General features: G+C 70.0%; 205 protein-coding genes and 15 pseudogenes (2 of these 220 only partly in view). 95 read left to right on the top strand and 125 right to left on the bottom strand.

Going from position 1 to position 228,049, the window contains the following annotated elements:
- Nucleotides 1-501 carry the 5' end (the start) of an IS66 family transposase gene (locus FRANCCI3_RS12670; RefSeq protein WP_011436484.1) on the bottom strand. Its footprint begins 1,140 nt before the window's first position, so 501 of the gene's 1,641 nt are visible here — the first part of the coding sequence; the start codon lies at nt 499-501; its stop codon lies off the left edge, out of view.
- Nucleotides 502-714: 213 nt separating this feature from the next.
- Here FRANCCI3_RS12670 and FRANCCI3_RS12675 point away from each other — a divergent pair, with 213 nt between their 5' ends.
- The gene (locus FRANCCI3_RS12675) at nt 715-1,821 is read left to right on the top strand and encodes a helix-turn-helix domain-containing protein (RefSeq protein WP_049760916.1); all 1,107 of its coding nucleotides are present in this window, start codon (nt 715-717) and stop codon (nt 1,819-1,821) included.
- A 106-nt stretch (nt 1,822-1,927) separates the two neighbouring features.
- Here FRANCCI3_RS12675 and FRANCCI3_RS23485 read toward each other — a convergent pair whose 3' ends face one another.
- The 5 genes from FRANCCI3_RS23485 to FRANCCI3_RS29080 all read right to left on the bottom strand — a co-directional run bounded on the left by FRANCCI3_RS23485 (nt 1,928) and on the right by FRANCCI3_RS29080 (nt 7,863).
- A complete protein-coding gene (locus FRANCCI3_RS23485) occupies nt 1,928-3,691 on the bottom strand; it encodes a diguanylate cyclase (protein ID WP_011436931.1) in 1,764 nt (587 codons plus the stop codon).
- 198 nt (nt 3,692-3,889) lie between these two features.
- Complete coding sequence (locus FRANCCI3_RS26970) at nt 3,890-4,054, bottom strand: hypothetical protein (RefSeq protein WP_157858592.1); 165 nt, start codon at nt 4,052-4,054, stop codon at nt 3,890-3,892.
- Between the two features lie 734 nt (nt 4,055-4,788).
- Nucleotides 4,789-5,142, bottom strand: coding sequence for a hypothetical protein (locus tag FRANCCI3_RS23490; protein WP_049760917.1), 354 nt, complete (start codon nt 5,140-5,142; stop codon nt 4,789-4,791).
- A gap of 1,201 nt (nt 5,143-6,343) precedes the next feature.
- Nucleotides 6,344-6,919, bottom strand: a complete 576-nt coding sequence (locus FRANCCI3_RS12700; protein ID WP_023842136.1) for an HhH-GPD-type base excision DNA repair protein — start codon at nt 6,917-6,919, stop codon at nt 6,344-6,346.
- Between the two features lie 761 nt (nt 6,920-7,680).
- Nucleotides 7,681-7,863: a MarR family transcriptional regulator gene (locus tag FRANCCI3_RS29080; RefSeq protein WP_373420617.1), complete on the bottom strand. Its 183-nt coding sequence runs from the start codon at nt 7,861-7,863 to the stop codon at nt 7,681-7,683.
- On the opposite strand from FRANCCI3_RS29080, the gene FRANCCI3_RS28105 reads away from it, so the two are divergent.
- The 3 genes from FRANCCI3_RS28105 (at nt 7,792) to sigJ (ending at nt 9,754) form a co-directional block, all read left to right on the top strand.
- Complete coding sequence (locus tag FRANCCI3_RS28105) at nt 7,792-7,959, top strand: hypothetical protein (protein ID WP_232235217.1); 168 nt, start codon at nt 7,792-7,794, stop codon at nt 7,957-7,959. The two genes, FRANCCI3_RS29080 and FRANCCI3_RS28105, sit on opposite strands and share 72 nt — an antisense overlap.
- 83 nt (nt 7,960-8,042) lie before the next feature.
- Nucleotides 8,043-8,918, top strand: coding sequence for an NAD-dependent epimerase/dehydratase family protein (locus FRANCCI3_RS12705; protein ID WP_035734135.1), 876 nt, complete (start codon nt 8,043-8,045; stop codon nt 8,916-8,918).
- Complete coding sequence (gene sigJ / locus FRANCCI3_RS12710; RefSeq protein WP_011436935.1) at nt 8,915-9,754, top strand: RNA polymerase sigma factor SigJ; 840 nt, start codon at nt 8,915-8,917, stop codon at nt 9,752-9,754. Before FRANCCI3_RS12705 ends, sigJ begins: the two co-directional genes overlap by 4 nt.
- 96 nt (nt 9,755-9,850) lie before the next feature.
- Here sigJ and FRANCCI3_RS29085 read toward each other — a convergent pair.
- The 3 genes and pseudogenes from FRANCCI3_RS29085 to FRANCCI3_RS12720 all read right to left on the bottom strand — a co-directional run.
- Nucleotides 9,851-9,943, bottom strand: a pseudogene (locus FRANCCI3_RS29085) (Fe-S cluster assembly protein HesB); the annotation flags it as partial.
- A 61-nt stretch (nt 9,944-10,004) separates the two neighbouring features.
- Nucleotides 10,005-11,510, bottom strand: coding sequence for a recombinase family protein (locus FRANCCI3_RS12715; RefSeq protein ID WP_011436936.1), 1,506 nt, complete (start codon nt 11,508-11,510; stop codon nt 10,005-10,007).
- Nucleotides 11,511-11,547: 37 nt separating this feature from the next.
- A complete protein-coding gene (locus FRANCCI3_RS12720; RefSeq protein WP_011435569.1) occupies nt 11,548-12,381 on the bottom strand; it encodes an IS5-like element ISFsp7 family transposase in 834 nt (277 codons plus the stop codon).
- A gap of 427 nt (nt 12,382-12,808) precedes the next feature.
- Between FRANCCI3_RS12720 and FRANCCI3_RS12725 the strand changes: the two genes are divergently transcribed.
- Nucleotides 12,809-13,582: an IS5/IS1182 family transposase gene (locus tag FRANCCI3_RS12725; protein WP_011434618.1), complete on the top strand. Its 774-nt coding sequence runs from the start codon at nt 12,809-12,811 to the stop codon at nt 13,580-13,582.
- Nucleotides 13,583-13,859: 277 nt separating this feature from the next.
- Here FRANCCI3_RS12725 and FRANCCI3_RS12730 read toward each other — a convergent pair whose 3' ends face one another.
- Complete coding sequence (locus FRANCCI3_RS12730) at nt 13,860-14,306, bottom strand: hypothetical protein (protein ID WP_011436937.1); 447 nt, start codon at nt 14,304-14,306, stop codon at nt 13,860-13,862.
- 235 nt (nt 14,307-14,541) lie between these two features.
- Between FRANCCI3_RS12730 and FRANCCI3_RS26225 the strand changes: the two genes are divergently transcribed.
- The gene (locus tag FRANCCI3_RS26225) at nt 14,542-15,171 is read left to right on the top strand and encodes a helix-turn-helix domain-containing protein (RefSeq protein ID WP_133057163.1); all 630 of its coding nucleotides are present in this window, start codon (nt 14,542-14,544) and stop codon (nt 15,169-15,171) included.
- Between the two features lie 81 nt (nt 15,172-15,252).
- Here the strand turns inward: FRANCCI3_RS26225 and FRANCCI3_RS12735 are convergent, their stop codons facing one another.
- Nucleotides 15,253-16,893, bottom strand: a complete 1,641-nt coding sequence (locus tag FRANCCI3_RS12735; protein ID WP_011436484.1) for an IS66 family transposase — start codon at nt 16,891-16,893, stop codon at nt 15,253-15,255.
- 411 nt (nt 16,894-17,304) lie between these two features.
- Nucleotides 17,305-18,618, bottom strand: coding sequence for an IS701 family transposase (locus FRANCCI3_RS12740; RefSeq protein WP_237704540.1), 1,314 nt, complete (start codon nt 18,616-18,618; stop codon nt 17,305-17,307).
- A gap of 664 nt (nt 18,619-19,282) precedes the next feature.
- Here FRANCCI3_RS12740 and FRANCCI3_RS28115 point away from each other — a divergent pair.
- The 3 genes from FRANCCI3_RS28115 to FRANCCI3_RS12755 all read left to right on the top strand — a co-directional run bounded on the left by FRANCCI3_RS28115 (nt 19,283) and on the right by FRANCCI3_RS12755 (nt 21,011).
- The gene (locus FRANCCI3_RS28115) at nt 19,283-19,507 is read left to right on the top strand and encodes a recombinase family protein (RefSeq protein ID WP_232235282.1); all 225 of its coding nucleotides are present in this window, start codon (nt 19,283-19,285) and stop codon (nt 19,505-19,507) included.
- Nucleotides 19,504-20,103, top strand: a complete 600-nt coding sequence (locus FRANCCI3_RS12750; RefSeq protein ID WP_011436938.1) for an ATP-binding protein — start codon at nt 19,504-19,506, stop codon at nt 20,101-20,103. The genes FRANCCI3_RS28115 and FRANCCI3_RS12750 overlap by 4 nt, the downstream gene beginning before the upstream one ends.
- A gap of 86 nt (nt 20,104-20,189) precedes the next feature.
- On the top strand, nt 20,190-21,011 hold the full coding sequence (locus FRANCCI3_RS12755) for an alpha/beta hydrolase (RefSeq protein WP_011436939.1): 822 nt from the start codon (nt 20,190-20,192) through the stop codon (nt 21,009-21,011).
- On the opposite strand, the gene FRANCCI3_RS12760 is transcribed toward FRANCCI3_RS12755, so the two are convergent.
- Genes FRANCCI3_RS12760 through FRANCCI3_RS12775 form a run of 4 tightly spaced genes read right to left on the bottom strand, consistent with a single transcriptional unit; the run spans nt 21,008 to nt 23,995 of the window.
- On the bottom strand, nt 21,008-22,312 hold the full coding sequence (locus tag FRANCCI3_RS12760; protein WP_011436940.1) for a helix-turn-helix domain-containing protein: 1,305 nt from the start codon (nt 22,310-22,312) through the stop codon (nt 21,008-21,010). The genes FRANCCI3_RS12755 and FRANCCI3_RS12760 overlap by 4 nt on opposite strands.
- A gap of 39 nt (nt 22,313-22,351) precedes the next feature.
- The gene (locus FRANCCI3_RS12765; protein WP_011436467.1) at nt 22,352-22,795 is read right to left on the bottom strand and encodes a hypothetical protein; all 444 of its coding nucleotides are present in this window, start codon (nt 22,793-22,795) and stop codon (nt 22,352-22,354) included.
- An 18-nt stretch (nt 22,796-22,813) separates the two neighbouring features.
- The gene (locus FRANCCI3_RS12770; protein ID WP_011435557.1) at nt 22,814-23,650 is read right to left on the bottom strand and encodes an IS5 family transposase; all 837 of its coding nucleotides are present in this window, start codon (nt 23,648-23,650) and stop codon (nt 22,814-22,816) included.
- 60 nt (nt 23,651-23,710) lie between these two features.
- The gene (locus tag FRANCCI3_RS12775) at nt 23,711-23,995 is read right to left on the bottom strand and encodes a hypothetical protein (protein ID WP_011436941.1); all 285 of its coding nucleotides are present in this window, start codon (nt 23,993-23,995) and stop codon (nt 23,711-23,713) included.
- A 185-nt stretch (nt 23,996-24,180) separates the two neighbouring features.
- Here FRANCCI3_RS12775 and FRANCCI3_RS26975 point away from each other — a divergent pair, with 185 nt between their 5' ends.
- Genes FRANCCI3_RS26975 through FRANCCI3_RS12790 form a run of 3 tightly spaced genes read left to right on the top strand, consistent with a single transcriptional unit; the run spans nt 24,181 to nt 26,655 of the window.
- Nucleotides 24,181-24,864, top strand: coding sequence for an AAA family ATPase (locus tag FRANCCI3_RS26975; protein WP_011436942.1), 684 nt, complete (start codon nt 24,181-24,183; stop codon nt 24,862-24,864).
- Entirely contained in the window at nt 24,861-26,000 is a 1,140-nt protein-coding gene (locus FRANCCI3_RS12785) for a radical SAM protein (RefSeq protein ID WP_011436943.1), read from the top strand. The genes FRANCCI3_RS26975 and FRANCCI3_RS12785 overlap by 4 nt, the downstream gene beginning before the upstream one ends.
- A 13-nt stretch (nt 26,001-26,013) precedes the next feature.
- Complete coding sequence (locus tag FRANCCI3_RS12790; RefSeq protein ID WP_011436944.1) at nt 26,014-26,655, top strand: hypothetical protein; 642 nt, start codon at nt 26,014-26,016, stop codon at nt 26,653-26,655.
- 176 nt (nt 26,656-26,831) lie between these two features.
- On the opposite strand, the gene FRANCCI3_RS12795 is transcribed toward FRANCCI3_RS12790, so the two are convergent.
- Nucleotides 26,832-27,632 carry a carbohydrate kinase family protein gene (locus FRANCCI3_RS12795; RefSeq protein WP_035734624.1) on the bottom strand — a complete coding sequence of 267 codons (801 nt, stop codon included), beginning with the start codon at nt 27,630-27,632 and terminating at the stop codon, nt 26,832-26,834.
- Nucleotides 27,633-27,851: 219 nt separating this feature from the next.
- Between FRANCCI3_RS12795 and FRANCCI3_RS12800 the strand changes: the two genes are divergently transcribed.
- Nucleotides 27,852-28,685 carry an IS5-like element ISFsp7 family transposase gene (locus tag FRANCCI3_RS12800; RefSeq protein ID WP_011435569.1) on the top strand — a complete coding sequence of 278 codons (834 nt, stop codon included), beginning with the start codon at nt 27,852-27,854 and terminating at the stop codon, nt 28,683-28,685.
- Nucleotides 28,686-28,819: 134 nt separating this feature from the next.
- Here the strand turns inward: FRANCCI3_RS12800 and FRANCCI3_RS12805 are convergent, their stop codons facing one another.
- On the bottom strand, nt 28,820-29,251 hold the full coding sequence (locus FRANCCI3_RS12805) for an NUDIX hydrolase (RefSeq protein WP_011436946.1): 432 nt from the start codon (nt 29,249-29,251) through the stop codon (nt 28,820-28,822).
- A gap of 302 nt (nt 29,252-29,553) precedes the next feature.
- Here FRANCCI3_RS12805 and FRANCCI3_RS12810 point away from each other — a divergent pair, with 302 nt between their 5' ends.
- The 5 genes from FRANCCI3_RS12810 to FRANCCI3_RS26240 all read left to right on the top strand — a co-directional run bounded on the left by FRANCCI3_RS12810 (nt 29,554) and on the right by FRANCCI3_RS26240 (nt 33,491).
- Entirely contained in the window at nt 29,554-29,919 is a 366-nt protein-coding gene (locus FRANCCI3_RS12810) for a hypothetical protein (RefSeq protein ID WP_011436947.1), read from the top strand.
- A complete protein-coding gene (locus tag FRANCCI3_RS12815; RefSeq protein ID WP_023842237.1) occupies nt 29,916-30,629 on the top strand; it encodes a hypothetical protein in 714 nt (237 codons plus the stop codon). Before FRANCCI3_RS12810 ends, FRANCCI3_RS12815 begins: the two co-directional genes overlap by 4 nt.
- A gap of 218 nt (nt 30,630-30,847) precedes the next feature.
- Complete coding sequence (locus FRANCCI3_RS12820; protein WP_023842236.1) at nt 30,848-31,171, top strand: hypothetical protein; 324 nt, start codon at nt 30,848-30,850, stop codon at nt 31,169-31,171.
- A 196-nt stretch (nt 31,172-31,367) separates the two neighbouring features.
- A complete protein-coding gene (locus FRANCCI3_RS26235; RefSeq protein ID WP_011436948.1) occupies nt 31,368-32,468 on the top strand; it encodes a hypothetical protein in 1,101 nt (366 codons plus the stop codon).
- Nucleotides 32,469-32,486: 18 nt separating this feature from the next.
- Nucleotides 32,487-33,491 (top strand): hypothetical protein, encoded by a 1,005-nt coding sequence (locus tag FRANCCI3_RS26240; RefSeq protein WP_023841607.1) that lies wholly within the window; start codon nt 32,487-32,489, stop codon nt 33,489-33,491.
- 228 nt (nt 33,492-33,719) lie between these two features.
- Here FRANCCI3_RS26240 and FRANCCI3_RS12835 read toward each other — a convergent pair whose 3' ends face one another.
- Both FRANCCI3_RS12835 and FRANCCI3_RS12840 read right to left on the bottom strand, forming a co-directional pair.
- Nucleotides 33,720-34,970, bottom strand: a complete 1,251-nt coding sequence (locus tag FRANCCI3_RS12835) for a recombinase family protein (RefSeq protein WP_236701554.1) — start codon at nt 34,968-34,970, stop codon at nt 33,720-33,722.
- 17 nt (nt 34,971-34,987) lie between these two features.
- Nucleotides 34,988-35,284 carry a transposase family protein gene (locus FRANCCI3_RS12840; RefSeq protein WP_011436951.1) on the bottom strand — a complete coding sequence of 99 codons (297 nt, stop codon included), beginning with the start codon at nt 35,282-35,284 and terminating at the stop codon, nt 34,988-34,990.
- A gap of 212 nt (nt 35,285-35,496) precedes the next feature.
- Here FRANCCI3_RS12840 and FRANCCI3_RS28125 point away from each other — a divergent pair.
- Nucleotides 35,497-35,766 (top strand): annotated as a pseudogene (locus FRANCCI3_RS28125) (transposase family protein); the annotation flags it as partial.
- Here the strand turns inward: FRANCCI3_RS28125 and FRANCCI3_RS28130 are convergent.
- Complete coding sequence (locus tag FRANCCI3_RS28130; RefSeq protein ID WP_237704595.1) at nt 35,664-35,969, bottom strand: hypothetical protein; 306 nt, start codon at nt 35,967-35,969, stop codon at nt 35,664-35,666. The pseudogene FRANCCI3_RS28125 and the gene FRANCCI3_RS28130 overlap by 103 nt on opposite strands.
- A 168-nt stretch (nt 35,970-36,137) precedes the next feature.
- On the opposite strand from FRANCCI3_RS28130, the gene FRANCCI3_RS12850 reads away from it, so the two are divergent.
- The 3 genes from FRANCCI3_RS12850 to FRANCCI3_RS12860 all read left to right on the top strand — a co-directional run bounded on the left by FRANCCI3_RS12850 (nt 36,138) and on the right by FRANCCI3_RS12860 (nt 37,674).
- Nucleotides 36,138-36,689: a group II intron maturase-specific domain-containing protein gene (locus FRANCCI3_RS12850; RefSeq protein ID WP_011436952.1), complete on the top strand. Its 552-nt coding sequence runs from the start codon at nt 36,138-36,140 to the stop codon at nt 36,687-36,689.
- A 470-nt stretch (nt 36,690-37,159) separates the two neighbouring features.
- Nucleotides 37,160-37,417, top strand: a complete 258-nt coding sequence (locus FRANCCI3_RS12855) for a type II toxin-antitoxin system Phd/YefM family antitoxin (protein ID WP_011436953.1) — start codon at nt 37,160-37,162, stop codon at nt 37,415-37,417.
- Nucleotides 37,414-37,674: a Txe/YoeB family addiction module toxin gene (locus FRANCCI3_RS12860; protein ID WP_011436954.1), complete on the top strand. Its 261-nt coding sequence runs from the start codon at nt 37,414-37,416 to the stop codon at nt 37,672-37,674. The genes FRANCCI3_RS12855 and FRANCCI3_RS12860 overlap by 4 nt, the downstream gene beginning before the upstream one ends.
- Before the next feature lie 177 nt (nt 37,675-37,851).
- Here the strand turns inward: FRANCCI3_RS12860 and FRANCCI3_RS26985 are convergent, their stop codons facing one another.
- Both FRANCCI3_RS26985 and FRANCCI3_RS28135 read right to left on the bottom strand, forming a co-directional pair.
- Nucleotides 37,852-37,995 carry a hypothetical protein gene (locus FRANCCI3_RS26985; RefSeq protein WP_023842114.1) on the bottom strand — a complete coding sequence of 48 codons (144 nt, stop codon included), beginning with the start codon at nt 37,993-37,995 and terminating at the stop codon, nt 37,852-37,854.
- 71 nt (nt 37,996-38,066) lie between these two features.
- A pseudogene (locus FRANCCI3_RS28135) lies at nt 38,067-38,165 on the bottom strand (Fe-S cluster assembly protein HesB); the annotation flags it as partial.
- 660 nt (nt 38,166-38,825) lie between these two features.
- Between FRANCCI3_RS28135 and FRANCCI3_RS28140 the strand changes: the two are divergent.
- From FRANCCI3_RS28140 to FRANCCI3_RS12875, 3 genes and pseudogenes are all read left to right on the top strand, one after another.
- A pseudogene (locus FRANCCI3_RS28140) lies at nt 38,826-39,801 on the top strand (GlxA family transcriptional regulator).
- A pseudogene (locus tag FRANCCI3_RS12870) lies at nt 39,801-40,441 on the top strand (DJ-1/PfpI family protein). The pseudogenes FRANCCI3_RS28140 and FRANCCI3_RS12870 overlap by 1 nt, the downstream one beginning before the upstream one ends.
- 172 nt (nt 40,442-40,613) lie before the next feature.
- Entirely contained in the window at nt 40,614-41,252 is a 639-nt protein-coding gene (locus FRANCCI3_RS12875) for a DUF2867 domain-containing protein (protein ID WP_011436957.1), read from the top strand.
- Nucleotides 41,253-41,287: 35 nt separating this feature from the next.
- On the opposite strand, the pseudogene FRANCCI3_RS29090 reads toward FRANCCI3_RS12875, so the two are convergent.
- A pseudogene (locus FRANCCI3_RS29090) lies at nt 41,288-41,374 on the bottom strand (Fe-S cluster assembly protein HesB); the annotation flags it as partial.
- Nucleotides 41,375-41,591: 217 nt separating this feature from the next.
- The gene (locus FRANCCI3_RS12880) at nt 41,592-42,371 is read right to left on the bottom strand and encodes an NAD(P)H-dependent oxidoreductase (protein ID WP_011436958.1); all 780 of its coding nucleotides are present in this window, start codon (nt 42,369-42,371) and stop codon (nt 41,592-41,594) included.
- Between the two features lie 67 nt (nt 42,372-42,438).
- Between FRANCCI3_RS12880 and FRANCCI3_RS28150 the strand changes: the two are divergent.
- Nucleotides 42,439-43,128 (top strand): annotated as a pseudogene (locus FRANCCI3_RS28150) (helix-turn-helix transcriptional regulator); the annotation flags it as partial.
- Nucleotides 43,129-43,485: 357 nt separating this feature from the next.
- Entirely contained in the window at nt 43,486-43,932 is a 447-nt protein-coding gene (locus FRANCCI3_RS12890) for a hypothetical protein (RefSeq protein ID WP_011436960.1), read from the top strand.
- 24 nt (nt 43,933-43,956) lie between these two features.
- Here the strand turns inward: FRANCCI3_RS12890 and FRANCCI3_RS12895 are convergent, their stop codons facing one another.
- Together FRANCCI3_RS12895 and FRANCCI3_RS12900 are read right to left on the bottom strand one after the other, a co-directional pair.
- Nucleotides 43,957-44,358, bottom strand: coding sequence for a type II toxin-antitoxin system VapC family toxin (locus FRANCCI3_RS12895; RefSeq protein ID WP_011436961.1), 402 nt, complete (start codon nt 44,356-44,358; stop codon nt 43,957-43,959).
- On the bottom strand, nt 44,355-44,591 hold the full coding sequence (locus FRANCCI3_RS12900; protein WP_035734508.1) for an AbrB/MazE/SpoVT family DNA-binding domain-containing protein: 237 nt from the start codon (nt 44,589-44,591) through the stop codon (nt 44,355-44,357). Before FRANCCI3_RS12900 ends, FRANCCI3_RS12895 begins: the two co-directional genes overlap by 4 nt.
- Nucleotides 44,592-44,760: 169 nt before the next feature.
- Between FRANCCI3_RS12900 and FRANCCI3_RS12905 the strand changes: the two genes are divergently transcribed.
- The 3 genes from FRANCCI3_RS12905 (at nt 44,761) to FRANCCI3_RS12915 (ending at nt 46,479) form a co-directional block, all read left to right on the top strand.
- A complete protein-coding gene (locus FRANCCI3_RS12905; RefSeq protein WP_035959169.1) occupies nt 44,761-45,561 on the top strand; it encodes a phytanoyl-CoA dioxygenase family protein in 801 nt (266 codons plus the stop codon).
- Between the two features lie 66 nt (nt 45,562-45,627).
- Nucleotides 45,628-46,134, top strand: coding sequence for an alpha/beta hydrolase fold domain-containing protein (locus FRANCCI3_RS12910; protein ID WP_011436964.1), 507 nt, complete (start codon nt 45,628-45,630; stop codon nt 46,132-46,134).
- A 102-nt stretch (nt 46,135-46,236) separates the two neighbouring features.
- Nucleotides 46,237-46,479 (top strand): hypothetical protein, encoded by a 243-nt coding sequence (locus FRANCCI3_RS12915; protein ID WP_023842121.1) that lies wholly within the window; start codon nt 46,237-46,239, stop codon nt 46,477-46,479.
- Here the strand turns inward: FRANCCI3_RS12915 and FRANCCI3_RS24600 are convergent.
- The 5 genes from FRANCCI3_RS24600 to FRANCCI3_RS12935 all read right to left on the bottom strand — a co-directional run bounded on the left by FRANCCI3_RS24600 (nt 46,418) and on the right by FRANCCI3_RS12935 (nt 49,496).
- Nucleotides 46,418-47,017: an NYN domain-containing protein gene (locus FRANCCI3_RS24600; protein WP_011436965.1), complete on the bottom strand. Its 600-nt coding sequence runs from the start codon at nt 47,015-47,017 to the stop codon at nt 46,418-46,420. The genes FRANCCI3_RS12915 and FRANCCI3_RS24600 overlap by 62 nt on opposite strands.
- 43 nt (nt 47,018-47,060) lie before the next feature.
- On the bottom strand, nt 47,061-47,273 hold the full coding sequence (locus FRANCCI3_RS12920; protein ID WP_049760921.1) for a GNAT family N-acetyltransferase: 213 nt from the start codon (nt 47,271-47,273) through the stop codon (nt 47,061-47,063).
- Between the two features lie 172 nt (nt 47,274-47,445).
- Nucleotides 47,446-47,928 carry a hypothetical protein gene (locus FRANCCI3_RS12925; protein ID WP_011436966.1) on the bottom strand — a complete coding sequence of 161 codons (483 nt, stop codon included), beginning with the start codon at nt 47,926-47,928 and terminating at the stop codon, nt 47,446-47,448.
- A complete protein-coding gene (locus tag FRANCCI3_RS12930) occupies nt 47,925-48,236 on the bottom strand; it encodes a hypothetical protein (RefSeq protein WP_011436967.1) in 312 nt (103 codons plus the stop codon). The genes FRANCCI3_RS12925 and FRANCCI3_RS12930 overlap by 4 nt, the downstream gene beginning before the upstream one ends.
- 291 nt (nt 48,237-48,527) lie before the next feature.
- Nucleotides 48,528-49,496: a recombinase family protein gene (locus FRANCCI3_RS12935; protein WP_083494858.1), complete on the bottom strand. Its 969-nt coding sequence runs from the start codon at nt 49,494-49,496 to the stop codon at nt 48,528-48,530.
- Nucleotides 49,497-49,610: 114 nt separating this feature from the next.
- Between FRANCCI3_RS12935 and FRANCCI3_RS24605 the strand changes: the two are divergent.
- Nucleotides 49,611-50,955, top strand: a pseudogene (locus FRANCCI3_RS24605) (IS66 family transposase); the annotation flags it as partial.
- On the opposite strand, the gene FRANCCI3_RS26245 reads toward FRANCCI3_RS24605, so the two are convergent.
- From FRANCCI3_RS26245 to FRANCCI3_RS25355, 4 genes are all read right to left on the bottom strand, one after another.
- A complete protein-coding gene (locus FRANCCI3_RS26245; protein WP_131728941.1) occupies nt 50,952-51,185 on the bottom strand; it encodes a Panacea domain-containing protein in 234 nt (77 codons plus the stop codon). The pseudogene FRANCCI3_RS24605 and the gene FRANCCI3_RS26245 sit on opposite strands and share 4 nt — an antisense overlap.
- Nucleotides 51,186-51,535: 350 nt before the next feature.
- Complete coding sequence (locus FRANCCI3_RS12950) at nt 51,536-53,581, bottom strand: hypothetical protein (protein WP_148214913.1); 2,046 nt, start codon at nt 53,579-53,581, stop codon at nt 51,536-51,538.
- Between the two features lie 569 nt (nt 53,582-54,150).
- Nucleotides 54,151-54,294, bottom strand: coding sequence for a hypothetical protein (locus FRANCCI3_RS26990; RefSeq protein WP_237704541.1), 144 nt, complete (start codon nt 54,292-54,294; stop codon nt 54,151-54,153).
- A 408-nt stretch (nt 54,295-54,702) separates the two neighbouring features.
- Entirely contained in the window at nt 54,703-55,737 is a 1,035-nt protein-coding gene (locus FRANCCI3_RS25355) for a hypothetical protein (RefSeq protein WP_011436971.1), read from the bottom strand.
- Between the two features lie 158 nt (nt 55,738-55,895).
- On the opposite strand from FRANCCI3_RS25355, the gene FRANCCI3_RS23500 reads away from it, so the two are divergent.
- Nucleotides 55,896-59,621, top strand: coding sequence for a CHAT domain-containing protein (locus tag FRANCCI3_RS23500; RefSeq protein ID WP_011436972.1), 3,726 nt, complete (start codon nt 55,896-55,898; stop codon nt 59,619-59,621).
- A 23-nt stretch (nt 59,622-59,644) separates the two neighbouring features.
- Here the strand turns inward: FRANCCI3_RS23500 and FRANCCI3_RS12975 are convergent, their stop codons facing one another.
- Complete coding sequence (locus FRANCCI3_RS12975) at nt 59,645-61,450, bottom strand: hypothetical protein (protein WP_041257912.1); 1,806 nt, start codon at nt 61,448-61,450, stop codon at nt 59,645-59,647.
- Between the two features lie 103 nt (nt 61,451-61,553).
- On the bottom strand, nt 61,554-62,588 hold the full coding sequence (locus FRANCCI3_RS12980; protein ID WP_011436974.1) for a hypothetical protein: 1,035 nt from the start codon (nt 62,586-62,588) through the stop codon (nt 61,554-61,556).
- Nucleotides 62,589-62,926: 338 nt separating this feature from the next.
- Between FRANCCI3_RS12980 and FRANCCI3_RS12990 the strand changes: the two genes are divergently transcribed.
- The 5 genes from FRANCCI3_RS12990 (at nt 62,927) to FRANCCI3_RS13010 (ending at nt 65,949) form a co-directional block, all read left to right on the top strand.
- Nucleotides 62,927-63,637: a hypothetical protein gene (locus FRANCCI3_RS12990; RefSeq protein WP_011436975.1), complete on the top strand. Its 711-nt coding sequence runs from the start codon at nt 62,927-62,929 to the stop codon at nt 63,635-63,637.
- A gap of 116 nt (nt 63,638-63,753) precedes the next feature.
- Nucleotides 63,754-64,074 carry a hypothetical protein gene (locus FRANCCI3_RS12995; protein ID WP_035912391.1) on the top strand — a complete coding sequence of 107 codons (321 nt, stop codon included), beginning with the start codon at nt 63,754-63,756 and terminating at the stop codon, nt 64,072-64,074.
- A gap of 97 nt (nt 64,075-64,171) precedes the next feature.
- Nucleotides 64,172-64,825, top strand: coding sequence for a hypothetical protein (locus FRANCCI3_RS13000; RefSeq protein ID WP_011436976.1), 654 nt, complete (start codon nt 64,172-64,174; stop codon nt 64,823-64,825).
- A gap of 164 nt (nt 64,826-64,989) precedes the next feature.
- Nucleotides 64,990-65,199, top strand: a complete 210-nt coding sequence (locus FRANCCI3_RS13005) for a YncE family protein (protein ID WP_011436977.1) — start codon at nt 64,990-64,992, stop codon at nt 65,197-65,199.
- A 390-nt stretch (nt 65,200-65,589) separates the two neighbouring features.
- Entirely contained in the window at nt 65,590-65,949 is a 360-nt protein-coding gene (locus FRANCCI3_RS13010) for a group I truncated hemoglobin (protein ID WP_011436978.1), read from the top strand.
- 124 nt (nt 65,950-66,073) lie between these two features.
- Here FRANCCI3_RS13010 and FRANCCI3_RS13015 read toward each other — a convergent pair whose 3' ends face one another.
- Nucleotides 66,074-66,472, bottom strand: a complete 399-nt coding sequence (locus tag FRANCCI3_RS13015) for a hypothetical protein (RefSeq protein ID WP_011436979.1) — start codon at nt 66,470-66,472, stop codon at nt 66,074-66,076.
- An 89-nt stretch (nt 66,473-66,561) separates the two neighbouring features.
- Between FRANCCI3_RS13015 and nhaA the strand changes: the two genes are divergently transcribed.
- From nhaA to FRANCCI3_RS13045, 6 genes are all read left to right on the top strand, one after another.
- Nucleotides 66,562-67,890, top strand: a complete 1,329-nt coding sequence (gene nhaA, locus FRANCCI3_RS13020) for a Na+/H+ antiporter NhaA (RefSeq protein WP_011436980.1) — start codon at nt 66,562-66,564, stop codon at nt 67,888-67,890.
- Between the two features lie 172 nt (nt 67,891-68,062).
- Nucleotides 68,063-68,344: a hypothetical protein gene (locus FRANCCI3_RS13025; protein WP_011436981.1), complete on the top strand. Its 282-nt coding sequence runs from the start codon at nt 68,063-68,065 to the stop codon at nt 68,342-68,344.
- Between the two features lies 1 nt (nt 68,345).
- Nucleotides 68,346-69,398: an FAD:protein FMN transferase gene (locus tag FRANCCI3_RS13030; RefSeq protein ID WP_011436982.1), complete on the top strand. Its 1,053-nt coding sequence runs from the start codon at nt 68,346-68,348 to the stop codon at nt 69,396-69,398.
- Nucleotides 69,395-70,006 (top strand): ferric reductase-like transmembrane domain-containing protein, encoded by a 612-nt coding sequence (locus tag FRANCCI3_RS13035; protein ID WP_011436983.1) that lies wholly within the window; start codon nt 69,395-69,397, stop codon nt 70,004-70,006. The genes FRANCCI3_RS13030 and FRANCCI3_RS13035 overlap by 4 nt, the downstream gene beginning before the upstream one ends.
- The gene (locus FRANCCI3_RS13040; protein ID WP_011436984.1) at nt 70,003-71,535 is read left to right on the top strand and encodes an NADH-ubiquinone oxidoreductase-F iron-sulfur binding region domain-containing protein; all 1,533 of its coding nucleotides are present in this window, start codon (nt 70,003-70,005) and stop codon (nt 71,533-71,535) included. The genes FRANCCI3_RS13035 and FRANCCI3_RS13040 overlap by 4 nt, the downstream gene beginning before the upstream one ends.
- Nucleotides 71,536-71,592: 57 nt before the next feature.
- Nucleotides 71,593-71,877 (top strand): ferredoxin, encoded by a 285-nt coding sequence (locus FRANCCI3_RS13045; RefSeq protein ID WP_011436985.1) that lies wholly within the window; start codon nt 71,593-71,595, stop codon nt 71,875-71,877.
- A gap of 79 nt (nt 71,878-71,956) precedes the next feature.
- Here the strand turns inward: FRANCCI3_RS13045 and FRANCCI3_RS13050 are convergent, their stop codons facing one another.
- The 6 genes from FRANCCI3_RS13050 to FRANCCI3_RS13070 all read right to left on the bottom strand — a co-directional run bounded on the left by FRANCCI3_RS13050 (nt 71,957) and on the right by FRANCCI3_RS13070 (nt 80,555).
- Complete coding sequence (locus tag FRANCCI3_RS13050; RefSeq protein ID WP_011436986.1) at nt 71,957-73,498, bottom strand: alpha/beta hydrolase domain-containing protein; 1,542 nt, start codon at nt 73,496-73,498, stop codon at nt 71,957-71,959.
- A gap of 399 nt (nt 73,499-73,897) precedes the next feature.
- A complete protein-coding gene (locus tag FRANCCI3_RS13055; RefSeq protein WP_035734298.1) occupies nt 73,898-75,598 on the bottom strand; it encodes a purple acid phosphatase family protein in 1,701 nt (566 codons plus the stop codon).
- 346 nt (nt 75,599-75,944) lie between these two features.
- Nucleotides 75,945-77,315, bottom strand: coding sequence for a Dyp-type peroxidase (locus tag FRANCCI3_RS13060; protein WP_011436988.1), 1,371 nt, complete (start codon nt 77,313-77,315; stop codon nt 75,945-75,947).
- Between the two features lie 591 nt (nt 77,316-77,906).
- Nucleotides 77,907-79,121 carry an FAD-dependent monooxygenase gene (locus FRANCCI3_RS13065; RefSeq protein WP_011436989.1) on the bottom strand — a complete coding sequence of 405 codons (1,215 nt, stop codon included), beginning with the start codon at nt 79,119-79,121 and terminating at the stop codon, nt 77,907-77,909.
- 271 nt (nt 79,122-79,392) lie between these two features.
- Nucleotides 79,393-79,575, bottom strand: a complete 183-nt coding sequence (locus FRANCCI3_RS24615; RefSeq protein WP_023841952.1) for a keywimysin-related RiPP — start codon at nt 79,573-79,575, stop codon at nt 79,393-79,395.
- A 314-nt stretch (nt 79,576-79,889) separates the two neighbouring features.
- On the bottom strand, nt 79,890-80,555 hold the full coding sequence (locus FRANCCI3_RS13070) for a TetR family transcriptional regulator (RefSeq protein WP_011436991.1): 666 nt from the start codon (nt 80,553-80,555) through the stop codon (nt 79,890-79,892).
- A gap of 474 nt (nt 80,556-81,029) precedes the next feature.
- Here FRANCCI3_RS13070 and hpnH point away from each other — a divergent pair, with 474 nt between their 5' ends.
- Together hpnH and FRANCCI3_RS13080 are read left to right on the top strand one after the other, a co-directional pair.
- On the top strand, nt 81,030-82,028 hold the full coding sequence (gene hpnH, locus FRANCCI3_RS13075; RefSeq protein ID WP_011436992.1) for an adenosyl-hopene transferase HpnH: 999 nt from the start codon (nt 81,030-81,032) through the stop codon (nt 82,026-82,028).
- 445 nt (nt 82,029-82,473) lie between these two features.
- A complete protein-coding gene (locus FRANCCI3_RS13080) occupies nt 82,474-83,688 on the top strand; it encodes a beta-ketoacyl-[acyl-carrier-protein] synthase family protein (protein ID WP_011436993.1) in 1,215 nt (404 codons plus the stop codon).
- On the opposite strand, the gene FRANCCI3_RS13085 is transcribed toward FRANCCI3_RS13080, so the two are convergent.
- From FRANCCI3_RS13085 to FRANCCI3_RS13165, 17 genes are all read right to left on the bottom strand, one after another.
- Entirely contained in the window at nt 83,675-85,528 is a 1,854-nt protein-coding gene (locus FRANCCI3_RS13085) for a SpoIIE family protein phosphatase (protein WP_237704542.1), read from the bottom strand. The genes FRANCCI3_RS13080 and FRANCCI3_RS13085 overlap by 14 nt on opposite strands.
- 168 nt (nt 85,529-85,696) lie before the next feature.
- Entirely contained in the window at nt 85,697-86,914 is a 1,218-nt protein-coding gene (locus FRANCCI3_RS13090; RefSeq protein WP_011436995.1) for a cation diffusion facilitator family transporter, read from the bottom strand.
- Nucleotides 86,911-87,366 (bottom strand): ArsR/SmtB family transcription factor, encoded by a 456-nt coding sequence (locus FRANCCI3_RS13095; RefSeq protein ID WP_011436996.1) that lies wholly within the window; start codon nt 87,364-87,366, stop codon nt 86,911-86,913. Before FRANCCI3_RS13095 ends, FRANCCI3_RS13090 begins: the two co-directional genes overlap by 4 nt.
- Before the next feature lie 266 nt (nt 87,367-87,632).
- The gene (locus FRANCCI3_RS13100; protein ID WP_011436997.1) at nt 87,633-88,574 is read right to left on the bottom strand and encodes a ribose-phosphate diphosphokinase; all 942 of its coding nucleotides are present in this window, start codon (nt 88,572-88,574) and stop codon (nt 87,633-87,635) included.
- 117 nt (nt 88,575-88,691) lie between these two features.
- Nucleotides 88,692-89,930, bottom strand: coding sequence for an ABC transporter permease (locus FRANCCI3_RS13105; protein ID WP_011436998.1), 1,239 nt, complete (start codon nt 89,928-89,930; stop codon nt 88,692-88,694).
- Entirely contained in the window at nt 89,927-90,871 is a 945-nt protein-coding gene (locus tag FRANCCI3_RS13110) for an ABC transporter ATP-binding protein (RefSeq protein ID WP_049761086.1), read from the bottom strand. The genes FRANCCI3_RS13105 and FRANCCI3_RS13110 overlap by 4 nt, the downstream gene beginning before the upstream one ends.
- Nucleotides 90,872-90,994: 123 nt before the next feature.
- Nucleotides 90,995-92,557, bottom strand: a complete 1,563-nt coding sequence (locus FRANCCI3_RS13115) for a cobyric acid synthase (protein WP_011437000.1) — start codon at nt 92,555-92,557, stop codon at nt 90,995-90,997.
- The gene (locus FRANCCI3_RS13120) at nt 92,554-93,654 is read right to left on the bottom strand and encodes a cobalamin biosynthesis protein (RefSeq protein ID WP_011437001.1); all 1,101 of its coding nucleotides are present in this window, start codon (nt 93,652-93,654) and stop codon (nt 92,554-92,556) included. Before FRANCCI3_RS13120 ends, FRANCCI3_RS13115 begins: the two co-directional genes overlap by 4 nt.
- Nucleotides 93,655-93,657: 3 nt before the next feature.
- A complete protein-coding gene (locus FRANCCI3_RS13125; protein WP_011437002.1) occupies nt 93,658-96,738 on the bottom strand; it encodes a DEAD/DEAH box helicase in 3,081 nt (1,026 codons plus the stop codon).
- 82 nt (nt 96,739-96,820) lie between these two features.
- Nucleotides 96,821-97,915 (bottom strand): twin-arginine translocase subunit TatC, encoded by a 1,095-nt coding sequence (gene tatC, locus FRANCCI3_RS13130; RefSeq protein WP_011437003.1) that lies wholly within the window; start codon nt 97,913-97,915, stop codon nt 96,821-96,823.
- 76 nt (nt 97,916-97,991) lie between these two features.
- Nucleotides 97,992-98,315: a Sec-independent protein translocase subunit TatA gene (gene tatA, locus FRANCCI3_RS13135; protein ID WP_011437004.1), complete on the bottom strand. Its 324-nt coding sequence runs from the start codon at nt 98,313-98,315 to the stop codon at nt 97,992-97,994.
- Nucleotides 98,316-98,652: 337 nt separating this feature from the next.
- Nucleotides 98,653-98,868 (bottom strand): hypothetical protein, encoded by a 216-nt coding sequence (locus tag FRANCCI3_RS13140; RefSeq protein WP_011437005.1) that lies wholly within the window; start codon nt 98,866-98,868, stop codon nt 98,653-98,655.
- 10 nt (nt 98,869-98,878) lie between these two features.
- Nucleotides 98,879-99,856 carry a helix-turn-helix transcriptional regulator gene (locus FRANCCI3_RS13145; RefSeq protein ID WP_011437006.1) on the bottom strand — a complete coding sequence of 326 codons (978 nt, stop codon included), beginning with the start codon at nt 99,854-99,856 and terminating at the stop codon, nt 98,879-98,881.
- A 55-nt stretch (nt 99,857-99,911) separates the two neighbouring features.
- Nucleotides 99,912-100,913 carry a helix-turn-helix transcriptional regulator gene (locus FRANCCI3_RS13150; RefSeq protein WP_235187017.1) on the bottom strand — a complete coding sequence of 334 codons (1,002 nt, stop codon included), beginning with the start codon at nt 100,911-100,913 and terminating at the stop codon, nt 99,912-99,914.
- A 169-nt stretch (nt 100,914-101,082) separates the two neighbouring features.
- Nucleotides 101,083-101,790: an FKBP-type peptidyl-prolyl cis-trans isomerase gene (locus FRANCCI3_RS13155; RefSeq protein WP_011437008.1), complete on the bottom strand. Its 708-nt coding sequence runs from the start codon at nt 101,788-101,790 to the stop codon at nt 101,083-101,085.
- A gap of 14 nt (nt 101,791-101,804) precedes the next feature.
- Nucleotides 101,805-103,169 carry a Pup--protein ligase gene (pafA, locus tag FRANCCI3_RS13160; RefSeq protein WP_011437009.1) on the bottom strand — a complete coding sequence of 455 codons (1,365 nt, stop codon included), beginning with the start codon at nt 103,167-103,169 and terminating at the stop codon, nt 101,805-101,807.
- Nucleotides 103,170-103,179: 10 nt separating this feature from the next.
- A complete protein-coding gene (locus FRANCCI3_RS13165) occupies nt 103,180-104,379 on the bottom strand; it encodes a hypothetical protein (RefSeq protein ID WP_011437010.1) in 1,200 nt (399 codons plus the stop codon).
- A 300-nt stretch (nt 104,380-104,679) separates the two neighbouring features.
- Between FRANCCI3_RS13165 and FRANCCI3_RS13170 the strand changes: the two genes are divergently transcribed.
- A complete protein-coding gene (locus FRANCCI3_RS13170) occupies nt 104,680-105,468 on the top strand; it encodes a dienelactone hydrolase family protein (protein ID WP_011437011.1) in 789 nt (262 codons plus the stop codon).
- A gap of 315 nt (nt 105,469-105,783) precedes the next feature.
- Nucleotides 105,784-108,483, top strand: a complete 2,700-nt coding sequence (locus tag FRANCCI3_RS13175) for a cation-translocating P-type ATPase (protein ID WP_049760923.1) — start codon at nt 105,784-105,786, stop codon at nt 108,481-108,483.
- Between the two features lie 102 nt (nt 108,484-108,585).
- Here the strand turns inward: FRANCCI3_RS13175 and FRANCCI3_RS13180 are convergent, their stop codons facing one another.
- Nucleotides 108,586-109,185, bottom strand: coding sequence for a TMEM165/GDT1 family protein (locus tag FRANCCI3_RS13180; protein WP_035732410.1), 600 nt, complete (start codon nt 109,183-109,185; stop codon nt 108,586-108,588).
- 953 nt (nt 109,186-110,138) lie between these two features.
- Between FRANCCI3_RS13180 and FRANCCI3_RS13185 the strand changes: the two genes are divergently transcribed.
- The 5 genes and pseudogenes from FRANCCI3_RS13185 (at nt 110,139) to FRANCCI3_RS13200 (ending at nt 111,956) form a co-directional block, all read left to right on the top strand.
- On the top strand, nt 110,139-110,336 hold the full coding sequence (locus tag FRANCCI3_RS13185; RefSeq protein WP_023841078.1) for a hypothetical protein: 198 nt from the start codon (nt 110,139-110,141) through the stop codon (nt 110,334-110,336).
- Nucleotides 110,337-110,345: 9 nt separating this feature from the next.
- Nucleotides 110,346-110,750 carry a type II toxin-antitoxin system VapC family toxin gene (locus FRANCCI3_RS13190; RefSeq protein ID WP_011437014.1) on the top strand — a complete coding sequence of 135 codons (405 nt, stop codon included), beginning with the start codon at nt 110,346-110,348 and terminating at the stop codon, nt 110,748-110,750.
- A 40-nt stretch (nt 110,751-110,790) separates the two neighbouring features.
- A pseudogene (locus FRANCCI3_RS29095) lies at nt 110,791-110,997 on the top strand (hypothetical protein); the annotation flags it as partial.
- Nucleotides 110,998-111,005: 8 nt separating this feature from the next.
- The gene (locus FRANCCI3_RS13195; protein ID WP_049760924.1) at nt 111,006-111,578 is read left to right on the top strand and encodes a GNAT family N-acetyltransferase; all 573 of its coding nucleotides are present in this window, start codon (nt 111,006-111,008) and stop codon (nt 111,576-111,578) included.
- 51 nt (nt 111,579-111,629) lie between these two features.
- Nucleotides 111,630-111,956: a hypothetical protein gene (locus tag FRANCCI3_RS13200; RefSeq protein WP_035732409.1), complete on the top strand. Its 327-nt coding sequence runs from the start codon at nt 111,630-111,632 to the stop codon at nt 111,954-111,956.
- Between the two features lie 93 nt (nt 111,957-112,049).
- On the opposite strand, the gene FRANCCI3_RS13205 is transcribed toward FRANCCI3_RS13200, so the two are convergent.
- The 4 genes from FRANCCI3_RS13205 to FRANCCI3_RS13220 form a co-directional block, all read right to left on the bottom strand.
- Nucleotides 112,050-113,489 carry an ATP-binding protein gene (locus tag FRANCCI3_RS13205; RefSeq protein WP_108913726.1) on the bottom strand — a complete coding sequence of 480 codons (1,440 nt, stop codon included), beginning with the start codon at nt 113,487-113,489 and terminating at the stop codon, nt 112,050-112,052.
- A 277-nt stretch (nt 113,490-113,766) separates the two neighbouring features.
- Nucleotides 113,767-116,223, bottom strand: a complete 2,457-nt coding sequence (locus tag FRANCCI3_RS13210) for an ATP-binding cassette domain-containing protein (RefSeq protein ID WP_083503407.1) — start codon at nt 116,221-116,223, stop codon at nt 113,767-113,769.
- A 109-nt stretch (nt 116,224-116,332) separates the two neighbouring features.
- Entirely contained in the window at nt 116,333-116,767 is a 435-nt protein-coding gene (locus FRANCCI3_RS13215; protein WP_011437019.1) for a helix-turn-helix domain-containing protein, read from the bottom strand.
- A gap of 128 nt (nt 116,768-116,895) precedes the next feature.
- Nucleotides 116,896-117,525: a TetR/AcrR family transcriptional regulator gene (locus FRANCCI3_RS13220; protein WP_011437020.1), complete on the bottom strand. Its 630-nt coding sequence runs from the start codon at nt 117,523-117,525 to the stop codon at nt 116,896-116,898.
- A gap of 57 nt (nt 117,526-117,582) precedes the next feature.
- Between FRANCCI3_RS13220 and FRANCCI3_RS13225 the strand changes: the two genes are divergently transcribed.
- Nucleotides 117,583-118,302 (top strand): SDR family oxidoreductase, encoded by a 720-nt coding sequence (locus FRANCCI3_RS13225; RefSeq protein ID WP_011437021.1) that lies wholly within the window; start codon nt 117,583-117,585, stop codon nt 118,300-118,302.
- A 90-nt stretch (nt 118,303-118,392) separates the two neighbouring features.
- On the opposite strand, the gene FRANCCI3_RS27000 is transcribed toward FRANCCI3_RS13225, so the two are convergent.
- From FRANCCI3_RS27000 to arc, 6 genes are all read right to left on the bottom strand, one after another.
- The gene (locus tag FRANCCI3_RS27000; protein ID WP_157493378.1) at nt 118,393-118,569 is read right to left on the bottom strand and encodes a hypothetical protein; all 177 of its coding nucleotides are present in this window, start codon (nt 118,567-118,569) and stop codon (nt 118,393-118,395) included.
- 200 nt (nt 118,570-118,769) lie between these two features.
- Entirely contained in the window at nt 118,770-119,492 is a 723-nt protein-coding gene (gene prcA, locus FRANCCI3_RS13230) for a proteasome subunit alpha (RefSeq protein WP_023841072.1), read from the bottom strand.
- Between the two features lies 1 nt (nt 119,493).
- Nucleotides 119,494-120,318, bottom strand: a complete 825-nt coding sequence (gene prcB, locus FRANCCI3_RS13235; RefSeq protein ID WP_023841071.1) for a proteasome subunit beta — start codon at nt 120,316-120,318, stop codon at nt 119,494-119,496.
- A 344-nt stretch (nt 120,319-120,662) separates the two neighbouring features.
- Nucleotides 120,663-120,881: a ubiquitin-like protein Pup gene (locus FRANCCI3_RS13240; protein WP_011437025.1), complete on the bottom strand. Its 219-nt coding sequence runs from the start codon at nt 120,879-120,881 to the stop codon at nt 120,663-120,665.
- Between the two features lie 182 nt (nt 120,882-121,063).
- Nucleotides 121,064-122,581, bottom strand: a complete 1,518-nt coding sequence (gene dop / locus FRANCCI3_RS13245; protein WP_011437026.1) for a depupylase/deamidase Dop — start codon at nt 122,579-122,581, stop codon at nt 121,064-121,066.
- Nucleotides 122,582-122,928: 347 nt separating this feature from the next.
- Entirely contained in the window at nt 122,929-124,737 is a 1,809-nt protein-coding gene (gene arc, locus FRANCCI3_RS13250) for a proteasome ATPase (RefSeq protein WP_011437027.1), read from the bottom strand.
- 119 nt (nt 124,738-124,856) lie between these two features.
- Between arc and FRANCCI3_RS13255 the strand changes: the two genes are divergently transcribed.
- The gene (locus FRANCCI3_RS13255) at nt 124,857-125,180 is read left to right on the top strand and encodes a ferredoxin (protein WP_011437028.1); all 324 of its coding nucleotides are present in this window, start codon (nt 124,857-124,859) and stop codon (nt 125,178-125,180) included.
- A 93-nt stretch (nt 125,181-125,273) separates the two neighbouring features.
- Here FRANCCI3_RS13255 and FRANCCI3_RS13260 read toward each other — a convergent pair whose 3' ends face one another.
- Nucleotides 125,274-126,260, bottom strand: a complete 987-nt coding sequence (locus FRANCCI3_RS13260; protein ID WP_049761090.1) for a tRNA (adenine-N1)-methyltransferase — start codon at nt 126,258-126,260, stop codon at nt 125,274-125,276.
- Nucleotides 126,261-126,304: 44 nt separating this feature from the next.
- Nucleotides 126,305-127,522: a site-2 protease family protein gene (locus tag FRANCCI3_RS13265; RefSeq protein ID WP_011437030.1), complete on the bottom strand. Its 1,218-nt coding sequence runs from the start codon at nt 127,520-127,522 to the stop codon at nt 126,305-126,307.
- A gap of 85 nt (nt 127,523-127,607) precedes the next feature.
- Here FRANCCI3_RS13265 and FRANCCI3_RS13270 point away from each other — a divergent pair, with 85 nt between their 5' ends.
- The 3 genes from FRANCCI3_RS13270 to FRANCCI3_RS13280 all read left to right on the top strand — a co-directional run bounded on the left by FRANCCI3_RS13270 (nt 127,608) and on the right by FRANCCI3_RS13280 (nt 132,742).
- A complete protein-coding gene (locus tag FRANCCI3_RS13270) occupies nt 127,608-128,519 on the top strand; it encodes a RecB family exonuclease (protein ID WP_011437031.1) in 912 nt (303 codons plus the stop codon).
- Nucleotides 128,520-128,868: 349 nt separating this feature from the next.
- Nucleotides 128,869-130,206: an ABC transporter ATP-binding protein gene (locus tag FRANCCI3_RS13275; protein WP_011437032.1), complete on the top strand. Its 1,338-nt coding sequence runs from the start codon at nt 128,869-128,871 to the stop codon at nt 130,204-130,206.
- 4 nt (nt 130,207-130,210) lie between these two features.
- Nucleotides 130,211-132,742 carry an ABC transporter permease gene (locus FRANCCI3_RS13280; protein ID WP_011437033.1) on the top strand — a complete coding sequence of 844 codons (2,532 nt, stop codon included), beginning with the start codon at nt 130,211-130,213 and terminating at the stop codon, nt 132,740-132,742.
- 41 nt (nt 132,743-132,783) lie between these two features.
- Here FRANCCI3_RS13280 and FRANCCI3_RS13285 read toward each other — a convergent pair whose 3' ends face one another.
- From FRANCCI3_RS13285 to FRANCCI3_RS13295, 3 genes are all read right to left on the bottom strand, one after another.
- Entirely contained in the window at nt 132,784-133,614 is an 831-nt protein-coding gene (locus FRANCCI3_RS13285; RefSeq protein WP_083503408.1) for an HAD family hydrolase, read from the bottom strand.
- A gap of 104 nt (nt 133,615-133,718) precedes the next feature.
- The gene (locus FRANCCI3_RS13290) at nt 133,719-133,922 is read right to left on the bottom strand and encodes a hypothetical protein (protein WP_011437035.1); all 204 of its coding nucleotides are present in this window, start codon (nt 133,920-133,922) and stop codon (nt 133,719-133,721) included.
- A gap of 126 nt (nt 133,923-134,048) precedes the next feature.
- Nucleotides 134,049-134,240, bottom strand: a complete 192-nt coding sequence (locus FRANCCI3_RS13295; protein ID WP_055726053.1) for a hypothetical protein — start codon at nt 134,238-134,240, stop codon at nt 134,049-134,051.
- A gap of 364 nt (nt 134,241-134,604) precedes the next feature.
- On the opposite strand from FRANCCI3_RS13295, the gene FRANCCI3_RS13300 reads away from it, so the two are divergent.
- Complete coding sequence (locus FRANCCI3_RS13300) at nt 134,605-135,447, top strand: PAC2 family protein (RefSeq protein ID WP_011437037.1); 843 nt, start codon at nt 134,605-134,607, stop codon at nt 135,445-135,447.
- A 130-nt stretch (nt 135,448-135,577) separates the two neighbouring features.
- On the opposite strand, the gene FRANCCI3_RS13305 is transcribed toward FRANCCI3_RS13300, so the two are convergent.
- The 6 genes from FRANCCI3_RS13305 to FRANCCI3_RS13330 all read right to left on the bottom strand — a co-directional run bounded on the left by FRANCCI3_RS13305 (nt 135,578) and on the right by FRANCCI3_RS13330 (nt 140,430).
- The gene (locus FRANCCI3_RS13305) at nt 135,578-136,474 is read right to left on the bottom strand and encodes a DivIVA domain-containing protein (RefSeq protein ID WP_011437038.1); all 897 of its coding nucleotides are present in this window, start codon (nt 136,472-136,474) and stop codon (nt 135,578-135,580) included.
- 2 nt (nt 136,475-136,476) lie between these two features.
- Nucleotides 136,477-137,799, bottom strand: a complete 1,323-nt coding sequence (mshC, locus tag FRANCCI3_RS13310) for a cysteine--1-D-myo-inosityl 2-amino-2-deoxy-alpha-D-glucopyranoside ligase (RefSeq protein WP_035941620.1) — start codon at nt 137,797-137,799, stop codon at nt 136,477-136,479.
- 200 nt (nt 137,800-137,999) lie between these two features.
- Entirely contained in the window at nt 138,000-138,779 is a 780-nt protein-coding gene (locus tag FRANCCI3_RS13315; protein ID WP_011437040.1) for an SCO1664 family protein, read from the bottom strand.
- Nucleotides 138,780-138,783: 4 nt separating this feature from the next.
- On the bottom strand, nt 138,784-139,005 hold the full coding sequence (locus FRANCCI3_RS27005; protein WP_035958421.1) for a hypothetical protein: 222 nt from the start codon (nt 139,003-139,005) through the stop codon (nt 138,784-138,786).
- Between the two features lie 48 nt (nt 139,006-139,053).
- Complete coding sequence (locus FRANCCI3_RS13325) at nt 139,054-139,596, bottom strand: DUF3090 domain-containing protein (RefSeq protein ID WP_011437041.1); 543 nt, start codon at nt 139,594-139,596, stop codon at nt 139,054-139,056.
- A 6-nt stretch (nt 139,597-139,602) separates the two neighbouring features.
- The gene (locus tag FRANCCI3_RS13330) at nt 139,603-140,430 is read right to left on the bottom strand and encodes a histidine phosphatase family protein (protein ID WP_011437042.1); all 828 of its coding nucleotides are present in this window, start codon (nt 140,428-140,430) and stop codon (nt 139,603-139,605) included.
- A 210-nt stretch (nt 140,431-140,640) separates the two neighbouring features.
- Between FRANCCI3_RS13330 and FRANCCI3_RS13335 the strand changes: the two genes are divergently transcribed.
- Entirely contained in the window at nt 140,641-143,007 is a 2,367-nt protein-coding gene (locus tag FRANCCI3_RS13335) for an ATP-dependent DNA helicase (protein WP_023841061.1), read from the top strand.
- 1,817 nt (nt 143,008-144,824) lie between these two features.
- On the opposite strand, the gene FRANCCI3_RS29100 is transcribed toward FRANCCI3_RS13335, so the two are convergent.
- A complete protein-coding gene (locus FRANCCI3_RS29100) occupies nt 144,825-146,381 on the bottom strand; it encodes a glycosyl transferase (RefSeq protein ID WP_011437045.1) in 1,557 nt (518 codons plus the stop codon).
- Nucleotides 146,382-146,721: 340 nt separating this feature from the next.
- Here FRANCCI3_RS29100 and FRANCCI3_RS13355 point away from each other — a divergent pair, with 340 nt between their 5' ends.
- The 4 genes from FRANCCI3_RS13355 (at nt 146,722) to FRANCCI3_RS13370 (ending at nt 152,027) form a co-directional block, all read left to right on the top strand.
- Nucleotides 146,722-148,218: an NAD(P)/FAD-dependent oxidoreductase gene (locus FRANCCI3_RS13355; protein ID WP_011437046.1), complete on the top strand. Its 1,497-nt coding sequence runs from the start codon at nt 146,722-146,724 to the stop codon at nt 148,216-148,218.
- 367 nt (nt 148,219-148,585) lie between these two features.
- Nucleotides 148,586-150,367, top strand: a complete 1,782-nt coding sequence (locus tag FRANCCI3_RS13360; protein WP_011437047.1) for a glycosyltransferase family 39 protein — start codon at nt 148,586-148,588, stop codon at nt 150,365-150,367.
- Entirely contained in the window at nt 150,364-151,614 is a 1,251-nt protein-coding gene (locus FRANCCI3_RS13365; protein ID WP_175443435.1) for a hypothetical protein, read from the top strand. Before FRANCCI3_RS13360 ends, FRANCCI3_RS13365 begins: the two co-directional genes overlap by 4 nt.
- Before the next feature lie 209 nt (nt 151,615-151,823).
- Complete coding sequence (locus tag FRANCCI3_RS13370) at nt 151,824-152,027, top strand: DUF5703 family protein (RefSeq protein ID WP_011437049.1); 204 nt, start codon at nt 151,824-151,826, stop codon at nt 152,025-152,027.
- On the opposite strand, the gene FRANCCI3_RS13375 is transcribed toward FRANCCI3_RS13370, so the two are convergent.
- The 8 genes from FRANCCI3_RS13375 to FRANCCI3_RS13410 all read right to left on the bottom strand — a co-directional run bounded on the left by FRANCCI3_RS13375 (nt 152,012) and on the right by FRANCCI3_RS13410 (nt 161,195).
- The gene (locus FRANCCI3_RS13375; protein ID WP_011437050.1) at nt 152,012-152,485 is read right to left on the bottom strand and encodes a hypothetical protein; all 474 of its coding nucleotides are present in this window, start codon (nt 152,483-152,485) and stop codon (nt 152,012-152,014) included. The genes FRANCCI3_RS13370 and FRANCCI3_RS13375 overlap by 16 nt on opposite strands.
- 137 nt (nt 152,486-152,622) lie before the next feature.
- Nucleotides 152,623-153,981: a M20/M25/M40 family metallo-hydrolase gene (locus FRANCCI3_RS13380; protein ID WP_011437051.1), complete on the bottom strand. Its 1,359-nt coding sequence runs from the start codon at nt 153,979-153,981 to the stop codon at nt 152,623-152,625.
- Between the two features lie 231 nt (nt 153,982-154,212).
- Entirely contained in the window at nt 154,213-155,091 is an 879-nt protein-coding gene (prpB, locus tag FRANCCI3_RS13385; protein WP_011437052.1) for a methylisocitrate lyase, read from the bottom strand.
- Nucleotides 155,088-156,674 (bottom strand): MmgE/PrpD family protein, encoded by a 1,587-nt coding sequence (locus tag FRANCCI3_RS13390; protein ID WP_011437053.1) that lies wholly within the window; start codon nt 156,672-156,674, stop codon nt 155,088-155,090. Before FRANCCI3_RS13390 ends, prpB begins: the two co-directional genes overlap by 4 nt.
- Nucleotides 156,675-156,704: 30 nt before the next feature.
- Nucleotides 156,705-157,475 (bottom strand): precorrin-6A synthase (deacetylating), encoded by a 771-nt coding sequence (gene cobF, locus FRANCCI3_RS13395; RefSeq protein ID WP_011437054.1) that lies wholly within the window; start codon nt 157,473-157,475, stop codon nt 156,705-156,707.
- Nucleotide 157,476: 1 nt separating this feature from the next.
- A complete protein-coding gene (locus FRANCCI3_RS13400; protein ID WP_011437055.1) occupies nt 157,477-159,231 on the bottom strand; it encodes an FAD-binding oxidoreductase in 1,755 nt (584 codons plus the stop codon).
- A gap of 77 nt (nt 159,232-159,308) precedes the next feature.
- Nucleotides 159,309-160,271, bottom strand: a complete 963-nt coding sequence (locus FRANCCI3_RS13405) for an LLM class F420-dependent oxidoreductase (RefSeq protein WP_023841053.1) — start codon at nt 160,269-160,271, stop codon at nt 159,309-159,311.
- Nucleotides 160,272-160,502: 231 nt separating this feature from the next.
- Entirely contained in the window at nt 160,503-161,195 is a 693-nt protein-coding gene (locus FRANCCI3_RS13410; RefSeq protein ID WP_011437057.1) for a peptide deformylase, read from the bottom strand.
- Between the two features lie 24 nt (nt 161,196-161,219).
- On the opposite strand from FRANCCI3_RS13410, the gene FRANCCI3_RS13415 reads away from it, so the two are divergent.
- The 5 genes and pseudogenes from FRANCCI3_RS13415 to FRANCCI3_RS24630 form a co-directional block, all read left to right on the top strand.
- Complete coding sequence (locus FRANCCI3_RS13415) at nt 161,220-161,741, top strand: Fur family transcriptional regulator (RefSeq protein ID WP_011437058.1); 522 nt, start codon at nt 161,220-161,222, stop codon at nt 161,739-161,741.
- 101 nt (nt 161,742-161,842) lie between these two features.
- Entirely contained in the window at nt 161,843-162,913 is a 1,071-nt protein-coding gene (tsaD, locus tag FRANCCI3_RS13420; RefSeq protein WP_011437059.1) for a tRNA (adenosine(37)-N6)-threonylcarbamoyltransferase complex transferase subunit TsaD, read from the top strand.
- A gap of 36 nt (nt 162,914-162,949) precedes the next feature.
- The gene (ureG, locus tag FRANCCI3_RS13425; RefSeq protein ID WP_011437060.1) at nt 162,950-163,699 is read left to right on the top strand and encodes an urease accessory protein UreG; all 750 of its coding nucleotides are present in this window, start codon (nt 162,950-162,952) and stop codon (nt 163,697-163,699) included.
- A 25-nt stretch (nt 163,700-163,724) separates the two neighbouring features.
- Nucleotides 163,725-165,050: a cytochrome P450 gene (locus FRANCCI3_RS13430; protein ID WP_011437061.1), complete on the top strand. Its 1,326-nt coding sequence runs from the start codon at nt 163,725-163,727 to the stop codon at nt 165,048-165,050.
- A 46-nt stretch (nt 165,051-165,096) separates the two neighbouring features.
- A pseudogene (locus FRANCCI3_RS24630) lies at nt 165,097-165,315 on the top strand (cytochrome P450); the annotation flags it as partial.
- A 187-nt stretch (nt 165,316-165,502) separates the two neighbouring features.
- Here the strand turns inward: FRANCCI3_RS24630 and FRANCCI3_RS13435 are convergent.
- From FRANCCI3_RS13435 to FRANCCI3_RS13445, 3 genes are all read right to left on the bottom strand, one after another.
- Nucleotides 165,503-167,839 (bottom strand): MMPL family transporter, encoded by a 2,337-nt coding sequence (locus FRANCCI3_RS13435; RefSeq protein ID WP_011437063.1) that lies wholly within the window; start codon nt 167,837-167,839, stop codon nt 165,503-165,505.
- A gap of 205 nt (nt 167,840-168,044) precedes the next feature.
- Nucleotides 168,045-168,911 (bottom strand): bifunctional methylenetetrahydrofolate dehydrogenase/methenyltetrahydrofolate cyclohydrolase FolD, encoded by an 867-nt coding sequence (gene folD / locus FRANCCI3_RS13440; RefSeq protein WP_011437064.1) that lies wholly within the window; start codon nt 168,909-168,911, stop codon nt 168,045-168,047.
- A 368-nt stretch (nt 168,912-169,279) separates the two neighbouring features.
- On the bottom strand, nt 169,280-169,921 hold the full coding sequence (locus FRANCCI3_RS13445) for an adenylate kinase (protein ID WP_236701457.1): 642 nt from the start codon (nt 169,919-169,921) through the stop codon (nt 169,280-169,282).
- Nucleotides 169,922-170,135: 214 nt separating this feature from the next.
- Here FRANCCI3_RS13445 and FRANCCI3_RS13450 point away from each other — a divergent pair, with 214 nt between their 5' ends.
- Entirely contained in the window at nt 170,136-171,314 is a 1,179-nt protein-coding gene (locus FRANCCI3_RS13450) for an HAF repeat-containing protein (RefSeq protein WP_011437066.1), read from the top strand.
- 16 nt (nt 171,315-171,330) lie between these two features.
- Here FRANCCI3_RS13450 and FRANCCI3_RS13455 read toward each other — a convergent pair whose 3' ends face one another.
- Nucleotides 171,331-173,046, bottom strand: a complete 1,716-nt coding sequence (locus FRANCCI3_RS13455; protein ID WP_035958428.1) for an ABC-F family ATP-binding cassette domain-containing protein — start codon at nt 173,044-173,046, stop codon at nt 171,331-171,333.
- 82 nt (nt 173,047-173,128) lie between these two features.
- Between FRANCCI3_RS13455 and FRANCCI3_RS13460 the strand changes: the two genes are divergently transcribed.
- The gene (locus FRANCCI3_RS13460; protein ID WP_023841047.1) at nt 173,129-173,575 is read left to right on the top strand and encodes a TIGR03668 family PPOX class F420-dependent oxidoreductase; all 447 of its coding nucleotides are present in this window, start codon (nt 173,129-173,131) and stop codon (nt 173,573-173,575) included.
- A 19-nt stretch (nt 173,576-173,594) separates the two neighbouring features.
- Here the strand turns inward: FRANCCI3_RS13460 and FRANCCI3_RS13465 are convergent, their stop codons facing one another.
- The 6 genes from FRANCCI3_RS13465 to FRANCCI3_RS28745 all read right to left on the bottom strand — a co-directional run bounded on the left by FRANCCI3_RS13465 (nt 173,595) and on the right by FRANCCI3_RS28745 (nt 185,114).
- Nucleotides 173,595-174,386 (bottom strand): DUF402 domain-containing protein, encoded by a 792-nt coding sequence (locus tag FRANCCI3_RS13465; RefSeq protein ID WP_198537567.1) that lies wholly within the window; start codon nt 174,384-174,386, stop codon nt 173,595-173,597.
- A 98-nt stretch (nt 174,387-174,484) separates the two neighbouring features.
- Nucleotides 174,485-176,020, bottom strand: coding sequence for a serine/threonine-protein kinase (locus FRANCCI3_RS13470; protein WP_035958441.1), 1,536 nt, complete (start codon nt 176,018-176,020; stop codon nt 174,485-174,487).
- A gap of 197 nt (nt 176,021-176,217) precedes the next feature.
- The gene (locus FRANCCI3_RS13475) at nt 176,218-178,443 is read right to left on the bottom strand and encodes an HsdM family class I SAM-dependent methyltransferase (RefSeq protein ID WP_108913543.1); all 2,226 of its coding nucleotides are present in this window, start codon (nt 178,441-178,443) and stop codon (nt 176,218-176,220) included.
- 11 nt (nt 178,444-178,454) lie between these two features.
- Nucleotides 178,455-180,383 carry a DUF1998 domain-containing protein gene (gene drmB / locus FRANCCI3_RS13480; RefSeq protein WP_011437072.1) on the bottom strand — a complete coding sequence of 643 codons (1,929 nt, stop codon included), beginning with the start codon at nt 180,381-180,383 and terminating at the stop codon, nt 178,455-178,457.
- Nucleotides 180,383-184,507 (bottom strand): DISARM system helicase DrmA, encoded by a 4,125-nt coding sequence (drmA, locus tag FRANCCI3_RS13485; RefSeq protein WP_011437073.1) that lies wholly within the window; start codon nt 184,505-184,507, stop codon nt 180,383-180,385. Before drmA ends, drmB begins: the two co-directional genes overlap by 1 nt.
- A 355-nt stretch (nt 184,508-184,862) precedes the next feature.
- Entirely contained in the window at nt 184,863-185,114 is a 252-nt protein-coding gene (locus FRANCCI3_RS28745) for a hypothetical protein (protein WP_011437074.1), read from the bottom strand.
- Between the two features lie 98 nt (nt 185,115-185,212).
- On the opposite strand from FRANCCI3_RS28745, the gene FRANCCI3_RS13495 reads away from it, so the two are divergent.
- Nucleotides 185,213-185,512 (top strand): type II toxin-antitoxin system Phd/YefM family antitoxin, encoded by a 300-nt coding sequence (locus tag FRANCCI3_RS13495; RefSeq protein ID WP_011437075.1) that lies wholly within the window; start codon nt 185,213-185,215, stop codon nt 185,510-185,512.
- Entirely contained in the window at nt 185,509-185,796 is a 288-nt protein-coding gene (locus tag FRANCCI3_RS13500) for a type II toxin-antitoxin system RelE family toxin (RefSeq protein ID WP_011437076.1), read from the top strand. Before FRANCCI3_RS13495 ends, FRANCCI3_RS13500 begins: the two co-directional genes overlap by 4 nt.
- A gap of 176 nt (nt 185,797-185,972) precedes the next feature.
- On the opposite strand, the gene FRANCCI3_RS13505 is transcribed toward FRANCCI3_RS13500, so the two are convergent.
- The 5 genes and pseudogenes from FRANCCI3_RS13505 to tnpA all read right to left on the bottom strand — a co-directional run.
- Nucleotides 185,973-186,662, bottom strand: a complete 690-nt coding sequence (locus tag FRANCCI3_RS13505) for an RNA-guided endonuclease InsQ/TnpB family protein (RefSeq protein WP_011437077.1) — start codon at nt 186,660-186,662, stop codon at nt 185,973-185,975.
- A 50-nt stretch (nt 186,663-186,712) separates the two neighbouring features.
- Nucleotides 186,713-188,038, bottom strand: a pseudogene (gene tnpB / locus FRANCCI3_RS13510) (IS607 family element RNA-guided endonuclease TnpB).
- Nucleotides 188,035-188,607: an IS607 family transposase gene (locus FRANCCI3_RS13515; RefSeq protein ID WP_011437080.1), complete on the bottom strand. Its 573-nt coding sequence runs from the start codon at nt 188,605-188,607 to the stop codon at nt 188,035-188,037. Before FRANCCI3_RS13515 ends, tnpB begins: the two are co-directional and overlap by 4 nt.
- Before the next feature lie 57 nt (nt 188,608-188,664).
- Nucleotides 188,665-189,163: pseudogene (locus FRANCCI3_RS24635) on the bottom strand (helix-turn-helix domain-containing protein); the annotation flags it as partial.
- A 22-nt stretch (nt 189,164-189,185) separates the two neighbouring features.
- Nucleotides 189,186-189,581 (bottom strand): annotated as a pseudogene (tnpA, locus tag FRANCCI3_RS13520) (IS200/IS605 family transposase); the annotation flags it as partial.
- Nucleotides 189,582-189,704: 123 nt separating this feature from the next.
- On the opposite strand from tnpA, the gene FRANCCI3_RS27335 reads away from it, so the two are divergent.
- Nucleotides 189,705-190,040: a hypothetical protein gene (locus tag FRANCCI3_RS27335; protein ID WP_193359370.1), complete on the top strand. Its 336-nt coding sequence runs from the start codon at nt 189,705-189,707 to the stop codon at nt 190,038-190,040.
- 276 nt (nt 190,041-190,316) lie between these two features.
- On the opposite strand, the gene FRANCCI3_RS23505 is transcribed toward FRANCCI3_RS27335, so the two are convergent.
- Nucleotides 190,317-190,571, bottom strand: a complete 255-nt coding sequence (locus FRANCCI3_RS23505) for an SAM-dependent methyltransferase (protein ID WP_049760925.1) — start codon at nt 190,569-190,571, stop codon at nt 190,317-190,319.
- Between the two features lie 18 nt (nt 190,572-190,589).
- Here FRANCCI3_RS23505 and FRANCCI3_RS13530 point away from each other — a divergent pair, with 18 nt between their 5' ends.
- The 10 genes from FRANCCI3_RS13530 to FRANCCI3_RS13575 all read left to right on the top strand — a co-directional run bounded on the left by FRANCCI3_RS13530 (nt 190,590) and on the right by FRANCCI3_RS13575 (nt 200,356).
- Nucleotides 190,590-190,919: a polyprenyl synthetase family protein gene (locus FRANCCI3_RS13530; protein ID WP_202795700.1), complete on the top strand. Its 330-nt coding sequence runs from the start codon at nt 190,590-190,592 to the stop codon at nt 190,917-190,919.
- Nucleotides 190,920-190,923: 4 nt separating this feature from the next.
- Nucleotides 190,924-192,054 (top strand): Rieske 2Fe-2S domain-containing protein, encoded by a 1,131-nt coding sequence (locus FRANCCI3_RS13535; protein ID WP_011437082.1) that lies wholly within the window; start codon nt 190,924-190,926, stop codon nt 192,052-192,054.
- A complete protein-coding gene (locus FRANCCI3_RS13540; protein WP_011437083.1) occupies nt 192,051-193,121 on the top strand; it encodes an aromatic ring-hydroxylating dioxygenase subunit alpha in 1,071 nt (356 codons plus the stop codon). The genes FRANCCI3_RS13535 and FRANCCI3_RS13540 overlap by 4 nt, the downstream gene beginning before the upstream one ends.
- Nucleotides 193,109-194,167 (top strand): aromatic ring-hydroxylating dioxygenase subunit alpha, encoded by a 1,059-nt coding sequence (locus FRANCCI3_RS13545; protein WP_011437084.1) that lies wholly within the window; start codon nt 193,109-193,111, stop codon nt 194,165-194,167. Before FRANCCI3_RS13540 ends, FRANCCI3_RS13545 begins: the two co-directional genes overlap by 13 nt.
- The gene (locus FRANCCI3_RS13550; RefSeq protein ID WP_011437085.1) at nt 194,160-196,775 is read left to right on the top strand and encodes a PEP/pyruvate-binding domain-containing protein; all 2,616 of its coding nucleotides are present in this window, start codon (nt 194,160-194,162) and stop codon (nt 196,773-196,775) included. The genes FRANCCI3_RS13545 and FRANCCI3_RS13550 overlap by 8 nt, the downstream gene beginning before the upstream one ends.
- The gene (locus tag FRANCCI3_RS13555) at nt 196,729-197,277 is read left to right on the top strand and encodes a hypothetical protein (RefSeq protein ID WP_011437086.1); all 549 of its coding nucleotides are present in this window, start codon (nt 196,729-196,731) and stop codon (nt 197,275-197,277) included. The genes FRANCCI3_RS13550 and FRANCCI3_RS13555 overlap by 47 nt, the downstream gene beginning before the upstream one ends.
- Nucleotides 197,278-197,332: 55 nt before the next feature.
- Nucleotides 197,333-198,340, top strand: coding sequence for a lysylphosphatidylglycerol synthase transmembrane domain-containing protein (locus tag FRANCCI3_RS13560; RefSeq protein ID WP_011437087.1), 1,008 nt, complete (start codon nt 197,333-197,335; stop codon nt 198,338-198,340).
- Between the two features lie 45 nt (nt 198,341-198,385).
- Nucleotides 198,386-198,706 carry a DMT family transporter gene (locus tag FRANCCI3_RS13565; protein WP_011437088.1) on the top strand — a complete coding sequence of 107 codons (321 nt, stop codon included), beginning with the start codon at nt 198,386-198,388 and terminating at the stop codon, nt 198,704-198,706.
- A gap of 128 nt (nt 198,707-198,834) precedes the next feature.
- Complete coding sequence (locus tag FRANCCI3_RS13570) at nt 198,835-199,632, top strand: hypothetical protein (protein WP_011437089.1); 798 nt, start codon at nt 198,835-198,837, stop codon at nt 199,630-199,632.
- A 4-nt stretch (nt 199,633-199,636) separates the two neighbouring features.
- Nucleotides 199,637-200,356, top strand: coding sequence for a hypothetical protein (locus tag FRANCCI3_RS13575; RefSeq protein WP_011437090.1), 720 nt, complete (start codon nt 199,637-199,639; stop codon nt 200,354-200,356).
- Between the two features lie 99 nt (nt 200,357-200,455).
- Here FRANCCI3_RS13575 and FRANCCI3_RS24645 read toward each other — a convergent pair whose 3' ends face one another.
- A complete protein-coding gene (locus FRANCCI3_RS24645) occupies nt 200,456-200,881 on the bottom strand; it encodes a protein-tyrosine phosphatase family protein (protein WP_076806164.1) in 426 nt (141 codons plus the stop codon).
- Between the two features lie 259 nt (nt 200,882-201,140).
- Here FRANCCI3_RS24645 and FRANCCI3_RS13580 point away from each other — a divergent pair.
- Nucleotides 201,141-201,596, top strand: a pseudogene (locus FRANCCI3_RS13580) (helix-turn-helix domain-containing protein); the annotation flags it as partial.
- Nucleotides 201,597-201,766: 170 nt separating this feature from the next.
- Nucleotides 201,767-201,934: a hypothetical protein gene (locus tag FRANCCI3_RS27010; protein WP_157493398.1), complete on the top strand. Its 168-nt coding sequence runs from the start codon at nt 201,767-201,769 to the stop codon at nt 201,932-201,934.
- 405 nt (nt 201,935-202,339) lie between these two features.
- Here FRANCCI3_RS27010 and FRANCCI3_RS25370 read toward each other — a convergent pair whose 3' ends face one another.
- From FRANCCI3_RS25370 to FRANCCI3_RS13595, 3 genes are all read right to left on the bottom strand, one after another.
- Nucleotides 202,340-203,875, bottom strand: a complete 1,536-nt coding sequence (locus FRANCCI3_RS25370; protein WP_023840970.1) for a hypothetical protein — start codon at nt 203,873-203,875, stop codon at nt 202,340-202,342.
- Between the two features lie 311 nt (nt 203,876-204,186).
- On the bottom strand, nt 204,187-204,714 hold the full coding sequence (locus FRANCCI3_RS13590) for a hypothetical protein (RefSeq protein WP_011437095.1): 528 nt from the start codon (nt 204,712-204,714) through the stop codon (nt 204,187-204,189).
- A 17-nt stretch (nt 204,715-204,731) separates the two neighbouring features.
- On the bottom strand, nt 204,732-205,355 hold the full coding sequence (locus FRANCCI3_RS13595) for an ATP-binding protein (protein ID WP_011437096.1): 624 nt from the start codon (nt 205,353-205,355) through the stop codon (nt 204,732-204,734).
- A gap of 487 nt (nt 205,356-205,842) precedes the next feature.
- Here FRANCCI3_RS13595 and FRANCCI3_RS13605 point away from each other — a divergent pair, with 487 nt between their 5' ends.
- From FRANCCI3_RS13605 to FRANCCI3_RS13610, 3 genes are all read left to right on the top strand, one after another.
- On the top strand, nt 205,843-206,691 hold the full coding sequence (locus FRANCCI3_RS13605; RefSeq protein WP_011437098.1) for a helix-turn-helix domain-containing protein: 849 nt from the start codon (nt 205,843-205,845) through the stop codon (nt 206,689-206,691).
- Nucleotides 206,688-206,891 (top strand): DUF397 domain-containing protein, encoded by a 204-nt coding sequence (locus tag FRANCCI3_RS24660; RefSeq protein ID WP_011437099.1) that lies wholly within the window; start codon nt 206,688-206,690, stop codon nt 206,889-206,891. Before FRANCCI3_RS13605 ends, FRANCCI3_RS24660 begins: the two co-directional genes overlap by 4 nt.
- Before the next feature lie 391 nt (nt 206,892-207,282).
- Nucleotides 207,283-208,566 carry an ISAs1 family transposase gene (locus FRANCCI3_RS13610; RefSeq protein WP_049760812.1) on the top strand — a complete coding sequence of 428 codons (1,284 nt, stop codon included), beginning with the start codon at nt 207,283-207,285 and terminating at the stop codon, nt 208,564-208,566.
- Between the two features lie 84 nt (nt 208,567-208,650).
- Here FRANCCI3_RS13610 and argS read toward each other — a convergent pair whose 3' ends face one another.
- The 8 genes from argS to FRANCCI3_RS13650 all read right to left on the bottom strand — a co-directional run bounded on the left by argS (nt 208,651) and on the right by FRANCCI3_RS13650 (nt 216,493).
- Nucleotides 208,651-210,447: an arginine--tRNA ligase gene (argS, locus tag FRANCCI3_RS13615; protein WP_011437100.1), complete on the bottom strand. Its 1,797-nt coding sequence runs from the start codon at nt 210,445-210,447 to the stop codon at nt 208,651-208,653.
- 112 nt (nt 210,448-210,559) lie between these two features.
- On the bottom strand, nt 210,560-211,003 hold the full coding sequence (locus tag FRANCCI3_RS13620; protein WP_011436467.1) for a hypothetical protein: 444 nt from the start codon (nt 211,001-211,003) through the stop codon (nt 210,560-210,562).
- 18 nt (nt 211,004-211,021) lie between these two features.
- A complete protein-coding gene (locus FRANCCI3_RS13625) occupies nt 211,022-211,858 on the bottom strand; it encodes an IS5 family transposase (protein WP_011435557.1) in 837 nt (278 codons plus the stop codon).
- 65 nt (nt 211,859-211,923) lie between these two features.
- Nucleotides 211,924-212,436: a hypothetical protein gene (locus FRANCCI3_RS13630; protein ID WP_041257917.1), complete on the bottom strand. Its 513-nt coding sequence runs from the start codon at nt 212,434-212,436 to the stop codon at nt 211,924-211,926.
- A gap of 58 nt (nt 212,437-212,494) precedes the next feature.
- Complete coding sequence (locus FRANCCI3_RS13635) at nt 212,495-213,685, bottom strand: ISAs1 family transposase (protein WP_011434597.1); 1,191 nt, start codon at nt 213,683-213,685, stop codon at nt 212,495-212,497.
- 230 nt (nt 213,686-213,915) lie between these two features.
- Entirely contained in the window at nt 213,916-214,218 is a 303-nt protein-coding gene (locus FRANCCI3_RS13640; protein WP_011437101.1) for a hypothetical protein, read from the bottom strand.
- A complete protein-coding gene (locus tag FRANCCI3_RS13645; RefSeq protein ID WP_011437102.1) occupies nt 214,215-215,165 on the bottom strand; it encodes a class I SAM-dependent DNA methyltransferase in 951 nt (316 codons plus the stop codon). The genes FRANCCI3_RS13640 and FRANCCI3_RS13645 overlap by 4 nt, the downstream gene beginning before the upstream one ends.
- Nucleotides 215,162-216,493 carry a pyridoxal phosphate-dependent decarboxylase family protein gene (locus FRANCCI3_RS13650; protein WP_011437103.1) on the bottom strand — a complete coding sequence of 444 codons (1,332 nt, stop codon included), beginning with the start codon at nt 216,491-216,493 and terminating at the stop codon, nt 215,162-215,164. The genes FRANCCI3_RS13645 and FRANCCI3_RS13650 overlap by 4 nt, the downstream gene beginning before the upstream one ends.
- Nucleotides 216,494-216,778: 285 nt before the next feature.
- Here FRANCCI3_RS13650 and FRANCCI3_RS13655 point away from each other — a divergent pair, with 285 nt between their 5' ends.
- Complete coding sequence (locus tag FRANCCI3_RS13655; RefSeq protein WP_011434597.1) at nt 216,779-217,969, top strand: ISAs1 family transposase; 1,191 nt, start codon at nt 216,779-216,781, stop codon at nt 217,967-217,969.
- A 45-nt stretch (nt 217,970-218,014) separates the two neighbouring features.
- On the opposite strand, the gene FRANCCI3_RS13660 is transcribed toward FRANCCI3_RS13655, so the two are convergent.
- Nucleotides 218,015-218,212 carry a hypothetical protein gene (locus FRANCCI3_RS13660; RefSeq protein ID WP_035958610.1) on the bottom strand — a complete coding sequence of 66 codons (198 nt, stop codon included), beginning with the start codon at nt 218,210-218,212 and terminating at the stop codon, nt 218,015-218,017.
- A gap of 226 nt (nt 218,213-218,438) precedes the next feature.
- On the opposite strand from FRANCCI3_RS13660, the gene FRANCCI3_RS13665 reads away from it, so the two are divergent.
- The 5 genes from FRANCCI3_RS13665 (at nt 218,439) to FRANCCI3_RS13690 (ending at nt 223,409) form a co-directional block, all read left to right on the top strand.
- Nucleotides 218,439-218,933, top strand: a complete 495-nt coding sequence (locus FRANCCI3_RS13665; protein ID WP_035941587.1) for a nucleoside deaminase — start codon at nt 218,439-218,441, stop codon at nt 218,931-218,933.
- A gap of 1,071 nt (nt 218,934-220,004) precedes the next feature.
- Nucleotides 220,005-221,042 (top strand): replication-relaxation family protein, encoded by a 1,038-nt coding sequence (locus tag FRANCCI3_RS13670; protein WP_011437106.1) that lies wholly within the window; start codon nt 220,005-220,007, stop codon nt 221,040-221,042.
- Between the two features lie 304 nt (nt 221,043-221,346).
- Nucleotides 221,347-221,862 carry a hypothetical protein gene (locus tag FRANCCI3_RS13680; protein ID WP_011437107.1) on the top strand — a complete coding sequence of 172 codons (516 nt, stop codon included), beginning with the start codon at nt 221,347-221,349 and terminating at the stop codon, nt 221,860-221,862.
- Between the two features lie 493 nt (nt 221,863-222,355).
- The gene (locus FRANCCI3_RS13685; protein ID WP_011437108.1) at nt 222,356-222,691 is read left to right on the top strand and encodes an ArsR/SmtB family transcription factor; all 336 of its coding nucleotides are present in this window, start codon (nt 222,356-222,358) and stop codon (nt 222,689-222,691) included.
- A gap of 1 nt (nt 222,692) precedes the next feature.
- Complete coding sequence (locus FRANCCI3_RS13690) at nt 222,693-223,409, top strand: cation transporter (RefSeq protein ID WP_011437109.1); 717 nt, start codon at nt 222,693-222,695, stop codon at nt 223,407-223,409.
- 31 nt (nt 223,410-223,440) lie between these two features.
- On the opposite strand, the pseudogene FRANCCI3_RS24665 reads toward FRANCCI3_RS13690, so the two are convergent.
- Nucleotides 223,441-223,673 (bottom strand): annotated as a pseudogene (locus FRANCCI3_RS24665) (ATP-binding protein); the annotation flags it as partial.
- Between the two features lie 866 nt (nt 223,674-224,539).
- Between FRANCCI3_RS24665 and FRANCCI3_RS13695 the strand changes: the two are divergent.
- Nucleotides 224,540-225,334 carry a hypothetical protein gene (locus FRANCCI3_RS13695; protein ID WP_011437110.1) on the top strand — a complete coding sequence of 265 codons (795 nt, stop codon included), beginning with the start codon at nt 224,540-224,542 and terminating at the stop codon, nt 225,332-225,334.
- Between the two features lie 875 nt (nt 225,335-226,209).
- On the opposite strand, the gene FRANCCI3_RS13700 is transcribed toward FRANCCI3_RS13695, so the two are convergent.
- Both FRANCCI3_RS13700 and FRANCCI3_RS13705 read right to left on the bottom strand, forming a co-directional pair.
- Nucleotides 226,210-227,712: a recombinase family protein gene (locus tag FRANCCI3_RS13700; protein ID WP_011437111.1), complete on the bottom strand. Its 1,503-nt coding sequence runs from the start codon at nt 227,710-227,712 to the stop codon at nt 226,210-226,212.
- Between the two features lie 62 nt (nt 227,713-227,774).
- On the bottom strand, nt 227,775-228,049 hold the final stretch of the coding sequence (locus FRANCCI3_RS13705) for a hypothetical protein (protein ID WP_035958605.1). It continues 310 nt past the right edge of the window; the window shows 275 of its 585 coding nt (coding positions 311-585); its start codon lies beyond the right edge, outside the window — the gene reads right to left on this strand; its stop codon occupies nt 227,775-227,777.

Below are 228,049 nucleotides of genomic sequence, written 5' to 3' on the forward strand. Positions count from 1 at the left end.
CGGCCCCGGACATGTGCAGCACCGCCGATACCGCCGCCGCCGATGCACGATCCGGGTGATCACGACCTGCCAGTCGACCTGTTCGCTGTCGTCGGTCCCCAACGGCGTGAACGCCACCCCACACCCGGGGCAGGCACGGTCGACCTCGGGCACATCATGGATCTCCTCGCGGGTCTGCAGATGCGAGTAGTCCCGCCGGCCATGCCCCCGGCTCCCCGGCCGCTGCCCGCGTTGACGCGCCGGCCGGCCGGCATCCCCACCGCCCGAATCCTGCCGATCTTCTGGTTTCTCATCCACAGCCGACGACGGGCCGGTCTTCTCCGAGGAACGACCGAACAGCATCCGGGACAGCACCGCGACCTGCTCGCTCAACTCCTCGACCCGCAGCTGCAGCTGCCCGACACGGGCCTCGGCTTTCTCCGCACACTCCTCGGCCCGCTCGGCACGCCCACGCCAGTACGCCACCTCGGTGACATCATCGGTGACAGACAGAACAGACACACCACCCAGGACACATCACCAGCGTCCTCGGTATCAGGAACTACACCCGACGTATCACGAAGAGCCCACAACCCCCCACCAGCATCCCGCGGACACTCCGCCCGACTCCCGCCACAGCCACGACACCGCCACACGGCGGAACCAGCCCCTCCACGCCATCGCCGAATACTTACGTTACGGGAGTATCTCAGGACATGCCAACGGATTTCCGGCGTGGTGCTCGGCCTCAACGACGACGTCGTCATGATGAACGAGCACGCGCGCCAACTACTCGACCCCCGCGACCAGTCGGTGCTGATCGGGCGCATCACCGATGTCGTCGCCAGACGCCGTGCCACCACCCTGATGATGGAACTGCCCAGCGGAACCTGGGCCCGCGTGCACTGCCGGACAGTGGCAACGGAGAGGGCCACCGACGGGGCGGTGGCCCATGTCCGTTTTGTCGAAGCGCCGCGCCCGCGGCATGCGGACACCGCTCTGACGCGGCTTCCGCTGCCCGGCATCGTCGGCTCCGGAACTCTATGGACCCGTGCCTGCCGGGAAGTGGACGCGGCTGCGCAAGCAGGTGAGTGGGTGATATTACGAGGAGAGCCCGGCGTGGGCAAAACAGCCCTGGCCCGGGCCGTGTGCCAGCGGCATGATCCGTCCGCGTGGTTCTCCGTTGTCGACGGCCACAACACTACTGTTCGGGAGTGGGGGACCCTTCTCCGCCACGAACTGAGCCGTAGCCGGGGCACGCTGGTGGTACGCCACGTCGATCGCATCGACCCCTATCGGCTGCATGTGCTGGCGTCCGCCTGCCAAGCAGCGGAGGCGGGCGGCCGCCGGGATCTGCCGTGGGTAGTCCTGACGCTCAGCGCCGACGACAAACCCCTCGGCCCCCTGATGCGCTACTTCCCGCGTTGCATCGAAGTGCCCCCGTTGCGGCACCATATCGATGATCTGCACCAAATCGTGCCGTTCCTGCTGGTAAAACTTACCCGTGGCGGCCAACTCGCCTGCTCCCCGCAGGCTATGCAAGCACTGTTGCGTACCAGTTGGCCAGGCAACATCGAGCAGGTGCGGCAGGTGCTGCGCAAAGTCATCCAGGTTCGCCCCGCAGGCACGATCATGGTCGGTGACCTGCCGCCGGAATGTCACACGGTCACCCGCCGGGTTCTCGGAGCCATGGAGGCGATCGAGCGGGACGCAATAGTGCAGAGCCTGCTCAGTGCGGACGGGAACAGGACCCTCGCGGCGCGGGCTCTCGGCATGTCGCGAGCGACGATCTACCGCAGAATCCGGCAGTACGGCATCGAGATCCCCGCTCCCAGCGTGTAGACGCAATCTTGCGTGGAGCCCACGGGAGCAGAGTGCGGGGAGCAGAGTGCGGGGAGCAGCAGCCCTACGACAGGCCGCAGTGGCGGTCCCTAACGTGGGAGGCCCATCATGGCTGCGCGGTCGCGACCCGGTCCCGGCCGGAGCGCTTTGCCTGGTAGAGGGCCACGTCGGCGCGGATGAGCAGGTCGCCAAGCCCGGAATCGTCCGGGTTCAGCATCGCCACCCCCACGCTGACGGTGACCGGGAGCGGACCGTCGGCGGTAGCCACCGGGCTGGCCCCGATCGCCTGCCGAAGCCGCTCGGCGAGAACACCCGCCGTCGCAGCCGGGCAGCCCAGCACGGCCGCGAACTCCTCGCCGCCGATACGGCCGACGATGTCCTGCGGGCCCAGCGTGCCCTGCACGCGCCGAGCGACCTCGGCGAGAACCGCGTCACCCACAGCATGACCGTGACCGTCGTTGACCTGCTTAAAATGATCAATATCGATCATGAAGGCAGCCAGCGACCGCGCCGCATGCAGATGCCCGCGGACCAGAGCATCGGCCTGCTCGAAGAAATGACGCCGGTTCGCCAGCCCCGTCAGCGGATCACTGTCCGCAAGCCGCTGCGTCTCCTCGAACAGGTAGGCGTTCTCACAGGCCGCCGCCGCCTGGCCCAGCACGGCATAAGCCAGACGAGCCTGCCTGGGATTGTAGCCACCAGCAGCCCGCGAGGCGATCAGAACGACGACGGTGGGGGCCGGCCGGCACAGCGCCGGCACGGCCAGCCAGCTGCCCACCGGGTAGCGCTGGCCGGGGAGCACCTCCGGCAGCCTCCGGTGCGGCCCGATCATCCCACCGCCGTGGAACGCCAGCAGCAGAGGGGAATCCGGAAGCGGGACGATCATCGCCCCGACCGCCCGGGTATCCACCTGGCCGTGGACCGCCACGACCCGCAACGTTCCGCACGGTTCCCGGGCCAGCGCCCACGCCGCCTCGCACGGAAGCTGCGCGGCAGCCGCCGTCATGACCCGCCCGAGGATCTCCGGCGGAGTCACCGCCCTGGTGGTCTCGACGACGACCCGGTGCATCGTCTCGGCCAGTTCCCGCTGCTGGCGCTCGGCCATCAGCAGCCTGCGCAACTCCGCCGCGTCGGCCTCGCGAAGCGAGATCAGTTCCCGGTCGTGCCCCGGCACGGCGAGAAGCAGGACATCCTGGATCTGGTTGGCGACCATGCCCGCCATGACCGCCAGCAGCGGCCCGGCATCCCGGCGCGGACAGGTGAGATCGAACAGGCCCAGCGTCTGCCCCGTCACCGGATCACGCAGGGGAACACCGGCGCAGGCGAACTCGCCGAGGGACTCCGCGTAGTGCTCCTGACCGAACACGTGCGCCGGCCTGTGCTCCTCAAGAGCGGTACCGATGCCGTTGGTGCCGACAAACCGCTCGGCATAACTAAATCCGGGCAGCAGCGATACGCGGTCCAGCCGGCGTTCGAATGCGGCGTCGCCGGTGCACCGCATGAGCACCAGACCGTTCGCGTCGGTGACGATCGCGCTGACGGCCTGCCTGGCCAGCCGATCGGCGAGCTGGCACAGGACCGGTTCGGCCGCGCGCGCGACAGGTACGTCAAGGTCCGACGCGGCGAGGAGGGGCTCGGGGCTGTCCGCGGCCACCGCCCACCGCCGCGACCGCATCCACGACTCGCGGATCGGATCCCGCACCCCACCGGACTCGCTGGTCTCAGCCGAGATCTCAGCCGAGATCTCAGCTGAGATCCCGGCGGTGAGGAACCGCTCGCGCAGCCGCTCGAGCGAGGCTCCTTCCCCACCGTTGAGGCGAAGCCCCGAGGCCCGTCCGGCTCGCCGAGACGGTCTTGACCGATCCGGCATGACGCACCTTCCCGCACCTTTAACCGTGTGACCTGGGGCAAGTATATGCCGCTTGGACCTGAGCTCAGAATCATAGTCCGCTTAGCCCGGCCTGCCAGGGGAGACAAAAATCGCGGAGAAAGTGATATCCAGTATTTTTCTTCCGAAAATCGGTCTTTCGGGCGGTTGGTAGGTTGACGCCTCCTGCCATCGGCGCCGTCAGCCGGTGAGCAGACCTCGCAGGAACAGCCGCACCCACCGTCGGGGGGCCGCCGGTGAGATCCCGTCACCGGGCATCAGGCTGAGCACCGGCACGAAGTCGTCCGCGGTGACGTCGGAGTGGAGGACGCCCTGACGATGCGCGATCTTCACTAGGTGACTCAACGCGACCTTCGTACCGCTGATGACGCCCGAAGCGCGGAGGGCCCCTCGGAGTTGCACGCCTGCGCGTACTTCGCCACCAGCCGCGGCGTTTTCTTCTCGCCGGAGCCGCCCACCATGGTCGACTGCAGAATCGTCGGCGGCCCCAAACCTAGGCGACCTCGACGGTCCGCATGCCGATCACACTGGATGCACGTCCTGACCGTCATCGGCCGCTCGCGACCTCGGTAAGTGTCAAGCGGCCTTTGGGCAGTTGCTTCAGGGCAGCCGCCCTCGGCCCGACCGGACCGGTCGCCAAGATTCGATCTTCGTGTGCGCCGTGGATGGGCTCATTGTGGGTGCGGATGTCCCGACACGGAGAGGCACCCACAGGCATGCTCCGGCACGGAAAACGCCGTGAGCTGGGAGAAGGCGGCATCACCAGGAACCTTGCGGCATGAGCCGGCACGCGCCCGTGCGACTTGCAATCGAGCGGCTACTGATTCGAGTCCCCTCACCAGCTCCAATGACAGGGCTTTCAGGATTGTACCGCGTTACCGGTCGCCATTCTATTAGGATATAAAAATTCGTCGGCGTGTCGGCCGCCAGTTGACCGACAGGCGAGAAAGTGTCGCTTTTTGTCGGAGGATGCAGGTGCGCCAAGTCGAAGTGAAGTACTCGGTGACCGACCCGGCTACGGTCACGGCAGCGCTTCGAGCGGCCGGTGTGGACCTCACCGATCCGGTGTTTCAGGATGATCAGGCATTCGCGCCGGTGGCTCGCACCGTGTGCAGGGTGTCGAACCACACGAACGCCCCGGTCAGGGCCAGGGGTGCCAGCAGCGCACGGAACTCGGCGTTCTCGTTGGTCTTCGCGTCGATCTCCCGCTGGCCGACCATCGCCCCGGCGCCGGGGGAAACGACCCCGAGCAGGTGAACCTGGCTGCCATCGGCACGTGTCGCCCCCCGGCCGGTCTCCCGTCCACCGCGTACGCCCGCACCGGGAACAGCCGCACCACTGTTCACGTCCACCGCCCCGGGCGGGGACGCCGCGGTACCAGCGACCACATCCGCGAGATCAGCCGGCATGTCGGCGAGCGGCGGGTCAAGCAACGCGACCGCAAGCGCCTGATCGTCGGCCCTGTCGAGGAACCGGCGGATCGTCGACTAATCCGGCAGCAGATGCCCGCTCCACGAATTCCACGGCAGCCGTAACCGGACCCGCTCCGCCCACGTCGTGGCCGCCAGCCATTCCGTCACCACCACGCTCGCCGGCACGTCGCCGTCCGATGCAGCTCCACCGTACGGCGCACCATCCGACGGCGCACCATCTGAGACACCGTCGGCTGCCGCCCGCCACCGGACGCGGCGTGGGTGAGGCGGAAGCGGTAGCTGGCGGCGGTCTGGCCGGTACCGAAACGGTTCGTAACGCAATGCGATGACCTCGGTGTCGCAGCCGCCGCAGCGCAGCACCTCGGCCATCTACACGGGAGTTATCGCCTCCGGATCGTCGACGATTAGCCGGGCGCCCCGCCACCGTTGCGTACAAGGTGGCCGGGGCCGTCTGGTCCGTCACGCGTCACTCTTCTCGGAGGCGGACGGGCGCGGCGCGAGCGGGAGCGAGTGTGGCGAGGGCCGCGGTGGGCACGTCCGGTGTGGGTGGGGTGAGCCCCCCGAGACTCACCCCACCCACGCCGAAGGCCAGTCATCGCTGGCATGCGGCGGTCACTGGCCGAGCCGTCGCCACCAGGCACTGATGGACGGCGGTCGGCTGCGCCGAGCCGCGACCTTGGCTGAGGCTGCGGCTCAGCCGTCGTCGTCATCGCCGTTGATGGTGGTTGGGTTCACGGCCGCTCCCTTCTGCCGGGATCGGGACTCGCGGTCACGGCGAACATCCGCCGGCCGGCCCGTCACCCGGAGGGCGACCGTCAGCGCACGGGCGCACGCTGAGCACGAAGCGAGAACGAAAGCCCGCTCCCAGCACCGCACCGCCAGGGGCTACAGACATCACCGCCGACACGAGCCATGGACGTCACCGACCGACGGCGTCACGAACGGCAGGCGTCACGAACGGCAGGCGTCACGAACGGCAGGCGTCACGAACGGCAGGCGTCACGAACGGCAGGCGTCACCAGCAGCCGCGGAGGTCACCGACGGCGGGCGTCACTGGTCCCAGTCAGTCTCGGAAAGAACGAGTGGGCGCCGGTTCCAGGAGTGCCGCGAACGCATGTTCGTGGGATCAAAGTCGAGCAGGACGCCTGGCCGACCCCGGCGGCACGGACCGCACCCGCCCGGCGGCGGGGACTGACCCTCGTCAGCCCGCCTGTGCCTTGGCGGCGGCCTTCATCGCCTTCTTGTACTCCCGGACCTGGTCACGGGTGGCAACGTCAGTGATGTCCGCGATGGAGCGGAACGTGCCCTCGTCCCCGAACGGCGCGGAGGCCTCCCGCCATCCCGGTGGGGTCACGCCAAGCTGTTTACCCAGCAGCGCCACAAAAATCTTGGCCTTCTGCTGACCGAACCCCGGCAGCGCCGCCACCCGCCTCAGCAGTTCCTTACCGTCGGCCGCGGTCGTCCACACGCGGGCCGCGTCGCCGTCGTAGGTGTCCACGATGAGCTGACACATGGCCTGTACCCGCTTGGCCATCGAGCCAGGGAACCGGTGCAGCGCCGGCACCTGCGAGAAGATCGCGCCCAGGGCGTCAGGGTCGTACTTCGCCAACTCCTCCGCATCCAGCGGCTGGCCGAGGCGTCGGGTCAGCTCATGGGGCGCGGCAAAGGCACGCTCAAGAGGAATTTGTTGATCCAGCACCATCCCGATCAGCAACGCCAACGGATCGCTCGTCAGCAACTCGTCCGCCTCGGCGATCTGGCTCAGATGCAATCCCACGCCAACACCGTAGCCGACCGCATCGCATCCGCCGCCCGGTCGTTGATCAGGTTGTGTAGTCGGTGTAGTCCCGACAGGCGGCGTAGTCGTCGGCATCCAGGTAGTGGCACCAGGGTGACTGTGAATCGGGGAAGCGAAGTCGACTGGTGCCCTTCCAACTCGCAACCTCGACGTGGCGACCAAGATCCCTCACGGTCCATGTCGGCCCGAGGTGCCCGAGGGCAAGAACGCGGTGCAAGCGGAGAGATGGACGTTCTGGTAGTCCAGGAAGACAGCGACTCGTGGGGTCATGACGTAGCCGACCTCGAAAAAGGCCCCGCCAGTCCCGGAGGACGGCGGGGAGTAAGTGGCTCTCTGGGCCGTCAAACGCCGGCACGGTCGCCCGCTGCCGACCTTCGCTCCAGCAGCCGCCAACCGGATCGTGACGCTACGCAGCCAGGCCGGCGCGGACCGTCTCGTTCCACTGAACCCGTCGAGCGCGGGCCACTTACCCAGGCACCGGCCCCGCCGAAATCGACGATCACCGTCGTGTGGTTCACCGCCGCGCGTCCGACGTCGTCCGCTCGTCTCATTCGATGAACCGCGGCCGAGCCAGAGACACCCCGGCACCATCCACCTCGGCGACCCCGTCCCCTCGGGCGGTCCCCGCAGCTGGGTAACCGGCGCGATGCGCCAGGCTCCCGCTCAGGGCTGGGCGAGGCGGGTGACGAAGTCGGCCACGATCGCCAGCTCGGCGTCGTCGTAGCGGCCGAGCGACTCCATCAGGCCGGCTCCCTTGGAACCGTAGAACGCGCCCAAGTCCGCGGCGATCCGCTCCCGGCGCGGGACAGGATGGCCTTCCTCCGGTTCTCGGCGGAGCGCTCCCGGCGGACGTGACCGACGCGCTCGAGGCGGTCGAGCGCTCCGGTGACAGTGCCGGTCCGCAGGCCGCTCAGATCGGCCAGCCGCCCTGGTGTCAGCGGTCCGCGCATCTCGCGCAGTGTCAGAACGGCGCGTCGCTCGTGCCGAGTTCGATCTCCTTCGCCCCCTCGTGGCTGTAGAGGACCGCTCCTGCGATCAACCGGACGACCGCGGCGAGGACGTCCGTATGTCACGATCAAGGGGGGTGCGTCGTCAGATCGGCATGAGTAGGATTGTGATCACCGGATCCACTGGCGTCATCGGGCGGCGCGCCATCCGGGAGCTGCACGCCACCGGCCACCACGTGAGGGGCGTAACCCGGTCCGCGCCCGGCCGCGAGCGGCTGGCCAGCCTTGGGGTCGATGCCGTCGACGCCGACGTCTTCGACGAGGCTTCGCTGAGCCGGGCCTTCGACGGGGCGGAGGTCGTCATCAACCTGTTGACCCACATCCCGAGCGCCGATCGTATGGCCGACCCGTCAGCCTGGGCCGAGAACGACCGACTGCGCACGAAGGCGTCGGCGGCGATCGCACGGGCGGCCCAGGCCGCCCGTGCGCGCCGGCTCGTCCAGGAGTCGATCGCGTTCGTCTATGCCGACGGCGGCGACGCGTGGCTCGACGAGGACGCACCGCTCGCGGGGGGCGGCGTGACAACGTCCGCGCTGACCGCCGAGGATCACGCGCGCGAGATGTTCGACGGCGACACCGTCGTGCTGCGCTTCGGGCTGTTCCTCGGACCGGACAGCGGCTCCACGCTGGCCACTGTGGAAGCCGCACGGCGGGGAACTTCGATCGCGGCCGGACCACCCGGCGCCTACCGGCCGACGCTCTGGCTGGAGGACGCGGCATCGGCCGTCGCCACTGCACTGAGCGTCCCCGCCGGGACCTACAACGTCGCTGACGCCGACCCACCTACAAACGCCGAGATCGATGCCGCGTTGGCCGCCGCCGTCGGGGTCACGGCACTGCGGCCGAGGACGCCAGGGGACGGGCCGATGAGCCGCTCCCAGCGGGTGTCGAGCCGACGGCTGCGCGAGGCGGGCGGCTGGGCGCCGCGCCTGCGCGCGGGTACGGAGATCTGGGGCCGGATCACCACATGACCATTCTGGAGCGCTTCACGCAGGCACGCCCTCGGCTGCTACGGCTCGCATACAGCGAGCTCGGTGACCTCGGCGAGGCCGAAGAAGTGGTCCAGGATGCCTGGCTGCGGCTCGCGCGCGCGGACCACGCGGCAATCGAGAACCTGGATGGCTGGCTGACCACGGTCGTCGCTAGGCTCGCCCTTGATCGCCTCCGGTCCGCTCGGGCGCGCCGCGAGATCTACGTCGGCCCGTGGCTCCCAGAGCCGCTCGGGTCGGGTGACCCGGCAGACCGTGTCACGCTCGACGAATCCGTCAGCTACGCCTTGCTAGCGGTGCTCGAGCAGCTCTCACCGGCGGAACGCACGGCGTTCGTGCTGCACGACGTGTTCGACATACCGTTCGGCGAGGTCGCCGAGGTGGTCGGCCGCACGCCCGAGGCAGTGCGGCAGCTCGCGGCGCGTGCCCGCCGCCACGTCAGGCGCGAGCACTCGCGTTTCGTGGCCTCGGGTGAGGAGCACGATCGCGCCGTACGGGCGTTCGCGCTGGCAGTGGCCGAGGGCGACCTCGGCGGTCTCCTCGCCGTTCTCGACCCGGATGTCGTCTGGAGGTCGGATGGCGGCGGTCACGCGGTAGCGGCACGCAGACCGCTGCACGGCGACATTCGGGTCGCGCGAGCATGGGTGGCGCTTAGCCGCAGGCTCGACCACCCGATCGAGACCACGCTCAACGGGCAACTCGGGCTGGTGATCCCGAGTCACGACGGCCACCGCGCAGCGCTTTCGTTCGCGGTGAGTGACAATCGGATCACGCGCATCGACGTGGTCCGCAATCCGGAGAAGCTGCGACGAATCTGAAAAGCATGGGGACGAGGCGCTGAGTCGCACCGAGCGCGACCACTCTCCCGCGCTCCACCCGAGAGATGTTCCAACGACGTTCCTTGTTTATCCGGCTTGCTGGTCTAGGACCATGCCCACCAGGAGCGCCAGGGGGTCCTCGGTGATGAAGGCGTCCGCCTCTGGATCGCCGGACAGGTGCAGGCCCATGCCCGTCAGGGTATCCACGACGAATACCCCGCCGGACTGGTGCGTCCGGCGGGGTGGGGCGTCAGGGACGCCAGACCACTTCCACCCGTTCGGGGTCGAAGCGGTTCGTTGGGCCGTCAGCCGCCTTCAGTACGACGGCCTCGATGACGGTACTAATGATCTCCCAGCGCTGCTCCAGCTCCAAAGAGGGCCAGCCCTCGGCCAGGTTCGTGACCTTGGGGCCGGTGTGGGCGCGTAGCCACTCGGCCTGCTCCGCCCTCAGGTGCAGGATGGATTGCTCCTGCTCGCGCACACGGGGGAAGACGTACGGGCCGGGCAGCTCGTCCCGGTCATAGGCACCCATGAGTTTCGCGATCTTGGCCTCCGCCTTGGCCAACTCGCCCGCCCTTGGCCACCTGCCCACCTCGGCCTCGACGTCGCGGCCTGCCAGGTAGGCCAGGACCAGCTCGGAGACAAGGTCATCAACATGGCGGCCTGTGACGCCGACCTTGCCGCACCCGCCCGCGGTGACGGCCTTGCAGGCGTAGTGGTGCTTGCCCCACCGCCGGTCGTAGCCGCCCATCAGGTGGCGGCCGCGGAACCCGCAGCAGATGATCCCGGACAGCAGATACTTCCGTCCGCCGATGTGGACGTGCTTGGAAACCCGGCTGGGGTCGCGGAGCTTCGCCACCACCGCCTCCCAGACATCCAGGTCCAGGATGGGCTGCTGCTGGCCCTTGACCGGCTGGCCGTCCGCGTCCACCACGTAGCGCTTCTCCAGCGGGACGGAGGTCGGGCCGTACACCCGGTAGCCGACGATGCGCGGGGACAGGTAGATGTTGCGCAGGACGGGTTTTTGCCACTTCTTGCCCATGGCGCTGGCGATGCCAAGATCGTTCCACTGGCGACAGATGGTGTGGAGGCCGACGCCGGCCAAGATCTGATCCGCCCCCGCGACCAGGAGCGCCGCCGCCGGTTCGTCCTTGGTTTCCTTGTCGGCCAGCCAGCCGAAGGCACGGTTGCCCCCGACGGTAATGCCGGCCTGGGCCATGGCGAGGTGCTTGCGCCGAACCCGCTTGGAGGTGTCCAGGGACTGCCGCGCCTTGAGGGTGACGACGATCCGGGCCACGTCCCGCCCGTTGTCGGTGAGCAGGTCCAGGCTGCCGGAGATGTCAATGATGGGCCGCCCGTACTGGGTGACGACCTCGATGGCGTCTTCCAGGTCGCGCTGGTCCCGGGTGAGGCGGTCCACGTCAGCCACGACGATGCCGTCCAGGCGCTCCCCGTTGCGGGCGACGCCCCGCCGCAGGTCCCGCAGCACTTCCTCGTACTTCGGCCGGACGACGCGGTAAATGATCGTCCCATCCGGTTGCCGGATGCGGCGCTTCTTCCAGGCGGAGGTGTCAGGCTCGTCATAGGGGGCGTCCAGGAGGACGCCGCCGCGGCTCTCCACGAACGTCCGGCAGTCTTTTAGTTGGGTCTGCCGGTTGTTGATGTCCAGGCCGGACAGGACGGCGCGTTTCCTCGCCTCCGGCATAGTCTCCAGGTCCTTGGGGTCAATGAGCCTTTCCCGGTAACGATTCGTCACGTGACGTGATCGCAATGGTGTGTTGGTGTGTTGGGTGTCAGGCGGTTCTGCGGTGCTCGGTGTGGAGGATGACGAGGGCGGCTTTCACGACAAGTCCGATCTTCCAGGGGTCGATCGTGATGTTGTGGAGGAGTCGGAAGGTGCCTTTGAGCAGGGCGTTCGCGCGTTCACCGACGGCGCGTAGCGCGTTGTGGATCCGGTTGTGCGCTTTCTGTTCGTCGGTGAGGGTGCCGCCCTTGGGCTTCTTGTACGCGGTCGCGAGCGGCCCGGCCGGGTTGCCCAGCCCTTCGTAGCCGAGGTCGAACAGCACCTCGTGCAGGTCGGCGGTCCACTCGGCGAGAACCGGCAGCGCCCCGGAGGCTTTCAGGGCGGTCGAGTCGTGCTCGCGGCCGGGCCGCACGTCGGAGACCCACAGTGGCCAGCCGTCGTCCGGGGCGGAGAGCACCTGGATGTTGCCACCGTGGTTGGAGATCGTGCCGGACCACCACAGGTCCACGCCTTCGGTCGGGCCGGGCATGCGTAGCCGGTCGGTCTCGATGACCGTGCCGTCAACGATGAGATGCTCGTAGCCGGCGACCCTGGCCCGCATCAGCGCTTCACGCAGGTCCGGGGCCTGCCAGGCGAGCACGGCGACTCCCTCGTGCAGGTAGCGGTAGCCCACCGACCGGGACACCCCATGATCGGAGAAGAGCCGCCTGGCCCTGGTGCCGTCACAGAACCAGCGCAGGACCATCACGGCCTGTTCCAACGCGGACAGCGTCCGGGTGCCCTTGCGGGTACCACGACGTTGACGCTCCGCCACGAGAAGACCCGCCAGACGGAAAACGGTGTGATCGCCGAACGGCAGCTCGGCGGTGTATGTGAAACTCATCGAGGCGTGGGGTTCCTTCGGAGTTGCTCTTTGGTCGGAACAACTTCCTACCGGAGCCCCGCGCCTTCATCGTCTCCACCCCCAGGGACGCTCACACCCAGCGACGCTCACGGAGCGTCACCAAACGTTGCAGGGAAAGGCTCAATCTCAAAGGACAACCGAAGCAGGGGCGCAAAGTTCAGGCCGGTGAGGTCGCCGAAATGCGCCCGCGTGAGCACACTGAGCCTTTTCAATCTCTGTTTGTCTGATTCTTTCGGCCGTTGAGGATCACCAATTGACGAATTGAACGGGCACTGGTTCCGGTCGTTCCGTCATCTGGCGGCGGCGATAGTTGTTCGGGCGGTGGCCGGAGGGGTGCCGTAAATAGAGAAGTCCCCGGTAGATCACAGGGTGTCTACCCCACTGTGCCCTTGACCGAGGACTTCCGTTGCTAACCTACCCTGGTGTCGTCGACCTGCCCGAGTCGACCCTGACCTTCCTCGCGGGGCTGCTGGCCGAGGACCGCGCCCAGCGTCGGACCTGGCGCAAGCTGCCCCCACCCGAGCAGGCACTCCTGGTGCTCGTCCACCTCCGCAAGGGTGAACGCTACGAGCAGCTCGCCGAGGGCTTCCAGGTCAGTGTCGGCACCGTCCACAACTACATCCGCGAAGCCGTCCGCCTGCTCGCCACTCACGGCCGGACCCTGCTCGCCGCGGTCTGGATCTTCGCGTGGACCCAGAGCAACTTCCTCATCCTCGACGGCACCGTCGTGCGTACCAACCGTGTCCGCGCGCACAACAAGCTGTACTACTCGGGCAAGCACAAGTACCACGGCATCAACCTGCAGGGCCTCACCGACCCCTACGGCCGGCTGATCTGGATCTCCGAAGGGCTTCCCGGCTCCGTCCATGACCTCACCGCGGCCCGGATGCACGACATTCTCGATCTGATCGACCGCTCGGAGCTCTACCTCTACGCGGACAAGGGCTACGTCGGCGGCGAGGGCGACCGCCTCCTCGTCCCGATCAAGAAACCCAAGAACAACGACCTCCCCGACCGTGACAAGGAGGCCAACCGGACCCACGCCACCACCCGCTCACAAGGCGAACGAGGATTCGCGGTCCTCAAGAACTGGCACATATTCGACCGTTTCCGTGGCTGCCCACGCCGCGTCGGCACCTTCGCCCAGGCCGCCCTCGTCCTCGCCACCGAGGGCCTTTAGGAAAACCAACTTTGAAATGGCTCACTGTCAAAGATCATAATCTTGTTATGAGCTTTCTCGGGGCCGATTTTAGGCTCCACAGAGCTAAACCACGACCGCGAACCTGGCAGAGTTTTAGGTGGTTCGCCTATTGACGCCCCGCACCCGGCCTACGTCCCGGACGGAACCGCCCGGATAACCCCGGCGATCTTGGCCCACTTGTCGGCGCTCAAGGTGGGGGCGCGCTGGAGCTGGAGGCGCACCCATTCGGCCGCTGTCACCACGTGCTCCGGCCGCTTTATTCGTAAGGGCGGTGGTCGGCTCCGTACTGCATTTCCAGCAGCTGTTGCGCGACGAGCCGCCTCAACCGCCCCTCCTGGCGAAATCGAAACTGACGCATCTCCACGCCGCTGACTTCTTGGGCGGCCTGCCGCGCGCCCGCCGGCGTGAGCCGCGCCGTCTTCGGATGCACCCGGAACAGCAGATGCACCTGGTTGTGCTCAGGCACCGCCTCATCCAGGCTGGCCGCCGCCTCCCGCACCACCGCCAGCACCGCCGTCGCCAACCCAAGGCTGGTGGCGGCATGCACCCGCCCGCGGACGATGCCGAGGCCGGTCAAGGCGGGAAGGTCCCGCAGTAGCGGCTCCAGGTCCAGGGGCGAGGCGGCCGACCGGACGGGGGCCAGCTCCTTCGTCAGCTGGTCCAGGGGGTCCGGGACAGCGCCCACCCGCGAGGCGTCAGCCATTGGCGCGCTCCAGTCTCAGCGATCTTGGTGCCGCCAGCCAGGGTGGCCGACGGCCTGATGCGATCGAGGCTGCAACACAAACCCCCTGGTTGTGGGCGTCAACCAACCACCAACCGTTTCAGAGCTGGTTGGCTCGCCTGCCAACCACCCGGCCAACCAACCACCTCACTCCCGTCAAGCAGCAGGCCGCGTCTCTCCGGGATACTGAGGTGCTGACATGGGGGAGGGTCGTCGGTTGCCACCAAGCGATGAGGAGGAGGCAGTCCCGTTCGCGGCTCCGCGCACGGGCGGCCTGGCCGTGCCTGCCGCCAATGAGCCGGGGCGGTCGCCCGTCCTCACACCGGCTCAGCGCGTCGGCGCCGCGATGCGACAGGCCCGCGAGGGGCGCGGTTTTTCATTGCGCTATATGGGGGACAAAATAGGGAGGCACCACAGCACGCTGTCGCCGAATGAACTCGGTAATACGATGGCGACCGATAAGACGCTTCAGCTCTACGAGGAAGCCCTGCATCTACCTTCAGGCTCCCTGGTGCAGGTAAAGAAGGAGTCTCTTTCGCGGGGGCAAGACATCACCGGGGAAAAAGTTGGGGAAGCGGCCGATAGCCAACCGCAAACCGGTGCCGAACAAAGCGAGCCTCTGCTGTCGCCAGCTGAAATTGCGTCTGATCGCACCTTGAAAGACTTCGGGCCGTCCAGGGTATATACCGTTCAAGGTGTGCTCCGCAGTTGGCAAGGGCGATTGTTCCTGGCCGCCGCCGCAACCGTCCTCGCATTCTGGGCCGTCGCTCGTTACGCGCCCACATTCTACCCATTGGCTAGCCCGGTTCCAGATGCGAGTGACGCCCAGGCACTTCATTGTTCGTAAGAGTTCGGTGATGGCGTGGGTGGGCGGGCCGAAGGCCCGGCCGGTGTTGCCGGTCGGGTGGTTTTCGGCTTGTGGGTGGGGTTAGGGCTCGGGCCCGTCGGGTGGGCCGTCCTGGGGTGGGTCGGTGCTGGGAGGGCTGCCGGTCTGGGTGGTGGTCTGCCAGGTGAGGAAGGGTTCGAGGGCGGGGCCGGCGGGTGCTTTCCCGCCGGCTGTGGCGCAGGCGTTCAGGTAGCCGGTCAGGAACGCGAGGGGTTCACGGCCGTTACGCTCCGCGGTGGCGACGATGGTCCAGACCCGGGCGGCGAGGTGCGCGGCCCACTCAGCGTGTGCGCCGTAGTAGTTCTTCCGCCCGACGACCGGGGTCCGTAGCGCTCTCTCGGCAGCATTGTTGTCAAGATCCAGGTCGGGGAAGTCCTGGTGGCGGGCCAGCCCGTCCCATTCCCGGTCCAGGGTCGCCAGGACCTTCTTCGCCGCCGGGTGCAGGCTGTGGATCGCCGCCTCCGCGCGCCGCGCCGTGTCGATCGCCCTCAGCGCGGCCTCGAACGCGCCGGCGGCCTCGCGGTAGCCGCCGGTTGTGGGCTGCTCGGCGGCGAGGGCGCGGTGAGCGAGGTAGAGCATCCCGATCCGGGCGACCCACTGGTCGGCCCAGTACCGCAGTTGGGGGTGGGCGTCCCCGGCCCGGATGAAGTACCGGCGGATGTGTGCCCAGCACCAGAGCGGGTCGACTCCGTCGACGCGGCCCAGGGACTGGTAGACGGTGTAGAAGTCCGACGAGACGACGAGGCGACATCCGTCGGACAGCGCCCCGGCGGCCCGGTCGATCCCGAAGTGCTTCTCGACCGGGGCAGCCGAGCGGGTCGGGTCCATCCGGAACACCACCGTGTCGGCGGCGACGAACACCCACAGCCACCAGCGGGTCCCGTCCTTGCCCTCGACCCGCTCGAACACCCGCCACGTCGTCTCGTCCGCGTGGACATGACCGGCGGCGGCGTTACGCGCCACGATCTGCTCATCGAGCCCGCCGAGCAGTCCATGCACGTCCTTCAACGCCCCACACAGAGTGCCCTCGGCAACACCGAGCCCGGCGGCGGCCAGCGCCCGAGCGATCCGGTGCAACGGCAGGCCCAGGACATACTTCTCGTAGAGAAGGCGGGCGAGGAACCCCGCGGTGAACCGGCCCTTGGGAATCGGTTTGGGTGGCACCGGCGCGGTCACTGTCCGCGGCCCCGGACATGTGCAGCACCGCCGATACCGCCGCCGCCGATGCACGATCCGGGTGATCACGACCTGCCAGTCGACCTGTTCGCTGTCGTCGGTCCCCAACGGCGTGAACGCCACCCCACACCCGGGGCAGGCACGGTCGACCTCGGGCACATCATGGATCTCCTCGCGGGTCTGCAGATGCGAGTAGTCCCGCCGGCCATGCCCCCGGCTCCCCGGCCGCTGCCCGCGTTGACGCGCCGGCCGGCCGGCATCCCCACCGCCCGAATCCTGCCGATCTTCTGGTTTCTCATCCACAGCCGACGACGGGCCGGTCTTCTCCGAGGAACGACCGAACAGCATCCGGGACAGCACCGCGACCTGCTCGCTCAACTCCTCGACCCGCAGCTGCAGCTGCCCGACACGGGCCTCGGCTTTCTCCGCACACTCCTCGGCCCGCTCGGCACGCCCACGCCAGTACGCCACCTCGGTGACATCATCGGTGACAGACAGAACAGACACACCACCCAGGACACATCACCAGCGTCCTCGGTATCAGGAACTACACCCGACGTATCACGAAGAGCCCACAACCCCCCACCAGCATCCCGCGGACACTCCGCCCGACTCCCGCCACAGCCACGACACCGCCACACGGCGGAACCAGCCCCTCCACGCCATCGCCGAATACTTACCATTGTTCCGACGATGCTCGGACAGCCGCAACCATCAATACCGAGTTTTCAGACGGCAGGTTTGCGCTCGACTTTCGCGGTTTTCTTGATCTCCAATTTTATGGTTGACGTCGCGTGAGACGTGTTCTGTGCGTGTTTGGTGTGCTGGTTCGTGGTGGGGTGTTTGAGCTGGTTTGCGGTCTCGGGTCGATGTCTGTTTTGTCTGGTTCCCGGGCTGTGGGGCCGGGATGGGGGCTGGTCAGGCCGCGAGGGCGCTGTCGGTGGTGGCCCAGGCGAGGCGGAGGGTGTGGATTTCCGCGTCGGTCGGGTTCGCGGGCCGTGTGGGCTGATATTGGGTGGTGATCAGGACGCGGCGGAGCTTGACGGCGAGGTCGGCGGTGCAGGGGCGGGTCTTGGTGGTGTACCAGGGGGTGCGGGCGCGGTGGTCGGCGGCGTCGCCGTGGTGGTGGCCGGTGGTGAGGTACCAGGCGAAGGCGAGGGTCTGGCAGGCCAGGCCGAACGGGACGGTGCGTTCGACGGCGGCGGTGAGTCGGTTGCGGGCCTGGCCGACCCCGAAGATCTGCTTCGCGTCCGCGATCGCGACCTCGATCGACCAGCGGGCCGCATAGCGGGCGACGAGCTCGGCGGGCCTGGTCAGGGTGTCGGTCGTGACGAGCGCGAGGTCGTAGGTCCCGGGCCGGTCGGTGTCGCGGACGAGGACGACGGTGACGGGGCGGGGGCCGAACACTCCGTACCACAGGCAGCGGATGACCGCCGTGTGCACGGTCCCGGCGCGGCCGTAGCGGGTCACGGCCGTCGGGCGGAACGTCGCGGCCGCGGCGAGCTGGGCGAGGGAGGGCAACCGGTCGCCCTTGAGTCGGGGCCGGCCACGTCTCCCGGTGCGGGGTGGGGCGGGGGCGAACAGGGCGGCGTCGCGGCGGAGCCGGGTCGTCCAGGTCACCGAGGCCGGCAGTCCCCTGAGCTCGTCGCCGGCGTAGGCGGCATCCGCGACGACGTGGACCCGGCGGGCGGGGAACGCCCCGGCCAGCTGTTCGACCGCGCGGGCGGCCAGCCAGAGCCGCGAGGCCGAGACGGTGTCCTTGCGGACCAGGCGGGCCAGGACCGGCAGGCAGACCGGCCGGCCGAGCAGCGGCGCCGGCACGACGAGGCCGACGATCACCCAGTTGTTGCCGAACCCGACCTGGTCTGGCCCCTTCGCGGATCCGTCGTGGAACCAGCCCACCGCCCACACCTTCTTCCCCGCCCGGTGGAACAGGGTGTCATCGACGACGACGTGCAGCGGCCCGGCCGGGACGAGGCGGTCGACGACGAGCCGGGCGAGCGCCAGGCCGACCTTCTCCGGCGACCAGACCGCCCGCGCGAAAAACCGGTGCGCCCGGTCGTGCGGCCACAGCGTGGACAGGCCCGCGCCGACGAGCATCCCGCACACCGTGCGCCGCCCGCCGGTGGCGAGCATCCCCACGACGAGCGCCCGGAACGTCCGGAACGACGGCGCGGTGAAACACGGCCGGAAACCCTCCAGCAGCACCGCCAGAGAAACCGGTATCGTCACGTCCGGGAGCATCGGCGTCCAACTTTCGGGTTGGTACAGGAAACGCTGATGCTCCCGCCACCAGCCCCTCGCGCTGGCCTTCCACCCCTCCGCCACGCACCGCGATACCACCGGCAGGCACCAGGGAATCATCCACCCGAAAGCAATCGGGAAAATTATCCAGCCGTTGCCAGACACTGATCTGGATCAAGAAAACTGCGAAACTCTAGCTGGAAGCGAAGCTACGCGGCTGGCTGGCCGGAGATTCAGCCGAGGCTCCCCTGGTGGCAGAAGTCCTATTGGAAGTTCTGAGCGAAGCGCGAACGCTCCTACACACCAATTACGTACTCAAAGTCGGCGCGGCAGATCAATCCTGAATTTAATTCGGCCCAGCGAGGTTAGGCGCCGATCTGGATTGGATATTGGACTATATGGATGGTCGCTATACCCGACATGCATGGCGCCCCCCATGATGTGCCGCTCACCGTTGCCGTAGGCGTCCCGGGCCGGGTTGAGGTCACTCCCCGGTCCGGGTCGTCACCACGGCCAGCGAGGGAGCGCGGATGCCCGGGACGGTGTACGGCTACATCAGGACGGAAGACGACGACGAAGCCGAGGTAGACCGCCTGCATGATCGGCTCGGTTCCCACGCCGCCGCCGGGGCCAGGCCCTCGCCGATGTGTTCGTGGACCGGAACATGCCGCCGGGCCAGCTCATCCGCCCCGGCCTCACGCTGCTACTGGATGCGGTCCGGCGCGCGGACGGTGCCATCGTCATCGTTCCCGACCTCTATCACCTCTCCTCGCTCATTGCTGCACGGCGCGCAATCGAAGCAGAAATCAGTGAGGCCGGTGCGCGGCTGATTGCGACCGCGGCCGCCGGCGACGACGTCGGGGCTCAGCCGTCGTGACGGCCCCGGCGACCTCGACGAGCGCACGCCCACGCCTGGCGCGCTCGTCCACGGTCCGGCAGTTCGAGGCCACGGCCAAGACGGTGAGCGCGGCCCGCCAGCACACCACGGCGACGTTGGCTGCCTGGGGATTGGCCGCAGTTGCGGATACGGCGGAACTGCTGGCCTCGGAGCTCGTGACCAACGCGTGCCGGGCGTCGGCAGGCCGGAGCGGCGTGATCGCCATGCGCCTGACCCGCACGGACGCCGATTTGGTCATTGAGGTCTGGGATGCCAACCAGACCGCGCCGGTGCGGCGAAAGCCTGGAGACGACGCCGAAGGTGGGCGCGGGCTTTTGCTGGTGGACGCCCTGAGCGCCCGGTGGGCGTACTACCGCCCCCGCTCCGGCGGCAAGGTGGTCTGGTGCAGCCTGCCTCTGGCGGCCCCGGCCCACGTCCTCCCCGAGGACGCCGAACCGCTACCCCACCGTCCGGCCTCATCCGGCCCCGCCCAGCCCGCCGAGGTCTTCACGGACCTGGTGGTGCTCCGGCGGGTGGCTGACGGCCTCCGCGCGCTGGACTGGGACCTCCCGCCGGGTGAAGACGCGCGGCCGTGACCGCACCCGGCCGCCGCCACCTCTGGTCTGGGTGCGCTCGGGGCCGGAGGATGGAGGGGACGGCAGCCGATCATCAAAGGAGTGCCATGCCCTCGCGCGACACCGCCGTTTCGCTCCGCACCTTCGACGGCCTGCACCTGGCCGGAACCCTCGTGACGCCGGAGGCGACGTACGAACGGGCCGCGGTTCTGGTCCACGGCGGCGGGGTAACCCGGGAAGAGGGCGGCTTCTTCACGCGCTTGGCCGCCGGGCTGGCGGAGGCGGGAGTGGCCTCGCTGCGCTTTGACCTCCGGGGCCACGGGGAGAGCGAAGGCCGCCAGGAGGAGACGACGCTGACGGCGCACCTCAACGACATCGCGGTGGCGCTGGCGCGGGTGCGGGAGGACACCGGGGCGCAGGTCATCCACCTGCTTGGCACCAGCTTCGGCGGCGGCTTGACCGCCTACTACGCAGCCAAGCGGCCGGAGGAGCTGGCCCGGCTGGTGCTCCTGAACCCTCAGCTGGATTACAAGAACCGGTACGTGGACCAGAAGCCGTACTGGCACGGCGACTTCTTGGACGACGAAGCCGCCGCCCGACTGACCAAGGACGGCTTCATCCACCACTCCCCGACGGTCCGGCACGGCCGGGCGATGCTCGCGGAGGTGTTCTGGATCAGGCCGATTCAGGTGGTTGCCGAAATCGCCGCGCCCACCCTGATCGTCCACGGCACCAAGGACACCTTCATTTCGGTGGACGCCTCCCGGGCGGCGGCACCCCGGTTCCAGGCGGAACACCAGCTCGTGGAGATCGAGGGCGCGCAACACGGCTTCGCCGTCCACGAGGACCCCACCTACGTCGACCCCCAAAGCCAGGAGTGGCAGGCCTTCGTCATCCGCACGGTGGCGGACTGGCTCACGGCGGGTTAGACCAGCAGGGCGGCGCGCAGCTGGCGGGGACCGGGCCGGGTCTGCCAGGGCGTCAATATCTGGGCGGCCCGCGTCAACTCCCGGGTGGTGCGGCTGGAGCCGGTGGCCGTCGCCAGCCGCAGGGCGGTCAGGCCTTCCTCGGCGGCGGCGTCAGGCTCGCCGCCTAACGCATGAGCGACAGCCCGGCGTGCCCGGTAGTAGCCCTCGTCCCGGCGGGACAGCGCGCCGGTTGCCAGGACTTCGCCGTAGAGGGCCGCGGCCCGGCCCGGCTTTCCCGCCTCGATGTAGCAGGTGGCCGACCGCAACAACCAGGTTCCTTCGTCGTACCCGGCCCCCAGGGAATCCGGGTCGTCGTCGGCCGCCCCCAGCAGCGCGCGAGCTTCGTCAAGCTTCTGCTCCACGACGCCGATGGGGTCGCCGGTCATCGCCAGACCGCGTGCCTCCTGCTGCGTGACCTCTGCCTGAACCCGGGGCGGCAGGTTCCACGGCCCGTAGCGCGCCGCCTGGGCGAGGGTAAGCACCCGCGTCGCGTCACGGTCCTCATAGGCGGACTGGGACTTACGAAGCAGGATGTAGCCCTGCATTGGCAGGTCCCCGGCCTCCTGCGCCCACTCCATCGCCCGGTCGTACCAGTAGGCCGCCGACGTAGCGTCGTGCAAGTCGCGGTAGAGCCAGCCCGCGAACTCTGCCCCGTCTGCCCCGACGCTGAGGAGAGCGCGCCGCACCTGGGGGCGGACATCCCGGGCGCGGGACTGGATGGCATCGAGGACGCCCAACACCAGGGGCAGCGCCCGGAGCGGCCCCATCTGGCCGTCGTTGGCCTTGCACCGGGTGAACTGCTGGCCGAAGTAGCCCACCACCGTCTCATCCAGGTAGCGGCCCGCGTCCTGCATCGCGGCGGCCAAGTGCTGCATTTCCTCTAGGCTCGCCAGTGGGACGACGTGGGCCGACCCGGGCGCGGCCCGCTCCCCCCGGGGCATCGGCACCTGGGGCGCGCCCGCCTCGCCAGAGTCCGAAGCCAGCTCCGCGACCAGATCAGTGAGGCCGTGGGAGTGCGCGGCGGCGCGGTCAATGGGAAGCGCCACCTGTTGCCCGCCGACGATGACCGGCACGGTGAGCGCCGGCGCCTGGCTCCCTCCGGTGGCCCGGGTGCGCGGCTCCCCGGGACGGTCGAACCAGAGCAGTTCCCCCGGGATGCCGAGGATTTGGCTGTAGCGAATCAGCTTGGTCAGCTCTTCGGGGGCGCGGCCGTTCTCTATCCGGCTGAGCTGCGCCTGTGTCAGGCCCAGCCACCCGCCCACCAGCTCCTGAGTGGGCGTTCTGCACGCTTTCGTCGGGCCTCAGCTTGAGTTGATCTCTGGGGTGGCCGGTGGGTCGGGCTGGGGCAGGACGAACAGGCCGGGATCGGGCTCGGTGAGAACACCCCGCTCTACCAGCCGTTTCAGCCGGGCCCGCATGCTCTCGACATGCCGGGGCTCGGTGCCGCCACCCAGCGCCCGGCACACGTCCTTGGCGTGCAGCCCGTTCCCGCCCCGGGTGAACACGGCCAGCACCTCCCGATACCCCGGCGGCAGCGGCTCGGCCGGTGCGGCGTCGTTCTCGGCGGCCAGGTCCAGCACCGTCTCCCGGGTGATCTCCAACCGTTCCAGGGCACGTTCAGCGGCGGCGAGCTGCCCGGTGAGCCGGGCGATCTCCTCCCGCAGCTTTTCGACGGCCCGCCCGGCGCGGGCCCGCCGAGCCTCGATCTGTTCCAGCACCTCCCGCACCGGCACTCCGCTCGTCATTCCCGACACTCCCGCCGGTCAGACCGGCGGGTCACGCCAGGTCGGGGTGGCCGCCCCGGTCAGCCGGCGGGCCATCACCTCCACCATCGACCAGTGGATCATCGCTACCGCGCTGGCCGGTTTCGCCTCGTAGTCCCGGGCCAGCCGCCGGTGCAGCATCAACGTGCCCAGGGTCTGCTCAACCCGCCACCGCTTCGGGAGCGGGGTGAACCCCCGCGCTCCCGGCTCGCGTCCGACGACCTCGACATCGATGCCCAGACCGGCGCCGTGCTCGACGACGGTGGTCTTGAACCCGGCGTCCACCCACGCCTTGCGCACCGGCGGGGCGGCGGCGGCGACCCGGTCCAGCAGGGCGGTGCCGATGGTGTTGTCGTGCACGCTGGCCGCGACCACGACCACGGCGATGAGCAGTCCCAACGTGTCGACGGCGATCCCGCGTTTACGGCCCGGGCTTTTCTTTCCCGGGTCCAGGCCGGTCGTGCCCTTCGGGGCGTTGGTGGAGGACCGGACGGTCTGGGAGTCCAGCACGACCGCGCTCGGGTCGGCTTTCCTGCGGTGGTGCTCACGGACCAGCCAGCGCAGCAGGTCGTGGATCGTCTCGGTGGTGCCGTCGTCGCGCCACTGGCCGAAGTAGTAGTACACCGCGGACGTCGGGGGCAGGTCGTGGGGCAGGTAGCGCCACTGGCAGCCGGTCCGGGCCTGGTAGAGGACCGCGTTCACGATCTCCCGCATGTCGTAGCCACCCTCGTGCCCGCTAGCCGAGGGATGCCGGGCCTTCCACGCGGTGAGGACCGGGCGGATCAGGTCCCACGCCTCATCGGACAGGTCACTGGGGTACGGCTTGCGTTCTGCCATGTCTTCCAGCAGAACGCGCCAGCCGGCGAACGCAAGACGATCAACTCCGCACCCCAGAGATCAACTCAAGCTGAGACCCGGCGAAAGCGTGCAGAACGCCCACTGAGAGATGGGTTGGGCATGGTGGGGATGGGTCCGGTAGGCAAAGATCACCCGGCCCATGTGCCACGTCGCCAGGGCGTCGCTCATCTGATCCAGCGCCCAGAACTCCGGGGGCACCTCGGGCGGGCGGACCCGGGCGTCGATGACGGCGCGCTGGCAGGTGCCGCACATGGGCTGCGGGTTGTCGGCGGCCAGGCGGCGTTTGCACCGGGCGCAGTGCCGTAGGTCAGGCGTGGTCGTCATGCCTGGCCATCCCCCGTTCCGTAACCGTTTGGGCACGATCCGGACCCGACCGTAACACCCTCCGGCGCAGTGTCTATGCGTCTCGCGTATGCCCGGCACGAACCACAGGCGTGGTCCTCCACGATCCCCGGCCGGACCCTGAGGACATCTCAATCCCCGTCCCCAGGGTGCGAAAGGGGGATGCCGTGACCCTCACGGTTGCCGTCCCGGTCTTCGGACCTCCGGCCGCTGGCAAGACCACGCTGACGGCGCGGCTCAGCAAGGCCCCGGCCACCGCCGTGTTCCGCCTGCGTGAGCACGTCCCCACCACGATCTTGGCGGCCACGGCCACCAGCGCGGAACGCCTGGGCTGGATTGACGACTTCACCGTGATTGCCACCCTCCGGGCCTACCTGGAGGACTTGGTCACGGCCGGGGGCACGGGGACAGTCATCTTCGACAACTTCCCCGGCAATGCCGCCCAGGTCCGGCACTTCTTGGCGGCGCTCCGGCAGACGGCCCCCGGCTGCGCCGTCGTCGCCGTGGAGCTGACGGTGAACGTCACCACGCTGTACCGGCGGGCCTATCACCGCCGGGTCTGCCACCGCTGCGAGCGCGACCCCATCCGTGACCCCCGCCTCCCCGCCGAGGCCCGCGCCGACGACCCCCAGCGCTGCGCGCGGTGCGGCGGCATCCTCCACCCCCGCCGCGGGGACGCGCCCCGGCTCCTCCGCGCCCGGCTACAGCGGTACCGCCAGACCGCTGACGGGATCAAGGAGGCGTTCGCGGGTGGCGGCGTCACCGTTCACGCGCTCGACAGCGGCACCACCCCCGAGGACACCGCCCAGGCCGTTACCGCCCTCCTCACCGCCAGGAGCAGCCCCGCATGACCACCTTCCTTGATCTTCCCCACCTGCGCCCGAGGGACGACTATGGCCACGCCCGGATGCCGCGCCGGGCTGACGCACCTGCCCCGGAACACATTGACCGGATCGCCTACGGCCGGTTCCGGAATGTGTACCTCTACATCACCGAGGCCTGTCAACTGCGCTGTGAACACTGCTACATGGGCGAACGACTGGAGCGCGCCTTGAAGATGCCGTTGCCCCAGATCACGGAGACGCTGCGGACCTGGCGACGGATGGGCGGCAGCAAGCTGACCATCCTGGGCGGGGAGCCGACGCTTCACCCCAACTACATCGAGGCCATCCGGCTCGGGCGGCAGCTGGGGTACGAGGACGTCATCACCACCACGAACGCCCAGAAGCCCGCGGCACGGAAGTTCCGCCAGCTGGAACCGGCGGACTTCGCCTACGTCCAGGTCAGCCTCGACGGCGGGAGCGCCGCCACCCACGACCAGGTACGCGGCGAGGGCACCTTTGACGTGGCTCTGGAGACGACGGCGGAGCTGGCCGGACGCGGCTTCGACACCCGGATCATCTGCACCGTCAACCGGGCCAACCGGGGCGACGCCCTGAAGCTGTTGGACCTGGCCGACGAGATCGGCGTGTCCCTCGTGAAGTTCCACGTCTTCTCCACCATCGGCACCGGCCACGGCAACGCCGACATGGCGATGGGTCCATCAGCCTGGGTGACGTACTGCGACGTCATCAACCAGGTGGCCCCGGCCTACAAAACCCGGGTCTGGTACCAGCCCACCTACGCCCGGCGAAACCAGATGAGCCGCTATGCGGCGGAGGGATACCAGGGGTGCATCGGCCGGACGCTGGACCGCATTTCGATCTTTCCCGACGGGCGCTGCTACGTCTGTTCGTACCTGTTCGACACGGACCTCAACTTCGCCCGGATGCAGGACGGGCAGGTGGTGTTGAACCGCGAGGCCAACGAGTTCGACCTGTTCACCCAACCGCTGATGACGAGCGCGTGCGGCGGGTGCAAGGCCTCCGCCTGCCAGGGCGGTTGCCCCGCCGAGGAAGTCGTCATGGGCGGCTCCTCCTGCGCCGCGGAGCCGGACATCGTGCCGGTGTGCCGGTTGTGGAAGTCGTCCGCCAAGCCCGAGGACTGAGGGAGACACCCTGATGAATGAGATCATCAAGCCCCTCCGGGGACTGGACTGGGACGACCTCGACGCCGTGGAGAGCGGCACCCGCAAGGCGCTGGCGCAGGTGGCGGAGGACCCGGAGGCGGTGAGGGAAGCCCTGCTCCGCCTGCCGACGCGGCCGGAACTGCTGGCCCTGTGCGAGCACTACGACATCCTGGACAAAATCGTGCTGTACCAGGATGACGCTGGTGTCCGGGTCCGGCTGCACGTCTTCCTCCCCGGCTACTTCGACCGGCCTCACAACCACCGCTGGAGTTACGCCAGCCTGGTGCTGCGCGGGGAGTACCGCCACCACCTCTTCGGCAATGTGGACGTGGACGACTCCCCGGCCCCGGACGCGCTGAAGGCGCTGGTGGTGCGGCCGGAACCGGTGGGCAGCAGCTACGCCCTGCATCACTCGATGGTGCGCGCCGTGGTGGCGGAGCCGTTCACGGTGTCGCTGGTGATCCGCGGCCCGGCCGTCAAAGATCGCTTCCTGGTCATGGACCGGAAGACTGGGGAGCGCTGGTGGCAGTTCGGCGCCGCCCAGGAAACGGCCGCCGAGGCCGCCCGCAAACGCCTGACGCGGGACCGCCTGGACGAGCTGACCACTTCACTCCGGGAGTGGGACCTGTTTTAGACCGCCCCGCCGCCCCATGCCTGGCCGCTGCCGGTGCCGAGGCGCGGCCGACGCCCCCGCATCCAAAGGAGGTGCCGCCCATCAGCGACTAATCACCCGCCGCCGTAGACCGACCAACCGCGTTCACCCCGAAGAGCCCGCCCCTCCAACGGCGTAGGGGCGGGCTTCTCGTTCGGTCAGCCAGCGGCCGGGGCAGCCAGACGAGCGCGGGAACTGATGAAGGCGCGCAGCTGGTCCAGGTCCGGAAGGGGTTCGTGGTGGGGACGCTCGCAGCGAAGGCTTCCGCTGGCCGCTGCCAGCTCCAGGGTTTCCCCCATCGGCCAGCCGAGACGCAGACCGTAGAGAAGGCCGCCGGAAAAGGCCGCGCCGGCGCAGTGGGTGTGCCGTACCACGATCTCGAAGGCGGGAACGGATACCCGGCTGGTGTCGCTGAGGGCGACCGCGCCGAAGGCTCCGGCCGTGACCACCACCCAGGAGGCCCGGGTCTGGCTCCGCAGGGAGGCCGCCGTCGCCAGGGCCTCCCCGTGCGCGGCGTCGTCCACGTTCGTCTGGATCACCAGCAGTTCCGGCCAATCCCGGAGCGCGGAAGCCACCTCCGGGCTGAGGCTGGAGCCGCCGAGGTTGAGCAGCAGCGGAACCCCTGCCCGGCGGGCGGCCTCGATGGCGCGGAGGCTTGCTGGTTCGATGAGCTGGTAGCAGTCCACATAGGCGAAGGATGCCGAGGCCAGCGGTGTGAGGTCCACGGCCATCAGCCCATCCAGTACCCCGGGCAGGTACGGAAACCAGGTTCGGGTGCCGTCATCGTCGGCCACGATCACAATGTGCGACGTTGACTGATCCGGCACCGGCCGGGCCGTGGAGGCCACCCGGTGCCGCTCTAACCAGGCCTGGATTTGGACCCCGCCCGGATCATCGCCGAAGTCGTTTGAGAGCACGAGCGCCGGGACCTCGAGGGCGGCCAGGACGGCGGCGGCCATAGGGCCATCCGCCGCGATGGACGGCTCCACCGTCCGGACCGCCGCGCCCTGGTTCGCCGAGGGGAAATGACCCACTGAGCCTTTCCCTGCAACGTTTGGTGACGCTCCGTGAGCGTCGCTGGGTGTGAGCGTCCCTGGGGGTGGAGACGATGAAGGCGCGGGGCTCCGGTAGGAAGTTGTTCCGACCAAAGAGCAACTCCGAAGGAACCCCACGCCTCGATGAGTTTCACATACACCGCCGAGCTGCCGTTCGGCGATCACACCGTTTTCCGTCTGGCGGGTCTTCTCGTGGCGGAGCGTCAACGTCGTGGTACCCGCAAGGGCACCCGGACGCTGTCCGCGTTGGAACAGGCCGTGATGGTCCTGCGCTGGTTCTGTGACGGCACCAGGGCCAGGCGGCTCTTCTCCGATCATGGGGTGTCCCGGTCGGTGGGCTACCGCTACCTGCACGAGGGAGTCGCCGTGCTCGCCTGGCAGGCCCCGGACCTGCGTGAAGCGCTGATGCGGGCCAGGGTCGCCGGCTACGAGCATCTCATCGTTGACGGCACGGTCATCGAGACCGACCGGCTACGCATGCCCGGCCCGACCGAAGGCGTGGACCTGTGGTGGTCCGGCACGATCTCCAACCACGGTGGCAACATCCAGGTGCTCTCCGCCCCGGACGACGGCTGGCCACTGTGGGTCTCCGACGTGCGGCCCGGCCGCGAGCACGACTCGACCGCCCTGAAAGCCTCCGGGGCGCTGCCGGTTCTCGCCGAGTGGACCGCCGACCTGCACGAGGTGCTGTTCGACCTCGGCTACGAAGGGCTGGGCAACCCGGCCGGGCCGCTCGCGACCGCGTACAAGAAGCCCAAGGGCGGCACCCTCACCGACGAACAGAAAGCGCACAACCGGATCCACAACGCGCTACGCGCCGTCGGTGAACGCGCGAACGCCCTGCTCAAAGGCACCTTCCGACTCCTCCACAACATCACGATCGACCCCTGGAAGATCGGACTTGTCGTGAAAGCCGCCCTCGTCATCCTCCACACCGAGCACCGCAGAACCGCCTGACACCCAACACACCAACACACCATTGCGATCACGTCACGTGACGAATCGTTACCGGGAAAGGCTCACTGTCCAGAGAGAGGCGGCGGCCAGGTAGCTGACGCAGACCACCGGCCCCGGGTGTGGCCCGGCCACGGCTACCAGCCGAAGACGGAGAAGGACCGGCCCGCGGCGATGTCTTCCAGCGCCGCCCGGCAGTAGGCGATCATGTGGTCCGGCAGGGCATCCAGTGGGAACCAGGCCAGTTCGCTGCACTTCTCCGGCTCCCGGTTCACCGGTTCGCCGTCCCACTCCCGGACGATGAAGAAGAAGGCGGCCCGGCCGCCGCCGGAAGAGTTGTGCATGATGTGCGCGAACTCCACCGCCTCCGGCTGGATCGTCACCCCGATTTCCTCTTTGGCCTCCCGAATGAGGGCCGTGACCACGGACTCTCCCGCCTCCAGGTGGCCGGAGGGCAGGTGGTACGCACCGTCCTCGTAGCCGGTGTTCTGGCGACGGCCGAACAGGGCTTCGTTGTTTCGGAGCAAGATTAGATGAACATCAGTAGTAACCTGATGGCGAGCAGGCATGGGCCGATCTCCTTTGATCTGGTGCGCTGCTGGGGCTGTTGTCTATTTTAGCGGGAAAGCCGCTCATTAGTAATCCGCGGCACCGGCGTTTTCCGTGGCGCTCCCTCAGGTGATCTCTGACGCACGCCCCTGCCCTACGCCCCTCCCGTGCTCCGGCTACACGCTTGAAAGAAGTACAGCGAAGTTGCACCACCCTGGCACCGCGCCCGTCCCGCTGGTGCGCCCGCCCTGAACAGTGTGCCACCGGCTGATTACACCTTGACAACCTGATATTGCTAGAGCCGGGCATGGAGGAACCAACCATGTCCGATGATCGAAATGCAACATGCGAAAACCGTATTGACGCCCAGCTTTTGAGCCTGGAGCGCTGGTACAGGAGAAGATACAAACGCCTGGAGAAGGCGCAACGGGCAAACGACGACGCCCGCGAGGAGGAGCTACACGAGGAACTGGAGCCGCTGGCGGTGTCGGCGCGGCGGCTCGTGCGGGTGGAGTTCTTTTGGGGTGGCCCCTCAGCGCATATGGATGCGGAGGTGGACAACGGCCAGGTAGTGGCCGCCACGTTCCACTTCCTGGACTGGTTCGACGGCGCGTCCCGCTCCATCGACGAGAATTCCAACCCCGCCCTATTGCGGCTGGCCGAGGAAATGGCGGAGGTGGCGCTATGAGCCACTTTCTGCTTGGCGTCATTCTCCCCGACCATATCGAAACCGAGGATGCGGAAAGCTACCTACACGAGGTCATGGAGCCGTACGACGAAGATATAGTGGTGGACGCCTACAACAGACCTTGCGGATGCGGAACCAGGCGGGCGGACAATATGGCTTCTGAGATCGCGACGGAGAAGACCGGCCTGACGTGGGAGATGTTACGCAACACATTCCACGAGCGTCCGCGCGAAGATCACTCCGAAGAAGCATGGCTCAAGCGCACCCAGCCCTTGAGGGAGGCAGAGAAACAGGCGCTCGCAGGGCTGACCATAAAGCCAGACCCCGATTGCGACAACTGCCAGGGTTCTGGAACGTACCCCAGCACCTACAACCCGAAAAGTAAATGGGACTGGTGGTGTATTGGTGGCCGCTGGGATGGGCTGATAACGGGATTGACCACCGAAAGCGAAGACGACGGCTTGAATTTCGAGCAAAGTCACGAGAGCATCGAAAACAACGTGACGGACGTAAAGAACCTGACGTCCGATACCATGCCGTTTGCGTTTATCCTGCCTGATGGTGAGTGGATTCAGCAGGGGCAGATGGGATGGTGGGGCATCGTCACGAGGGAAGATGTGCCGAGGGAGGAGTGGCGTACCAACCGCCTGGAGGACATCCAAACACGCTACGGCGGCCAGCGCGTCGTAGCAGTTGACTGCCACATATAAGCACGAAAAACGGCGACCCGTCTGCAAACGGAGCGCCGTTACGAACAAGAACAACTGAGAACTAACCTGGCTCTAGCGTATCGGGTATCAAAAGAAACGTCAATGAGCGCAATGCCATCCCTCCCCTTACAAGTCAAGGGGAGTACGCCCGCCGTGGGCAAGCGAGGCCGGATATTCTATCTTGAAGTGCGCAGTAAATAGAGGCATACTAGGAAACGATGAACGATGAAGCAATCCGGCAATTAACTAAGCATCTCGATAAGCGCTTTGATGAGTTGCAGGCTGATACGAACCGCCGCTTTGAGCATATGGCGAAGTCCATAGACGTGCTGACCGGCGATGTAGCACGTCTGGCCGGTGTTATCCAAGCGCGGGAAGACAAGTTTGGCGACCTCCTGGCGGCCATGGATGGCTACGTGTTGCGGGCTGAGCATACGGCGGCGGATGTGGCGGGGCTGGAACGCAGGACGGATGTGCTAGAGAAATGGGTGACGGCCATCGGTAGGAAAACCGGCGTAACGCTGAACGTGGTGGAGCCGTGAACATATTTGTTGTTCAGGCTGCGTCCGCCCGTCCGCGCCGGCGACCGGAGGGAGGCGGAGCGGGTCGCCGCGGAGCGGCGCTTGAGCGACGTAGACAAGGTTTGCACCCGTAGTACCCGCCTCACCTGGGGCGGCCTGCCGTATGCTGGTTCGACTACCGATGAAAAAGTCGGTGCAGGAGTAAGGAGTAGCCAGAATGAGCACCGACGAACACGACGAGGAAGATCCCGCACTTGAGATTGCGTCCAAAGATATGGATCGCCTCAGCGAAATCGTGTTGCGGGTGCCGCCCGGCGTCTACACGGGAATGAATGAGCAGCTTTCTCGAATGATGCGAGATGCCCTGGCGGTCAATAACTCCTCAATATCGAAAATTGCCGCACAGCTGGCTGGATCAACCGTGCCATATGAAGCAATCATCAAAGAACTTGGAGCCACCAGCTCCTTGGCAAAGATTGCCTCCATGGATCTGGCTGGCGCACGGCTTGCGGGAGTCCTGACCCAGAGCCTGAGTTCTTCGTATCTCTCGGAGACGATTGCCGCTGCCAATAAGCTGAGCGCCAGAAATCTACTGGGTCCGATGTTCACTGACCTTGAGAAGTCGCTCGTTAAGGCCGCCGAGCGTTCGCTGATTGCGGTTCCACCGCCTAATTTCTTGGCCTTCGCCAATCTCGCAGCCGACGGCTGGCGCCAAACCCTTGATGCGGCCATCGTCTCGCCGCCACCATCTCCAGGCCGACTTTCCTCTCTGGGCGCGACCACACTTCATGTAGTCGAGATCGGAAATGATCTCGGTGAGGCCGCCGAAGAAGCCAACCTTGAAGATGAACGGTGGCGGGAAGGTCGTGAACAGCTTACTGATCATCTCTCCTCCTGGCTAGGGCAAGCATGCCCTAAGGCGGTTCCGAAGCTGAGGGGAGCTTGGCACGCGCTGACCTCGAATGGGCCAGATGCGGCCTCTCAGGCGGCGAACTCGGGTGTGGAGGCACTTGACTGGACTTTGCGCACCATTGCGCCTGATGATGAGGTCCTCGCATGGCGGGAAAATGTTGGTCAATACGCAAAGGAAATTGACCCTAAGAACGGCAAACCGCATCGAGCGCTACGTGTTCGTTACGCAGTACGAGGCTTTGGCATGAAAAGCGACGGCGTCACGGTAATCATAATGATGATGACCCGGTGCCTTGATGAGTTGCAGGGCGTGAAACATGGTGTAGATGAGACGAAAACCATCGCGGCTGCACGTCGCGCTCTCCTTGCGCTCGAGAACACGTTGACAGCTTTGATGCCATATTAGTACCCCATGTGGAGCAACATGCCTGATCTTACTCTAGAAGGAATATTCAGACTACCGGCGCCGGTCGCGGTCAAGGTAGCCGTACTCGCCTCAGAGACGCCGGTTCGTATTGGCGGCATGGATATCAGCCTGGTCATGCCCTCACTTCAACTTCTGAATAATGGGCCTATCCTGACAGCCCCCGCGATGAAAACGGTGCGGAATGATATTGACTGGGACGAACGCTACCGTTCCGTGGGGAGTGCATGGGGTAACGTGTCCCACTTCAAGTCAAACGATCCGCTAGGAGCCAATGGTAACGCGCTTGTCCGCGCCTTCGTAGTTCGGCACACCATTGCCACCGCGGATCAGCCCGAAAGCGTCAGGCGAAAAGAACGCGGGCAGAACCTGTACCAGGATATTGACGCCTGGTGGAGGCTCGCGGCCGACTGGGTTGAGGTGGTAGCGCGACAAAACCTTGATCCCCACTACGATGGGGCAAGCCGCCCGGGAGATGACCTCGAACTCTGGTTTAAGTACGGTCCCGATGGAGAGAGGGTGAGAAACCCTGCTCCCATTTCCCTCACCATGTCACCGGTAAATGCCTTGGAAAGTGATCGCTGGAAGGCGATACTTAAGGCAGCGTCAGACGGTCGCCAGCCGCCCACCGAACATTTGTTGCTCCGGGACGCCATCGCGGCCAACCGCCGCGGGCAGCGTCGGAGGGCCGTACTGGATGCGGCGACGGCGGCGGAGATGGCTCTGACCTATTTGCTGGATCAGGAACTTGCTGGACTACGGTCAGACGTCGCGGGCTATGTGATAGAGAAGAGCCGCCAGATCGGCGGGCGCGTTCAGGCGCTGAAAAATCTGGGAGTGCAGCTACCCGGAGACGCGGGCAAGCGGATCATGAGCTTTTTGGCGGAGCCTCGGAACACGGCAATCCACGGAGGCCGGGAGCCAAGCGTGGATGAGACGCGGGAAGCGCTGAAGGTCGCGGACGAGATCATGGAAACTGCATCCCCGCGCTCGGCGCTGCTTTAGCGCGGGACGGTCATCAACCCCAGCCGAATGCCACAGAGGGTATCCAACCCGTGACGGAACGTCCGAATTCGTTCCTTACATGTCCGATTTGCTGGTCAAGAACCATACCCACCAGGAGCGCCAAGGCGTCGGACGTGATGAGGGCGTCGGCCTCGGGGTCGCCGGACAGGTGGAGGGCCATGCGGCCAACGGTAAGCCCCGCCAGAGTGATCCGGCGGGGCAGGTTGGTCAGGGACGCCAGATCACGGTGATGCGATCCGGGTCAAAACGGTTCTTCGGCCCATCGGCCTTGGACAGCACCACGGCCTCGATAACGGTGGCGATGATGTCACGGCGCTGCTCCACCTCCAGCCGAGGCCAGGACGAGGCCACGTTGGTCAGCTGGGGGCCGGAGTGGGCGCGCAGCCAGTCGTTGCGCTCCCCCCGGAGCTTCGCCACGTCCCCCTCCAGCTCCTCCACCATCTGGAGGGCGCGGGTGCCGCCGCGCTTCGTCTCCCGCCAGGCGGCCATGATCTCGGCGATCTCCGCCTCGGCCGCCTTGGGCCACGGGCCGCTTTCGGCTTCCACGTCCCGGTTTGCCAGATAGGCCAGCACCAAGTTCGTGACCAGTTCGTCAACGTGGTGGCCGGTCACGGCGACGCTGCCGCAGCCACCAGCGGTGACGGGACGGCAGGAGTAGTGATGCTTCTTCCACCCCTTGTCCCAGCCGCCGGTGAGCCGCGCGCCGCAGTAGGCGCAGCGGATGATTCCGGACAGCAGATACTTCCGGCCGCCTATGTGGATGTTCTGGTTGCCGGTCCGAGCGGGGTCGCGGAGCTTCGCCACCACCTTCTCCCAGACCTCGACGTCCAGGATGTGACCTTGAAGGCCCATGACGGGCTGGCCGTCTACGGTGCAGGCGTAGCGCTGCTCCAAGGGAACCGTGGTCGGGCCGTGTACCCGGTAGCCCGCGAGGCGGGGAGACAGATACATGTTCTTCATCACCTGGCGCTGCCACTGGTGGCCCCGGGTCGTGAGAATGCCCAGCTCATTCCAGCGGCGGCAGAGCGTGTGCGTGCCGACCCCGGCAAGGATTTCGTCAGCACCGACGACGATCATGTCGGCCTCGGCCTTGCGGATGGTGCGCTTGTCCGGCTCCCAGCCGAAGGGCCGGTAGCCGCCCACGGGGACACCCGCCTTGGCGAGCTCGCGGTGGGCCGTCCGCACCCGCCGGGAGGTGTCGGCGGACTGCTGGTTCTTCAGGGCCACGACGATCCGGGCCACGGAGCGCCCGTTGTCCGTGAGGAGGTCAAGGGTGCCGCTGATGTCAATGACGGGCCGCCCGTACTGGACCACCACGTCAATGGCGTCTTCCAGGTGGCGCGGGTCGCGGGTGAGCCGGTCCACGTCGGAGACGATGAGGCCGTCAAGGGGCTTGCCGGTTTTGGTGGCTCCCCGCTTCAAGTCCTCCAGGGCGCCCTCGTACACCGGCCGCACCACCCGGTACACCACGGAAGTTATTCAGAAACTCTCTTGATTCTCTCGAAGCTCAGTATTCGCTCGGATTGCTGTTCGTTGATTTTCTGGAGGCCGACGGCTGCCTGGATGTCGGCATCGATACGGCCGAGGTCGCTGCGGTAACGGCTGGTGAGGATTCGCCAGTTCTTCGCGTGAGCGACTCCCCATTCGGCGGCGACCCGGACGGACGCGAACTCGGCGTTGAGTTGTTTCTGCCAGCCGGTCAGGGATGTTCCGGGCTTCTTCTTCCGCGGGGTGTGGACGGCGGGTTCGCCTTCGTAACCGAGGTCGGTCATGCAGCCACCGGAACGTCGCGCCACCCGTGTCCAGCCAGGGCGACGTCAAAGTAGGTACGGCGTGGCGTCTTGAGTTTGTGGTCGGCTACTGCTGGGGGTTGGGCCGCGAAGGGCCCTGGAACGCGGCAGACGCGGCACCTACAGGAAGATCTGAGTTCTCACGCAAAGGTCTTCCAGAAGCAGGTGCCGCGTCCGTGTCTGTAGTGTCCCCCATGTTGTGGCTTGAGTGTCAGCAGGAGCAGGTTGAGGTCTCGACAGCCGCGCAGGTCGCGGGGCTGGTCGCGGTGTTGCGGCGGGTACCGGACTGGCGCGACCCGCGGGGTGTTCGCTACGAGCTCGCGCCGGTCCTGGCGTTGTGGGTCGCGGGCAACATCGCAGGTCACGACACCACCGTGGCGGTGTGGGAGTGGGCCTGCGCCCTCCCGGTCGGGGTGCTGGCCGGCCTCGGGTTCCCTCGTCGGGTGCCGTCGGAGCGCACGATCCGGCGGATCGTGGAGGAAGGCCCGCCCGGGCAGTTGGACCAGGCGCTGTCGGGCTGGACCGCCGCGGTCGCGCCCGGGCCCGCGGACCCGGGCGGCCTGGTGGCGGTGGCCTTTGACGGGAAGGTGATGAAGGGCGCCCGTTCCCGCCCGCCACAGGGGTCGGTGCGCCAGGAGGCGGTCGTCGAGGCCGTCCGCCACGACACCGGGACCGCGCTCGGGCATCAACGGGTCGTGGCCGGCGACGAGATCGCCTCGGTACGGAGGCTGGTCAACCGGGTGTGTGACCACAACACGCTGGTCACGACCGGCTGCCTGCACGCACACGAACCCTTGGCCCGGGCGTCCCGTTCGAGCGCTACGCCGACGACGCAGTGCTCCACTGCGCCAGCGAACGCCAGGCCCACCAGGTGCGCCAGGCGGTCGAGGACAGGATGGCCGAGGTCGGGCTGCGTCTGCACCCGACCAAGACCAGGATCGTGTACTGCAAGGACGCCAACCGGCGGCTCGGCCACGAGCACACCGCGTTCACGTTCCTCGGGTACACCTTCCGTGCCCGCGCGGCACGCGGCAGGAACGGCCGGCTCTTCGCCTCGTTCCAGCCCGCGATCAGCAGGCAGGCCCTGACCGCGCTCGGTAGGCAGGTCCGTCACTGGCGCCTACACCGCCGCAGCAACGTCACGCTCGCGGACCTCGCCCGGACGATCAACCCGATCGTCCGAGGTTGGATGGCGTACTACGGGGCGTTCTACCGCTCCGCGCTGTCCGTTCTCCTCACGCGCATCAACTCCTACCTGGTGCGTTGGATCCGCAAGAAGTACAAGCGGCTACGACCCATGAGAAAGGCGTCAGCCGCCTGGCAACGGGCAGTCACGGGCTCTCCGGGTCTGTTCGCGCACTGGCGGTGGGTTCCGACCTTCCGGTGACCAGGATGACAGGAGCCGTGTGACGGGAGACCGTCACGCACGGTTCTGCGAGAGCCGGGAGGTGAAACCCCTCCCGGCTACTCGACCCTGATAGCTCGCGTCCCCCGCCACGCAACGGATCAACCATGACGATGAGTATCTATGCGGGCACGTATAGTGAGATTCCACTCCATCTTTCCGATACCGGCTGGCCCAGAACCATAGCGATGAGGAGCGCCAGCGGATCCTTGGTCAGCAGCTCGTCGGCCTCGCCGATCTGGCTCAGGTGCAGTCCCACCACACCACCGTAGCCGACCGTGTTCGGGGACTGGCGACGCTGGTCAACTCGTCAGGCGGCTCCGTGTCCCTCACTACTGGACGCTACCGGTCCCTACGCGACGCCAGTTTGACCCCCCGCTGCACGGCCAGCTGACGAGCACCCAGGGATGGTACCGTATTTGGTACGACTGGACGCTCAGGGAGGTGCCGGCATGGTCGCGGCGATCAGTGCCAGCGAGGCGCGCAAGACACTGTTCCCACTTCTCGAACAGGTCAACGCCGATCACACACCGGTAGAGATCGTCTCGAAGAGGGGGAACGCGGTCCTGGTGAGCAAGGAGGACTGGGACGCGATCGTGGAGACCAACTACCTGCTGCGCACGCCTGCCAACGCCCGCCGGCTGATGGAGAGCGTCGAGCAGTGGCGTTCAGGCGGCGCGGTCGAGCGTTCCCCGGATCCTGACGGGTGAAGCTGACCTGGACCGACCATGCCTGGGACGACTACCTGTACTGGCAGAGCCAGGACCGCAAAACTCTCAAGCGCATCAACGCCCTGATCGCGGACATCAAACGCGATCCAGATGGGCAGGGCATCGGCAAACCGGAAGTGCTGCGCAACAACCTCGCCGGGCTGCGCTCCCGGCGAATCGACGACGAGCACCGCCTGATCTATGCGATTGAGCCCAGCCAGATCACAATCATCTCCTGCCGCTACCACTATCAGTAGTCGAGGCTGCCGTGAGCAGCTCTGAGCGACTGCGGCCGTAGTCCTGTTCGCTCCGGCAGCCGCAAGCCGGATCATAACCCCGGGTTCTCACTCTAACCGGCCTGCTCGCCCCGGTTCTCCCCCATCACGGGCCGGAACATCTGTCGCCTTGAACAGCGCGGCGAGGCGGTCTGGCGTCTACCGGTTCGGGATCGCATCGACCAGGTTGAAGACGATGCTCGGGTCGCGACCACCGAACAACAGCGAGATCACGACTGCCGCCATCGCCTCGAGGTGGTGAGCCTGCCGAAGATCGCCGACCGGGACAGGCTCGGTGCCCACGGGCACCGCCGTGACCAGTCAGAGCTCGGTTGCTCGGGTGACACGAGTCATTCCGCCGGGCTCGTTCTTTCCGGTGCCCGCTGCTCCAGCACCATCCCGATCAACAGCGCCAACGGATCGTTCGTCAGCAGCTCGTCCGCCTCGTCGATCTGGCTCAGGTGAAGTCCCACCCGAACACCGTAGCCGGCCTGGGAACGGCGGCCGTCGCACCGCCGGCCATATCGCCGTGTGGTTCGCGGTGTCCCGGCGCGCTTCGTAATCGCTGGCTGCGCTGTCAGCCAACACTGCACCAGCGGAGCTGGAGGCAGCGGTACGGGATGTACCGTGCCGCGCACGTCGTCCCCATACTCTGAATGCCGTCATCCAGCAGGCGGCGATGTCTCCGGAGGCGTGACGCTTGCCGCGGGCGGAGCCGCCGGGACGGGCGGGGCGGCTGGGCCCGTCGCCGCGGCAATGACGGCCTGCGGGTCCAGGATCACACCCTGAGCAGCCGCCTTGTAGCCGATCTAGAAAAAAGCCCCGCCAGTCCCGGAGGACGGCGGGGAGAAAGTGACTGACACGCTACCGACGCAGAGTCCTGGGCGTCAGTGGTCCCGGCAGGCCGCGTAGTCGGCCGGCAGCCTTGGTAGCCGAGAGGTACGGCAGGCCAGGTGGACGAGCTGGATCTCGTGGCCGTCTCGGCCGGGTAGGACCGAAGCCCGGCGCCGCGCGCCGCGGCCCTGCCCGCAATGGCGGGACGCGATGGCGGGACGCGATGGCGGGACGCGATGGCGGGAAAGGTGGGAACCGCGTCCTTGCCGCCATACTCGAGCCCTGCCAGCCTAATCCGCATGAGGCCGCGCAGCGTGGTCATCGTGCTTTACGACGACGTCCAGAGCCTGGATGTGACCGGCCCGCTGGAGGTGTTCGCCGGGGCGGACGCCGCCACGGAACGGCCAGGTGCGTACCGGATCATGACCGCCGGGCCTGGTGGCCACCCGGTGCGCACATGCAGTGGGTTGCGGCTGCTACCCGACGCCGACATCGACCACGTCGGACCAGCTCACACACTGCTGGTGCCCGGCGGGCCGGGTACGGCCGCCCCCGACCCGGAGCTGGTGCGCCGCATCGGCGAGTTGGCGGCCGAGGCCGATCGTGTGGTCTCCGTCTGCACCGGGGCCTTCCTGCTCGCCGAGGCCGGCCTGCTGGCCGGACGTCGCGCCACGACGCACTGGGCACATTGCGCTCGCTCGACGCTTCCCCGACATCCAGGTCGACGCCGAGCCGATCTACGTCCGAGACGGGAACATCGCCGCCTCGGCCGGCGTCACCGCAGGTATCGACCTGGCGTTGGCGCTGGTCGAAGAGGACCTCGGGCGGGACGTCGCGCTGCTGATAGCCCGGCACCTGGTGATGTTCCTGCGCAGGCCGGGTGGGCAGGCACAGCTCAGCGCGCAGCTCGCTGCTCAGGTCGCCGAACGGCCGCAGCTGCGCGAGGTCCAGCACTGGATCGACGAGCACCCCGAAGGCGATCTTTCCGTCGGTTCTCTCGCCCGCCGCGTGACGCTGTCACCCCGTCACTTCACCCGTGCCTTCGCCGCTGAGGTCGGAGTGACGCCGGGGCGGTACGTGGACGGGGTCCGGCTGGAGACGGCCCGCCGACGGCTGGAGGACACCGACGAGGGAATCGAGCAGATCGCCCGGTCGTGCGGATACGGCACCGCTGAGGCGATGCGGCGCGCCTTCGTTCGGGTCCTGGGTGTGCCGCCGATGGAATACCGCCGCCAGTTCCGACCTCATCCAAATCCAACCTCCGGAGGATACTGATGCAGATCGCGATCATGCTGTATGACCGTTTCACCGGCCTGGACGCCATCGGCCCGTACGAGATCCTCGCCCGCATTCCCGGGGCCGAGGTGATCTTCGCAGCCGCCCGGCCCGGCCCGGCCCGGTCCGGGCCGACACGGCCAGCCTGACCGTCGTCGCCGATGCCGCGCTCTCCGAGGTCACCGCCCCCGACGTGCTCCTGGTGCCAGGTGGTCCCGGAGCCGCCGACCTCCTGGCTGACCAGCCGACCCTCGACTGGCTGCGCGGCGTTGACGCGGCGGCCACCTGGACGGCCTCGGTCTGCTCCGGCTCGCTCCTGCTGGCCGCCGCGGGCCTGCTCACCGGTCGCCGCGCCACCTCACACTGGATCTGCCTTGATCATCTAACGACGTTCGGTGCCATCGCCACCGCCGAACGAGTCGTCATCGACGGGAAGTACGCCACCGCGGCCGGTGTCTCGGCCGGCATCGATCTCGCCCTGCACCTGACCGGACGCATGGTGGGCGACGACATCGCCGAATCCATCCAGCTCGTTGTCGAATACGATCCCCAACCGCCGTATGCGGCCGGCTCGATCGCCACCGCGCCCGCGGCTCGAGTCGCCGCCCTGCGCGCGAGCGGCCTCGCCGTCAGCGCCTGATCTGTACAGGTCGCTTCACTGACCACTGTTCACCGACACGGCCAACGTTCCACCTGCACGGCAGCGGACGTCCCGTCGGGCGCGAGGTGGAGGAGAAATACTGTTTCTCGCGGCCCGCGCCGTCGCGGGCGTGCTCGGGCTTCCCGCGCCCCCAAGGACCCGGAGGACGAGAATGACAAAGACGAGGACGAAAAGGAAGCTCCCGAAGACCGCGCACACATCCCGGCCCTGGCGAATTCACGACATCACGCCTGACTTCCGCATCGAGGACGTCTGGGCCCTGCCCACACCAGGCACCGCGCAGGACTTCCCGAGGCTGGTGCGGCTGATCGCCGAGGGCGACACGGGGGACAACCCGTCATGGGTCGCCCGGCTGCTGTTCAGGATCCGCTGGCGCCTCGGAGCCTGGCTCGGCTGGGACGATCCCGACTCGGGTATCGCCATCCGGGTGCCGACGCTGCGTGAACGCCTACCAGCCGACCTGCGCGACGCACCAGCCGGACCCGCGTTCGAGACCCTCCCGTTCCGGTCAGTCTTTCTGACGGACAACGAATGGGCCGCGGAGATAGTCAACCGCACGGTTCACGGAGTGCTGCACGTCGGCTGGATCCCGGACGACGACGCCGGCCGTCAGCCGGCTGGCCACCGAGGCCAGATGACCGTGCTGGTGAAACCGAACGGCCTGCTCGGACGGGTCTACATGGCGGCGATCACGCCGTTTCGCCTGCTGATCGTCTACCCGCCGCTGCTGCGAGGCATCGGAAAGGACTGGCACGAGAGCACCCCCCGCAACCCGCCCGCAGACGCCTGAAGGACGCTCTCCACTCCATCTTTCCGATACCCGCTGTCCAGCACCATCCCGATCAGCAGCGCCAACGGCTCGTTCGTCAGCAACTCGTCAGCTTCGTCGATCTGGCTCAGGTGCAGTCCCACAGGTCAACGGTAGCCGACCGCTTCACGGCGGCAACCGCGACGCCGGTCAGATCGCGGGGATGGCTGCGAGCTCACCGTCGAGTCGTCGCCCCTGACGATCCGCCGCTGTGATGGCCCATCCCACGCGACGGCAACCCGCCCCTCCCCGAGCAGCGGCGGAGGCCCCCGATCATGGTGAACGTCAACGATCTCGCGATCAGCAGCCCGCGCCCGGAGGTCAACTGCGCACGTGCAGCCCGAAACCCGTGCGGCCCGCGGGCTCCAGTCCCTTCTTCAGGTGCAGCGAGGGGATCTCGTAGTCACCGAAGTTCTGTGGTCGGAACGCGATCGGCTCGGTCGACTCCAGGGTGAGCAGGCGCTGCTCCCAGGCTTTGGCGACGTTCGGGTAGTCCTCGCCGGTCATCTGGTCGGTGCCGTACAGCACGAACGGCGGCAGTACCTCGATGCCCGGGTAGTAGAGGATGCCGTGGTGGATCGGGAACAGAAGATCGTCGATGGGGCCGTTGATCCCGCGCGCGGCGTAGTGCGCCTCGGGCCCGCCGGCGGTCACCGACAGCAGGGCCTTCCTTCCCGCGAGGGTGCCTTCGCCGAAGCGCTCGCCGTATTTGGTGTCGCTGTGCTCGCCGACGCCGTACGCGAAGTGGAAGGTGAACACCCGGTCCACCCAGCCTTTGAGGATCGCGGGCATCGTGTACCACCACAGCGGGAACTGGAAGATGATCGTGTCCGCCCACCACAGTTTCTCCTGCTCGGCGAGGACATCCGGAGTGAGCGTCCCGGCGTCGAAGGCCCGGCCCGAGTCCAGAGCGACCTTCAGCGGGCGTGAGGCGTCGGGACCGTAGTCCGCGGCGTCCACGACCGCCTTCCAGTTCATCGCGTACAGATCGCTCACCCGTACCTCGTGCCCGGCGGTCGCCAAGGTGGACACTGCGAGGTCCTTCAACGAGCCGTTGAGTGACTTCGGCTCCGGATGCGCGTAGACGATCAGCGTCTTCATGGGAACTCCTCGGATCGGGTGCCTCCGATCCTTGGTGCCGCGGCGTCCGGCGTTCAGGGGCGCCCATTCCAGCCGCCGAGTCGAGGGACTGCGCCGCGAAGAGGTCGCGCACCTGCCCGGAGTCAGCGTCGACTACTACGTACGCCTGGAGCAGGGCCGCGCGACCCAGCCCTCCGAGCAGGTCCTCGACGCGCTCGCCCGCGTCCTCGGCCTCGACGAGACCGAACGCGGGCACCTCTACCGACTCGCCCGGCAGCGCCGCCGGCGCGCCAAGGCGCCGGGCGGGCGGATCCGGCCGGAGCTGGCGCGCGTCCTCGACCTGGTCCCCGACACACCCGCACTGATCATGAACCACCAGCTGGACGTGCTCGCGGGGAATCGCCTCGCCGGGCTCCTCTACGGCCGGCCGATGCCCGGCCTGAACACCGCCCGGCACATCTTCCTTGAGGAGGCCGAGCGCGGCCTCTACGCGGACTGGGAGAACTGCACCCTCGACGTCGTCGGGCACCTGCGCCTGGCCGCCGGCAAGTACCCCGAGGACTCCCGCCTGGCCTCGCTCATCGGCGAGCTGGCGATGGGCAGTGAGCGCTTCCGCCGCCTCTGGGCGCGCGCGGACGTGCGCGCCCGCATGCATGGGCGCAAGGCGTACCGGCACCCGCTGGTGGGAACGCTGGAACTGCACCAGGAGAACGTCGCGCTACCGGACGAATCGGGCATGGAACTGCTGGTGCTGTCCGCGGTCCCTGGCTTCACCGCCGCCCGGCGTAAAGCCGGCACCACCGGTCGGGTGATCTGGTTCGGGCAGGTCAGCGCGCAGTCCATCACCGTCGACTTCTTCGACTGGATCGATGGGACCGTCGGCGCGCCGATCGAACAGTTCCACTACGCCGGGACGCCTGCCGAGGACGCCGCGGACCTGCGAACCCTGGTACGGCTCATCCGCCGGGGACACCTGCATCCCGAGATCGGCGTCGTCGAGCCCTGGACACGGACGCCGAATGTCATCGAGGACCTGCGGGCGCGGCGCATCCGACGAAACGCGGTCCTCACCGTCGCCTGACATCGCCCCAGCGCGCAACCCCGTCGCACCATCCCGTTCAAGGAGGCAGTGACCGTGTCCTGGTTTGTCGACGACGCCGACGTCGCCGCGATTGTTACGCTCTGTCGTTCCCGCGCGATCGGAGCGGGCGTCGACCCGCGGGTCCGCGCCGTCGCAACGGTCAGCGGCCCCTATCCAATGCCGACCTGGGAGACGCTGCCGCAGTTCGCCACCGACACGCTGACGATCCGCTGCGGCGGCGCGGACGAGGCACAGCGGGTCGCCGCCGCTCTCGCGTACCCGGATCTGCCGGCATCCGTCCACCAGCCCCTGCTCGTCGTAGCTGGCGGAGCGGACACGTTGCCGACGCCGGACCAGGCCCGCCATGTGGCGGCCACCGCGCCCAGGAGAGAACTGCTGCTCGTGGCAGGCGGCGACCACCTGCTCGGAAACAGACGATGGGCCTGGTTGAACCGCACCGCCGACTGGCTGGCCGACCAGGCAACACCCTCAGGCCGCTGACCGGTCAGCAAACGATAATGACCTTTACTCCGACCGCGTCATAGGTTCCACGTGCCACGTGCCACGTGCGCGTGCATCCCTCGTCGCGAGGGCCAGGTCATGTTCCTTGACGGCCAGAGCCACCAGCCCGTCGTACACGGCGCCCCCAGCGATGCCAAGGCGGCTCAACGTCGTGTGAACCTTCTGGGCGTGTGAGCCGCTCAGAGCACACGGTGCCGTAAACCGCGCGTCGAGCAGGCGCGCGGCATCCGGCCCCGACAGTCTTGCGTCGCCCGGCAGTCTGGTGAGCACCGAGTAGGTCTCCGCCAAAGCATGCCCACTCAGCGTGAGCTCCCGCCCGTCCCACCATCGCACCACGTCCACGTGATGCGTATGCGAGCGCACCACGAGGGGAACCGCGACACTCGTGTCGACCGCGGTAGTCATCTGCGACCCGCGTCGATGAGGCCGAACAGGATCTCGTCATCAACAACCGTGTCGCCGGCCGCCACGAGCACGCCGTTCTCCTCCACGAGGCGCGCGGTCCTGCCGGCTGGCACGACCTGCACACCAGCGCCGTACGGCGAGATGTCCACCTTCGTACCCGGGAGCAGGCCCAGCGCGTCGCGGATGAACTTGGGCAGCACGATCCGACCTGCTTGATCGACGACAGCTTCCATGGGAAGGCGATACCAGTTCGATCCCATCACCATGCCTCGCAAGCCGCCGGTCCGCTGGTCGGGCAACCGTGCGGTCGACGTCGTCCCGGCCCGTGGGCCTCCTCCGCCGCACCCCGCGAAAACCATTTGAGTGATCGTCCCAAGTCGACGACGATCTGAGGCCGAGGTGATGGCCGCGGTGTCGACGCTGACCGACGAAGAGGTCAAGACATTCATCGACGAGGGCTTCGTACACGTCCGACGGGCGTTCCCGAGGGCCCTGGCAGACGCATGCCGTTCGATCCTGTGGCGCATGACCGGACTCGATCCCGCCGACCCGGCGAGCTGGACCCGTCCCGTCATCCGGATCGACGGAAGCGGAGAGGAGCCCTTCCGGCAAGCCGCCAACACACCACGGCTGCGCGCCGCGCTCGATCAGCTGGTCGGACCCGGTCGGTGGCGGCCACGCACCGGTCTGGGCACGTTCCCCATCCGCTTCCCGCACCCCGACGACCCCGGTGACGCCGGCTGGCACATGGACGGCTCCTACCTGCCGGACGGCGAAACGTGGTTCTGGCTGAACATCAGATCCCGCGGCCGAGCTCTGCTGATGCTGTTCCTGTTCTCCGACGTCGGCCCCGACGACGCACCAACCCGCATCAAGGCCGGATCACACCTCGACGTGCCGCCGTTTCTGGCACCCGCGGGCGAACGCGGCCGCAACGGACTGGAGCTGTGCGGACAGCTGGACGAGGCAGGCAAGCTCGACAGCCCCGACCGCCCGTTGGTCCTCGCGACCGGGCAGGCCGGCGACGTCTACCTCTGCCACCCGTTCCTCATCCACGCCGCGCAACGACACCGCGGGTCCGTTCCACGCTTCCTCGCCCAGCCGCCGCTGGACCCGGAGGGCCCCCTCGACCTGAATCGCGCCGACGACTCCTACTCCCCGGTCGAACTCGCCGTCCGCCAAGGGCTGGGTGCTGCCGAATAGGGTCCCAGACACTCGGAGTCGCCCCTCGGGTAGGTCGTCCCAGGCCAGGCGACGCCACGCCGGCCGATGTCGTCATCGCGGGCGACTCCGCCGGGCGGAGGCCTCGTTCTCAGCCTGCTGCACCGGCTACGTGATCACGGTGACAAGCTACCAGCTGCGGGGGTGCTCATCTCTCCCCTACTCGATCTCACCGGGTCCGGCGCCTCGTTCCAGGAGCGGGCCGATCAGGATCCAATCTTCAGCCCCGACCTCATCCGCGGCGTCGCGGAGACCTATCTGGGCGGCGCCGACCCCCGCGATCCCGCGGCGTCGCCGCTCTTCGCCTCCCAAGCGTGCCTCCCGCCACTGCTCATACAGACCGGGGGCGCCGAGATACTCCTCAGCGACTCCGAGCGTCTCGCCGCCGCGACCGCGGCCGGTACCGATGTCGTCCTGGACGTCGCCGACGAACTGCCTCACGTGTACCACGGCGCCGTTGACACCCCCGAGTCCATTGCCGCCGTCAGGCAGATCGCCGAGTTCGTTCACCGCGCGGACGAGCATCGTGGGGGCAGACCGTCTTCCACGGCCTGATCGCCCGATCAGTCGGGTCGCGTCTCTTCCGGTGCTGACGACGCGCCGCAAGTCGCGCACCCATGGTCGATCGGGAGAGAGTCGAGGCCCGAAAACGAGTCGATGACAACGACATCGCTGAACATCCCACCCTTCCCGCACCGGCCCGGCATGCACCATCTCGACTTCCGGGTGAAGCTCGTCGGCCACGATCCACGATGGCGGCAGTTCCTGCGGGATCCATGGCTGGACTACGACGCAGTCCGAGATGCGCTGATACCAGCGTCGGCGTACCACGACACGACTACGGTGCCCGGTGCGGGCTCGGCAGTGGCCACCGCGGCCGGCGGTCAACTCGCCGTGTAGTCGGTGTAGTCCCGACAGGCTCCGTAGTCGTCGGCGTCGAGGTAGTGGCACCACGGAAGCTGCGAGTCGGGAAAGCGAAGTCGGCTCGTGCCTTCCAGCTCGCGACCTCCACATGAGCACCAAGATCGCGGACGGGCTCAAGCGCGGGCACGAGGTCCGTGTCGCGGCTGAACAGGACACCGACGTCGTACGCGCCCTCGCAGGCAAGGCGCACGAAATCCACGGCGAATGCGACGTCGATACCTTTTTCCTGCGCGGGCTCGGCCGGCCATGCCTTCGGGTAGCGGAGCTGCCGGCGGACAACGACCACCCGAGGATCACGGGTCCAGCGGTCGGCCTGCCGGTCACTGGCCCTCGCGGCCTCCGGCTGGTGATCGGGGCTGGGACGGCCGCGGTAGACACGGACTGCCGCGAGCTCACCGCCGAGCGGTCGACCATTGACGATCCGCCGCGCCACGCGCACGGAATCAACATGACCATGCTGGCCAGGTGTGCCGGAGGGCAGGAACCTGCTGCGGCAGCAACAACGCGCGGCCATCCGCCTCGGCTCGATGAGCCAACACCCGCGCGGCCTGGTCGAGTCAGGTCAGGTAGATCCGAAACCCGGCGGCGGAATGGGTGAAGCCGACCGCCGCGTAGAAGGCGTGGACTTCCGACCGGTCGTTGCGGGACAGAAGCTGAACCTTGTAGCAGTTGGCGGCGCGAGCGGTATCGAGAACGTGGGTAATAAGCGTCTCGCCGACGCCGCGGGGCGGGTCTGGGCGTCGACGACCATGTTTTCGACGATCGCCCACGGCCGGCTGCCGTGCGTCAGGTTAGCGATGATCACTAGATCGGCGGGCAGCGCGGGCCGGATGCAGAGGCTGCTCATGACACCGATCGTGCAGCCGGCTCGCCGCACCGATCAAGGCCGCTGCTCGGCCGCTCGCAACGACGGAACGTCAGCCCAGAATCGCGAGGAGCGTCTCAGATCGGTTCGACGACGATGTCAGCGCGGTCAAGTGTGGCGGTGTAGGCGCCTATGTCGTCTGGGTCGCTGGTGAGGATCTGGGCCGGACCGTGAAGAGCAGCCGCGATGACGACCAGGGCGTCGATGACGTCCGGCCGCTTCTTCGGGGGAAGACTGGCCTCGGCGAGCATGGCCCCCGCCCGTTTGTACGAGTCGAGGGTGAAGGTTCTCGCGCAGGCGACGCAGCCGGCGGTGCTCGACATGCCGCGCATAGGGGAAGCGCTCTCCCGAGTCTGGGGCACGGTGCAGTCCTTCAGGTACTGGCTGAAGGCATGTACCGTCTTCGGGTCCGGTCGCCACGCCTGGGCAAGGACCGGTCCGATGACGACCGGCCGGTGCGGAGCCGCGCGTAAGCCGTGGTGGAGCAGCCGCGCCGCCGAGCTGTCTCGCAGGAGCGCCACGAGCATCCCGGCGTCATAGACGACAGTACGCGCGATCATGCGACGCTCGCGGCGTCCGATCCAAGCGCGCTGTTCAGGACCCGGCGGACGAGCGCCTGCTCGTCCAGGGTCAGGGCGTCGAACGAAGGCAGGTCCGTCTCAGGGACGCCGCCAGCCTGCTCAAGGGCTGCCTGGTTGCGCGCGTCGAGTGCCGCGAAGGTCGCCGTAGCGGCATCGTCGCGCGCCATCTGCGCGACGGCCGCCGCGATCATGTAAGCGGACACATCCATGCCTGCCGCCTCGGCGTGCATCCTGACCGCGGCCTGGACGTCCGAGGACGTCGAGATCGTGAACCGAATGTTTGGCATGCCGGTATCGTAACACAGCGTATTACGCTGTCGTAGTGATCAGGCCACGGGCCGCGATCAGCCAACGACCGGCGCCCGGGCTGAAGCAGGCGGCCGGCTCTGGGCTCCGCCTACCGGTCGTTCCTTGTTTGTCCGATTTGCCGATCAAGGACCATCCCCACCAGGAGCGCCAACGCATCGGACGTGATGAGGGCGTCCGCCTCTGGATCGCCGGACAGGTGCAGGCCCATGCCCGTCAGGGTATCCACGACGAATACCCCGCCGGACTGGTGCGTCCGGCGGGGTGGGGCGTCAGGGACGCCAGACCACTTCCACCCGTTCGGGGTCGAAGCGGTTCGTTGGGCCGTCAGCCGCCTTCAGTACGACGGCCTCGATGACGGTACTAATGATCTCCCAGCGCTGCTCCAGCTCCAAAGAGGGCCAGCCCTCGGCCAGGTTCGTGACCTTGGGGCCGGTGTGGGCGCGTAGCCACTCGGCCTGCTCCGCCCTCAGGTGCAGGATGGATTGCTCCTGCTCGCGCACACGGGGGAAGACGTACGGGCCGGGCAGCTCGTCCCGGTCATAGGCACCCATGAGTTTCGCGATCTTGGCCTCCGCCTTGGCCAACTCGCCCGCCCTTGGCCACCTGCCCACCTCGGCCTCGACGTCGCGGCCTGCCAGGTAGGCCAGGACCAGCTCGGAGACAAGGTCATCAACATGGCGGCCTGTGACGCCGACCTTGCCGCACCCGCCCGCGGTGACGGCCTTGCAGGCGTAGTGGTGCTTGCCCCACCGCCGGTCGTAGCCGCCCATCAGGTGGCGGCCGCGGAACCCGCAGCAGATGATCCCGGACAGCAGATACTTCCGTCCGCCGATGTGGACGTGCTTGGAAACCCGGCTGGGGTCGCGGAGCTTCGCCACCACCGCCTCCCAGACATCCAGGTCCAGGATGGGCTGCTGCTGGCCCTTGACCGGCTGGCCGTCCGCGTCCACCACGTAGCGCTTCTCCAGCGGGACGGAGGTCGGGCCGTACACCCGGTAGCCGACGATGCGCGGGGACAGGTAGATGTTGCGCAGGACGGGTTTTTGCCACTTCTTGCCCATGGCGCTGGCGATGCCAAGATCGTTCCACTGGCGACAGATGGTGTGGAGGCCGACGCCGGCCAAGATCTGATCCGCCCCCGCGACCAGGAGCGCCGCCGCCGGTTCGTCCTTGGTTTCCTTGTCGGCCAGCCAGCCGAAGGCACGGTTGCCCCCGACGGTAATGCCGGCCTGGGCCATGGCGAGGTGCTTGCGCCGAACCCGCTTGGAGGTGTCCAGGGACTGCCGCGCCTTGAGGGTGACGACGATCCGGCAGGCGGGGACGGGGAGGCCGGGGGCCGGCAGGTCCGGCCGGCCTCGGAGCGGGTCCGTTCGAAGGACAGGAAGCCGGGCGGGCAGCCGGGTCACCCGGGTGCCGGGCTGCCCCGGGGACCCGGCCCCGGACCGCCGGTTACGGGCGGACGAGCCGACCGGGTGCTCGTCGTGCGAGGCGGGCCTGGCCGGTGGGCAGGTGCTGGCGGACATGTGGACGCAGGTACGCGACGTGCCCGAGCCGCGGGTCGAGACGACCGAGTGGGCGCTGCCGCGCAGGCGGTGTGGCTGCTGCGGGAAGATCACGGCGGCGAGGGTGCCGGACGTGCCGTGGGCGACGGCGGGCTCGGTGTGCTACGGGCCGCTGATCGGCGGCGCGGTGGTGCTGCTGGGCAACGAGGGCAACGTCCCGCTCGCGCGGACCGCGCTGGTCCTCAACGGGATGTACGGCACGGCGGTCTCGACCGGCTTCGTCGCGCGGACCCTGCAACGCGCCGCCGAGGCGCTCGCGGCCCGTGGCTACGACGAGAAGATGAAGGCGGCGCTGCGCGCCGAGCCGGTGCTGTGCGGTGACGAGTCCCTGGTCAACGTCCTGCGCAGGGACCTCGACGAGGCCACCGGCAGGCCGACCGAGGGCGCCCCGCACCTGCTGGCGCTGCGGACCCCGTGGCCCGGGCTGGTCTGATACGCGGCGATCCCCTCCCGCTCGTCGGAGGCGATCGACGCCACCGGGGTCCTCGACGGCTACACCGGCTACCTCACCCGCGACGACTACGCCGGCTGGCACCAGTACGACACCCAGGTCGCCGGCGTGCAGCTCCGTTGCCAGCACCTCATCCGAGCTCTGCGGGCGGTGCTGATGCTCGCGCCGAACATCCAGAAGTGGGCCGGCCAGCTCATCGAGCTGTTCCGCGAGGCGAACGGCCTGGTCGTCGCCGCCCGAGCTGCCGGGTGCACCCGCCTCGACCAGGACGTGATCGACGGGCTGCGGGCCCGGTTCGACCGGGACGTCGAGGTCGGCCGGCTGGCGAACATGTCCCGGCCCTGGAAGGACGGCAAGAACCATCCCGGCCTGGTCCTGGCCCGCCGGCTCGCCGCGAAGGCCGACCAGGTCTGGCTCTTCCTCACCGACTTCAAGATCCCTTGGACGAACAACGCCGCCGAGCAGTCGATCAGGCTTCCCAAACGGCACCAGGCCGTCTCGGGCTACTGGCACACCCCGACGACCCTCGCCGGGTACCTGCGCGTGCGCTCCTACCTGGTCTCCACCCGCGACCATGGCATCCGCCCGATCGACGCGATCAGGATGCTGCTCGCCAGCCGGCCCTGGCTACCCACCCCCCGGGCCGCTCTCGCCGAACCGGACGGCCTCGCGGTCGCTACCTAAATCAACATCAACACAGAGGTGCTGGGACCGTCACCTCTGAATGGACACTGCCAGGCGTACGCCTTGTCGTCAAACAGCGGGTTTCCGTTGTTAAACGCCAGATACCAGCCTTGCGCGTAATACAAAACTTTCTGCAGCTTCAGCGGAGTGATGACCCCGCGTTCGCCCTGATCTTGGCTGGCACGCTCAATAAAGGCGTTTGCGATATTCCGTGCTTCCATCTTTGCCATTGTTACTTATTGTAACAGCGAATTTTACCCCCCCATAGGAGTTATTGCAAACATAAGAGAAACGCCGACGCGGGCGAAGGGCTGAGCCAGAGGCGTTATTATTCCATTGGACCGGTCGCGCCCTTCCGCGACAATGAGTGACCACAGAGATGCGAGCCGTCTAAATTCATAACTTAGTTTGTCCGATTTGCCGATCCAGGACTTTGCCAACCAGGAACGCCAACAGGCCATACCGCCACTCTGCGTGATCAAGTGGGGCGGAACGTACCATCCCACTCGTTCTTTCCGAGATCGGCTGGTCGGCGAGTATTCCGGTGGACGGTGAGGTCACCCAGGTCGGTGCGGGAGGTTCAGGTGGTCGGGAGCTGCTCGCGGCGGGCGGCCAGCGCATCGATCTCGTCCTGGCGGGCGAACGGCCCGGGCAAGGAGGAGATCCACCGGCGGGCGGAGGAGAGCAGGCGGTCGACCGCGGCGAGATCGGCGGCCGTCCCGACGCCGTCGGGACTCACCTGCAGCTCAACAGCGAGCAGGAGTGCCGGCACGGCCTGCAGTGCGAGTCGGCATGCCGACTCGGTGGCCTCGTCTAGCATCGCGGCCGTACCGGGATCCGCGAGAGCGCGGTTAATCCAGAGGTGGCCGAGGGCCGCCCAGTTGCGGGCCTGTGCCGAGTGGCCGGCAGCCCGCGCCAGCCGCGCGAGGCCCGTCGTCGCTGCGGTAGCCATCTGGAGCGAGACGCGTAGCGGTTCGAAGACGGCCGTGCGGGCGACGTATCTTGCTCGGGCGGGCAGCACCACGTCCCGAAACAAGTCCACCGCCTGGGTGAGATCGCCGGACGAGTACGGGTGGCTGGCGAGGTAGGTCGCGTAGTTGTGCAAGTGGTGAGCCAGCAGGTCGGGGAGCGGACCGGTGGTCAGTACCGCCGGGTCGATTTCCACCATGCGTAGCCAGACCAGCCACCCGCGGCGCACATGGTCGTCAAGTATCCCGGCCGGTGGGGTACCGTCCGCAGGCGGCCCGCAGCTGGCCTCGGCCAGCCGGCGCAGGGTGTCCAGCTGCCGGTTGGCGGCCGAGAGAATCTCCGCGGCGGCGCCGCGGTCCAGGCTGCCCCGCTCGAACAGGTCGATGCAGTACTGGCTGGACGCCATCAGCGCCTCGACCAGCACCCGCTTGTCCCGCTCCGCGTCGTACCGGACGAGGTCGAGCCGGAGCACGTCGGCCCGGCAGCCGGCGACGGCCCGGACCGGATCGTCCGCCGGCAGGATACCGGCCAGCCAGCCGTGTGCCTGGCCCAGCCAGGTGAAGGCGTCGAGGCGTAGGCGCTCCCGGGCCTGTGCGTCGGTGAGTACCTGGCGCACGGCGCCGAACAGCGCGATGGCCGCGGTGCGCCGGGTGGCCAAGGGCCGCTGGGCGAGAGCCGCCGCATCGGGAAGGGCGGGCAGTCGCGCGTCGACCGGCCCGCCGTCGACTGGCGGCAGCGCCCGCAGCGCCTGGGCGACGAACTGGTCAATGATCGAGTCCGGGGTGAGTAGCGCCTCCAGCGCCAGCTGCCCGGGGCCCCGGGCGGAGATCCACAGGTGACTCGTGTCGCGCAGGGTTCCCACGTCGAGCAGGCGATGCAGGAGCTGCCCAGCGACCAGCTCGTGCGCGGCTTGCTGGCCGACGGGCCCCTCCGCCGCCGGCAGTGCCAGCCCCGGCAGGGTGGTGTCGACGAGGTCGAGGTCGCGTGGCAGGACCGGCGAGGCCGTCGTCCGCGGTGCGCTGATCTCACATCTGGTTAGCGATTCAGCTGCTGCGGAGGGGGCCAGCGGCACCTCCCAGGCGGTGGTCAACGGACGTTGCACCGCACGCGCGCGGATGCCCGCGGCGACCAGCGCCGGCTGGGAACGAAAAACCTCGACGACCACCGCGGCCCAGGCTGCAAGCCGCAGGTCGGGTATCAGCCTGCTGCCGTCCTGGTAGGCCAGCACGGGCAGGACCTCGGTGAGCGCCGCCCGGAGCGGATCGAGCAGGCGGTTGACCGCCACTAGGACGACCGCAGCCTTCGTATCGGGGCCGAATCGGTTGAGCGTGGCGTTGGCGATCTCATTCGGCAAGGTCGCCCCACTCGCGGTAGCGGCCATCCGATCGAGGATCACCCATCCACGGGTGCCGAGCTCGGCGGCGCCCGCGAGCTGCGCGGCCTGCGCACGGGTCGGCAGGGGGGCGCCGCGGGCGATCTCCGACAGCGTGACCCGGGTGAAGTCGGTGACCCAGGTGATCCGCCCGAGTGGGTTGGGCTCCAGAGTGTCCGGCCAGGGCACTCCGAACAGCGGCGCCACCTTCCGGGCCAGCCGGGCGGCTACCAGTTCAGCCCGCGTCTCCGGCACCGGCGGCACCACCGCCGGCAACAGGGTCACGACCGTCTCCTCCTTCATCCCCGCTCCAACGCCCGCCCCCGCAGCATCCCGATCGTAGTCGCCGAACCCTGCCTCCACTTGGCAGATTTTTTTCGCGAGTCACTAAAATCATAGACAGTTTTACCATTTTCCGCTAGAAAGCCGGCATGCTCACGGACTTTGCTGGTGGCGGCTCGACGACACTGGACGATCGAATGTCACCCCAAGCCGTCATTCAGACACCTGTAGTCACAATCTCCATGGAGATCGTCTGCACGCTTCTCGGCGAGACCGCCGGGTTCCGGCGCAAGCTGCACCGGATGACCCGGTCTGGGGTGTGCGACGTGGCGCCGGTCCAGGTCGGCGAGCAGGCCCTCGTCCGTGGCAGCTGCGTGTGTCAGGACCTGGTCGTCGACGTGCTTGTCGACATCAGCCGCTATCTGGCGCAACGACCCGCGCAACGGCCCGCCGCCGCCGCCCGCGCCCACTGGCGCACCAGGGCGAAGTTCGAGTGGATCCGGCGCCACCGCCTGGCTCAGGGTGCTCAGGCCCGTGTCGACCGGATCCGAGTCGGCGAGCTGGCCCGGGCGTTACCGGACGAGTACCACCGCGCCGTGCTGGAGTATCTGGTCGAGGAGGCGGGCCGGCCGGCGCCGCTGGAAGGCCAGTCGGCGCTTGAGTACCGGCTGGCCGAGCAGGCGGCCGCGGAGTTCGGGGGCTCGCCTGAGGAGCACCGCGACCGCGTCGCGGCGGCGTTGGGTGGCATCGAGCGGCACTGTCGCAGCGGGCGGCGCGTGCGCGACGGCGACGGCGAGCTGGTGACCTGGTGGGAGCGCTACATCGACCGCCCACTCGGCCGCCGGCCCCGGCAGGGCGACGTGCCGCTGGGGACGGCCGCAGCCGACAGCGCCCTCGCCCGACCGGCCGAGTCCGGCGCCGAGGATCTCGACGAGATCGTCCTGGCCGCGCTGCGCGACCGCCCGGCCGGAGCCGACCCGGCCGCCTGGCTGATCGACCGCGTGCTCCGGCTGGCGGCTGACGGTATGATCCCCGCGAGCGCGGTGGAGGCGTTCGGGACCGACCCGCAGCGCCTGGCCGCCGCGCTCGCGGCGCTGGCGGACCTCGACCGCGCCGAGCAGCGGCTAGGCGCGGTCGAGGGTGCCGTCCGCGCCGAAGAACCGGCGCAGCTCGCTCTCCCCGGGCCGCCCGCCCGACGCCAGCGCGGCGGTCAGCAGCAGCCGGTTCCCGCCGGTGAAGAACGGCTCGGCGAGCGTCCCGTCACCGCCGAACTCAGCAGACTGCCAGCCGTGCGCGCGCATCACCGTCAGCCCCAGCCGCGCCATCCGCAGCGCGTGCTGCGCGACGGTGACCCCGTCCGGCGGCGGGGTCCGCGCGGCGAACAGCACGTGATGCGTCGTGACGGCCAGGACCGGATCATCCAGCACCGCCCGGCCGTGAAGGTGGTGGCGCAGCAGCCGGGCCAGCATCATGCCGGCCCGCATCATCGTGGCGTAGTCGTCGTGGGCGTCGTAGAGCTGCACCCCGTGCTCCCAGGCGGCCACGTCCGCCTCAATGCCGGCCCGGTCCAGCGGCCACTCGGCGCGGACTACACTGACCTGCGACCAGTCCGGCGAGCCGGCGGGAGTACCGCCCGGTCCCGCACCCGGGAACGGTCCGTCGTGCCCACTGCCGGGCAGCCAGTCGACCTCGGTCCCGCCCCGCTCAGCCCATCGCTCCGTGTAGAAGCCGATGAGCCGCCCGAACGGCACCCGCGAGGCCCGCAGGAAGTCGATGCTGGCATCGAGAAGCTCCACGTAGGTGGGAATGGCCCGGCGGGTGGCCCCGTCGGCGAAGTTCCGCAGGAGGGACTCGGCGCCGACCAGCGCCCAGCCCCCCGCAGGGCCCACCTCGCGCGCGAGCGCCGCGGCGAAACCGGCCGCGTCCGCGGTTGCCGACGCCAGGAACGGCCGTTGCAGGTCGCCCCAGACATCGGGCTCGTCGCTGGCGGCCGGCGCGAACTCGTACCGCCCGAGCCGAGCCATCAGGCCGGCGACGTCGGCGGGCAGGGCGCCGGCAACGGGCTGCGCCGGCCCGCCGGTGCCCGCGGCCGGTCGGCCGGTGCCAGGAGGTGCCGCGCCGCCGCCGTCGTCCCGCCTACGCCTGTTCCACCTGGCCATGATCGTCTCCCGACTGTGCGGCGATGGGCTTCGTCGGGGTGGCCTGACGGACCGGCACACGGCACACGGCACATATACGCTGCGCCCGCAGCGACGGGTGGCCGCAGGGCGGCTCGTCGCCAGCACTGGACAGCTTGGTCGGCATCGGGGGATTCGCTGTGGACGGCCTGAATCTGGAGATCGACGCGCTGGTCGGCCCGGCGCTGGATCTACTGGCCACCGCGGAGCGCGACGGGGACCCGGTTGCCGCCCGGGCCGCCGTCGGCCTGCTGGCTCAGGCATATGACCTCGCGCCCGGCCACTCCGGCGCGCCGGGCCTGGCGATGCTCATCGCCGAGTGGGAGGGCGAGCTCGCCCAGGCGGATCTGGGCAGCTGGGACAGTGTGGTGCTGTGGTGGCGCCGGGGCTGGCCGGCGCCCCGGCCCGGCGGCCGCCCGTCCCTGAGCATTGCCGAACTCGATGCCATGGAAGGCGCGCTGCACGGCGAGCGCTACGTCAACGGTCGCGATCCCGCCGAGCGGGACGCCGCCATGCGCCTGCTCGCCCCGCTGGCCGACGCGGGCAAGCTCGGTCCGCAGGACCTACTCGGCTACGCAGCGCTCCTGATCGTCTGGTACGAGCAGGACGCGGTGCCGGCCGCCCGCGACACCGCGCTCGACCTGCTGGCGCCCATGGTCACCGCGGGCACCGCCGACCCGGGCATCGTGGCCGACTACGCAGAGCTCGTCTTCGACCGCGCCGAACAGAGCGGTACCACCCGGGATTGGGCCCAGGCCGTCCACTGGCTGCGCGAATCCCTCCGCATCGGCGGCGCCCAAAACGTCGCCGACACCTGGGACAGCCTCGGCCACGCCTACTGGGCGTGGAGCCGGCTCGATGACGACGACGCCCTGTTCGACGAGGCGGTCGACTGTTTCACCGCGGCGGTACGGCACGGTCAGCCCGCCGAGCTCCTCGCGCCGGCAGCGCTGGTGTTCGTCGCGGACCGGCTGCGCGAGCAGCGGCGCAGCGCGGGCGGCGTGGACGACGCGCTGCTGGCGGACATCCGCGCCGTGCTGGCACTCGCGGACCAGATCGTCGACCGGCCGGAACTGGATACCGAGATCCGCGCGACGGTGGCCATGGAGATTCTCACGCTGCAGTACCTCATCGTCGACGGGAACGAGATCACCCGCCGGCTGGTGCAGGAGGGCCTGGAGGCGTTCCCGCTGGCCGGGGACAGGTTTGACCGCCTGCTCGGCTACGCCGACGCGCACCCCGACCCGCCGCAGGGCTGGTCGAGCAGCCGGGCCGCGATGCGGGCGATGACCAGTCTGCTGCGCGCCATGTTCGGCACCGGGCCCCGGCCCGGCGCGGACTTCGGCCTGCAGCATGCCGCCGAGGCCATGCGCACGGCCGAGCACTCGGACGACGCCGCCGCGTTGTTCTCCCTCATCTCCGCTGTCGCCGGTGGCTTCTCCGGCGACCTGGGCCGGGTGAAGGCCGCCGAGCAGCTGGTCGGGACCTCCGCGGACCCGAGCGCCACGGCGATCTCCCTGTTCGCCCGACTGGGTCAGATGCTGCTGGTCGGCATGCCGGCCGACGGCGCCCGCACCGCCGTCGAGCTGCTGTCCGTCTTGGCCCGGTCGCTGGCACAGGTTCTGGGCGGTGGCCTTCGGGGCAGGCTGCAGCCACCTGCCGCCGACACGGGCAAGCCCGGTCACCTCATCGAGGTCAGCCAGTACCTCGACGTCAGCCGGCGCCTCGACGTCGGTCAGCTCCGGGAGATCGCCGACGTCTTCGCCGCGTTCCCGGGCTGCGACGCCCTTGTCGCGCAGGCAGCGGCCGCGGAAGTGATCGCCGGCATCATCGCGGCGACTTCAGCCGGCGCGCCCGCGGATCGCCTCGCCGAGTTGCGCGCCCGCCTCGCGGACGCCGACCAGGCCTGGGCCGACAGCAGTGCGCAGCTACCGCCACCCCCGCGGGCCATGGGCACGCAGCTGTTCGCCCACGGCTGGCAGCTGTTCGCGGGAGTCACCGGGGACCGGTCCGCCGCCCGGCTCGCCGTGGCACGCTCCCAGGCGGTCCTGGACTGGTTCGACGGTCCTGACCACCCGATGTGGCCGATGGTCGTCATGACCGCCGCCCGCGCCCGGCGACTGCGCGGCGAGCCCGGCGACCTGCCCGGAGGTCGCCGCCTGGCGCTGCGAGCCCTGCGCGGGCACGCCTGGCTCGTGCTGCTGCAGTCGGGCACCCGAGACGCGCTGGAGGTCGCCCGCGGGGCGGCGGCGGATGCCCGGGTGGTGCTGGAGTGGTGTGTCGAGGACCTGCGGGGCGGCGACGAGCAGGCCCGCGACGACCTGGTGACCGCCGTGGAGGCCGGCCGCGGCCTCGTCCTGCACGCGGCGGTGACCACCCGGTCGGCCGCGGAGCAGCTGCGTGAGCTTGGGCATGCCGACCTCGCGCAGGCCTGGGCAGCCGCAGGCCTCGAACCGGCCGAGGCCGACCCGGCTGCGCAAGGCCCCGGCTGGTTCGCCGACGGGGCCGAACGGTCCGCGCTGCGCCGGGCTGTGCTGGCGGCGCTGAGCGAGTCCGCCGCCGGACCCGACAGCCTGCTGCTTCCACCCAGCATCGGCGAGATCCGCGCAGCGGTGGGCACGCACGGCTCCGACGCACTCGTCTATCTGGTCCCCGGCGTCGACCGGCCCGGGCATATCATCATCATCCCGGCTGACGGGACCAGACCGGTGGAACATGTCGAGCACCCGGGGCTCGTCAGCGCCGACGACTCCCCCATGGGCCGGTACCTGGCGGCGTACGCGGGTTGGCGCCAGGCTGCAGGCGGTGAGGGTGCCAGGCAGGGTGTGGCCGAGCCAGCGGCCGCGTTCGCGGCGTCGCGCGCCGCGCTGGCGGCGTGGCGCGCTGCGCTGGCGGAGCTCACCGAGTGGGCGGGTCGCATCGCCGAGGTGCTGCTGGACCGGGTCTCGGCTGTCGCGGCCGACACCACCTGGCCGACCTTCGTAATCACCTCGGTGGGGGTGCTCGGCCTAGTGCCCTGGCACGCCGCCGTGCTGGACGTCGAGGCGCCCGGTCATCAAACCGGCGGCGGCACCCGGCTCGCCCAGCGGGCGACGGTGTCCTACATCCCCTCGGCCCGGCTGTTGTGCCGGACGGTCGCGATGCCCGCCGCTGCCGACGGCGACGTGCTGATCGTCGGCAATCCGGTGGGCGCGGCGTCCCACCCTGCCGGTGACGCCGCCTGGCATCTACCATCGGCCTTCTACCCCCGCGCCATGCTGCTGGGCGGGGGGCCGTCCCGGTCGGGCCGCGAACCGGCCACGGTGGCGGGCGCGGGGGCGTCCGGGGACGGGACGCCGGCCGAGGTGCTCGCCTGGCTGCGCCGGCCAGGCGCCCGCCGCCTAGTGCTCCACCTGGCGTGCCACGGCTTCGCCGTCCCCGCGGACCCGGCGGCGTCGCATCTGGAGCTCGCCGACGGACGGCCGCTGACCGCCCGCGAGCTGCTGGCCGAGCAGAGCGCCGCCACCCGCGTCGAGCGGGTGTTCCTCGCTGCCTGCTCGACCAACGTCACCGGTGCGGACTACGACGAGGCGTTCAGCATCGCGACCGCGTTCCTCGCCGCCGGCGCCCGCACCGTGTACGGCTCTCTGTGGGATCTGCCGGACAGGTACACGGCCACCATGATGTTCGTGTTGCACCACAACCTGGTCGTGGAGGACTGTTCACCGGCCGAGGCCATGCAGGCCGCCCAGGACTGGGCGCTGGACCCCTACCGGACGGCGCCGGCCACAATGCCCGGCCCGGTCGCCGCGGCCATGGTGGACGACGCGTGGCTCCCCTTCGTTGACCCGGCCGCCTGGGCCGGGCTCGTCCACCTTGGCGCCTGAGCGCGTACCCGGGCCTGGGCCGCTCAGGGCTGGTCGGCCTCGATCAGGGGAGCCCAGCGGTCCGGGTTCTCCCGATAACGGTTGAGGTAGCCGCGGACGGAGGCGACGCTCAGATTGAACAAATCACCAATCGTTGCCCGGCTGTCGACCCGGCCCGGTTCGCCCCAGGGCCGGGCGGGGCAGATCTCGGCGGGGTCCACCTCCAGCCGGCTGGCCCGGGTGCCGCATCGTGGTGCGGCGTCCAGGTTGGCAGGGTCGAACGTGATGCAGCGGCCGGTCGGGGCGTGCTGAGGCTCGATGGTGTCGCGCGTGATCTGGCCGGGGCCGCGCACGGCGCGGGCCGCGAGGATCTCCGGCGCCCGGCGCAGCGCCGACCGCGGGCCCGTCCAGTCCGCGCTGTTCCTGATCTGCGCCCGCAGCGCGCGGATCACCGGCTGCCGCGACGTCCACAGCGGCGGCAGTGCCGCCGCCACGAGTTCCTGCGGGTCGAGGCGACCCGCGTCGAGGGATATCGCCGCCGCGATCCGGCGGCGCAGCGCAGTTCTCATCGCCGCGACGTCCGCCGCGTCCGGTTCCAGCGGCCGCGCGGGGCTCGCCTGCGGGTCGGCGACGGCGAGCATCACCCGGCGCAGCCGGGAGAGTAGCAGGTACAGGTCGTCATCACCGCCGACCCGGAACTGGTCGACGGCCCGCGAGCCGCACACCCAGTTGGCCAGCACCGCACGGTCCGCCCGGTTGGTGCCGGCGGTCAGCACGCCCAGGACCCGGTCGGCCAACGCGTCCACCGCGATGATTCGGGTCAGCACCCGCGTGTCGTCCCCGGGCGCCAGCGCCGGCGGCAACGTCTCCAGCTGCACGGAGGCGATCTTCTTGTTCGCGGTAAGCCAGCCACGGCCCAGACCTCTGGTGAGCCGTCGGAAGACCACGTCGGCCTGCGGCTGCACCGCAGCTCCGGCACCAGCCGCGGGTGATCCACCGGGCCTGCCGACGCTCTCATCGCCATCGCGGTCGGCACTGCGGTCGATGATGTCTGCCGCGGCGGCGAAGTACATCGCCGCGTCGAAACCCTCGTTGCCGTCGAACCGGTGTCGACGGCGGCGGGACATCTCCCGTCGGGTCCACTGCGCGATCTCCTGCACGTACGCGGCGACCTCGGCCAACGGCTCGCCGCGCGCGCCGTCTTCGCGCAGTTCGCGCGCGGCGCAAGCATAGGCCGCGAGCTGCACCAGGAAGCGGCGGTCACCGACGACGGGCAGGGGAACGTCCGGCAGCGGCGTGTCGCCGGCCTCGTACGCGGCGGCGAGCTCCATCCCACGGTCGAGGATCTGCGCCGCCAGCTCAACCGTGGTGCGCTGCGGGCCGGCCGGGTCCGGCCGCTGGCAGGCCGCGACGGCGCTGACGAGAGTCAGGTGCAGCGGCCACTCCGCGCGCTCGGTGGCCAGGGCGGTTCCCGCCCGGTACGCCTGGTCGATCGCTCGGATGAGTGGCACCGGATCCTTCTCGGCCACGACGAACGCGGCGGGGACGGCGAGGCCGGGCACCTGCAGATAGGTCCGCAACCAGCTCGCCGCGCGCCCTGCGACGATGTGCACGCCCTCGTTGCCCCGGGTGCGGGTGAGCACGCAGAGCGCCAGCAGCTCGTGCTGGTCGGGCGGGATCGACTGCGGCCACAGAGCGCAGACCTCCTCCGCGCGCACCACCATCCGGTGCAGCAGGTCGTCGAGACCGTTGCCGCTCGCCAAGACGCGGTCCAGGTCGTAGGAGTCGAGCTGGGCGAGGACGGCGCGCGCGGCGCGTTCCAGCTGCGCACGGTCGGGCAGGTCAGTCATGGTCTCCGCGTTCCTTGCCGATGCGGCGTACGTACGTGTCGATGCCGGAGCGTGGCGCCGCCCGCGGCGGCCCGGTGCCCGCCGGCGGCCCCTGACGGGCAGGTCACGGCCCTGCGCCATCTGGATCGGTCACCCGGACCCGGACAGCGGGCAGCTGCGCCAGGACGACGGTGATCGTGAGCTGGGCCCGCAGCGTTCCGTCGGGGTGCGGCGCAAGCGGCGTCCAGATGCCGCTGCCGTTGTCGAACGAGACCTCGACCGTTCTCGGCCAGGCGGCGAAGTCCCCTTGGCCGCCGACGGCGCCGACGGAGGTTTCCGGGCGACGGCGGGCCACGACATGCACCTCCCCGGCGTGGATCTCCCAGTCCAGGGTGCGTTCGATGCCGGCGAGCCCGGCGAGGTCGCGTGGGATCTCCCAGCGGCCACGGGCCGCCTCCGCGCGGTGCGCCGACTGATCGGAGGCCCCGCCCGGCTCGGCCGGATCGTCCCCGCGCTGCTGGGGCCCGTCCGTGGCGTGCATCGGCCCGAGGCCGGAGTTGCCGCCCATCATTCCCAGGCTCGCGGCCCCGGGAAGGTCCACGTCGGCATCGCGTAGCTCGTCCACCGCGAGCAGCGCCCACAGCCCGCCGTCCCACGAGCCGGACCGCGGCCGCCGATCAGCTGCGTCGATCGGGAGGTCCGCATCCGGCTCTGTGGTCGCGGTCGATTCCTGGCCGGCGGCGGCCCTGTGCGAGGCCAGCACCTGTTCCCGGTAGGGCGCCCAGGCCAGGGCCAGCGCATCTAGGACCCGCAGATCCAGCCGGGCCCACCGGCTGCGCGGTGGCCCGGCGAGCACCTGTTCGGCGACGGACACGACACTCGCCCCCAGCAGCTCGCGCAGATCCCCAGGGATACGCCGTCCCATGGTCCGGACACCGATGAAGACCGGCGGCCCGTCCGGATCGTCGGCCACGAACGCGACCCGCAGCCCCGGGCGCACGTCCGCCTCCATCGTCTGCTCCACGGTCAGCAGGGTGAACTGTAGACGGCCGCGCCCGCGCCGGCCCGGGGTCTGGTCGACGTAATCCACGCGGGCAAACCCGTCCCAGGCGAGCGGACCCGTCTCCGTGCCGAGCCCAGGTCTCCGTGCGACGTCCATAGCTGCCGACCTCATCTCCCGACGTGAGGCGCCGTTACCAGTGCCGACCCTGACACAGGCACTGACGGACGGTGGAGGGCGGCACCGGGCCGGCCGCCCACCAGCGCGGGGAAAACGCCGGGGTTTTCGTCCGCCGCCGGTGCTCACGGTGCAGGCCGCCGCCGACGAGTGCCGTGTTCACAGGCAGCCGTCCGTCAATCCCAACCAGCGGCCCACGTTTCGCGGGCGCACCGCCTGGTGCCGACCGACCGGTCGACGCCCGGTCACCGAACGGCCGGACGGTCACCTGACCCGCCGCCCGTCGGGTCCGCCACGACGCGAGGAAAGGCATCCGGACCGTGGATCTCCTGCACCAGCTCCCCACACCAGACGATCTCGCCCTCACCTACCTGATAAAGATCTTCGGTCCGGCGGCGCTGATCGTCCTGCTGTTCCAGCTCTACCTCCTGGTGAACTCGTGGATCTCCACGGCGAACGCCGGGCGGCGAGGCCTGCGCCGGGTGAGTGGGCAGGTGCGGCGCCTGCTCCAGATCGGCTGGGCAGCCCGGGCGACCGCAGTCGGTGCGGTCCTCGGCGCTGCGGCGCTGCTGGTCGCCTGGGTGGCGCTGTCCTCCACGATGGGCTACGGGGCGAGCTACCTGATCTTCGCGAACATCCCCCTCAGTGGCCCCCGGCTGCATCCGTTCCTGTCCTGGAACCACAACGACTCGGTGCACGCCTACCACGTGTGGGGATCACTGACGGTCGCGGTCGTGGCAGTGACTGCCGGCCTGCGCCGGCGTTCGGCCGAGACCGCCGGAGTCATCTTCGCGCTGCCCTGGATTCTCTTCGGCGTCCTGATGGCTCTCTTCACGGTCGCTTACGGGCTGGTGGGCGCCTACAACTGGTCGAATCACCGGGGCTTCCAGGTCGACGTCTACGGCGTACAGGCAAGCCCGGTCACGCCGTTCGTCCTGACCGTTGTCTCCGCCGCCTACGTCCGGGCGGCCAGCGCCATCGGACGACTTCCCGTAACCGTGGTCGCCCTGGTCACCCGGCTGAGCGCCTAATGGGCGAGCCCACGCAGCGGGCCGGCCCAACTCCGCCGAGCCCCGTCCGTCCGGGCCAGGAGGACGGCACCCTCTCGCCTTTCAGATCATCCGGAAGAAGAAGCAGGAGATTCATCATGAGCGGCGCCATCGTTTTCCTTCTGTGGTTCGTGGGCGTTGTTGTCGGAGCCACCGTCGTCCGGGCCCGAGCCGGACTCCCGACCATGCGGAAGCTCGGGCCGTCCGAGCTGGAAGGAGGGTACGGATGGTTCGCGACACGCATGGTCCTGGTCTGCTTCTGGCCGGTCACCCTGGCCGTCTGGCTGGCGCGTCGGATGCCCCCGCCTACGGTCCGTTTCGAACGTGACCAGCGCGGCGGATTTCGCCGCGTTCCGGCGGACCAGCCCGCCGCCAGCCGCACCGTACCGCCGGTGGCGCCCTCCTCCGACGACCGCTGAACCAGGCGCAACCACCCGCCGGGACGCACCACCCGGTCAGCTCACATCGCTTTTCATCGGCAATTACCCGGTTCCCAGCGAGCGAGAGAGTTCACTCATGCGCACAGTTCCGCAAATACTGCGCTCGGCCGCGGCCGCGCTGGTCGGCATACTGACCTTCGCCGGTGTCGCGCTCGTCGCCCCGTCGGCCGCGTCCGCTTCCACGCCGGATCCGGAGGTCTGGGTCGGTGCCCCGGTGGCGGGAACCTGGACCTCCGACCCGGCCACCCACCACTTCCTGTTCCACGACCAGGACCAGGGCGACTGGTCCGGCGACATATCCGCCGCTCCCGGAGCTGCGGTGAAGGTGTTCGTGGCGCCCCAGGCCGGCGGCTACCCGGTGGCCACCCGGGTCGACCAGATCGGTGAGGCCTGCCGTTACGGCGGCGGCGGAAAGTTTGTGAACGTGGGAATCTACGTCAACGAGCGCCGGACAGGTTCCGTCACCTACGGACACCTCGTTCCCGCCGCGAACCTCGCCGTGGGCCAGTGGATCAATCGCTGGGACTCGACCGTCGGCGCGGTGGCCACCGGCCTTCCCCGCGATGCCGGCTGCTGGACCGGCGAGCACGTGCACATGCAGTCGTACAACGTCCACAACTACTCGTGCTTCAACCGCGGCTACCGCCTCGGTTCGCCGCTGAACCCCACGAACTTCGTGAGTTTCGTGGGGGGCAGCCGCGGCACCCGGCAGCGCCAGGCCTGCCCGTAGCCACCGCGCCGCGGAATACGGAATACGGAGCGTTCTCCATCTGGGTCTTTCCGATTCGAGATGGAGCAAGATCGGCTATCGACGATCGGCTGGTTTGATCAACCATTGCCGTTCCGGCTACTACGCTCGGTCGTGGTCCATCGACCGTCGGGATGCGGGCTGAGATGACCATCCACGCCTATGTGGCCAGCATCCGAACTGGGCAGGTGCTGGTGGTCGACCCGCTCGCGGGTGTCGTGAGCGCCGCCATCGGAGTCGGCGTGCTCCCCTTCGGAGTGGCGGTGGCTCCCGACGGCAGCCGTGTCTACGTCACCAACTTCGGTGGGAACGACGTGTCCGTCGTCGACACGGCCACCGGGGCCGTCACCGGCTGACGCCCCAGTCACCGGCTGACCGCCGCCGTGAGAGTGATCGTCGTGCCGATGGCCCCCGAACCCGGGGGGTTCACGGTAGTGCCACGACCTGTGTCCACAGGTCCTCGGTGTTGCGGATCTTCGCCAGGGCCTTCCTCGCGCCGGACGAGGAGGACAGCGCTCCTTCCTAGCCGTCCTTCAACAGGTAAAGCTTCTGCCCACACGCGAGCGGAAGGAGCCGGACGGCCCGCGTTCGCCTGCCATCTTTCTCTGCCGCGCGGACATTAGACTCTTTCAAGGAAATTGTGCCCGTGGTTCAGTGAACCTGGCGGACGGGTACCAGTGCAGCCACGGTAACAAACATGGTCAACGACCTCCGGTCGGTCCTCTCCTGCGAAAGCGAGACCTCTGATGAGTATCTACGACACTATCGGCGGCGCGACGGCCGTACAGGCCGCGGTCGACGATTTCTACGTCCGGGTGACGGCCGATCCCGTTCTTGCACCCCTCTTTGCCAACCGGGACCTGCCCCGTCTCAAGGAACACCAGCGAGCGTTCATCGCCGCGGTGATCGGTGGTCCCGAGGTCTACCGGGGTCGGGACATGGCCGCGGTACATGCCACGCTCGGCCTCACCGACGCCCACTTCGACGCGGTGGTGGACCATCTGCTCGCGGCGTTGACCGGCCTCGGTGTCCCGACGGAAACCACCGGCCAGATCGGAGCGGCCCTCGCCCCGCTGCGTTCCGACGTCGTCACGATATCGAAGTAGTAATACCTCACATCATACACGACCTTGCGCGGCCAGGCTAGTGAAGCCGCACCCGGCTCGAACGAGAGAAACCGGGCGGGGCACAGTTGCAAATGCGAACCGCCCGGGTTCGGTATGGACGCCATCATGTGAGAGATGGAGGTCGACGCCAATCGCCGTCGGCGACGGGGATGCTGTGGGCAAGGATGGCACGGACGTCGTTGGTGGTGAACGAGCCGTCCCGGCGGCTTCCTTTCTCGGCTAGCGGGTGCCGTCGGGTGCGGTCGAGCCAGCGGTAGCTGTCCGCGTCGACGAAGCAGCAAACCACGCGGACGGATTCGACGCCGGGACAGGTGCTGACCTTGTCCTCGACGAGGTCGCTGCTGGTCAGCCGTGCGAGGGGGAGGGCGTTCTTCGGCGTCGGGATCACCGCCTGCTCGGCGAGGCTGTAGCCGGCGTGGTGAGGCAGTGCTTCGGGGTGGGTGGGTCCCCTGCCGGCCCCGTGCCGGGTGTGCCTAGCCGTTTCGGCTGGTATGGGGGGCATGTTAACGCCGACTCGGCTACGGTGGGTTCGGTGCGCCGGGAAGTCTGGTCGGCAACGTGTGACCCGACCCCTTGGTGAGGAGCACCGCCGTGGGCCAAGTTCCGTCTCGCCGGTTCAGCCTGTTCGACCGCAGGTCGTGGCCCGAGGCTCGCCGGATCGCCGAGATCCTACGCAGGGAGGCCATCGGTGGCGGGCTGCTGCTCGCCGCGACGGTCCTGGCCTTGGGCTGGGCGAACTCGCCGTGGTCAGAGTCGTACCAGTCGATGCTGTCCTACCAGCTCGGCCCGTCCTGGGCGCACCTGGACCTCACCCTGGCTCAGTGGGCCGCCGACGGCCTGCTAGCGATCTTCTTCTTCGTTGCCGGGCTGGAACTCAAACGCGAGTTCATCGCCGGAGACCTCCGCGACCCTCGGCGGGCCGCTGTCCCGGTCCTGGCCGCCTGCGGGGGTGTCGCCGTTCCGGCCGTGCTGTACGCGCTGGTCAACGTCGGCGGTGACGCCTCAGCGGGCTGGGCGATCCCGACCGCCACCGACATCGCCTTCGCGCTGGCGGTGCTGGCGGTCATTGGCCGGCACCTGCCGTCCGGTCTGCGGACCTTCCTGCTCACCCTCGCGGTCGTCGATGACCTGCTCGCCATCGTCATCATCGCCGTCGTCTACACCCGCCACCTGTCGATCCTCCCGTTGCTGGGCGCGCTGGTGCCGCTGGCGTTGTTCACTCTGCTGGTCCAGCGCCGGGTGCGCTCGTGGTGGCTCCTCCTGCCCTTGGCCGCCGCGACCTGGACACTGGTCCACGCCTCCGGCGTGCACGCCACCGTGGCTGGCGTGCTGCTGGGGTTTGCCGTGCCGGTGCTCCGCGGTACCCGTGCCGGCGGCCCGGAGGCGGGACCGGGGCTGGCCGAGCACTTCGAGCACCGCTGGCGGCCCCTGTCGGCCGGGGTGGCGGTGCCGATCTTCGCGTTCTTCTCCGCCGGAGTCACCGTCGATGGCCTGAGCGGACTGAGCGCGGCGCTGAGCGACCGGGCGGCCCTCGGTGTCGTGCTCGGTCTCGTCGTCGGCAAGCCTCTGGGGATCATGGCCGCTACCTTCCTGGTAGCACGCTTCACTCGCGCCACCCTCGACGACGGGTTGACCTGGACCGACGTTCTCGGGCTCGCGGTCTTGGCCGGTATCGGATTCACCGTCTCCCTGCTCATCGGCGAACTGGCCTTCGGGAGCGGCAGCGCACGTGACGACCATGTCAAGATCGCTGTCCTGACGGGTTCTCTGCTCGCCGCCCTGCTCGCCGCCGTCGTGCTACGTCTGCGCAATCGCGTCTACCGCCGGCTCCAGGAAGCAGAGACCGCCGACCGCGACCACGACGGCATCCCCGACGTCTACCAAGACCTGCACCGGTCCTCCCCACGCCCGTGGGGGTGATCCGGTCCGGTCGGTCCGCTCGTGCAGCACCATCAAGTCCACCCCACGCCCGTGGGGTGTTCCGCCCTCGGCAATCGAACAGGTGACGCACAGGTAACACACAGGACCGACTCCCACCCTCATAGTCACGGGGCTCCTCCCGGAGCGCCGGCAGGGTAGGAGGACACCGGCCATGGCCACACGTGAGCAGGGAATCCGACGGGTAGGCCCCGTCACCGCCGGACTGGCAGCCGTCGCGGCCGCCGGAGCCATCGGCTTCGGCGTGCTGGCCCATGAGCATTCCGCATCCGCGGCCACCTGGTCCTCGACGACGGACGACAGCTCGGTGACCTCGGGTAACGGATCCACCTCATCGTCGACCTCCGACAGCGCGTCCTCGTCCGGCGGCTGGTCGGGCGGGACGACGGTGGGGAGCGCCGACGGTCCCACGCACGCGTCGACCGGTGGTTCCTGAGATGCCCGGCGCGGCAGCGGCGGTCGAGTGGTCGGTGTGGAGCACGACCGCCCGGCTCGTGGTGACCGAGCCCGGCGCACTGGCCGCCGCCCGGGAGATCGTCGTGGACCATCTCGCGGCCGTTGACGAGGTCGCCAGTCGTTTCCGGGCCGATGCGGAGATCAACCAGCTCGATCACGCCGATGGGACGCCGCAACGGATCAGCCCGCTACTGGCAGACCTCGTCGGTGCGGCGCTCCTCGCGGCCCGGCGCACCGACGGGGACGTAGACCCGACCGTCGGCGGACCGCTCGCCGCTCTCGGCTACGACCGGGACATCACGTTGCTGCCGTCGGACGGTCCGCGGCTGCGGGTGGTGCACCGGCCGGCGCCGGGCTGGCAGCGGATCCGGCTGACCGGGAACACACTGACGCTGCCGGACGACGCGCGGCTCGACCTCGGAGCGACGGCGAAGGCGCAGGCCGCCGACCGCTGCGCCGCTCTGGTCGCCGAACGGCTCGACACCGGCGTGCTGGTCAGCCTCGGCGGGGATGTCGCCACCGCCGGGAACGCGCCGGAGGGCGGCTGGCGCATTCGGGTCCAGGACCGCCCGGGCGAGCCCGCCTGCACCATCACCCTGGCCGCCGGGAGCGCGGTCGCGACGTCCAGCACCCTCGGGCGGCGGTGGCGGCGCGGCGGGCGGCTCCTGCACCACATCCTGGATCCGCGCACCTGCCAGCCCGCGCCGGTGGTCTGGCGGACCGCCACCGTGGCGGCCGCGAGCTGCCTCGACGCGAACACGGCGAGCACCGCCGCGATCGTCCGTGGTTCCGCGGCGGTGGGCTGGCTGCGCCGGCTCGGGATGCCGGCACGGCTCGTCGCCACGGACGGCTCGATCGTCACGACCGCTGGCTGGCCCGCCCCGAGCCGGGCCAAGGTGGCCGGAGCCGGAGTGGCCGGAGCCGGAGTGGCCGGGGTCCGGGTAGACCGGGCCGAGACGGCTCCGCCCGCCGAGGATGGAACCCGAGTCACGTCCGCTGGATCGGCGACACGGCCGAGAGGTTCCGGCCGATGAGCACCGAAGCCCTCTGGTACGCCGCCCGGGGCACGGGCACCACGTGCCTGCTGCTGCTCACCCTGACGGTCGTCCTCGGCATCGTGGCCCGCTCGGGTCGCGGCCTCGCGGGTCTGCCCGGTTTCGCGATCGGCGCCGTGCACCGCGGCGCGAGCCTGCTCGCGGTCGTGCTCCTCGCCATGCACATCGGCACGCTGCTGCTCGACCCGTACGCGAAGCTCGGCATTGCGGATGTGGTCCTGCCGTTCGGCGCCGGCTACCGACCGCTGTGGGTCGGGCTCGGCACCGTCGCCGCCGACCTTCTCATCGCCGTGGTCGTGACCAGTCTGCTCCGCCGGCGCCTCGGCGTGCGCGCCTGGCGGGCAGTGCACTGGGCCGCCTACGGCGCCTGGCCACTCGCCCTCTCGCACGGCCTGGGCTCGGGCACCGACGCCGGCACGCCGTGGCTGCGAGCCGTCGCGATGGCCTGCGCGCTCGCCGTCGCCGGATCCGCGGCCTGGCGCTGCTCCCCCTCCTTCAGGATCCTCCCCCGCCCACACCGGCCCCCCAGCCCGCGACACCAACCGGCGGCGCCCACAACCATGACCCCCAGATCGGAGCAGACATGACCATCCGCGCTGCCACCGGAGCGGCCCAACCGTCCATCCCCACCGGCACCAGCATCGCCACCGGCACCAGCGACGTCGGCCGCGCCGGCTCCCCTGAGGCCCAGCCCGGGTGGGGGCGCGAGCCCTGGCCCGCGGCCATGCACGCGGTACGGCCCGCGGCCGGCGCGGGCGGCCTCCCCGCGCATCACGTCCCGGCCGGACGGCTGCTGACCGCAGCCGCGTCCGACCTCGCCGCGCACGACCGACAGTGTGGACCGCTGCCCTGGCGCGGCGGACCCGGGCGGTTACTTCCGGAGATCCACGACTCCGGGCTGACCGGGCGGGGCGGCGCGGCCTTCCCCACCTGGCGGAAACTCGCCGCGAGCGCCGAGGGCACCTGCCTCGACGGCAGCCACTCCGGCAGCGCGCACCGGGGCAGCACGCACCGGGGCAGCCAGCACCGGAACGCCGGGCACCGAGCCGACCGGTACCGCAGCAGCGCGCACCCCGTGGTCGTCGCCAACGCCGCCGAAGGGGAACCCGAGAGCGCCAAGGACGTCACCCTGCTCACCGTGGCGCCCCACCTCGTCCTCGACGGCCTGCAGCTCGCCGCGGAGGCGGTCGGGGCCGATGACGCCTTCGTCTATCTCAAACCCGGTCCGGCGGTCACGGCGGTCCGGCGGGCGCTGGCCCAACGGCGGGCCGCGGGCTGGGACCGGTTCACCGTCCAGATCCGGGAGGCGCCGGAGACCTTCGTCGCCGGGGAGGCATCGGCCGTCATCGCAGCGCTGGAGGGAGGGGCGGCCCGGCCGCGCGCGCACTGGCAACCGCTCGCCGAGGCCGGTTTCCACGGCCGTCCGACCCTGGTGCAGAACGCCGAGACACTCGCGCACCTCGCGTTGATCGCCCGGTGGGGAGCCAGCTGGTTCCGCTCGGTCGGGACCGCCGAGGAACCGGGCACGTTCCTGGCCACCGTGACGGGAGCGGTCGCCGCGCCCGGTGTCGTCGAGGTGCCGTTCGGCACCCCGCTCGGCACTCTCGCGCAGCTCGCGGGCGGCTTCACCGAGCAGGTCGGGGCCTTCCGGGTCGGCGGTTACAGCGGTGCGTGGCTGCCCGGCGGCCCGGGAGCGACGATCGCGATGTCCCGGGCGGCGCTGGCGCCGTGGGGTGCCGCACCGGGCACCGGAGTGGTCGCCGTCCTCCCGGCCCGGGGCTGTGGGCTCGTCGAGACCGCGCGCATCGTCGGGTACCTGGCCGCGCAGAACGCTGGCCAGTGCGGGCCATGCGTCAGCGGGCTGCCCCAGCTTGCGGACGCCGTGGCCGGGATGGCCCGAACGGATGGCGGGTCCGGCGGCCCGGTGCAGGGGGCTGGCGATCCGGGACAGTCCGCCATCCGGGCGCTGCGCCTCGCCGCCCTGGTCGCCGGTCGCGGCGCGTGCCACCACCCGGACGGCGCGGCCCGCCTCGTGCACAGTGCGCTGCGCACGTTCGTCGACGATATCCGGGCGCACGCCGAGGGCCGCTGCCTCGGCTCGGCGTGCGCATCCTGACCACACCCATCCCGACCAGGCAACGTCGACGAAGAATCCACAGGGGAGACAGATGCCATGAACACCACAGATGCCATGAACACCACAAACGCCGGCGCGGCAGCCGGCCCGGCCCGGCTGTGGATCGACTGGACGGCGTGTGACGGCCGCGGCTGGTGTGTCGAGCTGCTACCCGAGCTGCTGACCCGCGATCCAGCGGGTTATCCGCTGGCTCGCGGGACGACCGGACAGTCGACCCGAAAAATCACCGTCTCCACGGAGCTGATCGAGCATGCTCGTCGGGCGGCGGATGCCTGTCCCCGGCTCGCGCTACACCTGCTCGCCGGCCAGGAACAGGGGTAGCCGGGCCCGGCGGCCGATGTCCGCTGTCTCGCTCGCTACGCTACCGCCGCATTACCACTTTGCTAAAGCCGCGCTACCGCTACCTGCCTGGGTAGCTGGCGGCCGCGAGGGCGAGGATCTCCTCACGGTCCTCGGCGAGCAGGAATCCGGTCGCGATCGCGTCGTCGGTGGCCCGGGTAAAAGCGGCGCGATAGTCCGCGGCGCCGGCGGGGTAACGGGCGGCGAGTGTGGCGGAATCCAGCGGCCGGGTGGAGCCGAAGATGGCGGAGGCGTCGGTGGGGTTCTGCCCCAGGCCGGACAGGACGGCGATGGGAACGTCGACCCAGGGAGTGCGCACGCCACCACGGGCGATGCCGTCCGCATCACGGAGAAGTACCGCTGGATCCGTCGCGGCGGTTAGCAGGTGGGGCGCGGACGGGGGCGCGACACCATAACGGATCCAGTCGTCCAGCGCGGCAATCGCGGCCTGGGCGACATAGTGCTGCTGCGGTCCGCTGTTGATCGCGGCGGTGAACGGGACGCCGAAAGGGGCGGCGCTGGGCACCAGAAGGCGTACCAGCTCCGCGGCAGGCAGCGCACCGTCGTCCCGGAAACCAGCCTTGAGCGTGTAGGTGTCGACGTGCGCCGCACCGGCGATCTCCCAGAGCCGAAACCGGTCGCTATCGGGTTGGCGGGCGCCCACGGCGCCAAGCACGCCGACGACGTCGGTCTCGCTCTGCACGACCATCACGGGCACCGCGACGTCCGTGCGCAGCCGGACATCCCCGGCCAGGGTCGGGCCGCCCCGACCGTCGAGGGACGCCGTGGTCCCCGGGCGGCCCTGGATCAGGTAACCGTCGAAACCGCCATGGCCACCGCCGGCGGCACGGCTCCTATCGCGGTCACCGCCGTCACCGTCCCGCGCCGCGATGGTGTTTACATAGGTCACCAGAAAGAACGCCGCCTGGGATGCGCCCACGGCGATCATCCGCGCCGGACGAAGGTGATCGAGGAGACCGCGACGCACGGTTTCCCCGGCCTGACGGAAGATGTCGAAGCTGTACGCGTCACCGGGATGGGACAGAATCGCGTAACGGGTGGGATCGGCGCTCTTAAGCGACGGCACGATCGGCCACCAACCGGTGCCGCGTTGCTCCCCGGCACCATCTTCGCCCGCATCGCCGCCGTCCGCAATACCGCCGTCCGCAACGGCCCTCGCTTCGACACCGGCCCCTTCGGCGGTGTCGATCCCATCGATGCCGATGCGTTGCGCCGACACCCCCACCCAGGCGAAACCGGCGCGGAGCAGATGCCGATGCGTCGTGAGCCATGCGGCGGCGGCGTCCATTCCGGCAGAGACGTTCAACCATTCCACGACGGCCGTGCCGTTGAAGGCGGTCGGGTCGGCAGGCCGGTAGACGATGAGACGGGTCCGAAACGGCGCCTGACCGGCGACCACCACGTCCCATCTGCCATCAGAGGTGATCGGACCCGTCGCGGCATAGGAGTCGGCGGTTCCGCTCACGAAGAACTCCTCCGCCAGATAGCCGATGGAGGCCAGATCGAAAGACGTCGAGATCAGGCTCGCCTGGCCGGCGATCGGCCCGTCGACTCGCACCGACGCCATCTCCATCAGCTCCATCGATTCGGTTCCTCTCGCGCTCGCCGCACGGATCCACGATCCATCGTGCCGCACGCGAGCGCATCGAACCGATGGCCGCCGTTGCTCAGATGTCATATTCCGGGGACTTTTGACCCGTGACCGGGACATAAATCACGATCCGATGGTCAGGAGCCTCGTGGTCCGCGCGGGCCTCGATGAGGCCGCGTGGAGAGGTGCCACCTCCGAGCCGGTGTGCGGTTTCACTCCGCGGGACGCGCCTGGCATGCCGCGACCACACCGCACATCGAGAATGGGTACGGGTACGGCGCCATCGGGCCACTCGTTGGACCACCCGTTGGACCACCCGTCGGACCACTTTGCCCCGGCCGTGCGGCCCGCTCGTCCCTCGACGGCGGGCCGCACGTGCGCGGATGCGGCTCAGTGGCCGTGCGCAACGGCGCGGCGCAGGACCACCCGGTCGAACTCCTGACCATGCTCGTCCAGGCCCCGGATGGTCAGGGTGGAGTACCCGCCGGGCCGGCCCGGATCGGACTCGGCAGCCACGAAGGCGTAGTCGTCGAAACGGGTCCGCGACCAGTTGATGGACTCCGGTGCCTTCGTCCCGTCGGCCTGCCAGACATAGCTGTTCGGCACAACGTTCGAGCCCGGTACGATTTTTCCTCGGTAGGACTCCGGCTCACCGGTCTGGAACTGGTAGCGGGGCCGTCCCGCGCTGCCCGCGACGATGTAGGTGGTGCCGTCCTTCGCGGGTTCGATCGTCGAGCCGTCGGGCGCCTCGCGGGTCGGTGCGTTCGCGCGGATCGGGTCGGTGCGCTCGTACAGGTGGTTGTGACCCTGCAGCACGAGGTCGACCTGGTAACAGTCGAACAACGGCGCCCAGGCGCCGCGGACGCCGCCGTCGCTGGCGTGCTGCGCGGTCGTCGAATAGGCGCAGTGGTGGAAGAAACAGACGATGAAATCGATATCCGGGTCGTTCCGGTAGCCCTTCAGCGTGCTCTCGACCCAGGACGTCTGCGCACCGTTCGAATATCCGGTGTTCGCCTTGATCTCATAACTGAGGTCGTTGGCGTCCAGCGAGAGCACGGCCACGTTGCCGTGGACGAAGGAGTACACGCTCGGGCAGCCCTGAGGCCCCCCGCCTGGCAGGTCCAGGCGGGCGAGGTGGCCGCCGTAGCCGTGCGGGGAGTAGAGCGCCTCCATGTCATGGTTGCCGGTGGCGAACATCCACGGCGTGCGGGCACTGCTGACCTCGATGTCGGCCAGGTAGACGTCCCAGACGGTCGGGTCATAATTGTCGAAACCGGTAGGAGATACGCCGGCGGCCGTCCGCTTGGGCGGCCTTCCCTGACCCGATGGGTCCGCGTAGCTGATGTCCCCGGCGAGCAGGTGGAACACCGGGTCCTGGCGGGCGATGGCCGCGGTGACAGCCGACGCGTGGGCGACCATCGGGGCGTTGTCGGCCTTGTAGTAATTGTCATCGAACACACCTTTCGGATCGCCCGGCGGGGTGGTGTTCGAACCGTGGTCGCCCATCATCGTGAACCGGAACGGGCCGCCATGGCGTCCCTTCCGGTGTCCGGTGCGGACCGCCTGCACGGGGGTGGCTTCCCCACCGGGAATCCGGAAACGGTAGTAGTATTCCCGGCCCGGCGTCAGATTGTCGAACGCCGCGTGCACGTAGTACTGTTCGACGGCGAGAATCGAGCCGTCGGCCTGGGGGACCTGGGACAGCAGCGGTCGGATCTCCGCCTCGACCGTGCCGCCGAGACCGCGTCCCGGCCCGATATCGACCAGAACCTTGCCGCGGCCCGGGTTACGCGACAACTGCGCCGCCAGCCGAAGCTGCCGGGACGGATCGGCGCCGAAGGCGGTGTGCCTGCCGCCCACGAGCAGGGGACTGTCGTTCGTGGCGGCGTAGGCGGCCCGGCCGAACGGCGTGCCGAACAGGCTCGCCGCGCCGGCACCAGCCAGACCGCCGAGCAGAATCCCGCGTCGGCTGACCGGCCGCCGCCGGAGAAAGGTCTGGAGCCATTCGTACTGCTCGGCGATTGTCATGTCCTCGGCCATACCGGCCGGAACACCCGACGCCACCACTTCGCTGGGAGGACTCACAGGCATACCGCTGAAAGTAGGCCCGTCGCCTGTCGAATATTGCAAATACACGGTGGCGAACCACCGAAATATTTGTAAACATCGCGGGAGGACTTCCCTGGCCCTGGCGGAGTCAGCCTGCTGACGGGCATCAGCCTGCTCTATGATCATCCTGTTCCTGATTCCTGCCGGCAGCCGTGCCCAGTGCGCGGGTACGGCCCATGGTTGGGCCGTACCCGCTCGGGCATCCGCCAGGTATTCCCGAACGGGTATCTCCCGCGGGTGGCTCCGGCTGGCGTTTCCGTCAGCCGGAGCCACCCGCACGCAGGGCGCACTCAGCGCCGCTCAGCCGGCATCGTTCAGCCGGCATCGTTCAGCCGGCGCCGAAGAGCCCCTGCGCGAGAAAGCCGCCCGCGGGCGCCGCGGGCGGGACGGCGAACAGGGCACTGGAGGTGTGCCGGATGAAGGTGTTCAATGCGTCGCCGGCCGCGAGGGTCCGCTGCACCGCGACGAACGCCGTACGCGGGTCGGCCTGGTAGGCCGCGAAGAACAGGCCGGCGTCCGGCTCGCCGGCTGAGTCCAGGCCGTCGTCATAGGAGTAGCCGCGACGAAGCATGGCGATCCCACCGTGGAACGACGGGTGGGACAGCCGGACATGGGCGTTGCCGGCGATCGCGAGACTGCCGTCGGCGGCGCGGGCAGTGAAGTCCGGCTGGATGGTCTCAGCGCCGCCCTGCCCCACCGGCGGTGCCGAGAGCGCGGTACCGTCGGACTTACGGCGGCCGATGACCGCGCTCTGAGCCGTCTCGTCCAGCCGCGCCCAGGCATCGAGCAGCATGCGGATACGCCGGCAGACCAGGTAGGACCCGTCCCGCATCCATTCCGGCCCGCTGGACACCCACACCGCCCGGTCGAACCGCGGCGTGCCCGGTCCCGGGTTGTCCGTGCCGTCGATCTGCCCCATCAGGTTGCGTGGGGTGGACCCGGGGTTGAACGCGGCCGCCGCGGAACGAAGGAATCCCCGCTGGATCCAGCGGGGCCTGGCATCCTGAGCGGCGAGACGACGCATCTGCCGGGAAGCCGAGACCGCGACCATCGGATCCTCGGCGCAGACCTGCACGCCGAGATCCCCGCCACTGCGCGCCAGATCGAGCTGGTCACCGGGCATCGCGGGAATGTCCGCGAACTCCGCGGGTATCTGCGCGTCGAGACCGGCGCGGCGCAGCGCGGACGCGCCGAGCCCGATGGTGATCGTCAGCCCCGCCGGTCCGAGTCCCTGGGTGTCCCGCTCAGCGCCGTCGAGCGGCTCGCCTCGCATCAGCACCGCGGCGGCGGCCGTCCAGGTGCGCAGCACCGCGGCGAGGGATGTGCGGACCGCGGCCGGGCCGGACGTCGTCAGGTCGTAGGCGGTGAAGACGAGCTGCGCGGGAGGGCGGTCGGCGATTCCGGGCTGGTGACGGCCGTCGCCCACCACCCCGGCCAGCGCCTCACGACGGACCGCGGCGACGCGGTCCGTCCCGCCCGACTGGTCCTCCTGGGGACGTTCCGCGGCAACGGCGACACCGCCGTCGAGGGCCATGACTCCCCCGAGGCCTCCCCCGATCGCGACACCACCGCCGAAGCCGAGCAGCCCGGCGCCCCGCAGCACCCTGCGGCGGTGGGGACCGATCGGGCGGTTCTCCCGGACCGCATCCGTCGCATCGGCGACATCCGTTACATCGGCAGCGTCCACAATGTCCGACACGCCCGCCCTACCGGCTCTATTGGACATACCAGTTTCAGCCATACCGGTTCCATCCGTCCTGTCGCTCACGGGATCCATACCGGCGCCGCGGTGAGATCCGACATCATCCTCGGGCCGGCAATCCTCGGGCCGACGTCAGGGCGGCGATTGTCACCGGAGGACACCCGGGTGAGCCGTCCGGTGAGGTGTTCGCATGGATCATAGGGCAGTTCCGCGATGTCCGTGAGGTGCATGTCCCGCATAGTGACTGTCGAACCGCACTCAGCGCCGCCCATCCCGGGCCTAGAGACGTCGTGTCGTCGAACGTTTACACATAGATACAGAATGAAGCGGAAATGCCGAACGGCCTGCCAACGGGCGACACGAGGAACCGATCAGCGTGCGGGAACGACGACGTCACCGACGCGCGGGACCATGCCCGGCCCGGCGGATCTCACCGGTCGCAGAGGTTCGGGTCGCTGCCCCAGCCACGCAGCACGTTCTTCTCGATCTTTCCGGTGGAAATCTTCGGCAGCTCACGGAAGATGATCTGCCGTGGAGGGCGCCGTCAACCACCGCGGGGCGCTCGGCGAACGCCCCAGCCGACCTTGACTAACCCTCCGCGCTTCTCCGGGCGACGGGTTCGCCCCGGCGACGGGCCAAGCCCCACCGTGCACTCGAGTTCAGTCCGCGCAGCGCCCTGCGCACGGCCGGGTGCTGGCTGACACGGTGCACCGGGTAGCGCCACGGCGGCTGTTCGCCCTGGCGCGACGCCATCGAGTAGGCGAACGACACCGGATCCTGATCGAGGTATGGGTCCACCCGTTCGAACCAGGCCATGCTCGTCCGCGCCGCCGCCTGCAGAGGACCCAGGGCCGCCCGGCCCCGCCGGTCGAAATCTCGCAGCGCGGCCGGCAGATCGCCGCCGCTGTCGTACATGCTCTGCGCGAGCGCGACCGCATCGACGATCGCGAGCGCCGTGCCCGACCCGAAGGCGAAGTGCGTGGTGTGGGCGGCGTCACCGATCAACACGACGTTGTCGTGGTACCAGCTCCGATTGGTGACATCGGCGAAGCGCAGCCACCGCGCCGCCCGGCCGCGGCACTGGCTGATCAGCGGATGGCCGTCCAACGGACCAGAGAAGATCTTTTCCAGCATCCGCGGCGCGTCCTCAGCGCTCAGGAGATCAAGGCCGAGTCCCTTCCACGTCCGCTGGGAGCATTCCACGATGCAGGTGCTGACGCCGACGCTGGACGGATAGGCGTGGAACCAGATCCATCCCGCGGAGGTCCGTTCGAAGGCGAAGGTGAAGCTGTCGAAGCGCTTGTCGGTGCCGAGCCAGATGTACGGGTTACCGCCGATCTCGACCTTGGTACCGAAATCGTCCTGGGCCAGCTGGCGCACCCGGCTGTTCGCGCCGTCGGACGCCACGACGAGATCGGCGTCGGCATACGGGCGCAGGTCGTCCACCTCGTGCCGGTACTCCACCTCGACGCCGAGATCGGTAGCCCGCCGGGCGAGGATTTCGAGCAGCGCGGCCCGCTGCAGGCTGAAGCCGTAGCCGGTGAGATATGCCGCCGACGATCCGCCCAGACTGATCCGCTGTTCCTGCCAGAGAGTGGACGCAGCCCGCAGGGCACGAGCGCTGCCTGGGTCGTTGCGGAAAAGGACGTCCAGAAGGTTATCCCAGTACACGACCCCCCAGCCGTAGGTCGCCCCGGGCGGGTCGCGTTCGAGGACTATGATCTCCTGGCTGGCGTCACGGCGTTTCGCCGAGATAGCGAAGTAAAGTCCTGCCGGTCCGCCCCCCACACAGACGATCCTCACCGCAGGTGCCTCCTCTGTGTTCCTCCTCGGCGTGACCCGGACGGCGGGTGGCAACGACCGTTCGCCGGCTCGTCACCACCGTCGCCCCGGAGAGGAGCACCGCCAGCGGATGTCGTGGTGCCCACTTGTCGGGTTGCCCGGTTTCCCCGCATTGTCGGGTTACCCCGCGTTGTCGGGTTTCCCGGTTTCCCCGCATTGTCGGATTTCCCGATTGTCGGGTTGACCGATCGTCAGATTGCTGGTCGGGTTGCTGGATTGTCGGGAGCCGGGATCACCAGCCACCCCAACGACCCCAGCCACCCCAACGACCCCAGCCACCCCAACGACCCCAGCCACCCCAGTGGCCCCAGCCGCCCCAGTGGCCCCAGCCCCAGCCCCAGCCCCCGAAGAAACCGGTGACCTGCCGGAACGAGCCCTCGGCCCGGAGCGTCGGTGCCTCATATGTTGCTTTCATGCCGGATTCCTCCGTCCGACTTCGACTTATTCGATCCATGTAACTCTCGGCGATCAAGACGACACCGTGGCTGCCGTCGGCGTCCCAGCTCCGACCTCCACTTACCGCCTGTGACCAACCATCTTCGATTCTGCCCCTTTGCTGTCCATTGCTGGTTCATCACTGGTTCGGTGGCACCGGCGGGAGTCGCGGTGGAGACGGGCGCCGATCAAGAAGATCATCGCCGTAGCCGGCCGAAGCCCCGACTCACGGGCCGGCAGCCGTCGAAGGTCCCACGCCGCATCGAAGGCGCCCTGCGGGGCCGGACGGGAGCGTTAGGCGACGTCGCGGTCGCGCGCGTCCTCGGGCAGCAGGGTGCGCAGGCCCAGAATGATGTTGGTGATCCCGAACTCGAAATCCTCCGGGACGGTGACGCCGGAAGGCTGCGCCGCCGCGGGGACCGCCGCGGCCGGATCCTCAGCCGGCCGCTCGGTGAGCAGGAAGCCCCGGGTGTATGTCGAGAGCGTGAAGAAAGCGTGCCAGGCCAGCGACGACGGGAATCCGGCATCCCGCAGCCCAGCCAGCAGTTCCGCCGCCCGCGGCCAGGAGGTGATGGTCTCCTGGTAGGTCAGACTACCGATACGACGTGCAATCAGGTCGCATTTCAGGTCGTCGACGGCGAGCAGCGCATAGAAATTTTTGAAGAACTCGCGGAGCACGTCCTCCCAGGCGTCACCGCGGAGGGCAGGCATGCTCTCATAGAAAGAGACGAGTGCTTCCTCGGCCATGGCATCGAGGAGTTCTCGCTTACTCTTGAAATACCAGTAGATGCTGGTGACACCGACGTCGAGATACGCGGCCAGGCGGGGCATGCTCAACTGATCTACCGGCGTGTCCCGACAAAACTCGAAGACGCCCGCCAGAATCCCCGGGGCATTGATGGATCCCCGAGCACGCCGCGACCGGGGGCGCTTCGAGCCCGTGTTCGCCGAGGGGGGCACGCGCTAGCCTCCGCATCGTGGGGATGGCCCGGGAACGGCCCCGCCGCCCAGGACCACACCGAGTATCCTACCGGATGGTTCTCCGGATGGCGTGAGACATCTGCCGCATCCGGCGGGTGCAGTGGTTGGCCCAGGGCCAGACGGCAGGATAGTCCAGACCACCACAAGGCCACCCCGCCGAAGGCCGGCCGGACCGTCCCGCCCGGCACACCACACGCCACCTCCGGCGCCGTCGCCCCGCCGCAATCCGCGCTCTTACCACCGCCCTCCCCATCACCCCCAACCCACCGACACCCCCCACCCGCCCAAACCGGACACCCACCTCAGTTCCACCCCACACCCACTCCGACCCACGCCGAATCCACCAGCTCAACACCACACACCTACACTGACCGGAACAGTCACTGACCGGAACAGTGCGGCATCGCGACTCCACCCACCAGGCGACCGAAGACCAACACCAGGAGGGTGAAAATGGCCATTCCGCGGCGCCAGGCAATCAGGATCGGCGCTTATCTCCTCAAACAGAAACTCGCCAGACGGGACAAGTTCCCGATCACCCTCGAACTCGAACCCCTGTTCGCATGTAACCTCGCCTGTGAGGGCTGCGGCAAGATCCAACATCCCGCGGACGTGCTGAAACAGCGCATGCCCGTCGAGCAGGCGCTCGCCGCCGTCGACGAGTGCGGCGCCCCCGTGGTGTGCCTGGCAGGCGGCGAACCGCTGATGCACCCGCAGATCGAGGACATCGTGGCAGGCCTGGTGAAACGTAAGAAGTTCATCTACCTGTGCACGAACGCCCTCCTGATCCCACGCAAGATCGACAAGCTGCGTCCGTCACCGTACCTGTCCTTCGCGGTACACATCGACGGCCTCGAGGAACGCCATGACAAGTCCGTGGCCAAGCCGGGCGTGTTCGCCCAGGCCGTGGACAACATCAAAGAGGCGCAGCGCCGCGGCTTCCGCGTCACCACGAACACCACGTTCTTCAACACCGACACCCCTCAGACCGTGATCGAGGTGTTGGACTTCCTCAACAACGACCTCAACGTCGACGGGATGATGCTCTCCCCCGCCTACGCCTACGAGAAAGCCCCCGACCAGGACAGCTTCCTCGGGGTCAAGGAAACCCAGGAACTGTTCCGCAAGGCGTTCGCCGACGGCCGCCGCAAGAACTGGCGGATCAGCCACTCCCCCCTGTTCCTGGACTTCCTCGAAGGCAAGATCGACTTCCCGTGCACGGCCTGGGGCATTCCGTCCTACTCCCTGTACGGCTGGCAGAAGCCGTGCTATCTGATGGGCGACGGCTACGCCAAGACCTACCAGGAACTCCTTGACACCACCGACTGGGAGGCCTACGGACGAGGCCGCGACCCACGCTGCGCGAACTGCATGGCACACTGCGGCTACGAACCGACCGCCCTCGCGGCGACCCTGTCCTCCCTGCGGGAATCCATCCGCGCGGCCCGCTGAGACCGGCCCCCGGACCACCGGCCAGTCCGGGAACACCGGCCAGCCCCGGGAAACGACCTCGGTGCCGGCGTCCACATCCTCCGGGCGGAGGGCGACGGCCGCCGCACCGAGGTCCTCCACCACCAGACACCCGGCTCAGATGTGCCGGGAAGGGCGGCATAAGCGGGATCCGACCCGAAACCGCATTATGATCCAATTATGACCACTGGCGCCCCGACGCTCACCCACCGTCCCCTCGCCGGTCCGACGTCGTGGGCCGCGGCGGCGCCCGTCTCGCCCTCGTAGGGCTCGCGGGTCTTTGTAGGGGTCCCACAACACCTGACCGCCGACATCGGTAGCGACGGAGCTGTCCAGACCGCGCCCCGAGCTGGGAAGGTGACCCGGAGCGAGGATCGGAACCGCCTTTCGGGCGTTCCGCCCTCATCGTGACGGGAAGGGGTAGTTAGTGGTTTACGACAAGATCGTGGTAACGGGTCTCGGTGCGATGACTCCACTCGGCGGCGACCTCGCCGCCACCTGGGACGGGCTGGTCGCGGGTGCCTCGGGTGTCGCGGTGATCGAAGACGAATGGGCGCGGGAGCTGCCGGTCCGACTCGCCGCACAGCTGCCCGTCGACCCCGCGGCAACACTGCCGCGCAAGGACAGCCGCAAGCTCGACCGCGGTGAACAGATGGCGATCGTCACCGCCCGGCAGGCGTGGGCGGACGCGGGATCCCCCGAGGTCGCTCCCGAGCGGCTCGCGGTCGTCATCGGCACCGGTTACGGCGGGGTGCAGTCCACCCTGGGCCAGCACCGCATCCTGGAGCAGGCCGGTGCGCGCCGGATGTCCCCTCACACGGTGATCATGCTAATGCCCAACGGCCCGGCGGCGTGGGTGAGCATCGACCTCGGCGCGAAGGCCGGCGCCCGCACCCCGGTCAGCGCCTGCGCGTCCGGCGCCGAGGCGATCGCCACCGGTATGGAGATGATCCAACACGGGCTGGCCGACGTCGTGGTCGCCGGCGGCGTCGAGGCGCCGGTCGACACGCTGCCGCTGGCGGCGTTCGCGCAGATGAAGGCCCTCTCGACCCGGCACAGCGACCCGGCAGCCGCCTCCCGGCCCTTCGACGCCGACCGTGACGGCTTCGTGCTCGGCGAGGGCGCCGGCCTGCTGGTCCTGGAACGGGCCGGGTTCGCCGCCGCCCGCGGCGCCCGCGTGTACGCCGTCGCCGCCGGCGCGGCCACCAACTCCGACGCCCTCGACATCGTCACCGCCGACCCCGCCGGGCAGCGCAGGGCCATCGAGGCCGCACTGGCCGGCGCCGGCCTCACCCCCACCGATATCGACCTCGTACACGCCCACGCCACCTCTACCCCCGTCGGCGACCCCCTGGAGGCCGAGGCGATCACTCAGACAATCGGCACCCATCCGGCGGTCACGGCCACCAAGTCGATGACCGGGCACATGCTCGGCGCCGCCGGCGCGGTGGGCGCCATCGCCACGGTGCTCAGCATCCGCGACGGCGTCATACCCCCGGTGCGCAACCTTGACCGGCTCAACCCGACGATCAAGCTCGACGTCGTGTCCGGACCGGCCCGCCACGAGACCGTCCGCGCCGCCGTGGCCAACGCCTTCGGCTTCGGTGGGCACAACGTCTCCCTGGCATTCACCGCCCCCTGAACCGGCCGCACCGACCCCGCCGGGCGTGGGCGAGGAGGAGGGTGACGTCGTCGTCGTAGCCGTCGTTGCCGTCGTTGCGGTTGAGGAGGGTCAGTAGCCGGTCCGCGGTGGTGGGCAGGTCGGCTGTTTCGGTGAGGATGCGCAGCAGGCGTCGGCAGCCCTCGCCGATGTCGACGGTGGGGGATTCGACGAGGCCGTCGGTGTAGAGGGCGAGGGTGGAGCCGGGGGGGAAGCGGTGGCGGGTTTCGGTGAAGGTCTGTTCGGTGACGCCGAGGATGATCCCGTGGGGGTCGTCGAGGAGGTCGGCGGTGCCGTCGGGGTGGCGCAGGGCGGGGGGGAGGTGGCCGCCGTTGGCCACGGTCAGGGTGCTGGTGGCCGGGTCCTGGATGACGTAGGCGACGCTGGCGATGGTGTCGATGCTGCGGGTGACGGCGTCGAGTTCGGTCAGCAGGGCGGCGGGGGGCAGGTCGAGGCGGGCGAGGGTGCGGGCGGCGGTGCGTAGCTGGCCCATGGCGGCGGCGGCGTTCAGGCCGCGGCCCATGACGTCGCCGATGACCAGCGCGACCCGTCCGGCCGGCAGGGGGATGACGTCGAACCAGTCGCCGCCGACCTCGGTGCCGCTGGTGCCGGGCTGGTAGCGCCAGGCCAGGTCGAGGTCGTCCAGGGTGGGGATGTCGCGGGGCAGCAGGGCGCGTTGCAGGGTCAGGGCGGCGGTCCGCTGGTGGTCGAAGGCGTGGGCGTTCGCGATCGCGGTTGCGATCCGGCTGCCCAGTTCGGTGGCGGTCTGGGTGTCCTGCTCGCGGTAGGGGCGGGCCGCGGTGACGGCGAACCCGACGGTTCCCAGGCAGTGCGGGCCGACCAGCAGCGGGACGATGATCGCGGATCGAAGGTGGGAATGCCGGAACAGGGCGGCCACGCTGCTCGCGGGTGCGTCGGGTGCGTCGGGTGCGTCGGGGAGCCGTTCGTCCAGGTCGAGGCGGACCGGTTGGCGGGTGAGGAATACCCGTCCGACCTGGCGTCCGGTCAGGTTGCTTCTTGTGTCTGGTGGGGGGAGGGGCAGGTCGGGGGATGGTCGGGGCAGGTCGGGGGAGTGTGCCCACACGGCTCGGCGAAGCAGCGGCGGGTCGGGTTCGGCCCCCGGGGGGCAGGGCTCGTCGGCGAGGTACAGCTCGCAGGCGTCGGCGAATTCCGGGACGACCAGCGTGACCATCTCCCGCAAGGTGGCCGACAGGTCCAGCGACGCGCCGAGCAGCCCGCTCGCCCGGCTCAGCAGCCGCAACCGCCGCAGTACCAGGTCACGTTCGGCCTGCGCGCGACGCTCGTCGGTCACGTCCACCGCCGTCACGCCGACCGCGATTCTGGCCCCGGTCGAGTCATGCAGGGGATAGTAGGAGGCCCGCCAGATGCGCGGATTCGACGGGTCCGCCGGGGTCGCTCCGATGATCTCCTCGTCGAGGATCGCCTCACCGGTCGCCAACACCCGGCGGGGCCGCTCCCAGCCGAGAGGGTCTATGCCCGGGAGCACCTCCGGGCCATACCCACCGATCATCTCCTCGGCGGACAGGCCGGAGGCCCTGGCAGCCGCCTGGTTCACCGCCCGGTAGCGCAGGCCGCGGTCGAAGACCGCGAATATGATCGGCGCCGTGTCGAACACCCGCAGACACAGCAGCGCCTCTTCCCACCGGGCGAGTGCCCGCGGGTCCGGCAGGCCGGGCCGAGGCCCGCAGATGTCGCTGCGTACCTGACCATCGGGCTGCGGCGTCGGGTTCATCTCGGGACCAGTCCTGCCGGGGCCGGAGCCGCCGGTCACCGTCGGAGACTCGGGCGGGTAGAGACGCATCCAAGTGTGGGACAATCCCACCACCTGCGCTAACGGAAGCGGCAGCAGCATCCGAAAACAGCGGCATCCCGAAAACAGGGGATGTCGGGATGGGTGCCGCCAGCGGACCCGCCGTGCCCGGTGCGCACGTGTGCGGACCGGGCACGGCGACGAGGGGATGGCTCTGCTCTAGACCACGACGTCGCGGGAAGACCGGCCCCGCTGTTCCCGAGGGTGCCGCTGTTCCCGAGGGTGCCGCTGTTCCCGAGGGTGCCGCTGTTCCCGAGGGTGCCGCTGTTCCCGAGGGTGCCGCCGCCGCCCGGTCTGCCGGTCCCCGTCGCGGCGGACCAGCCCACGGGTGACACCGCACGGGTCGTCATGCGGCGGGGTACACGGCTCGCACTCGGCCTCGATGGTCGCGTGAGTGATGCCGTGCCGCGCGGCGAGCATCGCCTTGATCGCATCGGACACCGATCGGGCCTGCGCCAGGCTGGGATGGCCCCCGTCGCCGTGGGCACTGTCGAGATGGCCGAGCTCCAGATGCACCGACGCGGCGAGGAGTCGGTCGGACAGGCTCCAGACGTGCAGGTCATGCACGTCGAGGACATGAGGGTCGCGCAGGATGTCGGCACGCACCGCCGCGACGTCCAGGCTCGCCGGGGTTGCCTCCAGCAGCACCCGTGAGGCACTCGCCAGCAGCCGCGCCCCCTGGACGGCGATGAGCAGCGCGATCACCAGCGAGACCAGCGGATCCAGCCAGTACCAGCCACCGACCAGCCAGATGGCCCCGCCGGCGGCGGCGACCGCCAACGATACCGCGGCGTCCCCGGCGAGGTGCAGCACCGCGGCCCGGGTGTTGAGATCACCATCGCCGCCGTGGACCACCCACGCGCTGACCCCGTTGACAACGGCGGCGGCCAACGCGACGGCGACCACCACTCCCCCATCCACGAAACCGGTCGAACCGAGGCGCCGCAGGGACTCCACCGCCAGCAGCGCCGTCACGACCAGCACGGCGGCGGCGTTGGCCTGCGCGGCAAGCACCGGCCAACGCACCCCGCCGAAGGTGCGGCTCGCCGACGGCGGCCGCCGGGACAGTGCCACCGCGACGAGCGCGAGCACCACGCCGGCAGTGTCGGTCAGGTTGTGCCCGGCGTCGGCGAGCAGACCGACCGAACCGACCGCGAGCCCCGCCGCCGCCTGCCCGATCACGATGGCGATGTTCAATGCGGTCGCCAGCAGCAGCCGGCGCCGTTGGCCGGCACTCCCGGGCGTCTCGGAAACACCATGACCATGACCATGACCATGGCTGTGGCCGTGACCGTGACCGTGGCCGTGGCCGTGATCCCGGCCACGACGATCATCGTGGCCGGCGCCCTGGTCACCGAAGGTGCCGGTGCTGGTCATGCGTCGCACGCACCGGCCAGGGCGGCACGGTCGGCGGCGCCCCCGGAGCCGACGTCATCAGCACCACCGGCCTCGCCAAAGACCCCACCGCGGGCCCCGCCGAGGCTCCCCGGCGCGGCAGCCGCGACGGGGGCGGTGACGTTCGGGTGGATGTGGTCGGTGTCGACGGCCAGGACGACGCCGAGAAGATCGTCCAGGGCATGGCGGAGCTTGTCATCGGCGAGCTCGTAGCGCTGCCGGCGACCCTCCGGCGTGGCGACGACCAATCCGCAGCCACGCAGACAGGCCAGATGATTGGACAGATTCGTGCGCCCCACCCCGAGGATCTCCGCAAGATCCGAGGGGTAGGCCGCGCCCTCCCGCAGTACCAGCAGCAATCTGGCCCGCGTCGGGTCGGACAGCGCGTGCCCGAATCGGGCGAGCACCTCGGCATGCGAGGCAACCTTCACCATGCTTCAACGGTACAGCCGGTCCTGACGTCAGCCAACGCTGAACGGAACCGGCTACCGCCCCGTCGGACGGCGACAGGAATCCGTCGCGCCACCGACCTCCCGGGCCGAGTGCGCGAACTTCTCCGGGTACGTGTGCTTCGGTCGGCGAATTTGGGGGACCTGAGGATGGTCTGCGGGCCTGGACCGTGCCCTGCTCCCCATAACGTGGCCGCCGCGCGATCAGGCGGACCCCTGTGTCCGAGACCCGGGCCAAGTCGGCGCGACGGTCAGGCGTCGAAGAGAGCGCTGACGGACTCGCCGTTGTGGATGCGGCGGATGGCCTCGGCGAGCGCCGGGGCGACCGTGAGAATCTTCAGCTTCGGCACTCGGTCCCCCGCCGGAATTGGCACCGTGTTCGTGCACACGATCTCGGCGACCTCGGGCTGGTCGCCGATGCGCTTAAGCGCACCCGCCGCAAACAGCCCGTGCGTACACGCCACCCGCACCGACCGCACGTTCAGCTCACGCAGCCGCTCAAGCAGCTCGAGCACGGTGCTACCCTTGGCGATCTCGTCGTCGAGCACGATGACGTCCCGGCCAGCCACGTCACCGATGACCGTGCTGATGCTGACCCGGTCGTCGGCGAAACGCTGCTTGGCCCCCGCCGCCACCCGCACCCCGAGCATCCGGGCGAACGCCGCCGCCTCCTTGGCGTTGCCGAGGTCCGGGGAGACCACCGTCGTGTTCGACAGCTCGTAGTGACGGAAGTGCGCGGCAAGTTCCCGCAACGCATGCAGATGATCCACCGGCACGCTGAAGAAACCATGGACCTGCGGCGAGTGCAGGGTCATGGCGAGGACGCGGTTCGCACCCGCGGTGACGAGCAGGTCCGCGACCAGCCGCCCGCCGATCGAGATCCGCGGCGCGTCCTTCTTGTCCGAGCGGGCATAGGCATAGTGCGGCAGCACGACCGTCGTGCGCGCCGCCGACGCCCCGCGCGCCGCGTCCAGCATCAGCAGCAGCTCGACGAGGTTCTCCTGCACCGGTGCGACCAGCGGCTGGATGAGGAACACGTCGCGTTCCCGGCAGTTCGCGGGAAGCTGGACCTCCAGGCAGTCGTTGGCAAAACGCTGCACCCGCACCCGATGCAGCGGCACGTCAAGGTGTGTGCAGATCTCCTCGGCGAGACTCGGATGGGCACTGCCGCTGAAGACGGCGATGTCTCGCACGAACCGCTCCTCGTTCCCTGTTCTCGGTGTCCCCGGTCTCGGTGTCCCGGGCCTCGGTGTCCCCGGTCGACGTCCGATGGACCCGCCCGTCCCGGATGGTATCGACCAGAGGCCGAGTCATGCCGAGGTCCCTAGCGCCTCCCGGATCGACACCCGAGTCCCGCCACGCTTCACCGCATTGCCGTACACCCTCCCGGCCAGCCAGACCAGTGCCCCGATCAGCGCGAGCGTCAGCGCCATCGCGACCACCACCTGCCACCCCGCCACGCTGCCGATCCCGATCACCATCGGCATCAGGACCGGCGCGAACAGCGGAATCATCGCCAGCGCCAGGATGAGGCCGCTGTCCGGCGACCCCGGCAGCACCGAGATGCCCAGCACGTACGGGACAACGATCAGCAAGATCATCGGTGCCGTGACCCCGCCGGCGTCCTCCTGCCGAGACACCAGTGCCCCGGCGGCCGCGAACAGCAGCGCGTACACGGCAAACCCGAGCAGATACCACAGCAGCGCCAGCGCGACCGACCCGATCGCGATCCCGGCCGGAATGTCGAGCTGCCCGGTGGTCAGGCCCAACGACACGCCGACCACCCCGATCAGCGTCAACTGACCGAGAGCCACGGCGCCGATCCCGATGACCTTGCCGGCCATCAGCTGCCACGGACGCACGGTCGCCAGCAGCAGCTCCACCACCCGGCTGCTCTTCTCCTCGATCACCCCCTGCGCCACGGCCGGGCCGAAGATCAGCAGAGACAGGTAGATCAGCCCGCCGGAGAGCAGGCCGAGCAGCAACCGGGCCCCGTCCCGTTCCGAGGCCGGCCGCAGGGCGCTGACCTGGACCGTGGCCGCGGACACGGCTCGCCCCACGACGGCCGGATCACCACCGAGCCCCACGACCTGGCGCTCGAGCGCGACCTGCCGGGCGGCGAGGCTCAACACCGACGTCAGCCGGTCGCCGAGCTCCTTCTTGACGACCACCCGGTAGACGGCGTTCCCCGCCGCGCCAGGGGTCGCAACCACGCGGACGAACGCGTCGACGTCACCGTCGAGCACGGCCCGCTCGCCGACCGCCCGATCCGCCACCGCACGGACCTCGACGTTCTCGCCCAGCGACCGGGCCGCAGCCTCGACCGTCGCCGCCTGCCGGAAGTCGACCGCGGTAAACGCGATCCGGCTCGCCGACGAGCCGCCGGTCAGGGACGTCAGCAGCACCATGGCGCCGATCCCGAGGACGAACAGCCCCGTGGTGATCCGGAAGGCCCGCGACCTGGTCCTGGTCACGATCTCCCGCCGGGCGATCAGCCGGATCACCCGGCCCGACCCCTGCGCCGCGCCATCCAGCCCCCGCACGCTCACGCCGCGTTCTCCGGGAACGCCCCACTCCCCGGCTGCTGCCCGGCCTGCACGACGACGTTACGGAACAGCTCGGTCAACGACGGCCGGCGACGACGGAACTCCCGCACCGGGCCCGTGGCCAGCGCCGCGCGCAGTACCGCCTGGTCGTCGGCGCCCGCGGTGAGGCCCAGCACCGTCCGCGGCCCGTCCCGGTGACGCACGACGACCCCCGGTATCCCGTCGGCCCAGCCCGGCGGCGCCGCCGGCGCGTCCACCACCACCTGCAGATCACCACCCGCGCGCAACTCGTCAACCGAACCGCAGGCGACCATCCGGCCCGCCCGCACGATCCCGACCCGGTCGCACAACCGCTCGACGAGATCGAGCTGATGGCTGGAGAACATCACCGGAACCCCGGCGGCGCGACGCTCCCGCAGCACCTCGCTCATCACGTCGACGGCCACCGGGTCCAATCCGGAGAACGACTCGTCGAGTATCAGGACGACCGGATCGTGCACGAGCGCGGCGGCCAGCTGCACCCGCTGCTGGTTCCCGAGGCTGAGCTTCTGCACCTCGTCGTCCAAGCGGCTGGACACCCCCAGCCGCTCGGTCCACCGCGCCACTGCCCGACGGGCTGCCGGCAGCCCCATTCCGTGCAGTTGCGCGAGGTAGACGAGCTGCTCACCCACCCGCATCCGCGGATACAGACCGCGTTCCTCCGGCATGTAGCCGATCCGGCGGCGGGTGCGTAACGTCAGCGGAACGCCGTCATAACGCACGACCCCGGAATCCGCCGCGAGCACCCCGAGGGCGATACGCATCGTCGTCGTCTTCCCGGCACCGTTGCTGCCGACGAACCCGAACAGCTCGCCGGCCCGCACCTCGAACGTCATCGACTCCAACGCGACGACGTCGCCGTACCGTTTCGACACCCCGTCGATTTCGAGCCGTCCATCGCCCACCTGCACCAGCTTTCCACGGCGTTCCAGGTAACGGTCAACCCCTGCCTCTGCCACCCAGATGCTATTCGCGGTGGTTTTCATGATCAGTTTTGCGTGGTGCGACGATGTCAACACCGTTGATTATCAGGATGCGCCGGGGGGGACGAACGGCAGGCCGGCGGGTGTGCCCTCGGCGAGCAGGCGGCGCAGGGCGCCTGTGTCGAGATGGTCGGCGACGAGGTCACCGAGGGCGTCGAGGCGGCGCTGCCGAGCATCGGCGAAGCACGTGAACGCCGGGACGAACGAACGCCCCGCGGCCGTGGCCACGTCGGCGAGATAGGCGCGGCGGAACGCGTCGTTCTCCAGCACCCCGTGCCAGCTCGTGCCGGCGACCGCGCCGACGCGCACCCCGTCCGCGGCGAACGGCGCGCTGTCCGGATGCTCCTCGACGGTCAGCCGCCCGTGCCGGATCTCGTAGCCGGTCAGCGGTCGGCCGGCGGCATCGGTGGCCGCGCGCCGACCGAGCAGCTTCACCGGGTCGAACGTGGTGATGACCGGGAGCAGGCCGAGACCATCGACCTCGCCCGCACCCGATTCGACGTCGTCACGGATGCGACGGCCGAGGATCTGGTAGCCGCCACAGATACCCAGCACCGGACGGGCCGCGGCGGCGCGTTCGGCGAGGGCCGCGGCGAGACCACGGCGACGCAGCCAGCGCAGGTCCTCGACGGTGGAACGGGTGCCCGGCAGGATCACGAGGTCGGCGTCGGCGAGCTCGTCCGGTCGGGTGGCCAGGCGCACCGCGACCCCGGGCTCGACGCGCAACGCGTCGATGTCGGTCACGTTCGACAGCCGGGGCAGCCGGATGACGGCGACCCGCAGCACCTCCCGCCGACCGCCGTGCGAGGCAGGCCGCGCCTCGGGACAGGGCTCGGCGTCGGGACAGGGCTCGGCGTCGGGACAGGGCTCGGCGTCGGGGAAGGCAGCGAGGTCGAGGGAGTCCTCGACGTCCAGCCACAACCCCGCCTTCCAGGGGACGACGCCGTGCACCGGCCGGCCGGTGAGCCGTTCGATCTGGCGCAGTCCGGGTTCGAGCAGTCGGGCGTCGCCACGGAACCGATTGATCACCCAGCCGGCAACCAACGCCTGGTCGGCCGCATCGAGCAGGGCCAGCGTGCCGAACAGGGCGGCGAAGACCCCGCCCTTGTCGATGTCGCCGACCACGATCACCGGCAGGTTCGCGGCGCGCGCCAGGCCCATGTTGGCGATGTCGGTCGAACGCAGGTTGATCTCCGCCGGAGAACCGGCCCCCTCGCAGATCACCGCGTCGAACCGGCCGCGCAGGTCGTCCAGGCACTCCAGGACAATCGCGGCCAGCCGTTCCTTGTACGGGCGGTAGCCGAGCGCGTCGACCTCGGCGACCGGGCGGCCCAGCACAACGAGCTGGCTGTGCCGCTGGCCCCCCGGTTTGAGCAGCACCGGGTTCATCGCCGCCTCCGGTTCGACACCGGCCGCCGCCGCCTGCATCGCCTGGGCCCGGCCGATCTCCGCACCATCGGCGGTGACCGCCGAGTTCAACGCCATGTTCTGCGCCTTGAACGGGGCGACCCGCACCCCCTCCCGCGCCAGCCACCGGCAGATCCCCGCGGTCAGCACGCTCTTGCCGGCATCCGACGCGGTCCCGGCGACCAGCAGTCCCCCGCTCACCGGCGGCGCTCTCTTCTCCCGGGCCCACCAGAGCCCCCGGAGCCAGCGCCCCCGGAGCCAGCGCGTCCGGATCCGGTACCGAGGCCGAGGCGCGCGGTCAGGGCGGAGGTGACCAGCCGCGCCACCGGAGCCGCCGCCGCCGTCAGCGCGACACAGACCACGCTCACCGCCGCGGACAACCGGGCCGCGGCTGCGACGTCCGCGCCCTGCGGCCGCCGGCCGAACCCGAGCTCCGGCCGGTGCTCGACGCGGTAGGGGTAGCGCAGCTCTCCCCCGAGCCGCAGCCCCAGCGCCCCGGCGAACGCGGCCTCCACCATCCCGGCGTTGGGGCTGGGATGCGACCGGCCGTCCCGGCGCATGACCCAGTACGCGTCGACCGCCGAACCGCCGACGACCGGGGCGCACGCGCAGGTCACCAGCGCGCACATCCGCGCCGGGAGTAGGTTCGCCAGATCGTCGAGGCGCGCCGCCGCCCAGCCGAAGCGTTCGTACCGGGGGCTGTGGTGTCCGATCATCGCGTCAAGGGTGTTGATCGCCCGGTAGGTGACCAGGCCGGGCAGGCCGGCGAGCGCCCCCCACCACAGCGGGGCGACCAGCGCGTCGGAGGTGTTCTCGGCGATGGACTCGATCGCGCCGCGGGCGATCCCGGCGGCGTCCAGCGACGCCGGATCGCGTCCGCACAGCGCCGGGAGCCGTTCCCGGGCCGCGGCGAGATCGTCGGCGCGCAGCTCCTCGCCGAGGCGTCGGCCCTGACGGCGCAGCGAGGCGCCACCGAGGACGGTCCACGTGACCACCGCCGTGAGCGCGACGGCGCGTTCAGCGGCGCGTTCAGCAGCGCGTTCAGCAGCGCGTTCAGCAGCGCGTTCAGCAGCGACGGCGGGCACGGCGACCGCGGCTAGCAGCACCGCGGTGTGCAGCGCTCCGGGCGCCCGGCCGTCCCGGTAGAGCCGGTTCTCCAGCCGGGACGCGGCCCGCCCGAACCCGGCGACCGGATGCAGCCGCGCCGGGTCGGCGAGCAGCCCGTCCAGCACGGCACCGAGGACCAGACCGAACGCGCGCACGGCACGGGAAGGGACCACGGCACGGGAAGGGACCACGGCTCAGACGCTCATCGCGTACGCGACGACCCCGCGACGGACGGCGTCCATCGCCGCCCGGGCGGTCCGGCGCACCCGCGCGCCGTCCGGCGTTCCCGGGTCCGCCTGCACCATCGGAGCGACCTGCGCGATCTGGTCAAGGATGTCGATGAGCTGGCGCATCCACCGGACGAAATCGCCGGCGGTCAGTTCCACGGAACTGTCGGTCAGCACCCGTTCCAACGTGCGGCCCGCGGCCCAGTCGTGCGCGACGGCGACGAATCCGAGCTCGGGCGGGCGCAGGAACGCGAGCCGGTGGGCCTGCTCGGCCTCGGCGAGCCGCTCCGACAGCCGGACCATCTCGGCGAGGCAGTCGCGTAGCGCCGCGCCGCCCGGCAGCGCCGGGACGCCGGCGTCGTCACCGCGCGGCTCGAACACCAGCGTGGACACGGCGGCGGCCAGCGCCGGCGGGGTGAGATCGTCCCAGATGCCGGCGCGCAGGCATTCGGCGACGAGCAGGTCCTGCTCCGAGTAGATGCGCGCGAGCACCCGCCCGGCGGCGGTGACGCGGTCCCCGTCCAGGTAGCCGAGGTCCTCGAGCGCGGCGCGGACCCGGTCGAACGTCTTCGCGACCGTGTTCGTCCGGCCCTCCACCTTCCGTGAGATCGCGGCGGTCTCCTTGACCAGCCGGTTGACCTGCTCGGCGGAGCGCAGGTGCTCCTCGCGGCGCGGACAGTCGTGCACCGGATGGGCGCGCAGGGCCCGGCGCAGCCGGGCGAGCTCGGCGTCGTCCGCCGCGGCCGAACGGACCCTGGCCCGCCGGCCCGGAGGGGCATCGGGGTTGACGTCGGCGGCGCGCAGGGAGGAGGCCAGATCCCGGCGTGACTGCGGCGAGCGCGGGTTGAACGACCGCGGCACCCGGACCCGGCCGAGCGGTTCGACGGCGATCGGGAAGTCGGTCAGGGACAGCCTGCGAACCTGCCTGTCCGCGGTGAGCACCACCGGCCGCGGGCCGTCGGCGGCATTCGCGGCGGCGTCGGCGTCGAGCACGACAGCGAGCCCACTGCGCCGCCCGGCGGGCACCCGCACGATGTCCCCGGTCCGCAGCCGGGCGAGCGCCGCCGCGGATTCGGCCCGCCGGCGCGCCGAACCCTCCCGCGACAGCGCGGCCTCCCGCTCAGCGATCTCCCGGCGCAACCGGTCGTACTCGCCGATGTCACCCTTGTCGCAGCTCAACGCCTCACGCTTCGCGTCGATCGCCTCGGTGTTGCGCTGCACCGCCCGGGCCAGGCCCACCACGGCCCGGTCGGCCTGGAACTGCGCGAACGACGACTCCAGCACGGTGCGTGCCCGCTCCCGCCCGAGCCTGCCGACCAGGTTGACGGCCATGTTGTACGACGGCCGGAACGACGAGCGCAGCGGATAGGTCCGCGTGGAGGCCAGCCCCGCGAGCGCGAGCGGATCCAGCCCCGGCTGCCACAGGACGACCGCGTGGCCCTCCACGTCGATGCCGCGCCGCCCGGCGCGGCCCGTCAGCTGGGTGTACTCCCCCGGGGTGATGTCCACGCGGCTCTCGCCGTTGAACTTCGTCAGCCGCTCCAGCACGACGGTACGGGCGGGCATGTTGATGCCGAGCGCCAGGGTCTCCGTGGCGAAGACCACCCGGACCAGCCCCTGGACGAACAGCTCCTCGACGATCTCCTTGAAGGTTGGCAGCATGCCGGCGTGGTGGGATGCGATGCCGCGTTCCAGCCCCTCCAGCCACGCCCAGTAGCCGAGCACGGCGAGGTCGGTCTCGGGGATCCCGGCGGTGCGTTCCCGGACCAGGGTCCGGATCCGCTGCTGCTCCGCGGGGCCGACGAGCCGCAGACCCGCACGCACGCAGGAGGTGACCGCCGCATCGCAGCCGGCCCGGCTGAACACGAAGACGATCGCCGGGAGCAGGCCGTCGCGGTCGAGCCGTTCGACGACCTCCGGCCGGCCCGGCACCCACGTCCGCCGGCGCGCGCCGGGCGCCGGCCGACCGCGGCCGACCGCGGGAGAGCCCCCCGACAGCGCCCGGCTCTCCTCGCGGGCCAGCCGCAGCAGGTCCGGGTTCACCACTCGTCCACCGACCGCCGTCGGACCACCACGGGCCGCGGGGATGGCTGCCACGGGCGCCTGGCCGGCACCCCCATTGCGGCCACGGTCGCCACCGCGACCACCCTGGGTGGCCCGGCCCCGTTCGCCGTTGCGGTTGCCGCCCCGCCCCCGTCCGCGGTCCCGGTCGCCGCCGCGGTCCCGGTCGCCGCCGCGGTCCCGGTCGCCGCCGCGGTCCCGGTCGCCGATGGTGGCGCGCCGGGTGCCGGCTACCTCGAATCCGGCTTCGACCCCGACGTTCCACCTCGACCGGACGAGATCACCGTCCAGGGTGGCACGAAGTGCCTCGGGTCCGCCCGGCGGCGGGGTGCCGGCAGTGTCCTCGAGGAACAGGTCGTACAGGGTGCGGTCAGCGAGCACATGCTGCCACAGCGGAACGGGACGGTGATCGCTGACGATGACCCGGGTATGGCCGCGCACCGTGACCAGCCACTCGGCGAACTCCTCGGCGTTGCTCACCGTCGCGGACAGGGAGACCAGCCGGACCTGCGCCGGCAGATGGATGATGACCTCCTCCCACACGGCGCCGCGCTGGCGGTCGGCGAGGTAGTGCACCTCGTCCATGACGACATAGCCGAGGTCGTCCAGCCGGCCGTTGTCGACCGGGCCGGCGTAGAGCATGTTGCGCAGGACCTCGGTGGTCATCACCACGATCGGGGCGTCGCCGTTGCGGGAGGTGTCCCCGGTCAGCAGGCCGACCGAGACGGCGCCGTAGCGGGAGACGAGATCGGCGTACTTCTGGTTCGACAGCGCCTTGATCGGCGTCGTGTAGAAGCAACGCGTCCCGGTGCGCAGGGCGAGATGGGCGGCGAACTCGCCGACAACCGTCTTACCCGCTCCCGTCGGGGCCGCGACGAGCACCCCTTCACCGGCAGCCAGCGCCGCGACCGCCTCGAACTGGAACGGGTCGAGTCCGAAGGGGAGGCCAGCGGCGAACTCCACAAGAATCTCGGGCGTGGAGGACACATCAGCCACCCTACGGGACGCGACGGCCGGCAGCCGACCGGTTTATGCCGGTCCCGACCGGCCGGGGAAGAACCTACGAGCGTCAGGTGATGTCGCCGTGGGTGACGTCGGTGCTTGGGGAGACGGGGGCCGTCCCCGCGCCGACGGGTGTTGACGACCCGGTGCCGACCGGGTTCGCCGTGCCGACCGGGTTCGCCGTGCCGGGCGGGTTCGCCGTGCCGGGCGGGTTCGCCGTGCCGGGCGACGTGGCCGTCGCCGCGGGGCCCGCGGAGGCCGCCGGGCGGGGCGGGGCGTCGTCGAAGTCCAGCGGGGAGGTCTCGTCGTCGTCCAGGTCGGCATACGGGGAGGTGTCCCCGCGGCGGGCCACCCGCCGGTCGTTCAGCCAGCCGATGATCAGCGCGACCTCGTAGAGGAGCACCATGGGCAGGCCCAGCGCGAGCATGGTGAACGGGTCCTGGCTGGGGGTGACGACCGCGGCGAACACGAACACCAGGAAGATCTCGGGCCGCCGCCAGGAGCGCAGCTTGGCGGTGCTGACGATCCCGGCCAGATTCAGCATCATGACGAGCAGCGGAACCTCGAACGACAGTCCGAAGATCAGCAGCATCGCCTGGACGTAGCTGAGGTACCGGTTGCCGTCCAGGACGCTGACCAGCCCGTTGCCGCCGAAGCCGAGCAGCAGGCCCAGCCCGGTCGACAACGTCAGGTAGGCGAAGACCGCACCGGTGGCGAACAGGACGAGGGAGACACCGACGAAGGTCAACGACCAGCGCCGCTCATGACGGTGCAGACCAGGGGTGATGAAGGACCAGAGTTGGTACAGCCACACCGGCGAGGAGACCACCACCGCGGCGATCATGGAGATCTTCAGGCGGATAGTGAACGCGTCGAGGATGCCGAAGAAGTACAGGGTGCAGTCGTTCGCCGCCAGGCCGTCCGGGCTGAACCGCTTGCTCGCCGGCAGGTCGCAGTACGGCGCCTTGAGCCAGTCGAAGATGCGCGGCTCGAAGATGAAACAGACGACACCGGCGATCGCGAACGCGAGGAGCGCGATGGCGACGCGGTTGCGCAGCTCACGCAGATGCTCGGTGAGCGGCATGCGACTGTCCTCGACAGTGCGCGTGCGGCGGTAGTTCACCGAGGCGACGAGCCTTCGCGGCGTGGGCAACCCTGGCACGTCGGCGGCTCCTGGTCGAGAGGAAGGAGGAAGGGGCGCCGGCGGACGCCCGACAGGCCGTGGGACCGCCGTGAGGTCAGCCCCGGTCGGCGGCCGACGCGGTGCCGTTCACGGACGCGGTGGCGTTCACGGACGAGGCGGAGACCTGACCGGGCGCGACGGCCTGACCGGGCGCGACGGCCTGCGGCTGGGCCACCGGCGGCTGGGCCTCGATCGGCAACGGGGCCGGCTGCGCCGCGGGCGCGGGCTGGTCATCCTCGCGCAGGCCCTTCGTCTCGGCCTTGAAGATGCGCAGCGAACGACCGAAGGAACGCGCGGCGTCGGGAAGCTTCTTCGACCCGAATAGCACCAGAACGACGAGGGCGATGATGATGATTTCGGTGGTGCCCAGGTTTGGCATGGTCGGCGTCCTCCGATGAGCGCGGTACCGGGCCCGGTCCGACGACCGGTGCGATCGATGCTACGTCCGCCAGCCTAGGAGGGGATAGACGGCGTGCGGGTATCCCGGAGATGACGGATGCGCAACGAAGTCAGCCTGCACGATAGCTCGTAGCACTCGGCGGGCAAAGCGTGTCCACAACGACACCGGAAACCCAAATCATCACCGACCGCTACCTCGTCAACCCGGAAGTCCCAAATTGTGGCGACACAACGTCGTATGGCACGATCGACGTCACGCGACGGTCGCTCCCGTCAGACCACACGGGGACCACGGATCCGGTCGGGCGAGGAGCCGGTCAGGACGTGCGTTCGGCGAGCCGCGCGCTGACCTCGGCGTGGTCGAGCCGCGCCGCGAGCGCCGCGGTGTCCGAGGCCAGGACCGAGACCCGCGCGGACAGCTCCGTCGTGACGGCCCGCACCGCGCGCATCTTCTGCCACACTCGCCACGCACTGAGCGCCAGCAGGGCAAGCGCGCCGACGATGAGGACGAGGTAGAGGAGCGCCCAGAGCATACCGATCACCCTACTCGGCGGTCGGCGTGAGCCCGTAGGCGAGCAGGGCCCGGCGGGCCAAGGCGTGCACCTCCTCGGCGAGCGCCGGCGGCTCGACCACCCGCACGTCGGCCCCGAGGCCGAGGACCAGCCGGTGCAGCCAGAAGGTCTCCCCGGCGTACAGCGTGACCTCGAGCCGTCCACCGGGCAGCTCGCGCATCCCGGTGACCGGGTAGTAGTCGGCCACCCACCGGGCCGGGGACGCCAGCTCCAGCACGACCCGCACGTCCGCCGGGCCGGGCCGGTAGATCCCCTCCCTGGTGTCGCGGGACACCGTGCCCGGCGGCGGAACCGCCGGGGCGTCGAGGATCGTCACCCCGCCCGGCCCGTCGATGCGGTCCAGCCGGAACAGCCGCACCGCCTCCGCCCGGTGGCACCATCCCTCCAGGTACCAGCGGCCGTCCTGGACCAGCACCCGCATCGGGTCGACCTCGCGCTCGGTCAGCTCGTCGCGGGACCACACCAGGTAGCGCAGATGCACCCGCCGGCGGTCCCGCAGCGCCCGCTGCACCACCGCGAGGACCTCGTCGTGGACGTCGAGGGTGACGCGTACCTGGCCGACGGCGGCGGTGCCGGCGGTGCCGACCGCCTCCTCCAGCTTCTCCAGCGCCCGATCCAGGGCCTCGCGGCCGGCGAGGCCGGGCACGTCGGCGAGCGCGCGGGCGGCGACGATCAGGGCGGTCGCCTCGTCGACCGACAGCCGCAGCGGCCGGTCGAGGGTCTGCGGATCGACGATGGTGATCTGATCGCCGGAGTAGCTCAGGTCGATGAGGTCCCCGGGCGCGCCGCCGGGCAGGCCGCAGACGAACAGCAGGTCGAGGTCGTCGCGCAGCTGGCGGGGGGTGATCCCGAAGGCCGCGGCCGCCTCGGTCAGGGAGATCCCGGGATGCGCCCGCAACCAGGGGACGAGCGCGAGCAGCCGGCTCAGCCGGTCGGTGGCGGCGCTCACCGCGTGCCCGGGGCGGGCGGTGGACGATGAGCCGGGGCGGGCGCCGCCCGACGGATCATCGGGCGCTCACCGGACGTTCGTCGCGGCGCACCCCCGCAGGTGGGGACGCCACGTCGCGGGCGGCGGTGCCCGCGAGGGCCGCCCGGAGCCGACCGACCACAGCCGCGCGCAGCTCGGGTGGGTCGACGACGACGACGTCCGGACCCGATCCGACGATCCACCGGGCGAGCTGTTCGGTGTCGGCGAAGTCCATCTCCAGCAGATCCATGCCCGGCGGTGGATTCGTATCCGGCGACGGGCGGGCGTACCGCCGCAGCGCGTGCGCGCTGCCCCGGCGGACCGCCAGCGTGGCGGTCCGGAAGCGGTCCGGGGGGGCCTGCGCCGAGACCATCGCCCGCAGATCGACCCCTGGCGGGACCTGGACCGCGCCGGCCGGTCCGACCATGCGCACCGGGCCGGTGAACCGGGACAGCCGGAACACCCGGGCCGCGCCACGGTGCAGATCGTGCCCGGCAAGGTACCACCGCCCCCGCCACGACAGCACCCCCCAGGGCTCGACGTGCCGGTCGGCGGAGTCCGTCTCACCGACCTTCCGGTACGGGAAGCGGATGGTCCGACCGGCCTGGACCGCCGCGAGGCACTGCTCGAAGGCCGGCTCGGTCGCATCGACCCGCGGTTCGAAGCCGTCGAGCACGCCGAGCCCGCCACCGCTCACCGCGGCCCCGCCCGCGGCGAGCTTGCGCAGGGCGCTGGCGGCCGGCCCGGCGAGCGCCGTGCTCGACCACAGCGAGCCGGCGACGGCCAGGGCCGCGGCCTCGTCCGGTTCCAGGGCGATGTCGGGCAGCGCGTAGTCGCCGCGGCGGATGCGGTAGCCGGTCTCGTTGCTGAACGCCGAGTCCGCGCCGGTCTCCAAGGGGATGCCGATCTCCCGCAGATACGCCTTGTCCCGCTCGAACATCCGCCGGAAGGCGTCCTGCTCCTCCTCGGTGCGCCCGGGCTCGTAGCCCTCCACCAGCTCGCCGATCTGGGACACGGTGAGGAAACGCGATGTCGCCATCAGGCACATCGTCAGGTTGAGGAGCCGCTCCACCCGTCGCCGGGACACACCCGTAAAGGGTAGCCGCCGGAGTTCACCGGGCACGCAGCACCCCATCACCGCCGCTGGCCCACCGGTCGCACCGGGCCCACCGGGCCACCCGCGGCCGGGCCGGGTGAGGGCCCGTGGGCTACGGCTGGCCGGCGCCGGCCCCAACACCCGGCGTGGCCCCAACACCCGGCGTGGCCCCAACACCCGAGGTGGCGCCGTCGACCGCGATCAGGTCCACCACGAACACCAGAGTGTCGTCGGCGAGGATCGTCGGCGGACGTCCCCCCACCGGGCCATATCCAAGGTCCGGCGGGATGATGATCTGGCGGCGGCCGCCGACGCGCATCCCGTCGATGCCCTGCCCGAAGCCGGCGATCGTGCCGTCCAGCGGGAAGGTCGCCGGCTGGCCCCCCGCCCAGCTGCTGTCGAACTCCTTGCCGTCGCGCCAGAGCACGCCCACGTACCGGACGGTGACGGTGCTGGTGGCGGAGGCGAGCGCGCCGTGACCGGTCACGAGATCGGTGGTGACCAACGTGGCCGGCGCCGTCCCCCGGCCCGCCGCGGAGATCGGCTTGCGGCTCAGGTCGGTGGCACCCGCGACCGCGGGGACCCGCCCGGAGGTGTCGTCGACGGCCGTCCGGGAGGGCACCGGCGCCGCCCTGGTGCCGTCGGGGGCGTCGGAGGCGCCGCAGCCGACCAGGAGCGGGGCGAGCAGCACGGCGGGCAGCACGGCACCCGCGAGCGGGTGCCGGCGGGTGGCGGACGGCCGACGGCCGCTGCCACGCGAGCCGGGACGGGCTGACGCGAAGGGCAGGACGACGCCGGCGCGTCGCGGCACGAACATCACAGGGGCTCGAGTCCTCACATACTGGCGATGAGCTTGTCGACCCGATCATCAACGGAACGGAACGGGTCCTTGCACAGGACCGTACGCTGGGCCTGATCATTGAGCTTCAGGTGGACCCAGTCGACTGTGAAGTCCCGGCGTTTCTCCTGGGCACGCTTGATGAACTCGCCGCGCAGCCGGGCGCGGGTGGTCTGCGGGGGGCGTGACTTGGCCTCGAAGACGTCGAGATCACGGGTGACGCGCTCGACCAGACCAGCCCGTTCCATCCGATAGTACAGGCCCCGGTCGCGGTGGATGTCGTGGTATTTCAGGTCGAGCTCGGCGACCCGCGGCGAGGCCAGCGACAGCCCGTGCTTGTGCCGGAAACGCTCGATGAGCACGTACTTCGTCACCCAGTCGATCTCACGGGCGACGAGCTCGAGGTCGTCGGTCTCGATCGCGAGCAGGGTACGGCCCCACAGGTCGAGCACCCGCTTGGCGACCTCGTCCCCGTCCCCGCCGCGGCGCTCCACGAACTCGACCGCCTTGGAGTGGTACTCCCACTGGATGTCCAGCGCGCTGACCTCACGTCCGTTGGCCAGCTTGATCCTGCGCTGGCAGGTCATGTCGTGGCTGACCTCGCGAATCGCCCGGATCGGGTTCTCCAGGGTCATGTCCCGCAGCATCACACCGGCCTCGATCATGCGCAGCACCAGGTCGGTCGCCCCGAGCTTGAGCAGCATGGTCGTCTCGCTCATGTTCGAGTCGCCGACGATCACGTGCAGCCGCCGGAACCGCTCGGCGTCGGCGTGCGGCTCGTCACGGGTGTTGATGATCGGCCGGGACCGGGTGGTCGCCGAGGACACCGACTCCCAGATGTGCTCGGCGCGCTGGGAGATGCAGTACACCGCGCCCCGCGGGGTCTGCAGCACCTTGCCCGCGCCGCACAGGATCTGCCGGCTGACCAGGAACGGCACCAGCACGTCCGCGAGCTTCGAGAACTCGCCGTGCCGACCGACGAGGTAGTTCTCGTGACAGCCGTAGCTGTTGCCGGCGGAGTCGGTGTTGTTCTTGAACAGATGGATGTCGCCGGCGATGCCCTCCTCGCGCAGCCGTCGTTCGGCCTCGACGAGCAGGCCCTCGAGGATGCGTTCCCCGGCCTTGTCGTGGGTGACCAGGTCGGGCACGGAGTCGCATTCCGGGGTGGCGTACTCCGGATGGCTACCGACATCCAGGTAGAGACGGGCGCCGTTCTTGAGGAACACGTTGCTGCTACGTCCCCATGACACGACACGACGGAACAGGTACCGTGCCACCTCGTCCGGGGACAGCCGTCGCTGCCCCCGGAACACGCAGGTGACGCCGTACTCGTTCTCCAGTCCGAAGATGCGGCGGTCCACGTCTGTGACCCTATGCTCGGATGCCGCCTCGGCGCGCCGGGACGCTCGGGCCGGATGTCACCCTGATGCGGATTCGCCCCTCCTGCGGACGGACGGGTCGACCGACAACCGCCAGGCCCAGCCCGACGACGAACCAGCCGGCGAGGACCAGTACCGGACGGCCACCGCCGGCACCGTCGAAGTAGGCCGTCGAGCGCAGCAGCGTGGCACCCGCCCCCGGCGGCGCAAACTGGCCGATGTCGCCCCAGGGCCGTGGCAGCATCTCCGGGGCGGAGGCCGCCGCCGACAGAGCGGCACCGGCGACCAGAACCAGCACCGCGGCGACGAGACCCGGCACGCCCGCGACCGCCCCGAGTCCCAGGACCGGCCCGGCGACGGCCAGCGCCAGCAACGTCACGACCGCCATCGTCGTCAGGAACTCCCCGGGCAGGACGTCCAACGCCCCCTGCAGCGCGACGGCCCCGGCGAAGCCGGAGAGCACCGCGAGCGCGGCGAGCCCGGCGAGCCGGATCACCCGCGACCCCACCATCCGTGCCAGCAGCACGCCGGCCGCGGTGATCACCAGCGTCAACGGGAGGTAACCGGCCGCCAGCCCGCCGCCGGCCTGGTCCCGTGGCGCGTTGGCCACCACGTCGACCACCGGGATCTCCAGACCTGGCATGAACACCCGGATGCCCCGGGTCAGCGCCTCGGTGACCGCCGGACTCGCCGCGGAGGCGACCCGCAGGGTCAGGCCGTTGCCGCCGATGACGATCGCGGCGTAGGCGTCACGCTCGCGCAGCGCACGGTCGGCGGCGGCCACCGTCGGCACCGTGCGCACCGTGAGGGCGCCCGGCTCCACCCGGCTGATCTGGTCGGCGAGCGCGGTCGCCGCGGGTGCCGGGCCCACGGTGAGGATCGGCAGGTCCCGGGGACGCAGACTGGTGACGGACGTTCCGTACAGCCAGACCAGGACGCCCATCAGCAGGGCCATGCCGACGGTGATGACGGCGATCCGCCGGACACCGTGCGTGCCGAGCCCGTCAACGCCGCCGAACCGGGCCCACGCCCGTCCGGCCGGATCGGCCGGGCCGGGCAGGCCGGGCAGGCCGGGCAGGCCGGTCTCGCCCGAGGCCGGCGGGGGCGACGGCGCCGAGTGTCCCGGCTCGGGGCGCTGTCCCGGAAGAGGATCATGTTCGCCGCCGCCACGATGCCGTCCCCCGGTCACCACAGGAGGACTCCGACGGTCCGGTCGACGTGCGCCGGGTCCACCGCGCCCTCCCAGGCCGCCGCCACCCTCGGCAGTGGTTGCCTCACCGCGTCCTCCCTCCGTCCGGCGACACCCGCCAGGCTGCTACAGGGAGTAGCGTGACGCCTTCATGCTGTCGGGGCTTGGCCGGCGGCGTGTCGCGGCCGGCATGTCCGGGTGAATCCGCCGGTCCGCGGCGGTTCCGGACACCAGGTGGTCGACGGACCATGGGCGGGACAGGCGGATCGGGCGGGAAGGCTCCCCGGCGGGAAGGATGGCGCCATGGCAACCGGAACGAACGACGCGGCGTCCCATCGAACACGACATGACGGCGAAGGCAGGGCCCGGCTGCGGGCGCAGGCCGTCCGCGGCCGCGGCGGGCTGCCGCTCACGGTCCTCGCCCCGGCCGCGAAGGACCCGCCGCGCGGCGGCTTGGTCGTCGTCCAGGACGCCCGAGGCATCACGCCGTACCTGGTCTCCGTCTGCGACCGGCTCGCCGCCGCCGGCTGGCTCACCGTGGCCCCGCACCTGTATCACCGCGACGGGCTGGACGAGGTGGACCCGGCCGACGGCTGGGCCGCGGCCACGTCGACGATGGGCACCCTGTCCGGCGCGGGCATCGACGCCGACATCGACGCGGCGCTCGGGCACCTCCTCGCCGCGGGCTTCCCCGCCGAGCGGAGCGCGATCATCGGCTTCTGCATGGGTGGCACGGTCGCGCTGCACACCGCCACCCGGCACACCCTCGCCGCGGCGGTGTCGTTCTACGGCGGCGGGATCAGCACACCGTACTGGCCCGGCATCCCCGCCCTGGTGGAGGCGGCACCGTCGTTGCGCGGGCCGTGGCTCGGCCTCTACGGCGAGGAAGACGCCCTGATCTCCACCGACGAGATCGCCGCCCTACGAGCCGCGGCCGCCCGCTCGGGCGCCCCGACGGAGCTGGTCAGCTACGCCGGGGCCGGCCACGCCTTCCACAGCGACGACCGGGAGGCGCTCTACCGCCCGGTCGCCGCGGCCGACGGCTGGTCACGGGCACTCGCCTTCCTCGACCGGCACGTTCGCCCCCGCTGAGGCGCCCGGCCGGCCAATCGAAGATCGTCACCATCGACCTCACGAGCATCACCCATCTGGCGTCCAGAGGTCACGGTGAGCGCACGCGAGAGATCGGCGGCGGATGAGGGCGGCGGTGCGCGCCAGGTACGGCCCACCGGAGGTGGTGGGAATCCAGGAGGTCGACAAGCCCGCGGCCGGCGGCGGTCCGGGCCCCGGACGGTGCCGCGGCTAGGCTGCTCTGATGCCACGTCATAGCTGATGCCACGTCATAGCTAGCGATAGCTGGCGCGGCTCAGCGTAAGTCTGCTCTGCTGGCAGCGTAACGGTTGGAGTATGGGGACCGGGATCGTGGATGCGTCCGTGCTGACGGTTTCGGACGCGGCGACACTGCCCACCGAGGTAGTCCTGGCTCGGCTCGCCACGACCTCGGTGGGGTTGTCCTCGGCGGAGGCGGCGGCGCGATGGGCCCGGGTGGGGCCGAACGCGGTGCGCACCCATCACGCCCGTGTGCTCGCGGTGCTCGTCCGCCAGGTACGCAGCCCCTTGCTTGTGCTGCTGCTGGTGGCGGCCGCGGTGTCGTTCTTCGTCGGGGAGCGCGCCAACGCACTGATCATCGGCGTGATCGTCATGTTCGGAGTGGGGCTGGGGTTCGCCAATGAGTACCGTGCCGAGCGCGCCGCCGAGGATCTGCACTCCCAGCTGCGTCACCGGGCGGTGGTGTGCCGGGATGGCCGATGGACGTCATGCGAGGTGACCGCGCTGGTACCCGGAGACGTGGTGCGCCTTGAGCTGGGTTCGGTGGTGCCCGGGGACGTGCGCATCCTGTCCTCGGTCGCGCTGGAGTGTGACGAGGCGGTCCTCACCGGCGAATCGCAACCGGTGGCCAAGGGGCCGGCGCCGGTGCCCGCCGGCGCCACGCTGGGAGAGCTTGCGTCGTGTGCGCTTATGGGCACACTCGTGCGGACCGGCTCGGCGGCGGCCGTGGTGGTCGCCACCGGCGCGCGTACCCAGTTCGGCCGGATTGCGCTCGGACTGGGCGAACGGCACGAGGAGACCCAGTTCCAGGTGGGGCTGCGCCGGTTCTCCGGGCTACTGGCCCGGGTCGCCGGCGTGCTCACCGGCTCGATCTTCGTCATCAACCTGGTGCTGGCCCGGCCGCTGATAGACGCGTTGTTGTTCTCGCTGGCCATCGCGGTGGGCATCACCCCGCAGCTGCTGCCCGCGGTGGTGACGACCAGTCTCGCCACCGGGTCCCGCCAGCTGGCCCGCCGCAAGGTGCTGGTGAAGCGGCTGGTCTGCATCGAGGACCTCGGCGACATCGAGGTCCTGCTCACCGACAAGACCGGAACCTTGACCGAAGGACGGATCGGTTTCCATCACGCCCTGGACCCCACCGGTGCCCGGTCGGACCAGATCCTGCTACTCGGCCTGGCCTGCACCGAAGTACCCGGCAACCCGGCAGTACCCGGCAACCCGGCAGTACCCGGCAACCCGGCAGTACCCGGCAACCCGGCAGGGACAGCTGGCGGCAACCCGCTGGACGCCGCGCTGTGGCAGGCTCCCGGTGCCGCCAGCCTGCCGGTGTCCAGGTACGTCCAGGTGGCCGCCGCGCCGTTCGACCACGACCGGCGCCGCGCGTCCGTGCTGGCCGACGGCCCGGACGGCCGAGTCCTGATCGTCAAGGGTGCTCCGGAAGGCCTGCTGGCGCGGTGTCGCGACGTCCCCGGCTCGGCCGCGGCGCTCCTCGACGCCGAGTTCCGCGCCGGCAGCCGGGTCGTCGCCGTCGCGTCCAAGCCGGCCCCGGACCTGGACACGGTGACCGCCGAGGACGAGCACGACCTCGTCCTCGCCGGGTTTCTGATCTTCCTTGACCGGCCCAGGCCGTCGGCCGCACAGGCGCTGGCCCGCCTCGCCGCGCTCGGCGTCACCGTGCGAATCCTGACGGGGGACAACGCCATCGTCGCCGAGCACGTGTGTGACGCTCTCGGTCTGGCCGACGGGGACACCGTGACCGGCGACCAGCTCGACCACCTCGACGACGACACTCTTACCGCGAGGCTGTCCACCATCCGGGTCTTCGCCCGCATGAACCCGGACCAGAAGACCCGCGTCATCCGGCTGCACCAACGCGCCGGCACCGGTGCCGCCTACCTCGGCGACGGCGTCAACGACGCGATGGCGTTGCACCAGGCCGATGTCGGCATATCCGTCGACTCCGCCACCGACACGGCCAAGGACGCGGCCGACATCGTGCTCCTGGAGAAAGATCTGCACGTGCTGGCCGACGGGGTCGTCGAAGGCCGGCGCACCTTCGCCAACACGATCAAATACGTCCTGATGGCCACCTCCAGCAACTTCGGGAACATGTTCAGCGCCGCCGCCGCGTCGGCGTTCCTCCCTTTCCTGCCGATGCTCCCGTCGCAGATCCTGCTCAACAACCTGCTCTATGACGCCGGCCAGCTGACCATCCCGTCCGACCGGGTCGACGAGGAGCAGCTTTCCCGCCCGTCCCACTGGGACATCGGCTTCGTCCGCCGTTTCATGATGTTCTTCGGGCCGGTCAGCTCGATCTTCGACTTTCTCACCTTCGCGATCATGCTCCAGGTCTTCCATGCCGGCCCGATCCTGTTCCGTTCCGGCTGGTTCGTTGAATCGCTCGCCACCCAGACCCTGGTGATCTTTGTGATCCGCACCCGGCGAGTGCCGTTCCTCCGTAGCCGCCCAGGCCGGCTCCTCACGGCGGCCACCCTGCTCGTCGTCGTGGTCGGCGCGCTGCTGCCGGCATCTCCGCTGGCCGGCGGACTCGGCTTCCACGCGCTGCCGATCGGGTTCTTTGCCGCGCTCCTCGCCATGATCGCCAGCTATCTTGCCCTCGTCGAAGCCGGCAAGCACGAGTTCTACCCACATCTCGCCGGGACACTGATCGAACCACCTCACCGGCACCGGCACCGGCACCGGCTGCACCGGCGGGCGGCACGCTTCAGTCACTCCGGTCGGCTTCCGACCCGGTCCCCCGCACCGCCACCACGCTGAGTTGGGGTCGCCACCGGCTCGCAACCGGTGGGCCTGGGCGCACCGCCGACCGGAGCGCGCGCACGCAGGCGGCGTGTTGGCCGCCGACCGGGGATCTCCCCCTTACCCGCGCAGGACGTCGATCATAGTGGAGATGGAAAGGCCGAGCAGAACGATGGCGGCGAGCTGCTGGATCCGGCGCAGCGGAGCAACCCGCAGCAGGAAGTGGCCAAAGGCGGCAGCCAGCCCAGTGACGGTGCACAAGGCCAGCAACGCGCCGACGCCGACGGGGATCGGGCGGTGGTAGCGGGCCGCGAGGGTGGCGGTGAGAATCTGGGTGAGATCACCGAACTCGGCGACGAGGACAACACCGAACGCCTCGACCCATACGCGTCTCGCGGCGGGTCCCCCGACGACGCCGGCGGCCTTGTGCCCCTCCAGTTCGGCGGGGTCGGCGGGGCGGGAACGCAGAAGGAGGACCGCACCGACGAAGAACAGCGCCCCGGCGACCAACTCGACAGCCCTTCGGGGCAGCGCCGCGACCAGGCCGCCGACGGCGGTGGCGACACCGACGTGTACTGCGAACGCTGCCCAAATCCCAGCGAGAACCGGCAGCGGCCGGTAGCGGGCGCCCAGAACGAGTGCTGCCACGAACGTCTTGTCCGGCAGTTCGGCCGGGAAGACCACAGCGAAGGCGGTCGCTGCAATGATGACATTGTCCACAGCGAGCCCCCGCCGGCCCGGGGCCAGCCCACCCCGGCAGGGCGGCGTGTGATGAGCCCCTTCGGGGGCTCCTGCCTGGTCGAACGGCATCCTACCCGGCCCGCGGACCTCACGAACCACGAAACACGCCCCCCGTGGGGACGCCGCAGCACAAGAAACGTTCGCCCGCTGGGGCTGGCAATCTTGGTTCGGGGTCCCGAAATCACCAAAGATGTCGTGGCCCTGTTGCGCAACCCCGACCAGATCGCGCTCTGCCTTGCCGATCCCGATCCCGCGGCGCCTGCCGTTGACGAGTTGCTCCGCTACGAGCCGCCCGTGCGGTTCACCCACCGGGTCGCGTTGGGTGAGCGTGAACGAAACGGGTGCCGAGCCGGACGTCACCGCCCCTCGCGCCGACGCGCCGCGGGTCGTCTTCGATGCTGGTCGCGGGCGCTCGCCCGCGGGTTCGACCCCGGCCCGCTCCACAGGTATTCAGGACTATTAGTGTGATTTGGGATTTCGTCAAACCTCAAACCTTTTGCTAGGCGTAAAGTTCGCATAATGCGAACCGGGCGATGCCCGCAGTGCGCCACCAGGCGTGCGAAGTCCTTCGGCCGGCGACGGGCGTACGTCCGCTCCACGGGGCCGTACCCCACCCGCCGGCCCGGTGCTCGGTGAGCACGGCGGGCAGCTCGACATCCAGGCCGAATTTCTCCGTCAACCCGGGCTACCCGGCCGTCTGCGGGGTGGTCGCCAGCCCGCGGTGTGGTCCTGGCTGAGGATGGCCGCCGCCCACCTCGCAGACGAACGTCCACGAGCCGTCATCCATCGGCGCGGGCTGGATGAACTCGTCCGGGTGGAAGGGGCGTACCTGTGTATCCACGCCACAGCTGCACGGGTCGCGAGCTGTGCGTCGCGCCGTATGCCGGTCCTGGCTGCAGTGCGCCGGAGACGCCAGCGAGGAGGTCTCGTCCATGAGCACTCCAGGGATCGGCCATCCGTTGTACCCGCCGCTGCGCCCCACGGTCACCGTCGAGGAGCTCCTGGCCGCGAGAGGTACCCAACCCATCCGCTCGCTCGACGACCTGGCCGCTGACACCTTCGATTCCGACGAGGAGCTCGACGAGTTCCTCGCGTTCACCTACGCCGAGCGTCGTCGCGACGTCGCCTGAGCCGTCGCCGTGCAGCCCGTCGTCCTTGACACCGACATCGCCTCCCTGAGTCACAAGCGCAGGCTCAGCAGGCCCGTGGCAACCCACCTGATCGGCCGCCGGCCGCTGATCACCTTCGTGACCTTCGGTGAGCTCACCAAGTGGACCGATCCGCGAGACTGGGGTAGTCGTCGACGTCAGGAACTCGCCGACTGGCTTTCGGGAATCCCTGTACTGCCCGGAGACGAAGCCGTCGCTGCCACCTGGGGCGTACTCTCCGCAGCCGCCACCCGGGCCGGACAGCCCCGTCCAGTCAACGACATGTGGATCGCGGCGTGCTGCCTCACCCACAATCTGCCGCTCGCCACCTTGAACCTGAAGGACTGCATGTACTTCAGGGATCATCATGGTCTACGGATTCTTGGCGAGGAGTAACCGCTGCTTCCGAACGGCGGGCCCCGGGGTCATGCGGTACGCCGTGGTGGCCGGCTGCGACGTCGCCACCGTGACGACTCAGCCGGGATCGAAGTCCCAGCAGAACACGCAGCGCGCCGGTTTCGACCTCCTCCACACCCGCGCCATCCTCAACGCGCGGCGATGTTGGCGGGCCAGCCCGAGGCTGTCCGGTCAGCCATGGAGAAGACCGGTGGCGGAAACGGCCGGCGCAGGTTGGCGCTGCTAAAAAGAGCCATGACCACGACGCCACGAATTCAGCAGTACCAGGGCGATCGACGCGAGCTCCGCCCTCTGTTCGAGCTGGCCGAAGACTCGGCCAGTCAACTCGACGCCTACCTCCACCTCGGCCACGTTCTGGTCGCGCTCCTCGACGACCGAATCGTGGGACATCTTCAATTCGTTCCCACCGGACACCCACAGACGGTCGAGATCAAGAACATGGCAGTGCTGAAGCCCCATCAGGGACATGGGATAGGCCGGGCGCTCATCGAGTCACTGGTCGAGCTTCTCGCGGGTGCTCCGGTGACCGCGCTGCTCGTCGCGACGGCCGCCGCCGACATCGACAACCTGCGCTTCTACCAGCGGCGCGGGTTCCGGTTCCGCTCGGTCGAACGCGACGCTTTCACGGCGGCGACGGGCTACCCCGGCTGCGTCGTCATCGACGGCATCGAGCTGCGCGACCGGGTCTGGCTTGACCTGGCGCTGCCCGCCACCGGGCCCCGCGTCGAAAACCGGGACCTTCTCCTGGCCAGCCGCCCCGGGTTGTTCGAAGCCGAGCACTGCCTCCCGCACACCGGCCTGGGCTAAGTAGGGAGCCGACCGGCCGGCCTGAGCAGGAACGTTGCGACCTATATCGCCGTGGCCATGATCCTCGGCATCTATTTCGCGCTGAGCTCCGGCACCGTGGACAGCATCGTCTACGACGTCGTCCTGGAGGAGACAGGCTCGAGCAAGCTCTACGAGACCTGGATCGGCCGGGTCACCATGATCGAGAACGGTGTTCTCGTGGTCAGCGCGCTGGCCGGTGGGGCGATCGCCGGCTGGGCCTCCGCGCGGGTGGCCTCCTTCGCCACCTTGCCGTTCGTGGCGGCTTCGGCCGTGGCGGTCTCGGCCGTGGCGGTCTCGGCCGTGGCGGTCTCGGCCGGTCAGGCTCGGGGCGCCTCGCCGAGAGGTAAGGCGGCATGAGAGCACCATTGGACGCTCACATGCAACGGCCCAGGCGGCGTACTCCAGCCAAGTCTCGATGAGAGAGCTCGGGCGCGGCTCGGGTGGATATTGCTAATCGAAGATGTCGGCGGCAGTGACGGTGAGACATCCTGGCGGCGCGTTACGGATCTCCTCGCGAGCGCACAGCGCGAGGCGCGCCCGGGCAGAGCCTTCGGTCCCGCCACTGTCAGGGCCGGCAGCTCCGTCGTCTGTCTGGCGCTCCGAGGCTGCTGGAACGGCCGATGTAATAGCGTGAGCCTTTTCCAGGAGCCGGCTGGAGATCCGTCGACCGTCAACAGAGCGCGCCCACTTCGCCTCGCCGAACAGAACCGGGTGTCGGTCCCTGCCCGCGAGCACGACCGCATCGATCTCGTTCTGCCCACCCGCGTTCCAATAAGGCCCGACCGCGACGATGTCCCTGCCCAGCGCGCCGACGACCGCGAGTCGGCGTAGGTGCTCGCGAAACGCTTCCTCCCACGGTTTGCCGAGATGGTCGTCCAGACTCTCGATCAGTACTGGCAGCAGTGCTTTCCCTAATCCACGCTCGATCTCCGCGCGGTACCGAGACAGCACGCCGAGATAGAAAGCGAGGAAATTGTCGGCGATCCGGTAGACGCGCCGACGGCTGCGCGCTGGTTCGGTGACGGGCATCAGCCGTTCGACCAGCCGCAGCTCGACGAGCCGATCCAGAGTACGGGCCGGTTCAGCCCGAATATAGTCCTTGATCTCGTTGTACTGGGTGCGGCCCTCGGCGATCGCGTGGAGCACGGCCGCCGGGTATTCACCGTGCTCCACCTCGGTGGCAAGCACGAGTTGGCCCTCGGTGAGCAGCGGCGCCCCGGGCCGGCAGGCCAGCCGTAGCAGGTTGTCAGCGAGATCGGCGCCCTGGTCCCACCACGACAGATACAACGGAACTCCGCCAACCAGCCCGTAGACGAGCGCCCGGTCGGATGGCGTCAGGCTGGGCAGCATGAGTGCGGCCTCGTGCGGACGGAACGGATGCAGCGACAGTGACAGATCAAATCTGCCGTACAGAGGCGCCCGCTGCTCCTGTAGCGCGGTCATGTGCCGCACGGCCGACCCGCACACGAGCATCCGCAGCCTGGTCCGGCCGGCTGTTCGATCGAGGAAGGCCCGCAGGACTCCGGGCAGTTCGGGTGAGGTGGCGACGATCTCGGGAAACTCGTCCAGGATGACGAGGAGCGGCTCCTGCTCAGCCGCCGCGGCGAGGTCGTCGAGCGCGTCGTCCCAGTCGAGATAGGGACGAGCAGCGAGATCACGGATTCGCCCCGGTAGCGCGATGGCCGCCTGACGGGATAGTTGCGCCAGTTCCCCAACTGCCGCCCGACCGGCTCCGGTGTGGGACACCGACCGACGGCCCTGGGCGAAGCGCTGCAACAGCGCGGTTTTGCCGACCCGTCGCCGTCCCCCCACCACCGCCGGCCGGGGGTCGGTCGAGCGCCACCACGCCTCCAGAGCGGCGAGTTCGTCGGTGCGATTCACAAAGGCCACCGCCGCCCCGCCTCCCTCCAGCAACTCACACCACCTGTAACTTACTTGCTATGTAAGTTATACCCAGCGCCATCCGTACGCGGCTCGCGACATCCACGATTCTGTGATCTTTCCGCCTACCCGGCCGACAACCCTGACCGGATCGTGCTGCACGAGCTCATCCGGAGAGGGATCACGATGACGCCGCTCACGGACCACCTCGCCTACCGTAGGACCTCGTCCTGCGCGGCATCGCCAGCCTCCCGGTCCGCTTCAAACAGCACGCCGGTGTCCTCGGTCAGGTGCCGACGTAGGCCGCGAGGTGCTCGCCGGTGAGGGTGGAGCGGGCTGCGACGAGGTCGGCGGGGGTGCCCTCGAAGACGATCCGGCCGCCGTCGTGGCCAGCGCCGGGACCGAGGTCGATGATCCAGTCGGCGTGCGCCATGACCGCCTGGTGGTGCTCGATGACGATGACCGACTTGCCGGCGTCGACGAGCCGGTCGAGCAGGCCGAGCAGCTGCTCGACGTCGGCGAGGTGCAGGCCGGTGGTCGGCTCGTCGAGGACGTAGACGCCGCCCTTCTCGGCCAGGTGGGTGGCCAGCTTGAGCCGCTGCCGCTCGCCGCCGGACAGCGTGGTGAGCGGCTGGCCGAGGCTGAGGTAGCCGAGCCCGACGTCGGCGAGCCGGTTGAGGATGGCGTGCGCGGCCGGCGTGCGCGCCTCCCCGGCGCCGAAGAACTCCTCGGCCTCGGTCACCGACATCGCGAGCACCTCACTGATGTCGCGGTCGCCGAGATGGTGCTCCAGCACCGATGCTTCAAACCGTTTCCCCTCGCACTCCTCGCAGGTGGTGGCGACGCCGGCCATCATCGCCAGGTCGGTGTAGATGACCCCGACGCCGTTGCAGGTGGGGCAGGCGCCCTCGGAGTTGGCGCTGAACAGCGCCGGCTTCACGCCGCCCGCCTTCGCGAACGCCTTGCGGATCGGGTCGAGCAGTCCGGTGTACGTCGCCGGGTTGCTCCGTCGCGAGCCGCGGATCGCGCCCTGGTCGATCGACACCACACCCGCGCCGGCTGGCCCCGAGAGATGGGGGATCGACCCGTGCACGAGCGAGCTCTTGCCGGAGCCGGCGACGCCGGTGACGACGACAAGCACCCCGAGCGGGATGTCGACGTCGACGCCGCGCAGGTTGTGCGCCGTCGCGCCGCGGATCGCTAGCCGGCCGGTGGGCGTCCGCACCGCCTCCTTGAGGGCGGCCCGGTCGTCGAGATGGCGGCCGGTGCGGGTGCCGCTGACCCGCAGCCCCTCGACGGTGCCCTCGAAGCAGACGGTGCCGCCCGCTGTTCCGGCGCCGGGGCCGAGGTCGACGACGTGGTCGGCGATCGCGATCGTCTCCGGCTCGTGCTCCACGACGAGCACCGTGTTGCCCTTGTCCCGCAGCCGTAGCAGCAGGTCGTTCATCCGCCGGATGTCATGGGGGTGCAGGCCCGTGGTGGGCTCGTCGAAGACGTAGGTGACGTCGGTGAGGGAGGAGCCGAGGTGGCGGATCATCTTGACCCGCTGCGCCTCGCCGCCCGACAGCGTGCCCGACGGCCGGTCGAGCGAGAGGTAGCCCAGCCCGATCTCCACGAACGAGTCGAGGGTCCGCCGCAGCGTGGCGAGCAGCGGCGCGACCGACGGCTCGTCGAGGCCGCGGACCCATTCGGCCAGGTCACTGATCTGCATCGCGCAGGCGTCGGCGATGTTGATCCCTTTGATCCTGGAGGACCGAGCCGCCTCGCTGAGCCGGGTGCCGCCGCAGTCGGGACAGGCGGTGAAGGTGACCGCCCGGTCCACGAACGCCCGGATATGCGGCTGCAGGGCGTCGGGATCCTTGGCGAGGAACGACTTCTGGACCTTGGGGACCAGCCCCTCGTAGGTGAGGTTGACACCGTTGACCTTCACCTTGGTCGGTTCCTTGTAGAGGAAGTCCCGGAGTTCCTTCTTCGTGTACTGGCGGATCGGCTTGTTCGGGTCGAGGAAGCCCGACTCGATGAAGATCCCCACCGTCCACCAGCCGTCCACCTTGTAGCCGGGAATGGTGATCGCGCCCTCGGCGAGCGACTTGGAGTCGTCGAAAAGCTGGGTGAGGTCGATCTCGGAGACCGTGCCCCGGCCTTCGCAGCGCGGGCACATGCCGCCGGCGCGGGTGTAGGTCTGTTTCACGGTCTTGGTCTTACCGGCACCGCGTTCGACCGTGACCGCGCCGGCCGCTCGGACCGAGGGGACGTTGAAGGAGAACGCGTTGGGCGAGCCGATGTGTGGCTCGCCGAGCCGGCTGAACAGGATGCGCAGCATCGCGTTCGCGTCGGTGGCGGTGCCGACCGTGGAGCGGGCGTCGGCTCCCATCCGCTGCTGGTCGACGATGATCGCGGTTGTCAGCCCTTCGAGTACGTCGACCTCGGGCCGCGCCAGCGTCGGCATGAAGCCCTGCACGAAGGCGCTGTACGTCTCGTTGATCAGCCGCTGCGACTCGGCGGCGATCGTGCCGAACACCAGCGAGCTCTTGCCCGAGCCGGAGACGCCGGTGAACACCGTCAGCCGGCGCTTCGGGATCTCGATGCTGACGTCCCTGAGGTTGTTCTCGCGCGCGCCGTGCACGCGGATCACATCGCTGCGGTCGGCAACGTGCGGCGCCGGCGACCGCGGGTCCGGCGACCGCGGGTCCGGCGACCGCGGGTCCGGCGACCGCGGGTCCGTCCTCGTGGCCGTGCTCATGGCCGTGCTCATGGCCGTGCTCATCGTGTCTCCATCTGCCTGGTGCACGGGAGGTGCCTGGTGCACGGGAGGTGCCGTCGGGCCGGTCATGCTGCGATCGCCGGACGGCTCAGCGGAGCTCGTTGATGCGGATCAGGTTGCCCGCGGGATCGCGGGAGGCGCAGTCGCGAACGCCGTACGGCTGCTCGGTCGGCTCCTGGACGACCTCGGCGCCGCTGGCCTGCAGCCGCGCGAAGGTGCCGTCGAGGGCGGCGGTGGCCAGCGACGAGCAGCCGACCGCGAAACAGACCTCGGTGACACTCAGGTCGCCACGACGCAGCAGCGCCATTGCGCGCTCGATGCGCCGCGCCATCAGATAGGCGTACGGCGACTCGCCGTAGGCGAGCCGGAACTCGCGGCTGAGATGCCCGGCCGACATGTGCGCGCCGCGGGCGAGCGCCTCGACATCCAGCGGCCGCGCGTACTCCCGGTCGATCCGGTCGCGGACGCGGCGCAGCCGCGCGAGGTCGATCAGGCGCCGCGCCGCGACGGGTCTGCTCGTCACCTGCCAGATCGTGCCACATCGCGCCGAGCACGTGGACGGGCCGGGCAACGGACAGGTGAACGGTCCACTCCGCCGCGCCCTGGGTGGCGATGGGACCGTGCAGGTTCAGTACCGCGTCACGGATTCGCTCATGTGCCCTTCCTCGCTGCTGGAGTGGATGTGCCGACGGCGGGTCGTGGTTCGGTGAGCGTGGTTACGAGTTCGTCGATCAGATTCTCGTCAACGGGTTGGCTGGTGGCAAGCATCCGGTACCAGATGACGCCGAAGACGAGGTCAGCGGCGGTGCCAGGGGAAGGGACGGGTGGCAGCTCGCCGCGGGTCCGGGCCCGGTCGAGGATGATCCCGAGCGCGTCACGGCGGCGCTGCAAGAACGAGGAGCGGAACCGTCCCCGGAACTCCTCGTCGATCTGAGCGTGGGCCATCAGTGCGCGCAGTGCATCGGCTACCCGCTGGTCACGGCCCAGCCGGAAGCTAGCCGTGAGGAAGGCACGCAGGTCGGCGGTGTAACTGCCCTCGTCCGGGATGGGCACGTGCAGGTCGGCCTTGGTGGCCAGCGCGTCAAGCAGCACGTCGGCCTTGGACGGCCACCAGCGGTAGATCGTCTGTTTGCCCGCGCCGGAGCGGGCCGCGATGCCCTCGATCGTCAAGCCTGCGTAGCCAACCTCTCCCACGAGCTCGATCGCCGCGGCAAGGATGGCCAGCCGGCTCTCCTCGCTGCGCTTGCGTCCGGGTCGGACCGGGATGGGGTGGTCGGTCACGGAGGCATGCTATCGTCAATCCGATACGAGACGTAACGGTTCGATTTAGGAGATCACGTGAGCGAGCACACCGCGCTGGTCGTCGGGGGAACGTCTGGGATCGGGTTGGCCACCGCCCGGCGGCTGCAAGCCCTTGGCGCAACGGTCCACGTTGTCGGCCGCGGCAAGCAGCGGCTCGATGACGTCGCGGCCAGCGACCCGGAGCTGATCGTCCACCGGGCGGACGGCGGCAACCGTGCCGAGATCAGCGCCGTCATCGAGACGATCGGCCGAATCGACTGGCTGATCATCAGCCTCAGTGGCAGCGAAGGTTCGGGATCTGTCGCTGACCTGGACTTCGACATGCTCCGCCGAGCCTTCGACGCGAAGTTCTGGGCTCACCTCACCACCATCCAGGCGGCTGTGCCGCACCTCACAGCGACCGGCTCCATCACGTTGCTCGGCGCGATCACCGCCCGCGCCGGAATGCCAGGAACCGCAGGCATCGCAGCCCTCAACGGCGCCGTCGAGGCCCTGGTCAAGCCGCTTGCTATGGAACTCGCGCCGATCCGGGTCAACGGCGTCTCCCCCGGCCTGGTCGACACCCCCTGGTGGAGTGGCATACCCGACGAGGCCCGGAAGGCATACTTCGCCCAAGCCGCCCAGGCGCTCCCCACCCAGCGGATCGCGACCGCGGACGACATCGCCGAGGTCACCGTCGTCGCAGCCACCAACGCCAACCTCACCGGCACAGTCATCGAGACCGACGGCGGGGCCCGTCTCGTGTCGATGGGCTGACCAGCCTTCCAACCCGTCAGCGACGTCTTCTGCCGACAGCCCCGCGTGCAACGCGTCCAGCAGTCGCGGGGCAGCACCAGCGCGATCCCGTCAGCGGTGGTTGGTCAGCAGCCGCTTGACCACCTGGTTAGACGGGCCGGCCTGGATGGTGCCCAGCTCCCGCAGCACGGCCCGCGACCAGCCATCGGGAAGATCGCCGGCCGCCGTGTCACCGCTCCGCAGGACGATGCGTGCGACGTTCTCGTTCGCCCGGTCGGCGGTCCGCACCTGGCCCGCCGTCGCTGGGCACGGTGGCACCCGCGCGGGGGTGTGTAAGAACAACGGCTCTGCCAAGATTCCGGTGGTGACAGGCCCGGTCCCGGGATGCCACGCGGAGCTCGGCATCCCGGGGTCATCCCCCGGCGGACATCGCGGCCCCGGGAACCGACCGATAGTCGGCGAACACGGTGGGCCGGTCAGGTGGCCGGTCAGGTGGCCGAGGTCTGCGCGAGCAGCCCCTCGAGCGCCGGGCCGACGATCCGCTTGAACATCCGTCGGGTCCGGGTCCGGTCCAGCATGCCGACCTCCAGGTTGGCGGCCGCGAGGACCCGCTCGCCGTTCTGCGGCAGGCCCGGGGGCACCCCGACGGTCAGGGCCTGCACCGCGACACGCAGCGCCTCGGCGAGCGGCTGGCCGTCCCGGTGATGCTCCTTCAGCGACGTCGTGACCTGCTCGGAGGCGCCACCGATCGCGACGAAACCCCGCTCGTCGGCGATCGACCCGTCATAGGTCAGCCGGTAGATCTGGTCGTCGGCGATCGAGGTGCCGACCTCGGCGACGACGATCTCGACCTCGTAGGGCTTGACGCTCTCGCTGAAGATCGCACCGAGGGTCTGCGCGTAGGCGTTGGCGAGCGCGCGGCTGGTCACGTCACGCCGGTCGTACATGTAGCCACGCGAGTCCATGAGGCGGATGCCCGCCGTCCGCAGGTTCTCGAACTCGTTGTACTTGCCGACCGCGGCGAACGCGATGCGGTCGTAGATCTCACTGATCTTGTGCAGGGTCGCCGACGGATTCTCGGCGACGAACAAGATCCCGTTCTCGTAGGTGAGGACGACGACGCTGCGACCCCGCGCGATGCCCTTGCGCGCGTACTCGGACTTGTCGCGGACCTGCTGTTCGGGGCTCGCGTATCCGAACGGCATGGTCACGTCAGCCTCCCGAGTTCGTCGAACGGTCCGCGATGATGGCCGTCACCACCGGTTCTATCTCATCGTCGGCATAGCGACGGTAGCCGTCCGCCGTCACGACCGCGACGATCGGGTACAGCTTGCGGATTACGTCCGGCCCGCCGGTCGCCGAGTCGTCGTCGGCGGCGTCGTAGAGGGCCTCGACGCTGATCCGGACGGCGTCGTCCTGGCTGAGATCGGACCGGAACCGCTTCTTCAGTGAACCCTTCGCGAACACCGAGCCCGAACCGATCGACTCGTACGTGCGTTCCTCCGACTTCGCCGCCGCGATGTCGTAGGAGAAGATCCGCCCTTTGCCCGTGTCGAGGTCGTACCCGGCGAACAGCGGGACGACGGCGAGGCCCTGCAGGGCCATCGGCAGGTTCCCCTTGACCATGGCCGCCAGCCGGTTGGCCTTCGCGTCCAGGCTCAGCGTCGACCCCTCGATCTTCTCGTAGTGCTCCAGCTCCACCTGGAACAGCCGGATCAGCTCGGCGCCGACCCCGGCGGTGCCGGCATACCCCACACAGGAGTAGTCGTCGGCGTGATGGACCTTCTCGACGTCCCGCTGAGCGATCATGTGCCCCTGTGTCGCGCGCCGGTCACCGGCCATGATCACGCCACCGGGAAACGCCACCGCCACGATCGTCGTGCCGTGCGCCACCTCGGTGACCGGCCCCGGCAGGCCACTCCGGGCCCCCGGCAGCAGGTGCGGCGCCGACCGCGACAGGAAATCGGCGAACGACGATGTTCCCGGCGTCATGAACACAGCCGGTAGGCGCCCGGCGGCCCCCAATGGATCAGCCACGCATCCCCCTTCCGATAGTCGGTCACGTGGGCCGCGCGCCCGGGGCGTCCCCGAGGCTCCCGGCCCGACGTTACAGATGAAGCACAACATAGGGCTATCGCCCCCCGAAGCTGGCGGGCAGGCCGGTCGAACGGGTCGGCCGGGAAGGCGGTCACGGCCGCGCGTGCGGCCCGCCGACCTGCACCGGGGCACGCGGGCGGTGCGGCGCCGGACCCCCGCGGAACGCGGCCTCACCCGGCGGCGTCGACCCCGCCAGAGCTACCACCGCCGGGCGTCATCCACGGCGCCCGATACCGCCGGCTACCAGACCGCCGGCTACCAGACCGCCGGCTACCAGACGGCCGTTACTGGCCGCCCTTCTGGACATAGCCCTTCACGAACTCCTCGGCGTTCTCCTCCAGGACGTCGTCGATCTCATCGAGCAGGGAATCGACGTCCTCGGACAGCTTCTCGTGCCGCTCCTTGAGGTCGGAGGCACTCGTGTCCTCGGTCGCGACGTCGTCGATCTCCTCCGCCCGACGGTCCGCGCGTTGCTGCCCGCCGCCGCTGTCCCTGGTGGCCATGAAGCCCTCCTTCGATCGCCTGGCGCGACACTATCCCGCCCCACCGACACCATCCGTTCGATCGGTGAGAGGTCCACTCCATCACGAACCAGCCGCTACGTCGCGACGTCCGCCCAGGGCGCAACGTGAACCTCCTGCCAGGGATCGGCGCCGGCTCTCCCGACCGGGATCGGCGCCGGCTTTCAGCGGCCGGCGAGCGCGTCCACCAGATCACTCGCCGTGGGGCAGCGGGTGAGCAGCTCGCCCACGTGCGCCTTCGTGCCGCGCAGCGGCTCCAGCGTCGGCACCCGCTGCAACGAGTCCCGACCGATGTCGAAGATGACCGAGTCCCAGGACGCGGCGGCGACCTGCTGCGGGTAGAGCGCGAGGCAGCGGCCCCGGAAGAAGGCGCGGGTGTCCTCAGGAGGCTCGGTCATCGCCCGGGTGACCTCCTCCTCGCTGACGACGAGATCGAACCGGCCCCGGGCCACCAGGCGGTTGTAGAGGCCCTTGTCCGGACGGACGTCGTGGTACTGCAGGTCGACGAGCTCCAGCCGCGGCGAGTCCCAGGCCAGGCCGTCCCGCGACCGGTAGCCCTCCAGGATCGACAGCTTCGCGACCCAGTCAAGCTCGCGGACGCAGCTCATCGGGTCGACCTCGAGGCGGCCGAGGATCGACTCCCAGCGGGAGAGCACGTCGGCGGTCTGGCTGTCGACGTCGGCACCGAACCGGTCCTCGACGTACTTGCGGGCCTGCTCGAAGTACTCCATCTGCAGCTGCACCGCGGTCATCCGACGACCGTCGCGCAGAGTAACCAGATGCTTGAGGGAGGGATCGTGCGAGATCGCCCGCAGCGCCGCCACGGGCCCGTCCACCGACAGGTCCGCGGTGAACCAGCCGTCCTCGATCATCGAGAGGACCAGGGAGGTCGTTCCCACCTTCAGGTAGGTGGCGACCTCGCTCATGTTCGCGTCGCCGATGATGACGTGCAGCCTGCGGTACTTCTCCGGGTCGGCGTGCGGCTCGTCCCGGGTGTTGATGATGGGCCGCTTCAGCGTGGTCTCGAGCCCCACCTCGACCTCGAAAAAGTCGGCCCGCTGGCTGATCTGGAACCCCGGCTCCCGGCCGTCGACACCGATCCCGACCCGCCCGGCCCCGCAGACGACCTGACGGGAGACGAAGAACGGGGTGAGGTTACGGACGATCTCCCCGAAGGGCGTCGACCGTGCCATCAGGTAGTTCTCATGGCATCCGTACGAGACGCCCTTGTTGTCGGTGTTGTTCTTGTAGAGGTAGACCGGCTTGGAGCCGGGCACGGACAACGCCCGGCGGGCGGCCTCGGCCATCACCCGCTCCCCGGCCTTGTCCCACAGCACGGCGTCGCGAGGGTTGGTGACCTCGGGCGAGGAGAACTCCGGGTGCGCATGATCGACGTAGAGCCGCGCCCCGCTGGTCAGGATGACGTTGGCCAAGCCGAGATCGTCCTCGTTGGCCGGGGCGCTCGGATCGACCGCCGGCTCGCGGGGCAGTTCGAAGCCCCGGGCGTCGCGCAGCGGTGACTCCTCCTCGAAGTCCCATCGGGCGCGGCTACCCGGCGCCGACGTTCGACTGGCATACGAGTTCACCACCAACGACGAAGCCAACATCTGATTGGTGTTCGGCTGACCGGGCACCGATACGCCGTACTCGGTCTCGATCCCCATGATCCGACGCGCGCTCACTCTGCAAGCGTAGGTGCTACACGGGCGGTCGGTTAGCCGGACGTCTGCCTTGTTTGCTCTGGGCCGCTCGGGATGACACGTCCGCAGCCACGCCTATCGTCAGAATTCGGTGGCGACACGGTAGTCCGACCGACCGGCGTCCACCGCGGATGCGGGCGGGAGGATACACCCAGGGGTGCCAGTGCCGCGATGCCCAACGCAACGCCGCGATGCCACCCAGAGCACCGCCGTGACCCCGGGGCCGAGTGACCCCGGGGTCACGGCGGTGGCACGTGTCCCGCCGTTGGGCGGAACACGGGACCCGAGCCCCTTACAGATAACGGCCGTTACAGGTACTACTGCGACCGTTACAGGTACTGGCCGGTGTTCGCGATCGTGTCGATCGAACGGCCGGCCTCGGTACCCTTCGTTCCGGTGACGAGCGTGCGGATGTAGACGATCCGCTCGCCCTTCTTCCCGGAGATCCGGGCCCAGTCGTCCGGGTTGGTCGTGTTCGGGAGGTCCTCGTTCTCCTTGAACTCGTCCATGCAGGCGGCGAGCAGGTACTGCATGCGCAGCCCCTTCTGCCCGCCCTCGATGTGCTCCTTGACCGCCATCTTCTTGGCCCGGGCGACGATGTTCTCGATCATCGCGCCGGAGTTGAAGTCCTTGAAGTACAGGACCTCCTTGTCGCCGTTGGCGTAGGTCACCTCGAGGAAGCGGTTCTCCTCGCTCTCCGCGTACATCCGCTCGACCACGCGCTGGATCATGGCCTGAACGGTCGCCTCCCGGTTACCGCCGAACTCGGCCAGGTCATCCGGGTAGAGCGGCAGCTCCGGCACGACGTACTTGGCGAAGATGTCCCGAGCCGCCTCGGCATCGGGCCGCTCCACCTTGATCTTCACGTCGAGCCGACCCGGCCGCAGGATCGCCGGATCAATCATGTCCTCGCGGTTGGACGCGCCGATCACGATGACGTTCTCGAGCTGCTCGACGCCGTCGATCTCGCTGAGCAGCTGCGGGACGATCGTGTTCTCCACGTCCGAGGACACCCCCGAGCCACGGGTCCGGAAGATCGAGTCCATCTCGTCGAAGAACACGATCACCGGCATTCCCTCGGACGCCTTCTCACGCGCCCGCTGGAACACCAGCCGGATCTGCCGCTCGGTCTCGCCGACGAACTTGTTGAGCAGCTCGGGACCCTTGATATTCAGAAAGAACGCCCGACCGGTGCCCTGGCCGCCGGTCTTCGCCTCGACCTTCTTGGCCAGCGAATTGGCGACCGCCTTGGCGATCAGCGTCTTGCCGCAGCCGGGCGGGCCGTAGAGCAGCACACCCTTCGGTGGCTTGAGCTGATGCTCCCGGTAGAGCTCCTTGTACAGGAACGGCAGCTCGACCGAGTCCCGGATCGACTCGATCTGGCTCTTCAGGCCGCCGATCTGTTCGTAGCCGATGTCGGGAACCTCTTCGAGGACGAGCTCCTCGACCTCGGACTTGGGAATCCGCTCGAAGGCGTAGCCGGAACGGGACTCGATCAACAACGAGTCCCCGGACCGGATCGGTCCATCGAGAAGCGGCTGGGCCAGCATGACCACCCGCTCCTCGTCGGTGTGACCGAGCACCAGCGCCCGGTCCCCACCCTCGAGGACCTCTTTGAGTAGGACGATCTCACCCTGCCGCTCGAACGCGCGCGTCTCGACCACGTTCAGCGCCTCGTTGAGCATGACCTCCTGGCCGGGCAAGAGATCACTGATGTTGACGCTCGGCGACACGGTCACCCGGAGCTTTCTGCCCTGAGTGAACACGTCGACGGTGCCGTCTTCGTAGGAGGAGACGAAGATCCCGTAGCCGCTGGGCGGCTGCGCGAGCCTGTCGACCTCCTCCTTCAGGGTGACGATCTGGTCTCGCGCCTCGCGGAGAGTCGCGACGAGCCTGTCGTTCTGTCCCGTGACAGCCGACAACTCCGCCTGGATCTCCGCGAGCCGTTCCTCCAGCACCCTGAGCTGCCTGGGCGATTCGGACAACTTACGCCGCAGCATGGCCACTTCCTCTTCCAGGAAGGCGACCTGCGTCGTGAGCTCGTGTGTTTCCTTCTCGTACGCCGACCGCCGTGATTCGGCATCACCTGGACGACCCGTGCTCCCATCGGAGCCAGAGCCCGAACGGGGACCGGACACTGCGCCTCCACCTCCCCCGTGCTGACCGGGACGCACCCACACTACCGTTGTGACCGCCGCTGGCAGGCCGGTCGGGCAAGGACGATCCAGCTTTGCCGTAAACAGCGGGTTACGGTGCCATGCTGACAGAAGATCGGAGCCCTGTGGCAACTCCAGCGAAGCCGGGCGTTTCGGCAGACCTGCGGGTGCGGGTCGACCAGGATGCCTGCACCGGCGACGGTCTGTGCGCGCAACTCGCTCCCGCCGTCTTCGAGTTCGACGTCGACGGTCTGGCCTACGTCAAGGACAGCGCGGGCGAGCTGCAGACGCAGCCCGGCGCCTACGTCCCGGTGCCGCTGCCGCTCGTCGACGCGGTGGTCGACGCGGCCGACGAGTGTCCGGGGACGTGCATCTACGTGGAACGCCCCGACGGCACGCTGGAGGCCGGCGGGCCCGTCGGCTGACGATGGGCCCGGCCGGCCGGCACACTCGCGACCACGGCCTGCCCCATGGGACCCCATGGGAATGGCCTGCCCCATGGGACCCCATGGGATACGTCACATCGGCTGGATCGTCGCCGACCCTGGGTCGGCGTCCCGGGATCGGTCGGTCTCGGCCCTGGGCTCGGTCTCGGCCCTGGGCTCGGGGGCGGTCTCGGAGGCGGGATCGATCCCGATCGGCGCGCCCTTCGCCGGCCGGCGGCGGCGCACCGGAGGAGTGACCCCCTCGGCGAGGCGCCGCGCGGTCACCAGGAAACCGGTGTGGCCGACCATGCGGTGGCCAGGCCGCACGGCCAGACCCTCGACGTGCCAGTCCCGCATTATCGACTCCCACGCCGCGGGCTCCGTGAACGTGCCGTGCGCCCGTAGCGTCTCGACGATCCGGGAAAGCTGGGTGGTGGTAGCGACGTAGGCACAGACCACCCCGCCGGGCACCAGCGCCGCGCTGACGGCGTCAACGACCTCCCAGGGCGCGAGCATGTCGAGGACAGCCCGGTCGACGTCACGCTCGGTTGTCTCGGCCAGCTCCCCGACCAGCACGGTGTGGGCGGGATGCGGGCCGCCGAAGAACGCCTCGATGTTGCGCCGGGCAATCTCGGCGAAGTCCGCGCGCCGCTCGTAGGAGACCAGACGCCCGCAGTCGCCGATGGCACGCAGCAGCGAGCACGACAGCGCCCCGGACCCGACGCCGGCCTCCAGCACCCTGGCGCCCGGGAAGATGTCCGCGTAGGTGACGATCTGCGCCGCGTCCTTGGGGTACACCACGGTCGCCCCGCGCGGCATGGACAGCACGAAGTCGACGAGCAGCGGGCGCAGCGCCAGGTAGTCGGTACCACCCGTGCTGGTGACGACGATCCCCTCCGGCCGGCCGAGCAGGGCGTCGTGCTCGACGGCTCCCCGGTGGGTGTGAAACTGCCTGCCCGGTTCGAGGACGACGGTGTGCCGGCGCCCCTTGGGATCAGTCAGCTGCACCCGGTCACCCTTGGTGAACAGGCCTCGGCGATGAGCGGCGCCGGTCGGAGGCGGAGCGTAACCGCCGGCCAGGGACGGCACCTGCCCCGGGGACACCGACTCGTCGGGCGGGGCGCTCACCGGGACGCCACCATGCGGGCGGCGGCGGCCGGATCGATACGGGCGACGAGATCCACCATCGCGAGCACGCCGACCGGGCGGCCCGCCTGCTTGACGAGGTACTCCGACGCCGGCACCCGCTGCACGGCCGCCAGCAGGGCCTCGCCTTCCAGATCGGCGTCGAGGACCATGCCGGGCGAGATCACCCGACTCACTTCATCCACGGTCATCCAGGGTCTCCGATGCTCCGGCAGCGCGTCGACCGCGGAGCCATTCATAATCTTCAGGGGGCTGCCGTCACGGTCGATCACCGCGACGGCGGTGGCGCCGACCTCCTGAGCTCGCCGCAGCGCCTCCGCCAGCGGAACGGCACCCTCGACGGGCAGCGTCCGGCGCGCAAGGCGACCGGCGCACAGGCCGGGCAGCCGCTCCCGCACCTGCGCGGCGCGCAGCGACTGGTAGGCCGCGAACGCGAGGAAGCCCGCCAGAGCATAGGTGTACACCATGCCGATGCCGTCGGAGGTCGACGCACCCCAGACGACCAGGCCGGCGGCGACGACGAACCCGCCGTAGGCACCGGCCCGCAGCCCCCGCAGCTTGTCGCGCGTCAGACCCCACACCGCGGCGACGACCACCCGTCCACCGTCCAGCGGGAGGCCCGGTGCCAGGTTGAAGAGGAACAACGCGGCGTTGATGAGTCCGAGATCGTGCAGGACCGCGGCGGCGTCGCTGGTGTCGTCGAGGCCGAGCAGGCCGAGGTGACAGCCGGCGGCCAGCACCCCGTTGACCGCCGGGCCGACGAAGGCGATCAGGAACTCGCGGCCGGCGCTGCGGGGCTCCGGCTCGAACTCGGTGAACCCGGCGAAGCCGTGCAGGGTCACGGACCGCACGGTGTGACCGAACGCCAGCGCCGTCAGAGCGTGACCGATCTCGTGGGCGAGCAGGGAGGCCAGGAAGCCGATAGAGATCAACGAGGAGAGCGCGAGGATCCGCCCATCGGACGCCAGCGGCAGCCGGTCGCGGATCGAGCCGGAGAGCAGGTAGGCGACGAGGACGGCGAAGACGAGGGCGAACGGCGAGATGACGATGGGAACACCGCGGATCCGCCCGACCGGCACGCCGGGGGGTCGCTCACTCGGAGCCTGCCCCGCCGGGCCCGCGCCGCCGTGGGCGCTCGAACCCGCGCCGCTCGAACCCGCGCCGCCCGAACCCGCGCCGCCGTGCTGATCCGCCATGGATCCGATGCTACGGACCATACCCCGACCCGTCGTCCGGGACCGAGTGGCGAAGATGTCGGTAGGGGGATCTAGGGTCCAGGACATGACCTCGACGCAGCGCTCTCCTGCCATCCCGGGATCGGTGGCGTCGGCCGCACCCCGGCCGTTGATCGGTTCGCTGTCACCGTCGCGGGCGGCGGACTTCGTCAACTGTCCGTTGCGCTACCGGTTCCGGGTCGTCGACCGGCTCCCCGAGCCGCCGAGCGAGGCCGCGACCCGCGGGACCGTGGTGCACGCGGTCCTGGAGAAGCTGTTCGATCTCCCGGCGTCCCGGCGTACCCTGCAGGCCGCGCGGGAGCTGGTCGAGCCGGCCTGGGATACGGTGCGCGCCCGCGAGCCGGCGGTCGAGGCGCTGTTCGGTGGCCGCGACGAACTGGCGGCGTGGTTGGAGTCGGCCCGCGAACTGCTCGCCGGATACTTCGCGCTGGAGGATCCGTCACGGCTGGCGCCGGTGGCCCGCGAGCTGTACGTCGAGCACGTGCTCGACTCCGGCCTGCGGCTGCGGGGCTACCTGGACCGGCTTGACGAGGCGACCACGGCGCAGGGACCCGCCCTGCGGGTGGTCGACTACAAGACCGGCCGCTCGCCCGGCCCGGCGTTCGAGAGCTCGGCGATGTTCCAGATGAAGTTCTACGCCCTGCTGCTCTGGCGGATCCGTGGGGTGATCCCGCGCGAGCTGCGGCTGTACTACCTCGGTGACCGCACCTGGCTGCGGGCCACCCCCGACGAGGCCGACCTGCGGGCCGCCGAGCGACGGATCGAGGCCCTGTGGGCGGCGATCGACCGCGCGCACCGCACCGGGGACTGGCGCGCCACCCCGAACAGACTGTGTTCCTGGTGCGACCATCAGGCTCGATGCCCAGCCTTCGGCGGCACCCCACCACCGCTACCGCAGCAGACATCCGCGGTGCCGCTCGACGAGACCGCCCCCACCGTCTGCGAGGCGGACGGCTGATGGCGGTCTTCAGGCCGGACCCCGTCCGGACCCCGTTCCCCGCGGACAGCCCGTTTACGGTGCCGGCATCCTCAGCTCGCCGGCGGCGGTGGCTCCACCGGGCGTCCTCGGAGGCATGCCATATCGCCCGATCACCAAAAGTAATATTGGTCGGACCTTCAATACTGCCGGCGGTACAGTCAGCGACGGCGAGATGCCGATCATCGTTCGGTCGTTGGGGAGATCGACCACGGTAGCCGAACAGCCGTCCCAGGTCAGTCGGGGCCGAGCGCAGGCAGGGCAGGCACGACGTGTCGAGAGGGACCGTGTCGAGAGGGACACGGCGCGCCGCGAGGGAGAGGACATCACGATGGCCCGACGGACCGGATCGTCCCGAGGCGGGAAGCGGGGCGCGGTCGCGGGCAGCCCGCCCGGCCGAGAGGACCGCGGGTCGCGGCCCGGCGAGTACGGTGCCGGCCGTGACGGCCGGGTTCCCGAGCACCCGGGCGGCCGGCGAGAAGACGGACCGGACGCCGCACCCGCGGCCCGCGCCGCCAGGCTGACGAAGGTCTACGGCTCCGGTGACACCACCGTCACGGCACTGCGCGAGATCGACCTGGCCTTCCCCCGCGGCCGATTCACTGCGATCATGGGGCCGTCCGGGTCGGGGAAGTCGACGCTGATGCACTGCCTGGCCGGGTTGGACACGGTCACCCGGGGACGGGTCTTCATCGGCAACGTGGACCTGTCCCGGCTGTCCGACAAGCAACTGACCCGGTTGCGTCGCGACCGCATCGGGTTCATCTTCCAGCAGTTCAACCTGCTGCCCACGCTGACCGCGGCCGAGAACATCACGCTGCCGTTGAGCATCGCCGGGCGTTCGCCGGATCGGGCCTGGATGCGCACCGTCATCGACGCGGTCGGTCTCGCACCGCGGTTGAAGCACCGGCCGAGCGAACTCTCGGGCGGTCAGCAGCAACGGGTCGCCTGTGCGCGGGCCCTGGTCACCCGGCCGGAGATCATCTTCGCCGACGAGCCGACCGGCAACCTTGACTCCCGGTCGGGAGCCGAGGTGCTGTCGTTCCTGCGTGACTCGGTCTCCGAACTCGGGCAGACGATCGTCATGGTCACCCACGACGCGACGGCGGCGTCCTACTCGGATGAAGTGATCTTCCTTGCCGACGGTCGACTCGTTGACGCGATCGCGAACCCGACCGCGGAGGAGGTGCTGGACCGGATGAAGCACCTCGACGCCGCCGCGGGCGGCTTGGCGGCCGACGGCGAGATCGCCGACGACCGGGACGACCATAACGACACCGACGGTCGCTACGGGCCTGCCGGTGACTACGACGACTACGCCTACCCGGACCAGGCCTACCCGGACCAGGCCTACCCGGACCAGGCCTACCCGGACCAGCCGACCTACGGGCGAGACGAGCACGATCCCTACCAGGGCCACTACCCGGAGCGGCGCACCGGCCAGTTCGAGGCGATCCCCGCCCCGGACCTCGGGCCCGACGCCGGTGGGCAGCCGGCGTCAAGGCGGGTCGGCGGCACGCGCCACGGCGAGGAGTACTACTCCGGCCGCTCCCACCACCGGCCGGTGCCGAGGCCTGGCGGCGGGCCTCCGCTCACCGACCCCGGCCGTGTCGACGGCGGGGGGGACAGTTACCACCCGGACGGCACGGAGCCGGCGGGCTGGGCCTGAGCCGATGCTGCGCGCCACCCTCAAGAGTCTGCTGGCCCGCAAGGTCCGGCTGGTGCTCTCCATGCTGGCGGTCGTCGCCGGGGTGAGCTTCGTGACCGGGACCCTGGTCCTGACCGACACCCTCAACCGGACGTTCGACACCCTCTTCGCCGACATCAACAAGAACGTCAGCGTCGCCGTGCGCTCGGTCAACGCCATCGACCCGACGAGCGACGTCGGCCGCCCTCCGCTGCCGGCCTCGCTCGTCTCCACCGCCGCCGGAGTGGACGGGGTGCGGGTGGCGGTCGGCAAGGTCAACGGCCAGGCCGTCCTCGTCAACCCGGCCACCGGCAAGCCCTCGAACACCAACGGTGCGCCGGGGATCGGTATCAACTGGACCGGGGGTCAGCCCACCTCGGCGGAGGAGATCGCCGAGGGTCGCCCGCCCGGCCCCGGAGAGATCGTCGTCGACCGGGCGACCGCGAAGAAGCTCCATCTGTCGCTCGGGGCAAAGATCTCGGTGCAGACCAAGGGTCCGCCCGCGCGGTACACCCTGGTCGGCACCTTCCGGATCGGCGGTCAGGACAGTCTCGGGGGCGCCGCCGTCACCGCGTTCGACACCGCCACCGCCCAGCGGGTCCTGCTCGCGCCCGACCGGTTCAGCGCGATCCACCTGGCCGCCGGGCCCGGCCTGACCCAGGAGGAGCTGCGGGCCCGGGTCGCCGCCGCACTCCCACCGGGTGTCGAGGCGATCACCGGCAGGCAGTTGGCGGACGAGAGCGCCAGCGCTGTGCAGAACGCCGTCAGCGGCTTCTCCACCTTTCTGCTGATCTTCGCCGCCATCTCGGTCTTCGTTGGCGCCTTCATCATCTTCAACACCTTCACGATGCTCGTCGCCCAACGGGTGCGGGAGCTGGCCCTGCTGCGAGCAATCGGGGCGAGCAAACGTCAAGTCCAGGTGTCCCTGCAGGTCGAAGCGGCACTGGTCGGCTTCGCCGGGGCCACTGTCGGCCTGGTGTCCGGCGCGGGGCTCGCGCTGCTGCTGCGCGTCGCCGTCGGTGTGTTCGGCGTGGCGCTGCCCAGCGGTGCGCTGGTCTTCCGCCCCCGCACCGTCGTGATCGCCTACGCCGTCGGCGTGCTCATCACCGCCGCGGCGGCGTTCGTGCCGGCCCGCAAGGCCGCGTCGGTGCCACCGATCGCGGCGATGCGGGAGACCTACGTGCTGCCGACCCGCTCGCTGCGCTCCCGGGCGATCGCCGGGTCGGTGCTCACCGCGCTCGGCATCGTCCTGCTGATCCTCGGCACCGCCTCGGCGGGCAAGCCGGGAGCCACCGCCGTCGGGGTGGGCGCGGCGGGGATCTTCCTCGGCGTCGCCACCCTCTCACCGCTGCTGTCCGGACCGATCACCCGGGTCCTCGGCGCACCGTTGGCGAGGATGTTCGGGGCCACCGGCCGACTCGGCCGGGAGAACGCGATGCGCAACCCGCGCCGGACCGCCTCCACCGCCTCCGCGTTGATGATCGGACTCGCCCTGGTCAGCGCCTTCTCCGTGCTCGGACAGTCGATCAAGGAGTCGGTGCGGGAGACGGTGTCGAACAGCCTCGGTGCCGACTTCTACCTGACCCCGCAGAACTTCGGGCAGGGATTCAGCGGTGAGGTGGCTCGCGAGCTGGCCGGCAAGCCCGGCATCGAGATCGCCACGGGTCTTCGGGGCGGCCTGGTGAAGATCTCCGGGCAGAGCTCCCAGGTGCTGGCCGGCGACCCAGCGGGCCTGGTCAAGATGCTGGCCATCAAGGAGGTGACCGGTGACGTCCACGCCCTCGGCGACGGCACGATCCTGGCCGAGGACTCCACCGCCGCGGACCACCAGCTACGGGTGGGGCAGAAGGTCCCGGTCACCTTCGCCGACGGCCGCGCGGAGCTGACTCTGGTGGGCACCTACCAGAAGAGCCAGGTGGCCGGCAAGTGGATCATCTCCACGAGCGAGTTCGCCCGGCACTCCACCGATGACCTCGACCTGTTCGTCCTGGTGAAGAGGGCGAGCGGGGCGGACCCGGCGATGGTCCGGGCCGAGATCGCCACGGTGGTCAAGTCGTTCGCCACGGTGGAGGTCCGGGACCAGTCCGAGTTCGTCGCACAGCAGGAGAAGCAGGTCGACCAGCTGCTCGGGTTCATCTACGTGCTGCTGGCCCTGGCGGTCATCATCGCACTGTTCGGTATCGTCAACACCCTGGCGCTCTCGGTAATCGAACGGACCCGGGAGATCGGTCTGCTGCGTGCGGTCGGCATGACGCGGTCGCAGATGAGGCTGATGGTCATCCTTGAATCAGTGATCATCTCGGTCTTCGGAGCCGTGCTGGGCGTCGTCGTCGGGAGCATCTTCGGCTGGGCGCTGACGAAGGCGCTGGCCTCCCTGGGAATCAGCACGTTCGCCTACCCGGTACGGACGATCCTGCTCGTGGTCCTCACCGGGGCGATCCTCGGCGTGCTCGCCGCTGTCTTCCCCGCCCGGCGCGCCGCTCGCATGGACGTCCTGCGCGCCATCTCCGCCGTCTGACCCACCCAACCCCACACCCCCTCCGACGCCGTTCGGGGGACCTACGCCCGGTCTTCGCCCCCAAAACCGTGCCTTACTCCCCCAACCTCGCATCCAGGACGGCTGGGGCGAAGGGGCGGGCTGAGGCGGGGGGTGGTGAGGGACTCCATGAGGTCCGGGGTGACGTCGTGCAGGCTCGCCAGGAGCGCCGCGAGCCCGGCGGGCACCGGCTCGCCGCGAGCCGCGACGCCCGAGGCCTCCAAGGCCTCCAAGGCCCCCGAGGCCCCCGAAGCCCCCGAAGCCCCCGAAGCCCCCGAAGCCCCCGAAGCGGCCAGGTCGAGCAGATCCGGCATGGACGGGATCATGATGGTCGCGCACCCGGCCGCCACCCCGGCGCGCGCTCCCGACGGGCTGTCCTCCAAGACGACGCAGCGAACCGGGTCGACGCCGAGCACCCGGGCGGCGGTCAGGTAGGGCTCCGGGTCCGGCTTGCGGCGAGTGACCTCATCGCCGGCGACCGTCACGGCGAAGAACTCGTCACCGATGACGTGCAGCACCGGCTCCATCAGGTCGCGGAAGGACGAGGAAACCAGCGCGGTCGGGACACCCGCCGCTCGCAGCGCGACGAGCAGCTCCACCGCCCCGGGCTGCGGGACGATCGCACCGGGCTCGCGGAACAGCTCGGCGGAGCGGCGCAGCAGGAACTCCGCCGTCGGCGCCACGTCGGACGCCGGCCGGCCGAGCATCGACACCATGAGCGGCACGGCGGTGTCGATGCCGTGGCCGATCATGGCTCGTTTCATCGCCGGGGTGAACTCGCCGCCCAGCCGCGCCGCCGCCTCGTGCTCGGCGATGGTCCAAATCGGCTCGGTGTCAACGAGCAGGCCATCCATGTCGAAGAAAACCGCCGCAAGGCTCCCCACGTCCACTCCTAGCTCAGGTAGCTCGGTAGCTCAGGGTCGTCCGGCCGCACGGTGCCCGGTTGACCGCACGGTGCCTACGTGGCCGCGAAGTACTTCGCCTCCGGGTGGCACAGGATGATCGCCGAGGTGGACTGCTCCGGCACGAGCTGGAACTCCTCGGCGCGCGACGGGCCGTCGCCGTCCTCGAAATTCACCGAGTCGAGGCAGAGGCTGGCCGCCTGCAACAGGGGGCCCATGGCGCCGTCGGCCACCAGCACACGCTCGGTCAGGACGGACACCAGATCACCGCGCACTGGCCAAGAGTACCGGGACGGGTTTCTCCTACCACCGGTACGGTTTACCCTCCCGTCCGGACGCCTCCGAGGATGTCGGCCACGGGCACGACGGTGATCACGGTACGGTGATCACAGCATGGTGATGATTGCGGGGTGGGAATGCCGGACGCGTCCCGGCGGGTTGCCCACGGCACGGTCGCGGGTGGCACGGTCGCGGGTGGCACGGTCGCGGATGGCACGGTCGGGGTGGCACAGCTGCGGGAACGGAGGCGTGACGTCGGACCGCGCGGGTGTGCTCGGCGCGGCGGTCCGCACAAACACGGGCTGGGGCACGCCGGTCCGGCGGCGGCCCTGGGCCGGGCCGTTCGCATTCCCGCGACGGCGGGTATCCGTTCAGAGCCGATACGGTGCAGCCACCGCATCGATCCGGAATGGATGTCCGATCCGCCCGGGTCTAGCGCCATCGAGAGACCGAGGAAAGGCGTTCCCACGAGAACATCGGCAGACTGGACCAGCGTAGGTTCCCCGTGGACGACCAGTGGTCGTCCGCGGGTCACCGGCTCACGGGCCATAAGGGAGGCTGACGTCACGCATGTCGGCTCTGGGCAGGAGTCGTCTCCGTGAGGACGTACCGTTGCACTGTCACGGGGGCAGTGGGCCGCCGCGGGGCGGCAGGAGGTGGTAGGTGATCGAGTTCTCCGGCGTCGGTCAACTACGGTCGCCGGTCGTAGTAGCCGCCTTCGAAGGGTGGAACGACGCGGCCGATGCCTCGTCCGCCGCCGTCGAGCATCTGGAGACCGCCTTCAAGGCCCGTGTCATCGGTGCTATCGACCCCGACGACTACTACGACTTCCAGGTGAACCGACCGACGGTGAGCGGGACCGACGGGGCCTCCCGGAAGATCTCGTGGCCGACCACCCGCCTGTCGGTGGCGCGGCCGCCGAAGTCCGAGACGGACCTGGTGCTGATCCGCGGGCTGGAACCGAACATGCGCTGGCGTGGGTTCACCGACGAGCTGATCGAGGCCGTCCACGCCCTCGGCAGCGACATGGTGATCTCCCTCGGGGCGCTGCTCGCTGACTCGCCGCACACCCGGCCGGTCCCGATCAGCGGAACCGCCGGGGACGCGGCGACGGCTGCCCGACTCGGGCTGGAGCCGTCCCGTTATGAGGGGCCGACCGGCATCGTCGGCGTCTTCGGGGAGGCATGCGCACGGGCCGAGCTCGCCTCGGTGTCGTTCTGGGCGGCGGTGCCGCACTACGTGGCTAACCCGCCCTGTCCCAAGGCGACCCTCGCGCTGCTGCGCCGAGTGGAGGACCTGCTGGACATCGAGATCCCGCTGGGTGACCTTCCCGAGCGGGCGAAGGCGTGGGAACGGCAGGTGGACGAGCTCGCCGCCGGGGACACCGAGGTCGCCGAGTACGTCCGTTCGCTGGAGTCACGCGAGCCCGAGACGGCGCTGCCCGAGGCCAGTGGGGACGCAATCGCCCGGGAGTTCGAACGGTACCTGCGCCGTCGCGGCCAGTAAAGGCCGGTAAGAGAGCCGGCTCGGTAGAAGAATCGGTAGAAGAAGGAAAGGGGGCGAGGGTACGCCCGGGCCGGGAGCCCAGGGCGCACTCCGCACCTCCACCGGGCCACCCTTCTCCTCGACGATCTCGCTACTCCTCGACGATCTCGGCGTCGATGATGTCCTCGTCGGCGCCACGGCGGAACGGCACGTTCGCCGAGTTCGTGACCGGTTCGCGCGGAGTGGGCGGGGTGTGGGATTCCGCGTCCGCGACGTCGGCCTGACGATGCCGGCCCGGGGAACGCCGCCCCGGGCCGGCGACGCGACCGGTCGCCCACGCGGTCTCGGAAAGATCCGACGCTCCCGCACCGCCCGCGGGGACCGCACCGCCCGCGGGAAAACCGGCAGGACCGGCTCCGCCCGGCGTCCCAGACGTGCCCGACGTCGTCGGCGCGGCCGCACCCGCCCGGGCCAGGTCGGTGACCGCCCGGTCCACCTCGTCGGAGGCCAGGACCCCCCGCAGGCGCAGCATCGCGCCGATGATCTCACCCTGCTGGTGACGCAGCGCCTCGAGCGAGGCGGTGCACCGGGCGATCTCCACCTCCAGCTCGGCATGCCGCTCCCGGGCGAGCCGGCGGCTCTCCTCCACGGCGTCGAGGAGGAGCTTCTCGGCCTGTTCCCGAGCCTCCCGCACGATCGGGTGGTTCGCCCCGGCGTCCTCGATCACCTCTTCCAGCGCCGCCTCCGCGATCTGGCGGGCGCCCGTGACGATCTCCTCGGCCTCCTGCTGGGCGATGGTCAGCATCTGGCCGATCCGACCGCCGGCCTGCGCGGCCAGGCCCTCGACGCCCATGTTCGCGCTGCGGGCCCGCTCGTGCTTCAGGGCGCTTTCGGCCGCGGCCGCGCGCGAGGTCACCTGGCTGGCGTAACGCCACAGCGTGGCCAGGTAGTCGTCGACCTGATGAGGGTCGTAGCCATGCGCGACCTCGTCGAAGGCGGGCCGTTCGGTCGCTGCCCCGGGATCCACCCGGCGATGGTGAGCTCCCATCCTCAGCTCCCTCTGGGTCTGACGGGTTCAAGGTCTACGCCCAGCAGTGTGTCAACGAGGCGCCGCACGAGTGCGGGCGCCTCCCCCCAGGCGGGCACGTCACCGCCAGAACCGCGAACCGGACCCCCCTGATGGGTGGGATCCGGGCCCGCACCGGCGGAGCCGCCCGCATCAGCGAGCGCGGCGCCGACCCAGGCGTCCACCGCGGCGACGGCACCCGGGGCGTCGAGGTCGTCGGCGAGCCGCTCACGCACGGCGGCGAGCAGTCCCATGGCGTCAGGCCCGGTGGGCAGGGCGACGGCGGCCCGCCACCGGTTCATCCGGTCCACGGCGTCGTCGAGCAGGCCCGGCGTCCACTCCCAGTCCTCGGTGTGCCGATGATCGAGCAGGGCCAGCCGCAGGGCCGCCGGATCCACCCCGGCCCGGCGCAGCCGGGAGACGAACTCCAGGTTGCCCCGCGACTTCGACATCTTGTGGCCGTCGAGGCTCACCATCGCGGTGTGCACGTAGCTGCGGGCGAACGGCCGGATGCCGGCGGCGACCTCGGCGTGCGCCGCGCTGCACTCGTGGTGCGGAAAGCTCAGGTCGGTTCCGCCACCCTGGATGTCGATGACCCCGCCGAGATAGTGGCGGGCGATGGCGGAGCACTCGATGTGCCAGCCGGGCCGGCCGGGGCCGAACGGCGAGGGCCAGGACGGCTCGCCGGGGCGGTGGGCGCGCCACAGCAGCGGATCGAGGGGGTCCTTCTTGCCGGTCCGGCGCGGGTCACCCCCGCGCTCGGCGCAGATCGCCAGCATCTCGGCCCGGCTGAGATGCGAGATCTCCCCGAAGGCGGGTGCGGTGGCGATCGAGAAGTACAGGTCGTCGTCGACCTGGTAGGCCGCGCCCCGGTCGACGAGCTCCACCACCATGTCGACGATCATCGGGATGGCCTCGACCACCCCGACGTAGGCGTCCGGCGCCAACATCCGCAGCGCGGTCATGTCCTCGCGGAACAGGTCGATCTCCCGGTCGGCGAGGGCCCGCCAGTCCAGCCCGTCACGGGTGGCTCGCTCAAGCAACGGGTCATCGACATCCGTTACGTTCTGTACATAGTGGACGTGATGCCCGGCGTCTCGCAGCACACGCTGCGCGAGGTCGTAGGTGAGGTAGGTGAAGGCATGCCCCAGATGCGTCGCATCATAGGGCGTGATGCCACACACATACAGCCTTGCGGTGACGGCCGGCGCCAACTCGCGTACGCTCGACGTGGCCGTGTCGAAGATCCTCAGTGGCTTCCCGTGACCGGGAAGAGAACGTATCGGAGGAGATGGCCACGCCTGCATGCGTGTCAGAGTAACCGCGAACCGACTCTCCGGCGGGCACAAGGAGAGTAACCGCAGCGTAGCCGACAGCATCCCAAGCCGATCCACCTCGGGTCACCGACGGTGACATCCCATGTTCTCCCGCACCTGTATCCGCACCGGTGACCCGCCCAGAACCGGAACCCGCTCAGAACCGGAACCCGCTCAGAACCGGAACCCGCTCAGAACGGCGGCCAGGGGATCGCCGGCCAGTCCCCCGAGGGCAACGGGAACCGGCCCTCGGCCAGAAGCCCGTCGACCCGCACGGTGAGGGCGTCGACCTCGGTGACCGTGAGCAGCTCCTCGAGCCGGTCCCGGAAGGGGCCCGCGAGCGCCTCACGCAGGTCGTCGAGCAAGGCGGTCTCCTCGGCGTCGAGCCGCCTTCCCCGCCAGGTCCACAGCAGGGTGCGCAGCTTGCCGTCCGTGTGGAAGGTCACACCGTGATCGATGCCGTGAATCCGGCCGGAGGGCGCCGGCAGCAGGTGCCCACCCTTGCGGTCGGCGTTGTTGATGACGACGTCGAACAGGGCGATCCGGCGCAGCTGGGAGTCGTCGGACCGGGTCAGCGCCACCAGGTCCACGGTGACGTCGGTGTCGATCCACAGCTGCACCATGCCCTCGCCGAACGGGCCGTCACGCAGAATGGTGGGCGGGACGATGCCAAGCCCGAGCTGCTCGGAGACCTCGTAGGCGGCCAGCTCGCGGGCGGCGAGGGTGCCGTCCGGGAAGTCCCACAGGGCGCGTTCGCCGCGGACCGGCTTGTAGACGCAGCGGCCGGTCACCCCGTCGGCGCAGATGTCGCAGCAGAGCGTCGTGTTGCTCGCGTCGACCAGCCGGGCGGTGATCTCGAGGTCACCGCGGCGAAGGAGGTCGAGGGCGGCGGGGGCGTCGAGGCCACCCCCGTCGATCGGATGCAGTGGCGGTCGCCACCCCGGAGTGGAACTCGCCGCGGAGACGCCCATCACCTCAGTCTGTCCGGTCCGGCAGGGTGATGTCACCGGACCGGACGGTGAGCGACATCTCTCCCACACCGTCCGGCCTACCGGACCACACCGCTATCACGAACCGCACCGCTACCACGAACCGCACCGCTACCACGAACCGCACCGCTATCACGAACCGCACCGCTACCACGAACCGCACCGCTACCACGAACCGCACCGCTACCACGAACCGCACCGCTACCACGAACCGCGCACCCGCGGCGGGCGGGCCCGGCGCCCCTCGCCGGCCGCATCAACGCAGATGACCGTTCTGGCGCGGGCAGACGTGACCGTCGTCCAACGGCTGCCCGCACAACGGGCAGGAGGGCCGGCCCGCGGCCAGGACCCGCGCCGCGCGCTGCACGAACGAGCGCGCCTGCTCGGACCCCAGCAGGACCCGGACGGCGTCCGGCCCGTCGGGATCGTCGGAGAATCCGACGATCGAGTCGGCCAGGCCCGTCGCCTGCGCCTCGATGACGACCCGTCCGCCACGCGGATCCCAGCCGAGCGCGATCGTCGCGGCCTGGAACTCCTCGTCGATCGGCAGATCGAGCGGGGACAGGTCGGGGTCGGCCGGGGCGGGCTCGGGCGCCGGCGTCGCGCCGCGGCGGCCCAACTCGTCGAGCAGCTCGGTCAGCTGTTCGGCAAGCAATGCGACCTGTGCCTTCTCCACCGCGACGGTGACGACCCGCGCCCCGTCGCGGGCCTGCAGGTAGAACGATCGGGCGCCGGGAAGGCCTACGGTGCCCACAACGAACCGCTGCGGCGGGTCGAAGACGTGTATCCGGCGCGGCATGCCCGATCAGCCCGTTCCACCACCGGCGCTGGGACGGAAACCGCCGGCACCGCCACCGATCACCTCGTCCACGTCGAGCCCGCTGGACCCCGGCGACTCCGGCGGCTCCGGCGACTTCCGGGACCCGGGAGACGACGCCGCGGCGTCGGCGGCCCCGGCGGAGCCCTCTGCCCGGGGTAGCGGCGGTGGGAGGAGCTCGACGACGTCCCCGCCGGTGTCGTTGATGCGCCGGACGAAGGGGCGGCGCTCGTTGTAGCGGATCACGGTCAGGGAACAGGGATCGACGGTGATCCGGTGGTACATGTCCAGATGCATGCCCAGGGCGTCGGCGACCACCGTGCGGATCACGTCGCCGTGCGAGCACAGCAACCAGGTGGCGTCCGGGCCCAGCCGCTCGTTCCACTCCCGCACGGCGCTCACCCCACGGGCCTGCGTGTCCCGTAGTGCCTCACCCTCGGGACCGGGGAAGACGACCGCGCTGGGATGGCTCTGCACCACCGCCCAGAGCGGATCCTTCGCCAGGGTCGCCAGTTCCTGCCCGGTCCAGTCACCGTACCGGCACTCACCGAGCCGCTCGTCGATCTCGACCTGCCGCGGACCGCCCGGGCTGGCCTCGCTGACCGGACGGCGTCCGGCGATCGCCGCGGCCGTCTGGCGGCAGCGGTCGAGCGGGCTGCTGACGATCGCCGCCAGCGGGATGTCCGCGAGGCGTCGCGCCAGGTCCGACGCCTGGCGGCGGCCACGGTCGTCCAACCCCACGCCGGGCGTCCAACCAAGCAGGATCTTGCCGGTCACGGCGGTCAGGCCGTGGCGGACCAGCAGGACTGTGGTCAACCGGTCCGTCCCTTCTGTTGCTGACGCTCACTGTCTCCGCCGGGCCGGACGCACGGGTGGGCCCGGACGCACGGGTGGGCCCGGACGCGCATCGGTCGGAACACGCGACATCGCCTTCCTACAGCCATGCCGCCACAGCGCCGTCCCGGATACCACGCTACCCAGCGGGCTACAACAGCGGCGGAACGGTTCGTCGTTACGCTTCCCGGCATGCCGGACGAGTACACGACCGCTTCCACCACGGAGCCCGACGCGGTCGGCCCGCAGGCACGAGCGGACCCGCAGCCAGCGGACCCCGAGGAGGTCTTCGCCGCGTTCTGCGGGGCGGGGCTGTGGCCGGGGCTGGGCCGCACGACGGCCGGCCGGCTGCCCGCGGCCGGGATCACCCGGCCCGACCACGTCGACGTCGGCCGGTTGGGCACCGTCGAGGGGGTCACCGGGCCGCGGGCCCGGCGGCTCGCCGACAGCTTCCGCGCCGTGGCGGGCACGTACGCGGTCGTCGAACTGCTCGTCGCCGCGGATCTTCCGGCCCGGCTCGCGCGCGGGGTGACCGACCTGCTGGGACCCGCGTCCGCCGACCTCCTGCGGGCCGATCCGTGGATGCTGCTGACCGCCGCCGACACCGAGATCGCCCAGGCCGACCGGTTCGCCCGCCGCCGCGGTCTGCAGCGCGACGATCCGCGCCGGGGCCCGGCGGTACTCACCCATCTGCTCGGCCGGGCCGCCTCCCGGGCCGGGGACACCGCGGGCCCCGTGCAGGCGGTGCTGCGTGCCGCCGCGCGCGAGGGGGTGGCCGATCCGAGCGCGGCGCTGACCGTGGCGCTCGACGACGGGCGGATCATCACCGTCGGCGACCGGATCGCGCTGGAGCGGTACGCGATGGCCGAGCAGTCCGTCGCGGACGGCATCGAACGGCTGACGGCGACCGCCGAGCCGCTGCGCGCGGGCGCCCCCAGAGCCCGCCGCCGACCCGATGACGGGCCTGGGTACGACGGGCCTGGGTACGACGGGTTGGGATCCGTCGACGACGACGATCCGGCGGGGCGGGCCGTGTCCGCATGGGCCGCCACCGCCCCGCCTCCTACGGCGCTGACGTTCGACGACGACAAGGATGACGACAAGGACGGGGGGGACGAGAGCCCCCTCGGCGCCGATGGCACCGAGGGGGACACGAACCGGGACGCCGCCGCGGCGGGCCGCGGCGGACCCGCAAACGACGGCGGACCGGCAAACGACGAGGTGGTGACCGGGCTGGACGAGCTCCAGCTCGCGGCGGCGCGCGCCGCGCTGGAGTCCGGCGTCAGTGTGCTCACCGGTGGGCCGGGAACGGGCAAGAGCCGCACGGTCGCGGCCGTCGTACGACTGGCCTGGGCGGCCGAGGCGGTCGTCGCACTGGCCGCGCCGACCGGACGGGCTGCCAAACGCCTCGAGGAGCTGTGCGGGGCGCCGGCGAGCACCCTGCACCGGCTGTTGCAGGCCCAGGGGCGCGGCAGCGGGTTCGCGCGCGGCGAGCACAACCCGATCGACGCCGACCTCGTCGTCGTCGACGAGGCGTCGATGCTCGACGCGGAGCTCGCCGCCGCGCTGCTCGACGCCTGCGCGGACGGCACGCACCTGATGTTCGTCGGGGACCCGGCCCAGCTGCCGAGCATCGGACCGGGGCAGATCCTCGCCGACCTGCTCGAGTCCGGTGAGGTCCCGGTGACCGAGCTGCGGCGGCTGTACCGACAGGCTGACGGCGGCGCCATCGCGACGATGGCCGCCGCGGTACGCGGCGGGGAGCTGCCGCCGCCGGGGCCTGGCCGGGAGGTCGTGGTGGTGCCGTCCGGCAGCTCCGGCGAGGCTGCGCATCGCACCGTCCAGCTCGTCACCAACTCCATCCCCCGCGCGCTCGGCATTCCCGTCGCGGACATCCAGGTCGTGACCCCGGTGCACGCCGGTCCGGCAGGCACCACGGCGCTCAACACCGCGTTGAAGGGCACGCTGAACCCGGGCGGCGGCGCCGTCTCCGGGTTCGACATCGGGGACCGTGTGGTGGCCACGGCGAACCATATCGACGTCGGGTTCGCCAACGGCGAAATCGGCACCGTCGTCGCGCTGGGCGAACGCGGTGCGCTGCGGGTCGCGTTTCCCGGCGGCGTCGTCGAGGTGCCCGCCGGTGTCCTCGGTGATCTGCGGCACGGCTGGGCGGTGACGGTGCACCGCGCGCAGGGCAGCGAGTGGCCCGCCGTCGTCGCCGTGTTCCCGCCGGAGGCCGGCCGGATGCTCACCCGTCCGCTGATCTACACGGCGCTGACCCGGGCGCAGGCCCACCTGTCGATTGTGGCCGTGAACGGCCCGGCCATCCGCAACGCCGTGCGGAGCTCGGGCGGACGGCGCCGCACGACGCTGCTCCCGGCTCTGCTCGCCGGGCAGACCGCCGGCGGCTTCGACGATCCCGACGAAGATCCCGACGAAGATCCCGACGGGGGGCCGGACGGCAGGCCCGATGGCGGATCCGACGCGCGGCGGGCGGGCGGCGCGACCGCTGGGGAGGCAGCCCGCGTACGGGACGGCGACGAACGGATGACAGTCTGAAGTGTCGGGGCGTACATCCCCGCCAGCAGGCGACTGCGGCCACCCGACGGAAGGCGGTTCTCTGACAGGAGGCAAGATCGTGGCAGACGAGGGGGCATGGTGAACGTAGACGCATCCGGGAGTCCAACCGTCGGCCAGGACACCGGATCCGGGCCGGCGGTGCTCTCGGGTCCCCGCCGCCCCCAGGCGCCGGTGGACGTGACCGCGACCGCGGTCGTGGCCACAGCCGCGAACAGCGCCACAGCCGCGAACAGCGCCACAGCCGCGAACAGCGCCACAGCCGCGAACAGCGCCACAGCCGCGAACAGCGCCACAGCCGCGAACAGCGCCACAGCCGATGTCACGACCGGGACGGTCATCACGCCCGGGACCGCGCGCACGACCACCGCCGTGGCGCGGATCGCGGCGGCCAGCCCGCAGCTGCTGGTAGTCGCTGTCATACTCGCCGTTGCCGCCGGCGCGCTGATGCGGTTCGCCACCCCCAGCCATCTGTGGCTCGACGAGTCGTTGACGGTCGCCATCGCCTCGCGCCCCGTCCCACAGCTGCTCGACGCGCTGCGGCACGACGGCTCACCGCCGCTGTACTACCTGCTGCTGCACGCCTGGATCGCGGTGTTCGGCGACGGGGACGTCGCCGTCCGGGCGTTGTCCGGGGTGCTGTCGCTGGCGACGCTGCCGGCGGCGTGGCTGGCCGGACGGCGGGTGGGCCGGACGGCCTTCCAGGCCGGCAACGGTGGCCGCGACGCCGACGCCTGGGTGGGCTTGGCGACCCTGCTGATGTTCGCCTGCTCTCCCTACGCGATCCGCTACGGCAGCGAGACGCGGATGTACTCGCTGGTCGTCCTGTTGGTGCTGGTGTTCGGGCTCGCGACCGTGCGGGCGCTGGAACGCTCCGAGCCGGCACGGCTGGCGATGCTGACGCTGGCGACCGCCGCCCTCGTCTACACCCACTACTGGACGTTCCTGCTGATCTTCACCGTGGCGGCGTTCATGCTGCTACAGGCCCGGCGGCGACCCCAGTACCGGCAGGTGACCCTGCGGGCCTTCGCCGCGATGGCGGCTTCCGCCGTGCTGTTCGCGCCGTGGATGCCGTCGTTCCTGTTCCAGATGCTGCACACCGGAACGCCCTGGGCGCCCAAGGTGCAGGCCCAGGTGCTGCTGGACACGGTCTTCGACTGGGCCGGCCCGACCTCCACCGGTGCGCTGCTCGGCATCGTGCTGCTCGGGGGCGCGCTCATCGGCCTGACCGCGCGTCCGGACGGGCGGGAGCTCGCGGTCAAGGTCTCCGGCCGGGTGCCGGGCCGTTACCTGGCCGCGATCTGGCTGGTCCCCCTCGTCCTGGCCTACTGCGTGAACATGTTCGGCGGCAGCGCATATGCCGAGCGCTACACCGGCATCGCCCTGCCGGCCTGCCTGCTGCTCGCCTCGCTCGGCATCGCCCAACTGCCGGGCCGGCGGGTGCGGGCCGGGGTACTGATCGTCGCCTCGCTCAGCGGCCTGCTCGGCGGGTGGCAGCTCGCCCGGACCGAACGCACCCAGGCCGGGGAGATCGCGGGCCGGATCGTCGCGCTGGCCCGGCCGGGAGACGTGGTCGCCTACTGCCCGGACCAGCTCGGCCCGGCCGTGCACCGGGCAATCGAACGGCACGGCGAAGTCACGGTACGGGAGATCGTGTACGCGGACAGTTCCGGCCCGGCGCTCGTCGACTGGGTCGACTACGCCGACCGGATGAAACGGGCGAACGGCACCAGCTTCGCGGCCGAGGTCAACGAACTGGCCGGCCCCGGCCACGCCGTGCTGCTCGTCCGCGCGGACGGTTACCGGTTCCTGGAGGGCGCCTGCGCCGTGCTGTCCGACCAACTCGCCACGCTGCGCGACCGCACCGTGCAGGTCGAGCGGCGCAACCTGTACGAGGGCGCGTCGCTGGAACGGTTCTCCACGCTGCGCTGACCGCCCGCGCGGGCGGGGTCGTCAACGGCGCGGGCGGGGTCGTCGACGGCGAGGGCCGCGACGGCCAGCACGAGCAGACCCATCGGCAACGTGTAGTGGTTGAAGAAGGTCTGCTTGTTCATCAGGTTCAGGGTGAGCAGGACCAACGCCGCCCCCAGGCAGAACCCGGTGGCGTCCCCGCGAGCCCGCCAGGCCGCCGTGTAGGCACCGAGGAGGGCGACCGCGGTCGAGCCGAATCCGAGCGTGACCCCGAAATGCGACGCCAGGCCCGGCAGGGACAGCGAGTGGGCGAGCACCTCGTAGTGGAGGTTCGTCCAGACCGCGTCGTCGAGAAAGTCCCGGGGACCGGCCAGCACCCAGGGGGCAACGAGGAGCGCCGCCGCGGCCGCGGCCGAGGCCGTCCGGCGGGGCCCGAACGCGGGGTAGCCCGCCGCCAGGGGGATCAGCAGCGCGACGTGCTGTTTGGTCGCCAGGGCGAGCGCGAACGTGACGACCGCCACCCGTCCCCGCCCGCTCGTCGACGCCCACACCGTCGCCGCCAGGCACGCCACGAGCAACGGCTCGGTCCAGGACTGCTGCAGGGCGTACATCGACTCGGGGAACACGACGACCAGCAACGGCAGCGCGGCCACCGCCGGCGCCGCGGGTGCCCGTCCCGCGACCGCGCGGATCAGGACCGCCGCCACCGCCAGGGCCAGCAGCAGGCCGTAACGGACGTCACCGAGCAGAAGCCGGAAGGGAGCCAGGAGCACGGACGTGACCGGTAGATAGGGGTAGACGTCGAACAGGCCGTCGACCGGGTACTCGGCCCGGCTCGGCGCCCATTGCTGCCGGTACATGTCGGCCCCGTGCGGCAGGCCGGCCGCGGAGACCTGGAGCAGGTGGAAGACGTCGATGCGGGGCGTCGGCGCGGCGCGGATCGTAGCGACGCCCGCCGCACAGGCCAAGGCCAGGACCAGCCAGAACACCCACGGAGAGGCGAGCACATCGAGCCGGCCCCGGCCCCGGTGGTGCTCCCGGCCGATCCGACGCCCCCGGCCGACGTGGTGCAGCATGACCATGATCGACCCGGCGGCGAGCAGGCCCGCGAGGATCGCGAGCACGTCCGCCGCCGTGGCGAACCGGCCGGCGGCGTAGTAGCGGGGACGGCGCACGAGCGGCGCGACGCCGATCACGACCGCCACGAGCAGCCACGCCCCGAACCACCCGCGCGGGCGCACGGCCACGGCGGTGCCGGCGGTGCTGCTGGTGCCGGCGGTGCTGCTGGTGCCGGCGGTGCTGCTGGTGCCGGCGGTGGCCACGACCGCCAGGACCACCGCCGCGAAACCTACCAGGACACTCGACAGCGCCCAGGCGCCGTACCGACCGTCCTTGGCCGCGATGCCACCGGCCACCGCGCACCAACCGACCAGAATCGCCGGCATCACCCGCCCCGGAGGAACCGGCCCGTCCGGGGGAGGCGAGGTCTGCGGTGCCCGTTGGCCGGGTATCGACAATCCCATGTGCGCACGATGCCAGAGCCCCACCCGATCAGGCGGCGCGGAGGCGCGTTATGGGAATAGGGCGGACGTATAACGGATCATCGCATCGTGTCGGGGCGAGGGGGTGCGGACAGGTCGAGGGGGTGCGGACGGGTCTCCGCTCGCGCCATGCAACACTTGCGACCCAGGACCGGTCCCAGGGGCCCGGCGTCCCGGTGGCGCGATGCCCGGTGTCCGTCCACCCGAGTGACCATGAGTGTGTGTTGAGGAGAGGTCCGGCACAGTGACCGAAAAGCCAGAGGTAGTCGTCATCGGAGCCGGACCGGCAGGTCTGACCGCCGGTTGGGAGCTGGTGAAACGGGACGTCCCCGTGACGATTATCGAGGGTGACTCGGTCGTCGGCGGAATCAGCCGTACGGCCCAGCGTGAAGGTTGGCGTTTCGACATCGGCGGCCACCGCTTCTTCACCAAGGTTCCCGAGGTCGAAAAGCTCTGGCACGAAATCCTGCCGGACGAGGACTTCCTGCTGCGCCCCCGATCGAGCCGCATCTACTACAACGGGAAGTTCTTCGACTACCCACTCAAGGCGGGAAACGCGCTCGGCGGGCTTGGCCTGGTCGAGGCGGCGCGCTGCATCGCCTCCTACGCCGCGGCCCGGATCCGGCCGCCGCAGGACCAGAGCAACTACGAGAACTGGCTGGTGGCCCGTTTCGGCTGGCGGCTCTACCGCACCTTCTTCAAGACCTACACCGAGAAACTGTGGGGCGTTCCGGTGAGCGAGATGCCCTCGGACTGGGCCGCGCAGCGCATCAAGAGCCTGTCCATGATGAACGCGATCGTGAACGCGGTCCTACCGAAGCGGAACCAGAAGGAGATCACCTCCCTCATCGAGGAGTTCCAGTACCCCAAGTACGGGCCCGGAATGATGTGGGAGACCGCCACCGACAAGATCATTAAGCAGGGTGGCCGGGTGGTCTTCGAGGAGAAGGTCCGCAAGATCCACCATGCCGACGGCCGCGCGACCGGCGTCACCACGACCGTGACCGGCGGGTACGGCCCAGGGGCCGGCGCCCCGGAGTCCTCGCGCTCCGACCTCGGCAGCGAGTACCAGTACCAGGCCGACGAGATCATCTCGTCGATGTCGTTCTCCTCCCTCGTCCGGGTGATGGACCCGCCGGCACCGGCCCACGTGCTGGCCGCGGCGAACGCGCTGAAGTACCGCGACTTCCTCACCATCGCCCTCGTGGTGCCGGCCTCGGCCGCTTTCCCGGACAACTGGATCTACATCCACTCCCCCACCGTCAAGGTCGGCCGGATCCAGAACTTCGCCTCCTGGTCGCCATTCCTGGTCAAGGACGGGCGTACCTGCCTCGGCCTGGAGTACTTCGTCTTCGAGGGTGACGAGACCTGGAACGCCTCCGATGAGGAACTGGTCGCGCTCGGGACGAAAGAACTCGTCGAGCTGGGTCTGATCAGGGCCCAGCAGGTGGAAGAGGGTTTCGTCGTACGCATGCCGAAGGCATATCCATACTACGACCTACACTACAAGAAGAACGTCGATATCATCCGCGCCTGGCTGGCCGAGAACACGCCGAACGTCCACCCGGTCGGCCGTAACGGCATGCACCGTTACAACAATCAGGACCACTCGATGCTCACCGCGATGCTCACGGTCCAGAACATCATCGACGGCACCAAGCACGATGTGTGGGAGGTCAACGTCGAGGAGGATTACCACGAGGAGGTTTCGTCGCCGGCCCGGGGCATCGCCCGGTCCTGACGGAGGATTCGTCCGGAGCACGGATTCATCCGGGACGGGTTCGTCCGGGGCACGGGTTCGACGGACGCCGCCACAATGTCAGGCGCGTTGTCGGGCAGGTTGTCGGGCAGGTTGTCGGGCGCGTTTCACCGTCGGCGCCCGCTCCACTTCCGGGGCCGGCCGGCATGGCCGGGGACGTACCCGGTATTACCGGGTACGGATCGGATGGGTGATGGGACGGGCCGCGTCCCATCACCCATCCGGAACATCATCGAGGCGTAGGGGCGCGCCACGCGAGACTGGTACCGGATGCGGCCCTGCCCGGCCGGCCGATCGTCTACCGGCCGGCCCGTCGCAGTCCGGTCAATGTGGACGGAAGGGACTGACCGTGACGGATGTCGCGGTCCGGCCGGCGGAGCAGATCCCCGAGCCGGTCGACCAGGTCGGGAACGCATCCGGCCGTGCGGGACGGATCTTCACCGCGGTGATGGGAGTGCTCCTCGCCGTCTCGGTGATCGTGCGGTTCACCGCCAGCCAGGCACTCTGGCTGGACGAGGCGCAGAGCGTCGCCATCGCCCGCCTGCCCCTGCGTGGGTCGGCCTTCACGATGTGGGACGGCCTGCTACGGGACGGCTCACCGCCGTTGTACTACCTGGTGCTCCACGGCTGGATCAAAGCGTTCGGCGAGGGCACCTTCGCGGTCCGCTCCCTGTCCGCGCTGATCAACATCGGTGCGGCGTGGCCGCTGTTCCTGCTCGCCCGCCGCGTGGTCGGCGAGCGGGCGGCGCGGGTCAGCGTCGTGCTGTACCTCACGTCGCCGTTCGCGTTGTACTTCGGGACCGAGACCCGGATGTACAGCCTCATCGTGTTGCTCACCGCGTTGGGTGGACTGGCGTTGGAGCGCGTCCTGCGGGCACCGTCGATCAGATCGACGATCGCCCTGGCGCTCTGCGCGGGAGGCCTGGCGCTGACCCATTACTGGTGCCTCTACCTGCTGCTCACGGTCGGAACGTGGCTGGTCCTGCTGCTGGTGGCCCGTCCGTGGTGGGTCGCGCGCCAGATCCGGCGCGGGGCGGGCGCGGCGGACCCGGCGGGTGTGCCGGGCGGCATGACCGCCTCGGCGAACGATCCGGGCCCGACAGGTGTACCCGGATACCGTTCCGCCCCGGGAAGCCCGGGAAGCCGGGGCCGGGGCGCCCCCCACAGTCACCGGACACCGACCCGTTTCCTCACCCCGCAGCGGCGGGGGCCGGTCTTCGGGCTGCTCGGCATCGTCGGTGGCGGGCTGGTCTTCGCCCCGTGGCTGCCCGACTTCTTCGACCAGCTTGCCCACACCGGCACCCCCTGGGGCGAGCCCGCCAGCTATGCCGCGATCTCCCACGCCTACGGCCAGTGGGCCGGCGGCCCGACGACCCTGGGTCGCCTGTTGCTGTTCCTGATCACCGGTCTCGCCGCCGCCGGCATCGCCGGCCGGCCCGCGGGTAGCCGGTTCATCCTTCTCGATCTGCGTGGTCTCGAACCGGGTCGGACCCTGTTCCTGCTGGCCACCGGCACACTCGTCGTCGCGGTGACGGCGGGCAAGGTGGTCGGCAACGCCTGGGCCGACCGGTACACCGCCACCGCCTTCGTGCCGTTCCTGCTGGTCATCGGGCTCGGCGCGACGATCATCACCGATCGGCGGGTGTTCCATGGAGTGGTCGCCGTCGCCGCCCTGACCGGTCTGCTCGCCGGGACCTCCGACATCCACCGGGAGCGGAGCCAGGCCACCGAGGCCGCGCAGGTCCTCGAGCGGACCGCCCGGCCCGGTGATGTGATGCTGGTCTGCCCGGACCAGCTCGGACCGGGCCTCGCCCGTACCGTGCCGAACTGGATGAAGGTGTACGTCGTGCCGACCTACGCACCGCCGGATCGGGTCGACTGGGTCGACTACGAGCAGCGCAACGAATCGGCCAACGGGGTCGCGATCGCCCGGCGCGCCCTCGCCGAGGCCGGTCCGGAACACACCGTCTTTCTCGCCGGTTCCGGGTCATACCGCACCTACGAGGAGCTGTGCACGGTGGTGCGCACCACCCTGCAGGAGGCCCGGCCACTCGCGGACGAGGTCATGAAGCAGGGTCTGCCGGCCAAGGTCTACGAGAACTACGCGCTGCTGCGGTTCCGGGCCTCTTGACCGCGACCGAGGCCCTGCCGGATGATCATCGGGTAGGTGGCGGCATGGGCGGCCGGCATGCGGCCACCCGCTGGGAGGACCGCTGGCAACTGCGCGAGGTCGTGCTCGCCTGGCTCGCGGCCCGGCTGGCGGTCGGTGCGGCCCTGGCGCTGACCAGGTACATCGCCGACAACGCCCGCGGGCAGCAGGGCGCGCAGCTGAGCACCACCGACCTGCTCGGTTGGGACGCCGGGTGGTACAAGACGATTGCCGAGGTCGGGTACAGCGGCGCTGGGGCCGAGAGCCGCCGGTTCTTTCCCCTGCTGCCGCTGCTCGTGCGGGGGTTGTCGAAGCTGCCGGGAGCCGACGCCCACGTCGGCGTCGTGCTCCTGGTCGTGGTCAACGTGTGCGCGTTGGTCTTCGCGCTGCTGCTGGTGGGGCTCGCCCGGTTCGAGGGGTTCGCCCCGGAGGCGACCACCCGGCTCATCTGGCTCGCCGCGCTGGCTCCACCCGCCTTCGTCCTGGTCATGGGGTACGCCGAGGCACTCGCCGGGCTGCTGGCCGTGGCGGTGTTCCTCGGTGCCCGCAGCGGGCGCTGGGAACTGGCGGCCGTGGCCGGCCTGCTCGGCGGCCTGTGTCGCCCCCTCGGTCTGATCCTCGCGGTGCCGGTGCTTCTCGAGGCGGCCCGGGGGCTGCCTTGGCCGCTCGTCCGCCGGCTCGGCCCCGGCCCCGGCCCTGGCACGCCGGCCACCACGCCTACGGCTGGAACGCTCACCGCCCGCGACGGGCTGCGTCGACTACTCGCCGTGCTCGCCCCGGTGGCCGGCGCCGGCATCTACCTGCTGTGGTCGGCGCACTCCTACGGTGACGGGCTGGCGCCGTTCACGCTGCAGCGCGACGCGGCACGTCACGGCAGCAGCTCGAACCCGCTGGCGGTGCTGTGGGACGCGGCGCGGGGCGCCTTCTCCGGCGAGCTGGGCACGGCGCTGCACGTGCCGTGGCTGCTCCTGGCGCTCGTGGGGCTGGTGGTCATGGCGCGCCGGCTGCCAGTGTCGTACCCGGTGTGGAGCGCCCTGGTCCTGGCTGCCGTGCTGACCGGCAGCAACCTGGACTCCGCCGAGCGGTACGTCTACGGGGCGTTCCCGTTCCTGCTGGTCGCCGCGCTCGTCACCGCCCGGCGGGAGATCTTCACCTTCACGCTCGCCGCCACCACGGCCGCGATGACCCTCTACGCGACGCTGGCCTTCACCCTCTCCTACGTGCCCTGACCACCGGCCGTGCCCTGACCACCGGCCGCGCGTCGGTGGATGGCGCGCTGGGCCCGCATCATCTCGCGAGCGCTTCCAGAAGCCCTTCCAGAAGATGGCGATACGGTTAACGTAGAGGGGGACCGCACGATGATCGGTCGCCATCCCACGCCACACCACACCACACGCAGCCGGTCATCCTCCGCTCGCAACCACGAGGTCAGGCCGCATTGGATGGAGTAGAGCTGGAGTACCAGCGGCTGTACCTGCCGCCGGGTACGGACCGCCGGGCAGCCGTCCAGATCCTCACGATGCACGCCGAGTTCGGCCACTGGGAGCTCGAACGCCTACGGCTGTTCCCGGATGGCTCCCGGCGGGTAGTGCTGCGCCGCCGTCGGCGCCCCGGCGGCCTGCCCGGCTATCTGCCCACCTGACAGCCGCCCACCTGGCAGCGGACCTGGGAGGGCGTGCGCACCTCGACCACGTCCGGAGCGATCCCCCGGGTCTGCAGATGCCGTCCCGACAACGCCCATCCGGCCGGCACCTCGGCTCCAGTTGCGCCGGCTCCAGTTGCGCCGGCTCCGGCGTCGCCGGTATCCGCCTTCCGGGACCGCTCCACCGTCCAGACGTCGACCCGGAACCAGTGATCGCTCCAATGGGCGCTGTCATCGGCCCGCAGCTGCACAAACCGGCGACGCAGAACCTGCCGGGCGACCTCCAGCGCGGACAACACGCTGACCTCGATGCCCCCGGACGGCTCGGCCCGATCGGCGATCCATACGCTGCCGTCCCGGCTGACCTGCACGAGATAGGCGTAGGTGGCCCGGGGATGGTCCGCGTCCGCGTCCAGCGGAGCTCCGAGGCCGATGCTGGACAGCGGATCGCCAGCCATACCCCCATCATGTCATGCATCGACGATGGCTCCTACGCGGATGGTGCCCCGCGCGCGGACAGCGGCATCTCGTCAAGCCGTACCGGCAGGTTCAGGTCAGCAGATCCGTACCGGCAGGTCCGTACCGGCAGGTCCGGTCAGCAGGCGTGCAGGAAGCGGTCGAGGACGCGGACGCCGAAGCGCAGCGAGTCGAGCGGCACCCGTTCGTCCACCCCGTGGAACATGCCGGAGAAGTCCAGGTCGGGCGGCAGCAGCAACGGGGAGAACCCGAAGCAGCGGATGCCGAGCCGGGAGAAGGACTTCGCGTCCGTGCCGCCGGAGAGCATGTAGGGCACGGCCCGGGCAATCGGGTCCTCGGCGCGCAGCGACGCGGCCATCGCCTCCACCAGCGCGCCGTCGAAGCTGGTCTCCAACGCCTGGTCGTGGACGACCCATTCGCGACGGATGTCCGGCCCGAGGATCTCGTCGAGCTGGCGGATGAACTCCTCCTCCTGACCGGGCAGATAGCGACCATCGACGTAGGCGGTGGCCTCGCCCGGGATCACGTTGACCTTGTGACCGGCCTCGAGCTGGGTCGGGTTGGCGGTGTTACGCAACGTGGCACCGATCATCCGGGCGATCGGGCCGAGCTTCGCGACGGTCGCCTCCAGGTCGTCCAGGTCGAACTCGATGCCGAGCGCCTCCCCGAGGGAGTTCAGGAACACCCGGACCGTCGGGGTCATGACCAGCGGGAAGGTGTGCCGGCCGAGCCTCGCCACCGCCTCGCACAGCGCCGTCACCGCGTTGTCATCGCTGATCATCGAACCGTGGCCGGCCCGGCCGGCAGCGGTCAGCTTCATCCAGGCGATGCCCTTCTCCGCCGTCTCGATGAGGTAAAGGCGCAGGTCGTCGGAGACGGTGTAGGAGAACCCACCGACTTCGCTGATCGCCTCGGAGCAGTCGGCAAACAGGTCGGGATGGTTCTCGACGAGCCAGCGCGCCCCGAGGACGCCGCCGGCCTCCTCGTCCGCGACGAAGGCGACGACGAGGTCCCGGGGTGGCCTGCGGCCGGTGCGGACGATGTCGCGGATGACCGCGAGGGTCATCGCGTCCATGTCCTTCATGTCCACCGCGCCCCGACCCCACAGGCAGCCGTCGGCCTCCTCGCCAGCGAACGGCGGCAGGCGCCACTCGCTGGCATCCGCCGGCACCACGTCGAGATGACCGTGGACGAGCAGCGGCGCACGCGAGGGATCCGCCCCCTCCACCCGGGTCACCACGCTGGTGCGGCCCGGGGCCGACTCCAGCAGGGTCGGCTCAAGGCCCACCTCCGCGAGCTTCGCCGCGACGTACTCCGCGATCGGGCGCTCGTTGCCGTCGCCGTTGCCGCGGTTGACCGACTCGAAGCGGAGCATCTCCCGACAGAGCTCGACCACCTCGCCCTCCGCGGAGGGGGCGGTCACCGGCAGGCGCAGGCCACCGGTGCGGTCGGGGGGGGTCGTGGACGCACTCGCCATGCCGCCTAGTCTGCCCCGTCGGGGGTGCAGCCGCCGGGGCGACCGTCTCCTGGGGCATCGACAGCTGCGCGGAACTTGAGGCGATCGACCCCCGGCTGCGGTGCGTGACCGCCATAAGCGCTTTCGACCTTGACAGGTCCGGGACGCCCCCGGCGGGCTATCGTGTGATGGCCGCGGTGGCGACGCTGGTCCCCGTCCTGCGACGGATGGCAGCCTTCCACCGGAAGGATGTCAAAGGATGTCAGCGGCGCCGTAGCCGGCGTAGTCGAGCAGGTCGTAGAGCTCCGCGCGGGTCTGCATCGCCGGGACCAGGTCGGCCTGGGTGCCCTCGGCGGCGAGCGTCGCGAGCCCCCGGATGATCGCGCCCATCGCCACGCGCAGCGTCGTCACCGGATAGATGACGGCATTGACCCCGAGGTCCGTCAGCTGCGCCGCGGTGAGCAGCGGCGACTTCCCGAACTCGGTCATGTTCGCGAGGATCGGCACGTCGACGGCGGCCCGGAACGCCGCGAACGACCGCTCGTCGGCGAGCGCCTCCGGGAAGATCATGTCAGCGCCGGCGTCAACGTAGGCACGGGCCCGGTCAATCGCCGCGGTCAGCCCCTCCACGGCGACGGCGTCGGTGCGGGCGCAGAGCACGAAGGCGTCGTCGCGGCGGGCCGCCACCGCGGCGCGCAGGCGGCGCACCATCTCGTCGCGCCCGACGACCGCCTTGTCGTCCAGGTGGCCGCAGCGCTTCGGGTTGACCTGGTCCTCCAGGTGACAGCCGGCGAGCCCGGCGTCCTCGAGCAGCCCGATCGTGCGGTGCACGTTCAGCGGCTCACCGAATCCCGTGTCGGCGTCGACGAGGGTCGGCAGGTCGGTGACCCGGGCGATCTGCCCGGCACTCGCGGCGACCTCGGTCAGCGTCGTCAGCCCGATGTCGGGCAGTCCCAGCGCCGCGGACAGCGCCGCCCCCGAGACGTAGACGCCGTCGAAACCGGTCCGTTCGATGCTCATCGCGACCAGCGGGACGAACGCGCCCGGCCAGCGTTGCAGGCGGCCGGAGGCGAGACCCGCCCGCAGCATCCGCCGCTTGTCCGCGACGGGCCGGCCGGCCGGCACCATCATGCGAAGACCCCCCTCGTCCCGCCCGTTTCCAGGGCGAGCGCGTCGGCGACGAGGGTCAGCCCGGCGAGCTCGGCCGGGGTCAGGGTGTCGAGCCGGCCGACCAGGTCGAGGAACCGGTCCTGTTCGGCGGCCGACACGACCCCCTCGGCGAGCATACGCAGCTTGGCGACGTAGTCCGCACGCCGGAACGGCCGGGCCCCGGCCGGATGCGCGTCGGCGACGGCGATCTCGTCCACGATCGACGTCCCGTCAACGAGCGTGACCTCCACCCGCCCGCCGAAGGCCCGCTCGGCCGGGTCGGTCGCGTGGTAACGGCGGGTCCACTGCGGATCCTCCACCGTGCGGATCCGGTGCCACAGCGCGACGGTGTCGGGCCGGGCGGCCCGTTCGGGGGCGTAGGAACGTTCGTGGTGCCACGTCCCGTCCTGCAGCGCCACCGCGAAGATATACATGATCGAATGGTCGAGCGTCTCCCGGCTCGCGGTCGGATCGGCCTTCTGCGGATCCCCGGCGCCGGTGCCGATCACGTGATGCGTGTGATGGCTGGTGTGGATGACGATCTGGCGGATCGCCGCGACGTCGACCTCGAAGGAGGCTTCGGAGGAGGCCGTGGACGAGCCGGCCCCGAGAGACGAGCCGGCCCCGAGAGACGAGCCGGTCCCGGGCAGCCGGGTACGCAGCCGGCGGGCCAGGTCGATCAGCGCCTGGCTCTGGTACTCGGCGGAGTGCTCCTTGGGATAGGTGGCGAGGATGCCCCGACGGGGCTCGCCGGGTTCCGGCAGCGCCACCCGGTACACCGCGTCCGGGCCGCCGAGCAGCCAGGCGACGACCCCGTCCTCCCCCTCGTAGATCGGCGCCGGCGAGGTCTGGCCGCGCATCGCCCGGTCGACCGCCTCCACCGCCGTCTTGCCGGCGAAGGCCGGGGCGTACGCCTTCCAGGTGGAGATCTCGCCCTTGCGGGCCTGACGGGTGGTCGTCGTCGTGTGCAACGCCTGGCCGACGGCCTGGTAGATCGGCTCGGGGGGCAGGCCGAGCAGGGCACCGATCCCGGCGACGGCGGAGGGGCCCAGGTGGGCGATGTGGTCGATGCGGTGTTCGTGCAGGCAGATGCCGGTCACCAGGTCGACCTGGATCCCGTACGCGGTGGCGATCCCGTGGACCAGCTCGGCGCCGCCGCGGCCGGTGTGCTGCGCGACGGCGAGCACCGGGGGGATGTTGTCGCCCGGATGGGAGTAGTCCGCGGCCAGGTAGGTGTCGTGGAAGTCCAGTTCCCGCACGGCGACGCCGTTCGCCCAGGCCGTCCACTCCGGCGACACCCGTACTGCCCGCTCGACGCCGACGACCGTCGCTCCCGGGGTGTACGGATGGGCGAGCGCCTGGTCGCGGGCCGCGACGACCGGGCCGCGGGTCAGCGCCGCCGCGGCGACCGCCGCGTTGTCGATGATTCGGTTGCCGATCATCTCGACGACCTCCGGCGGCACCGGCACCCGCTCGGCGGCGACCTCGGCGATCTTCCAGGCAAGCTGGTCACGCCGGGGCGGCGCCTCGACGGACCGGCGGGCGCGCACCTCGTGCAGCTTCATCGGACATTCCCCCTGCCGTCTCCACGGTTCTCACCGGCCACTTTCCTCACGGCGGCGGAGCAGGTAGGTATCCATGATCCAGCCTTTACGCTCGCGGGCCTCGGCGCGGGTCCGCTCGATCAGCCCGCCGACCTCGGCGACCGGACCGTGCAGCAGGACCTCGTCCGGGGTGCCGAGGTAGGCGCCCCAGTAGATGTCGACGTCGTCGGCCGGCAGGGTCAGGAAGGTGTTCTCGGCATCGAGCATGACGACGACGTCGTCGACCCCCGGCGGGAATCCGGCGGCGAGCCGGCGACCGGTCGTGATCTCGACCGGGCCGCCGATCCGGTTCAGGATCAGCCGGTGGCGGGCGGCGAGCGCCTGCACGCTGGTGATCCCCGGGATCACCTCGTAGTCGAACCGCACCACGCCCCGCGCCACGATCCGGTCGATGATGCGCAGCGTGCTGTCGTACAGCGACGGATCACCCCAGACCAGGAACGCCCCGCAGCCATCCTCGCCCAGCTCGTCGAGCATCATCCGCTCGTACAGTGCGGCCCGGCGGGAATGCCAGTCCTCGACGGCGGCGGTGTAGTCCGTCGAGGACCGGTCGCGGCTCGGGTCACGGGCCTCGACGATCCGGTAGCCGTTCCCCTCGACGTGCCGGTCGAGGATCTCCCGCCGCAGCCGGACCAGGTCCTCCTTCGCCGCCCCCTTGTCCAGGACGAAGAAGACGTCGGCCCGATTCAGCGCCTTGACGGCCTGGATCGTCAGCTGGTCGGGGTCGCCGGCACCGATGCCAATGACGAGGATCGTGCGCATCTCAGCGCGGATCGGACCCGGCCGGGCTCACCGAATCCGGGCCCGCCGAATCCGGGCCCGCCGAATCCGCCAGGCCCGGGGCGACGTCCACCCCTGGGACGATCTTGCCGGGGTTGAGGTTGCGGCCCGGGTCGATGCCGTCGAACAGCGCCGTGAGCAGGCGCACGCCGGCTGGTGAGATGTCGTCGGCGAGCCAGCGCGCGTGCTCGACGCCGACCGCGTGGTGGTGGGACAGGGTGCCGGCATGCTCGATGAAGCCCTGCTGGATCGCGGACTTCACCGTGTCGTACCCGTCGATCGCCTCCAGCGTCACCGGGGAGGCATAGGCGAACGTGAAGTACAGGCAGGCCCCGGAGTGGTACGAGTGCGACAGGTGGCACATGATCCAACCGGTCACACCGATCTCGGCGAACGCCTTGTTCGCCCGCGCGACCACCCCCCGGTACAGCGGGCCGAGCTGCGACCAGGACGTCGACGTCTCCGACACGTCGGCCATCGCGCCCTGACCGAGCAGGAAGTCCCGGATGTACGGGGTGTCGAACTTCTTCTGGTCGTAGAGCTGCCCCGGGCCGGTGCCGACACAGATCCCGCCCCGGCGCGCGACGATCGCCCCGACCAGCTTGCGCTGGGCCTTGACGTGCGCGGGTGAACCCTCGAAGCCGATGAACGACAGGCACATCTGGTCGAGGTCGTACCTGCGGACCCGGCGCAGGTACTGCTTCATACCGGCCGAGACGAGACTTGAGGCCAGGGAGCCGCGCTTGCGGGTAGCGAAGGAGAACCGCGTCTCGTTGGCGTCGGAGACCCGGGTGACCGTCGGCGCGGCCTCGCTCGCGGCGATCTCCCGCATGGCCAGCAGTGCCGCGTCCCAGGTCGGGAAGAAGTAGCCGAGGATCACGCGCTGCTCGGGCACTCGATGCACCTGCACCGTGGCCTCGGTGATGATCCCGAGCCGCCCCTCGCTGCCGAGGATCATCTCCCGCACGCTGGGGCCGGTCGACTGGCTGGGCACGGGCCGGGTGACGAGTACCCCGGCGGGGGTCACGACCCGCACCGCCCTGGTAATCTCCGCGATGTCGCCGTACTTGTCGGACTGCATGCCCGACGAGCGGGTGGCGATCCAGCCGCCGAGGGTGGAGTGGGCGAAGCTGTCCGGGAAGTGGCCGAGCGTCCAGCCCTGCGCGGCCAGCTGCTCCTCCAGACCCGGGCCGAGGGCACCGGCCTGTACGCGGGCGAGGCGGGCGTCGGCGTCGATCTCCAGCACCCGGTCGAGCCGGCCGAGGTCGACGGAGATCACCGGGCGGGTCTCGGTGCGCGGCGCCTCGAGACTGCCGGAGATGTTGGTGCCGCCGCCGAACGGGATGACGACCGCGTCCGCGGCCAGCGCCGCGGCCAGCACCGCCCGGACCGCCTCCTCGTCTCCCGGGTAGACGACGACGTCGGGCAGTCGGCCGAGGTCGTGGTTACGAACCCGGACGAGGTCACGCAGGCTCTTGCCGTAGGCGTGCACGACCCGCGCCTGTGCGTCGGTGGTGACGTGCTCCGCGCCGGCGGCGTCGACAAGCGCGGCGCGCAGCGGCTCCGGCAGCACGGGGTCCGCGATCGTCAGGTCCGCGAAGGCCGGTGGCTGGGCCGGCAGGCGGGTGATGTCGAGCCCGATGTGCGTACGGATGAACGGCGCGAGGTCGGGCTTGTCACTGGGGCTGAAGGAGACACTCTCCTTGCCCCAGCCCCACCACTTCATGTGCGTGACCAACGATGGCTCCTCGACGGGGACGGACAGCGGACGACGGCTCGGGGGGACGACGGCTCGGGGGGAAGGCGGCGGACCGCTCAGGTGCCGGCGAGACGTTCGACGACCGGCGCCATGGCGGTCAACGCGTCCAGGGAGACCCCGATCGTGCTGAGGCCGAAGCGCTCGCGGCGCTCGACGAGGTCGTCGACGATCTCGTCGACCGACCCGCACAGCGCGTGCGGGGTCGCGAGCGCCTGTTCGGAGGTGAGCCCGAACCCGGCGGCCAACTGCTCGGCGACCTGGGTGCGGTTGTCGGTGACGACGACGAGGTGGACGCGGACCTGAAGGGTGAGATCGTCCCAACGGGCGCCGGCGGCCTCCCGGATCCAGCGGACCTTCTCCTCGGTCGCCGCCGTCGTCGCGTTGGCGCCGAGCGAGGCGTCGATCACCCCGCCGGCCATGTTCATGTTCAGCCCGATGATGTCGGCCTCACGGGCGGCGAGGGTCAGCAGCCGGCGCCCGCCACCACCGATCACGATCGGCGGGTGGGGCCGCTGCACCGGCTTCGGCGTCCCGTTCAGGCCGGCGACCTGGTAGTGGGTGCCGCTGTAGGTGAACGGTCCGTCGGCGAACATCCCCTTGATGACGGCGAGGGACTCGGCGAGCCGGCCGATGCGCACCCCCGGCGGATCGAGCGGCAGACCGGCTCGGGAGTAGTCGGAGGTCATCCAGCCGGCGCCGAGGCCGAGTTCGAACCGTCCGCCGGACAGCGCGTCGAGGGTCGCCGCCTCCTTGGCCAGCACCACCGGATGGCGGTAGTCGTTACTGAACACCATCGCGCCGATCCGCAGCGTCGTCGTCGCGTCGGCCGCGGCCATCAGCGCCGCGATCGGCGCGACCTGCTCGTCGAGATGGTCGGAGACGGTCAACGTCGCGTAGCCGAGATCCTCGACCCGGTGGGCGAGGTCGGCCCATGACCGGGCGCTCACCTCGGCGGGGGAGGAACACTGGATGTTGAACCGGAACGGCCGTTTGTACGGCCCGCCGGAGACCTCGGTCACCGCAGCCACTCCTCCACTCACCGGGGCATCTCCAGGATGGGACACATCGAGGACGGGGCGCCTCGAAGACGGGACACCTCGAAGACGGGCACTCGCCGGTGGCATCCTCGAGGACGAGGCGGATACCAAGATAGCCCGTCGGGCGACCGGCGGCCGTCCCCGGCGCGACCCGACCGGCGCGACCCGACCGTCGTCAGACCGTCACCGGACCGACCCGATCGGCCCTAACCGTCACCGGACCGACCCGGCTGACCGGCGCAGCGACCGCAGGTACTCGCCGGCCGCCCGTGCCTGCTCCGGGGTCGGCGGCGGCTCGCGCAGTGCCTGGACGGCGGCACGGCGCGCCTCCCCGGTCAGCCGGTCGACGTAGAGGATCCCGTCGAGATGGTCGACCTCGTGCTGGAAGCAGCGCGCAAGCAGGCCCTCGCCGGCGTACTCGACCGGCTGCCCCGTAACGTCCACCCCGCGGACCCGCGCGGCCAGCGCCCGCGTGGTCGGGAAGTGCAGCCCCGGGACGGACAGGCATCCCTCCGGGCCGTGCTGCTGGGTCTCCCCGGACCGCTGGGTCTCCCCGGACCGCTGGGTCTCCCCGGACCGCTGGGTCTCCCCGGACCGCTGGATCCCGCCAGGCCGCTGGGTCTCCCCGGGCCGCCCCGGGTCCGGGCCGAGTTCCAGCACCGGGTTCACCACCACCCGCGGCACCCGTGGTACCGACTCGTCACGCGGGTCGTAGTCGACGTCGAAGACGAACAGGCGCAGCCCGACCCCGATCTGCGGGGCGGCAAGCCCCACCCCGGGCGCGTCGTACATGGTGTCGATCATGTCGGTGACCAGCCGACCGAGCGCAGTGTCGAACTCCGTGACCAGCGTGGTCGGAGTGCGCAGAACGGGATCACCAACGGTGCGGATCGGGAGCACGGTCATGCGGGATACTGTGCCACGTGAATCGTGAAGGACACCTGGATCGTGAAGGACAGTCAGACGGATCGTGACGGCCGGCGTGGCGATCCGTCCGCCGCCGGGATCGCCGCGTTGCGCGCCCGCGGGGAGCGGGTTACCCCGGCCCGCCGGGCGGTGCTCCAGGTACTCGCCGGCACGAGCGAGCACCTGTCCGTTGACGACGTCTTCGCCCGGGCGGAGACGATCGTCCCGGGCATGCACCGCACCACCGTCTATCGCGCGGTGGAGACCCTCGGCGACCTCGGCCTGGTCACCCACGTCCACCCCGACCACGGGCCGGCCGTCTACCACCTGGCGGCGGCCCTCACCGGCGGCGCCCACCTGCACGTCCGGTGCCGCTCCTGCGGCACGATCCTCGACGTGCCCGCGGACCTGCTCGACGACGTCGCGCGTCGGCTCGCCACCACCGTCGGGTTCACCCTGCAGCCCGACCACGCCGCCCTTGCCGGTCGGTGCCGCGCCTGTTCGGTGACGTCCCCGTCCGTGGACGGGGACCTCGCACCCGCATGACGAGGGTCCGCACCCGCATGACGAGGGTCCGCGGCGGCGCGGCGAGGACCGCGCGCCGGCGTAATCTCGCAGGTACCGACTATCGCGAGGAGGCTGCGGGGATGCCGCCGGAGCAGGGCCCGGTCGTGCTGGGCATCGAGACGTCCTGCGACGAGACCGGGGTGGGGCTCGTCCGGAACGGCACGCTGCTGGGCGAGGCCCTGTCGACGAGCATGGACCAGCACGCCCGCTACGGCGGGGTGGTCCCCGAGATCGCCGCCCGGGCCCACGTGCAGGCGCTGGTGCCCTGCGTGCGCGCGGCGCTGTCCTCGGCGGGGCTGTTCGTGGCGGACATCGGCGCCGTCGCGGTCACCGCCGGCCCCGGCCTCGCCACCGCCCTGCACGTCGGGGTGGCCGCGGCGAAGGCGTACGCCACGGCGCTCGATGTTCCCCTCTACGGCGTGCACCATCTCGCCGGTCACCTCGCCGCGGACCTCGTCGACGGCGAACCGCTACCCGATCCCCTCATCGCCCTGATCGTCTCCGGCGGGCACACGTCGCTGCTGCGGGTGGGGGACCTCGCTCGCGACCCGATCACCCACCTCGGCGACACGCTTGACGACGCGGCCGGGGAGTGCTTCGACAAGGTCGCCCGGGTGCTCGGCCTGCCCTATCCGGGCGGTCCCGCGGTCGACCGAGCCGCGGTCGGCCACGATGCGACGGCGCTGGCCTTCCCCCGGCCGCTGACCGGCCGGGCGGACGCGCCCTACACCTTCTCGTTCTCGGGGCTGAAGACCGCCGTCGCCCGATGGGTCGAGTCGCATCCCGACTCCCCCGTACCGGCCGGCGATGTGATCGCATCCTTCCAGGAGGCAGTCGTCGACGTGCTCACCGCCAAGGCGGTCCGTGCCTGCCTCGACCACGGGATCGGTGACCTGCTCATCGTCGGCGGGGTCGCGGCGAACAGCCGGCTGCGGGCGCTGGCGGCCAGCCGCTGCGAGCAGACCGGCATCCGGCTGCGGATACCGGCCCGCCGGCGGTGCACGGACAACGGCGTGATGATCGCGGCGTTGGGTGACCTGCTCGTCCGCGCCGGCGCCGAGCCCTCCCCCGCCGAGCTCACCGCCATGCCGGGCGCGTTCCTCGAACGGGCCCAGCTCGGCACCGCGCTGCCGGCCCTGCACGCCGCGTGAGCACCGGCGGGCCCCTCGAACGGGAGAAGCGCGACGATGCACCTCGGACATGAGGAGTTCCAGAGAACTGACGGGCGGGCCAGCACGGGGCCAGCTGACGCGGGGCCAGCCGGCGCCGGGCGGGCGCCGCGGATCGGGGTCGGCGGCCCGGTGGGCAGCGGTAAGACGGCCCTGGTCGCCGCGCTGTGCCGGGCCCTGTCGTCGAGCCTGCGCATCGGGGTGGTGACGAACGACATCTACACCACCGAGGACGCCGACTTCCTGCGCCGGGCCGGCGTGCTCGATCCCGAGCGGATCCGCGCGGTCGAGACCGGCTGCTGCCCGCACACCGCGATTCGCGACGACATCACCGCGAACCTTGACATGGTCGAGGACCTGGAGGCCGACACCGGCCCCCTGGACCTGGTCCTCGTCGAGTCCGGTGGCGACAATCTCACCGCGACGTTCAGCTACGGGCTAATCGACCGGCAGATCTTCGTCGTCGACGTCGCCGGGGGCGACAAGGTGCCCCGCAAGGGCGGACCGGGGGTGACCGGCAGCGACCTGCTGGTCATCAACAAGACCGATCTGGCCCCCCTGGTGGGCGCCGACCTCGACGTCATGGCCCGGGACGCGACCGCGGCCCGCGGTGCCCGTCCGGTGGTGTTCACCTCGCTCACCGCCGACCCCACGGCCGCGGACGTGACCGCCTGGGTACGGGCCCAGCTCGCCGAACTGTCCCCGCGCGGCGGTTCCTACGATGCGTCCGATGCGTCTAATGCGTCGCAACCTTTAAATAGGATGTGAGAGCGTCATGGCGGTGAGGGGTTTCATGGCGGTGAGGGGTTCCAGGGGACCGGTGCCGGGCGACGGAGGTCCGCCCCTGGTGGGATACACCCTGCGCTACCTGCATGACCCTGCCCAGCACTGGCGGCAGCGCTACGACCGGTATGGCCCGGTGTCATGGGAGCGGACCTTCGGGCTGCGGGTGGTGAGCCTGCTCGGCCCGGACGCCACCGGCTTGGCGCTGCGCAACCATGAGCAGGCATTCGCGAACGGCCCGGGGCAGCAACGGATAGCCGGACCGTTCTTTCGGCGCGGATTGAGCATGCTCGACTTCGACGAGCACCGCCACCACCGTCGGATCCTCGCCGGCGCGTTCGCCCCGGACAGACTGCGCGGCTATCTCGCCGGGATGAACCCGTCCATCGAACGGGGCGTCGCGGGGTGGCGGCCGGGCGCGAGGTTCCAGGTTTATCCCGCGGTCAAACAGCTCACCCTCGAACTGGCGACCCGGATCTTCATGGGTGAACGGCTGGGACCGGAAGCCGACCGGTTCAACGCCGCGCTGTTCGCCTGCATCCGCGCGCCGGGCGCGGTGGTCCGCGTGCCGGCACCCGGGCTACGTTGGTCGCGTGGCTTGGCCGGGCGCCGGTACCTGGAGGAGTTCCTGCGGCTGCGGGTGCCCGCGAAACGAGCCGGGAGCGGCACCGACATGTTCAGCCGGCTCTGCCACGCCGAGGCCGAGGACGGCAGCAGGCTGAGCGACGACGACGTCGTCAACCACATGATCCTGATGATGGTGGCCGCGCACGACACGTCCACGATCACGATGACCAGCATGAGCTACTATTTGGCACGGCATCCGGAGTGGCAGCAGCGGTGCCGCGAGGAGTCGCTCGCCCTCGGCACGCCAGCGGTGGACCATGCCGACCTCGATCGGCTGCCGTCACTCGCTCTGGTCATGAAGGAGGCGCTGCGCCTGGTCACGCCGGTGCCGATCCTCCTGCGCGCCACAGTGAAAGACATCGACGTGCTCGGCGTCACGGTGCCCGCCGGTACCGTGGCCGCCCTCGCGCTCGCCTTCACCCACCAGATGCCGGAGTACTGGCCGAGCCCGGAACGGTTCGACCCGGAGCGGTTCGCGGACCACCGTCGCGAGGACAAGGTACATCCCTACGCCTGGCAACCGTTCGGTGGCGGGCCACATACCTGCATCGGTCTGCACTTCGCCGGTCAGCAGGTGAAGGCGATCCTGCACCAGATGCTGCTGCGGTACCGGTGGAGCCTGGCACCGGGCTACCGGATCTCATTAGACCGTTTCCCGCTGCCTGTTCCACGGGACGGGCTACCGGTCCAGCTGGAAAAGATCACCTGACCACCTGACCGACCGGCAGACCTACCGGTGCGGCCGCGGCTCGATAGAGGAGTTCGACATCCACCGCGAGATCGGCCGCCACCTGAGCTTCGGCTACGGCATCCACCACTGCCTCGGCGCCGCACTGGCCCGCATCGAGGGCAAGGTGGCCCTGGACGAGGTCCTCACCCGCTTCCTCGACTGGGAAATCGCCTGGGACAACGCCGTCCAAGCCCGTACCTCCACGGTCCGCGGCTGGGCATCGATGCCCGTGCGTGTCTCGTAGCGTCCCGTAAGGCCCGTAAGGCCCGGCGGCCAGCCCCGCTGCCCGCGTGGTGTCCCCGGCCCCGCCTCACCGGCATCGAAAGTCCGTTCCCGTGCGGCTGGGTCCGGCACCCTCCGTCGAGGACAGGGGGCCGACAGCGTGCGTTGGCTTCGGTCCTGGCGCGGAGGCCGGGCCGGGCGAGTGCGTGTCAGGAGAGCTTCGAGGGCCACCAGATCTTCGGACCGAGGTCATGGCTCAGCGCCGGCACGAGGACCGAGCGGACCAGAACCGTGTCCAGCAGCACCCCGAAGGCCACCGAGAAACCCACCTGGGCCAGGAAGACCAGCGGGAGGACGCCGAGCACGGCGAACGTCCCGGCGAGGACGATCCCGGCCGAGGTGATGACCCCGCCCGTGACCGCGAGGCCGCGCACGATGCCGCTACGGGTGCCGTGGATGAGGGTCTCCTCCCGGACCCTGGTCATCAGGAAGATGTTGTAGTCGATCCCCAGGGCGACGAGGAAGATGAACGCAAACAGCGGGAAGCCGGGATCCGCGTTGGCGAACCCGAAGACGTGGTTGAACACCACCGCGCTCACGCCCAGCGTCGCGGCAAACGAGAGCACCACCGTCGCGATCAGGAGGACCGGGGCGAGCAGCGCCCGCAACAGGACGCCGAGCACGAGGAGGATGACGACCAGCACGATCGGGATGATCAGGTTGCGATCGTGGCGCGAGGCGTTCTGGGTGTCGAGATTGATCGCCGACTGGCCACCGACCAGGGCGTTCGCCCCGGGCACCTCCCGGACGACCCGTCGGATCGCAGTGATCGTGTTGTAAGCCTCGGCGGTGTCATAACGGTGGACGATGGCGGCGTCGATGGCGATTCGACCGTCAACCGGGGCGACCTGGACCGACTTCGGGGCGCATCCGTCGGAACCCCTCGCCGCCGGACGCCCACCGGACGCCAACCGGGCGGCGAGTTTGGCGTAGTCGACCTCCACGCAGACCGAGCCGGGAGCGGTGGCGACGCCGTCGACCTTCCGGACGGCGGCGATGACGTCCGCGGCGGCAACGGTGTTGGTGATGATGACGGCCGGGGCGCCCTGCCCCTGGCTGAAGTTGGCGTCGAAGATCTCCTGGCCGACGATCGCCTCCGGCCGCCCCGTCAGGCTGTCCGTCGTCGACAGGCCGTCGACCTTCAGGGTGACGATCAGGGACGAGCAGGCCAGCAACACGACCGTCGTGACGATCCAGGCCCACCGGGCCCGGCGGACGAGGCCTCCGGCGAAGCGTGCCCAGAGACCGTGACCGGCGAGGTCGGCCTGGTGATCGACGCGGGGAATGCGAGGCCAGAAGATCCAGCGCCCGGCGATCACCAGGAACACCGGCAGGAAGATCAGCATGATCAGGGCTGTGCAGGCGATGCCGATCGCCGCCACCGGCCCGAGGCTGCGGGTGGAGTTCAGTTCCCCGAGGCTCAGGCAGAGCAGGCCGAGGATCACCGTTACCGCCGAGGCGGTAATCGCCGGAGCGGCGCCCCGCCAGGCCACGATCATCGCCTGGATCCGGCTGGGGTAGGCGTGCAGCTCCTCCCGATAGCGGCTCACCAGCAGCAGCGCGTAGTCGGTGCCGGCGCCGATGACCAGCACCGACAGGATGCCCTGGCCCTGTCCGTTGAGGGTGAGGACGTTGTTCTTGGCCAACGGATAGATGATCAGCGCCGAGACGCCGAGCGCGAGCACCGCGCTGAACAGCGGGAAGAACCACAACACCGGGCTGCGATAGACGAGCAGCAGGATGCCCACGACGACGAGGCCCGCGGCGAGCAGCAACAGCCCGTCGAGGCCGGAGAATGCCTCGATGAAGGCGACGAGCAGACCCCCCGGCCCGGCCGGGTGCACGGCGAGACCGGCCGGTGCCCCGTCGCGGGCGGCCGCGACGACGGCCTTCTCGACGTCGACGAGCTCATCACCCTTGACCTCGCGGCCGCCGTCCTGGGCGACGAGCGGCACGGCCACGGCGGCCACAGCGCCGTTGCGGGCGAACTGGGGCGGCCCGAGCTGGCCGGCGTCCACCCCGTGAATCCCGGCGAAGGACCTCACGTCGGCGGTGATCTTGGCTTTGTCCTGCGCGGTCAGCCCGCCCTGGCGGTCGTAGACGACGAAGCCGGGAATCGTCCGCACGGAGCGAAACTGCCGCGACGCGGTGTCGACCTTGGTCGACTCGGCCGAGTTCGGGAGGTAGGCGGCATTGTCGTTCTTCTGGACCTCACCGAGCTTGCCCTGGTAGGACCCGCCGACGCCGCCGAGCAGGAGCCAGCCGACGGCCAAGACCGCGAAGACGTAGACGATGCGTGGCCGGCGGGCGCGCGCCGGACGGCCACCGGAACCGGCGGGGCCGGAAGCGGAATCCGCCAGGGTGCCGTTGCCGTCCCCGGCGACAGCCGGCCCCGGCGGGGGCGGTGCTGCTGGCGCTGGCGGGGTCTGCGCCCGTGCCACCGACCCGCCGCTGTCCCTGACCTCGGACTCGTCCCCGCTGGTCATGCCCGTCTCCCCACGCCGAACGCACATCCTGCCCAACGATGGCGATTCTGGCGCATGCCACCGACAGAACTCGTAGGCCCCACCGGCCGGCTGGCGAAGAACCGATGAAAACCTTCACGTCAGGGATGTGACCCGCAAGCCCGGGGTGACTCGGTGCGGTAAGCGGCTCGCGATGACCGTCAGCCCGGACCGTCAGCCCGGACCGTCAGCCCGGACCGTCCGTCCCGGTGGCGGCCTGCGCAGCGAGCAGGGTGTTGCGCAGCAGCATCGCGATCGTCATCGGCCCCACCCCGCCCGGCACCGGGGTCAATTTCCCGGCCACCTCGCGCACCGCCTCGAAATCCACGTCGCCACGCAGGCCCTGCGGGGTCCGGTGCATGCCGACGTCGATGACGGTGGCGCCCGGCTTCACCGCGTCGGCGCCGATGATCGCCTGCTTTCCCGCTGCGACGACGAGCACGTCGGCGCCGCGGCAGACCGCCGCCAGGTCCCGTGTACGGGAGTGACAGATCGTTAGGGTCGCGTTACGTCCCACCAGCAGCGCTGCCACCGGACGACCGACCAGCTCCGAACGACCGACGACGACCGTGGGCGTACCGGACAACTCGACGTCGTAGGAGTCCAGCAACTCGATGATCCCGGACGGTGTGCAGGGCCGCAGACCCGGCAGACCCCGGGCGAGCAGACCGACGCTGGCGGTGGTGAGCCCGTCAACGTCCTTCCCGGGTGGGATCCGGCCGACGAGCGCGGCCCCGTCCAAGCCTTCGGGCACCGGAAGCTGCAGCAGAATACCCGACACGGCCGGATCGGCGGCAAGATCATCCAAGAGCGCCGCGACCTTCTCCTGGGAGGTGTCGGCCGGCAGGTGTTGATGCAGGTCGGCCATGCCGGCCTCGACACAGGCCCGACGCTTGCCACCGACGTACACGGCGGACGCGGGGTCGTCACCCACGAGCACGGTCGCGAGGCCGGGCTGGATGCCGGTCCGGTCGCGGAACTCAGCGACCTCCCTGGCCACGTTCTCACGCACTCTGCGGGCGACGGCCTTGCCGTCGATTATCACTGCGCTCACTATCGGCCCTTCGCGTCACGGTCGTCAGATCATGTCCGGGTTCTATTCGGGTCTCCGATCCGGTCTCCAAGCCGGGTCATGCCCGGGTCAGCCAGGCGTCCGGCGTGGTCCCCCGACATCCGGCGGAGCCCGAGCGAGCACGCTACGCCAACATGGCACACAGGTGCCCGGTACCGTCATACCCACCACCGAGGGGAACCCTCGGCGCGGGAAGCACCGACGCCGGCCACATTGTCCGGCCACATTGTGGGGAGCAAGGCACGGTCCAGGGACCGCAGACCGTGCTCAGGTCCCCCCACATTCACCGGCGACGGCCGGGTGACGGCCAGCCGACGGACGGGTAACGGCCCGGTGACGGCCGGTGGCCGTCACGGGCGGGCCGCTGGAACTCCCGAATAGGCCACGGCGGCCAGCCAGAGACGAACCTCACGCGGGGTACACAGACGAACGACCCGGTGTCCGGCGTGGTGTTCGGCGATGCTGTCGGCGAGACGGTTGCGGCTGGTACTCGGATATCTCCACAGCCAGGTGAGAAAAGCGAGGTCGAGCCGTTCCGGGCAGTTCGCGGCGAGGTCGGGACGGTTCCGCCCGTGCCACCGCGCCCAGCGTCGCAGTACTCGTGGGATGGTGATCCGCCGCGGCAGGTCCAGGAACACGATGAGGTCGGCGGCGGGAATGCGCAGGTCCAGCGTGCCGCCGTAGTTCCCGTCCATCACCCATGCGGGCTCGGCGACGAGGTCGGCGACGACGGACCGCCATTGCGCCGTGGGTGTCCCGACCCATCCCGGTTGCCAGAAGTACCGGTCGAGATGCACGAGCGGCAGTCCGGTCTGGCGCGCGAGCTCACGCGCCAGGGTGCTCTTGCCCGCCCCGCCGCTGCCGACGACGAGGATCCGCCGGGCGTCAGAGGGCATCGCTGCCGGCGCGGAGTCACGGCTCGTCCCGAGCGCATTCACCCGGTCAGTGTCCCACTGGTGCGCCCGACCTGGTGGCGAAACATCGTGCTTCATCCTGACCCGACCGTCACCGCCAAGCCGATGGGGTGAGCCGCCGACGGTGCCAGCGTGTCGTTGATTGACGACGGTAGATCATGTTGCAATCCTCCGGCCTCGGAGAGTTGGCATTGCGTGATGGCTCCACGAACTCCTCCAGCCGGTCGACCGACGTCGGCCGATCACCGTCGACGGCTGACCGTGGCAGCCGGCCAGAGGAGATCATTTCGCGATGAACGATCGAAGGACATTCATCCGTGCCGCCACGGTGGCCACGACCCTCGCGCCCTGGTCGCTCGGCTACCTCGGCGCGGCCACCGCGGCGGGCGCGGCCACCGCGGCGCCGTCCTCCCCACCCGCGCCCACCCGACCCGCCGTCGTGGACATTCCATCCCCGACCGGGGCCTCCGGTCTCCTCACCGGCGGCAACACCGCAGGCCTTTTCGCGGGCTACTGGCAGACCTCATCCTCCGAGCTCAGTGGGTTCGTCTACCACGGCGGTACGGTGCGCGGCCTGCCGGGGAACAGCCGGCCGGCCGCGGTGAGCGAGGCCGGCGTGGTCGTCGGCGAGAACACCACGCGTTACAGCCGGGAGGCGTTCCGCTGGAACCGTGGCGTCTATCAGTCGCTGGGATTCCTCGGCGGCACCCCCAGTCAGGGCGGACAGTCCAGTACCGCGGTCGACGTCAGCGACACCGGATTCATCGTGGGGACCAGCACCACCAATACGGGCGAGCAGCACGCCTACCGGTGGTCGAACGGCACGATGACGGATCTGGGCACGCTTGGCGGACCGTTGAGTTCCGCCGTGGCCGTCACGGTGCAGGGAAGGGTGGTGGGTAACAGCCTCACCCGGGAGGGCGCCAGCCACGGGTTTCTCTGGTCGGCCGGCACAATATCGGATCTCGGGACCCTCGGCGGTTCCTCGACCGTCGTCGCCGACGTGAACAACGCCAGGCAGATCGTGGGGACCAGTGAGACCTCGGACGGCCATTCCCGCGCGTTCCTGTGGGACGGCGGCCGCATGACCGATCTCGGGACCCTCGGCAGTGACCTGCACAGCGAGGCGGTCGCCGTGAACAGGCTCGGTCAGGTGTTGGTGCGCAGCCTCGGATCGTCGGGTGGCGGGTTCCTGTGGATCGCGGGTCGCCGCATCCCGATCACCTCACCGCTCGGCCCGCTGGAGCTTCTCGGCCTCAATGATCACGGTGTGGTGTGCGGGACGGTGCCCTCGGGTCAGGGCAGCCACGCGTTCCGCTGGTACCGCGGCCGGCTGACCGATCTGGGCACCCTCGGAGGACCGGTGAGCACGGGCAACGCCGCCACCCCGAACAACGTCGTGCTCGGTTCCGCGACCACCACGGACTCCCCGTTTCCCCATGCGGCGTTCTGGCCGAACACCGGCGCCTGACGTTCTCGGCGAGCCGTCACAATGGTTTCTCGGTGACGAGGGGCTTCTCGGTGACGAGGCCGCCGTTGACGTGCAGCCGGCGGGTCACGGCGACCGTGTCGAGCATGCGCCGATCATGGGTGACGAGTAGCAGGGTGCCCGCATAGCCGGCCAGCGCCTGTTCGAGCTGATCGATCGCCGGAAGGTCGAGGTGGTTGGTGGGTTCGTCGAGCACCAGGCAGTTCACGCCGACCGCCTGCAGCAGCGCGAGCCCCGCCCGGGTGCGTTCTCCCGGCGACAGGGACGCCGCCGGCCGGGTGACCTGATCCGGGCCGAGACCGAACTTCGCGAACAGGGTGCGCACCTCACCCGCCGGCCAACTGGTCGCCCGCTCGGCGACGGCCAGCGCCGTGGCCTCACCCCGGAACAGGCCGCGGGCCTGGTCGATCTCGCCGAGCCGCACGCCGGACCCGAGTGCCTGGTGCCCCCGGGCCAGGGGGATACGGCCGAGCAGCGCACCCAGCATGGTCGTCTTGCCCCCGCCGTTCGGCCCGGTGATCACCACCCGGTCCGCCCACGCGATCGTCAGATCGACCGGCCCCAGGGTGAAGCCCGACCGGGCCACCACCGCGCCGGTCAATGTCGCGACGACATCGCCCGACCGGGGCGCGGCGGCGATCGACATGCGCAGCTGCCATTCCTTGCGGGGCTCCTCGACCTCCGCCAACCGGTCGATGCGGGACTCGATGGACCGGACCCTGGCCGCGCTCTTCGTCGCCGCCTCGATCCGGGCTCCCTTGGCAGCCCGGTCACCGTCGGGCATCCGCCGCTTCGCCCGCACCGAACCCCGCACCGCCTGCTCCCGCTGGCGTTGCGCCTGGGCGACGAGATCGGCTCGCTGGCCGGCGTACTCCTCGTACCGCTCCCGGGCTTGACGCCGCGCGACCTCGCGGGCCTGCAGGTATGCCGTCCATCCGCCAGCGAAGAGGGTGAGGCCGTGCCGGTGCGGATCGAGTTCGGCGACGGTGTCGATGGTGCGGTCGAGGAACTCGCGGTCGTGGCTGACGACGACCAGCGCCCCGGGCACGCCTTGGACGAACCGCTCGAGCCGTTCCAGCCCGTCGAAGTCGAGGTCGTTGGTGGGCTCGTCGAGCAGGGTGATGTCGAACCGGGACAGCAGGACGCCGGCCAGCGATCCCCGGGCGGCCTGCCCGCCGGACAACGCCGTCGTCGGGCTGTCGAGCGCGCCCGCGGGCAGACCGAGATCGGCGCACACCTCTTCGGCGCGGGCGTCGAGGTCGGCCGCGCCGATCGCCAGCCACCGCTCCAGGGCGACGCTGTAGCGGTCGTCGACTCCGGACATGCCAGGAGCCCCGGACGTGCCAGAAGCCCCGGACGTGCCAGAGACCCCGGACATGCCCAGGGCCAACGCCTCGGTCGCGGCGTCGAGCTCGGCCTGCGCCGCGGCGACGCCGGTGCGACGGGCGAGGAAGGCCCGCAGGGTCTCCCCGGGGTTGCGGTCGGGTTCCTGGGGGAGCAGGCCGACGTTGGCGGTCGGCGGCGCGAGATCCACCCGGCCCGCGTCGGGCGTCACCTGCCCGGCGAGGGCACGCAACAGCGTCGACTTACCGACGCCGTTGGGCCCCACCACGCCGAGACGGTCGCCGGGCGCGACGGTGAGGGAGACGCCGTCGAGGACGGTCGCCCCACCGCGGGTGACGGTGAGGCCGGACGCGACGAGGGTGGCGGACATCTGACCAGTCTGGCGCATGGACGACGCATCGCGTCCCGCCCCCTGTGGTCGCCTCCATCCGGTGGGATCCTACGGTGGGACCGTGCGGCTGACCGACGTCGAGGCCCGCACCCGGTTCACCGCGGCGCGGGTCGCCCGGCTCGCCACCGCCGGTGGCGACGGACGTCCACACATCGTGCCCGTCACCTTCGCCGTGAACGCGGGCGCCGTGAACGCGGGCGCCGCCAGCGTCGTCACCGCAGTCGATCACAAACCGAAGAGCACGCTCGGGGGTCTGCGGCGCCTGCGCAACATCACCGAGAATCCTCAGGTCAGCCTGCTCGTCGACGCCTACGACGACGACTGGTCGCGGCTGTGGTGGGCGCGCGCCGACGGCGAGGCCCGCATCGTCCGGGCGGGAGAACCCGGACACGCCCCCGCCGTCGAACTGCTCATCGCCCGATATGACCAGTACCAGGCTGCCCCGCCCGCCGGGCCGGCAATCATCGTGACGGTGGCCCGCTGGTCAGGGTGGGCCTTCTCGGCGTAGCCGGCTGTTGACATCGCCCTCAGCGCGGGCCGGTTTCGGTCGTACCCGGCGCCCGCGGGCGGTCCCAGCCGGGAGGCAGGGTATCCGGTGTGCGCCAGGACGGGTCCGGCTGGAAATCGCACCAGGTGCCGTCGAACGGGAACGCCCTCGCCTCGACGAGCCGCAGCAGCCGCTCGCCCTCGGCCCGCACCGCCGCCGCGTCGGTGACCCAGTAGTGCTCGGGAAACGCGAGCCGTTCCGCGAGCTCGTGCTCGTCCTTCCACTGCCAGGTCCGGTCCGGGCAGACCCACAGGTCGAGGTCGTGGTCGGTCGTATCCACCCCGACGAGTCCGTCGTAGCGCCAGGCCACGGCGGGTGCCTCGAGATTGATGTACCAACGGGCGAACCGCCCCTGCCGGTCCCAGAACCACCACACCGAGTGTGCGCCCGCCGGCGGGATCAGCATGAGGATGTTCGGCCCAGGCCAGGGCCTCGTCACCAGCACCGTAGATTGGCGGATCCATTCGGCGAACGGCATGTCGCGCAGGCCGCGACCGTCCGTGCTCAGCTCGACGGCCATCGGGCAGCCGTGCGGGATCCACAGCCGCAGGCCGCGCTCATCGTGGCCGACCACGTGACCCGCGCGGACGAAGACGAGCCGCTTGGTGGTGAACGACCGGTGCACGACCACTTCGCCCGGGACAAATCCGCCCGGGACGAACGGACCCGCCGGTGCGGCGCCCGAAGCGGGCGGTGGCGATGCCTGGGGACCGGGATGGGGACCAGCCTGGGAACCGGGATCGTACGCCACGGGGCTTTCCGGCTTCGTCACCGTCCGACTGTACGGTGCCGCCCCGCCCCGGCGTGTCCCCCGCCACAACCTCACAACAGACGGGATGGGACGCTCGTGACGGTCGATTCCGCCGTCGATCAACCGACGGCACCGGCCAGCAGCTCCCGGACGACGGGCACCATCGGATGCTCCATCCCCCAGACCCTGAGCAGATCGGCGAGCAGCGCCGATAGGGTCTCGGTGGCCGACGCCCGATGGCCGGCGCCGAGCTGCAACAGCCCGATCTGCCGTCGCAGCTCGAAGACCTGGGCGTCGTCCGCACCGAACACCCTGATCTCGTCCTCCAGCAGCCCACGAAGCTGTTCGAGCGCCTGGCCGGTCTCACCGATCAGGGTCCGGCAGGTCGCCTCCCGCAGACGGCAGCGCAGAACCCGCTCGCTGTCCGGAGCGTCCCGGTGGACGAGATCGACGAGAAGCGTGCGGTAGCCGTCCACGGCGCGGCGGAAGTCACCGCCCTCGAACAGGTGGTCCGCCAGATCGAGACGGAGCGCGAGCACGTCCGCGCTGTCGTGGCCGAGGGCACGACCGGCCCGGTCCACCGCCGCCGCCAGCACACCGGCGGCCTGGCTGTAGCGGGAAGCCCGGGCCAACGTCCGAGCCTCGTCCCGGGCACGACGAAGCTCGGACCGCCCGACCCCGCCACCGGATTCCCCGGGCGGTCCAGCGGCGGATCCCCGTGTGGAGGCGGCGGTGTTCCGGGCCGCCCCGCGCGGTACCACCCGGCCCGCGACCGCCGCGTACATCCGTACCGGGTTGTCCACGGCGTCGTCGACGGCCCCGGGAAGCGGGCCGAGGTCCACCACGGATCCGATCAACGCCGCGTACACCTTCTCCACGCCGCACGGGCGATCCTCCGGTGCCTTGCTCAGCATCGCGGCGACCAGCTCGTCGAGGCCGCGCGGCACGTCGGCGCGCAGCGACCGCACCCGCGCCGGGACCTCCTCGACCTGCTTGTTCATCACCGTGTAGGACGACGCACCGGCGAACAGCCGCTGACCGGTCAACATCTCGAACAGCGTGGCACCCAGCGCGTAGATGTCGGTGGCGGGCGTGCTCAGGCCGGCAAGCACCTGCTCGGGCGCCATGTAGGCAGGGCTGCCGAGGTGCTGGCCGGTCACCGTGATCTTCGACAGGTTGGTCCGGTCGAGCGCAACGGCAAGCCCGAAGTCCAGCACCTTCACGGTACCGTCCGGCTCCAGCATCAGATTCGCCGGTTTGAGGTCGCGGTGCACGAGCGACGCCCGATGCGCCACCGCGAGCACCGAGGCCACCTGGGCGGCAATCGCGGCGGCCCAGCCGACGGGCAGCGCGCCTTGCTCGGCGACGAGATCCGCCACGCTGAGGCCGTGCACCCGCTGCATGACCAGGTAGGGACGCTCCTCGTGGGTACCCGCGTCGTACACCGCCGGCACCCCCGGATGCAGCAGGCGGGCGGTGATGCGGGACTCCCGGATGAACCGGCGGATCAGCTCCTGGTCGGGCTGGCCGTCGGGAAAACGGACGAACTTGACCGCGATCTCCCGGTCGAGTTTCACATCCCGGCCGACCCAGACCTCACCCATTCCGCCCTTGGCCAATGGAACAGCCTCGAGCTCATACCGCCTGTCGATCATCCACCGCGCGGCCACCGTGCCCCCGTCCCTTCCCGCCCGATCCCCGGGAACACTACCCCCACCCGGAAACGGCATCGGCCACGGCATTGTCGGCCGGCCACGGCATTGTCGAGTTGCTGATCCGGGCTGCACCGCGCCGCCTTCAGCGTCACCAGGAGAAGGCTTCGGCCGGACCTGTGTACCGGGCAGGGGTGTCATTACCCGGGACCTGTCTCCCCGCCCCGCAGGCTTCCGTCGGCGATTCCGAGATGACCGAGCCGGACGATGGTCTCGGCCAGTTCCACCGCGTTGCGCAGCGACTTCTCGACCATCGTGAGGCGCTGGAAGTCGAGCCCCCGGGAACGCTGTTCGGCCAGCGGGAGAACCGGTATCCGGACCCGCCGCGGGTCGGCGCGCGGCGACGATCCACCCGAGCGACCGGCGGCCTGGGCATCCGCGCCACCACCGGATCGCCCGTGCGCCCGATGGCCTGCCGCCCGCAGGATCCCGGCCAGGAAGTACGGATCGAGCCGGTCGGGATCGCCCCGCAGGAGCACCACCCGCGGCCCGAGAACGGCGCCCGCGTCCTCGACGACTCGGGCCATGCTCTCCCCCGACGCCGTCACACAGACGACGTCGCCGGGCCGGAGAACGAGCATTCCGGCCAGTTCCTCCGTCCGGCTCGACGGGCCCCGCCCATGCCGGACATCGCCCGCGGTGAGCAACGGCAGGTCACCGACCCCGGCCCTGGTCTGCAACGGGGCCATCAGGATCGTCAACGATCCGGCTTTTGCCAACTCACCGATCGTGACGCTCGACGTGACGCTCAACGAAGCCGGCCGGTCCGCCGGTCCGGATCCCCTCGGTGGGGTCAGGAGGGGAACCGCCGAGGACAACGAGGCCACCGTCGCCAGGAAATCCTCCCGGACAGCGGGGAATTCACCGACCGCGGGAAATTCACCGACAGCGGTTCTTTCCGGAGGATGGTCGATGTAGCGTCGCGGGCTCACGTCGACCTCGTCGTCGAGGAGGTCCGCAACGCATATCCGCCGGAATCCCGCCGGCAGATCGGCGTCGTCGGCCACCTGGTCCGCCTGGGCGGCGGTGTCGCCGCCGAACCCGCCAGCGGCGACGAACAACGCCCAGGCCGCTTCGACGACGGCGATCTCATCGCGCGCCAGGCCCAGCAGCACCTGAGCGGGCGTCGCCCCGGCCCCGCCGGCACCGGCATCGGAACCGGCACCGGCATCGGGGCCGGCCCCGCGGCGGAGCACCCACAGATCCGGGGCCGATCCCGCCGGGAACAGACCGGGCGGCAGCCCCAGCACGGCGCGCAACTCCCCGGCGCGCAGCAGGTTCGCCCTGATGCGGCGCCCGGCACGGCGCGACGCGGCGGCCGCCGGCATGATGACCAGCACCTGCGCGCCGTCCCGGGCGTGCGCCAGGCAGTACTGCACCCAGGCCAGCTCGGGTTCCCCCCGCGGTGGAACACCGTGGCGCCACCACGGCGCGCCGAGCAGCTCGTCGTAGCCCCAGGAACGCTGCCCGAACGGCGGGGCGCACAGGACCGCGTCGGCCCGTTCCCCGGCGAAGGTGCCGGCGAGCAGCGAATCGCCCGCGACGATCCGCGCGTCACCACCCCGCAGCAGCAGTCCGACGGCGCTCACCCGCGCCATCGTCGGGTTGACATCCTGGCCGAGCAGGCGGCCCGCCCCCGCGGCCCGGGCGGCCTCCAACAGCCCGCCGATCCCGCAGGCCGGGTCGAGCACCGTGGCGGCCCCCGACCGGCCGCGCAGGCCGGCGAGGGTCACCATCAGCTCCCCGACCGCCCGCGGAGGCTCCGCCACCTGCCGGGAGCAGACCTCGCGGTAGCGGGCGCGCAGCGCGTCGAAGAGCTCCGCGTGGCCGTGCCGGTCCGCCGCCTCGGCGGCGACCCGGGCGATCGCCACCCACCCGGTCTCCCAGGTATCGGGGAAACCACCGGGAAGCTCCGGCACGGCGCGGGCGATCGCCGGTTCCAGGGATACGGCCGCCACCGCGTCGCTCTCCCCGAGCAGTGCCGTGGCGCCCGCGGGATCCCGCTGACGATAAATGAGGAAACCCCCGAGATGGCCGGTCACCTCACCGAGGCGTGGATCATCGACGGCCCCCCGGATCCGCTGCCACACCTGGTCGGCCGCCTCGACCTGGAACGGTCGGTCATGCCGGGCGAGCCAGTCCGCCACGGAGGCCAGCGCGAACAGCGGGCTGGTCGACGTCCCCCCGACGGGTGCGGGAAAGTCGGCGAACCGGCGCCGCCAGTTACTGACCGCGGCCCGCCCGACTCCGGCCAGCCGGGCGATGTCGGTGGCGGTGACCGTGGCCGTGTCTGCGGCCGTGGCCGTGGCCGTGGCCGTGGCCGTGACAGCCGCGGAGCTCGCCGTGTCCCGGCCGCTGGTCTTCACCGGCAGCCCGTTCACGGCAGCCCGCCGAACAGGGCGAGGGCGCGGTCCTGCGGCTCGTCTCCGAGGGGCACGACGAACCGGCGGTCGAGGAAGCGGTTGCCACGCTCGCAGGTCGTCTCGGACACGAACAGGCAGACGTGGCAGGCGGCTCCGTGCAGGAAGTCGGCGGGCGCCGACGGCAGCCGCTCGGCGCACAGCGGATCGGACGAGCAGTGCCGGGCGTCGGCGAGGGCCCGGCGGGTCAGCCGGAGCAGCTGGTCGGGCTCGGCCAGCGACACCAGCCCGCCCAGGGTGCCCTCCGCGTCCGGGACGGCCGTGTAGATGAGGATGCCGCCGCGCGGGTCGCCGTCGTCCCCGGCGTAGATGCGTTCGCTCAGGCTGGCCGAGCTGTAGCCGCACTCCAGCGCGATAGTCCGGATAAGCAGGTGGGACAGGGTGTGCAGGGCGAGGAAGCGCTCCCCGGGCCAGCCCTGCATGGGGTCGAAGTCCCCGGCGATCCGGTCGGAGTAGCGGTTCACCCGGAATCGGCTGTAGGCGTCGCGGTGCTCGCGCATCGCGACACTGTCCGCGACGCGGCGCGCCCACGGGCCGAGGATCTCCTCGGGCACCCGCAGGAACATGCCCTCGCCGCGGACCTCGCTCGCCGGTACCCAGGAAGCCGGCCCACGGGCCAGCGGCGCCCGGATGACGAGGTCGGGGTCGTCCGGGTCGGGCGCGTCCAGCCGGGTGAACCCGGTCAGCGCCCGTACCTCCCGCAGGCGTTCGGCCTGCACGACGTCGGCGTAGCAGCCGGCAAGCGGTGCCGGCACACCGCCGGGCTCGCGGCGCAGGGCGAAATCGTCGGTGGGTTCCGGGAGGACGGCGGAGGAGAAGATCTCCCATTCCGGGGTGCGCAGATCCGGGTAGGCCCGCTCGCCGTCGGCGTCGGAACCCGGGGCCGGGCCGGTTTCGATCGCGGCGCGATGCCGCTCGACCGCGGCCCAGATCTCGGCGTTCGACCACTTCTCCAGCTGACGGAACACCGGGATCGGCGCTGAGCGGGCAAAGTCCAGAATCGCCATATTGTTGATCTTTTCGAAGACCTCCCAGTGCTGTTCGACCTTGACCGCCAGCTCGCTGGCGCCAGTCCGCGGCACCGACAGCACCGACAGCGTCTGGGCGAACCACTGGTTGGAGGCGCCGACGACGAGCAGGCGGGACTCCTGCGGGCACCCGCCATCGGCGAAGGTCCCCAGGTGGGGATGGCGGCCCCGGCAGCGTGGCAGGTGCCCCGCACCGCGACGACCCATGGCCTCCCGGATGTTGCGCCGGGCGTCGCAGTTCACGCACCGGATCTCGACGTTGGCGCCGAGGTTGCCGCCACGGTCCTCCATCCGCAGCCGGGGATGACTCGCCCTGGCGCACTGCGCGCCCCGGTGCACGAACATCGGGTAGGGGAAGTCGTCGAGATGACCCGCGGTGCAGGCGAGCACGAAACGGGCCGCCACCGCGAGCGGCCGGCGGCCGGTCTTCTTCCGCCCGCAGGTGCCGTGGAAGAAGCGGGCGTCCTGGGGCCGGGTCAGCCACGGGTTCTCGAACCCGAACGCGCGGGAGGCGATCACGTCCAGCTCGTTGCAGGCGGTGCAGCGCAGCCAGTTCGGGAACGGCACGGTGGGCACGCCGATGCGGGCGCCCTGCCCGCTGCGGTCGCCCGCATCGGTCTCCGCCCATGGGGCCGGGCGCAGCTCGGTGACGCCCCGGTCGTACAGCCGCCGCACGGCGGCGAGCAACCGCGGCTCGACGATCGGCTGGTACTCGGGGACGTTGCGGTAGTCCCAGTCGTCAACGCCGCGGACGATCGCGGAGAAGTTCGGCAGGTCGACGAGCGCGCCGACACCGCTGGTGAACATCAGGTGGCTGGGCCGGACCGCGCCGACCCGCCGGTGGAACGCCGTGACCATCAGATACCCCTCCCCGGGAGCGCTGCGCGGGCCGACCGCGCCGGACGGCCCGCCCGTGCCGCCGCGAAGGCCGTCTCCCCCAGCTCGTCCCCGACCGGGGCGGCCTCGTCGTCCACCTCGTCCCTGTCGTCCACCTCGCTGCTGCCGATCTCACCGCTGCTGCCGATCTCACCGGTACCGTCGGCGTCCGGCGGCGCGCCGAACGCCCAGCCCGGCTCGCCGTAGGCGGGGGTGAAGATCTCGGCGGGGCCGGGCACCAGCAGGTTGATCTCGCGCTCGGTCTCCCGCATCGACTGGGCGACGGTGAGAACGTCCCAGCGGACGTGCCCGGCGGGCTCCAGCAGGCCGGTGACCCGCTGCTGTCCCCCGGCCGTGCGATAACCGATGCGGGACGGGCCCGTCCTCGTCAGCTCCCACCTCTCGATCAGCTGCCGGATCCGTTCTTCGAGGTACTCCCGGCCGCGCGGCCCGGCGACGGCCTCGGCGCGGGCCAGCAGCCGGTCGATCACTCCACTGACCGTCGGGCCGGCGAGGTCCACGTCGTGGGCGTTGACGTTGCGAGTGTTCGCCTCGTCGGCGTGCCGGACGGCGGCGACGAACGTGCCGGTGGCGGTCCGGTCGAGGGAGCGGCGGGTGAACGGGGTCACGGACAGCGCCTCCACCTGCCGGTAGAAGGTCGCATGGTAGTACTCGAAGTCCTCGTAGTGAGCGAGATCCCGCGGCCGGGCCCAGTTGTACAGGGTGACGACAAGACCCGGGCGGCCGGCGTCCCGGCCGACCCGGGAGGACGCCTGGATGTACTCGGCGGTGTTCTTCGGCTGGCCGATCACGGCCATCAGCCCGAACCGGGAGACGTCCACCCCGACCTGGAGCATCGAAGTCGCGAGCACCACGTCGACCGGGATCCGGTCCTGGTTGCTCCGGGCGCGGGTGCGCTCGGCGAGGGGGTGCGGTGCCCGCCGGTCCCGCTCCCTGCTCCGGAACGATGCGCGGACGTTCTCGGCGACGGCCTCCCGCCGCGCGGAGGTGTCGAGCTCGGGGTCGAAGGGGATCTCCAGGCGGCCCAGCACCTCGCTGATGTCCGCCGACGAGACCCGGGAGGTCAGCTCCGAGATCGCGAGCATGCCGGTACCGGTGACGATGCGGTTGGCGAGCCCCTTGCGCCGGCCGTGGGTACGCACCCGGGTGGTGACGTCGTCGTCGAGGTAGCGGCGCATGCCGGCGAGCTCGCGAGTGGCGTTGAAGTAGCCGACGAGGGTCAGATAGGGCTCGGCGGGGGTGCCGTGCCGGTCGAACAGGGTCTGGCCGGCGAGGAGCAGGATCTCGGCGAGGCGGATCTCGGCGGACTTCATCCTCGTCCCGTGCGCGCAGACGCCGAGGTAGCGCCGGCCCGGGGTGGCGGGGGTGACCGGGACCCGCCGGGAGAAGAACGTATCGGTCACGTCGATCACCTGGGGCGGGAAGACGGCGAGGCCGCGGCCGAAGACGCCGAGCACCTGGTCGCGAGCCCGCCTGGTGGTCGCCGTCGAGGCCACGATCTTCGGGCCGGTGAGCGCGCCGGCCGGGACCGGCCAGGTGCACAGCTCGTCGACCGCGCTCTCGAACAGGCCGACGGTGGTGCCGAGCGCACCGGAGATCAGATGCAGCTCGTCCTGAATGATCAGATCGGGCGGGCGCAGCCGGACGACCGGCTCGCTGGTCACGGCGGGCCGCCTGCCGCGGCTGTGGTGACGCTCGCCGCAGCCGGTGCGGGCGTCGAGGTCGTCGTGGCGGTACCCGTGTCGGGGACAGCGTCGGCTCACCCGGCCGAACAGGATCCCCGCCTCGCCGCGCCAGGGCAGCTGGGCGAGTTTGTCGACGGTGGCGATGACCAGGCTCGGGGCGTAGCGGTAGATCTCCTCGTCGACGGTGAGCACCGGCAGGCCCTCGTCGGGCGCCGCCCGCCGGGAGAACGGGCAGGCGTCGGCCCCCTCGCCGTTCGGGCAGTACAGCAGCACCCGGCGGAGGTCCTCGTCGACGTGGGCGTCGGTATGGGCCCCGAGCGCGCTGCCGCACCACGGGCAGCCCAGGGTCTGCAGGACGTTGGCCCGCTTGCCGTCGCCGGCCTCGCGCGCCTCGCCGACCTGGTCGCGGGCGTCCTCGAACCGGTTCGGGGACACCCCGCCGCCGACCCACAGACCGATGCGGAACGGCGTGGCACCCCAGGTCGCCGGGTTCGCACGGCGCTGCACCTCGGCGGCGCAGACCAGGGTGGCGGCCCGCTGGAACTGCTGGGCGGTGAGCAGCCGCAGCGTGTACCGCATGAGGACGGCGACCCCGGCCTCGCCGGAGCGGGCCGCGGCGCCGGTGCCGACGGTCCCCTGTAGGCGGCGGATCGCGAAGGTGTAGGCGGTCAGGCCGAGGTAGGCCTCGGTCTTGCCGCCGCCGGTGGGGAAGAACAGCAGGTCGACGACGGCGGTGGCGTCCGCGGCCCGCTCCGGGTGCGCCGGGTCGGTCAGGGAGGGCAGGTTGAGCAGCACGAAGCCGAGCTGGAACGGCCGCCAGGAGGCCTCCCCCGCGCCCCGGGCCCGCACAGCAGCGGCGGCCGCAGCGTAGTCCAGCCCCTGCTCGTCGCGCAGCCGGGCGATCGCCGTGTGCCGGCGCTGGGCGGCCATCGCCTCGTTGGCGAACTGGAACGCGGCCAGCGCCTCGCGGTGGCGCGGCTGGTCCTGGTCGGTGAGCAGGGCGATACCGGCCCGGATACGGTCCGCCGCTCGGCGGGCGTCGCCGATTGCCGTGCGAGCGGCCGGGCGCAGCCGCGCCGGCAGGCCCGCGACCTCGGCCTCGCGCTCGTCGAGCCAGGATGCGTAACCGTCGGCGAGGGGCGTCAACCCGCGCCGCAGGGCGGCGGGCCCGGCCACGGCGAGAGTGTCCATGGCCAGTTCGACCCCGGCCAGCGGCGTGCCGGGCCCGGCGGGCGCGACCGTCGCCGGCACGTCGTAGGTGGGCAGCCAGGTGGTCTCCAGCCGGTGGGCGCACCGCTCACCGGGCCGGACGTGCGGATGCACCGCGACATTGCGACCGGTCGCGTAGCGACGCTCCCCCCGGTACAGCAGCTGGAGATGCAGATCCTCGTGATCCGCGTCGAGGGGCGGCGCGCCGGCGAGCGGCGCGCCGCCCCCGGGGGAGCCGGGGCCGGGGCCGAAACCGAGACCGGGGCCGGACCACTCGTCCGCGGGATCGTCGACGGGCAGGAAGACGGCGCGCGCGCCGTCCAGCGCGGTCACCGACAGCGTCGGCTGGAACAGCCACGCCGTGTCCGCGGACGAGTGCGGCTCCGGTTGGCTGTTGACCAGCGTCAGCTCGACGACGCGACGGGCACCGCGCTCGCGGACGGCGACGACGAGGAAGACCCCGGTCTCGTCGTCGCCGACGAGCGGCATCCGCCGAGAACCGGCGCCCAGGTGATCGTCCAGGCGGATCTCCCGGTTCGCGAAGACCACCGGTTCGCGGGTCCACGCGCTGCGCTTGCGGCCCTCGTCGTCCTCCACCTCCCGCTTGGTGTAATGCCCCCAGGCCGCCGTGACGGCGAGGACGTCGACCGGATCCGTGCCGTCGGTTCCGGCCGGCACGTCAGTTCCGGCCGGCACGGCGAAGGAGAGTCCCATCGACGACGCCCAGATCCGCCCCCGGTTCTGCGGGGTGGCGATCTCCGGCAGGTCGGCGTCCGCGTCGCCCTGCACAGCCGTCTCCGTGTCGGCGACGACGTCCGCGGCGGCGGCCTCCCGGGCACCGCGCGGAGCCGGCTTCGGCCCGAGCATGCCGACGAGGTACCGCTCGCGCGGGCCCATCGCCCTGGGGTGGAACTGCTCGCGCTCGCCGCCCCACGGGCCGAGCAGATCCCGGCGGACGAGTTCGGCGAAGGCATCCCGGACCTCATAGGACGCCGCCGGCTCGAAGAGCTGTGGCGCGTCGAGGACCTCCGCGGCCGTACGGCCGTCGGCGCCCGCACCGGCCCCGTCGCCCGCACCGGTGCCGTCGCCCGCCGCGCCCCCCGGCGCGGCGGGCGACGGCGGCGCCCCCAGCGCCCCTGGGATCCCCCGCGGCACGGGGAACAGCCCACCCTCGGCCTCCGGCTCCACCACGGCGCGTCTCCCCCCTCGGCATCCACCGGGCCTCGACGACCCGCCACGAATGCTGTGCCCTCGATTGCCGCATACTTGATCGCCGCATACTTGATTGCTGTGTACTTGATTGCTGTGTACTCGGTTCACAGACTACACCACCGTCATCGGCGACGAAAGCCACCATCCCACCCGGGTCCGACACGTCGGCCGGTGAATGCGCAGGACCTGAGCACGGTCCACGGTCCCCTGGACCGTGCCTTGCCCCCCACAACGTGGCCACCGCGCATGGACCACCGCGCATGGGACCACCGCGCATGGGACCACCGCGCGATCATGCGGACCCGACCTCGTGAACGCTCGCGCGGGTCAGTGCTCAGGGCATCCGGGCGACACCGCCGTACCAGCTGACCTGGGCATCGGTCGGGCCGTCCGGGGTCACCTCGGCCCGCCAGCGATGGACGATCTGCACCACCCCTTGGTTGCACACGCACTTGTAGGACGGCTCGGCAGTCTTCGTCGTCGGTGTGGCCCGGGTGCCCGCCGCGGCTCGGCCCCACGCGGCGGGCTCGGGATCTGCGCGGATGACGGCCGAGTTGCCACCCAGGGCGCCCTGGCCAGTGCGCATGGCCAGTGCGCCCTGGCCTCCGGGCCGACTGTCTCTGTGGCCGATTCGAGCCGCGAGTTCTGCCTTAACTTCACGCCACTTGAGCGTAGACTGAGATCGTGACGACGCTGCCCTTCACGGATGCTCGGAACCGCCTCTCGGAGCTGCTCGACGACGTCGAGCGAACCCATGACCGGGTAGAGATCACACGCCATGGTCATGCCGTGGCGATCCTCGTCTCGCCTGACGACCTCGCGGCGCTGGAGGAGACCGTCGAGGTGTTGTCGAACCGCGAGACCATGCGGCAGTTGGCCGAGTCCCGCGCCGCTGTCGAGGCCGGCGACGTGCTTGACGCCGAGGACCTGGCGGCGCTCATGGCCAAGCGCGCCGCGCCGGATGCCAGGAGACGCTCGTCATGACGGGCGCTGCCGGGCCGTACCGTCTTGAGATCACCGGTCCGGCGGCCCGCGCGCTTGCTGGACGTATACCGGAAAAGGTCGCCACGGCCGTACACGAGTTCATCACCACGACGCTCCTGGAGAACCCGCACAGGCTCGGTAAGCGTCTCCTCTACCCGCCCTACGCTGGAACCTGGTCGGCGCGGCGAGGCATGTACCGGGTGCTCTATGAGATTGACGAAGAGAACCGCATCGTTCTCGTGACCGCCGTAGAGCACCGCGCCGACGCATACCGCGGGCGTTGAGCGGCGAGACCGCAGCGTGCCGGTACGAGCACCGCCGATGTCCCCCTGCTTGCACATATGGCGCCGGAAGCCTGACGAAGCACCGACCCCTTCCTCACGCGTCCGTTGCCTTGCTCCAGCGGGGCTGCCGCCGCGAGCAAACGCAGTCCTGTCCGCCGACGACTTCGGTCAACTCCTCACCTCAGTGAGCCTTTCCGCGCAACGATCGATAGCTCTGCGTGAGCATCACGGACGGTAGGCGGCTGGGTGGCTGAAGGGGGGCGGTGACAACGGAAGCTCACCAGTCGTGAGCAGGCGGTGCTCGTGCTGCGCTGGTTCGCCGACGCCACCCAGGTCACCCAGGTGCGGCGGGCGTTCACCTCAACAACCGTCCGCCCGGCGCTTTCAGCCTTGGCACGCGGCACGTTGAAGAACACCCCCCACCCGGCGTCGAGGATCGACGTGTTAAGCCCAGTCTTGGCGGCCTGCCCGTTGGGCAGGAACGCTCCCGGCCGGTCGGGGTCAGGCTTGGGCGCGGCCCGCTTGACCATACTCTTGATGTTAAGTTTTTCGACGGCGATCAGGTCGTGGTCGCGGACGAGTTCGAGCGCGGTCTTGTTCGCGAGATCGACCCGCTGCCGGGCGACTGCGCGGGACCGCGCCGCAACCCGTGCCACGGCCTTCTTCCGTCGCTTCGAGCCCCACTTCTTGCGGGACAGGTCTCGCTGCGCGTCGGCAAGGCGTTCGGCGGACCGTTCGAGGAAACGCGGGTTGCCGTAGTGGTCGCCGTTCGAGGTAGTCACCAACGACGCGACCCCGACATCCAGGCCGACCACCGCGCCCGTGGGTTCCACCACCGCGGCGGGAACGTCGTCACACGAGAGCACGAGGTACCAGCGGGCACCGTTGCATCGTGATGATCGATAGCGCTCATCACCTATGCCGCCTCGCCTCTCGGCGAGGCGCCCCCGGTCTGACCGGCCGTGGCCGTGCCGGGTTCCCGCTTCCCAGCCACCTGCCCGCTTGCGCGGGTCTTCTGGTCGGCTCCACGGGCGTTTTCCGTCTCCGGTGTACTGGCGGCGACGAGGTGGTGCAGGTTGATCGCGGCGTTGTGGTCGCGGTCGAGTACCAGCCCGCAGGACTGGCAGGTGAAGGTGCGCTCGGACAGCGTCAGGCTTGGGTTTCGCCAGCCGCAGCCGGAGCAGGTCTTCGAGCTGGGATACCAGCGGTCGGCGACGACGAGCGTCGATCCGTACCAGCGGGTCTTGTAGGCAAGCTGCCGGCGGACCTCGGCCATGCCGGCGTCGGCGACCGCGCGGGCGAGCCGCCGGTTACGGACCATCCCGGCGACGTGCAGATCTTCGACGACGACCGTGTCGTGGGACCGGGCGAGCCGGGTCGTGAGCTTGTGCAGCCCGTTGTGGCGCTGGTTCGCGACCCGGACATGGATCGTCGCGAGCTGGGCGGCGCGCTGCCGCCGCCCAGCGCTGCCCGGCTTCGACCGGGCGTGGGCCCGCGACGCCCGGCGCAGTCGCCGTTCGGCCCGCTGGTAGTGCTTCGGGTTGGGAACGGTCTGCCCGGTCGACAGAACGGCGAGGTGCTTCACGCCGAGGTCGACGCCGACGGGGCCGCCCGCGCGTTGCCGTCGCGACGGCCGCTCGGGAACGTCGCGGTCGACCTCGACGGTGAACGACACGAACCAGCGGCCTGCGGTCCGGGACACGGTCGCGCCGAGCAGCCGCGCCCGGCCGCCAGCCGGCCGGTCAGGGCGCCCATCGGCTCGTGGACCTTCACCCGCCCGATCCGGGGCAGCTTCACGTAGGTCTCGTCAGCCGGGCCGTAGGCGCCGGTGGTGTACCGGAACGAGTCACGGGCCCTCCCGCGCTTCTTGAACCTGGGAAAGCCGACCCGCCGGCCCTTCCGCTTCCCTTGCCGGGAGTCGGTGACGTTCTTCAACCCGCGGGCAAGCTGGTCGAGCCCGGCGCGGAACGCCTCCTTCGAGCACTCGCTCCACCAGGGGGCAACGTCGTTCTTCACCTGGTTCCAGCGCAGCCGCAGCGCGGGCAGCGTCCACGGCACCGCGGTGAGCGCGTCGCCGGTCAGGCCGTAGCTCTGCTCGGCGTCGCGCTGCGCGAGCGCCGCCTTCACCCAAGCCCAGGCCCCAGTTGTAGACGAACCGGGCCGCCCCGGCGTGGCGGGCCAGGCCGGCCAGGTGGGCGTCGTTCGGGTCGAGGGCGAACCGGTACGCCTGCAACGTCGTCATTCGGCTGCCTCGGTGGCGGCGGCGACCGCACGCGTGGCACGGTTCACGGCGGCCCGGCGACCGTACAACCGGGCGCACAGCGACGTCAGGATCTCGGTGACGTCGCCCACCAGGTCGTCGTCGACCTCGCCCGGGTCGACGACCAGCAGCCGCCGGCCCTGCGCCGACAGCGCCGCTTCGACATACTCGGCGCCGAACCGGGCGAAGCGGTCGCGGTACTCGACGACGATCGTCGCCACGTCCGGGTCGCGCAGCAGCGCAAGGAACTTCCGGCGGTGGCCATTGAGTGCCGAGCCGACCTCGGTCACGACCTTGTCGACGGGCAGGTTCTGCCCGGTCGCCCAGGCTGTCACCCGGGCGACCTGCCGGTCCAGGTCGGGACGCTGGTCCGCCGACGACACCCGGGCGTACACGGCGGTCAGCCCATCGCCCGTCGGCTGGTCAGGTTCGCCGACGAGGATCAGCCCGCCGACCCTGCGCGCCGGAACTGGGAGCTTGCCGGCCGCGTACCAACGGCGCGCGGTCACATACGCCACACCCTGCGACTCGGCCCACTCCTTGAGGTTCACATGACCATCATAGCTCACTATAGAGCGCCAATGACTACTGGACGAGCGACAGTTGGCACCCTCGCGTTTGACGGACAGGATCTTGACTGCGCCCTGTACCGGCCGGCGCTGGTGGACCTTCACGTGCCCGACACCCTGGAACCGCACAAACGTCCGGGCCGGGTTGTCAGGCTGGGAGTCCCAACGGCAGCCGTCGTTGTCGACAGGCCACGTCACGGTGTCGAAGTGCCCGGCGCCCTTGAAGCGCGGGTAGCCGGGCGTCTCGCCAGCCTTCACATGGCGGAAGAACGCGGCGAACGACAGGTTGAGGCGTCGCAGGGTGGCCTACTGGGAGGAGAACGACCATCGGGCCTGAGGTGGGTCGTACGCCCGGATGTCCTTCAGCTGGGCCGACTTGGTCCCCGTACTCGACCCTGGTCTTCGACGGGTGCGCGTAGGCGCCCCGACGCTCCCGCAACGCCGCGTTGTAGAGCGCGCGGTGGTCGTTCAGCATCACGGTCAACGACGCGACCTGATGCGCCGTCGGGCGCAGCAGGAACTTGTACGTCCGCCTCACGCGCCGCCGCCTTGCGCCACGGGCGTTCGTTCTGCGTCTCGATGTACCGGGTCACCGTCCCGGCTGACACCGCGCCGACGGTCGCCACGAAGTACGACCGGGACCACAGGGTGGGCAGCCGGGATCTGAGATGCGGGAACTCGGCGCGCAGCACGTGGGACGTGAAGCCCTTCAACTGGTTCGCAACGTACGACGGGGAGTGCTTCGGGTGAGCCTTGACGAACAGGTGCACGTGGTCCGGCTCGACCTCCAGCGCGATGACCGGCCAGTCATGCTCGGCGCACTTCTCGCGCAGCAGCGCGTCAAGCCGCTCGCGCACCCCGCCGGTGAGCACGGGACGGCGATACTTGGGGCACCACACGACGTGGTAGCCGAGGTCGTAGACCCCGCCCGCGCCCGCCGTCACCTGCCGTCCCATGCCACCGACTATACCAGCGTGGCATGTCTAGTCACTTGCGGTCCGTAGCGGATTCCCCTGTCGCCTGAAGGCGACAATCCCCTCCGGACAACTCGATGGGCGGACCCGGCGAGTCTTCGGTGGATGATCTGGGCCTACATCAGGGCTGGCGGCGCGGCGGAGACGTCCCGTCCCCGCGGGGGCCTACCCGCCGAGGTGTGGGCGCTCGACTGGCACCGGCTGTGGATTATCGCCTGGTATCTCGACCAGGCGGCCGTGTGGATGCCGGAGCCGGACCGGGATGCCTTCGTGGCCTCGGTGGTGCGCCCCTGGACCCTCTGCCGCCCTGGGATCCCCCGCGGCACGGGGAACAGCCCACCCTCGGCCTCCGGCTCCACCACGGCGCGTCTCCCCCCTCGGCATCCACCGGGCCTCGACGACCCGCCACGAATGCTGTGCCCTCGATCGCCGCATACTTGATTGCTGTGTACTTGATTGCTGTGTACTCGGTTCACAGACTACACCACCGTCATCGGCGACGAAAGCCACCATCCCACCCGGGTCCGACACGTCGGCCGGTGAATGCGCAGGACCTGAGCACGGTCCACGGTCCCCTGGACCGTGCCTTGCCCCCCACAACGTGGCCACCGCGCATGGACCACCGCGCATGGGACCACCGCGCATGGGACCACCGCGCATGGGACCACCGCGCGATCATGCGGACCCGACCTCGTGAACGCTCGCGCGGGTCAGTGCTCAGGGCATCCGGGCGACACCGCCGTACCAGCTGACCTGGGCATCGGTCGGGCCGTCCGGGGTCACCTCGGCCCGCCAGCGATGGACGATCTGCACTCCCGGCTCGACGAGCTCCAGACCGTCGAAAAAACGTTCGACTTCGGCGCGGGTACGCGTCGTGAGGGGGATCCCCCGCTGCCGGTAGACCTCGACAAGCCGTCCGGCCTCCCCCGGCGCGGCATCGGCCGTGCAGTGAGTGAACGCCAGATAGCTCATAAGACCGGCGCCATGATCGTGGCTTCGGTCGTCTCCGGTGCAGTCCTCGCGGGCGCCGACGAATCCGCCATCACCCTGCTCTCCAGCTATGGGGAGAAGATCGGGCTGGCGTTCCAGATCATCGATGACATCCTGGATGTCACGTCGACCTCCGAGCACCTCGGGAAAACCGCCCGCAAGGACATCAAGATGCGGAAGGCGACCTTTCCGCAGCTCCTTGGCCTCGACGCCTCCCGAAAACGCGCGGCCGAACTGATCGACGCGGCAAGAGCGGACCTCGCCCCGCTCGGTGACGACGCGACCCCGCTCCTTGCCCTCGCTGAATACGTCTATTCGCGATCGAGATGAGCCGATGCCTGAGATACACATCAAGAACCAGAAGCCGCGGCTCGAGCCGCCAGCGGACCCCGTCCCGAAGGAGCTGGCAGCAAGCTGGTACGTCGCGCTGGCCTCCGGCGAGCTGCGCGGGCAGCCGAAGGCGTTCCAGCTGTTCGGGCGAGACGTGGTCGCCTGGCGCGAAGCGAGCGGGCGACCGGCAGTCGCGGGCCGGTACTGCCCGCACCAGGGCGCCAGCCTGGCACTGGGGGCCGTGGTCGACGGCTGCCTCCGCTGCCCCTTTCACGGCTGGCGGTTCGACAGCTCCGGCGCGTGCGTCGAGGTTCCCCGCTCCCAGCGCATTCCCACGACGGCGCGACTCGACTCATACCCGACCATCGAGCGCTTTGGTTACATCTGGGTGTGGTACGGGACCCGCACACCACTTTTCGAGCTTCCCGGCTTCCCGGCTCTTGAGGAGGAACAGGAACACTATCTGGGGTTCCGCTACACCGACTGGACCGCCGGTCACCCCCGCCAGCTCCTTGAGAACGCGTTCGACTACTTCCATTTTCAGACCCTCCACAGCCTGCCCCTGGACCGTGCGGAGTTCCGGGTCCTCTCCGATCCCGAGCAGGCCGCGGACAACGGTCCCCCGATCGACAGGGAGGCCTATCTCGGGGGCTGGATGGAAGGTGTCGTGACCCCGGGGCATCCCCTTCGTCGGCCTCGGCACTGGCTGGTCGCGGCCGGCGCCACCTTCTTCACGGGGGACGCGTTCCAGCTCCTGATCGACGGGTGGCCCGGTGGCCAGCGCTACACCGGCTATGTCGGCGGCAGGGAGATCTTCAAGTACCTGATGGGAATCACCCCGACCGCGAACGGCTCGACCATCCAGCATGCCTGGACCGGCGTCCGCCGCAGCGACCGGCGCTGGCGAACCTGGCTGAACGTGGCGATGCTCATCGGGCAGAGCAGGGCCGGGACTCTCCAGGACATGCCGATCTACGACTACACTCAGGCGCACGTCGGCACGGCCAGGATGTTCTACGACACCAACCTGATCAGGTTTCGCCGGTACTACAGGTCATGGGTGGACCGGGTGGCAGAAGGCCAGGGGGAGCCGCAGCCGGCCATGGCCCGCATCCCGGGAGCCGGCGCGTCATGACCGGAAGCATCGTGACCGGAGATCTCGTGACCGCGGAAACCGAGCCGCCGCAGCCAGGCCTGGCCGCGGGCTGGTACATCGCGCTTCCCTCCGAGGAGCTGGGAAAGCGCCGTGGCCAGCCTCTCACCCTGTTCGGCCGTGAGCTGGTCGCCTGGCGCGACGGCACGGGGCGACCTGTGATCATGCGGCGGCACTGCCCGCATCTCGGCGCCAGTCTCGCCTTCGGCAAGGTCGTGGACGGAACGCTCCGCTGCCCTTTCCATCACTGGCATTTCGACGCGGCGGGCGCGTGCACACACGTGCCGGGGACGGACCGGCTTCCCCGCCGTGTGGCGCGGCGGTCCTATCCGACCGACGAGCGCTACGGCTATGTCTGGGTCTGGTACGGGAACCCGGAGCCGAGTTACCCGGTGCCCGCCGTGCCCGCGCTGGCGGAGGGCCGCGAGGCCTACCTCGGCTACCAGTTCTCGCACGTGACCACCGCCTCGCCTCGACGAGTCCTGGAAAATGCTTTCGACTGCGCTCATTTCGGCACGCTGCACCGGGTCCGGTCAGGCGGTGGCCTGAAGATAAACATTCTCACGGAACCGTCAGCAACGGCCGAAAACGGTCCGCCGATCGGCGGTGATGCCTCGATCGCCGCGGCGATGGAGACAGATATCCTCGATCTGCCGCCGACGGTCCGGGCGCTGGGTATTCGGGCGCGGAAGTTCACTCTCCTGATCGACGGATGGCCCGGCGGCCAGCGCCTGACCTTCCTCCTGGACGGCCATGTTCTCGCCAAGGAGTTGCTTGGCATCACTCCCACGTCCGACGGCCGCACCGTCCTTCAGGGCTGGTCGCTCATCCGCCGGACGGGCAACCGGGCGCTCGACCACCTGATTCGCCTCGCCTATCGGGCCCAGCACGAGTGGGGAACCAGGGAGGACCTCAGGATCTACCGGCACGCGAGCGACGTCGACGGCACCGTGCCGGTCACGGCCGACCACGGTGTCCTGAAGTTTCGGAAGCATTACCAGCGCTGGGTTGATGCAGCCCTTCCGGACGATCGCGCGTGCATGTCGTGAGCGCCCCACGACAGCTGACGGAGCCCACCGCCCGGGAAGCCCTCAACCTCGCCGCCGGCTGGTACGTCGCCATGCCGTCACGGCAGCTCGGGTCGCGCCCTCGGGCGCTCACGCTGTTCGGGCGCCCCCTCGTCGCCTGGCGGGACGCCCGCGGCGCTGCGTCGCTGATGCGACGGCACTGTCCGCACATGGGCGCCAGCCTGGCGGACGGCAGGATTGTCGACGGCCTGCTGCAGTGCCCTTTCCACGGCTGGCGTTTCGACGCCCTGGGCACCTGTCAATCGATCCCCGGCCAGGCCAGGATCCCCGCGGCCGCCTCGCGGCCGGCCTACCCGACGGTCGAACGATACGGATACCTGTGGGCCTGGTACGGAGGTCCCCACCCCCTGTATCCGCTCCCGGAACTGCCCGCCGCCTTCGACAGGCTGGGCTGGCATCGCGGCTTCCGCCTCGCCGACAGGACCAGGGCAACGGCCCGCAGAATCCTGGAGAACACCTACGACCCCGATCACCTGGTGGACCTCCACGGGCTTGAGATCGCGGGCCCGATGACCCTCCGGCTGCTCGACAGCCCGGTGGACACGGCGACCAACGGGCCGCCCATCGTGGCCGACGCCTGGTTCGGTGCCGAGCTGACCTGGCCCCGGTACATCGGGAGGACGGGTGCCATCGCCCACGCGGTCGGCGTCAATGCCGACAGCTTCCTGCTCCGCGTGGACGGATGGCCAGCGGGCCAGCGCGTCTCCTACTACTCGGACGGCGTCCTGCGGTACCAGCTCCTGCTCGCCGTCAGTCCGGTCGGGCCCAACGAAACCATTCAACATATCGCCGTCGCGGTCACGCCCGCCGCACGCGCCTGGAAGAACATAACAAAATACCTGGTTGACAGGCTTGAGGTCACCTTTGCGTCGAACCAGGATCTACCGGTGTTCGACAGCATACGAGCGGGAGACAGGCACGGAATCTATCTTGAGAGCGAGTACGGCCTGCGGGCCTTCCGCAAATACTATCAGTCCTGGGTGGACCGGGTGAGCGTCGATGCGTGACGTACGCCCGCTGCGGGAGTTGCGTTCCGGCGACCGGGACACGGTCGGCGCCAAGGCCGCCAATCTCGGCGAGCTCATATCCGCCGGCTTTCCGGTTCCCGACGGTTTCTGCCTGCCCCAGGCGGTGTATCACCGCACGGTCGGGGACAAGGTCCGCCCACTGCTTGCGCAGCTCGACGCGGCTCTTACCGAGGACGCGACAGATGACCAGATCCGACCGATCTCGGCGGCCATGCGGGCCACGGTCGAGGCCACGGACGTTCCCGCCGGGCTCGCTGCGGATGTCGCGCAGGCCCTTGCGGCATGGCGTATCGCTGACGTCCGGGTGTCGGTCCGTTCCTCAGCGACGTGGGAGGACACCGACGCGACGAGCTTCGCCGGCCAGTATCGCAGCGAACTGGGGGTCCCGCCGGCGGCCGTGCTCGATTCCGTACGGCGTTGTTGGGGCTCGCTGTGGGAGCTTCCGGCCATCCGCTATCGGCAACGGCATGGAATTCCGCACGGTGCGGTCGGCATGTCCGTGATCGTCCAGCTGATGGCCGAGGCCGAGGCCGCCGGCGTGCTCTTCACCGTCGACCCGCGGGACGCCGCCGCCGACCGTCTGGTGATCGAGGCCACCTGGGGCTTCGGTGAGGCGCTGGTGAGTGGGAAAGTCGATCCCGACCGTTTTGACGTCGACCGGTCCGGCGCCACGCTGCGCCACGCGCACGTCGCCGACAAACGGCAGATGGTCGCGTATCCGTCGCACAGCGGTGCGGGCGGGGTCGATTTCGTCGACGTTCCGGACCAGCGACGGCGGGCACCTTCGCTCACGGCGGAGCAGGTTGCCGAGCTGGCCAGCCTCGGCCGCGCGATCGAAACCCATTTCGGTGCCCCTCAGGACGTCGAATGGGCCGTTTCCGGAACGACTCTCACGATTCTGCAGGCCCGTCCCATCAGGCTGCCGGCCGCCGATGAGCCACCGCCGCCCGCGGCCGACTGGACAAGTCCGATCGAGGGCGCCTGGTGGGCGCGGATAAGCATCTGTGATTCGTGGCTGCCCGAACCGCTCTCGCCGCTTTTCGCGTCGACTCTTTTCCCGTGCCTGGTCCGGCACTGGCAGCGGAACTGGGCCGGACCGGACTCCGCCCAACGCAACAACCGGCTGCTGCCCACACCGATGACGGGCGTCATCAACGGCTTCGCCTACCTGCGCTTCGACTATCACCTGAACCGGTATCCCCGACACGCCGCAGCCATGGTGCTTCGATTCTTCCGGTTCCATCTCGGCCCGCTGCGCAGGCAGTGGCAGCGGGGCATCCTGCCGCGCCACTCCGAACGCATCGAGGCGGCCAACCGTCGGGACCTCACCCGCCTGGACAACAACGAGCTGCTCGGGCTGATCGACGGGGTGCAAGAACTCAGCGGACGCTACTGGGGGATCATCGGCGGTCTGGCCTGGTACTGGAACGTATCGGAATGGCTCCTGGCAACCGTCTATCCCTGGGTCGCCAGGGCTGGTACGGGCGCGGGACTTCCGATCGGCCCCGGACCCCTGCTGCAGGGCTACCCGAGCCGCACTCTCGACGTCGAACTGGAGCTCGCGGAGCTCGCGCGCCATGACGCCGACGGGGCCGAGTACACGGCCGAGTTCGAGCGGTTCATCGGCCGGCAGGGCCACCAAGTGTACAGCCTCGACTTCGCCAGCCCGACCCCCGCCGAGGACCCCGAAGTCTTCAGGGCAACCATCGAAGCGTACCGGAGCGGAACGCGTCAGCAACCGCAGGAACGAATCGACGCGCTGGCCGCGCAACGGGAGGACCGGCTACGGACGATAAGAAAGGCCCTCCGGTTCGCGCCGGTGAGACGCGGCGTCCTCCACCTGCTTCTGCGGTGGAACCTCCGTCAGGGCCGGCTCCGGGACGAGGTTCTTTTTCACTTCACCCGTGGCTGGCCGGTGCTGCGCCGGGCGTACCTCGAACTCGGTCGCCGGCTGGTGGCGGCAGGCGTCCTGACTGAGCCCGACGATGTCTTCTACCTCACCGGTGACCAGGTGAAACGGCAGCTTGCCGCGCTTGACACCGGCGTGGCCGGCGACGACCTCACCAGCGTCGTCCACGAGCGGCGCCGGCTCCGCGAACAACAACGCCTGCTCAGCCCGCCGATACAGGTCCCGCAGGACGCCCGGATCTTCCTCGGCAGGAGGGACGTCACCGCCCTGGCAGTTTTCGGCCCCCGTCCGAGAGGGGCCGAGGATGACGGGCTGCGAGGCTCTCCCGTCAGCCCCGGTCGAGCCACAGCACCGGCCCGCAGAATAAGTTCCACCGACGACTTCGGCCGGCTACGGCCCGGCGAGATCCTAGTCGCCCCTCATCTCACGCCAGCCTGGTCGCCACTGCTTTCCATCGCGGCTGGTGTGGTAACAGATACCGGCGGCGCGCTGTCGCATGGCTCGATCGTCGCGCGTGAGTACGGAGTTCCCGCGGTTATGGGAGTTCACGGCGCGACCCACATTATCCAGGATGGCCAGGTCGTTACGGTTGACGGCGATCGGGGTCTCGTACTCCTGCAAGGAGTTGAACGTGGCGGCAGACTCTCCGCTCAGCAGCTGGACGCCTCCCCTCGATAACTCGGTCACCCTCCGGGCAGCCTATGAACGGATGCCGGGCTACGAGGCCGACGCGATCCCAAGATATGTTCGGCTGCTGGAGAACCCCGCGAGCCCGATCGCTCTGGCCGGAGCCGTCGACCTGTTCGGCCACGACTGCATCCACATCCTGTTGGGCCGGGGGATGCGTCCGCGAGACGAAGCCTTCGTCATCGGGGTAACCATGGGTGCCAGCGGCGAACTCAGATCCTGGCAGTACCACGCCTACCTCTTCTGCAGCCGGTATCTGTTCCGCGGGCCCTACCGCTTCGGTCCGTTCGAACGGACAATCTTCCAGCTCGGTGTCAGATTTGCGCAGGCTACCGGAATCCGTCCGCTGCACTGCGTCGGCTGGCGACAGCAGCTAGACCGAACGCTCGGCGACCTCCGATCGGACCTGCGGATCGACCTGCGGAACCTGACGACGGTATGGGAGATGGAGCAGCTGATGGCCGATTCCGCGGCCCTGCCCTTCGCCACGTAGCCGGGCCGGCGTGTCACCGGCCTTCGGAGAGCCGATCTAGGCGGGGAAGGAAGACATGGTTACCTTCAGGATCGGTGCCGGTGCCCTGCGCCGGCTCGAGCTCGCCTTCAAGATCGTCTGCTTGTCCGGCATCGCCATTGCCCTGGTCTGGTTCCTTCGTGGTCTGGACGTCACCACGTTCCGGGAGAGCATCGAGGATGCGTCGCCGGTGCCCCTGCTGCTGGCCTTCGGTACCAACCTTCTGGTCCAGTACCTGCGGGCCGCCGGCTGGCGGGCGATGCTCGCGCCGCGGCACGGGATTTCCCTGCGTCGCCTGGTCCGTCTCGAACTGACGGCCCAGGCTGCGTCGACGATCTCGCCGGCGCAGGGCGGCGAGATCGTCCGCGCGTGGATGCTGAAGCGGGACTGTGGCGTCCCCGCCTCGACATCCGGCGCGCTCCTCGTTCTGGAGAAACTGTTCGGCTCGCTCGCCATGGTCGTTCTGGTGGTCGGGACTCCATGGCTGATACCGGGACTGCCCTGGTGGGTGATCGTCGCACCGTTCCTGTTCGGGGCGGTCATCTGCGTGCTGCTGCTCGTCCTTGTCCTGTTCGCGCGGCATCCGCGCGATGCGCAGCAGAGCACCTTCGTCCAGCGGGTGGCCGACGGTATGTATGTGCTGAGAAACCCCCGGCGCATGCTTGTGATCTTCTCGTTCGCGGTCCTAGGTGAGCTGGTCGACCTCGTCGCCGTGATCCTGGTGATACACGCGCTCGACATACACCTCTCCCTTGCCGAGTCCGTGCTCGTCCTGTTCCTGATTGATCTCATGAACCTGATACCCGCCGGCCCCGGCCAGTTCGGCAGTTTCGAGATCGCCGCGGTTTCCGCCGTCGAGCTGTTTCCGGTACGGCCCGAGCCGGCCCTTGCGTTTGCCCTGCTCTTCCACCTACAGCAGCAGATTCCGCAGCTTGTGATCGGGCTGCCTTTTCTCGTCCGGGTTCCGTTTGGTAGGATACGACGAGAGCCGGTCGGGACGCGAGACGACGAGTTTTCGGTCGCAAGTCCAGAAGGCCAAAGCTGAGCGCGAGCCCGGTCTTGTCGGCAAAGATTCGGACCGGAGGTCAGAGTGCGTTGGCTCCTGCTGCTCGGAGCGATCGGATCAGAGGTGATCGCCACCTCGGCGCTCAAAATGAGCGACGGGCTCAGCCGCCTGACGCCCACCGTCATCGTCGGCGTCGGCTATCTGGCCGCTTTTATCCTGCTCGGAAAAGCGATCAAGCAGCTGGAGGTGAGTACCGCCTATGCGATCTGGTCCGGGCTGGGAACCGCGGCGATCTGTCTCATCGGTGCCTTCGCATTCGGCGAGTCGTTGACCGCGGCGAAGACAGTCGGAGTGCTGCTCGTTATCGGGGGCGTCGTAGTACTCAATCTCGCGGGTGCCAGCTGAGGCCGTCCCGTCCAGCGCCCTCGGTCACGTCTGGCAACCTCGTCGTGGCTGGCCCGCACGAAGACAACAACTGCCACCTTCCAGGCGGCGCGATGCCGTGAGTGCCACGAGGAGAGTGTTCTCACGCGATGAGCAGAAAGCTCTTCTGGATGCGATCGCTGAACGAGATCGGCGTCCTGGTCAGAGCAGTGGGAATCTATCGGGATTTTGTCGCGCAGGTGTATTTTCCGGCGCAGGGTCTTTCGCGGTGGCAGCGACTGCGGTGCGCTCCCGTCCTGCTGCTCGTCGAGTACCTCGTTTACCGGGTGGACGCGGTCGCGGAGCTAACGCGGCACGCGAGTTTCGACGATGCCGACAATCGGCGGCTGGCCATTCTGGAGGCCTACAAGGAACGGTTCCGGGCCCTGCTGCGCCGCCTGCACGCGTACAACGACGCCATCGCCGCCCAGCTTGACCTCGGCGAGGAGTTCGTCCGCCTGGAGAACAAGGCGACCTCCGGCCTGGCTACCGGCCGGGAGGACGTGCTGCGCCTCGCCGAGCTGAGATCAACCGATGTCCGCCTTCTGCACCTGATGATTTTCGCGCTTACCCGGCAGTCTGTCGACGAGCAGCTGGTCGGATTGCTCTGGCCGGTGGAGGTGCTGGCCGACATCGCGAACGATCTTTCTCACTACCAGCGAGATGTCGAGAGCTCGACCTTCAACGTCCTGGATTCGTTTACCCGACTGTACGGCGCAGCGGCGCCGGCCGAACTTCGCGCCGTGATGGATCACTACGAAGCGCAGTTCCAGACGCTGCTGGCCGGGTTCCCGGCGGATCGCCGAGCGGACCTGGCGCGGCTGTGCACGCGAAGATTCAGGCCTGGAATCGATGTGATTCCGGTGCCCCGGTTGGCGGAGAAGTCCGTCGCGCCCGGGTCCGGGTGACGGGATGAGATCCGACATCACCTACATCACCGGCCTGGTCTGCGTCTCGTTCTGGGTTGTGGCCTACGCGGGTATCATCTATCGCGGCGCCCAAGAGAAGACATTCGGCATGCCGGTCGCCGCGCTCGCCGCGAACCTCTCCTGGGAGGCTGCCTACTCCTTTTTCATCGATCCGTTTGCCGATGAGATTCACCTCCTGAGCATCGTCTGGTTTGTGATCGATCTCGTTATCCTTTGGCAGGTCTGGCGGTTCGGGCCGCGGGAGTTCGAGGACAAGCTCTCCCGTCGTGGCTTCAACATGATGCTTCTCGGTGGGGTAGCGATTGCGTTCCCGGTCGTCTACCTGGGCTTCTCGGAGTTCCACGATCCGGACGGCGAGTACACCGGCTTCGGCGTCAACTTTATGATGTCGATACTGTTTGTGGCGATGCTCCTGGAGCGCGAGAGCCCGCGAGGCCAGTCGATGTACATCGCGGTGTCGAAGTTCTTCGGAACCTTCTTCGCGTGGCTGGCGACGGCCTTCACGGTCACGACTAACAAGGCCGAGCCGTGGCCGGACAGCTTCGGCTCCTTCGTCATTGACAGCGTCACACATGACACCTACCCGCTGACGAGGCTCATCAATGTTCTTTATCTAGTGACATTTCTGGTGGACATTGGGTACATCGTGACGTTGCGGCGCCATCTCATCGCGGCCAAGATGAGCCCGTGGCGACATTTCTAAGGGCGGGAGAATCCCGGCGCGCCTCGCACCGGCGGAGCCCGGCCGTGCGCTGATACGCGCCACCGGGCCTCGCCGGCTACGGCCGCCGAGCCCTGCGGCCTACTGGAAGCGGCGAACGTAGCGATGCTGCCAAGGCGTCTCCACCGCATGGCGAGCATAGTTCGTCCGTATATAGTCAACTGCCTCGCCCGGGGCGATTCCGTCGAGCACGGCGATACAGGCGAGTGCCGTTCCAGTCCGCCCTTTTCCTCCGGAACACGCAATTTCGACGCGTTCCGAGTCCGCACGCGTCCAGGCTTCGTGAATGCTGCGTGCCGCGGCCTCTCGATCGGATGGCAGCCGGAAGTCGGGCCATCGTATCCACCGACTCTCCCAGGGGACCGCAGGTGGTTGACGTCCCACGAGGTACAGTCCGAACGATGGTTCACTTCCGTCCGGAAGCGGCTGTCGCAGCCCCCTGCCGCGGATAAGCCGGCCCGACGGGAGTGCCAACACTCCCGGCGCCCCAGGTTCCCATGTCGTCATTGTTCTGATGCTAACACCACGTCCGTCGCGACAGCGGACCGGGAAGTGGCGGGCAGCGGCTCGGCCGCGACACACCGGTTGATGAAGAGCATTTCTCCCGGTCGGGTCGAGGCTCACGACCGCCACGTGGATGCACTTCAGCGCGGCGGTCTCGTTCGGGAAGTGTCCGCGGGCCCGGACCCTGCGGGGTGCCAGAAGTCGGCTTGGACCCGTGAGCTGGGGTGATGCGACGGTGCGGCAGCCGGCATAATGGTCAGTCATGTTCGTACGCCTGCTCTATCTGATCTTCGTGCGGGTGTGTGGCTGGTTGGTTATCCTCGGTCGTTCGTCGGCGTCAAAGGATATCGAGCTGCTGGTGCTGCGGCATGAGGTCGCGGTGCTGCGCCGTACCCAGCCCAAGCCCCGGTGGGACTGGGCGGACCGGGCGGTGCTCGCCGCACTGATCCGACTCCTGCCCAGAGCGCTGCGAGCGCACCGGCTGGTCACGCCCGGCACCGTCCTGCGGTGGCACCGCCGTCTGATCGTACGGACATGGACCCATCCACAGCGGATGGGTCGGCCACCGGTCGGCACGGAGATCGTGACCTTCATCGAGCGGCTCGCGACCGAGAACACGACGTGGGGCTACCAGCGGATCCAGGGCGAGCTGCTCAAACTCGGTCACCGGGTGAGTGCCTCCACGATCCGACGGGTCCTTCAGAGCAGTCGAACACCATCACCGTCTTCGGCGCCTCCGGCGGGTTGACCGAGGTGACCTCCGGATGCAGCACAGGTGCCCCCCGTGCTACCAGCCCGTTGTAATGATCGGCGTACAGGATGCCGGAGGCGACCTGCAACGCCGACCCGGAGGCGTAGCGGACCAGCTCGGGTGACTGCCAGTTCGAGGTGTGGCTGGCCTCGGCCATCGCCTGCCACAACCCGACGTACGCGGCCACGGCCCGCTGCCCGGCGATCTCGGCGGGCGAGATCGGCGACGGCGACACCGAGGGCGATGCGGTGGCGCGCGGCACGGAGGGGGCCGAGGTCGCGGCTGGCCCCGGTTCGGAGGTGTGATCCGAACTGCACGCACCCATCACAGTGACGGCCAGCAATACACCGGCCGTGGCCCACCGCGCCGGCCTGCGGCCCGTGGGGAGTTCCGAACGAGGAGCCACTGCATCCACCTCGCAACGTCCGGCGGCGGTCCGTCCCCCCTGTGCTGCGGACCGTTTCCCTCCATGCGTACCTCGCCGGAACGCCAGCGGGCCGTTCCAACTCGGAAGTGGGAACGGCAACCCAGCGCAAAATGACCCGTTATGACCACATCGTGTCTAGTCCATACGGGTGCGGGATGTGGCATAACGGGACCATTCACCGCTGGGAAATGGGGGAATGCTGGCACCGCGCCCGCCCGGCGACACCACAGAAACCGAGGGAGGCAGCCTTCTGGGCCCCCGTTTCACCGTCGACCGGCGGCGCCTACCCGTCGTCCCGGCCGAGCCGAAGGGCCTCACCCAGATCAGCTGTGGTGGGGCTTGTCGGCCAGCGTGCGGCCAGGTCGGCGTGCAACCGCCGCAGCCGTGGCAGAAGCCGGACGGACCCCGTCGCGGCGATGATCGTCGCCGCCTCGATACCGGCTGTGCCGGCGAGGTCGGGGCTGTCGGCCTGGAGGTAGGCGGCGGCTAGGTGGCAGAGGAACTCCGCCGCCCAGCCGGAGGTGCGGGCGTCGCCGAGGCCGGCGAGTCCGCGGGTGAGGCAGGCGATCGCCTCCTCGTTGGAGGCCGGGTCGTCGCGGCCGAGGTAGCGGCAGACCCAGCCGCGTTCCAACGCGTAGAACTCCGGCGTGTAGTAGTAGATCCACGCCGGGGCCGCCTCGCCGTCCGCCGCTGCGGCGGCAGCGAGATCGGCGCCCCGAGCCAGCGCCTCGACCGCCGGCCGGCGGCGGCCCGCGAGCGCGTGGGCGCGGGCTTCCTGGTGGGCGTCGTAGGCCCGCTGGCCCACCCACACCCGCTCGTCCCGCGACGCCGCCCGCGACAGGCCCACCGCGGCGTCGAGCTGGCCGAGGTGGAACGCCAGATGACCCTTGAAGCTGATTGTGGTCGCGTGCAGGGTGGTCGCGTCCACCTCGAACGCCCACTCCGCGGCCCGGTCCAGCCAGCCACGGGCCGCCGCCCACCGGCCGGTGGAGATGTGCAGCCAGCCGGCGAACTCCGCCCACTGCGCCCCGATCTCCACCAGCGGCCCCCGCACCTGCCCCGACGCCTCGCCGATCAGCCGCTCCACCTCACCCAACTGCGCCATGACCGGGACCAGTAGCCGGGCCGAACCGATCAGGTCCTCGGTCGCCCGCTGCTCGGCCAGGATCGCCGCCAACGACGCCACCACCCGACCATCCACACGGCTCGGCCGCGACACCGCACGGCGTAGCCGCTCCTGCTCGTCACCGTCGAGAAACCCGGTCTCTCCGGCGGAGGCCATGGGCTGTGGCGCGCCGCGGTTGCCCTGCTCGTGGCGGAAAAGGTCGTAGGCCATCGGCCGGGTCCGAACCGCCCCCACAGTCCCGGCAGACTGCGTGCTCCTGCGCCCCCGAGGCGCGGAATCCACCGTGTTCCGCTGCATGCGATGGAGGAGGAGCCGGTCCTGCGGGCTCAGCCGCTCCCGATCCTCAAGATCGAGGAGGCGATGAACATCGGTGCCGTACACAACGGCGAGTAGCGCGAGCACCTGCGGAGTTAGCCGTCGCCGGTCGGGGCGCGGCCAGTTCTCCACCTCGCTCAACCGCGGAGCGGTCATCACCGGTATGCCATCTGGATCGAAGCCGGTACGGGTGGCATGAGTGTTGATCTGGTTGGCGGCTTCCTGCAACGTCCATCCGAACGCATGCCGGAACGCCGCCCGAGGGCGGAGCCGGTAGCGGCGGGCGAACTCGACCGCGGCTTCCTCGTGCGTCATCCCGGCCGCCCGCATCCGCGCACGCAACTCGTTCTGCTCCACCCGCAGACTCACCCGCGCCACCCGCCCCACCTCCATCCCTCGCGGTGACCGCGCTGGAAAGTCGAACCGCACCGCTATGGATCTCTTCCACCGTAGCGGGGACAATCACCAGCCCACCGCTCCGCCGAAGCGCGCTCGGCAGCGACACCTTCTCGTCGTCGGACTGGCACAGCAGCCGTTCTCCTCGCGACCTGACAGCGCCAGGGTTCGCTTCGATCACAAGATCAGGAAAGATCGAGTTTTCGCGAAGCCTTGACACCTGCGCCAGCGGCACCCTGCCGGGGGTAGCCGCTCAAAACGGAGAGGACCGGTACGGCTACCCGGGGCAGGGGCTATGCCGGCACAGTGAGGCTCCCGGACCACGCCAGCGCGTCCGGTCGTGCCCTCGGCACCCGGGGCACGACCGCCGTGGGTTCCCGGCGGCAGTGGGGGCAGCGGGCCGGTTGGTGCGCGCACGCGATGGCGTCGATCACCAGCCGGTCCGCCGGGCGCATCCGTGCGCGGTCGTGGACGTCCACAAGGCTGTGGACGTCGGTCCCGTACACCGAGGCCAGCAGCACCAGAGCGTGCGGCGTGGGCCTGCGCCGCGCGGACGGGTACGGCCAGTTCTCCACCTCACTGAGGTGGGGAGAGGTCATCGCAGCCCGGCCCAGCGGATCGAGATTGAGATCGGCGGCGTGGGCGTTGATGTGCCCCGCGGCCTGCGTCAAACTCCACCCGTGCGCGTACCGGAACGCCGCACGGGGCCGGTACCCGTACCGCGCCATGAACTCCTCGGCGATCTCCCCGTGTGTCCTGCCCGCATCCACCAGGGCGACCCGCAGAGCGTCACGCTCCGCTCGTACGCTGATCGCGCGCATGATCGTCCCCTCTCGGGTCACGTCGCCGGGCGGCGGGCCACGCCGGTCACGGCCTCGGGCGCGCGCTGGCTGGGCGGGGGCCAGTGCCACGGGTCCAGTCCACGCAGCGCGTCCGCGACCCGCCGCAACGTCTGCGGATCGGTGCGGTAGACGACCGGGGCCGCAGGCTCCGGCACCGCCAACGGCGCCCGCGCCGGCAGCGCCACGCCAGCACCTGCTGTCTCCGGCCGCAACCCGCCCGGAACCTCCCCCCATACGACCTTTCCACCCGATTTGACCCGGTACCAGGACCATGAGCTGCACAGCGCATCCACCAGAACCAGGCCACGCCCGTCCTCGCTGAACACGTCCGGACTCTTCATCTCGGGGCCGACGTTGCTGCTGTCCCACACCTCCACCACGACCTGCCCGCGCGTGGCCGTGAGCCGCACGGCCAGCACGTCCTGCGGACGGCTCACCTTCACCGCGTTGGACGTGATCTCCCCCACAACGAGTTCGACGGTGCCCACAGTGTCGGTGTCCACTGACCAGCCCAGCAGCGTGGCAGTGGTCCTCGCGCGCACCTCGGGCACAGCGGCGGCTGTCGGAGGGAAATGCGCCACCGCCACCCGGATCACCGCCGGCTGGTCGGCCGCTGTCATGCCGAGCCCCTCGGGCTGCGGACGGCGCGCGACGGGTGTGGATGCCGGTGATCGTGATGCTCATGTGCGGGTGTACTGTCCGCTGTCGCCGTCGATGGCCTGTGGAGTGACGGCAGGTCGCAGCCCGGCAGGACGGCGAACTCAGCCCATGCCACCAGCTCACAGCGCGCGTGTGACAGACGGCGGCTGACCTTCGCGACACGATCGTCAACGGTCAGGGGAAGACGGGTAAGCGCCTGCCGCATCCGCCCGTGCGCCCACTCGTGGGCGGTATCGAAGTCAGCGAACGCCCCGAGCGGCTGCCCGTCCGCGTCCCACACCACGAAGCGGTGTCCGTCCATGGCACCTCCCGGTCTAGCATGGCTTGATGCAACGATCCACGTTGCTGCAACAGCATGCAAGAGTCTCAGGGAAACTTTGGTTGCCGTGGTGCGTGTAGCGTCCGACCTGGACGATCACCTGTGATCCGGAGTGGAGGGGCCTGCTGATGCCTCGGCGTCCACCGTCGGCGCGTGCCCGTGGGCTCGGCGCTGAACTTCGCGACCTGCGTCTCGGCCTCGGGAAGACCAGCCGCGCTGTAGCCGAAGGCTTGGGGTGGTCTCCCAGCACACTTAGCCGGCTGGAGAACGGCCTACGCGGCATCACGGTCGAAGACGTCGCGGCGCTGCTGGTCGTCTACCAGGTCACCGGTCCGGAGCGAGATCGCCTCCTCGCGCTGGCGCGGGAAGTCGACAGGCCCGGCTGGTGGGAGACCGGCCTGCCGGGACTGCCCAACCAGCTCACGGCGCTCATCGGCTTCGAGTCGCAGGCCGAGAGGATCACCGAGGTGGGCATGCTGCTTGTGCCCGGCCTGCTCCAGACCACGGAGTACGCCCGCGCCGTCATGGTCGGCGGAGACGTCCCCGCCCACGAGATCGAAGCGCGGGTGGTTACCCGACTCGGCCGGCAAGCGCTCCTGAGTCGCGCAGACCCGCCCGAGCTGCATGTGATCATTGACGAGTCCGTTCTACGCCGCCCGGTCGGCGGCCCCGCCGTGATGGCCGCGCAGCTACAGCACATCCTCACCGCGGCATCCCGGCCCACGATCACCGTGCAGGTTCTCCTCAGCGCACTCGGGGCGCATCTCGGCACCGCCGGGTCGTTCGTGCTACTGGAGTTCCTCAAGGCGCACGCCATCGTCCACCTCGAACACCTACGCTCCAGCCTGTTCGTCGACGAACCCGGCGACGTCGCCCCGTTCATGCAGGCCCGGGATACGCTGGCACAACAGGCTCTTGACCCCACCGCATCAGCGGACCTGCTGGCATCCGTCGCAGACGAGTACCAAGGGAGGTGAGCACGACGGATCTGACCAACGCTGAATGGCGCAAATCGAGTTACAGCGCGACGCAGACCACCTGCGTAGAGGTAGCACAGGTTGATGAAGTCGTTGCCGTCCGTGACAGCAAAGACCCCACGGGCCCGGTTCTCGTCTTCACCCCCGACGAATGGGCGGCGTTTCTAGCCGGCGTACGAGACGGCGAATTCAACCATTAGTGGCGCGACATGGTGATGCAACCAGCGAGACGATACAGGCCCACCCGATCTCAGGTGCAGGGTGACCCGCAAAGTCTGTTTGTGCAGGTAGACGGTGTGAGACGGGGTGCGGGGGGCTGGGGCCGGTGGTGGTGTGAGGATCCGGGCCCGGCTGCTGTTTCGTCGCTGTGAGTAGCGCGTGTGAGGGTGGGTTCCGGCGCCGGCGGAAACGCCACCGATGACGTTCTGTGACAGCCGGTGGGGTGGGTGGGGCGGTGGGGCCGTGGGGTCCGGGGGAACAACGGCGGGCCACCACGGTGAGGGTGGCTGCGGTGAGGCAACGGGGTCCCGGTAGGACGGGGATTGCCTAGATCACCAGCCGTAGGGAGCCCCGTTGCCGGTCCAGTCTCGCATGCCCGTCACTCCCACCGATCTCGGACAGGCCGGGTCGGGGCAGCTGGTCCGGATGCGGCGGTCGCTGCGGGTCCTGGGGGCGCACGGCGGTGAGGTGCAGGGGCTCGCCGACGTACTCGCCGGGGTGCCTGACCCGCGGGACCCGCGAGGGATACGTCACCGGCTCCCGGTGATCCTGGGACTGTCCGCCGCAGCGGTCGCCGCGGGGGAGAAGTCGGTGGAGGAGATCGCGGCCTGGGCTGCGCACGCCCCGACGCAGGTCCTGACCGCTCTCGGGGCGCGGGTCCATCCGGTGACCGGGCAGCCGCAGGCACCGTCGGTGGACACGATGATCCGGGTCCTGTCCGCGGTGGACAGCTCGGCGCTGGCGAGGGCGGTCGGGATGTTCGCCGCGGCCCGCGCCCGCCAGGCCCGTGGTGGTGGGCGGCGGGTGGTCGCGGTCGACGGGAAGACCCTGCGTGGCGCGGCTGGGCCTGAGGGGCGGGCACCGCACCTGCTCGCGGTCGCCGAACACGGCACGGGTGTGGTGCTCGCCGAGCATGAGGTCGGCGCGAAGACGAACGAGGTCACCGCGTTCGCACCGCTGCTCCGCGAACTGCATTCCCATGATCCGCTGGATGGGGTGGTGGTGACCGCTGATGCGTTGCACACGACCCGCGCCCACGCCGACCTGATCGTCACCGAGCTGGGAGCGCACTTCGTGTTCACGGTGAAGGCGAACACCCCGGCGTTGTCGGTCGACTGCCACCAGGCGACCGACTGGACGAAGATCCCGATCGGGCACAGCGCCGAGGGCAGGGCCCATGGACGGTTCGAACGACGCACCATCCAGCTGGCCCAGGCCAGCGAGGCGATCCGTGCCCGCTATCCCCATGCCCGCACCGTGGCGCGGATCCGCCGTCATGTCCGGCGGACCGTGACCACCGGCACGGGCCGGGCCCGGGTCACCCGGACGATCCCGAGCACTGTCACGGTCCACGTCCTGACGAGCCTCACCCTCGACGCGGTCACACCCGCTGATCTCGCGGGCTACGCCCGAGGGCATTGGACGATCGAGAACAAGGTCCACTGGGTGCGCGATGTGACGTTCCGTGAGGATGCCTCGCGGGTTCGGACCGGCCCACTGCCCCGCATCATGACCACACTCCGTAACCTGATCATCGGGCTGATTCGCCTCGCTGGCCATAACCGCATCGCCCCGACCATCCGCAGAATCCGACACGACAACGCCCTGCTCCTGGCCATCCTCACTCTCGACAACCCCGCTGACCTGCATCAATGACTTTGCGGGTCACCCTGATCTCAGGTGGGCCTGTATCGTTCGCGTAACGATCAAGGATCGCGCGATGTCGCTCGTGAATAACGACTACATCCGTTCCGGTGCCGCGATCCCCAGCAAATCGAGTCCTTGCCTCAAGGTCCGGGCCGTGAGGTGGCACAGAGCGAGACGGTTGGCACGGGTTGAGGGGTCGGCTTGCAAGACGGGGCAGGCTTCGTAGAAGTCGGTGAAGGCGCGGGCGAGTTCGTAGAGGTAGTTGCACAGCCGGTGGGGTTCGAGCAGGCGGGCGACTTCGGTGAGGGCGCCGCCGAAGGCATCGAGTTGGAGTGCGAGAGCGCGTTCCGCTGGGTGCAGAGCCAGGGCCACGTCGACGGTGGCCGTCATGTCGCCGGCCTTGCGGAGAATCGACTGGATACGGGTGTGGGCGTATTGGAGGTAGACGCCGGTGTTGCCGTCGAAGGAGACCATCCGGTCGACGTCGAAGACGTAGTCCTTGGTGCGGCTGGTCGACAGGTCCGCGTATTTGACCGCGCCGATACCGGCGGCCTCGGCGATGTGGTCGAGGTCGTCGTCGGTGAGGGCGTGATCTTTCTCGGCGACGGTGGCTCGCGCCTTGCCGGTCGCGGCGTCGAGAAGATCCATGAGTTTGACGGTGTCGCCGGCCCTGGTCTTGAAGGGTCGGCCGTCGGGGCCGAGGACCGTACCGAACGCGACGTGCGCGACGTCGACTGCATCGGTGAGCCAGCCGGCGCGGCGCGCGGTCTCGAACACCAGCCGGAAATGGAGGGCTTGGCGGGCGTCGACAACGTAGAGGAGCCGGTCGGCGTGCAGGTCGCGGATGCGGTAGCGGATGGTGGCCAGGTCGGTGGTGTCATAGCCGTAGCCGCCGTCGGTCTTGCGGACCATCAATGTGGCCGGGTCGCCGTCGGGGCCGGTGACTTCCTGGGAGAGGACGACCAGCGCGCCTTCGCTGTCCTGCGCGATCCCGGCCGCGGTCAGCTCGTCAACGATGTCGAGTAGGCGGTCGTTGTAGAAGGACTCGCCCGCGGAGTCCGATGGTTCGAGGAGGACGCCAAGCCGGTCGTAGATCTGCCGGAAGGCGACCTCGGACTCGGCCACGATCTCCCGCCACCGGGCGACGGTGTCCTCATCGCCAGCCTGCAACGCGACGACACGGGCCCGTGCACGGTCAGCGAACCCGGGGTCGGCGTCGAACTCCTTGCGCGCGGCCCGGTACAGGCTGTCAAGCGCGGAGACCGTCGACGTTCCAGGCGCGAGGTCGTCGCTGTGCCAGGTGGCGTCTGGATGCTCGTCAAGGTATTGGATGAGCATGCCGAACTGGGTGCCCCAGTCACCGAGATGGTTCTGTCGGATGACCTCGGCGCCGAGGAAGCCGAGCACCCGGGCGAGCGCGTCACCGATGATCGTCGTGCGCAGGTGGCCGACGTGCATCTCCTTGGCGATGTTCGGCCCGGAATAGTCGATCACGGTGCGGCGGCTCTGTTCCGGCAGGTCGATACCGAGCCGTGGGTCGGCTAGCCGCGCCGCGACCTGTGTCCAGACCGTGGCATCGGCGAGGGCCAGGTTGAGGAAGCCGGGGCCGGAAACGGTCACGTCCGCGACGGCCGTCGAGCCGTCGGCACGAAGCGCGTCCGCAACCGCGGTGGCCAGGTCGGCAGGCTTGGTGCGGGCTCGCTTCGCCAGGGCCAACGCGGCGTTGGACTGGAAGTCCGCGTGTTCCGAGGGACGCACCACCGGGTCGGCGCCGGCCGCCTCGGGCAGCACACGGTCGATCGCGGCGGATACGGCGATCTCGACCTGGTTGATGAGCGAGCGTACGGTCTGCGCGGTCACGCTGAAGTCCTCCCTGGTTCGCGTGTCCATCCTCCCAGGCGCGGGCTGTTCTCCCGCGGCGGGACGCCACAGGCGAGCCAGCAGGGCCTGACGGCGGTCAGGGTGCGCTCTGAGTGGGCGTTCTGCACGCTTTCGTCGGGCCTCAGCTTGAGTTGATCTCTGGGGTGGCCGGTGGGTCGGGCTGGGGCAGGACGAACAGGCCGGGATCGGGCTCGGTGAGAACACCCCGCTCTACCAGCCGTTTCAGCCGGGCCCGCATGCTCTCGACATGCCGGGGCTCGGTGCCGCCACCCAGCGCCCGGCACACGTCCTTGGCGTGCAGCCCGTTCCCGCCCCGGGTGAACACGGCCAGCACCTCCCGATACCCCGGCGGCAGCGGCTCGGCCGGTGCGGCGTCGTTCTCGGCGGCCAGGTCCAGCACCGTCTCCCGGGTGATCTCCAACCGTTCCAGGGCACGTTCAGCGGCGGCGAGCTGCCCGGTGAGCCGGGCGATCTCCTCCCGCAGCTTTTCGACGGCCCGCCCGGCGCGGGCCCGCCGAGCCTCGATCTGTTCCAGCACCTCCCGCACCGGCACTCCGCTCGTCATTCCCGACACTCCCGCCGGTCAGACCGGCGGGTCACGCCAGGTCGGGGTGGCCGCCCCGGTCAGCCGGCGGGCCATCACCTCCACCATCGACCAGTGGATCATCGCTACCGCGCTGGCCGGTTTCGCCTCGTAGTCCCGGGCCAGCCGCCGGTGCAGCATCAACGTGCCCAGGGTCTGCTCAACCCGCCACCGCTTCGGGAGCGGGGTGAACCCCCGCGCTCCCGGCTCGCGTCCGACGACCTCGACATCGATGCCCAGACCGGCGCCGTGCTCGACGACGGTGGTCTTGAACCCGGCGTCCACCCACGCCTTGCGCACCGGCGGGGCGGCGGCGGCGACCCGGTCCAGCAGGGCGGTGCCGATGGTGTTGTCGTGCACGCTGGCCGCGACCACGACCACGGCGATGAGCAGTCCCAACGTGTCGACGGCGATCCCGCGTTTACGGCCCGGGCTTTTCTTTCCCGGGTCCAGGCCGGTCGTGCCCTTCGGGGCGTTGGTGGAGGACCGGACGGTCTGGGAGTCCAGCACGACCGCGCTCGGGTCGGCTTTCCTGCGGTGGTGCTCACGGACCAGCCAGCGCAGCAGGTCGTGGATCGTCTCGGTGGTGCCGTCGTCGCGCCACTGGCCGAAGTAGTAGTACACCGCGGACGTCGGGGGCAGGTCGTGGGGCAGGTAGCGCCACTGGCAGCCGGTCCGGGCCTGGTAGAGGACCGCGTTCACGATCTCCCGCATGTCGTAGCCACCCTCGTGCCCGCTAGCCGAGGGATGCCGGGCCTTCCACGCGGTGAGGACCGGGCGGATCAGGTCCCACGCCTCATCGGACAGGTCACTGGGGTACGGCTTGCGTTCTGCCATGTCTTCCAGCAGAACGCGCCAGCCGGCGAACGCAAGACGATCAACTCCGCACCCCAGAGATCAACTCAAGCTGAGACCCGGCGAAAGCGTGCAGAACGCCCACTGAAGCGCCTGCCGTCGAGGCTGGTCACGACACGGGCGGAGGTCAGACGGACCAGGCCACGATGCACCGTGGAGTACAGCGCCGGGTTGTCGACGTAGCCGAGGAAGTCCTCACCTGTTATGCCGCAGGGCGATGTCAGCAGCGCGTCGATCAGGTTGGCGATGGTGAACGGGGCGGGTGAGTCGAGCAGGCAGAGGGCGGCCAGGGTGATGGCACGTTCGGCTTGGGCACAGTGCCGCTGGTAGGGGCCGATCTGACCGCCGAGGAAGATGTGCTGCGTTGTCATCGCGTTGAGGATCAGGCGGAGCTTGAACACCTGCGAGTTCAGGAACCATGGCTCCACAACGACCGGGGCGATGTTCAGTCTGCCGGCGGCGTCCAGGATGAAGCCGCCGAGGGCCACGGCGATATCGACCTCCGTCGCCGTGGCATGCAGCTTCACCTCATAGGCGACCTCGGTGCAGGGCTCCGGCACGTTCGCGTTATGACCGGCTCGTCCGCGCGCCGACGGGACGGCCTGGATGTCCGTATCGTCAGGGAAAGCCGTGCAGGTCGAGCGCGGCGGTGGCGGTCTTGCAGGCCCGGCGCCCGGCCGGAACGTAGCGGTGGCCCGCGGCGCGGACCGCGTGCGCGACAGTGGCGCGGAAGATCGCGAGGTTGGCCGGGCCGCGGCGGGTCCGGCTCCGGCTCGCGTCCTCACCGAAAGTGACGTCACGGACGTGGTGCTGACGGTTCTCGATGATCCACTGGCCGCGGGCGGCGTCGGCGAGGAACCCGGCCGAGGCCTGCTCGAAGGCCAGATCCGTGATGCCGTAGACCGTCTCCCGGCTGGGTTTCCTGCCCTTCTCCCGGCGCCAGCGCTGGATCCGGACGGCCTGGCGGGCGTGCGGGAACTCGGCGTGCTCGACGGTCGCGGCCTTCAGCGTGCGGGTCTCGTCACGGCCGTGGCCATGGTCGTGGGTGGTGTCGGCGACCGGGACGTCCGCCCACGGCAACGCGGCCAGGAACGCGCGCAGCGTTGGCTGGTTGCCCTTCACGACCGCAAGGTAATGGGCCTTCTTGTCGGTGACCAGCCAGTCGAGATGGTCGCGCACGGTATGCAGAGCGTCGAAGGTCAACAGGTCGCAGGCAAGGTCGAGGGGCTCGAGGACAGGGCGGAACGCCTTCGTCTCATTGCTCTTCGAGTCCACCTCGTGCTGGTTGACCAGCCGGCCGGTCGCCTGGTCGGCGACCCCGACCAGTTGGACCTGCCGCCCGTCGGCGCGCTTCGCGCCGCGGCTGGTCTTCCCATCCAGTGCGTAGACCGCCCGCACCGCTTCTCCCGCCGCCTCGGGTGACGCCGGCTTCGGCGGGGCCGGGTCGGCCAGCGGCGGATCGAGCAGTGCGCGGGCGAGCCGCGCGTCGTCGGTGTCGTTGAGGAACCGGCGGATCGTCGACTCGCTCGGCAGCCGGTAGCCGTCAAACGGGTCGTACGGCAGCCGCAGCCGGCGCCGTTCCTCCTCCGTGGTGCCGGCGAGCCATTCGATCACGGCGGTGACCCGGTCATGGCCCGCCGCGGTCAGCGCGCACAGCCACACCGCCGCCAGCACCGCCAGCGGGTAGACCCGCCCACGTCGGCCCCGGTGCTCGCCCATCGCGTGCAGCCGCTGCCAGATTCCCTCACGCGACACCGCGCCGGCTCCCACCACACCGGCCGCGTCACGCGACAATGCCCCCACAGGCACGTGCGCTCCCGGACCACGAAGACGTTAGACACCTCCGTGATCTACAGGCGCCGTGCCTGTCTTCTTCTCAGCGACGCGTGACCTGGCCGTGTCCGCCCGCCGACCCCCGCGCCCGCCCGATCAGGGCATACCGGGACCCCACCAGCCAACTCCGGGCGGACCGGGACCTCAGCTGACAGAACCGGCCAGGGCACCGCCCAGCAGGCCAGAACAACGAACACCTGGATCGATCACGCGATCAGCGCCACCCAGGACGCACGGCCACGATCACACCAAAGCGCGAACGTGCCGGAGCCCTGGACCTCGGTGTCGAGCCGGAGCAGATGGGTCGCGTGGAGGGCGATCACGGCGTCTGCCAGTCGGGCACGCACGCTCTCGGACAGCGGCGGGCCGACAAACAGCAAGTCGAGATCCGCGTCGTGCGCGGCGGAACCGGCTGCGTGGGAGCCGTAGGCGATCGCGTATCCGCGCGGGCCGAGGAACTCTGCGCGCAGTCGGCCCGCGTCCGCCAGCGCCTGCGCGATGCCAGTCACCGCTGTGACGGAAGGTGATGGTGGGGATCACCGGTGACCTGAAAGTCAATCAGGTGGATGCCGCTGGGCAGCACGACCTGACCCGACGGGCGGGTGTGTGCGTCCACGAAGGCAGTGACCTCGGCCTGAACTTCAGGATCACGGACAAGGGCTGGCATGTCCTTGAAATGCAGCCGGTTGAACCATGCCATCGCCGCATCGCGGCTGTCCGCGAGGGCGACACCGGCCGCGCGGATGTGAGTGAGATGGCCGATGGCGCGGTCCTCAGCCAGTCGCAGTTCCTCCAACAGCAGAAGGCGGGTGTACTCGCGTCCGCCATCGGGGAACGGGGCGATCCTTTCCCATGCCCAGGTCACCAGCCGCTGTTCCGGGGTCTGCGAATCGAAGAACAGAACGAGGAGATGACCGCCATCAGCGACAAGTGACAGCATGTCGCGCACCAGGCTGCCCGCCTCCCGGCGCGCCGCTCCTTGATCAGCCACCGGCTGGATCCCGTCCCCTGTCATCTCCTCGAAGAACTCACCCAGCGGGTAGCTCAGCGACCAGAACGCCCCGACCAGGTCAAACCCGCCGGCTCGGCCGTCGTCGAGCAGCCGTGACACGGCGAGCGGGATGTCGGCCTCGTGAGCCTCCGCTTCCGGGAAACGACTACGGAAGGTGTCGAGCATGGCGGCGCTGGAGTCGATCGCCACGAGCCTGCGTGCGTACGGGGCGAGCCGGGCGGTCAACCGTCCGGTGCCGCACCCGAGTTCCAGCACGTCGAGCGCTTGGCGCGGCGCACCGAAACGCGCCTCGATGATCTGCGCGATCATGTCCCCGTCGTCTCGACCGCTGTAGTAATGCGCGGGTAGTACCGCCTCGTAGATTCCTTCGGTGCGGTAGACGGCTTTGAATCCCGGCGTGGCCGGTACGTCAATGCTCCGGCTGTCGCCTGCTGCGCCGTTCATGCCCGGTCCTCAGCGTGCTCGCTGGCTTCCCACGCCTGTCCCAGCGCGACGGCGTGGTCAAGGACACCGGTCATATGCTCGGCCTCGATATGGGGGTTGGCTGCCATGAATCGCAGCGGATAGACGGTGGCGCCCTTGCGTAGGATCCCCGCGTCGTCGCGGATGCTGAACTGATGCAGATGCCAGATACCTTCGGCCAGCATCCGCTCGTGGATCCATCGGTTGGCATGGTTGACCAGCTCGATGGCGGAGACATGATCGGTAGCGTTGGCATAGCTGACCGGTAGGTAGAGGAACGCGACCGCGAGCAGGTCCGGCTCATGCAGTCGAATCGTCCGCGGACAGGCATCGACCAGCGCGGCGAACCGCTGCGCGTTCGCAACCCGCTTCTCAGCCATCGCCGCGAGCCCTGTTCTGCCGTGCGTGCGCATCAGCATCCACAACTTCAACGACAGCCAACCCTTGGTACCGACAAACGGCGTCACCTGCCCGAACGCGAAATCCTCCTGCATGATCAGATCCGAGTAGCTGGCGATCGTTCGCAGGCTTGCTGGCGTGCGCACCAGCAACGCGGACAGCGCATGGGGCACGGCCATGACCTTGTGCGGGTCCACCGTCACGCTGTCAAACCCGGAAATTCCAGCAATCTTGTGACGGAGGTGATCGCTGAATGCGCAGAGCAGCCCCCAGCAGGCATCTGCGTGCAGCCAGATCCGTTCGTCGGCCGCGCGGGTGACATCGTGCACGCCTTGGAGGTTCTCGATCGTCTGAGTGCGACTGTCGCCGGCGTAGGCCACCACAGCCATCACTCGGCCCTGGTTCTCCGCAAGAGCCCGTTCCAATTTCGCCAGGTCGTAGCGGAAACCCGCAGTGTCGACCTCGATCAACTGGCTACCAGCGCCAATCCACGCCAGCGCGCTCTTCACACTGTAATGACCGATACCACGGGGAACGACGATCGCGAATCTGCCGGGGTCGGTCACACCACATTCCATCGTGCCAGGCGCCGCGTGCTCTCGGGCCAGCATCATCGCGACCGTGTTGCTCATCGTCCCGCCATGGGCGATGACACCACCGACATCCCACACCGTCATCACATCCTGCACGGGAGGGTTGGTGAAGCCGAGCAACTCGCGCAGCCACCGCAAGACGGTGATCTCGATGAAGGTGGCGCTCGGCGAGTCGAAGCTCTGGTTGATCAGGTTCTGCTGGGTGAACAGCGCGAGCACGCCGCCCGCGAGCGCGGCAACGTCGTCGCCTGTATCCCCGAAGCCCAGGAAGCGTGGACTCGCCTCGTTCTTGCACAGAGGCAGCCAGGGCTCCGGCACGTTCGCGCTTTGGTGTGATCGTGGCCGTGCGTCCTGGGTGGCGCTGATCGCGTGATCGATCCAGGTGTTCGTTGTTCTGGCCTGCTGGGCGGTGCCCTGGCCGGTTCTGTCAGCTGAGGTCCCGGTCCGCCCGGAGTTGGCTGGTGGGGTCCCGGTATGCCCTGATCGGGCGGGCGCGGGGGTCGGCGGGCGGACACGGCCAGGTCACGCGTCGCTGAGAAGAAGACAGGCACGGCGCCTGTAGATCACGGAGGTGTCTAACGTCTTCGTGGTCCGGGAGCGCACGTGCCTGTGGGGGCATTGTCGCGTGACGCGGCCGGTGTGGTGGGAGCCGGCGCGGTGTCGCGTGAGGGAATCTGGCAGCGGCTGCACGCGATGGGCGAGCACCGGGGCCGACGTGGGCGGGTCTACCCGCTGGCGGTGCTGGCGGCGGTGTGGCTGTGCGCGCTGACCGCGGCGGGCCATGACCGGGTCACCGCCGTGATCGAATGGCTCGCCGGCACCACGGAGGAGGAACGGCGCCGGCTGCGGCTGCCGTACGACCCGTTTGACGGCTACCGGCTGCCGAGCGAGTCGACGATCCGCCGGTTCCTCAACGACACCGACGACGCGCGGCTCGCCCGCGCACTGCTCGATCCGCCGCTGGCCGACCCGGCCCCGCCGAAGCCGGCGTCACCCGAGGCGGCGGGAGAAGCGGTGCGGGCGGTCTACGCACTGGATGGGAAGACCAGCCGCGGCGCGAAGCGCGCCGACGGGCGGCAGGTCCAACTGGTCGGGGTCGCCGACCAGGCGACCGGCCGGCTGGTCAACCAGCACGAGGTGGACTCGAAGAGCAATGAGACGAAGGCGTTCCGCCCTGTCCTCGAGCCCCTCGACCTTGCCTGCGACCTGTTGACCTTCGACGCTCTGCATACCGTGCGCGACCATCTCGACTGGCTGGTCACCGACAAGAAGGCCCATTACCTTGCGGTCGTGAAGGGCAACCAGCCAACGCTGCGCGCGTTCCTGGCCGCGTTGCCGTGGGCGGACGTCCCGGTCGCCGACACCACCCACGACCATGGCCACGGCCGTGACGAGACCCGCACGCTGAAGGCCGCGACCGTCGAGCACGCCGAGTTCCCGCACGCCCGCCAGGCCGTCCGGATCCAGCGCTGGCGCCGGGAGAAGGGCAGGAAACCCAGCCGGGAGACGGTCTACGGCATCACGGATCTGGCCTTCGAGCAGGCCTCGGCCGGGTTCCTCGCCGACGCCGCCCGCGGCCAGTGGATCATCGAGAACCGTCAGCACCACGTCCGTGACGTCACTTTCGGTGAGGACGCGAGCCGGAGCCGGACCCGCCGCGGCCCGGCCAACCTCGCGATCTTCCGCGCCACTGTCGCGCACGCGGTCCGCGCCGCGGGCCACCGCTACGTTCCGGCCGGGCGCCGGGCCTGCAAGACCGCCACCGCCGCGCTCGACCTGCACGGCTTTCCCTGACGATACGGACATCCAGGCCGTCCCGTCGGCGCGCGGACGAGCCGGTCATAACGCGAACGTGCCGGAGCCCTGCAGAGGCAGCACGGTGTCCGTGAACTCAGCCAGGACCTCCTCAATGCTGCTGGTGTAGTCCGGAAGCTCCGACAACAGCAGGTCGCGGATCTGGGTGGGAGGCAGCCGGGCGCGGTAGATCTCTGGCTGGAGCTTGAAGTCAAACCCCAGCTCCAGCGCGTCTGCCAGCACGCGGCGGGCTCTGCTCTCATTGGGTGACGTAGCCGGACTTCCCGCCGAGAAGATCGCCGAGGGAGCTTCCACCGTCCTCCTCACCAAGCCAGCACCTAGAAGACACAGACCATCACTATCAGTGATGATGATGGTCGTCATACTAATCGAGACTTCCCACAGCTTCCAGGCATTTCCCGCACGTCACCCGCACCCCTCCGAGGCCGGAACTGCGCCGACAGGCACAATGGGTGCCGTGCCGATCCCCACCGCCCAGTACGAACCGTGGATGCGTCGTGCTCTCAAGCTGGCCACGACCCTCCCTGACCCCGGAGCCGACGACCCGCCGGTCGGGGCAGTCATCTACGGACCGGACGGGACCGAGATCGCGGCAGCACATCACGACCGCGAACGCACCGCGGATCCCACCGCCTACGCCGAGATCCTCGCGCTCCGCCAGGCAGCCCAGGCGCTCGGAACCTGGCGCCTCACCGACTGCACCCTCGTAACCACCCTCGAACCAGGCACCATGTCTGCCGGCGCGATCGTCCTCGCCCGCATACCACGCCTCATCATCGGCACCTGGGACAAATACAACGGCGCGGTCTGCTCCCTCTGGGACGTCGTGCGCGACCGTCGTCTCAACCACTTCGTTGAAGTCATCCCCGACGTGCTCAAGGACGAGTGCGACGCCTTGCTCGACTCCTACCTCGACTCGCCGAGCAACCTCGCCCGAGGCTGATCGACTGAGCCGACAACTCTCGCCGTCCCGGCGCGCCGATCAGACACCCCTTGGTCGTCGCGCAAGATCGCTGTGCAATTTGCGTGCCAGCGCGTGTAGTCACAATGGACCAGTCGGTTGGGGTCATTGATCGCTGGCATGCCGCCCAGTGGCACAGCGTCGCAGGTCAGCCCTTGGTAGGCCAGCGGGGCTTGACCTCGGCCGCGATCGTGATCAGCCGGCTCCCCACCCGGAACCCGCCGTTCACTACGCCCACAAAGCAGCGTGATCTCAGGCACAAACTCTTCGGGCTATTTGTCTTGAATGCCGTGAATGTCGACTTGCGGTTCTGTGTGTCGTCGGACCCCCCGCTCGTCTGCCAGGGGGAATGCGGGTGGGCGGCGCGGATTTTGGGCGTTGGTACAGGTCAAGCGTGTCTGACGCCCACCCGAGGTGTTCTGGATTGGCGTCGTGGGTGGGGTTCTCCCGAGGTCGTGTGCGGGGTATCGGAGGGTGGCCTGTTGGTGGTTTGGTCTCGGTCACGATCGGGGTAGCTTTCTGGGATCGTGTCGATTGCTGCCGGTATGAGGTCTTGTTGGTGCAGTTGTACCCGCGGTGCCGTCCCGTGTCCGCCACGCCTGCTGCTGAGCGTTCACGGGACGCCGGCTCACCGCCGCCGCGGGTGGCCCGTCCAATCGGGCGTTTCCTGTCGTACGGGTCTACCGGGATTGCGGTCTCGGTCAGCGCCTGGTCAGCCGGGCGGTTGCCGGCCTCGCCCGCCGACGAGGACGTGTGCCCTCGCGCGGCGGCCTGAGCGGGGCGCCGCGGGTCCCGATGTCCCGGCCGGCGTAGCCGCCTGGCGCGGACGTGCCTGTTGCGGTCGGAGGCCGGTAGTCGTCGCGTCGGTCGCGGCATCCCTCGCGCCCGGTCGGGCGGTCTGGCGTGGTGGGGACGGGCCTGCGCGCGCACCTCCGGCACCGACGGGCCCGTAGTGGCGCCTGCGCCTCCTGGTAGCCCCGCCTGTACCGCCGTGCTCCCGTCGTCCGCTCCGCCCGTCTGCAAGCCCGTCCTGCTCTTGGGAGACGCCTCCGCGTGATCACGAATCCTCCGCAGCAACGCCATCTCGGCCGCCGTACCTACGCCCGACCTGCCACCCGCACCGCCACCGGATACGACCACCTGCTCGGGTTGGCCCGCCACCTCACTGCCCGGGACCGGTGGATCACCCGCATGATCCATGAGCATCGGGTCCTGACCACCCACCAGATCGCCCAGCTCGGCTGGACGTCGCGCCGCGCGGCGAACATTCGGCTGCTGGAGCTGTACCGCTGGCGCGTCCTGGACCGTTTCCAGCCACTGGCCGTGAGTGGCCTGGCGCCCATGCACTACGTCCTCGACGTCGCCGGCGCGGCCGTGCTCGCCTACGAGGATGGCGTGGACCCGAAGAAGACCGGCTACCAGCACGACCGGGCGAAAGGCATCGCCCATTCCCTGCACCTGGCCCACCGGGTCGCGGTCAACGAGGTGTTCACCAGCCTCGTGTACCACGCCCGCCAACCCGACACCGCCGGCACACTGACCGCCTGGTGGTCGCAGGAACGCTGCGCCGAGCACTTCGGCGACATCGTCCGTCCCGACGCCTACGGCCGCTGGACCGAACGCGGCGCCGAGGTCGAATGGTTCCTCGAACTCGACTACGGCACCGAAGCGATGCGCCGCCTCGCGGCGAAGCTCCTCGACTACCAGCAGCTCGCGACCGCAACACGGATCACGACCCCGGTCCTGTTCTGGTTTCCCACCAGCCGCCGTGAGACCGCGGCCCGCCAGGCTCTGACCCGCGCCCTGGGTGACCTTGACCGGCCCGCGCTGGTGCCTGTCGCGACGACCGCGGCCGACCTCACCGCACCGGACGACCACCTGGACCCCACCCTCGTCCGCTGGCTTCCCCTGACCCCGGCCCCGGCCGGTCCCGGCCGTTTCGCGCTGCACCAGCTCGACCAGCTCTGGCCCGACCGTTCCGCCCCCGCCCCCAAGACTGAGGACGCCGATGTCCCGGACAAGCCGGGACGGCTGCGCCCACCCCAGCCCATGCCCCCGACCGGCCTGCACGGGCAGCACACCGCCGCCTGATTCCTGCTGTCACGACGGTCCCGTCGCGCGTCCCCCCGTGACCGGGCGCGCGGCGGGACCGTTGCCGTTTCCGGGGCCATCGGGTCCGGGCCGCAGCCCGACCTCGCGGTCTGCGGCCTGGACGGTCGGGGTCTCACCCGCCCCGCATGGGGGATGAAGGGGCGGGTCCGACCCGCCCCCGGCCTGCGGCCGGGGTGCCAGGCAGGTTCGCGTCGCGCGGACGGTCGGGCCGTACCCCACCCGTATTTCGAGTGTGAGGCCGACGCAGACCTCGCCACATCCGACGGACGAGAGGACCTGGGCCGTGAACACCGACACCTGGACGCTGGTCGAGGACATCACCAGCCGTGTGCAACACGCCGTCCGCGGCGGCGACTACCCCGCGATCCTGGGCTTGCACGGCACCCAGAATCTGGTCCTCACCGACCGGCCCTATCTGATCAGTTGGGCGACGGCGCTCGCGTTCGAGATCCGCGCCGCCGCGCACGCCCAGAGCAACGCCACCCACCGGTGGGTCTTCGCCGTCCCCCAGGTCTGGTACGAGGACGGCGACCTCATCGAGGCCAGGCCCCTGTTCACCGCACCCGTGCAACCGGACGAGCAGGAAGCGATCACCTGGATGAGCTGCGACGACACCGACGGCATCGACTACGGCCGCGTCCCGTTCACCCGCCGCCCAGGCGGTGAACCCGTCTTCGACGATCCCGAGTACTTCACCAGCCCCGTCCGGCCTCTCCAGCGCACCCCGGGCGCCGCGCTGCACCGCCTGCTCACCGCGGGCATCCCCGACCTCGCCTCACACCTACCCGCCCACCCCTGACCCCCACCATGGCCCGCCGTACCAGCACCGCCGCTCGCCCCGGGCAAGGTCCGAGTCCGGGCCTTGCGGCGGGTTCGGTCCGGTCCGGGTCGGGACCCGGACCGGCGGCAGCCGACGACCGGTCCGGACCCGGCGCGGGATGTGACAGCGACCATGAGCAGCAGAACCGACCGGGACGAACGCAGGTCCGCCCGCCCGCTGGGGACCACGTCCCAGGACATGCGTCCACGCCGCCGTTCCCGTGACCGGGTCAGCGGCAGTAGCTGCGGGCAGCAAGGCATGCGCGTGGACACGGCCTCACTCCCGAGTGGCTATGTCATCGACTCTGGGCACCTTTTGTCGGTGAGTGCCGACCGCGACCGATGCGGGCGTCGGAGGGTGTCGGCGAGTTCGGGCACGAGTGGTCCGGTGACTCGCTGGACGTTCGCGAAGCTGCGTGGGCCGCTCTCAGTTCATGATGTTCTGAGTTCAGGTTGAGCTGTACTCTCGGGTCGTGGCGACGATCGCTTCGGACATTGAGGTACTGGCGCGGGTCGGCCGGGCGTTGGCTGATCCGATCAGGGCCCGGCTGCTGCTGGCTCTGCGAGACAGCCCGGCGCATCCGGCTGATCTGGCGGAGGCGATGGGGATCTCCCGGAGCCGGCTGTCGAACCATCTGGCCTGTTTGCGCGGCTGCGGTCTGGTGGTCGCGGTTCCGGTCGGTCGGCGGACCCGCTATGAGCTCGCGGATGCCCGTCTCGGTCGTGCGATCGACGAGTTGCGGGCGGCGGTCATCGCCCTGAGGCAGGACACTGGCTGCCCGGACGCGGCGGAGAAGGGCTGCTGCTGAGATGGCCGTCTCGCTGCCGTGGGGTCCGTCGCCGGGCCGGCGTGACCTGCTCGCCCGGCGGATCCGGCTTCTGGTCGGGGTCACGATCGCCTATAACGTCGTCGAGGCCGTCGTCGCGTTGACGCTCGGCGCGGCGGCGTCGTCCACCGCGCTGATCGGTTTCGGTTTGGACTCGGTCATCGAGGTTTCCTCCGCGGCGGCGGTGGTCTGGCAGTTCTCCGCCTCCGATCACGCTGTGCGGGAGGCGCGGGAACGCCGCGCGCTGCGGATCATCGCGGTGTCGTTCGTGGCGCTCGCGGTCTATGTCACGGTCAACGTGGTGCGGTCCCTGACCGGCAGGCAGGACGCGGACGGTTCGGTGCCGGGGATCGTCCTGGCCGCGGTGTCGCTGGCGGTGATGCCGTTCCTGTCCGCCGCGCAGCGCCGGACTGGCCGGGAACTCGGTTCCGCCTCCGCGGTGGCGGACTCGAAGCAGACCCTGCTGTGTACCTATCTGTCCGCGGTCCTGCTCGCGGGTCTCCTCCTCAACGCCACCCTCGGCTGGTCCTGGGCGGACCCTCTCGCAGCTTTGGTGATCGCGGTGATCGCGGTGAAGGAAGGCCGTGACGCGTGGCGCGGCGACGTCTGCTGTCCCACCCCGCCGCCGTCATCCGTCCCCGGGGCCGGTGGGCAGCCGGCCAGGTGCGGATGCGCACCGGGCTGCGTCTGTTGCGGCTGACGCTGCTCCTGGCACTCAGGGGCCGGGTCGTTCAGTGAGTGTCGGCGGTGCGGGCGCGGGTCTGCGCGAGGCGGTAGGAGTCGGTGCCGGTTTCGAGGATGGTGCCGCAGAAGGTGAGGCGGTCGACGATGGCGGCGCAGAGGCGGGGGTCGGTGAACGTCTTGGTCCAGCCTCCGAAGCTTTCGTCGAAGGCGATCGCGACGCTGGCTTTCTCCTCGCGTTCAGTCAGACCTGGAAGAGGAGTTCGGAGCCACGCCGGTCGAGCGGGAAAAGAGCGGAAACGCCTGGCGGGCGTGAAAGAATGACCGGCGACGCATCGACCTCCCCACCGCTGGACCGGCCGGCCGGCTGTGATGCCCAGCGGCCTTCAGGCACGCGGTTGTAGGAATCGGCTAAATAAGAACGAGCAGTCATATCGGCGCGCTTCGGGCGGGTAAGCAGTCCGCGAGCGCCTCCAGGCAGCCCAGCCGCGCGGCGGCGTACGGACAGCGAGTTGCCAGCGATCTAGCCAGCGAGGCGTTCGTGCTGGTCAGACGTCGTGCTCAAAGAGATCTACCGTTACGTCTCGCGCCGTGCCCATGCCGGCGCCGGAGATCATCCTCCACCAATCCCCCCAACGGCAAACCCCCTTCCCATCCGCTGGCGACACCGGTAGCCACAGTGGTCACCTATTTGAGCCGCTACCCCCCAGAAGCACAGCGGCGCAGGTCAGCGCCTATACTGCACGACCCAAGCACCGCCCGACTTGGCTCCCCAGGAGCCTGGATGATAGTCGGATGGCCGCTGCTGGCGTGCGTGCTGTGCCGCGGTCTGCGGGGACCTGCGAACAGACTCTTCTCCCCACTATTCCATTTCCTGGTCGTATTTCATTGCATTTCCCCGGGTTGCATTCCTCTGCTTTCGCCTTTCGCTGCCCCGTCTTTCTATCTCTTGGGGTCGTCGTCTCGTTTCGATTTTTCCGGCAACAATCCACAGAAAGGTCTCTGACCTGCGAAAACGCGATCCAAGAAATCCCCAGAAAAAGCGGCCGGAGGTATTGATTTCACCGCCCGGGAGAGGGATTATTAGATATCGGCAGTTGCGCGCGGCGCGCGACGCCAAATCCCCCCTCTTTCCGTGTGGAGACTTTCATGTCGCATGCGTTCTTTTCCCGCGAGATTCCGTCGACCGTTCCCGCTGAAGCCGCCACCCGCGAGGACATGGCGCGCGTCACCGAAGCCGACTGGGCGGCGATCGTCACCCACGCGCACCGGTACTGCTGGAAGGTCGACGGCTCACGGTCCCGCAAGCGGGCCGACCGCAGCGCCACCATCACCCGCGACGGCCACGCCGCTTACGGCACCGATGACGTGTCCGACGACATCGCCCACGACGCGGTCCTGATCTACGCACGCAGGCTCGGGATGATCATCCGGGGCTGTGTCGTTGCCTCCATCGACGTCACCACCCGCGAAGCCGACCGGTGGCAGTACCAGCCCCACGACGCGGACATGTTCCTTGTCGACCGTGCCACGATCCGCAGCTGGGCGGTCACGGACGCCGCGCAGCGCAACGGCTACCGTCCCACGCGCCGTGACACCAGCCCCGAAGAGCTGGAGACGCAAGCGGAGCATCTGGCCGCCGTGACCTACCTGTCCGGAGTCAGCCACGTGGTGTTCGCGGCAGCATGGGGAGACGGACGGGACTTCCCGATCCTGCGGCGGGTCATCGCCGTTGCCGGCGCCGCCGAGGATCTGGGACGTACCGGCGTGTTCGCCATCGTCGCCCAGCAGATCTACGGCGGAAAGTACGGATCACGCCGCTCCGTGATCAAAGTCCGTGACGCCGCACTCGCGGAAGCACGCGAACTCACCGCCCGCTGCGACAGCATCCGCGACGCTCTCACCCACCACGACCGGCACCGACGCACCACCACCACCGACTGACACCACCCCAACCCCCGGAGCCTCCGAGCACACCGCTCGGAGGCTCCACCCATATCCGCAGAACGCCACCACCCCCGCCCGCCGTAACGACGGTCCGGCCCGTCCACCGCTACCACCGGTCCCGCACTGGCTCCGCCGGTCCCGCCGGAGCCGATCTCGGTTCGTCTGTCCCGCCGGCCGTGCCGGTGCCGCTGACTCCGCTGGTCCCACCGGCCAGTCTGGCCGCGCGTCCAGCTCCGGCCGTACCGGACGCGCAGGTGGCGCCGGTCCTGCCGGTGGTGTCGGTTCCTCGGTTCCCGCCGATCCTGACCGGTCATGCCGCTCAGCCTCCGACCCCGCGCCGGTCCGCCTGGCGGCGCGCTTCAGCTCCGGCCGCGCCGGTCCCGCTGGTGCTTGGGTCCGGGTTCCTGACCCGTAGGGCATGGCGGCCGACGAAGATCGCTGTGCAGGTCGGATGCCCCCGCGCGTGTAGTCACGATGGACTGGCCCATGTGGACCAATGATCGCTGGCACTGGCCGCGTTGGTCACAGCGTCGCAGGTCAGCCCCCTGATACCACTGGACACACCGGAGGCGCTGATTGCACGTGTCCGCTGTGACGTCGCATCCTGTCCAGAGGGGCCGCGCTACCGGCACGGTGCCGGCGCGCCGCCCAGGCCGCTGGCCGTTCACCGCGTGCCACCGTCACGGCGCGGGCAACGGCGCCCCCGTGACGGTGGCACTCTCGTGGATGACTCTTCCCCTGCCACGCTCGGCCCGCGCAAAAGAGACGCCGGGGAAGGCGGTTCCACACGCCAACATGGCTCTTGGTGGCCATAGCGGGCAGATACGCCGAACCCCCGGCGTCGTCTGCGGGGGCTTCGCCGGTGGTGTGGGCTACCGGGGATCGTTCAGGTCACGCCACACGATCCGCACCCGCTGAACATCATCACCCTCCACGGTGCCGTTGCCCCCGACGATCACACCGTCGATCAGTTGCGTGAGGATCACCCGCTTCGCCGCGATGTCCTCGCCCAACGCGTCCCAGCCCGCGGCCCCGTCCACGGGCAGCGTGGCGCGCCGCCGCGCGCTGGTGTACATCCGGGTCTGCGCCTCACGGATCTGCCGGCCGATGGCCCTGTGAGCGTCGTCGTAGGCGTCGTCCTCCATCTTCCCGGACGCCCACCGGTCCGCAAGCGCGCTCTTGCGGGCCTCCAACGTCGCCAGCTCAGCGGCCACCGGGTCCGCCGTCGCGGCAGGCTGGAGAACCAGCACGTCAAGGCGCTCCCGCACGGCCAGGCCCACCAGGCCGACCAGGAAGCTCTCCCCGATCCGGACCTTGGCCGCACACCGGCCGTCGCGGCGCTGGCAGTACAGCCGCGTGCCGGTCGCGCCGTTCCCGGTCAGCTTGTGCCCGCACGACGCGCAGTAGACGAACCCGGCCAGCACCCGCCGGACCCTCTCCGCGTCGGTGTTGGTCCGCCGCGCCGCGTCGGTCAGGATCGCCCGGACCTGCTCCCACGTCTCGACATCCAGGATCGCCGGCCACTGCGCCTCACCCATGACCGCGATGGCGCCCGTGCTGCGCCGCGACCTCCTCGTCTGATAGCCACGCATCCCGATCAGACGCGGATTGACCATCAACTCCTTGAGAGTGGTGGCATCCCACGCCCGGTACGGACACGGACAGTCCACCCACGCCCGACGGCCCTTGACGTTGTTCACGCAGGCCGCCCGGTGGGCCTTCGTCACGGTCGGGACCCCGGCCGCGTTGAGGGCGCGCGCGATGCTCCCCAACGGCACGCCCGCGAGGATGTCAGCGGCGATCCGGCGAATCGTTGCCGTCTCTTCCGGAATGACAGCGTGAAAATCCCGCACGGGCCTGCCCAGATGGTCGGTAGCCACCACCGGCCCATAGCCGAACGCCCTACGCCCGCCATGGTGGCGGCCCTGCTCTGCCCGCTGCTTGGCCGCGCGGGATACCCGTTCCGCCGTGCGCTTGGCCTCCGCCCGGTCGATCGCTCCCATGAGATCGACCATGAGATAGCCGTCCGCCGTGGTCGGGTCAGCCTCCGAACCCCGCACCGGGATGATCCGAATTCCCTTGGCCTCGAACAGGTCAAGGACACGAACCCGGTCCTTCGCCGATCGAAAGAACCGGTTCGACGTCCACGAGATCACCGCGTCGATCTCACCAGCGGCAGCCATGACCAGGATGCGCTCGAACTCCGGCCGGTAGTCCTTCGTGGCCGACAGATCGTTGTCGGTCAGCACGTCGATCAGGTCGATGTCGTCCCGCCGGGCGGCATGCTCCCGGATGTCCTCATCCTGGCGAGTGACCCCGGCTTCCAGCCCTTCGCGGTCATCGGAGATCCGCCGATACCCGATCGTGCGCAACATGCGAACCACCCCAGAACCGTACGCGGCGTCCTGAGCGTCCGACCAGAGCGTGACATTGGGTATCACGCGGCCACGCCCCCCAGCCCCTGACCGCACTTCGCGCAGCGGGACTGATCGAAGATGGTGGGCAGGTGGGGGCAGGGAACAAGCGGCAGCCGCTGGCCGGGCGGCCACGCCCGGCACGTGAGCGCAGACCGATCAAACGGCCGGTAGTAGACGATGGCCCCGCCCTCATCCAGACGGGAGACGTAGTCCACCCAGCCCAGCGGCATAGCCATCCCGACCCGGACGTCGGCAACATCAACCGTGACCGGCCCATCGTCATCTGGGGCCATCG

It is taken from the genome of Frankia casuarinae (genome assembly GCF_000013345.1).
Lineage (GTDB): Bacteria > Actinomycetota > Actinomycetes > Frankiales > Frankiaceae > Frankia > Frankia casuarinae.

What these genes read in the sequence shown, in the direction of transcription:
- FRANCCI3_RS23485 (WP_011436931.1), bottom strand. Translation starts at nt 3,691, where the DNA reads ATGCCGGATCGGTCAAGACCGTCTCGGCGAGCCGGACGGGCCTCGGGG.
- FRANCCI3_RS12705 (WP_035734135.1), top strand. Translation starts at nt 8,043, where the DNA reads ATGAGTAGGATTGTGATCACCGGATCCACTGGCGTCATCGGGCGGCGC.
- sigJ (WP_011436935.1), top strand. Translation starts at nt 8,915, where the DNA reads ATGACCATTCTGGAGCGCTTCACGCAGGCACGCCCTCGGCTGCTACGG.
- FRANCCI3_RS12720 (WP_011435569.1), bottom strand. Translation starts at nt 12,381, where the DNA reads ATGAGTTTCACATACACCGCCGAGCTGCCGTTCGGCGATCACACCGTT.
- FRANCCI3_RS12730 (WP_011436937.1), bottom strand. Translation starts at nt 14,306, where the DNA reads ATGGCTGACGCCTCGCGGGTGGGCGCTGTCCCGGACCCCCTGGACCAG.
- FRANCCI3_RS12755 (WP_011436939.1), top strand. Translation starts at nt 20,190, where the DNA reads ATGCCCTCGCGCGACACCGCCGTTTCGCTCCGCACCTTCGACGGCCTG.
- FRANCCI3_RS12765 (WP_011436467.1), bottom strand. Translation starts at nt 22,795, where the DNA reads ATGACGAGCGGAGTGCCGGTGCGGGAGGTGCTGGAACAGATCGAGGCT.
- FRANCCI3_RS12770 (WP_011435557.1), bottom strand. Translation starts at nt 23,650, where the DNA reads ATGGCAGAACGCAAGCCGTACCCCAGTGACCTGTCCGATGAGGCGTGG.
- FRANCCI3_RS12775 (WP_011436941.1), bottom strand. Translation starts at nt 23,995, where the DNA reads ATGACGACCACGCCTGACCTACGGCACTGCGCCCGGTGCAAACGCCGC.
- FRANCCI3_RS12785 (WP_011436943.1), top strand. Translation starts at nt 24,861, where the DNA reads ATGACCACCTTCCTTGATCTTCCCCACCTGCGCCCGAGGGACGACTAT.
- FRANCCI3_RS12790 (WP_011436944.1), top strand. Translation starts at nt 26,014, where the DNA reads ATGAATGAGATCATCAAGCCCCTCCGGGGACTGGACTGGGACGACCTC.
- FRANCCI3_RS12795 (WP_035734624.1), bottom strand. Translation starts at nt 27,632, where the DNA reads ATGGCCGCCGCCGTCCTGGCCGCCCTCGAGGTCCCGGCGCTCGTGCTC.
- FRANCCI3_RS12800 (WP_011435569.1), top strand. Translation starts at nt 27,852, where the DNA reads ATGAGTTTCACATACACCGCCGAGCTGCCGTTCGGCGATCACACCGTT.
- FRANCCI3_RS12805 (WP_011436946.1), bottom strand. Translation starts at nt 29,251, where the DNA reads ATGCCTGCTCGCCATCAGGTTACTACTGATGTTCATCTAATCTTGCTC.
- FRANCCI3_RS12810 (WP_011436947.1), top strand. Translation starts at nt 29,554, where the DNA reads ATGTCCGATGATCGAAATGCAACATGCGAAAACCGTATTGACGCCCAG.
- FRANCCI3_RS12815 (WP_023842237.1), top strand. Translation starts at nt 29,916, where the DNA reads ATGAGCCACTTTCTGCTTGGCGTCATTCTCCCCGACCATATCGAAACC.
- FRANCCI3_RS12820 (WP_023842236.1), top strand. Translation starts at nt 30,848, where the DNA reads ATGAACGATGAAGCAATCCGGCAATTAACTAAGCATCTCGATAAGCGC.
- FRANCCI3_RS26235 (WP_011436948.1), top strand. Translation starts at nt 31,368, where the DNA reads ATGAGCACCGACGAACACGACGAGGAAGATCCCGCACTTGAGATTGCG.
- FRANCCI3_RS26240 (WP_023841607.1), top strand. Translation starts at nt 32,487, where the DNA reads ATGCCTGATCTTACTCTAGAAGGAATATTCAGACTACCGGCGCCGGTC.
- FRANCCI3_RS12840 (WP_011436951.1), bottom strand. Translation starts at nt 35,284, where the DNA reads ATGACCGACCTCGGTTACGAAGGCGAACCCGCCGTCCACACCCCGCGG.
- FRANCCI3_RS12855 (WP_011436953.1), top strand. Translation starts at nt 37,160, where the DNA reads ATGGTCGCGGCGATCAGTGCCAGCGAGGCGCGCAAGACACTGTTCCCA.
- FRANCCI3_RS12875 (WP_011436957.1), top strand. Translation starts at nt 40,614, where the DNA reads ATGACAAAGACGAGGACGAAAAGGAAGCTCCCGAAGACCGCGCACACA.
- FRANCCI3_RS12880 (WP_011436958.1), bottom strand. Translation starts at nt 42,371, where the DNA reads ATGAAGACGCTGATCGTCTACGCGCATCCGGAGCCGAAGTCACTCAAC.
- FRANCCI3_RS12895 (WP_011436961.1), bottom strand. Translation starts at nt 44,358, where the DNA reads ATGACTACCGCGGTCGACACGAGTGTCGCGGTTCCCCTCGTGGTGCGC.
- FRANCCI3_RS12900 (WP_035734508.1), bottom strand. Translation starts at nt 44,591, where the DNA reads ATGGAAGCTGTCGTCGATCAAGCAGGTCGGATCGTGCTGCCCAAGTTC.
- FRANCCI3_RS12905 (WP_035959169.1), top strand. Translation starts at nt 44,761, where the DNA reads ATGGCCGCGGTGTCGACGCTGACCGACGAAGAGGTCAAGACATTCATC.
- FRANCCI3_RS12910 (WP_011436964.1), top strand. Translation starts at nt 45,628, where the DNA reads ATGTCGTCATCGCGGGCGACTCCGCCGGGCGGAGGCCTCGTTCTCAGC.
- FRANCCI3_RS12915 (WP_023842121.1), top strand. Translation starts at nt 46,237, where the DNA reads ATGACAACGACATCGCTGAACATCCCACCCTTCCCGCACCGGCCCGGC.
- FRANCCI3_RS24600 (WP_011436965.1), bottom strand. Translation starts at nt 47,017, where the DNA reads ATGGCCGCGCGTTGTTGCTGCCGCAGCAGGTTCCTGCCCTCCGGCACA.
- FRANCCI3_RS12925 (WP_011436966.1), bottom strand. Translation starts at nt 47,928, where the DNA reads ATGATCGCGCGTACTGTCGTCTATGACGCCGGGATGCTCGTGGCGCTC.
- FRANCCI3_RS12930 (WP_011436967.1), bottom strand. Translation starts at nt 48,236, where the DNA reads ATGCCAAACATTCGGTTCACGATCTCGACGTCCTCGGACGTCCAGGCC.
- FRANCCI3_RS12935 (WP_083494858.1), bottom strand. Translation starts at nt 49,496, where the DNA reads ATGGCCCAGGCCGGCATTACCGTCGGGGGCAACCGTGCCTTCGGCTGG.
- FRANCCI3_RS26245 (WP_131728941.1), bottom strand. Translation starts at nt 51,185, where the DNA reads ATGGCAAAGATGGAAGCACGGAATATCGCAAACGCCTTTATTGAGCGT.
- FRANCCI3_RS25355 (WP_011436971.1), bottom strand. Translation starts at nt 55,737, where the DNA reads ATGGCCAGGTGGAACAGGCGTAGGCGGGACGACGGCGGCGGCGCGGCA.
- FRANCCI3_RS12975 (WP_041257912.1), bottom strand. Translation starts at nt 61,450, where the DNA reads ATGACTGACCTGCCCGACCGTGCGCAGCTGGAACGCGCCGCGCGCGCC.
- FRANCCI3_RS12980 (WP_011436974.1), bottom strand. Translation starts at nt 62,588, where the DNA reads ATGGACGTCGCACGGAGACCTGGGCTCGGCACGGAGACGGGTCCGCTC.
- FRANCCI3_RS12995 (WP_035912391.1), top strand. Translation starts at nt 63,754, where the DNA reads ATGAGCGGCGCCATCGTTTTCCTTCTGTGGTTCGTGGGCGTTGTTGTC.
- FRANCCI3_RS13000 (WP_011436976.1), top strand. Translation starts at nt 64,172, where the DNA reads ATGCGCACAGTTCCGCAAATACTGCGCTCGGCCGCGGCCGCGCTGGTC.
- FRANCCI3_RS13005 (WP_011436977.1), top strand. Translation starts at nt 64,990, where the DNA reads ATGACCATCCACGCCTATGTGGCCAGCATCCGAACTGGGCAGGTGCTG.
- FRANCCI3_RS13010 (WP_011436978.1), top strand. Translation starts at nt 65,590, where the DNA reads ATGAGTATCTACGACACTATCGGCGGCGCGACGGCCGTACAGGCCGCG.
- FRANCCI3_RS13015 (WP_011436979.1), bottom strand. Translation starts at nt 66,472, where the DNA reads ATGCCCCCCATACCAGCCGAAACGGCTAGGCACACCCGGCACGGGGCC.
- FRANCCI3_RS13025 (WP_011436981.1), top strand. Translation starts at nt 68,063, where the DNA reads ATGGCCACACGTGAGCAGGGAATCCGACGGGTAGGCCCCGTCACCGCC.
- FRANCCI3_RS13030 (WP_011436982.1), top strand. Translation starts at nt 68,346, where the DNA reads ATGCCCGGCGCGGCAGCGGCGGTCGAGTGGTCGGTGTGGAGCACGACC.
- FRANCCI3_RS13035 (WP_011436983.1), top strand. Translation starts at nt 69,395, where the DNA reads ATGAGCACCGAAGCCCTCTGGTACGCCGCCCGGGGCACGGGCACCACG.
- FRANCCI3_RS13040 (WP_011436984.1), top strand. Translation starts at nt 70,003, where the DNA reads ATGACCATCCGCGCTGCCACCGGAGCGGCCCAACCGTCCATCCCCACC.
- FRANCCI3_RS13045 (WP_011436985.1), top strand. Translation starts at nt 71,593, where the DNA reads ATGAACACCACAGATGCCATGAACACCACAAACGCCGGCGCGGCAGCC.
- FRANCCI3_RS13050 (WP_011436986.1), bottom strand. Translation starts at nt 73,498, where the DNA reads ATGGAGCTGATGGAGATGGCGTCGGTGCGAGTCGACGGGCCGATCGCC.
- FRANCCI3_RS13055 (WP_035734298.1), bottom strand. Translation starts at nt 75,598, where the DNA reads ATGCCTGTGAGTCCTCCCAGCGAAGTGGTGGCGTCGGGTGTTCCGGCC.
- FRANCCI3_RS24615 (WP_023841952.1), bottom strand. Translation starts at nt 79,575, where the DNA reads ATGAAAGCAACATATGAGGCACCGACGCTCCGGGCCGAGGGCTCGTTC.
- hpnH (WP_011436992.1), top strand. Translation starts at nt 81,030, where the DNA reads ATGGCCATTCCGCGGCGCCAGGCAATCAGGATCGGCGCTTATCTCCTC.
- FRANCCI3_RS13085 (WP_237704542.1), bottom strand. Translation starts at nt 85,528, where the DNA reads ATGCGTCTCTACCCGCCCGAGTCTCCGACGGTGACCGGCGGCTCCGGC.
- FRANCCI3_RS13090 (WP_011436995.1), bottom strand. Translation starts at nt 86,914, where the DNA reads ATGACCAGCACCGGCACCTTCGGTGACCAGGGCGCCGGCCACGATGAT.
- FRANCCI3_RS13095 (WP_011436996.1), bottom strand. Translation starts at nt 87,366, where the DNA reads ATGGTGAAGGTTGCCTCGCATGCCGAGGTGCTCGCCCGATTCGGGCAC.
- tatA (WP_011437004.1), bottom strand. Translation starts at nt 98,315, where the DNA reads ATGCCAAACCTGGGCACCACCGAAATCATCATCATCGCCCTCGTCGTT.
- FRANCCI3_RS13140 (WP_011437005.1), bottom strand. Translation starts at nt 98,868, where the DNA reads ATGCTCTGGGCGCTCCTCTACCTCGTCCTCATCGTCGGCGCGCTTGCC.
- FRANCCI3_RS13150 (WP_235187017.1), bottom strand. Translation starts at nt 100,913, where the DNA reads ATGGCGACATCGCGTTTCCTCACCGTGTCCCAGATCGGCGAGCTGGTG.
- FRANCCI3_RS13170 (WP_011437011.1), top strand. Translation starts at nt 104,680, where the DNA reads ATGGCAACCGGAACGAACGACGCGGCGTCCCATCGAACACGACATGAC.
- FRANCCI3_RS13175 (WP_049760923.1), top strand. Translation starts at nt 105,784, where the DNA reads ATGGGGACCGGGATCGTGGATGCGTCCGTGCTGACGGTTTCGGACGCG.
- FRANCCI3_RS13185 (WP_023841078.1), top strand. Translation starts at nt 110,139, where the DNA reads ATGAGCACTCCAGGGATCGGCCATCCGTTGTACCCGCCGCTGCGCCCC.
- FRANCCI3_RS13195 (WP_049760924.1), top strand. Translation starts at nt 111,006, where the DNA reads ATGACCACGACGCCACGAATTCAGCAGTACCAGGGCGATCGACGCGAG.
- FRANCCI3_RS13210 (WP_083503407.1), bottom strand. Translation starts at nt 116,223, where the DNA reads ATGAGCACGGCCACGAGGACGGACCCGCGGTCGCCGGACCCGCGGTCG.
- FRANCCI3_RS13240 (WP_011437025.1), bottom strand. Translation starts at nt 120,881, where the DNA reads ATGGCCACCAGGGACAGCGGCGGCGGGCAGCAACGCGCGGACCGTCGG.
- FRANCCI3_RS13255 (WP_011437028.1), top strand. Translation starts at nt 124,857, where the DNA reads ATGCTGACAGAAGATCGGAGCCCTGTGGCAACTCCAGCGAAGCCGGGC.
- FRANCCI3_RS13265 (WP_011437030.1), bottom strand. Translation starts at nt 127,522, where the DNA reads ATGGCGGATCAGCACGGCGGCGCGGGTTCGGGCGGCGCGGGTTCGAGC.
- FRANCCI3_RS13270 (WP_011437031.1), top strand. Translation starts at nt 127,608, where the DNA reads ATGACCTCGACGCAGCGCTCTCCTGCCATCCCGGGATCGGTGGCGTCG.
- FRANCCI3_RS13275 (WP_011437032.1), top strand. Translation starts at nt 128,869, where the DNA reads ATGGCCCGACGGACCGGATCGTCCCGAGGCGGGAAGCGGGGCGCGGTC.
- FRANCCI3_RS13280 (WP_011437033.1), top strand. Translation starts at nt 130,211, where the DNA reads ATGCTGCGCGCCACCCTCAAGAGTCTGCTGGCCCGCAAGGTCCGGCTG.
- FRANCCI3_RS13285 (WP_083503408.1), bottom strand. Translation starts at nt 133,614, where the DNA reads ATGGATGGCCTGCTCGTTGACACCGAGCCGATTTGGACCATCGCCGAG.
- FRANCCI3_RS13305 (WP_011437038.1), bottom strand. Translation starts at nt 136,474, where the DNA reads ATGGGAGCTCACCATCGCCGGGTGGATCCCGGGGCAGCGACCGAACGG.
- mshC (WP_035941620.1), bottom strand. Translation starts at nt 137,799, where the DNA reads ATGCAGGCGTGGCCATCTCCTCCGATACGTTCTCTTCCCGGTCACGGG.
- FRANCCI3_RS13315 (WP_011437040.1), bottom strand. Translation starts at nt 138,779, where the DNA reads ATGGGCGTCTCCGCGGCGAGTTCCACTCCGGGGTGGCGACCGCCACTG.
- FRANCCI3_RS13325 (WP_011437041.1), bottom strand. Translation starts at nt 139,596, where the DNA reads ATGCCGCGCCGGATACACGTCTTCGACCCGCCGCAGCGGTTCGTTGTG.
- FRANCCI3_RS13335 (WP_023841061.1), top strand. Translation starts at nt 140,641, where the DNA reads ATGCCGGACGAGTACACGACCGCTTCCACCACGGAGCCCGACGCGGTC.
- FRANCCI3_RS29100 (WP_011437045.1), bottom strand. Translation starts at nt 146,381, where the DNA reads ATGCCGGCGATTCTGGTCGGTTGGTGCGCGGTGGCCGGTGGCATCGCG.
- FRANCCI3_RS13375 (WP_011437050.1), bottom strand. Translation starts at nt 152,485, where the DNA reads ATGGCTGGCGATCCGCTGTCCAGCATCGGCCTCGGAGCTCCGCTGGAC.
- FRANCCI3_RS13380 (WP_011437051.1), bottom strand. Translation starts at nt 153,981, where the DNA reads ATGGCGAGTGCGTCCACGACCCCCCCCGACCGCACCGGTGGCCTGCGC.
- prpB (WP_011437052.1), bottom strand. Translation starts at nt 155,091, where the DNA reads ATGATGGTGCCGGCCGGCCGGCCCGTCGCGGACAAGCGGCGGATGCTG.
- FRANCCI3_RS13390 (WP_011437053.1), bottom strand. Translation starts at nt 156,674, where the DNA reads ATGAAGCTGCACGAGGTGCGCGCCCGCCGGTCCGTCGAGGCGCCGCCC.
- cobF (WP_011437054.1), bottom strand. Translation starts at nt 157,475, where the DNA reads ATGCGCACGATCCTCGTCATTGGCATCGGTGCCGGCGACCCCGACCAG.
- FRANCCI3_RS13410 (WP_011437057.1), bottom strand. Translation starts at nt 161,195, where the DNA reads ATGACCGTGCTCCCGATCCGCACCGTTGGTGATCCCGTTCTGCGCACT.
- tsaD (WP_011437059.1), top strand. Translation starts at nt 161,843, where the DNA reads ATGCCGCCGGAGCAGGGCCCGGTCGTGCTGGGCATCGAGACGTCCTGC.
- ureG (WP_011437060.1), top strand. Translation starts at nt 162,950, where the DNA reads ATGCACCTCGGACATGAGGAGTTCCAGAGAACTGACGGGCGGGCCAGC.
- FRANCCI3_RS13430 (WP_011437061.1), top strand. Translation starts at nt 163,725, where the DNA reads ATGGCGGTGAGGGGTTCCAGGGGACCGGTGCCGGGCGACGGAGGTCCG.
- FRANCCI3_RS13435 (WP_011437063.1), bottom strand. Translation starts at nt 167,839, where the DNA reads ATGACCAGCGGGGACGAGTCCGAGGTCAGGGACAGCGGCGGGTCGGTG.
- FRANCCI3_RS13445 (WP_236701457.1), bottom strand. Translation starts at nt 169,921, where the DNA reads ATGAAGCACGATGTTTCGCCACCAGGTCGGGCGCACCAGTGGGACACT.
- FRANCCI3_RS13450 (WP_011437066.1), top strand. Translation starts at nt 170,136, where the DNA reads ATGAACGATCGAAGGACATTCATCCGTGCCGCCACGGTGGCCACGACC.
- FRANCCI3_RS13455 (WP_035958428.1), bottom strand. Translation starts at nt 173,046, where the DNA reads ATGTCCGCCACCCTCGTCGCGTCCGGCCTCACCGTCACCCGCGGTGGG.
- FRANCCI3_RS13470 (WP_035958441.1), bottom strand. Translation starts at nt 176,020, where the DNA reads ATGATCGACAGGCGGTATGAGCTCGAGGCTGTTCCATTGGCCAAGGGC.
- drmB (WP_011437072.1), bottom strand. Translation starts at nt 180,383, where the DNA reads ATGGTCACGGCGTTCCACCGGCGGGTCGGCGCGGTCCGGCCCAGCCAC.
- FRANCCI3_RS28745 (WP_011437074.1), bottom strand. Translation starts at nt 185,114, where the DNA reads ATGCGCACTGGCCAGGGCGCCCTGGGTGGCAACTCGGCCGTCATCCGC.
- FRANCCI3_RS13500 (WP_011437076.1), top strand. Translation starts at nt 185,509, where the DNA reads ATGACGGGCGCTGCCGGGCCGTACCGTCTTGAGATCACCGGTCCGGCG.
- FRANCCI3_RS27335 (WP_193359370.1), top strand. Translation starts at nt 189,705, where the DNA reads ATGATCTGGGCCTACATCAGGGCTGGCGGCGCGGCGGAGACGTCCCGT.
- FRANCCI3_RS23505 (WP_049760925.1), bottom strand. Translation starts at nt 190,571, where the DNA reads ATGAGCTATCTGGCGTTCACTCACTGCACGGCCGATGCCGCGCCGGGG.
- FRANCCI3_RS13535 (WP_011437082.1), top strand. Translation starts at nt 190,924, where the DNA reads ATGCCTGAGATACACATCAAGAACCAGAAGCCGCGGCTCGAGCCGCCA.
- FRANCCI3_RS13540 (WP_011437083.1), top strand. Translation starts at nt 192,051, where the DNA reads ATGACCGGAAGCATCGTGACCGGAGATCTCGTGACCGCGGAAACCGAG.
- FRANCCI3_RS13550 (WP_011437085.1), top strand. Translation starts at nt 194,160, where the DNA reads ATGCGTGACGTACGCCCGCTGCGGGAGTTGCGTTCCGGCGACCGGGAC.
- FRANCCI3_RS13560 (WP_011437087.1), top strand. Translation starts at nt 197,333, where the DNA reads ATGGTTACCTTCAGGATCGGTGCCGGTGCCCTGCGCCGGCTCGAGCTC.
- FRANCCI3_RS13570 (WP_011437089.1), top strand. Translation starts at nt 198,835, where the DNA reads ATGAGCAGAAAGCTCTTCTGGATGCGATCGCTGAACGAGATCGGCGTC.
- FRANCCI3_RS13575 (WP_011437090.1), top strand. Translation starts at nt 199,637, where the DNA reads ATGAGATCCGACATCACCTACATCACCGGCCTGGTCTGCGTCTCGTTC.
- FRANCCI3_RS24645 (WP_076806164.1), bottom strand. Translation starts at nt 200,881, where the DNA reads ATGACGACATGGGAACCTGGGGCGCCGGGAGTGTTGGCACTCCCGTCG.
- FRANCCI3_RS13590 (WP_011437095.1), bottom strand. Translation starts at nt 204,714, where the DNA reads ATGCGCGCGATCAGCGTACGAGCGGAGCGTGACGCTCTGCGGGTCGCC.
- FRANCCI3_RS13595 (WP_011437096.1), bottom strand. Translation starts at nt 205,355, where the DNA reads ATGACAGCGGCCGACCAGCCGGCGGTGATCCGGGTGGCGGTGGCGCAT.
- FRANCCI3_RS13605 (WP_011437098.1), top strand. Translation starts at nt 205,843, where the DNA reads ATGCCTCGGCGTCCACCGTCGGCGCGTGCCCGTGGGCTCGGCGCTGAA.
- FRANCCI3_RS13610 (WP_049760812.1), top strand. Translation starts at nt 207,283, where the DNA reads ATGCCCGTCACTCCCACCGATCTCGGACAGGCCGGGTCGGGGCAGCTG.
- argS (WP_011437100.1), bottom strand. Translation starts at nt 210,447, where the DNA reads ATGGACACGCGAACCAGGGAGGACTTCAGCGTGACCGCGCAGACCGTA.
- FRANCCI3_RS13620 (WP_011436467.1), bottom strand. Translation starts at nt 211,003, where the DNA reads ATGACGAGCGGAGTGCCGGTGCGGGAGGTGCTGGAACAGATCGAGGCT.
- FRANCCI3_RS13625 (WP_011435557.1), bottom strand. Translation starts at nt 211,858, where the DNA reads ATGGCAGAACGCAAGCCGTACCCCAGTGACCTGTCCGATGAGGCGTGG.
- FRANCCI3_RS13645 (WP_011437102.1), bottom strand. Translation starts at nt 215,165, where the DNA reads ATGAACGGCGCAGCAGGCGACAGCCGGAGCATTGACGTACCGGCCACG.
- FRANCCI3_RS13665 (WP_035941587.1), top strand. Translation starts at nt 218,439, where the DNA reads ATGGGTGCCGTGCCGATCCCCACCGCCCAGTACGAACCGTGGATGCGT.
- FRANCCI3_RS13690 (WP_011437109.1), top strand. Translation starts at nt 222,693, where the DNA reads ATGGCCGTCTCGCTGCCGTGGGGTCCGTCGCCGGGCCGGCGTGACCTG.
- FRANCCI3_RS13695 (WP_011437110.1), top strand. Translation starts at nt 224,540, where the DNA reads ATGTCGCATGCGTTCTTTTCCCGCGAGATTCCGTCGACCGTTCCCGCT.
- FRANCCI3_RS13700 (WP_011437111.1), bottom strand. Translation starts at nt 227,712, where the DNA reads ATGTTGCGCACGATCGGGTATCGGCGGATCTCCGATGACCGCGAAGGG.